This is a genomic window from Leptolyngbya sp. FACHB-261, assembly GCF_014696065.1.
Lineage (GTDB): Bacteria > Cyanobacteriota > Cyanobacteriia > FACHB-261 > FACHB-261 > FACHB-261.
Map to the genome: position 1 here is coordinate 1 of NZ_JACJPL010000024.1, position 230686 is coordinate 230686.

The window sequence follows — 230686 nt, forward strand, 5'->3', positions numbered from 1 at the left end:
GTGGTTTGTGCTGAAGAATTGGATGCGACAGCGATTGGATGAGTTTGAGAACTTTCGAGATTGTGTGGATGCTGCGTTCAAGCAATGTCCTAACGTATGCGCGTAGAGCTATAAGACAAAGATTGAAGCGGCGAGTCTTTGAACTTATCCAGATAGAGCCACCCCATAGTTTTCTAGGCCAGGTCTTTGATTACTTTATGATTGGCTTAATCATTTTGAATATCCTGGCCTTCACTTTTGAGACAGTAGACAGCGTTGCTCTAAACAATAGAACTTACTTTAACGACTTTGAATCGTTCTCAGCCATTATTTTCACGATTGAATACGGCCTGCGGCTTTGGACCTGTGATCTGATTCAGCCCAAGTTTAGAGCACCAGTTTTAGGTAGACTCAAGTTTGCGATGACGCCAATGGCAATTGTAGACTTCATTTCCATTTTGCCTTACTGGCTATTTTTCTTCTTTCACGACCTGGTTTTCATCAAATGGATTCACTTTTTACGGCTCGCTCGTTTACTTAAAATTGGGCGATATTCCGAGTCAATGCGAACCCTGGGTCACGTTCTGCAAGCCAAGGGTGGTGATCTATTAACGGCATTGTTTATGGTCTTCTTGCTACTGGTTATCTCCTCTAGCGCAATTTATTACACAGAGCGTGTGGCACAGCCTGACATCTTCTCCAGTATTCCAGCTTCCATGTGGTGGTCAGTGATTACCCTAACCAGTGTCGGCTACGGCGATGCTTACCCCGTCACACCTTTAGGCAGATTAATTGGAGGAATGATCGCCGTTTTAGGACTCGGGCTTGTAGCCTTACCCACTGGCATCTTGGCCTCTGGCTACACTGACGAGATTCGCAAAAAACGGATGCAACAACGAAGCAATTGTCCCCACTGCGGGGCTGACCTCAATTCAAAACCAGCCAGCCATTCTGTTTCCCTGCCGGAACATCACGAAGCCAGCAACGGTCGTTCTTAATTTAAATATGCTAGTCTAATGGGCTACAGAAAATAAATGACCATCAGTTCAGAGAACTGAATTTTTGAGCATTGTTGCTGATTGCATTGGCTGCTAGGGAATGAATCGGGGGAATCAGTCGCTTGGGTTTCTATCCTTAAAGGATGCCTTAAAGGCGCTCCATTTCAGGGTTAAGACCATTACCATCGCTGGATTCGTCGCCCGTTCACCCTGGCTGGTTGGCGGTAGTCTTGCACTCACTACGCTGCTACTTTGGTGGGCCTTGAGCAGCCGCGAGCAAGCTCAAATTCAGCAGATGGTGGCAATACGAACGAACGATGTCAAAAACGACATTAGCACCCAAACCGAGACCCGGATTCTAGCGCTGGGTCGCATGGCGAGCCGTTGGTCTCTGCGAGCAGAGCCGTCCAGAACCGAGTGGGAATCGGATGCCACTTTTTATCTTCAAGACTACGCTAGCTTTCGCACGATTGCCTGGGTTGATCCCTCAGCTCATATCCGTTGGATCGTGCCTTCAAATACCAATCATGTCGCCCTAGATTCAAATCTGAGCCAGGGCACTCAACCCTGGTTAAGGCCAGAGGTGGCAAGGGATCGCTTCCATGTCACAATTTTGCCCACCACTGAGATACAAGCTACTGCCAGCAAAGGTGACAAGGTATTTTTTGTTTATATTCCAATTTTGAAGGATCAAGAAATTGGCGGTTTTATCCGCAGCGAATTTCAGGTCCAGAAATTCTTTGACGCCATTCTGGCTAAAGATATTGAACCTGGTTATGGAATTGCCATTTTTGAGAATCAAACTAAAATTTACAGTTCGATTCAATCGGACCCATCATTAGAACAACAATGGGCGCAAACGGCAACCATCAAGCTTTATGGCACTTCCTGGCAAGTACGCGTTTGGCCAACTCCAAAATTACTTGCTAGGGCACAGTCACCCTTACCAGACGTAATCCTAGTGAGTGGCCTACTGATGGCTATCCTTTCTACGGCAATGGTTTACTTGGCTCAAGCTGCTCATCTACGGTTTAGGGAGGCTGAAGTTGCCAATCAAGAACTGGCACTCGAAATCGTGGGACGCCGACAGGCAGAAGCTCAGCTCAAAACCTCGCTAGGCGAAAAAGAGCTGTTACTGAAGGAAATTCACCATCGAGTTAAGAATAATTTGCAGGTGATTTACAGTCTCTTGCGAATGCAATCTCGTTTAGTTAAAGACCGGTCGATTCTAGAGATGCTTAAGGAGAGCCAAAACCGCGTTAAATCAATGGCTTTGATTCACGAGAAATTATATAAGTCGCAAGATTTAGCCAAAATCGACTTCGCAGAATATACCCGCAGTCTTGCCGCCAATTTGCTGAGTTCTTACGGCACCTCAGCCGATAAGATTAGCCTAGAAGTCAAAATTGAGGACGTCATTCTCGATATCAATACTGCAATTCCCTGCGGCCTAATCATCAACGAACTGATTTCCAACAGCCTCAAACATGCCTTTCCTAATAACAGACAGGGCCAGATTCAGATCCAGCTCTATGCCACCCACTCCGGCCAGTACGTTCTAATTGCACGCGACAATGGGATTGGTTTGCCGGAAAATTTCGATCTGGCCCAGACCAAAACTCTAGGCTTAAAACTCGTAAAAACTTTGGTCAGTCAGTTAGAAGGTACATTAGCAATCAGCAGTGACACTACAGAGTTCAAGATCACCTTTGGGGAGGCCCGCTCAGATGCAACAGCCTGAGGCAATCACCAAGATTCCAATCCTAGTCGTTGAAGACCAAAGCATTATTGCTGCTGACTTAACCGATTGCCTGGAGAATTTGGGCTATGAGCCTGCAGGCGTCGCCGTGTCGGGAGAGGAGGCAATTCAAAAAGTTGCTGAAACCCACCCAGCATTGGTTCTGATGGATATCCGGCTCAAAGGAGCGATGGATGGCGTTGAGGCTGCTGCTCAAATCTGGACCCAATTCCAGATCCCAGTCGTTTACACCACCGGTTACTCAGATCCGAACACGTTGGCCCGGGCTAAAGTCACTGGTTCCTTTGGCTATATTCTCAAACCCTTTGAGGAACGAGAGTTACATATTGCCATCGAAACTGCCCTACAAAGACATCAGTTAGAACGCAATCTGCGAGCTAGCCAAGAGTGGTTCGCCACCACTTTAGGCAGCATCGGCGATGCCGTTATCGCCACAGACACCCAGGGGTTGGTCCGTTTTCTCAATCCAATGGCTGAGGCGATGACCGGTTGGAGCCAAGCCGAAGCCCTAGGGACAGACTTATCCAAAGTTTTTCAAATTACAGACGAAACAACGGGAGCTTTCCTGCAAAATCCGGCCCTTGCGGTGTTGCACAAAGGAATTGCTACTTCCCTAGCTCAAGAACAGGTTGTGCTGATCTCTAGAGACAGTTTAAAGTTTTTGGTCAGTGCGAATGTTGCTCCCATCCGCAATCCTCAGGGCAGTATTACGGGTGTCGTTTTGGTATTTCAGGACGTCACCGACCGCCAGTCGGGGAGCAACCGTCTGGCCTTAGTGCGAACCAAATGGTTAGAAGCACAAATGGCCGAATTGCAACGATTGAATCAGCTCAAAGAGGATTTTCTCAACGCAGTTTCTAGTGAGCTGCGTGCTCCTTTAACTAATATCCGGGTCGCAACTCAGCTCTTAGAGCTAACCCTCGATCGCGCTGGCTTTTGGCATTCGCAGACCCCAGAAGCCAAGCTGGAATTCGAGCGAGTTAGACAGTACTTGCAGATTTTAAACAGCGAATGCAAACGGGAAATCGGTTTCGTCAATGATTTACTAGAAGTAACCCAGCTTGACCTAGAAGAAGATATTCTTCAACTCGATGTCATCTCTCTAGGGACCTGGCTACCAGAAATTGTGCGCAGCTTTCAAGCCCAAGCCCGGACTGGACGACAACACCTTAGACTTCACCTACCAGCTCAACCACCGTCACTAGTTTGCGATCTGATTAGTCTACGGCGAATTGTCACTGAGTTGCTCAATAACGCCTGTCGTTATACACCACCAGGAGAAACGATTACAGTCACAGCTCAAGTTCTTAATGGCCAGCTTGAATTGCAAGTCAGCAACTCTGGCGTAGAAATTGCCACTCAAGAACTGCCCCACCTTTTTGAAAAGTTCTACCGCAGTCCTAATACCACCGCTTATAAACCAGGAGGAACTGGCCTTGGCCTCGCCCTAATCCAAAAGCTAATAGCTCGTCTTGGTGGTTCTATTCAAGTTGAGAGCGCAGACAGGCAAACCCGCTTTATAGTTACCTTACCGCTACGGAACTCCATTTCTAACTGAGTCTCCATAGTTGACCCCCATAGTTCGTATAGGCATTTTCATAGGCAGATAGACATTTAACAATTGGAACTGCTTTATATCTGCGCCCTCCCCTCTAGTCATCGAGCCTCGTATGATCAGACAGTATGTACCGCGTTCCCTCCCCTGCCCCAACCCAACGCCTTAGCCTCCGCTTTGATGGGGGACGGCTGCTGCTGAGTTTGCCGCCTGGGGAAGCTCTACCGCCCGAGTTCGAGTCCCACTTTGTACCCGACCACCGCCTGCCGGGTTGCTGGAGTACCGAAGCCTTTCAGTACCGCACGGTTCGTGAGCAGTTGGGTGAAGCTCTCCTGGATGATGCAGCGCCTCTAGAAATTGCTCCTTTCAGCGTCGACCTCAGTGTTCTGCTGCCGACCGGGGCAACGCTGCACGCTTATCAAGAACGGGCCATTGATGCCTGGTGGCAAATGGGCGGTTGCGGTCTGGTGGTTGCGCCGACAGCAGCAGGAAAAACAGCGATTTTGGCAGCAGCGATTGATAAATGCCAGCAACAAACCCTGGTCATCGCTCCCACCATTCCCTTAGCGCAACAGCTCTATAGCCAGTTGCGGCAGGCTGCCGACGTGCCAGTCGGTCTATTTCTCACTCATACGAAGGACATCCAACCGATCACGGTTACGACCTACCACTCTGCCCCCTTCCTGCACCGTGAGCAAGGACGGCGCTGGGGGCTGATCGTGTTTGATGAAGTTCACCACTTGCCCGGTCCTAGCTTCCAGCTCGGTGCCCGCATGGCGGTTGCCCCTTACCGGCTAGGCGTCACGGCAACCCCTGAACGCGATCCTGAGCGTGCGGCGATTCTGCGAGAGTGCGTGGGGCCTGTCGCCTATAGCGTCACCCTGGCAGAGCTACAGGAAGTCGAAGCGATTGCCCCCTATTTGGTCTCACAAATCGAGGTAGACCTCACACCCGATGAGCGCCAGACCTACGACCAGTCCCAGCAACAGGTGAACCGCTTCATCGAGCACCACAACATTTCCCCCGATCGCAGCTTAGGCTACTTCGAACCGCTACGGCGTCTGTCTTGGAAATCCCAAGAAGGCAAAGGAGCTTTTCGGGCTTATCAAGAAATGCGGCGGGTGGCCGAGCGCTGCGAGCAGAAATGGGAGGTGTTGCGGCAACTTCTGCTCAAGCACGCCGACGAGAAGGTGATTATTTTCTGTCCCGGCAAAGCTGAGGCCTATCGCCTCAGTCAGGAATATCTGATTCCTGCGATTACGTCTGATTTTGCCACGCCAGCCAAGCGAGAGGAACTGCTAGACCTGTTTCGATATGGTGAAGTCAAAGCCCTAGCAGCTGTGGAGACCCTAGATGAAGGCGTCTCAATTCCTCAAGCTTCGGTGGCAATCTACTTGGCAGGCAGCGGGCAAAATCGACAAATGGTCCAGCGCTTGGGACGAGTGTTGCGCAAGGCTGAAGGTAAGGAAATGGCAATGTTCTACGAAATCATTGCCGCCGATACAGTAGAGGTCAAGAAGTCAGCTCGTCGCCGCCAGGGTTTAGGCGAAGACCAGCCCTTCCAGCCCAATCTGTTTTAGGCTTGATGGTTTTAGTCTTTACGGTTGCGGAAGGCTTGCCAGCCAGTGGTCAATCCTGCACCCATGCCTGCCATCAGTCCCATGCTCAAACCGCCAGCAACCCGATCAGAGCTAGGCGTCGTTAAGCAGGCAGTTGTGGCCCCTTGGTTGCAGAGAACAGTTTCGGCCATAACAGAGGTGGCACCAAGCCCCAGACCCGCACAGCTACAAACGAGGACCAGGATGAAGTAGCGATCGGTTTTCCAATTCATAAAAGTCTCCGGTGAGCATCTATCTAGAGAATGGACCTTTCCTTTAAGTACCCATTTCTAAGCTGATACTTTCACCACGTCAAGCCCGTTCCCGAAGCATTTGCTCCTTCATCCTCAGATCTCACCCGAGATTCTGAGGCTAAGCCTTAGACAATGGCAGTCTTAAGGTACACAGAACGGTAAAATGGGGTGCTGTTGACTCGCGCTCTGCGTGCAGTGCAGGAATCCGGCGAGCGCTCTCACACACGACCTTCAGAAGGCAAGACATGATCTCCAGCAACGATTTTCGACCTGGTGTCGCCATCGAACTCGACGGCAGCGTGTGGCGCGTCGTTGAGTTTTTGCACGTCAAGCCCGGTAAAGGGTCAGCTTTTGTGCGCACGAAACTCAAAAATGCTGAATCTGGAAGCACGATGGAGCGGACTTTCCGCGCAGGGGAAACAGTTCCTCAGGCCAACCTGGATAAGCGTTCGATGCAGCACACCTACAAGCAGGGCGAAGATTACATCTTCATGGACATGGAGACCTACGAAGAGGCGACCCTCACTGCTGCCCAGATTGGGGACCGGGTGAAGTATCTCAAGGAAGGCATGGAAGTCAACGTCTTGCGTTGGACCCAGAACAATAAAGTGCTGGATGTGGAATTACCCAACTCAGTCACGCTAGAAGTCACGCAAGCTGACCCAGGTGTTAAGGGCGATACTGCAACGGGTGGTACCAAACCTGCCATTGTGGAAACAGGGGCTCAGGTGATGGTTCCTTTATTTATTAGTGTGGGCGAGCGGATTCGCGTCGACACACGCACTGATGCTTACCTCGGTCGCGAGTAGGCAACGGTTAGCAAATCTGGGACATCTGAGGCTGCGAATGTTGGGGTGTGAGTGAGGAGAGCAGGCACGTCTCGTGGAGCTATCGTTAGAAGAACTTTGCCAGTTGATCACAGTCCTCAATCAGACAGACATTACTGAGCTGACCCTGGAGTCTGAGGATCTACGGCTCTCAATTCACAAGGGAACAGGTCAAACCCTTGCAGCGGTTGCTGCGGCTCCCACGGGTAGCGCGGCTAGCCCACCGCCTCAACCTATGGTGGCTCCAACGGCTGCAACAGAGCCACCGTTGCCCCCTCGCAATCTTGTCGACATTACCTCTCCTATGGTGGGGACGTTTTATCGAGCACCGGGGCCTGATGATCCAGCTTTTGTGGGGCCAGGAGACACCATTCGGCGAGGCCAAACAGTTTGTATCATCGAGGCCATGAAGCTGATGAACGAGCTAGAGGCCGAAGTTGCTGGGCAAGTCGTCGAAATCCTAGTTGAAAACGCTCAGCCAGTCGAATACGGTCAGGTCCTGATGCGTGTCGATCCAAGCTAATCGTCCTGCAAGACACAGGGGATTAGTAGGAAACAATTGTCTTAGTCCTATGAACAATCTCCTAGGGGTAATGGGATGTCGGTGGGTGAATACAAACCTGGGCTAGAGGGGGTTCCTGCAACCCGTTCCAACATCAGCTATGTAGATGGCCAAGTTGGCCTGCTGGAATACCGGGGCATGCAGATCGAGGACCTGGCCCAGCAGAGCAGTTTTTTGGAGACGGCTTACTTACTGATCTTTGGTCGGCTGCCCCCCGCAGGTGAGTTGAAGGACTTTGAGCAAAAAATTCAGATCCACCGACGCCTCAAGTACCGCATCCGGGACATGATCAAGTGTTTCCCAGAGAGCGGTCACCCGATGGATGCCCTGCAAGCCTGTGTAGCTGCGTTGGGGCTGTTCTATCCACTCAACTCCAATCTGCAAGACCCCGAATATATTTGGGGGGCGGCAGTGCGCTTGCTGGCGAAGGTGCCAACTATGGTGGCGGCCTTTCAGCTCATGCGTCAGGGGAACGACCCAGTTCAGCCCCGCGATGATCTAGGTTATTCCGCCAATTTTCTGTACATGCTCAATGAGAGAGAGCCGGACCCCTTAGCGGCGCACGTCTTTGATGTCTGTCTCATCCTCCACGCCGAACACACGGTTAATGCCTCTACTTTTTCAGCCTTGGTGACGGCCTCTACCCTGACCGACCCCTATACGGTCATTGCCTCGGCCATCGGCACGCTAGGGGGACCACTGCATGGTGGCGCCAACGAGCGGGTCATGCAAATGCTGGCAGAGATTGGATCCGTTGAGAATGTGCGTCCCTGGCTGGACCGTCAGCTAGAACGCAAAGGGCGGATTATGGGCTTTGGTCACCGTGTCTACAAAGTCAAAGACCCACGGGCAACCATCCTGCAAGGATTGGCAGAGCAGCTATTTGAGCGCTTTGGCCACAACCAGGCTTACGATATTGCGCTGGCCCTAGAACAAGCAGTGGAAGAGCGCTTAAGCGAGAAGGGCATTTATCCTAATGTGGATTTCTATTCAGGTCTGGTCTACGACAAGTTAGGCATTCCAACTGATTTGTTCACTCCCATTTTTGCGATTGCTCGAGTTGCTGGTTGGCTGGCCCATTGGCGCGAACAGCTCTCTGACAATCGGCTATTTCGACCCACTCAGGTTTACACTGGGGAGCACAAAATTCCCTATGTTCCCATCGAAGCTCGCAGTTAAGTTGGGACTTGCAGCTAGCTCACCTAGGCTGCTTGGTTCTGCATAAACCTGTCGGTTCTTACGCAATAGAAGTATGTTTTTGGAGGCTTCGGCAGTATTGCTTGAGTTGCCTAAAGGTCCTCATTTCAGCTTTTGAGCCATCGAGCTAGGAGCTAAGAGTGCCTCTAGGCCAAGCGGCTCACTTCCTTCATCTGAGGGATTGCTTGAGTAGTGCTTGTTTCTATATTGATTTGAGCTAATGAGCAGGTTGAGGTTTGGCAATGGCAAAGTATGATGCGGCAACGAGAGAGATCCTAATGTGGGGCATTGGGGGGCTAGTGGCGGCTAGTCTAGTGGGTTGGGCTTGGAGTTCTGAGCAGCAAGATCCGATTCAGCGGGCTAAACCGACTAGCCTTGAACAGGTCAAGTAGCAGAGCTTGTGCAACTTGCCTGTAGAGCTTTGGGCGGTTCTCTAAGCACTCAGCTATGGCTCTAGCACGATGGTTGATCGGGCAACTCCCAGTTGTCCGACCGAAACTACCGGCAGGAGTATTTCGATTCTGCGACCTATCACGGTAGCGTGGTAGGAGTTGCTTAAACTGAGTATCTTTGACTGCTTCTCTTAACCAGCGCATCCGCAACTTTTATGACGCCTCCTCGGGCCTCTGGGAGCAGGTCTGGGGCGAACATATGCACCACGGCTACTATGCTCCTGGTGAGGACTCTGCGCGCAAGAACCGCGTCACAGCTCAGATTGATTTAGTTGAAGAGCTACTGCGTTGGGCGCAGCTTGAGCAGGCTAATCAAGCTCTGGACGTGGGCTGTGGTATTGGTGGCAGTTCTCGTTTGCTGGCGCAGCGCTATGGTGCTCAAGTGGTAGGGATTACCTTGAGCCCTGTTCAGGCACAACGAGCCACTGAGCGTTCAGACTCTATCGGCTTAACGGCTCAAACTCAGTTCCAGGTAGCAGATGCCCTAGCCATGCCGTTTGCTGATGGGCAGTTTGACTTGGTCTGGTCTTTAGAGAGCGGTGAGCATATGCCGGACAAAAAGACCTTTTTACAGGAGTGCTACCGCGTGCTCAAGCCAGGGGGCAAGCTCATGCTAGCGACTTGGTGCCATCGCCAATTAGGACCAGGCTTTGCCCCCCTCAGCGCAGACGAGCAGCAACATCTAGCAGATATCTATCGGGTGTATTGTCTGCCCTACATGATCTCGTTAGCTGAGTATGAGCAAATCGCTCAAGGACTTGGCTTTACTGCAATTCGCACCGACGATTGGTCTGAACGAGTGGCACCGTTTTGGGATTTGGTGATTGACTCCGCACTAGATCCCCGCAATCTACTGAGACTGCTAACTTCCGGCTGGAACACAGTAGAAGCAGCCTTGGCCTTGCCGTTAATGTCTCGGGGCTACCGACGGGGCTTAGTAAAGTTTGGCGTCCTTTGCGCATCTCGATAAGCGGTTGGAGAGTTCCTTCCTGCGCAACTAGCTATGTTAGATAAATTCAACACGCTTTGGAAATTTGCCCGTCCCCATACAGTAATTGGCACCAGCATCAGCCTACTGGGGCTGTACTTGTTGGCGCTAGGCGCAATCTGGCGCACTCAAGTCTTCTGGCTTACGGTGCCTACATTGCTCTGGGCTTTAGCAGCCTGTTTGGCAGCCAATGTCTACATTGTCGGTCTCAATCAGTTAGAAGATGTTGCGATTGACCAGGTCAACAAACCTCATCTGCCCCTAGCCTCTGGCGAACTCTCACGAACTGAAGGGCGCGTGATTGTGTTTTTGACCGGGGTGACAGCGGTGGCAATAGCAACCGCTTATTGGCCGGAGAGCCCTTTTTTGTTGGTCACAGTTGTGCTTAGCTTGCTCATTGGTACAGCCTATTCGCTGCCACCAATCCGGCTCAAGCGCTTTCCACTCCCAGCATCATTGTGCATTTTCACCGTCAGGGGCTTGGTGGTAAATATAGGGCTGTTTGCTCACTTCGATCAGGTAATTAACGGGGTCCCCTCACGCATACAACTCAACCTGTCGCCGGAGTTATGGGCTCTCTCCTTGTTTGTGTTAGTGATGACACTGGTAGTCGCCATTTTTAAAGACATCCCAGACATAGAAGGCGACCGCAAATACAACATTTCCACCTTTACATTGCGCTTGGGAGCGAAGACTATTTTCAATTTATCGCGCTGGTTGCTGGTTGCTTGCTATGGCTTAATGGCGCTTTTTGGCTGGCTGCTACCTAACGCGAATCCACAGGTGCTGATCACTTCCCACCTGCTCGCGTTAGGGTTCATGCTATTCGAGAGCCTACGCGTTAATCTAGCTGACCCCAAAACCATCGCTGATTTTTATCAATTTATCTGGCGCCTGTTCTATATTGAGTATTTGATTTTTCCTCTAGCTTGCTTGCTTAGATGATGTCTAAAGACTGCTGTTAGATTCTGAACAATTTAGAGCAAAAATTTTTTGCTAAAAACTGGGGAGGCTAACCGGTTCAATCTGCCCTCCCCACTGATTCGATGGCTCCAAATCGCTAGCAAAGCTAACGAGATCAAAATTCCTCAATCAGCTCACGCAGCCCTGCCAAAATGGGATTAGGCTGGATGCTCTCGTGTTCATTCTCAAGTTTTTGAGCTGCAGGGGCCTCTGGAGCCACTTGCGTTTGTTGGTCTAAACGCTCAACTAAGACTTGCAACTGGACCAGCCGTTGCTCAACGGTGCTGAAGTGCTCAGTGAGGAAAGGTAGAGTGGATTCCTCTCCCTCATTTGCCTCTTCGGCTGTAGCTGACTGCTGCTCTAGCCGCTCAACAAGAGATTGCACCTGCGATAGCTTTTGCTCCAAACTGCCAAAGTGCTGGCTCAAGCTCTCTTGCAAAGGCGACAAGTCGAGGGCTAGAGCTGCCCCAGCCGTCACTGGAACAGGCATCTCTAGCGCTGGCACCTCTGTAGCTTCTGGTGCCGGCGGGGCTAGAAAATCTTCTAAGGCTTGTTTGCACAGAGCCCCAAAGCTGGGATACTTGCCAATTCGCACCAGACGCTCAGCTTTAGTCAGCAGGGCTTGATCGGCTGTGGCCTCGGTAAAGACAACCGTCTTAGTTTTTTCTCTAGGAGCAGGCATAGGGCTTCAGGAAACAGAAGTGCTTAAGGGTTGGATCTGGGCCGCGCCATAAAGCCATTGGCCCAACGCATTAGCTAGGCGTGAGGGTTGAGCCAGATGGGTAGTCAGTCCCGCTTCCGAGAGCAAAGGTTTGAGGCTCTCGGCAAAAAACTCACCACCGCCGCCGCTCAAGATGACATCAGTGGCCCGCTCGGGTAGCCAATCCAGCAATCGATTGGACAAAGTGCGAGCAAAACTCTTTTGCAACGCAGGCAAAATTTCATTCAGGTCGGTCCGTTGACGCGCCCCCCGAGGCCGATAGAAACGTTCACCAGTAGGAGCACAGACCGCTTGAATCAGCGAGAGCGATTGACTATCAGCGCCCTCAATTTGGCTTGCAACCTGCTCGTAAAACTGGCTCATTGCCACTTGCAAGCTTTGAGAAGCGCCTCGGGCGAATCGGAAGCGATCCACCATCAAAAAATCAGTCGTTTGATGGCCAATATCAACAATCGCCACTGCTAAGCGCGCAAAGCTAGGGCTACCGTTTTTATGCGTCATCGACTGCGATTGGCACCAGAGCAAACTGCCGTAGCCTTCCGGTACAACCCAGACATTCTTGACGCTTACACTGAGTGGCTCGCCCCGGAACCTTAAGCTGTGGGAGCTACGCAGTAGCGCCATGAGTTGAAATTTCTCGCGCTCGAATTGCTCTTGAGTGTGATAGGGAATGCCAATCACAATATTGCAATCTGAGTTCAAGCCAAAATAACCGATACAAGCCAGAACTTTGACTAGGGCGTCGTCAACTTTGGACTGGCCAACTCCGAGATTCGCTCCTAAATCAGCTGCTAGTTGACCAATCGCATAACCCTGGCCCTGGTACTCCAACCACAGATCAACCAATCGGTCAGTCAGACCGCTTAAGCCGCTGCCTCGACGAACTTGGTCGACATCTAGATGGGCAACATTAGCCGGAATTAAAATGACCTGGTCAGGATCGGAGCTAGTACAGGCTTTAGTAGAGGTACGTCCGAGGTCAATACTCAAGACAGTTTCAGGCTGTTGCACACTCATCGGGGAACACTCGCCGCGACACCCTCATGATGCACTATTCGGGTCCCTAGACAAAGCACTAATAACGAGGAGTTGAAGACATTTACTAACCAGCCAGTTAAGCCTCTGATTAAGACAGATGTGACTTCAGGCGTGTCACCAGATAATTAATTAATTGTTGATTGCCAAGCGGGCTCAAATGGATATGATCCCGGTACAAACGGTTTGGCTCTGGCTCTGAGTTAAAAATAGGTAGAAAATCGAGAAAACTGATCCCCAACATGTCTACAAGCTCAGCTAAGCGCTCCCGTGCCTTTAACTCATAATCGCGTGGGCCGGGTTGACCTAATTCCCGTAACAAGGGAGTCATCACCAACAAGAAGTTAGCGGGTGCTTGCTGCACAATTGCCTCAATTGCACTCAAGTTGAAACCCACCCGATCACCTGGTTCTTTATAAAGCAGGCTCAGATCTACCTTAGCCTTAGGTTTAAGCAAGTACCGGCTCCATAGCTCAGCTACAGCCGCAGGCGGACGGCGAGCTGGATAGTTACGGTCGTTACCAACGATTAGTGGGGAGGGCTGAATACCGAACAGGTCATCGGTGTTAATGACCAAAATCAGCATATCTGCCTCAAAGGTTCCGAAGCGCTGTAGATAAGCCAGTTCGTTGCGCGGTCCCCAGGAGTTAGCGGAGGCATTGAGAACCTCAACGGGCTGAGCGGTAAGCGGCTGAAGTTGTGTCCGCAACAGCTCCGAGAGAATGTTGGGTTGGTCAGTCCACCAGTTACCGTTAATGATTGAGTCACCCAACATCAGGAGGCGCAGAGTCCCGGCTGGTTTAGAGGGGCTGATGGGACCACCTCGCATCGAGTACTGATTGATCTCAATCCGTGCCCCTGAGCGCTTTACCTTCTGGTTGGGAGCCAGCAAATAACCAATCTTCTCATCGGCTAGATAAATCAGGGGATTACCCAAACCCAGTTGACGCAGACCGGCTTCTAGCAAGCCAAGCAGAACTAGAGGGCTTAGGGCCAGTAGCAGTTGAAGGGACAGCATGAATAGGGGGGCAAGGACAACAGATAACCTCTGTGTAGTCCTAACCTATACACAGGGCGATAGGCCACTGGTCGCCAAACTGGTCGTCAAAACGGCTAAGACTCACTCAACCATGCGCAATGACTGTTCGACAGGGTCAGCCGCAACCAGAACTGAGCTGGCTTCTGCGTAAAGTTGCTGCATTCGGCATTGAAGTTCTTGGGTCAACTGGAGCGCTTTGGCCTTCGGTGAACCGTTCAAATAGTCCTTCACGGGTAAAGCTGAGCCAATCGTGACTGACACTTGGGTTCCCCAATGGGGCACCGGATCGCTGTAGTGGATTGCTAGGGGTACGACTTGTACTTCTGCCCCAGCTTGAAGGGCCAAACGAGCCAGCCCAGGTTTGAGAGGGTTAATTTGACGATCACGAAAGATATTACCTTCGGGAAAAATTACCAGTATCTCCCCTTGCTGAAGTAGCTCAACCCCGTGACGCAGACTGGTAATTCCGGGTTTGGCAGTGTCGATGGCAAAGCCGCCCATACGACGCATAAACCAACCCTGCACCCCGGTGATTTCATCCATTGACACCATGAAACGTAGGTGCCGCCCCGTTATATCCCAACCCGCCACGTATGGCACGATCAGTGCATCCCAGCGGGAAGAATGGTTGGGAGCCAAAATCACCGGTCCTGTGCGCGGTAAATTCTCTTGCCCCCGAACCGCAATCTGCCGGAAGTGATTGGGCAGCAGCAGATGTCGACCTAGCGGATACAGGACGCGGGATAACCAGGGCGACGGCGGCGAAGACTGCAACACAGAAGCAGAATGGGAAGTCAGCACAGACATGGGCACGAGAAGCTCTTCGAGTCCAGCCTAGTGAGCAGTCTTCATCAGTCCATCGGCCAACAGGACACTCCCTAAAGTGTCCTGAGTAACAAAGCTTAGAACCGAGACTACCCGAGCTCAGGACCTAGGCGGCGCAGCCACTTGTCTCAGCCCACCCCTTCGGGCAATTGCACAGTTGTCACATCAAGGGTTTGCCGGCGATTGTCCCGCTCGATCTCAAAGCGCACCCGTTCTCCAACCTTGTGACGCCCCACTAATGCCTGGACAGCTGAGCCGTCGCGGACTTCTTTGCCATCCACTTTGAGGATTACATCGCCAACGGTTACGCCAGCTTTCTGAGCCGGAGAACCAGGCTCTACCCGCACAACCAAAACACCTTGGTCACGGGTGACCTTACCAATTTCAGGCTGGGGATTGGCTTTGAGCTCCTCAACTAGATCGGGAGAGAGGGTCTGCATGGCAATCCCAACGAAGGGACGAACGACCTTGCCCGAGCTCAGCAGTTGGTCGGTGATCACTCTGGCCTCGCTAATGGGAATGGCAAAGCCAATGCCTTCAGCGCCTTGAATGATCGCTGTGTTGATGCCCACCACTTCACCATTCACGTTGAGCAAAGGCCCCCCTGAGTTACCAGGGTTGATCGCAGCATCGGTTTGGATAAAGTCAACGCGCTTGTCCATGACGCGTACCTCGCTGCTGGTACGCCCTAGGGCACTGATAATCCCCACTGTCACCGAGTTGTTGAGCCCTAGCGGATTGCCCAGCGCAATCACCCATTCTCCAGGACGCAACTTTTCTGAGTTGCCCAGTTGAACGGTAGGCAGCTCAGCCTTAGCATCCACTTTGACCACAGCTAGGTCTGTCAGTTCATCGCGTCCCCTAATGGTCCCCACTAACCTACGTCCGTCCGAAAGCGTTACTCCTACCTGCTCAGCACCTTCGACCACATGAGCATTGGTGATGATCAACCCACTTTTGTCGATTACAAAGCCGGACCCAGAGCCGCGCTGCAGTCGATCCTGTGGGGTATCACCAAAAAAGCGTTTGAAGAAGGGGTCGTTTTCGATGCCCGGCGGCAGGTTGCGTCGGCTGCTGACACGTGCTTCAGTGTCGATTCGGACTACGGCAGGTGCTGCTTTCTCAGCAGCATCGGCGATGAAATTTAGCACAAAGCTTTTCACCGAGCTGGGTGCAGCCGTGACGGTATCTTGGGTAGAAGCTTCAGGTCGTTCTGGCGGGGCTGTTGGTGCTGAAGCCTGCTTAGCAGTACATCCCAAACTGAAGATCGCAACGAGCAGCGCCACTAGCAGACGTCGGCACAGGGTTGGGAGAAAGTTCATACCGGGTACGCCAGAACTAAGGATGTGCAGTTTTACCCATTATGAAGCGAACGCAATTGGGCAAACCAGTCTTTGAGCATCTGACGGCACTCAGGTTCGCGTACCCCCGCGATTACTTTGAGTCTGTGAAAGGAGCAGGGACTATCGGGCAAATTCAGTACTGAGCGGATTGCGCCCGTTTTAGGATCACTAGCTCCGTAAACGAGCAGCCCTAGCCGAGCCTGAATGATCGCCCCAGCGCACATGGGACAGGGCTCCAAGGTCACGTAGAGGCGACATTGGTTGAGATGCCAGTCTCCCAAATACCGCACAGCCGCCCGGATCGCCAGCATTTCGGCGTGGGCAGTGGGGTCCTGGTCGCGTTCTTTACGGTTATGGCCTGAGCCAACAACCTGCCCCTGAGGAGCAACAACAATGGCACCGACCGGAATTTCACCCACAGCCCCTGCTTCTAGGGCCAATAACCTAGCTTGGTCCATCCAGTATTCGTGCTCGGCTGCCTGCTCAGAAGTTAGCTGAGTGCCTTGGGCCTCTCGCTCAATCACAGCTCAACCTGCAGCCTGAGCCAGCAGCGGATCCAGACCTCCCTGAAGGTCTAGAGCATACAAATCGTCACAGCCGCCAAGATGCTGCTTGTTAACAAAAACCTGCGGAACAGAGCGACGGCCTCCAGCCCGTTCGGCCATGCCAGCGCGAGCAGTCTCATTGCCGTCGATTTTGTACTCGGTGTAGTCCACCCCCTTCCACCAAAGCAACAACTTAGCTCGGATGCAGTAGGGACAAGTCTGCCAGGTGTAAATCTCAACGCGAGCTTTGACCTTACTAGGGTCGCGGCCCAAGAGTGGATTGAGAAAGTCCAACATAGAGGCTAACGAGGAAAAGGGAACGCAGCAAATGCACTTAATCCCGTCAGCAACAGGGCAAGCGCAACCGCTAACAGCTTCAGCATATCGGACGAAGGCTCGGACGAAGATTTGGTTAGCCGGTCTAGCAGTAACACTAGACTACCCAGCAGCATCAAGCCCCCCAAAATTGCCATAGCTCCTGCCCCCCAGGCCAACAACAGCCAGCTCAATTCCTGCATAACCAAAACGCTGCTAAGCTCAGAGACTGGTCATTAAACGCAAACAAACGTACAGATTTGCTGAAATCACCTCAACAAACCCTAGATAAACAGGGTTGAACAGCAGCGGGAAGATAGCTTCCAGTCGTTCAATCCGCTATCGTATTGCGTTTGTATTGCAGATGTACGGCGAATGCATTGCAAATGTTATTTTCAACAGATTTCGTGATTCAAATCTTAACGAACAGACGAGTAGCACAGTCAGCATGGGGCGTCCGTATCGTCTGGTAGACTGAGGAACTGAAAATAGCCTTATGTTAAGCGGTTTGTAGAAGGAGGACGCGTCGCCTGTGGATAGCTCACTCGGCCTGGAGATCATAGAGGTAGTTGAGCAGGCAGCCATCGCTTCCGCTCGTTGGATGGGAAAAGGCGAAAAGAATACCGCCGATGAAGTCGCGGTTGAGGCCATGCGGGAACGCATGAACAAAATACACATGCGGGGCCGAATTGTAATCGGTGAAGGCGAACGTGACGAAGCCCCCATGCTCTACATCGGCGAAGAAGTGGGCATCTGCACTCGTGAAGATGCCTCCCAATTTTGTAACCCCGATGAACTCGTTGAAATTGATATCGCCGTAGACCCTTGCGAAGGCACCAACCTGGTGGCTTACGGTCAGAACGGCTCAATGGCGGTGCTGGCTATCTCTGAAAAAGGCGGTCTGTTCGCAGCCCCCGACTTCTATATGAAGAAGCTAGCAGCTCCAGCGGTTGCCCAAGGCCATGTCGATATCAACAAATCTGCAACTGAGAACCTCAAAATCATCTCAGAATGCATGAACCGTTCCATTGAGGAACTAGTGGTGGTCGTCATGGACCGCCCACGCCACAAAGAGCTGATCAATGAGATCCGTGCCGCTGGGGCCCGGGTTCGTCTCATCAGCGACGGTGACGTGTCAGCCGCGATCTCTTGCGCCTTCTCCGGCACTAACATCCATGCGCTCATGGGTATCGGTGCCGCACCTGAGGGGGTGATCTCAGCAGCAGCCATGCGTTGCCTGGGTGGTCACTTCCAAGGTCAGCTGATCTATGACCCCGAGGTCGTTAAGACTGGCTTAATTGGAGAAAGTCGCGAAGGCAACCTTGCTCGCCTCAAGGAAATGGGCATTGATGACCCAGATCGGGTTTATAACGCTGATGAACTTGCCTCGGGCAAAGATGTTTTGTTTGCCGCCTGCGGCATTACGCCAGGTACACTAATGGAGGGAGTTCGCTTCTTTGCGGGGGGTTCACGAACCCAATCACTGATTATCTCTAGTCAGTCTAAAACAGCACGTTTTGTGGATACCATCCACATGTTCGCAGAACCCAAGGCCTTGCAACTGCGCTAGGTTTTTGTCAGACGTGGGGAGAACCTAAGTTCTCCCCAACGATTCAAGGCTCATCCTCAAAATATCTTTTTTGAATTGCAACCCATCGAGTCTTAATCTGAGTTTCAGCACTGTGTTTGGGTACTTTGTAACCAACACCATCAAGAAGCTCGGTGGGGCTGATAAAAGTTAGGGAGTCAGCATGAATATTGCGGTGGTGGGGCTTAGCCACAAGACAGCCCCTGTGGAAATCCGTGAGAAGCTCAGCATTCCCTCCGCCCAAGTCGGAGAGGCGACCGCTCAGCTACGCAGCTACCCACACGTTGATGAAGTAGCGATTCTGAGTACCTGTAACCGGATGGAGCTTTACCTCGTCGTCAATGAGACCGAGGGAGGCATTCGGGAAGTTACGCAATTTCTATCTGAATCCAGCCGTATCCCGCTGCACCTACTCCGCCACCACCTGTTTATCCTGCTGCACCAGGACGCTGTTATGCACCTGATGCGGGTGGCGGCAGGGCTAGATTCGCTGGTTTTGGGGGAAGGTCAAATCCTCTCTCAGGTCAAACACACGCACAAGTTAGGCCAGCAGCATAGCGGTACGGGTCCAATTCTCAACCGACTGCTCAAGCAGTCTATCTCGGCGGGCAAGCGAGTGCGCACAGAGACCAGCATCGGCACGGGGGCGGTTTCAATTAGCTCTGCTGCAGTTGAGCTGGCTCAAATCAAGGCGCAAACCTTGGGCGACAAGCGCATCACTATTGTGGGCGCAGGCAAGATGTCGCGCCTTCTGGTACAGCACTTGTTGGCCAAGGGTGCCGAGCGAATTTGCATTTTGAACCGCTCGCTAGAGCGAGCCCGAGAGCTGGTATCTCAGTTTGGCGATGCAGACCTTCAGATCGAACCTCTAGACAGTTTGTCTAAGGTTTTGGTCCAGTCTGATCTAGTCTTTACCAGTACTGCCGCCAACGAGCCCCTGCTCTACCGCGACAACCTAGAACCGATTGTGAGTGAGCGCTCTGACTCCTGCGGTGGCTTGCCCCTGCTCGTGTTCGATATCTCGGTGCCCCGCAACGTTCACGCCAATGTGAACGAGCTGGCCCCCGTTCAGGCCTTCGATGTCGATGACCTAGAAGCGGTAGTTGCCCAGAACCAAGAGAGCCGTCGGGCGATGGCCTTCGAAGCCGAGAATTTACTCGAAGAAGAAGTGCTGGGCTTTGACGAGTGGTGGCGCTCGCTGGAAACAGTTCCTACGATCAGCTGCCTGCGCGCCAAGATCGAGGGCATTCGGGAGCAGGAACTCGAAAAGGCACTTTCCCGTCTGGGCACCGAGTTTGCTGAGAAGCATCAGGAAGTGATCGAAGCCCTAACCCGTGGCATCGTCAACAAGATCCTGCATGACCCAATGGTGCAATTGCGCGCTCAGCAGGATATTGAGGCACGCCGTCGTGCTATGCAAACTCTGCATCTCCTGTTCAATCTGGAGACGCTGGGAAGTATGGTGAAGCACAACACCTAACGGGTTGGTTTGGAGGGGTAAAGCCTTGGTCCGCTTCGCAGTTCTCGCCCGCCTTGGTTTAAGCTCGCCAGTCAACACGTGTAGGTCTATGGCCAGTCGGCAATGGTACGTAGCAGCGCTGATCTCAGTGCTGCTTGGCCTTAGTTCTAGCCAGCCTGCACGGGCTCAGAACACCCCTGCCTATCCTCGGGAGCTAGCCACAGCCAGCGCACGGCAGCAGCAACGGCAGCAGCAAGAGCGCCAGATTCGCCCTGAAAGTTACGATCTCCGATCTAATCCCGTTACGGATGCCAACGAGGGGTATTGGCGGAACCTGCTGTGGACAACGGCAGTAGTTGAACCTCAGGAGCCTTACGTTGCTGAAGCTCTAAGTGGCATTCTCAGCTTGGCGTTGCGCCCTGTCTCCGCTGGGCAAGCGCGAACTGTAACGGCGGCGTTGCGAGTCGCGAATCAGCTTTACCAGAAGGATCCACAGACCTACGCTCCGGTAGGAGCGCAACTCCGTCAGATCATTAATTGGAGCCCCAAATCAGATTGGGTAGCACTGGCTCTGTCAGCGCTAGCCGATGCTCCTTGTCAAGACGCATTCTGTAATCCGGCGGCTTTAGCTGCAACTGCCCGACAGCGCTTCCCGAATTGGGCCAATGACCTGGCCTTGCAGACCACGCTCAGAGACTTGGATCAGCAGATCCGTCCTCAGCCTCTGCCACCGCTAGCCGACTTGCTGGCTTACCAAATTGCGCCTGGCGAATTGCAACTTTATGTTCTTTGTCGGCCCAATCGAGCGGTGGCCTGCACTACGCTCCTTAAAGATCGCACTGGGCAATTCGTACGCGATAACAATAATCAGCTTTGGAGTGTGCCGCTTCTCACTCGTTCACTGCACGACCTGCGCTGGAATTTTACGCGGGGTAATACTCCTCTCGGCATCCACCGCATCGAGAGCACAGTGGAGCGAACTGACCCCAAGTTTTTCAGAGCTTTTGGTCAATTTCCTTTGGTCCAATTGTTCGTTCCCTTTGAGAATGGGGTTAAAGCTTTTCTGCCCGGTCAACCCGGAGCCTTTACTGGTTCGCTACAAGCTTATACTGCTCTTTTACCGCCTTCCTGGCGGAATTATTCACCAATTCAGCAGAGCTATTGGGCAGGCCGTTTAGGTCGCAGTCTGTTCCGCATTCACGGCACTGGTGATGCACCTAGCTTTTTCAGTGGCTCCCAACGCAATCTAGATACTCGTGATTGGAGCTTAGCTATTGGTTGCCTGTCAGTCCGGGAACTCTATGACGAGACAGGAGCCCTCCAGCAAGCGGATATGCCCCGAATTCTCAATGCCCTTGCCCAAGCTGGGGGTACGAATTTCACGGGCTATTTGATTGCAGTTGAGTTACCCGATGCTGGATCCAGCAATCAGCCCGTTTCTTTAAACGACCTAGCTACTGTGGTGGCTCATGTTGAGAACCAGCGCAATCCAGTGAGCTTCGTAAAGTGAGCGTTGCAGAGGGCAGCAAAATCTAGGGCGATAAGCGAGCTTTTTTGAGGCGGGTTGCTTCGTACCAGGCCGCGATATCCGGCACCCAAGCTTGAAAGTGAGGCCACATGAGTTCGCACAGTTTCTGCGCTTCTAGTTGAGCATCAGCTTTCCAACGCAGATCGAGCAGGTGCATAAATGAGCGCACATTGGCAGATAAAACCCAATGCTGGCGCACATCGAAAGGAATCAAACCTCGTGCATGTTCTTCTGAAAACCCTAACTCGATTTTTCCTTGATAGCGTTTGCAGGCTTCCCAGCACCATTGCAAATCTCTAGCGCGTTCTTCAGCATCATAGAAATACTTTTTGCCTTGGCGGTCGGCGTAAGCTCCGACGGGACGCAGGTAAAACACTTCCTCGATCTCACGATTACCTGTCACTACGTCTAAAATACGTTGCCCCGTGTAGCGTCCAGATTGAACATCGAAACTCACGCCCACCCGATGAGTTCGAATTTGTTGCATTGTGCTGTGAGGAAACCAACCGCAATTCAGCACAATTTGTGGATGTTCGAGTGGTCCAAAATGGCCTCGATTTGCAGACAAAAGACGTTTGATAACGACCTCACCACACTTCTGTTCATCCGGCCATTGCTGCCGCTCAGACCAGACAAATTCCTCAGAGTAATCTTGGTGCATTGCTGCATAAATCACCTGCTGGGGATTGGGAGTTTGGGCAATGACCTCAACAGTAAACCGATCCATAAGAAGTGTGATGGGAATGCTAGGCTTTCGAGCCAGGGTGGCAGCTGAGTTTTTGATTTTAAGCGTTACTGTTACAAAGCGAAAGTAGCGAATCAAATCTTAAGCTTCAGCTCAGAGTCTGCTCGTGACGAGTCTAAGTGCCTGTGGCACTCTTGAGACGTACACCTCTTCAAATTAGGCATTGCATTTAGATGGGCAACGCGTCCTATGCAGAGTTCGTTGCTGACCTTGTTCAGAGCACCCGTCGTCGGGAAGACGCATTACCCCTGGTAGATGAGACCTGCCGCTCTCGATTGCGGCTACACCCCACCAAACCCGCCAGAGTTATCGTGTTCTTCCACGGCTTCACAGCAGCTCCCGATCAGTTCGATCCAATGGGCGAAATACTGTATCGCCTAGGCTATAACGTCGTCTCGCCTCTGATGCCAGGGCACGGACAAGCAGGCAACTGGAGCGCCGACCAACCGCCGCCTTTGCCAGAAAGCCCGATGCTCTACAAAAAATTTGCCCTCGACTGGCTAGATCGGTCGCAAGTTTTGGGCGATCAGATGATCGTGTGTGGATTATCCGGTGGCGGCACTCTGGCTGGCTGGCTGGCCTATGCGCGGGCTAACCAACTTGACCGCGCCATGCTGTATGCACCGTATCTGGGAGCCAGCATGAAGGTGATCGATCTGATCATGGGCGTTTCTAAACGGGCCAATCCCTTCTATGTTTCTTGGCCCAAAGTCGAGAACCAAGCCCCAGCCAATAATACGGCTCGCTACAGCTATCCTGGCTTTCGTTTAGGCGCGCTCCAAGCATTCTTAGACCTGGGCCGCGAAGTGCTCGAATTGGCGCAGAGACAAGCAGGTGCGCCCCTGTTTATTGTCTCTAGTGAGAGCGACAAAGCCGTGAGTAACACCGACCACAAGATTCTGTTTGAGCGAGCCGTAAAACGTAATCCCCGCAGTTGGTATATACGCTTTGACCGCGTATTAGACATTCCCCATGCCATGATGCGGCAGGTGGACGGCAACCAATGGGAGAATCTCTTGATTGGCCTGACCCGCGCCTATCTTGAAAGCGATTTTACCTGGAAAGAGCTGGGGGATCTAGCCGTGGCTATGACCAAAGGCAAAACAGTAAATCAGGCCCTAACTCAGTTTGGGTGGACCCAGCGCGCTACGCCCAATCTGCCGATTATGCTGACCATGATGGACAAGCGCAGCCTGGTCGAAGAGCGCAACGCCAGCCGTCCGCAGCAGTTTAATCGCGGGCGCTAGTCGTGCTCGTTAACGCCGATTAAACTCAATTCAGCTTGAGTTCACCCCGGTGTAAAACGAGTCCCATAAGTTGCGGAGAAGCTACCTCGACAAAGGGGAAAGGGGGTAGTTAAATATGGAGTCATTGCGCGGATTGCTGGGCAGTGCAATGTAAGGTGTGAGGACGCGAGGCTTGAGGTGTGAACTGAGTTTATGACCAGCGTGTCTTTGTTTGAAGCTGGGGCGCCTCGCACGCACGAGGTCTTGGGCCTACCCGTCCACATCCTGCCAGATTATCCAGCTTGGCTAGCTGAGCAGGTAGCACGGGGCCAAGGCACCCAAGTAGTGACTCTGAACGCAGAAATGGCAATCCAGGGCGAGCGTAACGCTCCCTTAGCTGACATCATTCATCAGGCCGAGCTGGTGGTTCCTGATGGATCGGGTGTCGTTCTCTACTTGCGTAGCCGAGGGTTGAAAGTTCAGCGTTGCCCTGGAATTGAATTAGCCGAGGCTCTAATTCAGCAGGCTCATCTACGTGGCTGGCGTGTGCTGCTGTACGGCGGCGGCCCCGGCGTCACTACCTCTGTGGCAGAGCGCTGGCAATCGCAATACCCAGGTGTGAATATTGTGGGGGCTTGGCACGGTTATCTTGCGGCAGAGGAAATCGCCGCCCTCAGCGAGACAATCCAGCGTCAGTCTCCCCAGTTGGTTCTGGTGGGTCTAGGCGTTCCCCGCCAGGAATTCTGGATTGCGGAGCACCGCCATTTGTGCCCTAGTGCAACCTGGATCGGTGTGGGGGGAAGCTTTGATATCTGGGCCGGAACCAAGACAAGGGCACCCCGTTGGTTGAGAGAAAACCACCTTGAATGGGTCTATCGACTTTACAAAGAACCCTGGCGCTGGCGACGGATGCTGGCATTGCCACTGTTTGCTTGGCGGGCAATTTGCACGCTAGCCAGCAATCAGAGATAAGGCAACCAGAGCCAATTTTGGGCGGTGCATCGGTGATTTTCTTGAAGCGTCTATCAAGTTTGGTATTTAGGTAGTGAGGCTTTCATGACTCAGGCCCCGTCCCGTCCTCCTTTGCATCTAGACTCACCCCGTCGGGTTCCTATTCCGCCTCCGCTCCCTGTGCGACCGGGCCTGCGCACAACAGGCATTGAGATCCCAACGGCACCTGTAATTCAGGTCAACCCCACCCCGGCACCCCTCGGCCCGCTCCGCCCAACCTTGATCCGGTTAGCTTCCGTTGTCAAGACCTACCAAAATGGCAGCCCTAGCCTGAAAGGGGTGGACCTAGAGGTTCGGCAGGGCGATTTTCTATTTGTGACGGGTCCCTCCGGTTCTGGTAAGTCAACCCTTCTGAAGTTGCTCTACGGCGAAGAACGGGTCTGTCAGGGTGAAATTACTGTGGATGGCTTTGACCTCAGCCGGGTTCGTGGTCGTCAGCTTGCAATGTTGCGCCGTCGCATCGGCATCGTGTTTCAGGATTACAAGCTCATTCCCCGCCGTACAGTTTCGGAGAATGTAGCCTTTGTCCTGCGCGCTCAGGGCTTCGACCGCAAAGAAATTCGTCGGCGTTTAGCACCGGCCCTGCGGATGGTGGGTCTATGCGACAAAGCAGATCGTTTCCCTGAAGAACTCTCTGGCGGAGAGCAGCAGCGGGTCAGTATTGCGCGAGCAATTGTAGGCACGCCACCATTGCTATTGGCAGATGAACCCACTGGTAATTTGGACGCCGCCAATGCTTGGCAGGTGATCAAGATTCTCAAAAAGCTTAACTCGTTTGGGGTAACGGTTATTGTCACCACCCACGATGAGAATTTAGTGCGCATCTCCAACCATCCGGTCGTGCAGTTGCGTGCTGGTCAGTTGCACCCTGTCCGCGATTTATAAGCGATTTATTAAGCTCTACCATGCGCCGTTTCCTCACCAAGCTGGATTATCTGTTGCGGGAAACCCTCTTGGGGCTGCGGCGGGGCGGTTGGATGAACTGGGCTGCGATCAGCACAGTGACTGTGTTGTTGTTTCTGTTTGGCATCAGCTTGCAGACCTCCTGGCAGCTCAATGGCCTACTAGAGCAATTGGGCAATCAGTTAGAAGTTTCGGTCTACTTGCAACCGGAAGTGCGGGCTCAAACCATTCAAGTCCAGATTTCTGGTTTGGATGGCGTTGCGGATGTTCAGACAGTCACCAAAGAAGCAGCTTGGCAGGGTTTGCTCAAGGAGTTGGGCAACACCGATATTCAGGGTGCAACAGCCCAGCTAGAGGGCAACCCCCTAGTTGATTCTTTAAAGGTCAAAGCCCGAAACCCGGAGCAAGTCTCAGCGCTCGCCTCTCAAATCGAACAAATCCAGGGAATTGATGAGGTGCAATATGCCAATGAGGCTGTCCAAAGTCTGGCACACCTCAATCAAGGGTTGGGTTGGCTTAGTCTAGGCGTCATCACCGTTCTGACCCTGACAGCGATCGCTGTGATCACTACGACAATTCGCCTAATCGTCATGGCTCGTCGCCGTGAAATCGAGGTGATGCAGCTGGTTGGTGCAACGGTAGTTTGGATTTATTTCCCGTTTATTTTGCAGGGAATTACCTTTGGTCTAACGGGGTCTGCTGTCGCCTGGGGTTTGATTGTTGGTGTGCAGCAATTTCTGGTCGATATTCTGCAACAGCAGCCAGATCTGGTGCAATTTTTTGCCGAGAGCCTAGCCCTCAAACCGTTGCAAGTGTTGTTGCTACCATTGATTTTGATTGGTTTTGGCACAACCGTGGGAATCGTTGGCAGTTTGTTCGCAGTGCGGCGCTTTGCCCTGCGCTAGATTTGCCTTGCCCCAGAACTAATGGTCAGATACTAAGGGCCAGATAATTTAGAGACTCGAATCTAAATCCGAGTCTCTCGCTAATTACCGTGATCGCTCGCAGCAATTGAAGGAACTGAAGCCCTTGAGGGCATGTCACCCAACCAACGCTCTGCTTTCCCTGTCAGGCTCTCTGTCAGTTGCTGAATTAAATCTGGTAATTGCTCCCGGCTGTAGCCTAGCAAGTCAACCAAACCTAGAGGTTCAGGAGTTTCTGGCCCAAACACATAACGCCACAGATTTGCATCAGGCGCTAACTGAATCGAGCCATGCTGTAGAACAGCACCATGACGCCAAACTTGGGCGCTGCCGATCAGTTTGCGGCCATCGTTAAGAACCAGGTCAGCGTCTGTGGCAGTGCCAAAGCAACTGGGGTTGTGGATATAACCACGGCCAGTACAGCCAAAAGACAATTCAACGCCAAACTCTCGCAACCCCTCGATCAAGAAGGTGCAGAGTTGGCGGTAGATTTGGCAACGGCGTCCTGACAGCCAGGCAGCAGGCAGCACCAGGGCATAGGTTAGATCTGCTTGATGCAGTACCGCTCGTCCACCGGTCGGACGACGTACTACATCAAGCCCCAATGAACTTAGGCTCGACCAGTGTGGCAGCACCCGCTGGTTGCGGCCTAAGGATAAAGCAGGAGGATTCCAAGTATAGAAGCGCAGAGCTGGTGCCTGAGTCAGCATGGACTCATCCAGGGCCATCTGCGCTGCACCAGGAGCGCTCAGAAAAGGCAGTAGACGCGCCGAGCTAGGCACTAAACTCCGCCTGTAATACCTCATCATGATCGTCCGCGATCGTTGCTACTACAGTGATCGCTCGCGAAATTTCGCCAGGGGATAGATCAGCCACAGTGCGAGTCGCCAGGACGACAACCTCATCATTAAAGATGCCAAAGCGCGCTTCGTAGGTGTCCACCCAGTTCATCTCCAGCAGCTTGCGAGTCAGACGGGACTCATCCTTGGCGGGTAATTTCAAAATCGAAGACCAGACTGTTAGCGTGTCGTCGTCAGTTTCACCAGTGAGCTGAACGAATACTTCAACGCTGCCATATTTAAACTTCCAAATATCACCTGCGTCACTGTGATTGACCAAGGCGGTCTGGTCCTGGTCCATGCTGCCAATCACCGTTTGGATGACTTCGCGGTGGCTGGCAACGCTTGTTTCATCGTCAAGATCAGCGCTGATCGTGGTCTGCTCGACCAGGCTTGTGTTTTGGTCCATCGTTAACCTCCAGAATGTACAGGCGTGGGGCAGCCTCTCCAACTGTACTGAAATGTGCTGAGGGGATGCACTCCAGTGCCACAATCGGACCAGTCCGCATCGCCTGGCGTCTCTGGTATGACTGAGCCCGCTTCCATTAGTCTTCACTATCACGAACGCACCAAGTATTCACCCGAGAGCATTGCGGCCAATGCCCGCAGCTTGGATTGGAACACCCAGCCCGCCCCCTTCAAGGATTACCCAATAGGTAAAATCCTGGATCTGAAACCGTATCTTCGAGCAGAAGTTGCCTCAGCCAATCGGCCAACCTCCCACTTCCAATGGTGGCAACGCTTATCGCAATTGCTCTATCTAAGCTACGGCGCTACAGCAGTCTTGCGCTACGCAGGCGGCGGCGTAATGTATTTGCGCGCTTCCCCTTCAGCCGGTGGCCTGTACCCAGCAGAGGTTTACCTGCTCTCGCGGGGCCTATGGCTGGACGGACAGGAGGTTCTTGGCCCAGGGCTTTACAACTACCAAGTGCCCACTCACTCCTTAGTTCACTTCTGGGAAGACTCGATTTGGCCGCAGCTTCAAGCGGGATGCTGCTTTCATCCTGCGCTCGAAACGACCCAGCTTGCCCTGGCGACTACAGCAGTGTTCCACCGTTCTGCTTGGCGCTATGAAGACCGTGCCTATCGTCGGGTCTTTTTAGATACAGGTCACTTGCTAGGCAGCATCGAACTAGCCTGTGCGATCAATGGTTTTCGTCCGCATTTATTGGGTGGCTTTATCGATGCCGCCCTGAACCAATTGCTCTATTTGGATGCTGATCAGGAGAGCACAATTACGGTTATTCCACTCGCTGACCTCAGCGATTCTCAGCAGTATCTCAGCTCTGGTCCAACAGCACTGGCATCCGAAGTACAGGTGGATTATCCCGTGATCCCCGACGGACAACTGCTGAGTTATCTTCATCGTCAAACTGAGATTCGAGCCTGTCCTATCCCTGCGGCGACAGCAGTAGCGTCGGCAGAATTAGAGCAACCTGATAAGTACAACTTCCCCTTTTGTCTTAAGGTGCCAACTCAATCTGCCGCGATTGATTGGGGCAGTGGGCTTGGGGCTTTGGCAACAACCGTTGCTAACCGCCGCTCAGTGCGCGGCGCAGGCTATACAGGCCAACCCCTGACGCTAGAAGAGCTGCGGGCAATTCTAGATTTTGCCTATCAACCTCAGAATTATCAGCCCCAGGGACTCGACCCGGCACCAGACTATTTCGAATTGAGTTTGATCGAGACATTTGTAGCAGTAAACAACGTTGAGGGTTTGGAGGAAGGCTGTTATTACTACGCACCCCAAGCACAAGAACTGAGGCAAATTCGCTTCAAGAATTTCCGCTCAGAAATCCACTACCTTTGCCTGCAACAGGAGTTGGGCCGTGAAGCAGGGGCTGTAATTTTTCAAACCGCTGATCTCCGTCAAGCGGTTAGCCGCTACGGGGAGCGCGCCTACCGCTACTTACACATGGATGCAGGCCACCTCGGCCAGCGCTTGAATCTAGCAGCAGTGCGGCTGAGCTTGGGAGCCTGTGGCGTGGGCGGCTTCTTTGACGATCAGGTCAATGCAGTGTTGGGCATTCCAGAAGACGAAGCAGTCCTCTACATCACAACCTTGGGCCGTCTTGCGCAACAGAGCTAGCTCCAATCACAGAGCTTCAGTCAATTGTTTTTGGAGGTTCGGTTGCGATCCCAGCAGTCTCGCTACAAACACTTCAGCTGAAGTGAATTTTTAGGAGGGAAAAATCGTCGTCAAAAGTGTTTTTGCCATTGACAGTTTGGATAGCTTGTAGCAACTGATCCCAACTGAATGGGCTAGCGGGTGCGTGAGTCATCAGTAAGTCTACAAACGCATCCAAACCCCAAGCTTGCTCTTGATCAGGTTCAATCTCATAAACACCATCACTGAAAACATACAGCGTGCTAGCGGGTTCAATCTCGCAGGAAGCACTCGCATATTGCAGGTCTGTAAACATGCCAATTGGAACGGCAGGGGTTCTCAAACGCTCCGTTTTCAGCTTAGCGCCTGATCCTGAGAGCAGAATTGCGGGCGGATGACCGGCACTGGCGTAGGTTAAACGGCGCTCGGACTGGTGATAAACCCCGTACCAAATCGTGAAGTAAGTATCGTCCTGATGACTAATTTGAACAGTTTCGTTTAAGGCCTTCAACACTTCATGGGGCTGGCGAAAATCAACACCGGGTAAAGATTGGGAGCGCAGCAAGTTGAGAATTGAAATAGAGGGTAACGCTGCCCTCAAGCCGTGGCCAGAGACATCCAGTAAATAAATGAGCAGATGTTCTGAATCCAGCCAATAGTAATCAAAACAATCTCCTCCCAATTGTCTTGAGGGAATAAAGCGAGCAGCGGTAGTGACTGTACCCGTGAGTTGCGGCGGTAACAGAGAGCTAACATACTCGGCAGCTTCCGCTAACTCCAATTCCAGTGCTTGCTTTTGAGCTTGTAAATCTTGGGTTAGCTGGCGCAAGCGCAATCCTGCCCGCACCCGCGCCTTCAGTTCGTTTGGCTCGATCGGTTTGGAGAGAAACTCATCAGCCCCAGCATCTAGACCACGAATCCGATCCGTGATCGCATCGCGGGCCGTCAGCAAAATAAAAAAGGTAGTGGCTAGGTCTGGATCAGCCTTCAGTTGACGGCACATCTCCAGGCCATCCATCACTGGCATCATCCAATCACAAACGATCAGGTCAGGCTGGGTCTGCTTGGCTTGCAATAAGCCCTCTGCCCCATCCTTGGCAACTGTCACTTGATGCCCTTCATCCTGAAGTAACCGCCGCACAATCAGCCAGTTTGTGGGTTGATCATCGACTACTAAAATTTTTGACATCGTCAGCGGAGGGAGATTCTCAGAGGGGAGTCGGAGCGGATAGAGCTTTACTCAAAGTGCCCTAAACCTAGGTGCGGTCATCAATTCCAATGGGTAAGAGCTGGTTCTATCAGCCTTGCGTGGACTCCTGGGGGTATCCAGGGGGTACTACACTCTTGGATGGACCATCTCGCGGCTAGTCCAGATAGGGCGCAAAGGAGTCGATCGATTGTGACTGCGAGAGTACTCGACGGCAAAGCGTTAGCGGGAACGATCCAAGCAGAGCTAGCCCAAGCTGTTGCTAACTTGAGCGAGCGGGTGGGGCGTCCGCCAGGTCTTGCTGTTTTGATGGTGGGGGACAATCCAGCGAGCGCTGCCTATGTTCGCAACAAAGAACGGGCCTGTACTCGTCTGGGTATCGCCTCGTTTGGCAAACATTTTGCAACTGATATTAGTCAGGCTGAGCTCAGCCAGGTAATCCAAGATCTCAATACTGACGAGCGTGTGGATGGCATTTTGATTCAGCTGCCATTACCGGAGCACCTCGATGCTGTGGCTCTGCTCAATCAGCTCGACCCAGATAAAGATGCCGACGGGTTGCATCCGCTTAACTTAGGACGCTTAGTCCGAGGTGAGCCAGGACTGCGCAGTTGCACCCCGGCTGGAGTGATGCGTCTGCTTAGCGAAACTGGCACTTCTCTTAAAGGGAAGCAAGCAGTTGTGGTTGGCCGCAGCATTCTGGTCGGCAAGCCTATTGCCCTAATGCTGCTGGAAGCGGATGCCACCGTCAGCATTGCTCACTCGCGCACGCCCCATCTAGGCGAAATGACCCGTATGGCTGAGGTGTTGGTGGTGGCAATGGGGCGTCCGGAGGCGATTTCTGAAGAGATGGTCCGTCCGGGCGCTATTGTGATTGATGTTGGAATTAATCGCGTGATCGACTACGAGGGCAATTCACGACTAGTCGGGGATGTTGCCTACGAGCCAGTCCGAGAGGTTGCCAGCGTGATTACCCCTGTACCTGGCGGGGTTGGTCCCATGACGGTGACGATGCTGATGCACAATACAGTCTGGAGCTATTGCCAGCGTAATCACCAACCCTGGCCCTTGAGTAAGTCTCCCTGTTTCTAGTACGTCTCCTTAGGTAGTACGTCCTCTGAGTCTGTCGCCCCACAACGAAAGTAATGACCAAGGCGAGCATCCAGCTTAAACATCCCTTCGACCTGACCGAGTATCTATCTCGGCGGCAACTCCTGGTCGAGCAAGCCCTAGAGGAATCGATCTCGACTGCGTATCCCGAGAAGCTCTACGAGGCCATGCGCTACTCTTTGCTGGCGGGGGGCAAGCGACTGCGGCCAATTCTCTGTCTGGCAACCTGCGAGTTGCTGGGTGGCACAGTTGACATGGCTATGCCCACGGCCTGCGCCCTAGAGATGATCCACACGATGTCGCTAATCCACGACGATCTGCCGGCGATGGATAACGACGACTATCGACGCGGCAAGCCCACCAACCATAAGGTCTACGGCGAGGCTGTGGCGATTTTAGCGGGAGACGCACTGCTGGCCTACGCCTTTGAGTATGTTGCGGAACACACGCGCGGCGTAGCAGCTGAGCGGTTGTTGCAGGTGGTGGCTCGGCTCGGCAAAGCCGTTGCAGCAGAGGGCTTAGTGGGGGGTCAGGTGGTGGACCTTGACTGCGAAGGCCGCACAGACGTCACCCTGGAAACTCTAAACTTTATTCACACGCACAAGACGGGAGCCCTCTTAGAGATTGCTGTGGTTTCAGGAGGTATCCTGGCCGGGGCCGGACCTGCCGAAGTTGAGCACCTGACTCGCTATGCTCAAAACATCGGCCTCGCTTTCCAAATCGTGGACGATATTTTGGACGTTACGGCAACCGCTGAAGAATTGGGGAAAACTGCGGGCAAAGACCTCACAGCTCATAAGGCAACTTACCCTAGCCTGTGGGGACTAGAGGAATCTCGCAGTCAGGCCAAACGTTTGATTCAATCGGCCAAAGCAGAACTGGAGCCGCTCGGTCCCGGCGCAACGCCTTTACTGGCTCTAGCCGATTACATCGTCAGTCGCACCCACTAATTCCTGAACGCACTCATACGCTCCATGCAGGACATTGGCAACGTCATCAATAATCGGGTGCTTCTGGCTGCGCTTGTAGCCTGCTTGATCGCGCAGGTGCTGAAACTGATCATTGGCTACATTTCAAGTGGCAAACTCAACCTGCGGGTCCTAACTGAGACGGGGGGGATGCCCAGTTCTCACTCGGCCCTAGTCACAGCGTTAGCAGCTGGGGTTGGTTTGACCGAGGGTTGGGAGAGTATTGACTTTGCTATGTCCTCCGTGTTCGCCTTTATTGTGATGTACGACGCGGCGGGCGTGCGACAGGCTGCAGGCAAACAGGCTCGGATTCTGAACCAGATTATTGACGAGTTTTTCCAAGAAGATCACCACTTCAATGAGGATCGCCTCAAGGAACTTCTGGGACACACCCCTATTCAGGTCTTTGCTGGGTCTGCCTTGGGTGTGGCTGTAGCCTGGCTAGCGGGACCCGCCTAAGGCTAGGCATCGACGCGGAGAATTGATGACACTACACCATAGTTCAGGTCGCTGGCGTCTTGGGCTAGCGCTGTCCCTATTGACGGTGGTTTTGTGGGGAATTCTGCCCATCACGCTGAAGGTGACGCTGCAAGCACTGGACGTCTACACCGTCACCTGGTTTCGGTTTCTAGTTTCCTTCGCCTTGCTAGCGCTCTATCTAGGGCTGCGACAGCAATTGCCTAAGTTAGCGACGCTGCGAGCTACACCCTTGAACCTGTTGGTTATCGCCACGGTCAGTCTGGCTCTGAACTACCTGCTGTATCTAGAAGGGCTGAACCAGACCACAGCTGCCAACGCTCAGGTGTTGATTCAACTAGCCCCAGTACTGCTGGGCTTGGGCGCTTTAACTATTTTCAAAGAGCGCTACACCCAGTGGCAATGGCTGGGTTTGGGAACACTCGCTGCCGGTTTGGTGCTTTTTTTTGATGAGCAGCTACGCACCCTGGTGACTGCGCCGCAACAATACTTGTGGGGCAGTGGTCTGATTCTCTTAGCGGCGGCAATTTGGACGGTCTATGCCCTGGCCCAGAAGCAACTGCTGCAAAAGCTGCCCTCAGCAGTGATTATGTTAGCTATCTATGGGGGATCAGCCTTGCTGTTCAGTCCCGTGGCCTCCCCCCTGCAAATCGGCAGTCTGAGCCCTCTACATCTGAGCATGCTGCTGTTATGTGCCCTAAATACCTTGATGGCTTACGGGGCCTTTGCTGAAGCCCTGGAACATTGGGAAGCTTCTCGGGTTAGCGCTGTGTTATCTCTCACGCCCTTGGTCACGCTGGGAGCCGTGTTCACCGTCGATCTGATTTGGCCAACCTTGATGCCGCCCGAGCCGCTTACAGTGCTTGGCTTAACTGGCGCAGTTCTGGTAGTGGTAGGGTCGCTGGGGATCGCTTTAGGTCGAAGCAGCAAAGCAGTGAAAGGTTGAGCTGACGGGTTAAGTTGCGTTGATTTGGATTGCCTTGCATTACTTTGAGTTGCTCGGCACTCAACTATGACAAACTTACTTGAATTTTTTGTCTAATTTAGAATAAATAAGAAAAGCACCATTCAGTGTCCACGACGACTAATTTTCGGTGCGTAGTTCCAAATCAATGCTTTTGGCTGAGATTACTGAAAATCTCTTGAGTCTTTCGGCCGATTAGTGGCTCAGCTGCTTGCAAAGTCAGCTATTCTAGCGAATGTAGAGTATTCCTACATCTCGCAGATCCCCTCGGTTGGAATCTAGGACTCAATCCTAGGAGCCCAAGCCATTTATCGGATGCAAATCAACCCATCCGGACAGGCTTGGTTCTATGCGGTCACTGAGCGAGTTGCAGTTAGCTAATGGAGATTTATGCAGTCCCAAACTCTAGAAACGCACAACAGTGACAACCCATCCTTTGAAGTCACAGTCTTCAAAGGGCATCGTCATACACCCAGCCACATTGTGTCGTGTCTGAGTCAGAACGTTCCCAATATGAGCACGGCTGAGATCAACGAGGTCATTGATCAGATCAACCGCACGGGCAAAGTCACAATTCGGTTGGGCAGCGACTGTCAGGTTGTGAGAACTTGCATTCGTGGGCTCTCCGCAGGGGGGTTCAAAGTCGTGTCGACACGCTCGGCCTAAGACTTCACCACAGGAATGGGATCAGCCGGGTGCTAGCTTTTTGGTAATCGCTGTAGTCAGCATACTTCTCGCTCATTGCTTGCTCCTTCTCAGCGATTCGTTTTAGATAGAGCAGCGCAATTGAGCCCGGCACCAAATAAGCCCAGATGGATCCTGCCAGGACCGCAAAACTGAAATAGCGAAGCAGATCGCCAAAGTAGTTCACGTTGCGGCAAAAGCGCCAGATTCCATCGCGCACCAGCCCTAAACTGAACTGCTTGGCGGTCATTTTTTGTACGTCGGCACTGGTATTGATCAAACTGCCAAAAATGTACAGGACTAAGGCAATCGCTGCTGTCAAAAAGGAGAGTGGTTCTGGATTGGTAAATGCTAGATAACCAGGCAAAGCATAGAAAATACCAACAATTAGCAAGGCAGAAATCAGCCCGAGAGGACCAACGGGATCACTGAATAATTGCCGTCTTTGCGGATAAAGCCACTGCTCGAATAGCCACCAGCAGCAATAGCTCAAGTGCAAACACATGTACAACAGCTGACGTAGATCGGGCAAGCCAAAGACTAAGGCACAGGCTATCAAACAGACAATGGTCAGCACTTTTGCCAAGTTGATTGCCGTGAGTTGAGTGACACCCCAGGCTTGAAAGCGAGTCAGGTTTTGCATATCTCCGTTAAAAAGAGCACAGCCTTACCGAACGATAGGTTAAGGCGGCCCACTATCATGGGGTAACGATTTGACCTAATTGTAAACTTCGGTAAAGCAATTGCCCATGCTCTCTCGCATCCAGGACCTGACCGACCGTCTGATCCCTCGGTTGATCGAGATCCGACGTCACTTACATAGTCATCCTGAACTGAGTGGCCAAGAATACCAGACAGCAGCCTATGTAGCAGGAGTCTTATCCTCAGCCGGACTACGGCTAAGTGAAGGGATAGGCCGTACTGGTGTTTTAGCGCATTTAGAAGGCGGCGAACTGAACGGGGATCAGCGCCTACTGGCCATTCGTACTGACATGGATGCTTTACCCATTCAGGAGCGTACCGGCCTAGAGTTTAGTTCGCGCACAGCAGGAGTCATGCATGCTTGCGGCCACGATATCCACACGACTGTGGGCTTGGGCGTAGCGATGGTTCTGGCTCAACTGCGAGAGGAATTCCCTGGGCAAGTACGCTTTCTGTTTCAGCCGGCTGAGGAGATTGCTCAGGGCGCAGCTTGGATGATCGCGGATGGGGCTATGCAGGGAGTAAGCGCCATTCTGGGAGTTCATGTCTTTCCCTCGATCCCAGCTGGAGTGGTAGGCATACGCTACGGGGCGTTAACTTCAGCTGCCGATGATTTAGAGATCACGATCCTGGGCGAGTCGGGGCATGGCGCCCGTCCGCATGAAGCCATCGATGCCATCTGGATTGCAGCTCAGGTCGTGACGACGCTGCAACAGGCGATCAGTCGGACACAGAACCCCCTGCGACCTGTTGTGCTCAGTTTTGGCAAAATCCAGGGGGGACGGGTGGCCAATGTCATTGCCGACCAAGTCACGCTCACCGGAACTGTGCGTTCGTTGCATCCTGAAACGCGATCCAAGCTGCCCGCTTGGATCGAACAGATTGTCGAAAGTGTTTGTCGTCCCTATGGTGCTCGTTACCAGGTGGACTATCGACGCGGCGTCCCTGGCGTGCTGAATGCTCCAGTTCTCAACCAGCTGATCGAGTCTGCGGCGCAAGAAGCCCTAGGCCCTAGCCGAGTGCAGGTCCTACCAGAGCCTTCACTGGGAGCTGAGGACTTCGCGATGTATCTCCAACATGCTCCCGGTGCAATGTTTCGTTTGGGTGTAGGCCGTCCCGATGTGCAAAATCCACCCCTACACCACCCTCAATTTGATGCCGATGAGTCGGCAATTGCGGTTGGGGTAAAGACGCTCGCCTACAGCGCCTGGAAATACTGGCGGACCGAAGATTAGACCAAAAGATTAAACCAAAAGATTAAGCCAAAGATTAGACCGAGGCTTGAACCGATTTACCAGCCAGCGGGGATGCCTTGGTTCGAGCTAGCCTGAGCCGGAGCAGTTTGCGCAGAGTTGGCAACCTGGACCTGAACCTCTACATTTTGGACGCCCTGAACTTGCTGAGTCAGGGTAGCAATGTTGTCGCGTTGGGTCTGATTCGCTACCGTCCCTGATACTGTGACGGAACCATTCAGCGATTGAATTCTGAACTGGCCGTCGGGAATGTTCGTTTCCAAGGTGTTTAGTACCTGACGCGCAATATCAACGTCCGATGCCTGGGCTTGCTGGTTCGGGGTTTGGGCTGTGTTATTGGGTTGAGCTTGAACTGGTGTTTGAGTTTGGGGTTGTTGGACCGGAGTTTGTACTTGCGGCTGGGTTTGCGGTTGAGTTTGCGGTTGAGTTTGGGGCTGTTGAACCGGAGCTTGCCCTTGTGGTTGAGTTTGAGGAAGCTGAGCTTGGGGCTGAGTACGGGGAAGGGAGCCGGGCGGCTGAGCTGTTGGATTGTTAGGATTCGTCTGGTTGGGCTGTGCCGTACCAGGTGGAACATCCCGAGATTGAGCGGTCGGAGCTTGGGCACGTGATTCAGGACCATTACAGGCAGCCGTTGCCAAGACTAAGAAGCCGCCGAGCAGGACGAGCGTTAGCTTTGCCATTTTTTGAGTTCCTTATAAGGTTCCAGACATTAGCCGAGAGCCGACAAAACCGTTAGCGATAACGTAGCTTACCGACCCTGTTGAAGGCACGGAGCTAGCAGCTTTTAAGGCTAAGCCTGACATAGGCCAGCCCTTCGCGAATCACTCTGAGGAAGTGATATCCATTTGGGTTGCACCACTCCTCTCCCTAGCCTACAACTCGACGCGACCAACCCAATAAGCCCAAGGCAACGCTGCTCTTTACTCAAGTTTCAAGAACGAACTTTTAGGATGCAATCAAGCTAGGTTAGAACTATTAGTTTAGAATCTCAACTTTAAAATCAGGCTAAAACGCTTAGAGAAAATTTGAACTTGTTGTGGATGGACATGCAGAATTGATTGGAATTTGAAGTAGTTAGAAAGAAAGCCTCTGCGCACAGCACAGAGGCAGTAGGTCATACAGATTTACGGCATTAAAATAACGCCTGATATTTTTGTAACCTTATCTAGTCAGAAAGAACTGCCAAGCTGGCAGAAAGAGCACGAGGCTTGCAGATAGCAATTAAAAGTCACACGGACCTTATGACTATTTCCACACAGTTTCACTGAATATTTTCTTTGCTTAACTCACCCAAGCTCCCTCAGCGAAGCGCACCGCGAAATCAGCCAGGATCAGAGCAGCGTAGCTGAGCAGGGCATAGCCCCAAACCCGATAGCGAACCCCCCAGAGGCCAAAGGCAACCGCCAGTGAAACAATGCCATAAGCATAGCGTTCCAGTGAATCGATGCTGCCAGAAACAAGGATTAATCCTAAAGAACAAAAGCCATACAGCATCGCTACGGAACTTAAGGCTGCTTGTTGATGCCAAAGTAGATAACCACCTCCCCAAATTAAAACTAGCTTCCAGAAAACACCGGGACTCAGCAACCAAGTGTGCTGAACCAATCCTAAAAGACAAAAAATCAGCACAAATAAGAACGGCTTGAACTTTTGGCGCCAGAACCAAAGTCCATAAACACCCATTAGCAGGAGCACGACCCACAGCAGATGAAGCAGATATTGAGCCAAGCCCTTCTCTGGCACCACCGGCCCAATTAACACCGCTGCCAATACTCTTAACCAACCTTGCCAATCAAAACCTAAGCCCGCGCGCCAGCCACGCTGAGCGTGGATAAACGCCAGGGGATCCCCGAATTGTATTGCACAGTAAAGGCTGTAGAGTAACAAGCCAGTGCCAACAACCAGCCCTGCAAGATAAGCACCGAGCCCCCGACGTTCCCGTAACGCTGCCAGCCAAAAAGCGGGAATCAGCGTGATGCCAGTAAACCGAGTTGCAGTCGCCAGTGCCCCCCAAATTGCTGCCCAAGCATGGCGGTGCTGGTCAAAGGCGCGGAGTGAGGCTGTAGTGAATAGCAGAAACAGGCCTTCCGAATAAACGACAGTCCCAAACAGCGATAGAGGGCACCAGGCCAGAACTGCCGTTGCCCAACGCGCCACCTGAGGACTATGGCAAGTCCTGACCCAGCCATATAGAACTTGCAATGCGCCTAGAAACGCCAAGTTGTTGATCACCAGTCCCGCTAGCTCACCGGGCAGTCCTAAGCTCGTACCGCCCCGGATCAACAGTGGCAACAATGGAAAGAAGGCGGTGGAATTGTAGAGCTGGCCTTCGACATGGCTATAACCCGACCTGGCAATGCGCAGATACCAATCGCTGTCCCAATGCGAGAAAGTATTCCAGCTCAAGCCGGGCGCATCAGGGTTGAGCAGTGAATTGATGCCGATGGCAGCAACAATCATGCCTCTGCTGCCAAGCCACAGTGCAAGTACATAGGAGAAGGGATAAGCCCACCAAGAATTCTGTTTATCCCAAGGCTGGCCGAAACGATAGCTCAGTGGCATTTAGAGCTGGCCCTCAAACTGATACCTGCAAACTAGTAGCAACCAGGAGCTACTGCCAGTTCCAGCTGGTTACTAAAACTGACACTGGTTCGCTCGCTCAATCAGGCAGCTAGCGCTCTGCTCGGCAGACAAACCAGAAACATCAACGGACTGAATCGGCACGGAGCGCCGCTGTAGATCGTAGCGATAGGCCTTGTCGTAATAATCCAGCACCAAGTGAATGGCATCAGGGTTACCTTGTCGGATTAGCTCGACTGCCTGCTGAGCGCGCAAGCCACCCAGATGCTTCTTGATTCGCTGCGTGGCTGCGATCAGAGCCTCTGTCCCGGCACTTCCATACTCCGCTAGCAAAATTTCAACTCGTTCTGTGCGCGAACGATTGACCTCTAGAATGGGTGACTGCTCCATCTGAGCGAACAGTTCTTCGGGCAGGCGACAGATACCAACGCGGCGGCTCTCAGCCTCAATCCACACTCGCCTTTGCGGATCGAACTTTGCCCACTGCGTAGCCAGACAGTTTTCGAAGTGCTCGGTACTGGGCTGAGGGCCCAGGCCCAACGCTCCGTAGCTGCTACCCCGGTGGTTGGCGAGGTGCTCTAGATCCAGCACTTGCTCACCCTGCTGCGCTAGTGCGGTCAGAATCATCGTTTTGCCAGTGCCGGTCATGCCACCTAGAACTACTAGAGGCTTGGGCACCTGCAAACAGGTCCGTACCCAGCCGCGAAAGGCTTTGTAACCTCCCGTGAGTACTGAGACATTGAGACCCGCTGTTTCCAGCAGGATTGCCATGCTGCCACTGCGCATACCGCCCCGCCAGCAATGTAGCCGCACCTGACGCTCCGGGGCCAGTGCCTTGGCCTTAGAGACAAAATCCGCCAGCTTAGGACCAACCAGTGCTAAGCCCAACTCCACTGCCTGCTCCCGCCCCTGCTGCTTATAGCAGGTGCCAACCTGGGCACGCTCCTCGTTGTTAAACAGCGGAAAGGCCTTGGCTCCCAGGATGTGACCTTGCGCGTACTCAGCCGGACTGCGCACGTCGAGGATTACCCCTGGCGCCTTGAGGAATTCAGTAGCACTCAGCGTTTGTGGCATGATCGCAAACTAATAGGTAGGCTTGTCCCCTGTTGGGGCTGCACCCAACCGATAATTTCGCTGTGGGCATAACCTAATTCTCGCAAGCGAGCGACACAGGCAGTGGCTTGGGATGCAGGCACTGCGGCCAGCAGGCCACCTGAGGTTTGAGGGTCGAACAGCAAGGGGTAATGGGAATGTTGCAGCCACTCAGCAGCATTCTGATTTTGAATCTGGTGACTGGCTTGCAGATTCTGTGGCTGGAGCGAGCTGACAATGCCCAATCGTAGGGTCTCGCAAGCTCCAGGTAGAGCGGGGATTGCTTCCAGATCCAAGTCCACGGCAACCTGATCAGAGGCACGGACCATTTCCAGCAGATGACCCAGGAAGCCAAAGCCAGTGACATCCGTACAAGCAGTGGCCTGGTGCTGTCGCAGAGCAGAAACTGCGCTCTGGTTAGATTGCAACATCGACTGAACCGCAGCATCGATCCAGGCACCTTTGGCCTGCAAGCGCATCTGAGCTGCGAACAGCGTGCCGGTACCCAAAGGCTTGGTCAGAATTAACGCCTGACCTGGTTGCAAGCCACCCTTGCGCAGTAAGTGTTGAGGCTCGGCCAAGCCATTACAGCTCAGCCCTAGTGACAGTTCAGCCCCTTCGCTGGTATGTCCACCGACTAGAGGTGTTTGCGCCTGGGCTAGCACCTTCAACACACCAGACAATAACTGGTAGAGAGTTTCTTCAACTTTGGCTTCCTCTGCGTAGGGAATGGTCACCATCGCTAGCGCTGACTGAGGCGTTGCGCCCATGGCGAAGAGGTCACTCAGGCAGTGATTAGCGGTGATTTGGCCAAAGACGAACGGGTCATTAATCAGGCTGCGAAAGTGGTCGAGCGTATGCAGCATGACCTGACCCGCAGGCACCTGTACCACAGCCGCGTCGTCCGGAGCCTCTAGACCAATCAGAATGTCATCGCGTTCGCTCCAGCCCAACTGCTGTGACTGAATCCGCCGCAGAACTCGCGCCAAGACCGAGCTGCTCACTTTAGATCCGCAACCTGCACAGCGCATTGAAGATTGGGCAGGCTCGGCCTGTGAGGCCTCCGCTATTGCGCTGGGCTCTAGCCGTTGCGTCATCACCGGTAGGTTGCTGAAGCGCTGCATAAACTGGCGATCGATATGGTCTTTCCAACGCCAGAGCAAGCGAGATTCGGCTCCCCAGGCACCCCGGAGCGCTACTGCTGAGCGGTCCCCAGTGCCAATCAGGGCCAGAGAGCGAGCTTGGGGATAGTAGGGCTTGAGCGGTTGACCCAGCAGAGTGCGGCGCAAGTTCTCATACAGTGGCTTCCCCTGACGCACGGCAAACACGCCGGCCTTGGGTCGAGCTTGGACCAGGGCTGCAACATCACCGGCGGCAAACACTTGAGGATGGGACGATTGCAGATAAGAGTTGACCTGAACAAACCCCTCAGCATCGGTCACTAGCCCGGACTCTCGCAACCAGGCTGGAGCGCTGGCCCGAGTCACCCAGAACAGATGGTCAAACTTCACCATCAGGCCCGACTCGCAGATCACCTGCTGCGGTTGCACCTCGCACACCGTTTCTTGCAAATGCACCTGAACACCGCGCTGCTGGAGAATTTGGTGGAAGCGACGGCTGACCCAGGGCGCGTAGGTTGGCAATAGGTCAGCACTGCGCTGAAACAAGTGGATTTGGAGGTTAGTGGAAGGCTGGCCCGCCGCCTGCAACAGCTGCTGCAAGTGAGCCTGAACCGCCAGGGTCAGCTCCACGCCACCGGCACCACCGCCGACCACGGCCAGAGAGCGAGGAATCTCGGGTGCCTCAGCCACTGCTGCCACCAATTGCTGCCAAGCTGCGAGAAAGCGAGGCACCGGCTTGATGGGCAGGCTGTAGTCCAGTGCACCGGGCACTGCCAGCGCTTTAGGCGTGCTGCCCGTGTTGATCGAGAGCAGATCGAATTGCACATCGGGCCGGTTGGCACAGATCAGGCGGCGGTTCTCTAGATCCAGCCCAATCACCCGGTCAACGTAGAACTGGGCCTGCGCGAACTGAGCCAAGGCTCGCAGGTCGATGTGGCACTCATCATGGCTGTAGAAACCAGCGACATGACCCGGTAGCATCCCCGAGTAGGGCGTGTCCGAGGTTTCGCTAATCAGGGTGATGCGTAAGCCGGGCAGGGGCTTCATGCCAAATTGCTTGAGGGCAATCGCGTGACTGTGACCGCCCCCAACCAGCACTAAGTCTTTGACAATTGGCTGTGCAGCTTGCATGACGAGAGACGATGCCCTGACTGAACTAGTTCACTTCTAGGGCGCATTCCTAGGGTGTATTTCTAGGACCTACTCTAGGTTTACGACCCAGCTTGAACGCCACCATCGGGCCTCAGACGCAGAATCAAGGCACCTTGAGCGCCAGGACTGACGAACTGCTCCCCGATCAACGGCATGCCAGTGCGGTCAAGATAGGTACCGGCTGTGCGGCTCAACGGCGTGATGCGTTGCAGCGAGCCATCCGGCCCCAGAACCAAACGGTACTCCAGGTTTTGCTTGAGCGACTCCGGAGGTGACCAACGGCCCTGAAAATAAGCGGCCACTTCTCGGCTGCGACCCGCATCGCTGAGCGCAACTACAGGGGGAGCGCTGGGGGCTGGACTGTTTGCCGTTGGGTCTACGGGGGAGGGTTGATCTCGCTCCAGGGCACGGGCCGCTGCCTGCGTCTCTGCCGGTTCTGGCGCTTCAGCAGGAGCTTGTGGCACCCGTTCGCGTCTCGCTCTAGGCGCCGTGGCAATTCTGGGTAGCGGCGCACCCACAAAACCACCGGGGGGTGGGGGCGGTGGGGGCGGTGGCAAGTTACCCAAGGGTGGGTTGGCAGGCACAACGACAAGGGGCCGTCGAGCGGCGGTTCGCGGTCCTGGCGGCGAGGGGAGTGGCTGCGATTGGCCAGGTGTAGGCGCTGCGGTGGAACCTGCCGTAGGAGCACCACTGGGAGCACCGCTGGGAACCTCACCGGGAACAGGAGCAACGGCGACCGGCGGCAGGGCAGGAAGGGGAGTTCCCCCGCTGAGCGGTTCGGTCTGCGGCTGAGGCCCAGAGGCTGTGATCAAATCGGGACTGCTGCGCAACGCCAGAGTCGTTAGCCCAGCCGTGAGCAACACCAGAGCAGCCGCTTTCGACCAAGTCGGTGTGCGCCGCCAGAGGTGGGCTAAGCCTGGGCGCCGAGGCTTAGCCTTGGCCAAGGCACGATCTGTGTAATACAGGTCTAAGGTGGCTGAGAGATCGGCCAGTTGCAGGCAGCTGAGTTCTAGGGGGGGCAGTTTGCCACCGGGTTCAACTGTGGAGCGTAGGGGCAGGACATCATCTTGAGCCAACTGCTGACGCACCCGCTCATCCACAGCTGAGTGCAAAGCGTCCAGGTCCTCGTGGTTGCCCACGAGAGTTAAGCCTGAGTCCAACAGAAATAACTGAAACTGTAGGTCTTGCTGGGGAGCTTCAGATCCAGCTTGAGTTGAGGGGGTCAACTCTAAGGTGCAAGAAGGCTGCGTGTAGCGTAGAGGGAGCATCAGCCACCCGTTATCAAACGCCAGAACAGGCTCAGTAGGAACAGCGTGCCGCTGACTAGAACTACTGCAACCAATCCCAGGATAACCAGCAACGCGACTAGAAAACCGCGATCAGCAGCCTTTGCTCTTCGAGGTTGAGCCAAGTGCTCTTCGAGCAAATCTAGATTGCGCAGGTTGGCCTTCCAGGTGAAGTCGAAGAGATCACCCACCACGGGTACTGAACCGAATACCGTCTCCAGAGCCACGTTGGAAACCATGCGCGTCAGAGTCGAACGGGGCAGACCTGTCTGAGCCGCGACCCAGATAATGTAGGCCGAGAGCCCAGTAGATACCAGGTCGCCAGCTCCTGGCACCAGACCCAGCAGTGGGTCGAGGCCTACTCGGTAGCCGCCCGGCAGTGGAATTGCATTGTCTAAGAGATGGGTCAGCGTCTGGATGCGGCGTAGGCTTTGATGGTGGCGCCCCAGGTTAGGGTGTCGCTGGGATAAACGCGCAACTGAACGATCGCGATCTCGCATGGCAATGCTGCGTGGGTTAGCAGCAGTGTACGGGTCAGGACTGACAGAACAACCTACTACAAGGACGATCTTTGGCCAACATTTGGCCAAATAACTGGGAAGTCTCAGTCTGCTGTTGGGCTTATAGAGCCTAATCTTGGAGTTTCGCGACTACAGGAAGTTCTATTGAGGCACTGGGCAAGTTTTGTACTGGGGCGAAGTGGGATCAAAGTTGCACTGGTAAACAGCAGGGCTCTGCCAGGCCAGGGGTTTTTCAACTAGGATGCGGGCTCCTGTCACTACCTGGAAGGCAAAGAGAAGCACAGCAATGGTGTTTAGGATCCAATGCGCTCGGCGCCACCGCTGGTCCCGATAAACTTCTGGGGCCATGACCAGCGAGCAAATCATTAAGATGCTAACGGTCATTCCCGCGTATAAGTGACCTTCAACCCATAGGTCGGGTTGCAGACCCAAAACCACAATGCCTGCTGAGGCGAGGCTAGCAAAGACAATTCTCCAGAGCGCTGTTTGGGCGCGGTAGAGCAAGATGAACACCGCAATCGTGCCTACGATTAGGGCACTAACAATGCCTCGATAGGACAAGTTCTCTTGAAAGGTCTTACCCTCAACCAGACTATAAATTACGGCTAGCAGATAAGCCGCAATCACAGAGGCCGCTAGTAGTTTGCCGCTCTCTACGTGAGTTGCCCCAACAATCGGTGGAATTTTTGTTTTCTCTTTAGCTTGGGTTGCCAAACGGCGCTGGCGAACCTGAAGTGACATGCTGACGACCAAGCCCAACATTGGCAAGACCGTCAGCATGACAAAGAGGGGATGGATGAGTGCAAAAACGTCCTCAGGGTTGAGGAGCTGAAAATTGAAAACCTTCTCGACCAGCCATTGCCAAATAACCATAGGCTTTAGGGCTAACCACGTTGCTATAAAAGCACTGTACGTCGTCTGCCTTAGGTTTAGTTTTAGCGAAGCTTGGAATTTCCTGAGAATTCGCCGTTATTAATCAAAGCCTTAATTCTTCTTAATGGAATATTGCCCTTTTTGAGCGTTGGGGTCAGAGTAAAGAACAAAAGTTGCTACTTTCCTCTGACTGGAGGCAGCAGGTCCTTGGACGTTAATCAAGAGCGAAAAGACCGCCTCGCCATTGCTCAGGAGTGGAATCTCAATGCCTACCAGGCACTTGTGCTAGAAGGCGAGACCCTCCGTGACCGTGTCCGGCACTGGGGCATTGCCTGGAATATTCCGTTTCCGGAGCTATTGGTGCCCTGGGAGCTAATCCAGAAGCGGAACCTCTAAGTAGAAGGGATAAGCTCTCTTTCTCAGAATTGAAGCAGCGCTCACCAGTATTGAAGACTGAAGTGTGAGTGTTTAATGCTGGCTCACAAGGATTAGAAACTCGGGCGTAAGGATTGAAGGCTCGCTCACGAGTAGTAAAGACTCATCAACGAGAATCAAACACTCGTTGATGAGAATCAAACACTCGCCGATGAGCAGTAGAGACTCGTTGATGAGGATCGAACACTCAAACGAAAGGATCAAACGCTCGTTAAGGAGGATCAAAGGATCGCTCACGAGTAGTAAAGACTCACGCACGAGGATCAAAGGCTCATGCGCGAGTCTAGGCAAGTGGGGCGCAAGGGCTGAGGTGCACGAACGCGCCGGAGACTCCCAACCCTCCAAGCTGGAGGTGATTAGGCGCGCTCGGCTGAACTAGTGCCAGCATCTTGCTGGCTTCTGGTCAGCAGCAGACTTCTCCAGACCAGTAAGCCAAGTTCGTTCAGTTCTAGCGACCAGCACCAGAGTGGTACTATCCGGGCAAACCCCTCAAAGACTCACAGCAGTTCTTAGGAGGACTCGTGACCCACTTTCTCCTGACCTGGTTAGCTACGGCAGTTGCGCTCTTGATTACTGCCAATTTGGTTCCAGGCTTTAACGTCGAGAATCTAACTGCAGCCGCCATCGCAGCCGTTATTCTGGGCCTCGTCAACGCGATCGTTCGACCGATTCTGTTCTTGCTGACTTTGCCCCTCACTGTTGTGACCCTGGGCTTATTTCTGTTTATCATTAACGCGATTACGATCTGGTTCGCAGCAGACTTATCGCCTGGCTTCAGCATCGATGGCTTTCTGCCAGCCCTGCTCGGCTCGATTGTTTTAACGCTCGTCTCTAGCGTGTTGAACCTGTTAGTTGGAGCCGTTGACTAAGCCCGTAACTAAGATTAAGGGCGGGGAGACCCCGCCCCTACAATTGATTGGGTTAGCTAGCTTGGCCAGCTCAGGTTAAGCAGCTTCGGCTCTGCCGCCCAAGTGTTTTGCCAAAAATTCTTCGGTTGCCGCGAAAAACTTCAGGCGATTCTCAGGCTTAGCAAAGCCGTGACCTTCATCGGGGAATAGCAGGTATTCCACTGGCAAGTTAGCCTTGCGCATCGCGTCCACAATCTGCTCACTCTCCGCCTGTTTCACGCGGGGATCATTCGCCCCTTGACCGATCAAGAGCGGCTTTTTGATCTCCTGGGCCTTAAACAGCGGCGAGCGAGACTTAAGAAATTCCGCATTCTCAGTCGCACTGCCACCAATGCGCAACTCCATTTGCTTACGCACCGGCTCCCAGTAGGGTGGAATCGACTCCATCAGCGTGATCAGGTTGCTGGGACCCACAATATCGACGCCCGCAGCAAACAGATCCGGTGTGTAGGTCAAGCCCACTAGCGTGGCATAGCCACCATAGGAGCCGCCCATAATCGCCACTCGCGCTGGGTCAGCATAGCCCTGGTCGACTGACCACTGCACAGCATCGACCAGATCATCGTGCATCTTGGCAGCCCATTCGCCATTGGCCGCGTTGGTAAAGTCTTTGCCAAAGCCAGTGGAGCCTCGGAAGTTCACCTGCAACACTGCATAGCCACGGTTAGCCAACCACTGAGCCGCCGCGCTGTAGCCCCAACTGTCGCGAGCCCAGGGTCCACCGTGGACATACAGCACCATCGGCAAGCCCTTGGCTTCCACACCTACTGGTAGCGTCAGATAGCTCACCAGGGTTAGACCATCGCGGGACTTGATCTCTACTGGCTGCATGGGTGCCAGAGTATAAGGCTCCAGCCTGGTGTTGTTCACAAACAGGAAGCTGGCGGTGCGGCTGGTACGGTCGTAGTGGTAGTAGCGGACCGGGCCATTATCCACGCTGTAAGCCACAATCCACTGCTGATCGCTGTGGTCGCGGCTGGTAATTGAAAACTCACCGGGGCTAACCCTAGCTAGCGCATCAAAGTCAGCCTGAACTTCCGGATCTAACACCTGCCAGTGCTGCCGGTCATAGTCCACAGCTACCGCTTGGATCTCGTGAGTATCAGGGTGAATCAGCACTCCATCGATATCAGCCCGCTCGTCGTGCGCCAGAGTCGTGGTTTCGCCACTGCTCAGATCTAAGCGTTGCAGGCGGGCAGTATTAGCGCCCTGGCTGCTCAAGATGTGCATGGCCTTGCCATCGCCGGTAAAGCTCACCGGGTTGCTGTTGGCGGAGTCATCCAGGCTCCAGCGCAGCACTTCGCGCCACTCACTCTCAACGCTGTCCCGGACTTTGAGGGCTTGTCCAGCATCCGGCGTATTGGTAAGCGCGCCGCGAATGGTGAATTCAGTGTCCGCCATAAAACCCAGCACATCGCCAGGATTTTCTGCCACTAGTGTAGATTCGCCAGTCCGCGTGTTCACGCGAAAGACATCATGCAGTTGCGGGTTACGCCCGTTATGAGATAGCAGGATCTCGTCAGGATAATCCCGATGCGTATCAACAATACGGGCCTGGACGTTTTCGAGCGGCGTGAGATCTCTGGTTTCTTGGCTAGCGAGATCGGTGGCGTAGACATGCCAGTTTTCATCGCCGCCCTTGTCTTGGATATATAGCACCTGGTCGCTGTTTTGAGTCCAGCCAAAGAAGCGAATGCCCCGGTCACGGTCGCGGGTAATGGGGCGGTCATCGTTCTGACCCAAGGTGCGAACCCATACATTCAATACCCCTTCATCGGGTGCAATGTAGCCCAGCAGCTTGCCGTCTGGGGATAGTCGAGGGCTGACTCGATCTGGGTTGCCGAACAGGACCTCACGGGGAATTAGTGGAGGCAAAGATTGAGCGGGCGAAGATTGAGACATAGAGCAAAGCTGACACCAGACTACCTGTCTCAACCGTAACAGGACTCACTCAGAGCGAGCTGTCTGCTCACAGCTCTCTGGGATTCTTGATCCCCGCAGTTTGGTAAGGCAAAGCTGCTCTGAACCCCCTAGGGCAGCAGAGGCTCCTGGGCTGGTGTGGGCTGAGACATGGGACTCATAGCTGCTCCAGTCTCAACAGATGTAGTCGGTGTTTCCAGACCCGAAAGACCAGCCGGTTCGGCAGAACGGGGCTCAACATCCAACCGGGGTTGGGCTGAGAATGAGGGCGCTGGGCTGGGCTGGCTGGAGCTTTGCACTGCGACAGGTTCCGGGCTAGCCGTCATGCTGGGACTAGGACTAGGCGTGGGACTGGGGCGCTCCGGGGCACTAATCGCTTCAGGCGCTGCAATTGAAGTTGGCACGGCGCTAGGAGCCAGGGTGGTAGGCATTGAGCCCAGAGGTGGCAATCTCAAATTGCCGGTGGGATTGGCAGCAGTGGGGGGTTGAGGAACAGGGAGTAGGTTAGTGGGTCGTGCTGTGGACAGTGGCGGCAGCGCGGCGGCGGGCTGGGACTGTAATACAGTTTTCAGACGCGACAGGGCGCTGGACAAGTCTCCGGTCTGAGCTGCGGCTGCGAGATTCGGAGCACCAGCCGCCGCACCCACCGCAGGCTGAATCGGAGGTGGCAGTGGGCTATCACTGGCGAAACTGGTCTCAGGGGGCAAACTTTCAGGAGCGCTGGGTTGAGCGGTAGCTTCACTATCAGCAAAGGCAGCTTTGCTGGCATCGGGGTTAACAGCTGCCGCAGGCCTAGTTGGCGCCTGAGCCTCTGGTTGCTGACCGGAAAAGAGCATCCAGCTTCCTACACCAACCCCCGCCAGCAGAACAGAAACTGCTCCCACTGTTTTGAACAGGTCACCAGAGCGACCGGAACCAGCCTCGCTGGCGGCAGCGTAATTGAACTCAGACCTACCAGTTGCCAGCGAGTTGCCTAGGATGTCAATTTCCAGAGAGTGCAGGCGAATGGGACCAGACAAACTCGCCTCAGCGCCCGACCGGCCTGAAGCAGACAGTTCAGCAGCAGCAGTGCGCAAAGATAGTGGGCGATTGGTTGCAGTTTCAGGCTCAATAACCTCACCCGCAGCTGGCCTGAGATCGTCTAGCCGCAAGCTGTAAATGTAGGCGTTGCTGCCTGACTGCCGATTCTGAGGAGGAGCTGGAGGAGCCGGTTGGGTACGTTCCCGGGGAGGGGCAGCCGGGGGAGTAGCGACGGCGGTGGCGGAACGCAGGGGTTGAGGCATCGAAGGTGCCGGCCTACTAGGGCCAGAGCGAGAGGTAGCTGAGTCCAGACCAGGCGCGTTTGGGGTCAAGACAGAATAGGTGGCGGCTCTGCCAGACGTAGCCGTGTGATGGTTCTTCTCAAAAATATTCATGCGATCCAGAAATACAGATAGGACATGAGGTGATCCAGATGCAAATAAGGCTCTGCCAGGGGCAAACTGGAGCGGCGGTCTCAAGTCAGGGGCTAACTTCTGTGGGTCGGGATCTCAAGCAGCTCTGAGTTATTACCGAGGGAACTAGGGCGTCCGTAATTTGGACGAGGGATTCATCGAATCATACTCAGTAGAATCTTGGTGAGGTGTGATCTCGTCCCTTGCCAATTCTGAATAAAACTCCATAGCAGAGCGTTTATCGTGAATTCTTAATCGGTATTCGTCTATACCAGAATGCCTCTAACTCCTTCCCGCTGATTGAAGGAGCTAGAGGCATTCTGGTAATGGTATATTTTGATACTGTGCTAGCCCTATTTGCAGTAGCTCTAGTTAGCTGAGGCTGTGAGCCTTTTACTTCCCTGATTTGTCTGTAGACTCCATTACTGGTTTTTTAGTTGCATTAGCGTTCAGATTCGGATTGACATTCTTGGGGTCAGGAGCGTTAGAGGTTGGAATATCAGTCGCCTCCGGGTCTGAAATGCTGTGAATATGCTCTTCAACTGTGGTGTCGCTGGTATCACCAGAGTTAGTGGGGCCTTCTCCAGCTCTAGCGTTGCGGGACTTTTCAGCCATTTCTTGGGCACTGCCCGTCATGACTTCGTCTGTATCTTCTGGCATTTCTAAAACCCCTTTTGTTAATTGCTGGCTTTATTGAGTAGCCACTTACGATGCAATCTACAAAAAACAAAGGGCTTAGCTATCATGCGCAAGGCAGACCTCCAGTCCGGACAAAATGGTTTTGCCTTGCGCCAACTCGATGAGCCATTTGGCTTCTAAAGTCGGCCCCCGAGCTGGTCAGAAGGCCCCATCGGCTCCCCAAACTGCGGCTAAACTGAAGAGGGTCCGGTGCAACGTTCGAACTGACCCTCGACAATGTGCGTGAGAATTTTTAGCTCTAGGGAGCCTGCTGGCCTATGGCGCTGATCGAAACCAAAGCTGACCGCATGGTCATCAATCTAGGGCCACACCACCCTTCGACCCACGGCGTCCTGAGGCTGATGGTCGTTTTGGACGGTGAAAACGTGGTCGACTGTGAACCAGTGCTGGGATACCTGCACCGGGGCATGGAGAAGATTGCCGAAAACCGCACGATGATCCAGTACCTTCCCATGGTTACCCGTTGGGACTACGGGTCAGCAATGTGGAATGAAGCAATCACAGTCAATGCGCCTGAGCAATTGGCAAATATTCCCGTACCGCGACGGGCCAGCTACATCCGGGTAATCATGCTGGAGCTGAGCCGGATCGTCAATCACCTACTCTGGCTTGGCCCTTTCCTGGCTGACATGGGTGCCCAAACGCCATTCTTCTACACGATGCGCGAGCGGGAAGCCGTCATGGACTTGTTCGAAGCGGCCACCGGTTACCGGATGGTCAACCAGAACTATTTCCGGCTTGGCGGTGTTGCTGCTGACCTGCCCTACGGCTGGGTAGAGAAGGCCAAGGATTTTTGCACCTACTTTCTGCCTAAGGTCGATGAGTACGAGCGTCTGATTACTGACAACCCGATCTTCCGTCGTCGGATTGAAGGTATAGGCGTCATCTCCCGCGAGGATGCAATTAGCTGGGGTCTCTCTGGACCGATGCTGCGTGGGAGCGGTGTGAACTGGGATCTGCGCAAAGTCGACCACTACGAGTGCTACGACGACTTTGATTGGGAAGTGGCTTGGGAGACAGGCGGCGACTGCCTAGCTCGTTACCTCATCCGCATCAAGGAAATGCGCGAGGCAACCAAGATTACTATGCAAGCCCTAGAGGGATTGCCCGGTGGCCCTTACGAGAACCTGGAAGCTAAGCGCATTGCAGCTGGTCCCAAATCGGAGTGGAACAGCTTCGATTATCAATTCATCAGTAAGAAGCCCGCACCGACCTTCAAGGTGCCTAAAGGCGAACACTATGTGCGTTTAGAAAGCCCTAAAGGTGAGTTGGGAATTTATCTGGTGGGTGAAGACCATGTCTTCCCCTGGCGCTGGAAAATTCGTCCACCCGGATTTGTGAATTTGCAAGTGTTGCCTGAATTGGTACGCGGCATGAAAGTGGCCGACATTATGGTGATTCTCGGCAGCATCGACATCATCATGGGTGAAGTTGACCGTTAGATTTCGGCCCGAATTTTGACATTGCACTGCTGTTTGTACAAACCTCAAAATTATGCCTCCCGAGCCCTCGGTTCCGAGTACCCTAACAAACCTGCAAAATCAGGACTTGCTGCAATATCCAATCGAGGATCCCTCGCAAAAACTGCTTTTTCCCAGTGAGAGACCTGAAGTCACGCAGGAATTGTCAAACAACGTCATTCTGACGACTGTTAACGACCTCTACAACTGGGCACGGCTGTCGAGCATCTACCCGCTGCTGTTCGGTACTGCCTGTTGCTTTATCGAGTTCGCGGCGCTGATCGGCTCGCGTTTCGATATCGAGCGCTTCGCGATGATCCCCCGAGCTACGCCCCGTCAGGCTGACTTGATCATCACAGCGGGGACGATCACCATGAAAATGGCTCCAGCTCTGGTGCGTCTCTACGAGCAAATGCCTGAGCCTAAGTATGTACTGGCAATGGGCGCTTGCACGATCACAGCTGGTATGTTCAGCGTTGATTCCTACGCAGCAGTGCGCGGTGTAGACAAACTGATGCCGGTCGATGCCTATATCCCCGGCTGCCCCCCCCGTCCGGAAGCGATTATCGACGCAATTATCAAGCTGCGCAAAAAGATCGCGACTGAAGACATTCGGGAGCGCGGTCGGCAGGGACAAACTCACCGCTACTACAGCACGACCCACCAGATGAAGCCAGTCCCTGACATCATTACTGGTACCTATTTGGAAGCAGCGACACGCATCAATCCGCCTAAGGAATTGGTTGAGTCGGGCATTCCTCTACCGGTGTTGCAAGCGGCAGAACGTGAGAAAGAAGCTCTGCGACGTAACGGCCAAACTTCATAGAGGCACACTGAGTCCTCTCAAGGAGCGCCCGTTTTCTGCGGCTGTGAGTCCTTTGCTCTGTACCAAGACACCAAAGTTACCCAGGCCATTGGGATTAACCAAGAGTTGTAGGGACTGCCGACGTTGCAGTTGCTCCTGCAACTCTTGATTAGTTTTGGGAGACAAATTATGCAAAGCATTGAGTCGGTCACATAGCCCTAGCGCTGTGAGAAAAAAGCCCTGCTGCGTCAAGCCAACCAGCTCTAAATCACAGCGTTCACCGTAGCGTTCTAAGGCGGTGAAATTGGCATGAGCGGTTAAATCCTGACACCCGACATGCTGGTAGGGATTGTCGTTGGCAGTGTGACGGTAGTAGCACAGCAAAGTGCCGGTTGAGCGTCTGGGACTGTAATAGTGTCGGGCGTCATAACCGTAGTCAATGGTGACTAGGTAGCCGCGCTGTAGACGCTCAGCAACCGCACTCAACCAATCAAGGGCAGCAAGATTAACCTCAGTGCGATAGCCATCAATGTATTGCTCTGAATTTAAATCAATGCCAATCATTCCAAAATATTGGCCCAGGCGGGAAGTCGAGGGTTCGCCTAGAACTTCTTGAAACCCTTTTCCCTCGGCGGCAAGGGTGACGTAGACTTCTTGAAGTTGCCCTTGGTTCAGCACGACTTGGTGTACCGGCAGAGCATCAACCAGCTCGTTAGAGAAAAAGCAGCCGGTGATCGAAGCTGGAGCCAAATCTTCTAAATTGCACCAGCGTAAACGCCCCCATTGTTGCACAAAGGCGTTTAAACGCTGCTGTTGTTCTGCAATCAGACCAGCCGCTTTTTCAATGATGATGTAATTTAGACTGGCAAAAAAATCGGGATGATTGCGGTTGGCATAGCGCAGCAAATCGCCGGTCAGAATTCCTTGTCCTGCCCCCATTTCCACCAAAGTGAAAGGCTGCGGCTTGCCCAGGTTTTGCCAGATATCTACAAATTGTTCGGCCAGTAATTCACCAAAATCAGCGCTGAGATGGGGAGAGGTTAGAAAATCACCCGTGACACCAATATCAGCTCTGTTGACAGCGTAATAACCATGCTGAGGCTCGTACAAAGCCAGCTCCATATATTCAGCAAAGGTAAGGCGCTGCTGAGGGCTGTTGGCAATGCGTTGAGCAATTAACTCACACAGAGCTACATCGCTATCATCAAGAGCATCTAGGAACGGCTTAGACATGTATATCTATATCGAGCTGTTTTTGGTTTTAGCTTAGAGTGCTTAAGAGTTCTAGCGAGATTCTCAGAGTTCTTATCAAGACTAGCGCCTGGTTATCGTAACGAAAAGAGTAGAAGTCTGTATACAGGTAGAGGTTGTCTCTCCCTTAATACTCTAGCGGAATTAGCCAGTCACTTCTTGGGGGCGCTCATAAGGTACTTTCCTCTCGGCTTAGAACCTCAGAACAGAGTCTAGAGAATAGAGCCCAACGAAAGACGCTAAGAAGAACACAAGTGTACATCTACCGACCGGGTGAAGTAATTGAATTTCAGGCAGTTTATCAGTAGTAAAAATACGGCTTGATCTCTCCGAGCACTGACAAGCGTCAATAGGAATTTCTATGTCAGTTACTTTAAATTCAACTCACAAGCCACGAGTTGCGATCTTAATTGAAGAAAAAGTAGAGGATGCCGAGTTTCGGGTTCCCCACACAGCGCTCACCAAAGCAGGCGCAGAAGTAGTGGTTTTAGGCCCTCGCATGAACGAGGAATATCAGGGCAAGCAGGGCAAAGTCTCCGTCAAAGCTGACGGCACTACCACTGAGGCTCGGGCCAAGGATTTCGATGCAGTGATCATCCCCGGTGGCATGGCTCCGGACCGCATGCGCACCAACTTAAAAACGGTGCGATTTGTCCAAGACGCCGTTGCCCAGAACAAGCTGGTTGCTGCCATTTGTCATGGCCCCCAAGTCTTAATCGAAGGCGATCTATTGCAGGGCAGACGCATCACTGGCTTCTATTCGATTCGCAAAGATATTCAGAACGCAGGCGCGGAGTTTATCGACGAATCCTTAGTCATTGACGGTAACTTACTCACCTCGCGTCGTCCTGGCGATTTACCTGTCTTTACCACTGCTATTCTCAACCGCCTCGGTCTAACTGTGCCTGATACCACCCTGCCTGAAGAAAACGACCGCGACGCTGGTTGGTGGAAACTGGGCGAAGAATGGGGTGGCTCCACAAAGAGCGAAATCGTCAGTGCCATCAATACCGGTCTAGCTGGTGAGCGTTATGGCCTGGAAGCCTTTGAGCACTACGAACAACGGGCTACCGATTCAGAACTGCGAGCAGCCTGCCGCGAGATTTGTGCTCAGAAACAGCAGCACATCCGACGGCTTGAAGCTCGTCTGGGTGTCCTGGGCGAATCGATATCTCTGCAAGCCGCCGCTAGCGGTGCCTACGCCACACTCAAGAACTGGGTGCAATCCTCAGGCGATGACATAAGCCTCCTGCGGCGAGCCCTAGGGGATTTGCAGACTGGCGTAGTTGATACCTACAACCTGCGCAACCAGCTTACAGATCCGGCTACCACCGAGATTTTTGCTGACATGGAGGTCGATATCGCCCGTAGCGAGCAGCGAATTGCCGATATCTACCATGCCCTCGTCGGTTCGGGTGGCACGGCCAAACCACCACAGCCCACGACTGGTGCGGCTGTTAATGCCTAAGACCTTTTAAGAAGCTTGGAGACAAGGCAATGGAATCCGTCACTAAAAAAGAAAGCATTCAACAGAATGACGCTGAGCGCTGGGCCTCGATCATCGGCGGCGGTGCTATGGTCCTCTCGGGTCTGCGTCAAGGTTCCCTACGGGGCGCTTTGATGGCGTTGGCTGGGGGTACCGCTATCTATCACGGCGTGGCTCAACAGAATAGTATTCAGGACGCCCTTAATCAGACGCTCAAGGTCGAGAAAACAGTCACGATTAACCGTCCAGTTGAAGAGCTTTATCGCTTCTGGCACAACTTTGAGAACCTACCCACCTTCATGAAGCATCTGCAATCGGTGAAGGTCATAGATGCCAAGCGTTCTCACTGGGTTGCTAAAGCACCTTTGGATAACCAGGTGGAGTGGGATGCCGACATTATTAAGGAAGAAGAAAATCACCTAATTGCCTGGGCTTCAGTTGAAGGCGCAGACATCGATAATTCTGGCTTTGTGCGTTTCCAACCTGCCCCTGCTGGACGCGGCACCGAAGTCAAGGTGGTGATCGAATATAACATGCCCGGCGGCACAGTTGGCGCAGCAATTGCCAAGCTATTCGGTGAAGAGCCCGAACAGCAAGTCGGAGACGATTTACGCCGCTTCAAGCAACTAATGGAAGCAGGGGAAATTGCAACTACAGAAGGCCAACCATCCGGCCGGGAATAAGGGCGAGGAAAATTAGTAATGAAAGCAGTTTGCTGGCATGGCGCCACCGATGTGCGGGTCGAGACAGTCCCCGATCCCACAATTTTGAACCCACGCGACGCCATTCTCAAAGTCACCCTTACAACCATCTGTGGCTCTGACTTACATATCTACGATGGTTATATTCCCAGCATGCTGCCCGGTGACATCATCGGCCATGAATTTATGGGGGAAGTGGTTGAGGTCGGCAGCGAAGTTAAAAAGCTGAAAAAAGGCGACCGGGTTGTCGTTTCCTCAGTGATTGGCTGTGGTCAATGCGCCTATTGCAGCCGACAAAAATGGTCGATGTGCGACAACTCCAATCCTAAAGCTGGGTTGCAAGAAAAGGTCTTCGGCTTTGGGTCTGCGGCTATCTTTGGCTACTCCCATTTATTCGGCGGCTACGCGGGCTCTTTTGCAGAATATATTCGCATTCCGTTTGCCGATCACGGAGCGATTAAAGTGCCAGATGGCATTCCAGATGAAAAGATTCTGCCCCTATCAGATGCTTTTCCCACCGGCTATATGGGTGCAGAGTTTTGCAACATCCAGCCTGGCGATACGGTTGCCGTTTGGGGCTGTGGCCCAGTAGGTCTGTTTGCCATGCGCAGCGCCTACATGCTAGGGGCCGAACGGGTAATTGCTATTGATCGCTTCCCCGAACGTCTGCGTCTGGCCCAAGAATTTGGCAGAGCCGAGGTTATTAACTACGAAGAAGTTGATGCAGGTGAAGCGCTCAAAGAAATGACCGGTGGACGCGGCCCAGATTCCTGCCTGGACGCAGTCGGTTTAGAAGCACACGGCATGGGTCTAGAGGGCTTCTACGACAAGGCCAAGCAAGCTGTGCGCCTGGAAACTGATCGTCCCCCTGTGCTGCGACAAATGATGGTGGCCTGCCGTAAAGGCGGCACGCTCTCGATCATGGGGGTTTATGGTGGCTTCGTCGACAAAATGCCGATGGGTGCAGCCTTCAATAAAGGCTTGACTTTCAGAATGGGGCAGATGTTTGGCCAGAAGTACATTCCCCAGCTGATCGAGCGAGTCGCCAACGGCGAAATCGACCCGTCCCTTGTGTTCAGCCACCACCTACCTTTGGACGAAACCAAACGTGGCTTTGAGCTGTTTAAGCACAAGAAAGAGAACTGTACTAAGGTTGCGCTCAAACCTTAAGTATCAGCCCAAAGATCATCCCTGAAAACATACTGAGGCTGTCTATGAAACGCTCCATGAAACAACTGATTTCTTTGCTACCAGCGATCCGAGTTCGTGCAATTCTCACAGCTTTTTTAGTGGGTGTTGTATTGCTAGCTGATCTGGTATTTGGCTACGGTCAACCCTTGCCAGCCCACGCAGCAAAGGCTTTAACCCCAGAGGTGAAATCCTATCAAAGCGGCCAAGTGAAGTCCGATCGAGACGAGAGTGCAACGCGCAGCTCGAACTCTCAAGCAGACTCACAACGCGATTTATACAATCAAGACAGCCTACAGGAAAACTCTAAGAACAAGTTACAAGAGGCTGCTGACAACGTCCGTGAAAAGCTGAATCTTGATGAGCCATTACCGCCCAGCACCAAGAAATTTATCAATCAGCTTCAAGACGACAATCCAACCAACGCGCTGACGGGAAGAGACTAAATGAAAGCGCTTTGTTGGCACGGTGCTAACGATGTGCGGGTGGAAACGGTACCCGATCCTAAGCTCGCCAATCCACGGGATGCCATTGTTAAAATCACCTCTACTGCCATTTGTGGGTCTGACTTACACATTTACGACGGCTATATTCCCTCAATGCAATCTGGGGATATTCTCGGCCATGAATTCATGGGCGAAATCGTCGAGCTGGGCAGTGAAGTTAAGAACCTGAAGATTGGCGACCGCGTCGTCGTTCCCTTCACTATTTCTTGCGGCAATTGCTTCTTCTGCCAGCGCGATTTGTCGTCGCTATGCGATAACTCCAACCCCAATGCCTGGATGGCGGAAAAGCTCTACGGCCATTCTCCTGCTGGGCTGTTTGGCTACTCTCATATGTTTGGTGGCTATGCAGGTGGACAGGCAGAATATGCCCGGGTTCCCTTTGCTGATGTTGGCCTGTTCAAGGTTCCTGACAATTTAACTGATAACCAGGTCTTGTTCCTGACCGACATTTTTCCAACCGGCTATATGGCCGCCGAAAATTGCAACATCCAACCCGGCGATATAATTGCCGTTTGGGGCTGTGGTCCTGTGGGCCAGTTTGCCATCAAGAGCGCTTATCTATTGGGTGCCGAGCGGGTAATCGCCATTGACCGCGTTCCAGAGCGCTTGCAGATGGCAGAGCAGATCGGTGCTACTGTCATCAACTACGAAGAAGTCGATGCGGGCGAAGTGCTCAAGGAATTAACCGGCGGCCGGGGTCCGGATGCCTGCATTGACGCGGTGGGGATGGAAGCTCATGGCACGGATGCAATGGCCTTGTATGACCAGGTGAAGCAGGCCGTACGGCTGGAAACCGACCGTCCTACCGCTTTGCGGCAGGTGATGGTGGCTTGCGGCAAAGGTGGCACCGTGTCTCTGGCTGGAGTATATGGTGGTTTACTCGACAAGCTTCCCTTTGGTGCGGCCTTTAACAAAGGTCTGACCTTTAAGATGGGCCAGACTCACGTTCACCGCTACCTAAATCCCCTGCTCGACCTCATTCAGCAGGGCAAGATCGACCCATCGTTTGTGATTACCCACCGCATGAAACTCGAAGATGCTCCCAAGGGCTACGAGATTTTCAAGCACAAGAAAGACAACTGCATCAAGGTGGTATTGACTCCCTAATTAGGTGCTTGTCAACACTCTGTCCACAAAGAGCAAAGAAGGAGCTAGATTATCTAGCTCCTTCTTTGCTCTTTGTGATCTCTTATCCGGTTATGCGAGTCCAACTAACTTGGCGCTCAGGTCCCACATGCGCTCTGCTTTCTCGTCATCCCGGGCTTGAGGGGAAACTTTTTGAACGAACGACTTGCCGTCTTTCTTCTGACGATTGCCCCAGCTCCAGTAGGCACCCGACTGCTTGTACTCAGGGTCCGCCACTACGACTGCGACTCGCTCACCTGCTAGCTCCTGCGACACATAGCCGCCCGTGACATTTTTTTGGAACCACGGGAAGATCTTTTGGAACAGAGGATAGTGGTTACGGAATAGCGGGGTATCTGCCACACAGCCTGGGTAGAGGGAACTGAAAGTAATCCCGGTTGACTCGTGATAGCGTCGATGCAGCTCCCGCATGGTCAGCACGTTGCAGACTTTGCTGTCCTTGTAAGCCTTGACTGGTTCAAACTTCTTGCCATCGATCATCGAGATCGGCTCTTTGAATCCTTCGGCAAAGCCCCTCAAATCCCCCAGATCTGGACGTGGTGGAATCTTGCCACCCAATTCATCTGGGTTGTGGGTCACGGTTCCCAGAATGACCAGCCGTGGCTCTACAGCTGTTGATTTCTTCAAGTCCTCAAGCATGAGGTTGCACAGGAGAAAATGGCCGAGGTGATTGGTGGCAACGCTCAGCTCAAATCCTTCTGGGGAGCGCAAGGGCTCTTTGAGCAAAGGCATATAAATTGCAGCATTGCAGACCAAAGCATCCAGGGACTTGCCACTCGCCCTAAAGTCCTGCACAAACTGTCGAACGCTCTCTAAAGAAGCTAAGTCGATATGCAGAATGCTGTAGCTGTCCTGCGGCATGCCTACTGTCTGGGCAACTTTTTCTGTCTTCGCTAAATCCCGGCAGGCCATCACCACGTGCCATCCCCTCTGGGCTAGGGCTTTGGCGGCATACAAACCAACCCCTGAGGACGCGCCCGTGATCACGACTGTTGACTTCTGATCTGGTTCCATTTTGCTCAGATTCTGTTCAGACTTCGTTGACCGTCGTTCACTGTCTCTAGGTTCTCACACCACTGAACCCGGAGGCTAAGTCCAGATTAAGAATTGAGACCCAACCAAGAGCTATGCTTCGTGAGGCAAGTAACTTTTGGGCTGAAACTTTAGCACTGAAACTTTAGAGCTGAGACGGAAACCATTGCTGGCAATTGCTGACAGTCACGTTTCTATTACTCTTGCACGTACTCTTTCAATGAAGAGGATCTAGAACCAGTTCAAGGCCAATGGGTTTAGCCAATGTGCTGAATCCCAATGCTGGGAGCACGCAGCTCTGTCTAGCTAACCCGACCCAATTAGCACAACTTAATTAGCAGCTCGCGGAGCAAGCCTCTCTATCAAATTGATCAAGGCTCTATTAGAGCCTTATTGTGCTCTTTCAGTCTGGGAACTAATCTAGCGAAGTTTAAGACGGCGGTAGCTCTATTTTCGATTTCGTAGGATGCTCGCGATAGAGCACAAGCGTCCGACCGATCACCTGGACCAACTGTACGCCCTTCAGTTGTTCTGCCAGGACTTCCCCAATCTCCCGAGCACCCTCGGGGGCCGATTCTTGCACCTTGAGCTTGAGCAGCTCACGCGTATTGAAGGCATCTTCAATGGCCTGCACTGAAGCCTCGGTCACGCCATCCTTACCAACGTGCAGAATTGGTTTCAGAGGCTGAGCGAGTGATTTCAGGTAGGCCCGTTGCTTGGAGTTAAGAGTAGTCATACCTGTACATTTTAAGCTTATTCCAGCATTCAGCGAGGTACTGACACGGTACTAGCGCGGTACTGGCGTGGTATTGACACAGGCAGAACAAGCTAACGCAGGTGAACAGTAGACACCGTTCAGTAGCTTGGCTTAGCCCTGGGACCAAGAGCAATCTAGACCCGTTGAGTCGGCTGGAGCCAGCGTTCTAGGTGAGCATTCAGATCCTTCATCTTGATCGGTTTGCTGAGGTAATCATCCATGCCTGCGGCTAAGCACTTCTCTTGGTCGCCTACCATTGCGTAGGCAGTCACGCCAATCACGATGGTTCGGTGTTCTTGGCTCTGTCGTTGCCGGAGTTGCCGAGTGGCTTCGTAACCATCTAAAACAGGCATCTGACAATCCATCAAGATGATGTCGTATGACTGCTCAGCTAAGCGTTCCAGAGCCTTTTGCCCATCGCTGACGGCATCAGCTTGGTAACCCAAAGTCTGCAGCATTTTCATAGTTAGCATCTGGTTGAGCGGCGTGTCCTCTACCACCAAAATTCGGGCGGATGGCACCGCTGCATGACTCACTGACGCAGCCTGAGCAGCTGGTTCTTTTGCTTGGGCCTCAGCTCTTTCCAACAAAGCGGTGAACCAGAAGGTAGAGCCTTGGCCTAGGTCGCTCTTAACGCCAATTTTTCCGCCCATCAGATTCACAATTTTGCGGCAAATGGTGAGCCCTAAGCCGGTTCCTTCATACTGCCGAGTCGCTGAGGCTTCAACTTGAGTGAAAGGTTCAAAGACTCTGGTTTGATCCTCCGGTGCCAAACCGATGCCTGTATCTTGAACACTGAAGTGCAGCACAGCACCTTCTTCAGACTCGTCCAATTTCTCAATTCTGAGCACCACTTTGCCAACAGCCGTAAACTTGATGGCATTGCGGATGAGATTGGTCAGGACTTGTTGTAAGCGGTCAACAGGACCAATCAACCATTGAGGAATCTCGGGCGCAATAACGGTAGTCAGGAGTAATCCTTTTGCTTCTGCTTGCGGTTGAAACAGGTTGATTAGATTTTTGATTACCGAGCGGGGAGCAAACTTAACTGAGTTCAGTTTGAGTTCACCAGCCTCCAGTTTGGATAGATCCAGAATGTCGTTGATAATTGCCAGTAGACTTTCACCACCGTGACTGATGGAGTGAATATATCCTTGCTGTTCAGGGTCAAGAGCGGTGGTTTCTAGTAACTGCGTGAAGCCTAGAATGGCGTTCATCGGTGTGCGAATTTCATGGCTCATATTGGCTAGAAAATCGCTCTTAGCCTGGTTGGCTTTTTCGGCCTGGATTGCTGCTTCGCGTAGGGCCGTCTGCGAAGATTCCAAAGCAGCCAGTAATAAACTATGCCGTAATTCCTGTGCCGCTTCGATTTCTAGAGATTCCCAGGGCAGAGAGTGGTCTCGAACCAGTTCTCTCCAGACCTCAAATGAGCCTCTAGGCGAGAGCCGCACAGTCCCTTCTGGCGTGACGGATACAGCCTCGCTGGGATTGCCAGCCCAGCTGACTGTGTAGCTTTGCTCAGGTCGGAACCAAATGATGTGATAGGAGGTTTGCCTAACGACGATCGAGATGGCTAAAATCCCACTGGCTTCGATTTTGAGGTGCTCTGCTTTTGGATATTGCTCAACCAGGCTATCGGTATAAAAGATCTCCTGTTTTTGGGCTAGTAACCAAGTGAGGAGGTCTTGGATTTGTTCTTTGTCAGGGGTTTGCCCGACTAGGATGAGTTGGCTGCCTAAGGCAATTGCTACGCCTTGGGCTCGCACTAGATTTAGGAGAGCATCTTTATTGCGTTTGAGGACGGTTTCGACTCGGTCTGGATACTTCAACAGATCTTGCCTGAACCCTTCTCCAATTTGCCTAATTTGTTCGCGGTAGCCTTGTAATTCTCGCTCTTGCTGCAAGACAAATTCTACAGAGATTAATTGGCCCAGGAGTTCGCATACTCTTCGGGTTTCATAGCCAATCAGCCTGGGCGTGTAGTGATGGCAAGCGATTAAGCCCCACAGCTGATTTTGATCGATTAAGGGAATGGATAGGGAGGCGGAGACGCCCATGTTGCGCAAGTATTCGAGATGGCAGGGTGAGACACCTCGCAATCCGGATTGGCTTAGATCAAGGGGGAAGTTAGCCTCTTCAGTTGAGAGTAGATTGACAGGCTGATGATTCACATCAGGAATCATGCGCAGCCATTTTCGGGTGAATAAGCTTCTGGCTACAGGAGGGATATCAGCGGCAGGATAGCGCAGTCCCATATAACTCTCTAGCCCAGAGCTGAGTTCTTCTGCTACCACAGTGCCGCTATGGTCAGCATCAAAGCGGTAGATCATAACCCGATCAAATTCAATTATTTTACGAACTTCTCTTGCTGCATTTTGAAATAGTTGTGCGAGTGTAGAGGCTTGTTTAATGTTAATAATAGCGGGTCTTAAGCGGTCATAAAATTTGTTTAATTGAGAGCATTGTAGCGATGGTAGGGGTTCCAATTCAAGGATCAGGGCTTCAGCAGACTGATGCACACAGGCTAAGAAGGTTTCAGCTTGAGTGCGCGGCTGATCAAAGTGCTGTTGGGGCTTTAGGGTGACTGGGAAGGGATTGGAGGTCTCAGACTCTTCTGCTAGTGCTGCGGTGATGTCTTGAACGGTTGTTTCAGCAAAAACCTGCGTTAGCCTCTGACCCAGTAAAGATTCTGGTGCAAGCCCCAAATATTCCTGAGTGTTCTGGCTGAGCTGCACAATTCTAAGATCTGGTTGTTGCAGCGCTAGGAGCACACCGTGAGGCTGGATCTGGCCAATGATATGGAGCGGCTCGCGGTCGTCCATTGCTAGACCAATCAGCTCAGAGGTAACTTGCTTCAGAGGCTTCATAACGAGGGTTGGAGTGATGTCCCGTTTAATATGCCCTTCCAGGGCTGCCAACGCACGGTTCTGACAGCAAATTTGACTGTTCCTACAGCAAGGTCAGTGGCATAGCAGCTAAAGCTTAGTAGCGATCAATACCTTTAGGGTGCTGATGCCTAAGTTAGACGCTTGGCATAGAGGCTGTTAGCGAAATGAGAAACCCGACGATGAAGCGCGATACTTGTTTGGGATCAAGAAGAAGGCTCTGCTTGGTAGCTCAGTTGACAATTAGAGGTGATGCTCTCTATTAGCTTCTTATATTAAGACATGCCTTGTGCTTAGTAGCAGATTCATTCCATGTACTCATCAAAATCTTCTAAAGGCCTGTCAAAATAGAAGCTATTTAAATTAAGCCTTTAGCACTACCACTTTGACGACGCTTGCCGGATAGAATAAAGCATACTAGTTTTAGAATCGTTGATTGTTCTGCGTGCTCATAACGTCATCGCCGCTCAGTGCAGCTTGGAACAATCTTTGCCATTGATTTTTTGCTCGGTCAATCTCGACTTGGTGCATTGCCACTCAGTTAGAGGATTACATGGTGAATCTAGTCTATTGCAGCAAGGAATAGCCGTCTGGGATCTTGAGGCTACCCTGTAGCGCATCCTCAATTGCCAATTTAGCGCCCGATATTGGGATTGGCCTTTTTTGGGTGAGGGCTCTCATGAAGTGTATTGAGCCATTTGCCATAGCTCGTCAATGAGCATGCTTTACAATTGAGACAATGTACAGCTTTGCGATAGCTATGGACAGAATTGCAGTTGACTCTCAAATTCATTTCGGCAAGCCCTGCATTGCAGGTACACGTATTACTGTGCATAGCGTTCTCCAATTACTAACGGAAGGACTTTCGTTTGAAGAAATCATTCGGGACTATTATCCAGACATTCAAGTTGAGGACATTCGAGCCTGTCTGCGGTACGCAATGGCGTTGGTGACGGCTGAAGACATTCACCTTGCATCGGCTTAATGATGAAACTTCTCCTTGACCAGGATGTTTATGCCCTGACAGCGAGATTTTTAGTTGATGCTGGATATGATGTACTCCTGGCTGCTCAACTTGGTCTTTCACGAGCAACTGATGAGGAGATATTGAAAACAGCCCAGGATCAGAACCGGCTTCTTATCACTCGTGACCGAGATTATGGCAACCTCGTTTTCGTTAAGGCAATGGGTACTGGTGTTATTTACCTTAGGGTGCTGCCCGATAACATTGATAGAGTTCATCATGAACTAATACGGGTTTTGAAAACCTACACTGCGGAGGAATTATCAAGAGCATTTGTGGTTGTAGAGTCAGATGGATACAGATTTAGAAAGCTGGTCTCATAGGTTCTATAGTTTTAGCCGCAGTAGCCAATAAGGGCCTTAGGGTATTAGAACTTAGAAGTTGATTCAGAGTTGGGTCGCGGTCCTTACAACATCTTGTTTAGGGCAACAGAGTCTTGAGTGACAAACAATTTTTCGGCTACCCGCTTGACTCCAGCGTCCAGTGCCTGGTATGTTCCGTCACAGGTCACTGGACCCCTAGCGTCCCCCAAAGTCTTGTACGAACTTTGGGGAACTAACCGCCGGGTTGTGAATTTGACAACCTGGCGGCTAGGGGGCAGTTTAGCACCTGCCTTTATTGGCCCTGCATAAGGGTCAAAGGCTTCTATTGCCCTCAAGAATTGGAGTTTTTGCTATGCACCTGACTCGGGTGTTGCAGCCGCAGCTTTGCATTTCCTTAGCTCAAGTCGCGCAGTTTCTAGGCATCTCTCCGGCCCTGATCTGCCGCATCGAACACTGGGCACAAATCCTCTTCGTGCATCGCGCCGACCGAGGCGGCCTGTTCCTCAGCTATCGCAAATTTGCCGCTTGGGTCGAAGCCTGCGCCCAAACCATTCGCGTCTGCACCGATCTGCACCTACTCGAATGGCTAGGCGAAGTGATCAAAGCCGAACTTCAGCGCTTTCAATACCCCGAAACTACGCTCAACTACTGGCGACAACTCTGGAGCCAGCAACACTACAAGCTGCGGCTGCAAACCGCCTGACCTGCTCCCTGACCGGCATTCCAGTCCCCAACTTTTTGCCCATCCCCCATGACTTCCCAGCTCCGTCTGCGTCTAGCCGACCACATCGTCCGCCGACTGCAACTGCCCGCCCTGCTCAAGCTGATGCTGCTGGTGATTGCCAACTACATCGAGCCTAACGGCAGCCAGTCCCGCGTCACGCTCGACCTGCTCAGCTGCAACAGCAACCTCGACGCCGACCAACTGAAACTGCTCCTGGTCAGCCTCGAAGCCCGCGACTTGGTTCGCAAAGTCACCGTCCATCCCGAAGGTGGTGGCCCAAGCGTATCGCTCTACAGCCTGTCGCCTAGCTTGCTCCGCGTCGTGCAGAACAGCGACGGCGCTTGAACTCATTTGAACGCCGCCGACATCACCAACGTCACCCGGTACATTGACACCTTGCGCTACTCGCAATAGACATGCAACCACTCACCAGTGCAATGTCGCTCAGTGCATTAGCAATGTCACTGCCTACATTGGCAATGTCAGCGCTTGCAGAAACTATGGGCGCTCCTCACATTCGTCTTGTCACTGCTCCGATCTCGAATGCAGGCCGATGCATTCGTATTGCAGCCCATTGCAGCCGCTGGACCCAAAGAAAAGAGGCTGGTTCGCCAGCCTCTTTATCATCCCCCCTTAACCACGTGCTTTTTACAACAGACCGCGTGAGCGCTGGTAATCTCGAATCAGAATGGCGTTGCGTAACTCGGTTGACGACAGCACCGACATGGGGAACTCCCCAGGTGAGTAGCGAGGCTGATACCAGCTCTGGCGCTTGAAGTAGCTCTGCAACTGCGGGTCGGTAAACTGACGACCGTGACGAGCGTAGATCTCATTGCGCATCAGGCTCAGTTGCCAAGCACTCCGCCCCGACAAATCACTAAGCGTGAGCGGACGCGTCAAGCTACCGCTCGGCACAGGCTGCGCTGCTGCGGACGTGCCACCTGAATTGTTAGGCGGCAAGTTGCCACCGGAGCCATTAGCACTGGCCATACTAGGCCGTGGTGTTGAATCCAACTGCGGCGTGGTGCGAACCGGTCTAGGTGCCGTTGCTGTTGCCGAGTTTGAGGCGGGAGCTTGAGGCGCTCCTGCCTGTGAGCCTGCCTGAGTTCCACCTAGAGCAGCAGCACCGTTGGTGGCACCATTGGAGGCCGTGCCAGGGGAATTAGAGCTGGGAGCATTACCCAAACCGCTATCCGAGCCAGAGCTGCCACTATTGTCAGGCGCGGCATTAGCACCATCCTCAGAGCCAAGGTCTGGTTGTCCACCTTCCAAATCACCGGAGTCAGGCAACTGGTTGTTAGGAGTCACAGGCGCAGTAGGCGCAGGTGCAGATGGCGCTGCGGGCGTCACTGGTGAAGCTGGATTCACTGGCAACGGACGCGAAGCCGAAGGCACAGTAGGCGAGGGCAGGCGCAGATTGGGCTCCGCCACAAAGGGATTGGGCGATATCGGTGGCGGCGGCATCGGTGCCGCTGCCATCGAACTTGGAGGCTCGGGCAGTGGCGGTGCAGACTGCGTTTTCAAGACATCCTTCAGCCGAGCCATCGAGTCGGTCAGGCCACCGGTTGCTGACATCTGTGTGCCTGCACCTATTGGCGGCACCGGCCCAGGTGCGACGGCACTGGTTTCTGGCGGGCTGCCCTCAGGCGCAGTGGCGATCTCCGGTTCCCCGTTTGCAGGCGCAGTCGTCTGGTCGGGATTTACAGCGGTTGCTTGTCCCTCACCGCCCAGATTGGGTGCAGGCTGCTGGTCAGACATCAACATCCACGACCAAACCCCCGCTCCCGCGAACAGCAGCGAAGCCGCCCCCACACTGGTCACCAAATCGCCAGCAAAGCGCCGCCGCGAAGGACTCGGTTCGGCATACAGTTCGTCTTGCAGATGAGGTTGGACTTCTGGGCTGTAGAAATCCGGCACCTGCTCCGCATCCACTTCCACCGAGTGCAGGCGAATGGCGTTGAAGAAATCCTGCTCTTCTGGCGTTGGCTTGCGGTAGGGTGGCTGAGCCTGAGCGCCCACACTGCTGGGCGGCGTAAACCCTGGGTTGAAGCCAACTGCCGGTGCATCTGATTGCAAGTTGGACTGAGAATTGGACAGCGTCAGTGGCGCTGGGTCCAAGTGGTCCAGTCTGAGACTGAAGATCGGATCCGAGGCCGAGCTGCGCTCCATAGACGCAGTGTCGTCTAGCCTTGGCCCTTTGCCTAAGCCGTTACTTGAGCCATTGCGGGAGGCAAAACCGTTAGCTCGTTGAGCCTTAGACTGACGCGCTGCCGCTTGATCCAGTTGTTGCAGCAGCGCATCCACCACGGCATCCGGCGGCTGGTCTTCGTCCTGAAAGAAGTTAGGTGGCAGCGGCGGCACCGGGGGAGCCGGTTTGGCGGGAGTCGTTTGGTTGACCTGATTAAGCCAGGCTTCGACCACATCCTCTAGAGGTTCTGGCGGTTCCCCATTGGTCTGAGCCGCTGAGCTGGCAGTCGGCGGTTGCAGATAAACAGTCGCCTCATCATCCGGTGTCAGCTTAAAAGTTGCCTCTGCACTGGGCTGATGCAGAGGCGTAGACAGATTGTTAGCTGGGAAGCCCACTTCTGTGTCTACGTCTGCATGGGATGAGAGGTCAAACGCTGACTCCGCCCGTGGACTGGCGGCAACCGGCACCGAGCTAGACTCAGGCAAATCGTAGGGTGCAAAGCCAGCTTCTGTATCTACATCAGCTTCTTCATCGGCTTCATCGGCACCGGCCTGCTTAGGCATCGAGCCGTTCACTGACCCATTGGCATGCACAGGCACTTGAGCCGCGAAATCAGGCGCTGCCTCTGCGGCCACATCGTAAGTGACAGCTGAGGCCGCGCTGACTTGAGGCGTGGTCCATTCAGCAGGGTCGAGCTGGTCGAGTGCTTCTAAAACGCTTTGGACAGTGGGAAAGCGATCGCCAGGTTGGGGAGCCAACAGCTGCTCTAGCAGCCGCAGCAGACCAGCGCTAATCGGTTCGCGGTTGCTGCTGAGGTCCAGACTTTGCTGCCAGGTCATGTTCAGCGTGGTTGGCAGCGGCGTCAGCAGGGGCGCTTGATAAAACAGTTCCTCGGGCGGTTGGCCGGTCAGCAGTTGCAGGGCAATCACCCCCACTGCATAGAGGTCACTGTGGCAAAAGGCACGACCCGTTTGCATCTGATCCAGCGGCGCGTAGCTGGGGATGAGGGCATGACCACCGGGTTCATCTAACACCGAAGATTGCAGGCGGCGCAACGCCTCTGCAAACACGCCGAAGTCGCTAAGCAACGGCTGGTGGGAGCTGCTGTGCAGCAAAATGCTGTTGGGTGTCAGGTTGCGGTGGATGATGCCTGACTGATGCAACGGCAGCAGCACCGCCAGAATGTCCCGCATCAGCCCGACCACCTCTGGCTCGGCTAAGTGAGGCAAGCGATGGGGCTGAGTCTGCTCAAACTGGTTGGCTATACGGTCGCGCCAGTGGCCCCGTTCTTGCTGGCTGAGCAGGTTTAGGAGAGGCTCAGCATCGGGGTGTGCCTGCACCAGAAACAGTCGGTCCTGCTCTGTAAAAGCCGCAACTGGCTTCAGAATCTGAGGATGATCGAGCCCTCGCAAGTCAGCAATGGCATCTTCAAAGGCTTCCAGGCAGTGCTCCAGCACATACACCCCCGGATTGCGGGGCGTGAACTCCTGGAGTTCAACCAACTGCTCGCCATCTTCGAGGTCCACCGCCAGATACAGACGACTATTGGTCGCTTGACGGAGGAGGCTCTGAATGCGAAAGCGCTTATGCAGCAGGGTGTCGACAGCCAGATCGGCAGTGAGCAGGCAGGGGGACGTCATAGACTGTTCCTCAGTCTCCAAAAGCGCAACGGGTAGAAGTTGGCACTGCTTATCCCTACAGCAAAGTTCGGTTGCGACCGGAAAATACTCAGCTCGGCTTTAGCGAACTCAGCCTTAAGTCAGTTGATCTGTGCCTGCACCCAGACCAGAAAAACCCGTCCAGTCCCAGAACTCTGGGCAAGACGGGTCAGAAGTTATCCACTCAGGAGCTAACGAATTCGTCAGCGAGCACTGACATCCAACGAGAAGTCACCAGCTCCTGCACCCACAACGTCAATCGAGTAAGTGCCGCCCGTTGGCACCTGCGCTTGCCACTGCGACAAGCCCTCAGCATCTTCAACGACACGACCATCAGGATAGCGAATAGTGAACTGGGCATTGCCGCTGACCCTCGTTACAGTCAGCGTTTGGTTCTCTTGCACGGTGATCGGGTAGCGCAGCACCGTGCCCGCCGGAGCCTGATCGGAAACCGTCGTGCTGGTCTCGCCATTGCCGAACTGAATCGGAGCGCGCTCCTGGACCTGGGGTTCAGCTTGCGTAGGGCTAGGCGATGGCGCCGTGGTCGGGGCAGCGGTGGGGGCTGGCTGCAAGTCAACGGTCAGGTTATAACTGCCTCGGTCAATACCCTCTGCCGTTTTTAGCTCAATCGAATAGTCATCTTTGTAGGGCACTTCGCCATCCCAGGCCGAGACACCCGTAGCGTTCTGATCCAGCGGATTGCCGTTGGAATCCAGCACGCTCATGACAATGCCCCGACTGCCTTGGAGCCGAACACTGAGACGCTCACCCTGTCCAGCTGAGAGCACGTAGGCCAGAGTCTGATTGCCAGCGAGGTTACCCGACTGCTGAACTGTAGTCCCCGGATTGATACCCAGGCGCACTTCTTCGCGGGTGGGTTCGGGGTTGGTCGTGGGGGCGTCAGCGGTTGCCAAGGGAGTCGGTGCTGGGGTTGAGGCCAGCGGCGTGGGAGTGCTGGTAAAGACCGGCGTGGGGCTCACTGTGGTCTGCGGCTGATCGGAGTCTCCCCGCAGCAACAAGCTGACCACGGCCCAGGAGCCAAAGCCAGTCACCAACATCAAGCCCACAATTACCAGAGCTGGAAACCAGGGCTTGTCCCAAATTGATTCGGGAGGCGCGGCGTTGACCGCTGGAATCGCCATTGTGGGTCGGGGACGGGCGGCGGGTCCAACGGGCGGCGCCACATTAGTATCAGGTGGACGTCCTACTGCCATGGTTGCCACCCGCGACAGATTAGGGTCAGGTTGGCTGGACTGCAAACTCATCAGCGCTTGCGAGGCTTCATCGGCAGTCTGATAGCGGTCACCTGGTTTGTAGGCCAGCATGCGGTTGAGCACCTGCGCCAGACCAGGACTCACCGGCTGGGACAAGTAGCGTTGCCACTGCCAGGTGAGGCTTTCATCATCAAATAAATCTTGAGGTTCGTGTCCGCTCAGCAATACGACTGCTGTCGCCGCCAGCGAGTAAAGGTCACTGCTGGGGTAGGCTCGACCGGTTTGCAACTGCTCACTGGGCGCGTAACCCAACTTACCTACCATCGTGGCTTGATGACCCTGATCGCCCTGAAAGCGAGTGGCAGCTTCTTTGACCACGCCGAAGTCGATTAGGACAGGCTTGCTGTCGCTGCTGCGCAGAATCAGGTTATCGGGAGCAATGTCGCGGTGAATAATGTTTTTGCCGTGGATGTAGCTTAGTACCGGCATCACTTGGGCCAGCAGCCGAATAATTTCCTCTTCGCTGAAGGTTTGCCCCTGGAGCTTGCGCTCGTTGAGCAAAGCACGATAGGTTTTGCCGTCGATGTAATCCTGCACTAGGAAAAAGCGTCCGCCTTCTTCGAAGGTGGCGCGGAACTGAGGCACCTGGGGATGCTGAAGCTGGTAGAGGGTGCTAGCTTCACGGCCAAACAGCTCGCGTGCCTTGTCCATCACAGTCTCACCCCGCTGGATCGGGATGAATTCTTTCAAAGCACAAGCTTCGTTAAAGCGTCCTTGATCCTCCGTCAGGTAGGTCCGCCCAAAGCCTCCCTGCCCTAGAACACGGGTAATACGGTAACGATTGGATAGGACGGTGCCAGGGGGAAGAGGAGGCTGCATAGGGAAACTCGTACAGCGAAGGGCTGAATCGGTAGACGGGTTAGGAACACTACAGACAGATCTAAACAGCCAACCGCGAGACTAATCGGGATAAAACTGGATAGAACTAACATATTGCTTAACCTAGCCGGTTTGCCTCCCTGTTTGAGTGGAGAGCTTTGCTAGGTCTGCTCTACAATTTTGCGATATTGTCCAGCCCATCTTCTGAACTTTGACTTCAGTTCGCTCATCTGATGCTGCCTTTGAGGCCAAACTGCTCAAGCTTAACCAACGGCTAAAAGCGGCCCGTCTGGGTTTCGTGGTTGAACAGCGGGGCAACAGTCTAGTACTGCGCGGCACGCTGCCGCCCCGTCCGGGTACCGGTCGCCTGCGCCCCTACCAACAACGCCTGAGCCTGAGTCTAGCCGCCAATGCTGATGGCTTGAAACAGGCTGAGCAAGCCGCCAAAGTGATCGCAGCACAGCTGATTCAGAAGACCTTTGACTGGCAGGATTATCTGAAGTGGGGTAGCGCCCGCAACTTGGCGTTTAGCGAGCTGACTGTGCCGCAGCAGGTTGAGGCATTCGAGCGCTGGTTTTTCAACCAGCGAGGCGAGCAAGCGGCCAGCCGCAGCACTTGGGCAACGGCTTACGCGCCGTACTTGCGTCAAGTGCTCGAAGTGGCTCAAGCTCATGCGGACTTCAGTATCAGCGAGGTCATCTACAGCGCTCTGCTCAAAACGCCACCGGACAGCCGCAGCCGTCAGGTTTGCAGTACAGCACTACGCAGCTTTTGCCAATTTCTCAAGCTAGAGGTGCCCTTTGAAGTGGGCGAATCTGGTTTGGGCTATCAGCATCCCAGCCCACGCAACTTGCCGGATGACCAACTGATTATTGAGTGGTTTGAGCGCATTCCCAACCCTCAGTGGCGGTTCGTTTACGGCTTAATGGCCGCTTACGGGCTACGCAATCACGAGGTTTTCTTCTGCGACTTTGCTGAACTGCGTAATGCAGCTGTCGCCAATCCCACGGTGCAGGTTCTAACCACCACCAAGACTGGCGAACATGAAGTCTGGCCCTTCTATCCGGAATGGGTGGAGCAGTTTCAGTTGCGTTCTGGCTGCTTGCCGCCAGTCAAAACTGATCTCACCCGAACAACTCTCCAGCAAGTCGGGGCCACAGTAACCCGGCAGTTCAGGCGCTACGACCTGCCCTTCTCTCCCTATGACTTGCGCCATGCTTGGGCAGTGCGCACGATCCACTTTGGGCTTTCTGATACGGTTGCGGCTCGAATGATGGGCCACTCGGTTGCCATTCACACCCGCACCTACCACCGTTGGTTGGCCCGCCGCGACCAGCAGCAAGCGGTTGAAACAGCACTAGCACGTTCAGGACTGAAGCCCCCAGTCAAGCCCCCAATTCCGGCCGCATCAGCTGCGGTGGCTGCACCTGAAGTAGCCACCTCTGAAGTCTGAAGGCGAGGCTTCAGCACCTGGTCCAAGGGCCTTGCTTGACCCTCCTGGACTCTGAACTTTTGGGCAAACGCCCCCATCCCTTACTTCCACCCCCCTATGAGTGAAGCCACGACCGATCAGCCCGAATTTGAGTCCGACATCCCTGACGACTGGGTTGAACGGGGAACCGTGCTAGCTGGTGTTGGTTGCTACACAGAAGCCATGGCCTGCTTCGACCGGGCTCTGGAGCTACAACCCGACCACGCAGATGCTTGGAACAACCGGGGCCACAGTCTGGCTGCCTTAGGCCGGATCGATGAGGCCTTTGCTTGTTTCGACCAAACTATCCGCTTTAACCCCGACCACTATTGGGCCTGGAACAATCGAGGGCTAGCGCTGGCCCGTCTGGGGCGATACCAAGAAGCGCTAACCAGCTTCGAGCGCGCCATTGAGTTCAATCCCAACGATGCGAATGCCTGGAATAACCGGGGCTTGGTCCTGTCCAACCTGGGTCGTCATGACAAAGCGCTACTCAGCCTAGAGCGGGCAGTCGAGTTGCAACCAGACTACTACCAGGCCTGGCTCAATCGAGGCGGTGCCCTGCTTGCCCTGAGCCGTCCTGCTGAAGCTCTCCGTTGTCTCGATCAGGCTTTGGCAATTCGGCCCGACTATGGCAAAGTCTGGTTTCATCGTGGCAATGCCCTAGTTGGTTTGGGCTGCGTGGCAGAGGCGATTGCCGACTACGAGAAGGCGCTAGCCCATGACCCCAACGACCGCCGCATTCGTTATGTGCGCGACCTGCTGTTGGCTAGCACCGGCCAACCACCAGAAGCCAACTCTAGTTTCTGCCGAGTTTTGGAGCCTGATCGTTCAGCCGCTGAGGCCAATGATGTTAATGCACAGGCTCAAGAGGCCAATAGTCAGGGGGATCAGGGCGATAGCTTAGACACACTCCTGGCAGAGTTTGACCGGGTTCTTGCGAGCAACCCCGATGACGCTGCGACCTGGGTAATGCGAGCAATGTTGTTGGGTAGCTCTAGACAACACGAGGCGGCAATCGCTAGTTACGATCAGGCACTGACCTTAGAGCCGCAAGAATATCGCTCCTGGTCCAATTGAGGCACTGAGTTGGCTAGTTTGGGGGGTCACGAGGAGGCAATCGCTAGCTACGAGCGGGCGCTAGGCCTCGAAGCTGGAGACATTGCAGTTTGGAGTAACCGTGGTGCTTCCTTGGAGCGCTTGGGCGATTATGCAGAAGCGATTGCCAGCTACGACCAGATTCTGGGACTGCAACCTAAAGATGCCAGCACTTGGTATAGACGCGGCTGTGCTCTGATGCAGTTGCAGCGAGGTCAGGAAGCACTCGCTAGCTTTGACCAGGCACTAGCACTGGATCCCCATCGCGTAAACACCTGGTATCGGCGTGGTCACGTCCTGGCGCACCTCAACCAACACAGCGCAGCAATTGACAGCTACGACCAAGCGCTCCAGCTCCAACCTGCCTTGGCAGGAGCCTGGTACAACAGGGCCTGTTGCTATGCGCTCCAGGGTAATGCGGAGCAGGCCATTATTGACCTCCAGGAAGCGCTGAATCTAGACGCACAACAATATTGTCCCCTGGCGCAGGCAGACAGTGACTTTGGCCGGCTCCGGAACGACCCACGCTTTCAGGCAATTCTTCAAGCAAAAGACAGTGCTAGCTAAGGGTCTTAGCTAGCAATACGAGAGCTGAGATTTCGGCTCTATCTACTCTGCCGACTCACCGAGCACCTGATTCTTAAAGCTACGGATGTTGCTGTTGAGTTCCTGGCGGTTGGAGGCAAACAGCAGGTAGCGATAAACAAACCAAACCGTGTAGCTTGCACCAACGAGTTCAAAGGTCGGCGCTAGCAGAGGGGTTGAGTTGATGACACCCAGGATAGCCGAGAGGATCGACAGCACGGGGGTGAGAACTAGAACCAGCGCAAAAACAGTTAGAGGCGTTTTGTACTGGTTTACAACGTGGGACAGGCCCTCAGGGATATAGGCAAAGGGGGCTAGTAGTTCTCTGATTAGACGGCGCTCGGTCGTCGCTTCAGCAGCAGGAACCGTGGCCAACGGGGCAGCAGTCGGCGGTTGTACATTAACCGCTTCAGGCTGTTGAGCATCGGCGACTGCGTAAGTGGATTTTGCTTCGGTGTTCATCGTGTTCTCCAAAACAGGTTGCTCGCTTTGCCGGACTTCCTGGGCAGGGTGATCAACGAGATCAACGAGATCATCTTTGATACTAGACGCCCCTCCGGAGATTGCATCAGTTACGTCAGAAATGATGCCCTGCTCCGCTGGCTCGGCTTTAACTGGCTCAGCTTTAAATTGATGCTCAGGCTCAGTGTAGCTACCCGCTTGGGTATCAGCTACGCCTTCAGGCGACTCAAAGCCAGAGCTTTTGTGGTGGGTGGGTCGAGGAGTCCTGCTATTAGCGCCTGAATAAACTCTGGCTGCTTCTAGCGGCTCCAGCTCCGAGTCTTCCACCGCTTGCACAGCGGTTAGTACGGTATCCAGCTTAGACTCAGGTATCTTACCGGCCTTGGCCATTGCTTCGTCTAATTCAGATTCTGGCGTCTCGGGAACTAAGGTTGTTACCTCGCTCAGCTCAGCTTCGGTTAACTCCTGCGTTGCCAGTGCCGCCTCTAACTCAGATTCCGGTACAGCGTGAACTGCTTCAATCACTGTTTCCACAGCAGATAGCTGGTCCAATGAAATTACCTCGGCAGCTTGCTGCGGTTCATCTGAGTGGGTCACGTTGGGTTCCGGAGTTGGTTCAGGCATGGAGGGCTCCTAATTGTTAATTGCAGCCATTGTGTTCTTCCCTCTATAAATCGACGTTAGCGAAGCAGGGACACGGCTTCGCGCTCCCTAGGGTAGAGATACCCAGCCGGGGAAACAGTTTACCGTGTATTAACTCTTTAGGAATAGTGCTGTTGTACGTTCGCAAACGGTTGTGAACCAAAATAGTTAGTACTAAGGCGTCGCAAGCCTTCCTTCGCTATGGTGCTGGCAGCACCTACTGGATCTGCTTTGGAGTAGTGCAACGTCACAGCATAACTAATCCACCAGTTTTGAGTTTCAATTGTGCTGCCTTCGGTGCGTGAGGATGTGGAGCGGTTCAAGCCTAACCGCGCTTCGTTTCCACGCTGAAAAGCTGGATACTCGGTCACATGCCGGAAGCGCTTGACCAACGCTTTCAGCATGTGACAGATCAGAACACTTGGGAAGAAGTCGCAGCGGGTCTACTCCAATACCCGGTCATGACCTAACTCTCATGACCTAGACAAGTCGAGAAACTGCCGAACACTTCAGCAGCTAACTTTTACAACAAACTATGAGCGAATACATGACCACCCTAAACTGACCTGCGATAGCGATGCACAACTTCAAACACTTACAAATCTGGCTAAAGCTAGAAAAGTTTGAGTAGGACAGCACTAACGAGGATAGCAACGTCACCTATCGTCACACTGTTCACAAAAAGGGTCTGCCAATACGCTTCTCCGTGGCGCATAACTTTTATGATTTATCGATCGTCATCGCAGTAAACGAAAAACAGGTAGGGGAGCGCGTTGCGTACGACCTCGGCAAGATAGATAGTTTCAAACAACTGTTATCGGCTTTCGGAAGTAGAACTTTGAAGAACTTAAATACCTGGAAACCCTTTAATGAGTCGATGCACGACCATCAGAGCAATCCGTTGACGTCGCAAGCCGCGCGCACCTCTGATGTGTGCCATAACTGAAGACGACCTTTACGGTGCATGTCAATATGAGCAGTCTCGAAATGAACGCAACTCTAACAAGAAACGTTGAGAACTTGTACAGGTGGTTTGCTGCTGAAGGCTTCGAGTACAACGGCACAGACGAAGACGGACGGATGCGTTATTTGAAGCGCATTGATGCAGTTCCACCCACTCACTTCTTTTTCGTTCTGCACAGCTTTGATGAGATGAAGACAGCCGTGGAGACGGGGGACACCTACGAGATGAGAAAAAGCTACAGCTTGAAAAACATGACCGGGCTGACAGAGATGATGGGCGAATACGGAGCGTGGCGTAACGCACTCTACCAGTAGACGGAAAGCGGAGTAAAACCGAGGCGTTTTGGCTAAAGTCAAGGCGCTTCTAGCATAACCCCTTAAGGCTACGCAAACAGGAGGAACAGTACAGGAAAATACTATGCGACTATAGGGAGTGAGATGACAACACCAGACCAACAACACATAACTGAAAAGGACAAATATATGCCTAAGGACAATACAACCCACGACGCAGAAGCGGCTAGTGTTCTACGTGCCAACCTTGAAAACTTGAACGCATGGCTCAAGCTTGAGCACTTTGAATACAAAGGGACAAACAAGCATGGCCACCTCTGCTTCAACAAGGACTTCCTCGACTATCGCGATAGGGGCTACACCTATACCGTACGTCACAACTTCGCCAGCGCTGCTGCGATGGATATCCCTACGAAGGGCGATGAGACACTACCTTATGACCTTCTTCAGCCGGATAGTGTAACACGCCTTGTGGCCGCGTTTGGGGAATGGCATGAGAGCGTATTCCCAGATAACCCACTAGACAGAAGCCCGCTGTGAGAAGCCTCACCATAGCCTGAGTACACCCAGTAGAACGGAGTCGCTTTGGCTGAGGCTGAAGCGCTTCTAATTTGTAAACCTACCACGAGTGGAAACAAAGACTCAGTAAAGTGTTTTGATCTAAAGTTTATTGACAACACAAAGTTGAACATTTGTGTTGTCATAGTGAAGTATCTAGTTGTTAAAATCAGCCCCAAGCAGTTTTCCATCTCTCGTTTCAACAGCTATCCAAGAACCTGAACCAGGGTTTCGAATAGAAGAGTCGACAAGTCTTGAAATACTGCTTCTGAAAACTCAGATATCTGATCTGACATCACACAAGGAGACGGCTACCACTGAGTAGTAAAAATGCATCATTCTTCCTAAAAGAGCAACAGAGAACGCGACGTACAATTTGCAAAGGTACTCTTTACAAGAGACGATTGTTCCGCTAAGCGCGGCTTTTTCCGTACCCTCCCTTGCTTACTGCAACTGTAGAGGAGGAAATAGCAAGAGCTAGTGATTCCCGCTCACATCACTCTTCACCAGCTTTCCAGGCAATCGCTTGAACCGGTTTGGGGTCAGGCAAGCGAAAGGAAATCAGGGCTGCCACCAGCACAAAGAATGTAGAGATCCAGAGACAACCAACCAGGCCAAAGAGCTGATAGATCAGTCCCGAGAGTACGGTGCCAGCCAGCCGTCCGCCTGAGTTTGCCATGTAGTAGAAGCCTACGTTCAGCGCTACCTTGTCATCCTCGGTAAAGGCCAGCACCAGGTAGGAATGGACTGCTGAATTAAAGGCAAAGACCACACCGAACAGAGCCAAACCGCCCACAATGGTTAGCGTCGGCGAGACGCCTAATTGCAGCGCTAGAGCAATAGCTGCGGGCACTGCTGTCAGGAATGAGGTCCAGAACTGGATCGTCCGAGCTTGAGGAGGTTGACCTGAGCCTAACAGCCGCAACAGGTTGGGAGCTAAAAACTGAATCGTACCGTAGCCAATCACCCAACAGGCCAGAAAACCCCCAACCTGCATAAACGACCAACCCAGAGAACTGCGCAGGAAAACGGGTAAGCCAACTACAAACCAGACATCCCGCGAACCGAACAGGAAAAAGCGAGCGGCGGAGAGAATATTGATTTCCTCACTCTTCGAAAAGAGCTGCTTGAACTTGACCTTAGCCTTGATTTTGCCCATGCCCTTAGGTAGCAATACCCCAGTTAGCAGAAGCAGAAACAGCCCTCCAGCCATAAGCAGCAGAGCTTTCACAAAACCGAGAGATGCTAGCAGAGCTGCACCGACAAAAAAGCCCACTCCTTTGAGCGCATTCTTAGAACCCGTGAGAATGGCTACCCATTTGAACAGAGAGGATTGAGCGTCCTGAGGCACTACCAGCCGAATCGCACTCTTGGAACTCATCTTGGTGAGGTCTTTCGCAATGCCCGATAACGCTTGCGCTGCCATGACATACACAACACCAAAACCTACTGGCCAACTAGGATTCAGTAAGGCAGTCATCACCAAAGCGAACACTTGAAGCCCGATACCGCCGTAAAGGGTGACTTTCAAACCAAACTGAGAACCAATCCACCCACCTAGAAAATTAGTAATAACGCCAAAGATTTCATAGAACAAAAATAGAGAGGCAATTTGTAAAGGGGTGTAGCCCAGCTGGTTGAAATGAAGCAGCACCAGCATGCGTAGAGCACCATCAGTGACAGTGAACCCCCAGTAGGCAGCGGTGACCAGCAGGTAATTTCGCAGGTTTGCGCGCTCAGCAGTCGTGGCAGTCATAGCTTTTCAGGAATGAAATTGCAGCAAAGCATCAATGACCGGGCAAAGAAAGGGCAACCTTGCGGGCTAGTTCCACCATGCGATTGGCATAACCCCACTCGTTGTCGTACCAGGCCAGAATCTTGACCTGAGTTTCATCGACCACCATCGTGGATAGGGCATCGATGATCGAGGAGCGGGGGTCATCTTTGTAGTCAACAGAAACCAGGGGACGCTCTTCGTACCCCAGAATTCCTTGAAGGGGACCTTCCGCAGCGGCTCTGAGCAGACTATTGACTTCCGCCACAGTTGTAGGCCGTGCCACCTCAAAAACACAATCGGTTAGAGAGGCGTTCAACAACGGCACACGCACAGCCAAACCATTGAGTTTGCCATCCAGCTCTGGGTAAATCAGACCAATAGCCGTGGCTGAGCCTGTGGTGGTTGGAATTAGGGAAAGGTTACTAGCCCTTGCCCGTCGCAGATCCTTATGGGGAGCGTCTACGAGGGTTTGAGTATTGGTCTGGTCATGGATGGTTGTGATCACGCCGTGCTTAATTCCTAAGCCTTCATGGATTACCTTGACCACTGGCGCCAAGCAGTTGGTGGTGCAGGAAGCGGCGGTGAGCAGATGATGTTGGTCAGGTTCGTATAGATGCTCATTAACCCCCATCACAAGGTTCAACGCTCCCCCTTTTACCGGGGCAGCCACGATGACCTTATGCACACGGTGATCAAAGTAGGGGGCCAGTAGCTCAGGGCTGCGGAACTTACCGGAGCACTCCAAAACCAGGTCAACGCCAAACTCCTCCCAGGGCACTTCCCCAGGGCTCGCCGACTCACTGAAGCTGAGGTACTTACCGTCAATGCAAACTTGGTCCCCCTCAGCTTCCACCTCCGGGGCCCAGCGTCCGTGAACTGAATCAAACTTGAGCAGATGGGCTGCCGTCTTTGGCCCACCTTTTAGCTCGTTGATATGAACAAACTCCAGTTCAGGCCAGCCCCAGCCTGCTCGCAGTGCCAACCGACCGATCCTGCCGAAGCCATTAATCCCTACCCGAGCTCTCATAATTTCCTCTCAACCTAGCGTCAGGTTTACTCATCTTGTCTAGAAGGAGACTTTATGGATAGCATCTCCGCCATTTCAAGAAAAATTGATTTCTCAAGAACGATAGCAGAGTTTTTTAGACAAGAACTAAAACCTCGGCTTTTTCGTCAGAAGCGTATGAATGATCAAGCTAAGCTCAGGTTGGCCTTGAAAACTGTGCCAGTCTTACCTGCATAGTCGCAGTCGGCCCCAACACGAGTGACCGCTTGGGGTAATGGAATGTAGCCTATAGAACTGATTAATCAAGCCTTGTTTTGGACACAAAGGCACTGCAATAAATAAGACCCAGAAGGATCTGGCTTTTACTCACATGGGCGAGTCGGGACCATCGGGCTAAAGCGGCGATATTCAGCCAGGTACTGCTCTAGGGCAGCGAACTGCGGTAGGTTGAGGCTGTAATAGATCCAGCGACCTTCCTGTCGAGAACGAACCAAGTCCGCTTCTTTAAGAGTCTTGAGGTGGAAAGACAGCTTGGACTGAGCCACTCCCAAATGCTCACAAAGATCGCAGACACACAGTTCCTGGTCCCGCAAAAGTTCTATTGTCTTGACTCGCAACGGTTCGGCTAGAGCATGAAACCCAGCAACCACTAAATCTGATGCTGTTTTTGGGGTGGTTTTCATCAATTTTTATTGAAACATAACCTAATTTTAACTAGAAGAGCCGACTGTCGTATCGAGAAAGCGCTAAACAGGGAGAAATCTGCGGGGCTATTGAGTGTGAAGATGAGATCCAGAACAGCACGAATCAGTAGCCTCCGTTAATCCCTACTGATCCGAATCTTTAGGATATAAAGTCAAGAACCAATCTCTGAATAGTCAGGAACTTTGACCCGAGTCAAGTCCAAGGGCACGATTGGTGATTTCAAGGGTCTGCTTTGTTGTTGCCTCTTTGCGCTCACTGTAGCGGTCAGTTAGATAGTCAACCTTATCCCGCAGTAAGAGTGTGAATTTGTAAAGCTCTTCCATAACATCAACAACGCGATCTCGATAGAGCGAATCTTTCATTGTCCCGTCTTCATTAAATTCCTGGTAAGCCTTGGGAACTGAAGACTGATTAGGGATCGTGAACATCCGCATCCAACGCCCCAAAATTCGCAGTGTGTTCACGGCATTGTAGGACTGGGAACCGCCACAAACCTGCATCACAGCCAGGGTTCTGCCTTGAGTGGGTCGCACTGCCCCCATGCTCAGCGGAATCCAGTCAATCTGGAGCTTCAACAAACCGCTAACTTGACCATGCATTTCTGGGCTAGACCAAACTTGACCTTCCGACCACTGGCTCAGTTCCCGCAGTTCTTGAACCTTTGGATGGGTATCAGGTACGCTGCCGTGCAACGGCAAATCATGTGGATGAAAGAACCGAACTTCTGCCCCAAACCCTTCGATGATTCGAGCGGCTTCCTCAGCCAATAAACGGCTGTAGGAACGCTCTCGTAGAGAGCCATATAGAAATAGAATTCTAGGTTTGTGATCAAAGTTCATTGCACGATAGACACTAAATGTTCGCCAGACATGAGCAGTGATGGATACTTGAGCTGATTACAAGCCTTCAGTAACGCCAAGATAGGGGCGAAGGACACTTCAAGGGGAGAGTGATTTTTCAAGCCTTTGAAGACTTTAGTAGAGCCATTTCACCATTGAGAAAAGCGACATATAGAATGTACAACTGTTTCACTAGCCTCCAAGCTCCAGTCAGCAACAGGCAGAACTATACTCAGCAGTAGAAACACTGGGTCACCTTGGAACCTGCCATGCGCCCCTTTTGGCCTTCGCTGCTCGCTAGCCTGATGGTATTGCCTGCTCTCGGCCCCACTCCATTCTCCGTTCAGGCAGCCACACCCAACCCACGAGTTGAGCCACCCCAATCGCTGCCCCGTGAACCGGCCCGTGAGCCAGCTAACGAACCAGCTAATCAGCCGGTACCCACGCCAAGCCCTGCGGCTCAAGAGCCAGCCTCAGCACCCCAACCCGCATCTGAGGTCGATGCTGACGCTGCTCAGCGCCAACGCCAGCTGGCTCAAGCGGATGAACTCTATCAGCAGGGCCAAATTGCAGCAGCTCAGTCGCTCTACCGCAAAGCAAAAGATCCTTTTCGCGAGCAGCTTGAAACCAATCGCCCCATCCCTATCTCTGATCCCGAACAGCTTTCGCCGGCGGGACGAGTGTACTGGCGCGAGTATGAGGCTGGCGTAGCCCAAAAGCTGCAAACCCGGATTTTAGTCCCCCTGCGGTTGCTGGTTGAGCAGTATCCGCAGTTCATTCCGGGTCAGGTACGATTGGCCGAAGTCCTGCGGCAGCAAGGGCAGACGGCGGAGGCGGTTCAGGTGTTGGAGCGGGCTACCAGCCTCTATCCCAGCCAGCCAGACCTGATCCGGGCTCAAGTTGCTGCCCAGGCTGCGGCTGAACAATGGCTGGAAGCGTCAATTGCCGCTCGCCAGTTCGCCCTGCTCAATCCAGAGGACCCAGCAGCACCTGAGTTTCGCCAACTTGCCGACGAGCATTTCAAACAGTTTCAGTCCAAGTTGCGCAGCCGCTTGACCGGACAGGCAATCGCCAGTGTCCTCACTGGCGCTTTAAGCTACGGTCTGACGGGCAGTTTGTTTGGGCCGATTTCCTCGCTGCAAGTCACCGTGCTGATGCTTCAAGGCGAGTCTACGGTCGGTAACCATGTGGCGGAGCGCGCAAAACGGCAGCTCAAGGCAATTGATGATCCAGAAATTGTGGCTTATATAACGGAGTTAGGCCAGAAGCTAGCCCGGGCCGCAGGCCGGGACGATTTTAAGTACGAGTTTTATGTGGTGCCTGAGGAAGATCTCAATGCCTTTGCTTTACCGGGCGGTAAGGTTTTTGTCAATGCAGGAGCAATTTTGGAGACGCGTTCTGAAGCAGAACTAGCAGGATTGCTCTCGCACGAGCTTGCTCATGCGGTGCTCTCGCATGGTTTTTTGTTGATGACTCAAAGCAGCTTCATTGAAAATATAACCGGGGGTAATTTGCTGGGCAGCCTGGTAGTGATGAGTTACAGCCGTGATATGGAGCGCCAAGCTGATATTCTGGGCACTCGCATTCTGGCGTCTTCTGGCTATGCAGCCGATGGGATGCGCAATTTGATGGTGACGCTTAAAAAGCAAGTAGAACAAGCTGAACCACCCACGTTTTTGTCTTCGCACCCTACAACAGATGAGCGCATTGGCAACTTAGAAAGCTTGATTGAGCGCAATGGCTACAACCGTTATGCCTTTGAAGGCGTGACTCGCCATGAGCAAATCCAAGCACGTGTCAATCAAGTTTTAGCTGAGCAAAAACCTTCTGAATCACGCAGGAGGCGAGAGCGACGGTAAGGACTGCGCTAATAACGTCCATATTCAATCTAAATTGATGGAAAAGCCAGAGATTTTTGTGTATCTCCAAACGCATAAAGATCTAAGAACGAGCAGAACTGAGTTGTTTGCCTAGAGAGTGAGTTTCTAGATTCCCATCAAGCCAAAGCCTTTTGTTAGACTCTGGCTTGTTTATAGACCTCGAACTTCTATAATTTTGATTCGGGTGCTAGACCCTGGACCAGTTTCAACCACAAACGGAGTCAGTTATGAAATTACCCAGCTTCACGACTATCCTTGTGCCAGTTATTGTTTTAGTCTCCCTGGTGATCGGGTTTATCGTGACCTCAGTTTCACCACCATTAGCAGCAGACTTACAAGCTAAAGCTCAAATTACAGGCCCAGGCATTACAGGTAATCTAGCCCTTCTACAAGGTACTGATGGTTTAGTCCGAGTCCGAGTTGAGTTGCAAGGGAATCCTCAAACTCTGACCCCCGGTCTGCATGGCTTGCATTTACATGAAACTGGCTCCTGCCAAGCTGCTGGTCAAACCGCTTTTGGTGCTGCGAAAGGCCACTTTGATCCAGGCCCATTTGGTTCCTCAACCCCAGTTGAGGCAAACCATCCCTATCACATGGGCGACCTGCCAAATATCCTAATCGACCAACGAGGCAGAGGCCGCTTGCAGACTTCGACTAACCGAATTGCGCTCACTAACGGTCCTCTAAGCCTATTTGATGCCGATGGCAGTGCGGTGATCGTGCATAAGCTCAATGACCAATTTAAAGCAGGTGGCAGCGCAGCCGAAGCAGGTGGAGCACGTTTGGCCTGTGGTGTGATCGAAAAGACCTAACATAAGGCAGTTTCTGGGCAATTGGACCCAATCGCAAAATCCCCGATTGGCAAAAGATATAGCTTAAGCCCTTAAGCCCATTTGCACCTGCCAGAGGCCAGCATAGATACCCCGGTGCTGAATGAGTTCCTCGTGGCGGCCCTGTTCCACTAAACGGCCTCGTTCCATCACATAAATGCGGTCGGCATTGCGTACCGTAGACAAACGATGGGCAATTGCAATCGTGGTTCGGCTTCGGGTGATGTGCTCTAAAGAACGCTGAATCGCCGCCTCAGTTTCGTTATCCACCGCTGAAGTTGCCTCGTCCAAAATTAGAATTGGCGGATTTTTGAGAATGGCACGGGCAATGGCTAAACGCTGCCGTTGACCACCTGATAACTTTTGTCCTCGCTCACCCACAATTGTGTCGTAGCCCTGAGGCAATTGCAGAATAAACTCGTGAGCCTCAGCAACTTTAGCAGCAGCAATTACTTCTGATTCTGAGGCGTCAAAACTACCGTAGGCAACATTCTCCCGCACGGTGCCGTGAAATAAGAATACATCCTGGCTGACTAGACCAATACAGGCACGCAGATCTCGAAGATTCAGCTCCCGCAATTCAACACCATCGAGGGTAATGCTGCCTTCCTGGATCTCGTAGAGACGCAGCAAGAGCTTGACTAGAGTGCTTTTACCAGAGCCGGTCGAGCCGACAATTGCTATCGTTTTACCAGCAGGAATATACAGTGATAAATCTTTAAGAATAGGGCGACGATCGCGGTAAGCAAAAGTCACTTGGTTCAGCCTTAACTCACCTCTCACGGCATTCAGTGGCAGGTTTCTGTTACCAGGATGAATAGCGACCGGTGTACCCAATAAGCGCATGACTCGATTAGTAGAAGCCATGGCCCGTTGATACTGATCCAAAGTTTCGCCCAAGCGAGTCAGGGGCCAGAGCAGCCGTTGCGTCAGAAACACCAAAACACTATAGGTACCGACCGAAAGATTGCCATTAGCCGCCTCGAGACCACCGTAAAACAGCGTGGCAACAAAGCCTAGCAAAATAACGATTCGAATCAGCGGCACAAAGGCTGAACTTAGGCTGATCGCCCGCGCATTGCTCTGACGATAAGCTTCACTGTCAATGCGAATGCGCTCGCGCTCGTAGTCTTCTGCGGTGAAGCTTTTGATCGTGGTCATACCACCCAAATTGTTGGCCAGGCGGCTGTTAATCAGGCTGGCTTTCTCACGCACCTCAGCATAACGAGGCGCAAGATACTTTTGAAACGCGATTGAGCCCCACAAAATAAACGGCATCGGCAGCATCGCCATCCAGGCCACGCTAGGAGCCAGAATAAAGAACGCACCACCAATGACTATTACTGTTGTGGAGACTTGCAAAATTTCATTAGCACCGACATCCAAAAAGCGTTCCAACTGGTTGATATCGTCGTTCAGAACTGACATCAAACCGCCTGTGCTCCGCTCCTCGAAATAAGCCATTTCCAATTCCTGCAAATGGCCATAAGCATCCAAGCGCAACTCATGCTGAATAGTTTGGGCTAAGTTACGCCAGAGGCGGTTGTAAGCGTACTCAAAGACCGATTCAAGTACCCAGATAACTAAGCTCAGAAATGACAGCAATAGCAACTGCGTGAAGACATCAGCTACGCCAAACTTTGCCAGAACCGAGTCCTGCTTCTGCACCACCACATCTACGGCGGTCCCAATCAGAGCTGGTGGTGCTAGATCAAAAATTTTGTTCAAGACGGAGCAGATGGTTGCCAACCAGACCTGCTTGCGGTGTGGACGGCTATAACGCAGCAGTCGCTGAAGGGGATGTTGCAACTGCTCGTCGCTAGTCGCTGTGGTTTGTTTGTCTCGGTAGACCCCGGCCAAAGCCCGACGCAGTTGAACCAAAATCAAAGCTGACACCCTAGCGAATTGCCTTTCCATCCTATAGGGGTATAGGGACTGAGAGGTTCTCCGACTTCAAAGCCCTTCTTCACAGCCCTTGTTGATAGTCCTTGATTGAGCTTTGCTTCGGCCCGGACTTCATGCAGTTGCACGGATACGCAACCTTCGCTAGCGTAACTCTGTCTAACTCCTGTGCAGAACTACGTTTGTTCCCTCTTTATGAAGCGTCTGCGTTTACTGTCTGTGTTGCTGGTGTGCTTTACTACCTCGGCTCTGATCATGAAGGGCCACTCAGAGCCCACTGAGCAACCACAGGCGATTCTGGTGTTAGGGGGAGACCGAGAACGGGAAGATTTTGCTGCCGATTTTGCTCAGCAGCACCCTGACCTACCCATCTGGGTTTCTTCAGGCACCAACCTTGAGTATTCTGAATGGACTTTTGACCAGGCAGGCGTCGCTCCAAGCCGTGTGCAGCGTGACTACCGAGCTGTCGATACCGTCACGAACTTCACAACTCTAGTAGACGACCTCGAAGCTCAAGGCATCCACAGCCTGTACCTGATCACTTCCGACTATCACATGCGCAGAGCGCGGGTAATTGGTGAGATTGTCCTGGGTAGTCAGGGAATTAGCCTGTGGCCAATTGCCGTTCCTAGCCACCGCTCACCTGAGCCGCTCAGCAAGGTAGCGCGAGATGGGGCAAGGGCATTGCTGTGGCTAGTAACAGGTCAAACGGGTTCGACTCTACATCAACGCTCGGGCAGTATGAACGCTAGTCCACCCGTTAGTCCTGCATCTAGCAGAGAGCCTTTACTCTGGCTGGCAGTGCTAGCTGACTGAGACATCGGCCTAATTGCGCAAACGACTGGGCTCATCCGAGCGGGAGCGGAGATTAGGATCCTCTCTCGGCCTCGAATCGCGGTCTAGCATCACCGTAGACCGGGCCATTGACATCGCCTGTTCCGCTGTCCAGCAAGGCACCACCGGTAGATTCGGTACCGTACGGAAATTAGCGAACAACTGCTTGTCCCCAGTCACGCTGGCAATGGTATGAGCTAGAGTCTTGGCACAACTGCGAGGGTGATTGAGCGCCTGCTCTTGGGTAAAGCGCAAGACGACCCAGTTCTGATCAAGCAGGATATGCTCGCCATTGCGGGTGCCGCCAATAAAGTTACGAGGTTCGCAAGCCCCAGTCATAGGGTCAAAGTCGAAGGCCCGATCGATTTCAACAGCAATATGTAGCTTCAGCTGTGGGTCAATGTAGGCGATTTTGGGCAGGCACTCCACCGCGAGCCCTTCAATCATCAAGTTAATGCCTCGGTGAATGCGATCAGGAAACTCTTGCTGTAGCTGGGCAAGCAGTTCTGATTCCGCCGCATCATTTGGTCGGGTTTGAGCTAATCTTGCAGCCCGCAGGCATTGGATCTCAGCGAATAGAGGCTGAAGCCGCCCCACTCGAAAGGCGAGTAAACGGCGTGGATCGCTGAGGAGAGCCTCACGGTCCTGCGTCTGCTCTCGGTGTTCCGCTCGGGCTTGATCCTCCTGCTGCAAGTAGTCAGCCAATTGCCACTCATACTGCCGTTGCAGTGCTACCACGCGCCGGTTGTAGCGAAATTGCTGGATCAATCGCGTTCCTGACACACCTAGGGCCAGAGCCACACCGAGTAGCGCAATGCTGTCCCCCAAAAACTGCAACAGTACGGCGTAGAGCAGAAGGGCGACCACTAAGCCAGCCCCCGCAGAGATTGCCAACTGAGCTTTGGGAACCGGTTGTAGTTTTGTTTTTTCCGGAGCAGGACTAGAGCGATAGGTAGGTACTGGCGGTGGCACACTTTGCAATGCCTCTGCCACAGCTGTAGACAACAGCAGGAGTGGATAGCTGTGTTGCTGCTGAGATAGCTTAGAAAGACTTGATTCGGCCATTTTGGCAATCCCCCCTATCCTGATAAAGGCACCATAACCTTGCTCTACAGGCGATTCGCACCGTAGATTCACTTTAGGGCCTTGTAGCTTTAAATACTTTCACCAGGATTGCTGGAGGATTCGGGCAGCCTAGTCTGCCAAACCTCTCAAGCTTAGTAAGCGTCCGGACAGTTCAGATTGATTTTTGCAACAAAGATTACCAAAAACTGCATAGCTTTGTGATCTGAGCAACCCCCTAAAGCGCTAAAGGGCTTTTTTTCTTCTTCTTACTCGTCTTTTTACCTGCGGCGCTCGGTTTCAGACTGGCTACAGCGTCTTGAAAAAGCTGACCGAGATGAGCTGGGGCACTCGCCGTCTCTGGCAACTCTGGTTCGGCTGGCTTACCAAACTCTTGCAATAGCGCCCCAAGCTGGGCTAGCTCAAACTCAGGCCGTTGCAAAGCCGTTCGTAATAGCGATTCCAGGGGCTGGGGATGCTGCTGAGCCGCCCGTAGCCACACTAGCGTTGGGAAGTTGGGATCCTTAAGCAAGGCCTGAACCGTACGCTCGTAGCCTTCAATCTCTCGAACATCTGGAGCTGTCAGCAGTCGCACCAGCCGCTCGTAGTTAGGCACAAATGCTTGGCCCCATTGCGGGTCGGAAAACACTGTGACTTGTTCGGCCTGCGTAATCGCAGTCGGTACTTCCAGCTTAGGCGTGGACTGTACCTGGTCGCGAGCATCAGCCGCAATTTCAGATAAAGACTTGCTTGTATCTAAGCCACTCTCAGCGGCCATTTGCTCTAGCTCTTCTTCATCTACGCCAGCGGCAGCAGCCACTGAAGCTAGAGATTGGTTAGCATCCACTCCGGCTGTTTCTGCTTGCCGTTGCACTATCCAATCGTGGTACTCAGCCAGTTTTTTATTGAGCTTATAGCCGGGAATAGCCAGTTGGTCGCTGCCAAAAAATTCTACAAAATCCTCATGCTGTTTAGTGACTGAAGTCCAAGCTTCTGCTAGCAACTCAGGTGCATCTGCATAGAGGGAAGACTTGTAGTGGCGCCGAAAATTATCAACGGCAACGGCTAACTTGGGCTTTGACAAATTACCCAATAAGATAGAAGGCCCCGAGAAAATCCGCCGTTCTGAATCAAGAGGAGCCAAACGAGTGAGGATAATGTCTCCTGCTTTTAATCGCTCCAGTGAGGACTGAAGGGTTGCAGTGGTTGCATAAGCCGCGTAGACCCTAGCCGAGAGCCAGTTCATCAACTGCCAACCGCCTGCTAAAGGCTCTTGCAATTCGAACAGGCCCAGAAACGTTTGCTGCCAACTCTCTAACAGTTTTTGTTCCTCAGGCTGCCAGTTTGAGCGACTACTTAGGAATAAGTCCAACAGAGTCTGCCCATTTTTCACAGGCACGTCGGTTAGAAACAAGTCGATTAATAAGTTGTCTTGGGCAATGTCTCGTCTGCGGTTGCTGGGATGGTTTAGAACGAAGGCATCCATTCGGCCTCTAAACTCACTGTTGAGCCCAAACTCGACGAGTTCCTGCTTCAATCGTCCGGCACGTTCTAAGGAGGCGTCCACAGCAGATCTCTAAATTTTGGCAAACGGCGCATCCATTATGCCGAGCTGGCTTAGACGAGCGGAACTGACTCTGGGAAGAGATCTGACCACAAGCTCCCATACAAGCCCTGCTGTTGTACCCATTTTTTACTAAACAGTTCACGATACATTTCACACCCTAGTTCATACCAGTTCATAACAGTGGGCTCGCGGCAATCAGCCAAGCTTTATTCTCAGCGAACGCTAACAATCGCCTCAACTGAGCATGAGTGATTTTTTTGCAGATTCGATTCCCTTGAAGGTTTAGCGGCGGATGCAGAGGTCTAGAGCTGACCTAGGAGGATTAGTGACTCGACACCCTAGCGGTCTAGGCGCAGAAGTCTGGGTGTAGCTTGCTAAGATTAGAGAGGGCCGAATAATTGTCGGTTCAGAGCTTTCCGTGCGACGATAAAGAGCTGGCAAATTCGCCAATTGTATGTTTGACGCCCTCGCTGAACGACTAGAAGGTGCCTGGAAGAAGCTGCGAGGTCAGGATCGCATCACCCAGGACAATATTCAGGACGCCCTGCGGGAAGTTCGCCGTGCTCTTCTAGAAGCCGACGTCAACCTCCAGGTCGTCAAAGAGTTTGTGGCTCAGGTTTCTGAACGGGCTCAAGGTTCAGAAGTCGTCTCTGGCGTTCGTCCCGACCAACAGTTCATCAAAATCGTCTATGACGAACTAGTGAAGGTCATGGGCGATACCAATGTGCCGCTGGCCCAAGCTACCACTGCCCCCACCGTCATCTTGATGGCAGGTCTCCAGGGCACAGGTAAAACCACAGCGGCGGCCAAGCTCGCTCTGCATCTGCGCAAGCAAGAGCGCTCGGCCATGCTGGTTGCCACGGATGTGTACCGGCCTGCGGCAATTGACCAGTTGGTCACGCTGGGTAAACAGGTAGAGGTGCCCGTGTTCGAGTTGGGCCGCGACGCCAATCCCGTAGACATTGCCCGTCAGGGTGTGGAGCGAGCTCGTGCAGAGGGCATCGACACCGTGATCGTGGATACGGCCGGTCGTCTGCAAATTGACCCGGCAATGATGGAGGAATTGGCCCAGATCAAGAAGGCCGTGCAGCCACACGACACCCTGCTGGTTGTAGACGCAATGACCGGCCAAGAGGCTGCCAACCTCACCCGCGCCTTTCACGACCAGATTGGCATCACTGGCGCAATTCTCACCAAACTCGATGGCGATACCCGAGGCGGTGCCGCGCTCTCAGTCCGCCAGATTTCTGGTGCCCCAATTAAGTTTGTCGGGGTGGGTGAAAAAGTTGAAGCGCTCCAGCCCTTCTATCCTGAGCGCATGGCTTCGCGCATTCTGGGTATGGGCGATGTGCTCACCCTAGTGGAAAAGGCCCAGGAAGAAATCGACCTGGCCGATGCGGAGAAGATGCAGGAGAAGATCCTGGCCGCTCAGTTTGATTTCACCGACTTCTTAAAGCAGACTCGTCTACTCAAAAACATGGGTTCGCTGGGAGGCATTCTCAAGATGATTCCCGGTATGAACAAGATCTCAGACGAGCAACTGGCGCAAGGTGAAACGCAGCTCAAGCGCTGCGAGGCCATGATTAATTCCATGACCTCCGAAGAGCGCCGTAATCCTGACCTATTAGCCAAGAGCCCCGCCCGTCGCAATCGCATCGCTCGTGGCTCTGGCTATGATGCTCAGGATGTCAACAAGCTGGTCAGCGACTTTCAGCGTATGCGCAACATGATGCAGCAGATGGGCCAAGGTCGCTTCCCAGGCATGCCCGGTATGGGCGGCGTCCCCGGCATGGGCCAAATGGGTCCCGGTGCTGGCGGCAAGAAAAAGAGCGGCAAGGGTAAGAAAAAAGGTAAAAAGGGATTCGGTGAATTACTATAATCCGCAATCCGCCGTTTCGAACCCCCAGCTGTCACCTCTCTAAAACTAATCCCTCAGGAGATACTCCCTCAACTACCATGATCAAACTGCGACTCAAACGCTACGGCAAAAAGTTCGAAGCCAGCTACCGCATCGTAGCCATCAACAGCCGCTCCCGCCGCGATGGGCGTCCCCTGGAAGAGCTAGGCTTCTACAATCCCCGCACCAACGAGACCCAACTCCAAGTCCCCAATATCATCAAGCGGCTTAAGGAAGGGGCACAGCCTACGGAGACAGTCCGGCGTATTCTGGAAAAAGCCAAAGTCTACGACCAAATTAACGTTTGAGTGCTACCAGAGTGGCTGCTGTTCCTGACTACACGCAACTGGCCCGTTTCTTAATCGCGCCCTTGCTCGACGATCCCAACTCCCTCAAGCTAGATTGCGAGATCAACTCTGCCCGGCAGCGAGCCTGGCTGCGAGTTGCTTTTGAGGGCTCAGACAAGGGACGCGTGTTTGGGAGAGGTGGTCGAACGATTCAAGCAATTCGTACCGTGCTTGAGGCAGCAGCTCAGCTCGTGGGCTACACCATTTACTTAGACATCTATGGAGACCGCTAGCTGCTCGCTTGCGCCCAGACTTTGTAGTCTCCCCTTCGCTAGCGCGGATGGTTCACGTTTTCAGACCTCAAAACCCCCACCAGGGACCTTTTGAGGTCGTTGACGTTTGCTGTTTCTGTACTTGGCCTGGGAGGTGAGAAAGTAACAATGTCCGAAATCCGGCTTGGTGAAAATGAGTCCATTGAATCAGCCCTACGACGCTTTAAGAAGAAGATTCAGAAGGCTGGAATCTTGTCTGAGATTAGGCGTCGTGAGCGCTACGAGAAGCCCAGTTTGCAACGCAAGCGTAAAGCTGAAGCGGCCCGTAAGCGGCGGAACTGAGTTGGAGTCCCCTAAGGACTGCCCTATTTGTTAGATTCAAGGCAACCATTCTTTAAGCCTCATCAGACGCTCGGGCTCGACCGGGCGTCTTTGTCCTTCAATGTCCTTTCAAAGCATTCCCTGTTCACCTGCTATGGGAGAGCCTCTCACCATTCATCTACCTGACCCTGAGAGCGCCATTCACTTGGCTGGACCTGGCGAAGAAAATCTCAAGCTGCTCAGCAAACAGACAGGAGCAAGCCTAGTCCTGCGTGGTCAGGATCTATTGGTAAGTGGGCCTGAAGGTGCAGTCAACCTCTGCCGCCGCTTGATTGAGGCACTGGCGTACCTCTGGGGTCAGGGACGTTCAGTCACCTCAGTGGATATTCTCACCGCTCGCCATGCCCTGGATACTAACCGCACTGAAGAGTTTCAAGCCCTTCAACAGGATGTTCTGGCCCGGACCCGCAAAGGCGAGGTGATTCGGGCTAAAACCTTCCGTCAGCGCCAGTATGTCCAGGCAGTGCGCAATCATGACTTGACTTTCTGCATTGGACCAGCAGGCACCGGTAAAACCTTTCTAGCCGCCGTGCTAGCGGTGCAAGCGCTTCAGGCAAACCAGTACGAACGCCTGATTCTCACCCGTCCCGCGGTGGAGGCAGGCGAACGCCTAGGCTTTCTACCCGGTGATTTGCAGCAAAAGGTGGATCCTTATCTGCGTCCGCTCTACGACGCGCTTCACGAACTGATGGATCCAGAAAAGATTCCGGCCCTGATGGAGCGTGGTGTGATTGAGGTTGCTCCCCTAGCCTACATGCGTGGGCGTACTCTCAGTAACGCCTTTATCATCTTGGACGAAGCGCAAAACACCACACCGCCTCAAATGAAGATGGTGCTCACACGTCTGGGCTTCAAATCGCGCATGGTAGTCACAGGTGACGTGACTCAAACCGATCTACCAGAGCACCAGGCCTCTGGTTTGTCAGTTGCTCAGAAGATTCTCCACGGGGTTGAAGGAATTGCCTTTTGCCAGTTGGGTCGCGCTGATGTTGTCCGTCACCCGCTAGTGCAACGCATCGTTACTGCTTATGAAGGGCACGAATAGACCTTCACCAAAGCTTCAATCTGAGCCCGACCAGTGAAGCCACTATTTGCTCCTGAAACCTGTACGGTTAAAGCCCCGCAGGCATTGCCCCAGTTCATGGCTTGCTCCAAGTCTAATCCGAAGGAGCGGGCGGCAATGAAGCCAGCACAGAAAGCATCCCCAGCACCAGTGGTATCTACCACTGCGGTCACCGGATAAGCCGGGATTTTGAGGCGCTGGTTACCTGTGCCAAGCATTGAGCCAGCTTCCCCCAGCTTGAGTATTACTGTTTTGGCACCTCGCTCAAGCAAAAACGCCAGGATCGTCTCCGGGTCTTCTGCGCCAGAGATTTGCTGAGCCTCAGCCAAGCTGGGCATCACATAATTTAGATGAGGCAGCAAAGGCAGCAGAGCTTGCCAGTTGTTGTCGTGCGTCCAGACTGTATCAAGGCTGGTTATCACACCAGCATCTTGGGCTTGCACCAATAGACTTGCCAGTTCAGCCCCAAGCAGGCGGCGTAGCGAGTAAAGGCCCCCAATGTGCAACCAGCCCAAACCTTGGAGATTTAAGTTAGCCAAATCTAAGGGCGAGAGGGCATTACTGAGTCCAGGCCCCCGCAGTAGTCGTCGGTCTCCGTCAGGACCAACGAGCAGGGCAACAGCCTTAGTTGCCAGAGTTGGATCTTGAATGAAGAGATCTGCTGTGACACCCGCGCTGAGCAACTGCTGCTTGAGCAGATCTCCCAGAGCATCCTGACCCACTCGTGCCCAAATCCCAACCGGCAAGTCAAGCTGAGCTAACGCTATTGCAGTGTTTGCCGCACAACCACCTACTACCAAGCTAATTGTTTCGACCGCAGTCGAAGATCCTGGCAGAGGCAATTGCGGCAGGGGGCGAATCAGGATGTCCATCACCACGCCGCCAAGACAAATGATTGGCAGGGGAGTTGGGCGGTTATCCTGAATCATGAGGTTTCCTTCACTGCTCAGCCACTAAGTCTTGTCATTATCGACTGCAACCGTTGCCCACAACTAACTGTCCGTCCGGCTCGAGCTCGTGATCTGCCGGAGTTGGCGGATTTGCTTACTGAAAGCTTTCATCCCCCCGATGGGTGGATGATGAAGCTGGCCTACCCTTTATTACGCTTGGGTATCTATGAGGACCTGCGCAGCCGACTACGCCGTAACCAACGGGACCATGTTTGCCTAGTAGCAACCTGTCCTCAAGAAAGCAATCGGGAGGAGATCCTCCTAGGCACCGTTGAGCTGGCCTTGGGAACCCAGTCTCGAGAGGAACGTTCCCATCCTTACCCCTACCTGTCCAACCTAGCGGTTCGCCCACAGTGGCGACGTCAGGGCGTGGCCCAGCAGCTGCTAGTCGCCTGCGAACAGATTGCTCAATCGGCAGGCCAGCACAGTCTCTATCTTCATGTGCTGGAGAACAACTACTCAGCTCGGAAACTATACAGTCGAATCGGCTACCGATTACAAACCCTCGACCAGCACTGGAGCTTTTGGGTGTTAGGCCGTCCTCGGCGAATGCTTCTATGTAGAACTTTCGACCTCACCACTGCCCAAAGTTAGTAATTCAAGTCATGGGTAAGACAGAGGAAATTTTTTGATATTTAATCTATATTCCTAAGTAGCTCATAAAATCCTTCAGATTCATTTAAGCTTCACTGCTTCTTCAAGCAGTCTGCAACTTAGCTTCATACAACCTTTAAAGTAAAACTTCTATGGCATTAGCAAAGAGCACAAAGATTCGGATTTAGCAATTAGGATTCAGAAACCTCCAACGTCTGAAGTCCTTGACCCACAGTGCTTTCAGAGAGGTGCTGTGTCATTTAGCGCCTAAAAATAAAGTTAAAAAGCAAAGTCCTGAGTTTTTACGGTTGCCTAAAATTCTATTGGTCTGGCAACCTCAAGAGAGCAGGGAGCAGTGTATGGTAGTAGCAGTAGTAAAAACAGAGCAGCAATTTAAAAAGTGCAGTTGTCTGCACAATTGCTAAACTGGACTACCTTGCTCTACCCCGGTTCCAGTTTTGTCCCCGAATGAAAGTGGATGCGGCATGGATAGCAGCAACCATTCTGGTCAGATTGTTCGCCTTACCAGCCACGAGGTACTCAGAACCCTCAGCAGTGGCAAGTTCCTGTCGGTGGATAGCCGCCGCAAGAATGGTCTGATCATTTGTAAGCAGTACCACGCCGAATTCGCGGGACCTGGAGCTGCTGTTGGTGGCTTCTTCGACGCGGACTGTCATGAGGTTATTCCAGTCGGGGACCTGAACTTGGTCGCGCCCGAAACCTATGAGGAGCGTCAGAAGGCATACAAAATCCGTATTCAATGGATGCGTCTGACTCACCAGGCCACCACAAATGATCTGCCCCTCCAACGCGCCCGTACCATCCTGTCTCAGTTTGAGGCTTATTTTGACGCAATTACAGTGGCGCAGCTGCCCGATGATATTTTGGCTCGACTAGTCGGTGTGTTGCCGCAAACCATTCGTCAAGCCCGCCCTAGGCAGAGTGAAAACTACGTTAGCTTGATAAGCACAACCACTGCGCCTAGTCAGCAGCAGACACAAGTGGCTGCCTCAGCCTAAAGGACCTGTCGTAGACGAGCAAGGGTGCGTTGGTTCTCCTCGGCTGTGCCAACGGTAATTCGCAAACCACCACAAGTCTGACGAACTAGGGTGCCCTGTTGCTGCAAGCCTTGGTGCAATTCAGCGGCTGAACGGCTGCCAAGAGTTTTTATAAATAGGAAATTGGCAGCACTGGGCCAGACTCTCAGGTCTGAATGGGTGAGTAGGACCTGATAGAGCTGCTCCCGTTCTTGTCGCAGTGACTTAACTTCCGCTAAGAGTTCCTTGCGGTGGGTTAGAGCAAGACATGCTGCAGCCTGAGAGACACTGGGCAAGTTGTAAGGCAGACGAATTTTTTCTAAAGCCAATGCAAGTTCAGGCTGGGCAATGGCATAACCCAAGCGGTGTGCTGCCAGTCGGAATGCTTTGGAGAAGGTGCGCAGAATCATCCAATTGGAACGGCTCAGCTCAGCCACTGTTGTCTGACCACTGAACTCGTAATAGGCTTCATCCACGACCACTAGAATTTCTGGCGGCAAAGCCTTGGCCCAAGTCAGTTCAGCCTCGGTCAGTGCGTTCCCGGTAGGCGAGTTGGGGTGAACCAGAAACACCACGCGAATTTCTGGGTGTTGGGCCAGTGCTGACTGAGCGGCAGCGATATCAATTTCAAAGTTTTCATGCCGCGGCACACTGACGACTGGAATGCCCAGGCTGCGAGCCAAGATTGCGTACATCGAGAAGGTCGGCTCGGCAACCAGAATACTGCCTGCGTGATTGAGGCAAGTGGCAATGAGGATAGAGCGGATTAGCTCGTCGGAGCCGTTGCCGACGGAAATCTGCTCTGGTGTAACTACTGCGTCGGCAGACTCACTGACGTAGCGAGCAATTTCCTGACGTAGCCCGACATAACTAGCATCGGGGTAGCGATTGGACTGGATCTGCTGCGCTGAAAGGAACGCCAGTTTTTCCTTCAGCGCCTCCGGTAAGTCCAAGGGAAATTCGTTGGTATCGAGCTTGTCGAACTCCGCCGCGTGGCTCTCGTGCCCTTCCGAGGAATAGGCAACCAGCTCAGACAGATCGCTCCGCAGGAAAGGCAACATGACAAGTCTAGAAGAGTTCAGACTGCAATCCTACAACACCAAGGGATAAAGACTAAAGCTTGCGAACTGGCTCTGAGCCACGGGCTTAGTTCAGTTTCTCATCAGGTCAGCAAGTTGAACTTAGTCCTTCAAATTCTGTGATGGCTTCTCGCCAGACTTGATAGCACTTAATCACTGTTCTGACAGCTCATCGTACAGTTCAGAAGATTGTCACAATTCCTGTGCAATGCCCACTAACGGGTTTGAGGCTAGGCACACTAACGCTAACACCTTGTTGCCTTGGTCACGTTGCTATCTAATGTGTATGGTGTTGTTTTAGTGCTTACTGCGACTTTGCAAATTCCTCATTCCTTTTTGAACCTCTACCGCAATCTGCACTGTCTCATTGAGTAGCCGAGCATACTCACTAGCCTGTTCACTAATTTGCAAGGCTCTCAAAGCTACTATATCAACAGAAAATGAGCCAGGATTGAAGTCCTGATTGTTTCTTAAAATTCTTTCTGTCTTTAAGGCTCGAGTCAAATCTTTTTTTGTAATTCTAAGAGCCTCAATAACCTTCTGTCTGTCATCGAGTCTTACATGGTTTCCAGCCTCTTCTAACTGATCAATAACATCTATGTCAGCAATGATCTTGTTATACCTACCGACTTCGTCGAGAAGAATTTTGAAAGATTTTGAGGTCTTTTTCCACTGCGCTTTCATTCTATTGTAGCTCTTGCTCGATTGATTACGCTCCTCCCAATACCGCACAGTATCACCCGAAAAACTTTGAAGGTCCATCCAGTAATTCTTCCAAGGATCGCTTGTTTGAAAGCTCCTCCAAGCAAAACAAGCAAATACACTACTTATGGGAGGGAGAACGAATGCAAGGCCTAAGTAAAAAGCAAATGTAACTAACCCGAGAATAACGCCAATAAATACACCGAGTAAAACGACAAAAACATTAATAATGGAAATAAAAACAGCAAGACAATATGGCTCTCGAGACAGACTGGAGTATGCCAGTATTTCTAAGCCAGTTAGATCTACCACCTCAGTCCTGCTAACAACTAAACTCTGTAAGTCGTAGCGCAATGTTTTATCTCCTTGTAATCATCCAACGTATTGACTGTCTGGATTGCCAGGGCGCCAAGCCTTGATATCTAGCATCTAGCACCACAATTTCTAAGGCAGAGACGTTCTTAAGTATTCCGCAGATGCAAGCAAATCTAACTTCACAGTCTATGCTTGCGTTACAGGGGCCATCCTAGGGAAACCGTTGAGACGAAATTCAGGGGAAGAGGATTCTAGAATGCGAAAACTGAGATAGTGTGAGCCTCAGAAAAGTGGATACTACTATTCGTAGTTCAAAAAGAGGTGTTAAGAATGCATCAACCTCCTAAACTTGACGCGTGATTATAACTTTAGACACGCCTATCAATTAGTCAACTGAATTGTTTCATCAGATTACAGGGGCAGTCTTCTAAGCTCAAACAACTCGCACCATTGCCAAAGTCAGTTCTATAATTTTGTTTTCTAGTTTGATACTACTTTGCCTGACTATTTCTCGTTTTCACGCCAGCAATGTCCTCAGCTTTGCCAGCACCTCTTCAAAAAATTCAGGAGAATTTACTTTATGAAATCTGGGATTCCGAGAAACTTATTTAGGTTTCTCACCGAGCCTAAAAGCCTTACACCGAACATGAGAGGCAGAACTACCAGACCTTACCACCAACTGTATACAAGTTATCAGGTGGTACTCCAGCCAACCATTCTTTCAAACTCTAAGTCTGGCACTAGAGCGCCAGACTTGCCCAAGCACTGTACCTACGGGATATAAACAAGCTCAAGCTTTAACTAATTCGCGTAACACTTCATCAACGCTGCGCGGTTGCCAGCCCAATTCTTGACGAGCTTTGTCCGCTTTAACGCGCACAAGGCGGTCGTAGAGATAGTGGACTCGTTCCCGGCTGGCGGGAGGCTGCCAGTTAAAGGCTCGGCCTATAGGGTCTAGTAAGTACCCCAAGCTACGAACCAGAAATTCCGGCAACTCATAAGCAGGCGCGGGTACGCCGGAGTATCGAGCTAGACCCTGAAACATTTCGCGGGTGGTTAGCTCACCGGCTGAGAGGATATACCAGGCACCGGGTTGTCCACGTTCGGCAGCTAGAATCATGCCCTGCGCCAGGTCATCTACGTGGACGATGCCTGTGAGGCGGTCTCCACCCGCCAGAACCTTGAGTTGTCCTTTAAGAAATCGCTGTAGCACTGGACCAAAGTGAGGGTCGCCAGGACCGAAGATGCCTGAGGGCATGACGCTCACAGTCCAAAAACCTTGAGATGCAAATTGATCAACAAGTTGTTGGGCTTCGAGTTTAGTTCGGTCATAAACCGAGGAAAAACCAACTTGGGTGCGCTGGTAGGTCTCATCCACTGCTTCGCCCCTAGTATCGCCAAACACACCAATCGTGCTGCAATAGACCAGCTTGGTAACACTGGCTGTCTTGGCAACTTCGAGCACAGCACGAGTGCCCTCAAGGTTAACGCGCTCCATCTCAGCTGCGTTAACAACCCCAATTTCTACATAAGCAGCTGTGTGAAAAACGATCTCTACACCAGTCATCGCTTCACGTAAAGCCTCATGGTTGGTGAGGTCACCTTTAACCAGTTTGAGCTTTAAATCGGCCAAAGATTGAAGGTTACTGGTCGGACGGACGAAGCCAATAACTTCATGCCCTTGAGCCAACAGTAGACGCACTAAATGAGAGCCAGTAAAGCCATTAGCGCCCGTCACTAGTGCTTTCATAGGGCTTTTTCGTAGATGCGATAAGTTTTGTGGACCTGGCCGCCCGAGGCTTCAATCAGCTTACGCGAAGGCCAGTTATCTTCCCAGACCCAAGAGAGTTCGGCCCGCTGGTACTTCTTACCGCCTTGGCCACCCTGGGTCAGAATCAGGTAAACCAGCGCCAGAGGGACCATCTTGCGACGGTATTCTGGCAAAGCTGTCACGATCATCACCCGGCCTTGGTTGATCGTGCGACGGTACCAGAGAAATTTGAGCGTTCCCCACCAGCCGAGACGACCGTTGAGGTGGCGCAGAACCAAGTTGTAGTCAGGGACCCCTAGGATCAGACCAATCATCTCGTTATTGCGGGCCGGGTCTTCAGCAATCCAGACACCATTGGGATCGATCAGGGCGCGCAGTTGTCGAGCTTCGCGCAGAAACTCAGCTTCTGTACGAGGACTGTAGCTCCAGTTATCAGCAAAGTTGGCGGTGAACAACTGGTAAATGCGGCGGCATTCGGCCTCAAACTGCTCCTGAGCGGTATCAATGCGCCGGAAGTTCAGGCCCGACTTGCGACCAACCTCGTAACCCCGCTTCAGAACCTCTGTAGGCGCAATATCCAGTGGCAAGATGTATGCAACTGCGTCTTTGGCCTTTTGCCAGCCCAGCCGTTCTAGAAACTGAGGGTAGTAAGGCGGGTTGTAGGGCATCATGAACATCGGCGGCGAGTCAAAGCCCTCTACCAAGAACAGGCAATTGTTGTGAGTAGATAGATCAATGGGCCCACGGACTCGCTCCATGCCCCGCTTGCGCAACCAATCCTGAGCTGCGTTCAAGAGAGTTTGGGCAACATCAAAATCTTCAACGCATTCAAAAAAGCCAAACAGACCGATATTGCAACCCTCTTTTTCGATCAGCCGCCGATTGATTGCAGGGACAATCCGTCCTAGCACCTGCCCATCCCGGACGGCCAGTAATCGCTCCAATTCGCCGTATTCGAAGAAGGGATTATCAGCTGCAAAGTTCTCGGCCACACCGCTGCGTAAGGGCGGTACCCAGTTGGCATCCCCTTGATAGATTCGGGCTGGCAAATCCAAAAAGGCCTGCTCATCCTGGGAAGTACTCACATAGCGGACCTCGATCGGCGTGCCAATCGTTTGCATAAAGAGGTCAAGATAGCTGTGGCAATGATTGTACCGTTCTCAGGCTAAGCGATAAATTTCCCAGTCATTGATTAGGATCAGACGAACAAACCGTTACAGTGCTGAAGAGCCGTTTTATATGGCTTACCTGCCCCTAGTCTTGGAGCTTTGAATGCGTGTATTGCTGCTCTATCCGCAATTTCCCCAATCATTTTGGTCGTTTGACAAAGCACTAGAGCTGATTGGGCGCAAGGTTTCGCTGCCCCCATTGGGGCTGATTACAGTCGCCGCGATTCTGCCTCAAACTTGGGAATTTCGCCTGGTAGACCGCAATGTTCGGGCTGAAACAGAAGCAGATTGGGCCTGGGCGGACTTGGTGATCCTCTCCGGCATGATCGTGCAGAAGCCAGACCTGTTGCATCTAATTCGTGAAGCTAAGCGGCGAGGTAAGCCGGTTGCAGTAGGTGGTCCCTACGCAACGTCGGTGCCAGGACCAATCGAGGAGGCAGGTGCCGATTTTTTGGTTTTGGATGAGGGTGAGATTACCCTGCCCCTGTTCGTTGAAGCGCTGGCGCAAGGTGCAACCTCAGGCGTGTTTCGGGCAGATGGCGAAAAGCCGGATGTGACAGGGACGCCCGTTCCTCGCTTTGATTTGCTAGACCTGAATGCCTACACGGAAATGTCCGTCCAGTTCTCGCGCGGCTGTCCATTTCAGTGTGAATTCTGCGACATCATCGTGCTCTACGGGCGTAAGCCTCGAACTAAAGCGCCAAAACAACTGATCGCAGAATTGCAAGCGCTCTATGACCTAGGCTGGCGACGCTCGGTGTTTTTAGTGGATGACAACTTCATTGGCAACAAGCGTAATGTCAAATTGCTGCTGCGAGAGTTAGGTCCCTGGATGGCAGAGCGTCAATATCCATTCCGTCTTGCAACCGAAGCGTCAGTTGACTTAGCTCAAGATGAAGAGTTGTTAGACCTGATGGTACATGCCAACTTCAGTGCTGTATTTTTGGGCATTGAAACACCAGATACTGACAGCTTGTCAGTTACACAAAAGTTTCAAAATACACGCAATTCCTTAGTGGAATCGGTACAAACCATCAACCGAGCTGGATTGAGTGTGATGGCCGGTTTTATTTTGGGTTTTGACGGTGAGAAAGCAGGCGCAGGCCAGCGAATCATCGATTTTGTTGAAGCCACGGCAATTCCCAAAGCCATGTTTGGCATGTTACAAGCATTGCCCAATACCGCCCTGTGGCAGCGCTTGCAGCGAGAGGGACGTTTATTGGAAGAGAAGCAGGAAACCCAGGGCCACCAGATGACCCTGATGAACTTTATTCCCACCCGCTCGCCTGAGGAGTTAGCTCGCGAGTATGCCAATTGCTTCTGGGAACTCTACGAACCCAAACGTTATTTGGCTCGTGTTTACCGCCACTTTATCAACATGCGGCCCGCACCTCACAAGATACCCTTACGCATGCTAGAACCCATTGAGGTTCGAGCTGTCTTGACTATCTTTTGGCGGCAGGGAATTTGGCGCAGTACTCGCTATCAATTCTGGCAACAATTATTCTCGATTCTGAAACACAATTCAGCTTTGTTTGTGCCTTACTTGAGCAACTGCGCCTTACTCGAACACTTCATTCAGTATCGCGAGATTGTGCGTGATGAAATCGAAGTCCAATTAGCCCAACACTTAACCGAACAGTCGGAACTACCTCAACCGACCGCCTTGGCCAGATAAGACTGAAAGGGCACAGGAGAAAAATCTCCTGTGCCCCAGCTCATTTGACTGAAACGTTTCAGCAATATTTCAGCATTAGTTCAGCACTGATTTTTAGGCACTACTTCTAAGCCTCTAAGCACTGACCGTTTCCCGATAGAACAGTGCCCGAGTAGAAACCAGACCATCCACGAGCTGGTCTATTTCTTCGCGGGTATGCAGGGCATTGACCGTGATCCGGATACGAGGCTTGGCGATAAACCAAATCGCGGAAGCCCAGATTCCCTTGTCTTCGAGCAAACGCCGGGCAAATTCCTTCGGGTTAATGCCCTCAGGTAACAGGACCGGCACAACATTGGTTTCGCCCAGGGCGATGAAATCAGACGTCGCTAGACACTGGCGTAGATAGCGCGTATTCTCTTGCAACCGCTGGACCAGCTGCGGCGAGCGGCGCAGTTTGCGAACGCTCTCAAGCGCCGCAGCCGTTAGCGGTGGCGCTAGCGAGATCGTGCCAATCGAGGTTGGAGACACATTCAGCAGCGGCACCAGTTCTTTGACGTGGGTACTGATGGCGGCACCAGCTGAGGCGGCGAACTTGGAGAAGGTGGTCATGATCAATGGGTTAATGCCCATCTCAACCGCTTTATAGGGATCCAAGTCAAAGTGATCGTAGATGCCACCACCATAGGAGCCGAGCGACCCAGAAGCGTGAGCTTCATCCATGAGTAGGGTGCTGCCTTCATAGTGGCTCAAGACTTGCAGCATGTCGGGCAGAGGTGCGACATCGCCGTCCATCGAGAACACGGCATCGGTCACGACTAGAATGCGGTCGTCAGGACGGGCGTAGCGCTTGAGCTTACGGGCCAGGTCGTCCACGTCACAGTGACGATAGGGTTTCACCCGCACTCGCGGACTATTGCCGAATACCTTACCTGAGCGTGTATTGGCATTGACAACTGCCGAAATGATGCAACCGTGGTTGAGCACATCTGACAGAATCAGCGTTTCGCGCTCGTTGTGGAAACCGGGCACCGGAATTGCTAGATGGCAGAAGGCATCCATCACCGCCTGCATCGCCATCCAGGCATTGATGAACAGTTGCGTGTAGGGCAGGCGCTTGAAGCTTGAAATCTCTTGTTCGAGTTGACGGTGTAGATCGATGCGCCCACTGAGCACCGAGCAGGAGCTATTGGAGGGACCGTAGTGAGTGGTTGCGTCGATTGCCGCTTGCTTAACATCCTCATCGACTGCAAATCCCAAGATGTCGTTGGTGCAGAAGGTTAGGACCGTACGCCGAAAGCCGGTTGCAGCGTCTTCAACCTCGACCTGGTTGCCCTGCCTACCGTGGCAAATGTATTCATCAGGAGCTAGCCCACTCTGTAGCCAGGCTTGGACGTAATCCTTAACAACTTGCACAGAACTCTCCTCACTTACGGATGCTACAAGCCGGACGTGGAGGCGGACTGACAACCAGGTGCCCGACCCGCCTTTTTGATATTAAGTACTGTAATGGAAACAGCGGTGGTTGTAATCGCACTCTCCTGCCACCCCCTTTGCTTGTCCTCACAGTGATGATTACGACACTTTAGCGTCTCAAGAGTTTACTTGTTATGCCATCCACCAATCTGTTCGTCCAGATGGGGGTAGGCTGTACGCAAATCTTGTGAATCATTTAGATGTGAACTGCCAGATGTGAACTGCTAGAACAGGAGCATTGTCAGTCCCGTCCCTCAGCAAACCGACTGGTGACGTTAGTACATGGTTTCTATTGCCCGCAAAAATCTGCTCGAAGATTTGCCTCGGTTACTGGTTGCTCAGGCTGGCATCACCTTTGCGGTTAGCTTGATCGGCGTCCAGACTGGCATTCTCAACGGTTTTACCAATTCGGTCACCTTAGTGATCGACAACTCCCAAGCTGACATCTGGGTGACCTCCAAGGACTTTCTACACTTAAGTCTGACGCTACCACTGCCAGCTGAACGGGTAAACCAGGCACGAGCAGTGCCCGGCGTCGCCAAAGCTGAACCCCTGCTCATCAACAACACGCTCTGGCGAGACCCACAGGGCAAGATCGAGGCGGTGCAGATGATTGGCTACGAGCCAGATGCTGAGCTGTTTAAGCCCTGGGATCTGATCGGCGGCGCCCAACCCTCAATCGTTGAGCAGGAGCACGCGATCATTATCGATGACACTAACACCAAGTTATTAGGAGTTAACAACATTGGCGACGTCGTGCAGGTCGGTGGGGTCACGGCCAAGGTTAAAGCCTTCACCCACGGTGTGTACTCTTTTGTTGCTAGCCCCTTCGTGTTTACGTCTCTTGAGAGTGGCCGGGATTTTCTAAGTTCTCGAACCATTCCAGCCTCGTCGACCCAGAGTACCTCATTGCTAGAGGCATCCCGGCTGGCTACCGAAGCCCAAAAGGCTTCTTCTGGCCCAATCCCGATCCCCTACATCCTGATCCGAGCCCAACCAGGGCAAGACCTACAGCAGCTCAAGCAAGCACTCGAACAGGCCCTACCCGATACCCAGGCTCACACCCGTGCCGAGTTGTCTGAGCTGACCCAACGCTACTGGCGAGACGAAACCGGCATCGGCTTCGTGTTGAGCTTGGGAGCAGGTCTGGGTTTGGTGGTGGGTACGGTCATTGTCGGCCAGGTGCTTTACGCCTCGGCGGTCGACCACATCCGGGAATTTGGCACGCTCAAGGCCATGGGAGCTTCCAACTGGTACATCTACCGGGTGATCGGGGAGCAAGCGCTGTGGATGGCAGTTTTGGGGTTTGCCTCCGGCATGGGCGTCTGCTATGGCATTGGTACTTGGGCACAGGCGACCCAGGGCATTGCCATTCTGATCAGTCCTGCCACAGCGGCAGGAGTGTTTGGGGTCACCGTGCTGATGTGTGTGGGTTCAGCCGTGTTCGCCATTCAGAAAGTTACCCAGGTCGATCCAGTGATTGTGTTCAAAGCCTGATGCAGTGAGTTGCCACTGAATCCGGTAAAGTCATCCCCAGTGGGTGTGTGGGAGCTTAGAGTCATGTCGGTCAACCGAGTTGGTCGTAAGCCTTGGGCCTTGCAGGATGGTCTTGGGAGCACTCAGCGACCGGTGCCTGAGCATCTGCTGGCATTCACTTCTCTGTTGGGGCTACTGCTACTTTGCTGGGTCGCCTTTGGCTGGCAGCTGGGTGATATTGGCCTGATTGACGAGACTGAACCCCTGTTTGCAGAGGCCGCTCGTCAGATGCTGCGCACAGGCGATTTCATCACCCCCTATTTCAATGGTGTTACGCGCTTCGACAAGCCGCCCTTGATTTACTGGGGTATGGCTTTGGCCTATCAGTTGGTGGGCGTGAATGAGTGGGGCGTACGCTTACCGTCGGCGCTAGCAGGTACCGGGCTAACCCTTGGCGTGTTCTGGACGCTGCGCACCTTCACAGGCTCCTGGCGCGCAGCCTGGGTTGGGGCTGTAGTAACGGCACTATCGCCAATGGCCTTGGCCTGGGGACGCATTGGCGTTTCCGATATGCTTCTATGCGCCTGCATCGGCGCGACCATGCTCTCGTTTTTTGTGGGCTATGTGCGTCAATCCCGACTGGCTTACCTGAGCCTCTACGCCTGGATGAGCTTGGGCATTTTAACCAAAGGGCCGGTTGCGATCGTGTTGCCAGCCTTGGCCATTGCCCTCTTCCTAGCCTTAGTGGGGCAATGGCGGCAAGTTCGCTCAGAGTTGCACCTGCTTCAGGGCAGCCTGATTGTGCTGCTGCTGGCCCTGCCCTGGTACCTGGCAGTTACTGCGATCAATGGTGAGGCGTTCATTGACAAATTTTTTGGCTACCACAATATCGACCGCTTCGTCTCAGTGGTGAACCGCCACCAGGCACCCCTGTATTTCTATATCCCAGTGATCCTGATTGGCTTTCTGCCTTGGTCTCCCTTTTTGCCTCTGGCTATTGCCCGCTTGCGCTTCTGGCGGTTAGGCGAATGGCGGACTCAACCGCGCTCGGAACACCTGGGCCTGTATGCGCTCTGCTGGTTTGGCGTGGTGCTGGTTTTCTTTACGGTGTCAGTCACCAAACTGCCCAGCTACATGTTGCCGCTCATTCCCGCCATTGCCTTGCTGCTGGGGTTGCTTTGGCGAGACGAAACGAGTCTCAAAAGTCGAGGCTTCCAAATTTCAGCCTTTGCAGCAGTGGGGGTCTACGCACTTTTGGCGGTTCTGAGTTGGCACAGTCTGAACTGGCTGCCTCCTGATCCCTGGATGCCCAATCTACAAAAGGAGCTAGCTCAGCAAAACTTAAATTTGACGGCAGCCTTAATCTGGGCTGGCATCGCGGTCCTTGGAGTATTAGCCGTGCTCTGGCGACAAGGCCGTTTTTGGTTCCCAATGGGCTGCAGTTTAGGATTTGCCGCTTTAATTGCCTTGGTGATTCTACCGACGCTTACAACTCTAGATTTGCAGCGTCAACTGCCTCTACGTCAACTGGCAGTTGTGATTGAAGACTATCAACAAATGCACCCTGAACAAGCTTCGGACCTAATCGTTTTGGGGCCAGTGGTTAAGCCCAGCGTGGTGTTTTACGCAAAGCGTAATGCTCGGTTTCTGCAGATATCGAAGCAACTCCGTGCCCGATACTTAAACCGTCCACATCCAGACCTACTGGTTCTGGGATCAGAAAAAGACCTACGGCTGTCCCGCTTGCGTCCAGACGAGTATGAACCTCTGGCAACTGCGGGCTACTATCGCCTAGTTCGGGTCTATGCACCTCAAGCCAAGGAGAGGTAGCGAGGCGTTTCCAACTCAATTTCGCCGGTTAATACAGCTTCAAGCAATATATCGAGAGTTTCCATTTCTGCAGGGCTGTGACTAGGCTTGCACAGAGATTGTTCAACGCACTGCTGCGCCGTCAGCGAAAGACGACCGGTTCTGAAGGCTTCGAGAATGGCCAGGGAAAGAGTCATCAGTGGGCTCCTGGAAAAGTGTTGACCGAAGTGTCACTCCTTCCAATGTCCCAGGAATGCGCTAATTGGCTGATGCGCTAGATCACACACCCTAGGGGATTGCGATCACGAGCATCATTAACGTCGGCTAAACCAACCAAACAAATTAATGTCCCCACGTAGCTTTAGCAGCTCTTCGCGGTTGCGCTCGGCAACCTCGCTGTACCACTGACAGTAGCGCTCATGCTCCTGACGCCAACTCACTTCCTGCTGGAATTCGGCAACTAACTGATACTCCGCCAGGGTGGGCGAGGCATCAGGCGGCAGAACTCGGCGCAATTCTTCACGAAAGCTCATAACCCTATCTTAAGAAGGTTCGCCAAAGTTGATCTGAGCAAGTCTAAACCGGCGATGTTGTGGTGATAAGGGTGATGACGGCCATGACGCGCCTGCTCTGCTAAAGAGTACGTAGAGTCAAGACTTGATGGGGCGTGGCGTCGGGCGGATAAAAATAATCCACCTGAACCAGTCGTTCTGAGCCTGGGGGCAATTGCAGGGTCACTAGCGGCTCGCCCTGCTGGCCTTGGCGCTGGACAAGATGCACAAAGCGATTTACGGGCAAACCCTGGTCATCTCGGTAGCGCAAGCGGATGGTGCCGCGAAACATCACCTGGCGTCCTGGTGGCTCTAGAAAACTTAGGCTGCCTTGAGCCTGGTCGTTAGGCAGTTTCAGCGGCGTTTGGATGGCGAGCGTTACCGTTTGTGGCTGAGCGGTAGGGTTGCGCAGGGGCAGAGTCAAGTCGTAGTGAATGCTGTAGTTGCCATGGGCTTGGTAGGCCGTATCCTCGTAGCGTCGCAGCAGCGGCGCGCTTTGGACTTGCCCTGTGCCAAAGGTATTGCGATAAACCGTGTTGAGTACGTAGGAGAGGGCCTGCCCCGCCGCTGGAATCGTCAGGCTCCTCTGGGTGTCTGAGTCAGTGATGTAGGCCTGCCAGCGGACCCCTCGAGCAACGCCTGCTACCCGGCTGTAGATGACAGGTCCAGTTGGCTTCTCCACGATTGGAGTGGGTGGCCGATCACGGGGTCCAGCAATATCGCCCTCGCGCAGCAGAGTTTCCCATTCCTGGAGCGTTGGTGCTTGCTCACTGCCATCAGCATCCTGGCGCGCATACAAACCCAAGCTGGCAGCGTAAACCGGGCCATTGCTGCGAACTCGAATCAGAGTAGAACGCCCATTGAGGGGCGGTGTTAGCTCCCGGATCGGAATGGGCAGGTTCATCAGCATTTGGCTCTCCCCAGGCGCTAGAACCAAACGGGTAGGCCAAATCTGAGCATCACGCTGCTGCGGAAACTGACGGCGGACAAAATCACTCGTGACCCGGGAGCCCGGACCCGCATACACACTGCCCGTTGGATCCTCAACTAGCGCAGGCAGGTCGACAAACGGCGCATCAGGCTGGCTGAGATAGCTGGCGGCGTTGAGCACATCAACCGTAACCGGCTGACGACCTGGGTTGTGGAGCAGAATGCCAATGTACAAGCTGGTGAGGTCACCTGGCGTCCGCTCCCGAGCAATGTGGTGAGCAAATAGCTCGAACTCGCCCGACAGCAGTTGGTCTAGATGGGCTCTGGCAACCCGGCCATAGCTGGGCGGAAACGTGGAGAGCAGGATCCCCTCCGTGACCACCACCTCCGGGCTGTTGCTGTTGAACATCAGATCTCGGTCCAACCCACCGGGCAGGGCTCGCACCTGCTGGGGTTGAACGACCGTGACTGGCTGCGGGGGGCTGCTGTTGGGTGGGGGAGCCACTTGGGCGTGGGCAGATCCAGCCCAAAGTAGGACTAGTAGTCCCCAGGCGGCTCTGGCTTTTAGCCCTTGCACCTTAGAGGGAAATGCTTGCTTACTCCGAGGCTGAGCGCCCTCGCTCCCTACTTGCCGCTGTCCAGTCGCCGTCTGCACTTTAGCTTCAGTCCCATTTATCTCATCGCTACAATCCTAAGCAGCAACGGGCACGCTGAGGGCTTGCAGCAACTGGGCCTGCATTGGGTCACGAGTCAGTGCAGTCACCTTTAGAGGGACGTTTAGGAGGTTGGCAGTTCCCCAACTACCCCCTTGACCAGGAAATCCATCGTTTCCACCTGCTCACGGGTCAGGTTCTGCCCACCAGAAACCTTTTGCTCACCCTTCTGGCTAATCACAGGTCCTTTAAATAACGCCAAACTGTTGCTATTTAAGGTTTTTTGACTGCTGAGGATTTGGTCTTGAGTTGCTTTATCGACCCCAGAGCCAAAGGGAGCCAGCTTCACGTAACCGTCCTTGACCTCGTAGCGCTCAATGCTGGGCTTGAAGGTTTTAGCGCGGATAGCCTCAACCTGCCTGACATATAGCGGTCCCCAGTTCCAGGCACCGCCCGTCAGCCAGCCCTCAGGATTGAACTGCTCAAGCTCAGCCGTGTGGTAGCCCACCGTTTTCAAGCCACGGCTCGCAGCGGTTTTGACGACCGTAACAGGCGAGTCCACGTGCATAGAGATGACATCGGCTTTGAGGTCAGCCATAGCGTTGACAGCCTCAGCTTCTTTCGCCGGGTCAGCCCAGCTCAAGTTAAAGACGACTCGCGTTTGAATTGAGGGGTCTACCGATTGAGCACCAAGCGTGAAGGCATTGACGTTAGCTAGCAGCTGAGGAATGGGGAAGGCTCCGACAAAGCCCAGCACCTTGCTCTTGGTCGCCTTGCCAGCAGCAATTCCGCCCAAGTACATCAACTCAAAAATGTTGGAGAAATAGGTGCTTACGTTAGGAGCGGTCTTCGAGCCGCCGCAGTGTAGGAACGTGATGTCCGGATAGCGTTGAGCCACGTTCAGGGCTGAGTCTAGATAGCCAAAGCTAGTGGCATAGATAACTTTGGCACCGCCACGGATCATGCGCTCCATGACCCGCTCTACGTCGGCAGTCTCTGGTACGTTCTCCGCAAATTCAGTTGTGATGCCGGGTAGATTAGACTCTAGGTATTTACGCCCGAGTTCGTGAGCCTGGTTGTAGCCAAAGTCTGTCGTTGGACCGACATAGATAAAGCCCACCTTAAATGGCTCTGCGCCGCTCGCAGCGGGACTGGCAGCAGGCTCTCCAGAAGTCGAAGCTGAGGACGTATTCCCGCCCTGACAGGCAGGTAAAATCAGCGTGGAACCGACTCCAGCTGCCATCCACTGCATGAATTGACGACGCTGAAACTTGGGCATCCGTTGTATTCCTCACTACTGCGAGGCGTACCATAGCACAGCCAGCTTGGGCCGAATTGCATCATTGAAAACGTGTCATTGACAAAAAGTCTGGTATTCATGAGGGGACTAGTCTGTGCGGCAAAGGATGAGAGCTTGGCTATTTGGCAAATTGCTGCCGATGCTCACGGTTCTGGCAGTAGCACTGCTCCTCTGGTTTCCACTCTCGGTCCTCGCCAATCTAGGGCGCGCTCAAGAATTGCTGAAGACAGGGGCACAGTTGCCCTGCGGACAGGATTTATTTCGGTGTAGTCAAGCCCTCACAACGCCAGCCATTCCTTCGCCCTTGCAATTCTTGACTGGGGTTCTTGCCATGAGTTGGCCGCTCAGCAAAGATACGATTCCGCTGAACTGGTTAGCCACTGCAGGGGCGACGCTAGTCGGTCTGGCCCTAGCACTAGTCGTGGGTGCGGTGATCGCGGTGCTGTTGGTGCAATTTGTGGGCTTTGAGCGAGCTGTGCTGCCTTGGGTGGTAGCTTCTCAGGTTATTCCGATTATTGCGCTTGCTCCCATGCTGGCAGTGCTACTGGGCCGTTACGGTGTAGAAGGGCTACTGCCCAAAGCTCTGATCGCCGCATACATTGCTTTTTTTCCAATCACCATTGGTCTTGCTAAAGGCTTGCGCAGCGTCAGTCCTCTAAGCGCTGACTTAATGCGCACCTACAACGCCGATACATTCCAGGTTTATCGTCTGCTCCGCCTGCCCACGGCCCTGCCCTTTCTATTTACTGGCCTGAAGGTTGGAGCTGCCGCCGCCTTGGTAGGCACAATGATCGCAGAAATCGCGACTGTGAATTTTCGGGGCTTGGGCACGATGATTTTAGGACGGGCCTACTTCGCTGATACTGTGGGCTTGTGGGTGCTGATGTTTGCCTCAGCTCTTCTAGGAATTGCGCTAGTTGGCATGGTCAACTTTATCGAGAGGTGGGTAACGCCGTGGCAGATGCCCAGCTAAGCACCTCTCACTCTCCTACTCAAAACCAACCTTGGGACTGGCTCGCCCTAGGCAGCAGTGCCTTTGTGCTGCTGAGCTTCCTCGTCTGGCCCTGGATCTACACGCCTGCCGGACAGGCAAACTCGGCTTTTCAGGTGTTGCCGCTGGCCCCCTGGCTGGGCTTGCTGCCGCTGCTAGCTGTTGGTATCGCCCTAGGCTGGTTCGCTAGATTTTGGAGCATCAGCTATTTGCTAGTTGGCTTCGCAGGTCTAAGCGTCAACTTAAGCGCTCAGATCCACCTGGTCGATCAAGGCTTTAAGCTGGCAGGCGATTTAGGTTTGGGTGGTTATTGGGGGCTGACTTGGGCATTTACCCTGCTCACAGCCTCTGGTCTTGGTGCTGTTGGCGCTGCCTTGCCTAAGCGTCTAGGGTTTTTGGCCGCCGCTCTAGCGATGGCTCTGGCACTGCTGCTGGCTGAGAGCTTAATTCGCGGCTACCAGATTCCGGTCGGGTTGATCCCAACCCCCAGCCGGGTTGCCCAAACTTTGACAGAAACTTGGCAAGCGCTGCTCCAAGATGCCCGACAGACTTTTTTGAATGAAGTTCTGCTGGGCTTTGTCGGGGGTGTACTAGCAGGGCTGCTAGTGGCGCTACTGCTGGTCCGCTTTAAGTTTCTGGCACAAGGCTTACTGCCCTATCTCACTGCTGCCAGTTCAATCCCGATCGTGGGTATTGCACCAGTTCTGGTGGCTAGCTTAGGCTCAGATTGGCCGTCTAAGGCGGCAATTGCGGCGATTGTCTGTTTCTTCCCGATTGCGATCAATACGTTTCGAGGTCTGACCGCTGTTGACCGCCAACAGTTAGACCTCATGCACAGCTATGGCGCTTCTATGTCACAAACCTTTACCTACCTACGTCTGCCAGGGGCTCAGCCCTACCTATTCACTGGTCTCAAAGTTGCTGCCCCTCTGGCACTTATCAGCGCTATTGTTGGTGAGTTTTTCGGGTCGCCAGCGCGAGGGCTAGGGTTTCGGATCAAGTTGGAAGCAGGGCGCTTTGGCTTTGATGTTGTTTGGGCTGCGATTGTCTACGCTAGCGTTCTGGGTCTGCTATTTTACGGGTTCATTGCTCTGCTTGAACGTCTAATTACTCACTGGCATTCTTCTATTCGGGAAGCCTGAATCCTGAAAATTGCCTGGGGATCTGCTAAGCTCCTTCCAAGGATTTTGCAGACCCTGATCGCAGACTCGATCAATGTTGTGTAAGCCTACGAAGGTCAGAGCTTAGTAAGCTGAACAATATTGTCAATAAACTCTTTAGCGCTACCTGAGAAGTGCTCATTCAGCACTCTTAAGTCACAGTATCTAGGCCAAAATTTAGATAGTAAAACTCTGAGGTGCGATCCCCACCTGAAGAACTTCTAAAGCCGAATTTTTTCTAGGCAAAAGCGCTAAAATTTTTGATGAATCTTAAGCAATACTGTGCACTCTATTAGTAGAGATAAAAGCTGAAGAGTAGCTTTTATCTGATCATCTAGCTGGTCGAAGTTTGGCTGTGGTCTCGCTCGATATCCTGACGTTCTCTACACTCTCCCATGACATTACTCGATAGGATCAAAGAGATTTTTCTAGGGCCTGGCTCTGAGGCTCCTGGAACTGCCTGGTGGGCAGAAGTAACTACCAGTCAACCGCCTTGCACTTACTACTTTGGGCCTTTCGACAGCTCTGACGAAGCTAGGGATGCTTGCCCTGGCTATGTTGAAGACTTGCGGGACGAAGGGGCTCAGGGTATTGAGGTGACCGTTAAGCGTTGTAATCCAGAAGCACTAACGGTTGCTGAGAGTGAGGCTGACTAAAGCCTAAGCGGATTGATTAAACAAGACTTTGGGGCTATAGCCGTTGGTAGCGCAGGCCAGCTATCTGGGTCACTAGTCCCATCAGTTCTAGTTGCAAAAGAGTGCCAGAAACCAAACCGGTTTCCAGACCGCTCATTTGCACAACTTTGTCTAATGGTGTGGGATCAGAGCCAATAGCATTAAACACTTGCTGAAGCGGCTCTTCGAGTTTGGGTAGAGGCTTTTCAGCTTGAGATACAGATGGGGACAACGCGCTAGATTTTGGGGTTGTTCCTGCAATTGCTCGGCTTTTAGCTAGACCTTGATGCGCCACCTGACGGTCTAGACGATCTAATTGAGGCAAGGAGCCAAGCGCCGACAGCAGTTGTTCTGGCCCCAAAACCATCTGGGCTCCCTTTTCCAGCAACTTCAGGCAACCCAGAGCTTTGGGGTTATCTAAAGAACCCGGCAGTGCATAAACTTCGCGACCGTACTCATTGGCCTGATAGGCGGTAATCAGCGCACCGGAACGGTCTGGGGCCTCAATCACCAGCGTGGCACAGCAGAGCCCAGCGACGATGCGGTTGCGTCGGGGAAAGTGAGCTCGATCAGGGGGCGTGCCCAGAGGGTACTCGCTCAGGACTAAACCCTGCTGCAACACCTGCTGGTAGAGACTTCTGTGGTGGGGGGGATAGATGCGGTCGACCCCAGTTCCCAAGACTGCCAGGGTCAGTCCACCGGCTTCCAGGCAACCTTTATGTGCCTCACCGTCTACTCCTTCCGCCAAGCCTGACACGACTAGGTAACCGGCTTCGCCTAAAACCTGCCCCAGTTTCCGAGCCCAGCGATTGCCATAGGCGCTGGGATTACGTGTGCCAACAATCGCCACAGCGGCAGGCCATTGCTCCGGTAGCCCGACTTGACTGACTTCGCCTCGATAATAAAGCACAGGAGGCGGATCAGGGATCTCCCACAACAAACGGGGATAGTCAGCATCAGCGGGCGTCCAAAAGTCAGGCGTTTTGGCCTCGGCCTGCGCCAGTAGACGCATTGGGTCAAGGCTGCGGCGCTGCATCTGGATTGACTGAAGAGTTTGCGGGCCAATCCCTTCTACTTGGGTCAGTTGGTCGCCTTCGGCTTGCCAGGCAGTTGCCAGAGAGCCAAATTGCAGGTGTAATCGCTTCTGAAGCACGGGTCCAACACCCGCGACTTGGGACCAAGCTAGCCAGAAGGCTCGCTCTGTGGGCGCTGGAGTTGAGTCAAGTTGAGTAGACAGCACAAATGGATGACTGATTAGGCACTGCCTCTAGTCATCCCTAGCAGACGAAGTCACTTACAGAACCCGCTGAAATCTAACGCTGAACTTTCAAGCGAGAGCAACCTACTATGAACCTGCTATGACTAATGGTGATCAAAGCGGCGCATTAGATAAGCCACCGCAAAATCGCCATGAGGATGGACTTCCAGTACCCGGGCTAAGTCAAATACCTGACTCGCTAAGTCTTCGCCCAACCGCTCAATCATCAAGCGGCGCTCACGTTGGGCCTGCTCGTTCTCACGCACCCGCATCTGCCACTCCGCCGAAAACATCTGGGCGATAGTGGTTTGCAGCCCTAGCTTTTCGAGCACTTCCCACTCCCCGTAGTCGCACCAAATGCCGCCACAGTCGAGACAGCGCTCAACGTAGAAAGGCGTGCCAAAGCCAACGCGAGCCCGCGAAAGATAGCGTCCACAATCTGGGCATAGAGCCGCTTTGGTATCTAAGGGAGACTGGACAAAATCCACCATCAGAGCCGGAATTGGGAAATCGTTTGGCGATTTGGCCACAGGCTCGGGTTGGGTCGCCAACCACTCTCGATACTCAAAGGCTGGAATCCAGGTTCCCTTGCAGTCTGGACAACACTTAACCGGCAAGTTGCCAGACAAGACGCCATCAAGCAAGCTGATTTTCTTATCTTTCGGGCACTGAATGGCTCTGTCCTCCCACGATCGAATCACGATCCTATCGCACTACCTGCACCCTACAATTCGGTATGATCAAACCATGAATATGCCAGCCAAAATTCAAACTGTGCTTCGGGATCAGCTTGGTGCTCTGGTAGTTGAAGTGGAGGATGAGAGCCATCGCCACGCCGGTCATCGGGGTAACAATGGGGGTGGTCACTACAATGTTGTCGTTGTCTCTCCTGAGTTCTCAGGAAAGACATTGATGGAGCGGCACCGGATGGTTCATGATGCCCTGGCCGATGAGATGAAGGTAGCGATCCACGCTTTGTCTTTGAAGACCTATACACCTGAGCAGTGGCAAGCCTGAGGTTAAGCTTTGGGTATCTGATGAGCGTCTGAATTCAAGGTTGCAGTTGACCACAACTTGATCGCAGATAAGATCACAGATAAATAGTGATTTCGGCTCCAAGTGCGGCTTCAAAATTGCCTCAGTTCTTCAGTCATTTCTCTTAGCCAGATTAATCCTCATGAATCCAAGTGCGATCCAAGCTCTAATTGCTGAAGGTCTTCCCGGAGCTTCAGTTGAAGTCATTGATCTCGATGGGGGCGGACAACATTTCCAAGCCCTAGTTGTTTCAGAACAGTTTGTCGGTCTGAATAAGCTGAAACAACATCGGTTGGTGAATGAAACAGTGCAGGCCCACATTAATAGCGGTCAACTACATGCACTCACGCTTAAAACCTACACACCTGAACAGTGGCAAGCAGCTTCGGTCCAGGTCAATCTAGGCTAGAAAATCACGCGTTTAAGGAATGTGCTAGGGGGTGTGGATCACAGGACACTGCACCTCTTGTACCCAGAAGCCACGCCGAACTTCACAACGGGCATTGACTTCAACCCGCTTCACTTCAGTGACTTGGACAGGTGGTGCTGGCTTAGAGACCCACACGGCTAGCAGTGCCAATCCGCCCAAGATGCCAATGGGCAAGGAGAAAGCCACGCTCAGCTTCAGCAACTCACTCGCTTCTGAGGGACGGCTGAGGTGGGACTCCTGTAGCAGTCCTTCAGGGCTGTAAAGCTTAGATTCATGGCAAGTTCCAGGCGGGTAATTGCGTCGTAGGGCTTCGATGTCAACTTGATAACCCATACGCCCGTTGCGGTGAATCTCGTGCTCATTCATGACCAAATTCCTGTAATGGGATGACTCGCTCAAGATCTCTGAAGTTACTCAGAAGCACTTATGGTCTCAATGGGACCTCAACGGGATCTCAATGCATTACTGGGAGATTGTCAGTAGATTTTTCGGGTACCAGGATAGCTATCAGCAATCCTCCAATGAACCATCTTCCGATGAAATGGCAAAGCTGAACCGGGGTCAATCGAAACAACCCACGAAACACCCCAGAAAAAGAGCAGAGCTTTACATTTCTAAAACATTTAGCCAATCTTGTTCGTGAGCGTTTTCCTGGTACGGATCTACAGCAGACGGATCGTCCAGCCGCCCTTCAGAATCTAATCTTTTCAAATCCTATTTTGTTTGCACTTTAGAAAAAGACTAAAGTAACGCCAAGCAATTTAAGAATCCATCGTTACTCAAAAGAATTACTCAAAGCAATACTTAAAACCTTTTGCTCTAAATAATTTCAAATAATAAATAATAGGGAGGTCGCATTCGCAACCTCCACTGATTAATGGGGTTAATGCAATTACTGGCTCAGCTAGTCTAGTGATTGGCCAGTAATTGAGTGATGGCTTAAACTTCTGTCAGGGCAGTCAGGCCAGGCAGCTCTTTGCCTTCCAGCAACTCTAGGCTGGCACCACCACCCGTGGAGATGTGGCTCATACGCTCAGCCACTCCTACTTTTTCAACCGCAGCAACCGAGTCACCGCCGCCGATAATTGTGGTCGCGCCCTCACCCGTTAGATCCGCGAGAGTGCGAGCAATCGCTTCAGTACCCACTGCGAACTTGTCAAATTCAAACACTCCCATTGGGCCATTCCACAGCACGGTTTTAGCCCCAGCAAGAGCATCCTGAAATACCTTGACAGCGTCAGGGCCAATATCTAAACCCATCCAGCCATCGGGAATGCTCTCGATGCTCACAGTTTGAGCATTAGCATCTGGCGCAAAGGCATCAGCAATTACCACATCGGTTGGCAACAGTAGCTCAACGCCGCGTTCTTTGGCTTTGGCCTCTAGGGTCTTAGCCAGTTCCAGCTTGTCTTCTTCTACCAGTGATTTGCCAGTTGCTAAGCCGCGAGCCTTGTAGAAGGTGAAAATCATGCCGCCACCAAGTAGCAGCTTGTCCACCTTATCTAGCAGGGTTTCAATCACGCCGATTTTGCTTGAAACTTTCGAGCCACCAATGATTGCCACTAACGGGCGCTGTGGGTCTTCGATCGCACTGCTGAGATACTGAATCTCTTTTTCTAGGAGATAGCCCGCCACCGAGGGCTGCAAATAGTGAGTTACCCCTTCAGTGGAGGCATGAGCACGGTGAGCTGTCCCGAAAGCATCGTTCACGTAGAGATCAGCGACGGAGGCGAGCTTTTTGGCGAATTCGGGATCGTTCTTTTCTTCTTCGGCGTAGAAGCGCACGTTCTCTAAGAGCGCAACCTGGCCGTTCTGCAGCGCACCAACTTTAGCGGCCACTTCATCCCCAATCGAGTCATCGCACTTGACGACGGCTTGCCCCAACAGCTCCGACAAGCGCGCAGCAACTGGGTTCAGGCGCAACTTCTCGGTCACACCTTTGGGACGTCCCAGATGGCTCACGAGGATCGTGCGGGCACCACTCTCACTCAATTTGCGGATCGTGGGCAGCGCAGCCCGAATGCGGGTGTCATCAGTAATCTGGAGGTTGTCATCGAGGGGCACGTTGAAATCAACTCGCACCAGCACCTTCTTACCCGTCAGGTCCGCAGGCGCTAAATTTGCTAGAGTTTGCTTGGACACCGAGAACCTCCTGTTGCGTTGAGCCGCAAACATTTTACTGGAGTGAGTGTCCACCGAGGAGTTTGCTGCCATGTTCAAAACAGTTCTGTTCCCCGTTGACGAGAGCCGCGAATCCCGTGACTGCGTGGAAGTCGTGGTCAACGTGGTCCAAAAATACGGCAGTCGTTTACTCCTGCTGTCAGTCGTTGAGACTACCGAAGGCCAAGAGGCCAGCACCGAGCTACTACACAAGGTGAATGCCTTTCTCAATAAGGCCAAAGCCACATTAGCTGAGCACGACATCGCAGCTGAGACGCTCCTGCGCGAGGGCAAGCCAGCCTTTGTGATTTGCGATGTTGCCGATGAATTGAACGTAGACCTGATCATCATGGGCAGTCGGGGCCTTGGCCTGACCGACGAAGCTGAGGACAGCGTCAGCACTCGCGTGATTAATCTTTCCCCCTGCCCGGTTCTGGTAGTGCCCTAGCGACCATGACCACCCCACCCATTCAGTGGTATCCCGGCCATATTGCCAAGGCCGAAAAAGCTCTCATTGAGCAGCTCAAACTGGTCGATGTGGTGCTGGAGGTGCGGGATGCCCGCATTCCCATTTCTAGTCGCCACCCCCAAATTGAGAGCTGGATTGGTTCTAAAGCCCGTCTGCTAGTCCTCAACCGCACAGACATGATTCCTGACCGCGACCGGCAGCGTTGGGAGCGCTGGTTTGCCGCGCGAGGGGAAACTCTCCACTACACCGATGCTCAGCATGGCAAAGGGATTGCGGAATTGCTCAAAGCGGCTCAAGCGGCAGGGGCTCAGGTCAATCAAAGACGTAAGGGCCGTGGCATGTTACCCCGCCCGGTTCGCTCAGCGGTGATCGGTTTTCCCAACGTGGGTAAGTCTGCCCTGATCAACCGGTTGGTCAAGCGCCGTGCTGCTGAAAGTGCTCGACGCGCGGGGGTTACACGGCAGGTTCGTTGGATTCGCGTCTCCGATGAGATCGAATTGCTTGATGCGCCCGGCATCCTACCGGTCAAGCTTAGAGACCAAGAGGCTGCGCTGAAGCTCGCAATCTGTGATGACATCGGCGAAGCAGCTTACGACAACATCGGCGTAGCGGGTGCCGCCATCGAACTGCTCAGCCAATTAATTCCCGACCGTCTGATTGAACGATACGGGCTCGACCCGATCCATTGTCCTGGTGGGGTTTATCTAGAGCAAGTCGCCGAGGCACGCTTCAAAGGCGATACTGAGCGCGTTGCCCGCCAAGTTCTTAATGACTTTCGCAAGGGTTTATTGGGAGCAGTTGCCCTAGAACTGCCAGATCCCCAAGAGATCGCCTGAATTTGCCGAATTCGCTTTGCCTTTAGGCTGAATCAAGCCCAAGATCAATCAGGCTAGATTTAGCAAAGCGGGATGCTTCCTGAGATAATCTTCCCCACGGGTCGGGCAGTCTGAGAGCGAGGAGAGAACCAACTGTATCTGCGCAGTCTTCCGCAATACTTCGTAACAAGCCGTTACTGTGGCAAAATCCTAAGTAATCTAGCCGTTTCCGAAACGGATCGGGGTTGCGCTCATCAGTTCTTGCCTGTCCCTCATCAGATCGCCTCAACATATGCCGGAGAGGAGAGTGGACCAATCCCTATTGCAGCGTTTTAAGCAGGGTCTCAAGAACGACTTGATTGCAGGTCTACTGGTGGTCATTCCGCTAGCGACCACTATCTGGTTGACCTTTAGCATCTCGGCTTGGGTCATTGAGCTGCTGACGCGCATTCCCAAGCAACTCAGTCCCTTCGATAATCTCAATCCCTTCCTGGCGGATCTGATTAACGTTGGCGTTGGTCTGTCGGTTCCCTTAGTGGGGATTCTGCTCATTGGCCTAATGGCGCGAAATATTCTGGGCCAATGGTTATTGCACATGAGCGAGCGCTTGCTGCAAGGCATTCCGTTAGCGGGGGCCGTTTACAAAACGCTCAAGCAGCTCTTAGAAACCCTGTTACGGGACTCTGAGAATCGGTTTCGTCGCGTCGTTCTCGTGGAATATCCACGTGCCGGTGTCTGGTCGATTGGCTTCGTGACAGGGGTCGTGAGCGAGGAGATGCAGGCACATCTGGCCCGCCCAATGCTCAGTCTGTTTATACCAACCACCCCCAATCCCACGACTGGCTGGTATGCGGCAGTACCTGCTGATGAGGTGATTAACCTCTCAATGTCTGTGGAGGATGCCTTCAAAATCGTGGTCTCCGGTGGCATTGTGACTCCTACGCGCGTGACCAACACCCTGCCGCCTCCCACAGCTAAAAAGATTTACTCGTTAGTCAATCTCAGCCGTAAGCCGGTATCTGAAGAGTTGTCGAGCTAGCCAGACGGTGGGCGTGATTTAGCGCCTGATTTCTTAGCTTCTAGCGTTGCTTCTAGCGTTTAACTTCTAAATTCCAAGATTCAAGGGGTGCAAAGAGGGGGTGACATCCCTCAGGCCACCCCTGTTTTTAGGTGTTAAGTTGTGCCTGCTGTCCCTTAACGTGAACGCCGCGTTCGATAAGCCTTTGTTGCGGGCTTACAGGTTCCAGCCCTGCATAGTGACTGCAACCGGGGCGTAGATTAGGCAAACGATTCAGCAGTGGTCCCAACGCCCGTGCTATCCCACTTCCAGGAACCTGCTGCTCAGCCACCCAAAGGGCTTACCATGTTGCCGGACTCTGCTCTATCGAGTTCTAGTATCTGCTCGTCGGATCCAATTCCTCTGCCGATCACCGCAGCTCATTCTCAAGCCCAAAGGTCCGATTCTGATTGGACAGATTGGAAGGCAAAAGCGTCCTGGAGTGCTGATCCCCACAGCAGTCACAGCAACTCCACAGCACCCTCCATTTCAGGGCACACTGGAGCAGTCTCTGCTGCACAGACCCGACGAGGACGGATGGCTGAAACCCTAGAAGGACTTCTACACCAAGTGAGCGCCCTACTGGGCCAGGCCCGTGAGCAACATCGGGCGGGTGGGGAGACCTCAGGTCAGACAACCCAAGCACAGCTCGCTCGCCTGCTGCGATCACTCTTAGCTCAGCAGGGCGATTACCTAGATAAGCTCATGCAGGCTTACACGCTGCTATTTCCAGACTGCCTAGTTGAACTGGATCTTGAGCGGCAAATTCAAGTCACGGTACAACATCTGGTTTTGATGTCTGAAACGGTGCTGAATCAGGAATACACTCGCCTCAATCGCAGTAATAATCAGCGACTGCGCCAGATGATCCTAGGGTTCACGCGACCGGTGCTGGGCTCGACGGCAGTAGGAGTGATAGTTCCTCAACTGGCAGAAGGGGAATGCATTCTAGCGGTGTTTTTGCAGCGTCTCCGCCAAAACTTAGGCGCGCAGGTACTCAAGAGCCCTAGCTTCCGAGCTAGCTACCGTGAGGTTTTGCTTAGCTCTCTGCGTAACCGCCACAGCGAGGATGCGGAGAGCCGCTGGGACACAGTCCGGGCTTGGTTAGGCGAGGCTATGCGCTCGTTCGATCCCCTACAGGCCTACGGCCACAGTGGTCACGATCGCTCAACCTTCATTGCCTGGGCACGCGAGGTCATCCAGAACCGCCAGAACGATGAGGCTCGGCGCTATCTACGGCGCGAGACCGATCAGTTCTTGGTTCTAGGAGCCGAGGCGATCCGCCTGTTCAACAGTCGTTGGCAAGCCCTACCCGCTGAAGTGCGGGACGGCTTTGACCGTAACCGTTGCCTCCAATTTATTGAAACGGTACAGCAACGGGTGCCGTCAACCCATTGGCGGCCCACGCTGCGCTTAAGGCGGCGTGTGGCAGAGCTAACAGGCTGGAGCTTAGAGCAAACAGTTCAGGTTCACGAGCAGGTGCGCCGGGTACTGGAGCAATATATCCAAGCCACGTTACCGCTCAATGATCAACTGCCTTACCTAGCTGCTCATGGCAGCGCCTCTGACGAACCCCTGTCGTTCATCACGCAGTTTCTAGAAGATACGGGCACACCCTCTTGGGTCCGGGATTGGTGCAATCAGCAGCGCACTCAAGCAGAAATTGCGCGGTTGCTCTGTGTTAGCCAACCCACCGTGTCCCGCTGCTTGCGTCGGGAGTATCGGGAGTGGCTCTACCGCAGCTTTCTGCGCGACCCACACACGCCCTCTTGGATGCAGCGATGGTATGACACCCGCAATCTTCCAGATGCTAATCGTCGTCAGGAGCGTCGCTCCATTCATTCTGACTATGCCAACGGTCAGCGCTCGGTTCAAGTCATTGATCAGAGCATCGAAGCAGCCCTGCGTGACTGGTGCGAGCTGAATGACATTCGTTATCTCACCCCCTAATTTGTCGTTCTAATATCTGCAGTTCAAAACCCCTGGAATTGACCCCTAGTAAGTACTTCTAGAGAAGTCTTTTTGCGATGTCTCTTTCTCTTCTCGGCCTGACTCTTCCGCTGCGCCCCCTCCACTGGCACCGCGCGAACCAACTCCTGAGGCAGTGTAGTCAACGTCGCCGAGCCGAGCTTCTGCCCTATCTGTTGGCCCGTTGCGCGGTGCTTGACTGGTGGGAAGATCAGCAAGGCGGCTGGGATGAAGCTGAAAACAGCGATTGGCTACCTGTATTTAACGATTCGTTAGCAACTGAGCTGTCCTGGTCAGAGCGACCAGAAATTCTCGAATTGGTCTCGCTCGCAGACTTGAACTTGGCAAACAGTCGCGTGCTTCTTTGCTTAGCGAAGGCACAGACTCTGTCGGTTGAGATCCCCTTACTCCGTGATCTGTTGGGTGCTAGCTTCTGCCTGGGTGTAGCGGTAGACGAGTCCAAGCAGCAAGTACAGTTGCTGGGCTTTTTGAGCGCCGCTGCGGTGCTGCGGCGTGCTGGTGAACAACTCACTTACAGCTTTGATGTATCAGACCTGGAGCCAATGCTCTATTTTGCTGACCGGCTAGGTGAACCAGCGCCAGCTGCGGCTGTGCTGCCTGCTCTCAGTCCGGAGCAACAGCAAGAGGCTGTCCAGAGCTTGAGCCAGCGTTATGCTTCGCCCTTTGAGATGTTTGAGCCTGGTCTGGCGATTCAGGTTCTACAGGATGCGACAGTTTGCCGTCAGGTTCTGGCCGTGCGCTGTCTATCTGAGCAACTGGCTCAGCCCTTGGCTCGAGCTCACGAGGCAGTCCAGCAACGCCCAGCTATCAATTTGAGTCATTGGATCCAGAACCAACTGGACGAAGCCGCGCAGGCTCTGCACTGGCTGCTGTTACCGCCCTTGGCGAGTGGTGTGCGTTCCCGCTCTACGCTGGTTCGCCCGGATGCCTCTGATACCCTGACCAGCTTGTTTGCCGATTTGCGCCGCCAGGGTATTCGGGTCCCACAAAGCTCTGGGGGAGCCAGCCACGACTTCAGCCTTGGCTCTTTGCGCTTGCGACTCTACATCTTGACCTGGATGGTTTCGGACCAGGAGTGGTCCATGGTAGCAGTGCTGGGTCCTCAACAACCTGGACAACTGCTGCCTGCCGAGTTGCTACTGCGGGTCGAGGACCAACAGGGGCTAGTGGATGAACACTTCCCACGACAGCCTTCTCAGGAACCACTGTGGCTTCAGGTGATCCCCGAAGTCGGTGAAACCATCTTGCTCAAGGTTGCCCTAGGCGGCATTCAGGTTAGCCCGAGTGGTCGCTTGCGGTCCCTAGTCCAAGAGTTTCCTCTGACCTTCAGTTGAAGTTTCGCTAGTTCGTTCGTGCGCTAGCCTACCCGAAGAGCTATCGAGTCCCCCTCAAGCGCTTGGCCTTCCTACGCCTGGTTCTTAAATTCCTGACTCTATTCCTGACTTCCAAGTTCAGGAGCGTAGCCTATTTGCGGTCTTGCTCTTGGCGGCGTCGGTCCCGCCATTCAGCATAGGTCAAATAGGCTATGCCACCTGTTACAGTCAGCAGCAGCACCAAGGCCAGCAGGACAAGGACTGTAGTCAGTGTGTTGGTGGTCAGTTCCCCCATGGCTGGCCTTTAGATAAGCTCTGCAATCAATTCTTAACTGTCTGTAAATTCGAGTGAGTTAGAAGCCATTGCGGCCCCAGACTACCATGGCAATGGAGAAGGTGAAGATGGTGAGTACCGCAACCCAACCCAGCGTCAGAATGTCCATAATTAGCGTCCTGCAAGCCTTTTAGATCATTACACTGGACTCATCATAGGGCAAACTGCTCCCGCTAAGCTGCTCTTAGCATCACCTGGCTTTAACTGGGGTTCCAATTGCATCTGCGCGGGGAACCTGTACGGGCTACGGTTTCCAGTTTTTGTAGAAGTCTGCTTAGATTGCAGGCAGCCCCTATTGCCTCCCTTCGTCGTATCTCGCTCAGTCGTATGTCCCTCGCTCGGAAGTTTCGCCACCGCTACGAGGTTCGCCGCAGCGATCGCCTGACCTTCTTTCTAGCGATGTCAGCGCTCCTGCATGCCACCTTGCTGATGGCGGCTGTGGCCTCAATGCGTTGGTTGGGTGACCTGTTTCCCAAGCAAGCTGAAGCACCGATTCCGCTGGAATTTATTGACGTCCCGCCTACTATTGAGGCTAAGACTCCCCCAGACAATGCGGTGAAGATTGCTGCGGCCAACTCAGTTGCTGGTGGTCAGTTTCGTCCAGAGCGGTCTGCGGCGATTGGAGAAACGGCGGCGGCTCAATCGATAACCAACGCTCCGGCTGCTCCGAGCCAGCCCAGCCAACCGAGCCAGCCCAGCCAATCTAGCCAGTCCGACCAATCCAGCAGTCAAGAAACTGCTGAGCCTCAACTGGAACCGCCACAACCACCCACTCGAGTGCAACCGAGAACCCGAGTTGCCACTCAAGCTGCCGATTCCCCTGCTCAAGTGGCAACAGTGCCGGCACCCCGACGGGTTGCTCCTAGTGCTAGCAATTCGACCAGCAGCTCCAGTTCTCTAGGCGCGCCGATGAGTCAGAGTGCCAATGGGGGTGGTTCCAGTAGCCAGGGCAATAATGTGCTCGCCAATTCCAACCGCGAAGCTCCTAGTCCTCAGGGCGTTGATGCTCGGCGGGAGGTGTCTTGGGGGCCGTACATGGATGCACTGAAACAACAGGTTCGGCAGCAGTGGATTCCAGGCCAGACCCAAAATTCTAAGCGCACCGTTCTCAGATTTACGGTCAGCCGCAATGGTCAGATTTCTGGTTTAAGCATTGCGCGGTCTTCAGGTTCAGACGTCGCAGATGAAGCCGCTCGGAGTGCGGTGGCACGAGCAGCCCCGTTTGCGTCGCTGCCCAGCGAGTATCAGGGAGACTCGGTTGAGATCAACTTCACGTTCGATATCAACGTCTTTGGCAATGTTACTGAGCCTTAAACTTGAGCCTTAACCCAGGGTCAAATAAACTGTCATGCCATCAGTAAGGTGCCATAAGTAAGTAGTGTCGAACAGGGCCCTAAATCAATAGATCAATCATCTGGTGTGTCCATGTCCTCTGCTCCTTTCGCGTCAGTTTCCCAGGTTTACCCTGTCGTTTGGGTGCAAGACCGGGTTGTACTCATTGACCAGACTCGTCTGCCGCAGGAATACACACTGGTTGAGATTAGCCGGTCTGAGGACATGGCCCATGCTATCCGCACGATGATTGTGCGGGGGGCACCAGCAATTGGTGTGGCTGCTGCCTACGGCATGGCTTTGGGAGCCCGCGAGATTGAGACACAAGACCGGGGCAAGTTCTTGAGCCATCTCGAACAGGTGGCGCAGCAGTTACGACAGACCCGCCCAACTGCGGTGAATCTGTTTTGGGCGATTGAACGGATGTTGCGTGTGGCTCGCCAAACGGTAGCCCCGGTGACACACCTTCAGCAATTGCTGCTGGAGGAAGCGCAGCGGTTGGGTGAGGAAGATGTGCGCACCTGCGAAGCGATTGGTGAGCAAGGACTGCGGGTTCTGCCGCAATCACCTGGCGAGTTGCGCCTACTGACTCACTGCAATGCTGGTGCGTTGGCAACAGCGGGCTATGGCACGGCTCTGGGGGTGGTACGTTCGGCTTGGCGGTCGGGTCGTCTGGAGCGGTTGTACGCGGATGAGACTCGACCCCGCTTGCAGGGTGCAAAGCTGACGACTTGGGAATGTGTGCAGGAAGGGATTCCAGTCACGCTGATCACTGATGGCATGGCGGCTCACTGTATGCAGCGCGGTCTGGTTGATGCGGTGGTGGTGGGAGCTGATCGTATCGCGGCGAATGGCGATACGGCTAACAAAATTGGTACCTACAGCTTGGCACTGGTCGCTCAGGCTCATGGTGTGCCCTTCTATGTGGCTGCGCCTCTGTCCACGATTGACTTTAGCCTGACGACGGGCACTCAAATTCCCATTGAGGAGCGCGATCCGGCAGAGGTGTATCAGGTGGGCGAGACGGTTATTTGCCCAGATGGCGTGAGTTTTTATAATCCGGCCTTCGATGTGACACCCGCCTGGTTGATTGCAGGCATCATCACCGAGTTTGGCGTGTTCAAACCGGCCAGCTTGACTCAGCTTCAGGAGCGAGTGGCACAGTAAGTCTCGCTGGTTCTAGTTACTCTTGCTGCAAAAGCACTGGATCCAGCAACCAAAGGATTGGATCCAGTGACATCACTGATTAATCTCATTAACAGAAGCATTGCATCGAGTGACAGAAGCATTGCATCGAGCAGCAAAAGAGTTGCTTCCAGTGACATTACTGATGGATCCCAATGACAGAAGAGTTGGAGCCAGCAACAGAAGAATTGGACCCGATGACATAGCTTTTGGATCTAGCTTCTCAAGATCGCAGTTTGGCTCCTAGTCTTAGCCACTAACAACACAACGCGCCAAATCCGATGTGTTGCGTAAAAGCGACCCTTCTGATAGCGTGTTTTCAATCGTCAGAAGTGGAGCTTTTGCCTAACGAAAAATCACTCAAGCAACATAAAAACTTAGCGCTACCTAGAAGCTCATAACCAACTTCTAGATAGCTAACCCCCCAACTGGTACTAGGCCAGTCAGGCGGCTAACGGGTGATTTTAACACCCCACTAGCCACCCCGACTTGCTACGGCAACTTACCGGGGTGGTTAACACTTTGGGCGGTCTTTGCGTAGGGATGAAATTTCAATTCGTCCCTACCCGCAGCCGCATGCTTATCCAACTCCTACCCAGCAATCGAGAGAGAACTAACCATGAACTTTGACCATTTATCGCCTTCGCAAATTCGGTTGATGCTCTGGGACTACATCAGCCGTCAACTGCATCTGCCTGCCTCGACCAAAAGCATTCTGCTAGTGATCGCCAACCTCACTGACCCGCGTAGTCTACGCGCCCGCATCCCTATCTCGCTGATCGTCGTTCATGGTGGACTGAGCCAATCCGACACCAATCGGCTGCTAGTCAACCTGGAAGCAAACCAGTGGGTCAGCAAAATGTTGGTGCCTGACGAAGCGATCGGTCGCCCACCTATCACCCTCTACAACCTCTCCGAGCAACTGGTTCGAGCAGCGTTACAAGCCAGCAAGAGATCTAGCGATTGAAATCAAAGCTGATCTGGATCCACACCCAGCGCCCTCAATCGCTCTGCCAACTGCTGCGCTCGCTGTTGCTCATGGGCTAACTGTGCCTCAGCCTGTTCTGCTCTTTGCTGTTGCTGTTCCGCTCTGTGCTGCTCTAAAGACGCCCGTTCATCACCCGTAGGCAAAACCTCGCCCTGTCGGTCACACCAGCGCAACCACACCGCCTGCTTGCCTTCAAACTCGCCTTCCCACAACGTCAGCCCCAAACCGACTTTCTCCAACCAGGTTTGAGACATTGCCTCATAACTATTGCCCTGCAATTCGTAAATGTGCAGCAGCGTCTCACTCAGTTGTTGCAGCGGATCAAACACCACATAGTAGGCCACACCAATACGGGCATAGTCTCTCAACTTGCTTCCCAATTCGTTGCCTTCCCGATTGGAAACAATCTCAATCACGACATCCGGTGGTTTGCCAAACTCCCAGACAAAATAAGCTCGGTTCTGCTTGTCTCGCCAGTCTTGAGGAGCCTGCACACCCAAGCTGAGGAAGACATCTGGCACCAGAGGCGGCTGACGCACCGCATAGAACACGCCCACATTAGCAGCCGTTAGAAACGAGCGATCATTCAGGCCCAACCAAGAACTGTAGAGGCAAACCGTCAACAGGCGTTGCAGAGTTTCAGAGAAGAGGTTATCCACAGGCGCATCATCTTCGGTAACCAGATGACTGACATCTGGCTCAACTGCCGATTCATCCAGGCTGATTGCAGACTGAGACATACTCAAACTCTCGCCTGACTGGTCACTTCACCTGCCGTTATCGTAGCCGTTATCGCAACTGCATCCAGAGAAGATCAAGCCGACTCATTTCGGTGGAACCATTTCGAGTGGAACTTAGTTTCCATTACCGGGTAGAAAGGCATGAAATCGCCATTGGCCCCGTGAGCGCACAAAAATAGCGCGATAATCAGTTGGCTCGTGAAAGGCATAACGGTTCTGCACAAAGCCACGCTGACCGTTGGGCAAAATTATGGGCGACCAGGCATTGAGCTTAAACGCTTCTGCCTGAAAGTTGCCCTTCTGATAGGTTTGCCAGTCCCGTTGCAAAGCCTCATTTGAAGCCGTTGCGATCACTGGGTAGTCCATACCAGGGCCAGAGCGAATGTTCACACTGTCCCCCCGAATTCGAATCGCAGATTCCCCATAGGTTGAGGGCTGCATAGGTCTCAAATCTGGACAGTTCCACAGATTGGAGCCCGGCTCTTGGTTGGGGATGCGAAACTGAGTCTCCGCTGCACAGCCTGCCACCACTGCTTTCTCTAAATGCTGCCAGAAAGGAGCATTGGCATCACTAATCTTGTACGTATCCAAACTGATCGTGCCGCCCCAACTCCACTGCGTCTGTAGCGTGACCAGCGAGCGCACAAAGGCAGCGTCTCGCCGCTGGACTGCGTCCAACAAACGCAGCCGAAATTGCAAAAAGCTGCTGGCGGATTCAGAAGGTTTGGCCGATGGTTTAGCTGACTGTTTAGCCGATGCCGATGGCCCTGTTGAACTTGAGGCCGGACGAGGCGACACGGGTGGCACTGTAGGTGCTGTAACAGAGGGTGGAGTTGGCGTGGATTGAGCTGTTGGTTGAGCCTCAGGTGATTGGGCCTGAGTTAGCTGAGCCTGAGTTAATTGGCCCTGAGTTGATTGGCTCTGAGTTAATTGACCCTGAGTTGCTTGATCTTGGCTTGGTTGCGGAGATGTGACGGGTGCGCTGGCTGTCGCCACTGTAGGTTCAGGATTGCTCCGAGCCGTCAAATAGGCAACTGTTGCGATGGTGGAGCCCAAAATACTTCCTACAACCACCAGCGCAGCCAGAAGGAGCTGTTGTTGCTTCATACCAATTGAATTGACATTAATTCGTGATCGGTGAATTCAGATCTGGCAAAGCAGATAAATTTCCACTTTACGTAAAGGAAGTGGTACTGCACTTCATGCCGCCGATTCACCTGATCGGGGGATAGGAAATCAAGTTGAAATCAGGGCGATAGCTCACGTAGGTATTACTTCTAAAAGACTTATCTGAAGTTGCTGAAGTTCCTCTCTCCACTTGGGCTACCTATGAGATGCTCAACGGATGGCTCGGCAGAAAGTCAAAACTATGACCTAACCGAGAACTCAAGAAATGATCACACCATTACATACAGCTCATAGCTAGGTAAGATTACGCTCCTCTGCTCACTCCCTCACAAGGATTAAATCTAAGCAAAGCCAGCCCCAGTCTGAGAAACCTGCGCTAGAGTGTCAGAAAGCTTAGTCTCCCTAAGACTTGTACACAGACCGAGGATGGGCTCCCATGTGTATTTGCATTAATTGCCATTACGTCGACCAGTGCATTACTTATCATGCTGTCGAAGGCCAGCACCAGCAGCCCCATCTCACCGAAGAGCCAAGTTTTGAACCGGTTGGTCCAACGATTAACGTCAATATCCGTAACCACGGCACAGAGATGGAATGGGATGTCGTTGGCTGCTTAAGCTTTAAGCAGGAGACAGGTAAGTGGGCTCGTTTGCGTCCTGGCGAACTGGTTCCCACTTGAAATTCTCAACGAAAATCTCAGCTAAGAAGTAAGACTAGTCTGAAGCTCTTTCCCATAAACTTAGTCAGCGTTAATACACTCGGCTTCAGCTCCTAATTCATCCCTTAGACAGACACGCTTGGGGAGACCAGAGGTAATTAGTGCTTGTTGCAAAGCAAGCACTATATTTTTTAGGGCTCTCTCAGAGTTCTCTAAGCAGGCGCTTCCTGAAAGCTGCCTCTTGGTCCTCAAACCCTTGCAGAGCCTCACAAGCTCATGATTAGTTTGTCGAAATTATTAAGAATATTACTGCAATAACTCAAGAATTATTGAGAAACTTTTGGCTCTTGGACTAGGTAATGATACTCTCTGAGAGCCTTCCACTTATAAAGCTCTTTAAACCAATGCATAACGGCTCTTCCAAAGATCCTTTAACCGCTATTGTCACTGCTGGCATGGGTGCAGGGATTGTTACCAGTTTCGCAGTGAGTCAGGGACAAAACATCTTGACAGCTCTTGGCATCACTGCGTTTTCAATTGTGGTTGCGCTGATTGTAGACGCAGCTGATTTCTCCTAACAGTTCTCTCTTAAGGGTTAGTTAGGGGTAGTTGCTAACCCGTTATTACTGCCCAAGCTAGCACTCCATCCACACAGTGTGACTCTGGCCCTTGAGCAATGAAACCTGAGCAATTTCTTGCTAAATCTCGTCTCTCACTGTATAAGGTGTAACGGGTGTATCACGTCCAGGCTCAGGCGCTAGGCTTAGCGGTTCAGGCATAGTCGGGGAGTGGTGATCATGCAGCGTTCGCCTCAGCACTGTGCTGGGTATGGCACAATTCGCGGTTCAGTGGCTTGGCTGGGGCTCAGCCTAGGTTGTTGGCTATGGCTGGCTCCAGGTGAGCCTGTTCTGGCCCAGGAGTCTCCTGATCTTGCCTCTGGAGCAACTGAAGTCCGTCAGCCAGAGGTTACCGGCGTCATTATTGATGCCCAGGGATTAGGGTTTCAGCCCAGTATGGGGATGCGTCTGTTTGACGCTCAGGGTAGGCAAATTTATCTCACCACTGCTGCCAGGCGCCGCTTGGATGTCGATGCAATCTCTACCCAAGGCACTGCCAGCTACGCCTACAGTCTGGATCAGGCTCGTAACTTAAATCGGGCTGGCTCTCGACCTCTGATTGTCAAGGCTTTGGGTACGCAAGGCGAGGACCTGGTGATTTCGCAGGAGGACGCCGAGATCCTTCAAGCCAAGAACCAGCAAGACCGCTTTTTAGACAGAATGGCGGTAGTTGTGGTGTGGAGCGCCCCGCAACTCAGCCCACCGTTGTCGCCTGAGTTGATGCGACAGGCCCGACGCGACCGGGAGCTGATCATGCAAACGACCGGCAACCAAGCGCCTAGCCCTCAGATTTCCCGGTCTCAGAATACTGCAACTCAAGCCACTACCAATCAAGCCACTACCAATCAGGCCGCTACCAATCAAGCCGCCACGCAAACCACTCAGCCTGCCAGAAACTTGGGACCTGCCCCAGTTCAGGCTGTTCAAGCGGCTGCGCCAGTTCCGCCCGTGCCTGTGACCATTCAGCCAGCCGACGCTACACCCTGGCCATCGGGTCCCGTTGCACCTAGTACTTTTGTGCGCGAACAGCCTATTCAACGGCCAACGCAAGCAGCAACCCAAACCATTGTTCGCGGTTCCAGACCACCCGGTCCGTTGCCCCCACCAGCAACCAATTTTCCAATCACTCCCTTACCGCCTGCGCCTCAATCTCCAGTGCCTCAGGCACCTCAAACACCCACTGAATTTGAATGGGTCCGCCCCTCTAACTGATGCGTAAATTGACAAACAGCGTCAGTAGAAAGGTGAGTTGCCCAGCCAGCAGAAACAGGTAGAGCACAACCCGCTTTTTAAAGACCGTCAGCAGTAGAGCGACGGTCTTGAGGTCGATCATCGGCCCAAATACCAGAAATGCCAGTAATGAGCCACTGGTGAAGGTCGAAGCGAAAGATAGAGCGAAAAACGAGTCTACCGTTGAGCAAATCGACACAATCGTTGCCAACAGCATCATGGCAGCAATCGAACTGATCGGTCCTTGACCCAAGCTCAGCACGACTTCACGGGGCACTAAGACCTGAACCGCCGTGGCAATTGCCGCTCCCAGCAACAGCACTGCTCCCAATTCACGGAACTCCTGCACTGTGTTGGCTGCTAACAATTGCAAGCGTTGGCCTAGGGGTTTGGTCGCCACCGCTACCGTCTCTCCCTGCACAAAGAAAGTGCCACCCTGCAACAAATCGACGCTGCTGGCACTGGGCACGGAACGCACGCTCAGTGAGCGGGCCATCTGCGGCTGTAAAAGGGGCGTCAGATCTGCCTGAGCGCTGAACACCCAACCCACCAGGGTGGCAATCAGCAGTGAGAAGCTAATCCGAAGCAGCGCAATCTCAGGCTGGTCCCGGAAAGCGGTCCAGGTGGCCCAGAAGACCACTGGGTTCACGACTGGAGCAGCTAGCAAAAAGCCAATCGCTACGGAGCTGGGAGCACCCAGCATCAGCAAACGTCGCGCCACTGGCACATTGCCGCACTCACACACGGGCAACAAGAAACCCATTACCCCACCGGCCAAAGCCCCTAGCAGGGGATGGCGCGGCAGATTTGCCACTAACTTGCGCTCGTCTATGAATAACAGCAGCACACCTGACAGAATCACCCCTAACAGCAAAAAGGGCATCGCTTCGACGATCAGGCTCAAGAACAGGGTCAGGGTACTACTGAAGTTGTTCATTAGGAGGTTAGTTAGAGCAGGGTCAAGCGATCAGATCGCGGCCTAAATAGGGCTGTAGCACGTCAGGCACGCGTATGCTGCCATCAGGCTGCTGATAGTTTTCGAGGACTGCTGCCATCGTGCGCCCAACCGCTAGACCGGAGCCATTGAGGGTATGTACAAACTGAGTGCCCTTCTTACCCGGCTCTTTGAAGCGAATATTGGCTCGTCGCGACTGAAAGTCCAGGAAGTTAGAGCAACTAGAAATTTCTCGGTACTTGCCCGAAGACGGCAACCAGACTTCTAGGTCATAGGTCTTGGCGGACGAGAAACCCAGATCCCCAGTACACAACGCCAGCACGCGGTAGGGCAGTTTGAGCGCTTGCAGAATCGCCTCAGCATTGTTAGTGAGGGTTTCTAGCTCCTGCATGGAGGTATCGGGGTGACAGAACTTGACCAGTTCGACTTTGTTGAACTGGTGCAGGCGGATTAAACCCCGCATATCTCGCCCATAACTGCCTGCCTCGCGACGGAAACAGGGCGTATAGGCACAGTGATAAATCGGGAGGTCTTCACTGCTGAGAATTTCGTCGCGGTAAAGGTTGGTGACGGGCACTTCAGCTGTGGGGATTAGCCAGAGGTCATCCTCGGCACAGCGGAAGCTTTCCTCAGCGAATTTGGGCAACTGTCCCGTTGCAGTCAGGGATGCAGTATTGACCAGCACGGGCGGTATCACTTCTAGATAACCGGCGCGGGTTTGCATATCAAGCATGAAGCTGATCAGGGCGCGCTCTAGTGCCGCCCCTAAGCCCTGCAAGACCACAAAGCGACTCTGGGCAATCTTGACTGCTCGCTCGGTGTTGAGGATGCCTAGTTTCTCACCAATCTCCCAGTGGGGCAAAATCCCGTTGCTATCAGGAATATAACCGTCGCCCCAACGGCGAATCTCAACGTTTTCGTCTTCGTTCTTGCCCTCTGGAGTGGAAGGGTGAGGCAAATTGGGCAGGGCCAGCAGTTGCGCATCCAGAGAGACACGAATTTCTTTTTCTTGCTTCTCTAGTTCGGCGATCTCGGTTTTGATCGCGGTGCCCCGGTCCCGTAGTTGCTGGATCTCGGCGCTGTTGGGGTCTTTGCGCATCTGTTCGCCGACCTGTCTGCCGATGCTGTTGCCGTCGGCTTGCAGAGCAGAGCGCTTTTGCTCAAGTTCGCGCACTTGCCGGTCAAGGTCGAGTATGCCGGTCAGATCATAGGAACCGCGCATCGCTAAGCGGGCCTGGGCCTCCTCGGGCTTATCTCGCAGTAGCTTCAGGTCTAGCAAGGGAAACGCTCTCCAATGGCTGGAAGGGGTTTGCTTCACTATTTAACCCTGAAGCTGGACGGTTCTGGCTGAAGCTGGCTGCCTTGCGCCCTCTACTGTGCGGAAATCCAGACGTTTGCTCACCCTAATATCTATGACATCCAAAACATTCGGGCGGCAATTGGGAGCACTAGTCAGGAGGGCAGTGGTAGTAATGACAACAAGGACGATGATTTTCTAAGATTTTCTAAACGGTAATAAGCTATTGAGCGCTCAGGATGTAACTCCTGCATCTAGAGAGAGCTACCTGACATTAGAAAGAGGCGAAATACAATGAAAATTTTCGCAAAAAGCTCGACTCACTTAAATACGCTTGTCAAAGCTGTGCTCCTTTGATAACGTACTCTCCATCCTGCGTAAAGGAGCAACCTGCTTAGCGACAAAATCCCTCAAAAATTTAGCGCTACCCAAAAGCTTTAGCCAACTTTTGGATAGCTAACCCCCTAACTGCACAGAACGCAGTCCGGCGGCTGACAGGTGATTTTAACACCGACTAGCCACCCCGACTTGCTATTGGCAAATCACCGGGGTGGCTAACACTTTGGCGGCATTCCGGTAAGGGCAGGATGGCCCTGCCCTTACCCACAACCGCGTTCAATTTTTCGCGTTCAACTTTTGTGGAGTGGGCATGTTGATGCGCCAACTTTTGCATGTGATTAATCCGCGTCAATTCGAGATTTCGCTCAGCTATCTCGCCACCTATTTAGGCATTCCAGCCAACTGTATTTTGCGTTTTGAACAGTGGGCCAATGTCCTCTTCGTCCATCGCAAAGATCGGGGCGGGCAATTCGTGAGTTATCGCAACTTAATCCACTGGATCGAAGCCTGTGTTCGTGCCATTCAAACCTGTCCTAACCCCCAGGCCCTACAAGAACTCGGCCAATTTCTCAAAACCGAAATCGAGCGTTTCACCTACGCCGATGACGTTATTAGGTACCTGCGGCGACTCTGGCTACAACGCAAAGCCCAACTCAATCTCACCCCTAATCTCTACTCCTAACCCCTAATTCCCGCCTGACTCCCTCTCAACTTCGCCTCAATGGGGCTACATCACCCACGAACTGCCCCTGACGCCACCGCTCAAGCTCATCCTGCTCGTGGTCGCCAATTTCTACTGCTCCTCGGAGCCGCACTGCCAAACTGCCTGTCTCCCTGATCGTTTACGGCTCCGGTTGTGCCACCAAGAACTCCAGTGTCTGCTCGTCAGCTTGAAATCTGCTCAGTGGCTCCACTCGATCTGGAGCACCGACCAAGTTGGGCAACGACCGATCTTGCTCCACAACCTGTCACCCCGCCTGATCTAACTGCCTCTGAGCGAGAACTCCTGAAACTCTGGCTTAATTCCCTTATCTCAGTGGCTGGAGTTGCCTGGTCTTCAGGTGGAAGCCTGAAAAGAAATAATTGAAGGCTTTACTCCTTAGTCAGGTTTACTGGCCTCAGCTGCCAGCCTGACCGCCCAGATCGGTGCGACCCGCCAGGAGAATCAGGTGCTTGAGACTTTATCGGAATTTCTGCTGCAAGATGCCCAAGCCATCGAGGATGACTTTGGTCGTGCGATGGCGCTCACCGAAATCGTCGACCGCCTGGTCTCAGCAGGGCACTACGACCGGGCTTTGCAAATCGCCCGCACCATCGAAGATGCCTTTATCAAAACCTGTACCCTGGCGGATCTAGCAGGTCGCTACGCCGAAGCAGGTCAGTACGACCAAGCGCTGCAAGTTGCCCAAAGCGTTGAAGATGCCGCAGTCCAGAACAACACCCTGAGCGAGGTGGCCGCTAAATACGCCCTTGCTGAGCACTGCGAGCAAAACCAGGCGCTGACAGCCATGGCGCTGAAATACGCCAGCAGCGAGCAGTACGACCAGGCCTTACAGGTCAGCAGTCTGATCGATACTCCCCTGGATCAAGGGCAGACCTTGTGGCAAATTGCCCTGCAAGCCCTAAGCACTAAAGATTACCAAACAGCTCTGCGCATCAGTCGCACTATTGAAGAGCCGCTCATCCAAGCTCAAGCACTCGCCGAAATCGCCTGCCGAGCGGGTGCTGCCGAGCAGTATGACTGGGCGATGCAGATTGCTCAGTCGATTAACGAGGCAGAAATTCAGCCCCAAACCCTGAGTAAGCTCAGCAGTCAAAGCGCTGTCGCTGGACAGTTTAGTCAAGCACTAGTTTTTGCCCAGGCGATTCAAGATGTCATTCAGCTGGACATCACTTTGCAGCAGCTCGTGGCCAGAGCCCTAAGCATCGAACATTATGACCAGGCTCTACAAGCGGCACGTTTATTACAGGAACTCGATCAAAAAGACGCAGCATTTCAGGATATTACTCTCAACGTTTTAGCCTCCGGCCATTGGGAAAATGCGCTGCAAGTGGCTCAGCTGATCGAAGCGATTGAACGTAAAGACGAGGTCTTAAAAAAAATTGCAGAGCATGCCTTAAATGAGGGCTACTGGAGCCAAACCCTCGATATTGCCCAAACCATCCAGGCCAAAAGCCAACGCGATGGGATCCTGCAAAAAATTGTGTTGCGAGCCTTAGAAGCCTGTAGCTGGGACCGCGCTCTTCAGGTCACACAACTGATTCAAGATCACTCATTACAGGTGTGGTCATTAACTGAGATCGCCTTTAAAGCCTCCGAAGCTGGGCACTGCAATCAGGCACTGCAAATCGCTCAAATCATTGAGCAAAATCTGTCTAAAGCCCGTGCCTCAGCTGAATCAGTTGTCAAACTGGCAATGACTGGACATTATGACCGAGCCTTTGAACTTGCCCAGAGCATCGAAGATAGCTCCAGCAAAGCCCATGCCTTAGGTGAATTGTCAGTCAAACTAGCAACAGCTGGACATTACGCCCAAGCATTGCGAGTTGCTCAAGCAATCGAGGATGCCTCCAGCAAGGCACGCATGTTAGCCGAAGTCGGTCGGCGCTTGGCCTGGTTAGGCGCTTTGTCGAAGTAGCTGGTATTTGATGAATCAGGGCAGAGGCACAAAGTCGTAGCCCGTCTTAGACCGATTGCCAGGCTCTATTCTCACCAGCACTGCGCCACCATTGCGGTCCCCAGAAGGCAAGAAGTTGATCGGCCCGGTGGCTCCGCTAGCAGTGAAGCCAGGGGCAGCCAGAACTTGCTCCACCTCAGCGCGGCTGCGGGCTTTAGCAAGAGCCACCCGTAGGGCTTGCACCGCGTCGTAGCTTAGGGCAGTACGCCAGTTGATATCTCCACCCCACAAGCGGTTTGCGGCTTGGGTGAAGTTAGAATCAGCAGTTTTTAAGGGATGCCAAGGCACTGGCAGCACCATGCCATTGAGGGCAGCCCCACCCTGCCGCAGGCTATCAACCGTGTAGAGGGCATCATCGCCCAAGAGCGGCAGCCGATTCTGATTGGCCTGAGCCACCTGGATCGCCTGCGGCAGGGTCGCAGCATCAGGAAGCAGCACCAGCACCTCAGCCGCCGTGCCGCCTAGTTGCTCGCTAGGATTACCCTGCGAGAGATCGACCTGCTGCACCACCTGCCCCCCTTCCAAGCCCAAAGTGGTGGTGAAGGCTGTATTTAACGATTGGCTGTAGGAACTGCCAGCATTGAAGAAAATCATCGCCTTGCTTTTGCCCAATCCTTTGAGCAAGTAGCGGGCTAGAGCCGTGCCAGTAAATTGATCGCTCGGAACCGTTCGGAAAATGTAATTGCTACTGCCCTTTTGCACTTGGGCGAGTTCGGTGCTGGTGCTAGTAGGAGCAATCATTACCAGCTTATTTTCCTCATAGATCGGAGCTGCCGCTAGAGAAGTGGTACTGGTGCCATGACCCACTACCGCCAGAATGTTGCTGTCCTGCACCAGCGTATTCGCAAGCTCTTTGGCCTGGTTTGGGTCGTTGTTGTCATTGCCGATTACCACTTTGAAGGGCTGCCCTGTCCGCACAGCCTCATCCTGCGCCTGCGCCACGCCTCGCAGCAACTCACGGGCTGAGTTTGGGCTGCTGCTTACGGGTACCACCGTCGCGATCGTGGGCGCTGCGGCATTACCGATCCGGGCGTTGTTTAGGTAGATCAGCGCCTCAGGGTCATTGCGGTCGGCTTTCAGCGCAGCTTCTAGTTGAGTAGTTGCTGTTTGAAAGTCACCAGCAGCCAGGGCAGCCACCCCCGCTTGCTTATCTGGATTGGGGTTGTCGGTAAATAACAGCCGCTCACCTTGACTGAGTCGTTCGCCACTACCACTGGGTAGCGAAAGACCTCCTGTACCAGGACTACCTTGAGAGTTGAGCAATGCGCCTGGATTTAAGCCCGAACGGCTGAGAAAGAACCAACCTAAACCCAGCAGCGCTGCCGTAATTAGAAACGACAGCAGTAGTAGAGGTCCTTCCTTACGGTTTCCGGCCATAGCAACTCAGGTGGTAATTCTGTGTGATTGTTCTTTGATTTTGAGGGTAGGTGACTTGAAGGCAGGCGACTGCAATGAGGTCACTTAATCAGGTTGGAGAGGAGCGTGTAAACCAAGCGGAACAGGGTCGCTAAAGCCACCGCTGCCAAACTGGCGAAAACTGCCAAAGCCAGAGTGGGCACAGCAACGGCTCTCGCCAAAACTAGGGCAGCCGCCACTGTGATGCTCAGTAGGACCAGTCGCTCTGTTTTTTCAATCCAGCGCAGGGTTTGACCAATGATCAAAAGCGCAACGACTAAGCCCCAGGCCACTAGGCCACCCGAAAGCCCACCCAAAACACCACTGCCCAGCCCCACAATCAGTCGCCAGAGCAAACCGGCTTCAAAACCAGTAAAGGCCGCCGAAACTAGCAACCGTGTTAGCGAGAAACCAGCCGATGTGGCTGGGGATTGAGCTGGGGGTGCGGGGACCGGGGGCGGAGGAGCTGGGGTTGGAGCCGGTTTTTGCAGGTTAGTCGAGCGACGCTTGGAGAGCCGCTTGGAAGCCGGGGGCTGGGGGGTTAGAGGTTGAGAGGCTGGAGGCTGGGGACTAGGGATCGGGGTTTGCAGGGCAGCTAGAGCTTCACCGGCAGTTTGAAAGCGTCGGGTCGGTGCCGACTCCAGCATCCGATCTAGAACACTGCCGAGATGGTCACTCACCTGGGTATGCGGTCGCCAAGCCCAGCAGTTGTTGTGGGGGTCAAACAGTTCCTCTGGTGGCTTACCCGTGAGCAAGCAGATGCAGGTCACGGCCAGGGAATAGAGATCGGTCGAAGGAAACACAGCGTTGCCGTGAGTCTGTTCGGTGGGCGCAAAAAAGGGAGTGTAGATGCCAGTGAGCCCTCGTGCTGGGTTGGCAGCAGCTCGGGTTACCTGCTTCACCGCACCAAAATCTAGCAAATACAACCGTCCATCTTTGCGCCGCATAATGTTGGCGGGCTTAATGTCGCGATGGATCGAGCCAGCCTCATGGACGAATTCCAGCACCGGCAGCATGGAGGTCAGCACTTCCCGCCCCTTGGCTTCGCTGAAGGGTCCCTGGTCGTGCAGTTCCTCTTCTAGCGTTTGGCCATCGACAAACTCTTGAACCAGGAAAAAGAACTCCTGGGCTGCTTGAGAACCAAAGCCTTTAACGGGCAACTCAAAAAAGGCCAGAAGATCAGGGATCTGCGGGTGTCGTCCCAGGTCTTCGAGCACTTCGCCTTCGCGAATAAACAATTGCTTGGCTGTCTCTAGCTGATTGGCATCTAGACCCAGCGAGGGCTGCAACTGCTTCACTACACAGCGACGTAAACCAGGTGTATAACGATCCTGGGCAATGAAAGTGGCACCAAAGCCACCCCGAGCTAACGGTTTTATAATCAGGTAGCGGCCCACCAGAATCAGGGGCATACCGCAGGTGGTGCAGAACTTTTGCTGCACCGTTTTGAGGGTCGCTAGACTGTCAAGATCGCTATAGCTATTGAGTGGGCGAGGACAGCCAGGACGGGTGCAGAAGAGGTCCATGGGCGTTTATCCGTCTCGCTGGCAGCGTTCCCAGAAACTGAGCCATCTCCAGAGTATCGTCTCCAGTTTGCTTCTTTGGTGGTTCCTTGGATAGTCCCAGAGATTTTGGCGACGATTCTGGCTTGCTGCGATTGAAGTCTGAGCCTGTGATGCAGAATTTTGGCCCTATTTTGGCCCTCAGGTTGCAGGCGCTTTCCGATTAGACCTGGATTAGCCTGTATAGGGTAGCAGGTGCCAGTAGCCCGGATGGGGCCTTGAAGCCATGATTGCTACGATCGACAGCCTAATCAGTGCGGATGGTGCCTCCGAAGAGCAACCGAATCCGGTGCAGTTCATGAACGATGAAACCTACCAGCGACTCAAGGCTGTCTTGCAACTCAGGTTGCGTCGCCAAGTGCTGATCGCAGTTTGCGACAACTTGCAGCTCCGGTCTCAGCTGCTGCAAGCTTGTCACCAAGATTTATCCACGAGTGCTAAACTGGTGGATCTGCAACTGGAAATGACAGATCCAGATCCCTTGGCGCAGGTGAGCGAGTGGCTGCGCAATAACCCAGGCTATCCTCAACCAGTATTCCAGGTGCTGGGCATTGAGCGTCTGACTCTGGCTCCCGCTCTGGCGCAAAAGCTGTTTCTCAGCAATTTGGAGCGCATTGAGTCTGCGTTGCGGCACCTAGACTCAACCCTGGTGTTCTGGTTCACCCAGCCCTGGGCCAGTGCAGCTTGTCAGTCTGCGCCTCTGTTCTGGAGTTGGCGCAGTGGGGTTTTCGAATTTGAAGGCGATCCCACCCCAATTGCAAACCAGGGCAGTGTAGCTGTGCCCGATATCCGGTTGCCAGAAAACGCGCCGAGTCTGGCGGAGCGCGAGACGGTCACAACCGAGCTGCTTACCACCGTGTTTGGGATGGCCAACGGCTCAGCCGAGTCACCACCTCCTGACTTAACCCCTGCTACGCGCCCACTTTCCCCTAGACCCCTTGAGGCTGCAAGTGCCGCTCCGGCTGAGGCCCCAGAGGATCTAGCTGAAGCAATGGCCAACGAAGCTATTGCCGAAGCGACTCTTGAACCTGCTAATGATCTAGACAATCAGCGGGCCAATGAGGTCATTAGCGAATCTGTCGGTGAACTTACCAGTGGACCAGTTGGTGAATTTGAGACAGTCAGCAGCCTAGAGGAACCAGACTCGCTCCAAGTGCAGAGCGAGGAAGTCGATTACCTCAGCCCCGAGGACTTGCAGGAATATGAGTCGATCCAGGCTGAGATGGTGTCTGCGGCTTTAGAACAGGTCGCTCTTGGTTTGGAAGCGCCGAGTCTGGCCGAGTTAGAAGCGGCGATTAATCAGAGTCTGGCTGCATACCAGGAGCCCACCGAGGTTAATCTGACCGATGCGGATTTGCCGGAGGATCTGGATGGCTTAGGGTCCCTGTTTGATGCCGTGCTGGTCGAGCCAACGCTGCCGCCTGTTGAAGCCCCTGCAGCCGGCCCACCAGCTCAGACCCAATCGCCAACCCAATCTCAACCTCAATCTCTAGCTGCTCAAGCCGAGCCTGAGCAGGAAACCCCTCAAGATCTGGGTCTAGGTTCACTGTTTAGTGATGCCCTCATCGATCAGGGTCAGGGTGAGGACACGGGGTCGCTCTTCAGTGAGGCACTGATTAATGAGCTGATTGCTGCTGAAGCGCTGCCTGAGACACCCGTTGAGCTGCCTATAGACCTACCTATAGAGTTGCCCGTTGAGACACCCCCTGAGATACCCAGGGAGATACCCACTGAGACGCCAGCAGCACCAGTTGATCTGCTAGATGAGACTGAAACAACGCAACTGATAGAACCCACTGAGGTTCAAGAACAGCGCGGCGAGATTGCTGAACTAGAGGAGACACAAGCCAGTCCTGCGCTGCTGGCGCTGGAGTACCGTAGGCTGGGTGACTCGTTCCGAGAATTATCGGAGCAGCAGGGTGGACTCAATCCTTCCCATCTGCTCCAAGCTGCCCAAGCTTATCAGCAAGCCTTAGATCACCTGGATCGGACCCAAACCCCAGCCGAGTATGCCGAAATCCAGAACGACTTGGGCAATGTCTTCTGGCTAATTGCGCAGCACAGCACCGACCCAGCGGCCTGCCTACATTCCAGCATCGCGGCCTATGAAGCGGCGCTGCAAGTAGCCGACTCAGCTCGCTACCCACAGGCTTACGCGATGGTCCAGAACAACCTGGGCACCGCCTACTCTGATTTAGCGCGTTACAAGGAACCAGCCGCTAACCTGCAACGGGCAGTTCTGGCTTATCAGGCCGCTTTGCTCTATCGCACACCAGATAGCGAACCACTCAAATACGCCGCCACCCAAAACAACTTGGGCACTGCCTATTGGAACCTAGCTCAATACGTAGAGCCCACCAAACATTTACAACGGGCAATCCAGGCCTATCTCAGCGCCTTGGAATACTACACACCTGAAACTGATGCTCTCTCCTACGCCATGATCCAGAACAACCTGGGTACGGCCTACTGGCAGATTTCTCAGCAAAAGGGGATTGAAGCAGCTGATGCACCAGCCAGCCTGCTGCAAGCGATTGGCGCTTATGAAGCAGCCTTGGTCTATCGCACATCAGAACGCCATCCGAGCGGTTACGCAGCGACGCAAAACAACCTGGGCACAGCCTACTGGCATCTCTCTAAACACCTGGATCCGGAGCAAAATCTGCAACGTGCGATCATGGCCTATGAAGCGGCTTTGCACTACACCGAGGTGCGCCAGCCGCCAGTTTCAGCCAGCTTTGATCTCGGGGCCACTCACAACAACTTGGGTTTGGCCTATCGGCATTTGCCCACTGGCAATCGCCGCCGCAATTTAGACCGTGCTTTACGTCACCACGGCCACGCTGCCCAAGGCTGGAAGAGCCAACCTCAGGCGTACCAGAGTGCCGTTGGCAACTTGGTTCAAGATATTCGTACAGCGTTTACTGAATTTGGCATTGAGGGCCAGGCCAAAGCTCTGTCTAGCGTTCCAGCGGAACTGCTCAGTGATGTCATGAAGCGGCTCTAAGCGAAGTAGCCAGGCCAGAGATTTAGGCTAGAGATAGAGGAGTAAAGATTTTCTGGACTCTTCGCAAGGTTGCCTGAGCACAGGTCTATGATCCATTGGTTAATCCATCTGTTTGATGGACTAACCAATGGATTGTTTGATGGCCGTTCGTGCTCGCTTCCTTTGTAAGTTTTAGGGATGGAAAACCATGTCAGCCGTGACCGTTCAAGGCATCGATGAAAGTAAATTATCGGCTCCAGCACGCAGTGCACTCGCAATTCTAAAAAGCTTGCCAGCTGAGCAAGTCAACGAGTTCAAACAAACTGTCGGTCTGAGTCAACCTGGGGTTATTGGCCCTACCTCTCCACAAGCGTTTGTGCAGTTCTGTGAGCGGGAAGGGGTTGACCTATCGCCTGCGGGCATCAGTGCTTTTAAGGCATCACAAAATCTAGAGAAGAGCTCAGAGATTGGCCCGACAACGGCTGCTAAGTACTACGCTGCCTACAAAAATCGCAAGACCAATCCTGAGAAAGAACTGGTCGCTGTTGCTACTTCCTACGTCGGCGTTGAGGAGCGCGGACCTAATCGCGGCAAAGAAGTTGAGATGTTCCAGAAGGCCGTAGATGGCAAGGCTCAGGGTGAGCCTTGGTGTATGGGCTTTGTGCAGTTCTGCATCAAAACCGTTGAAGCTTCCACACGGTCTCAGTCCAAAATTTTTCGCTCTGAGCACTGCTTAACCGTTTGGGAGAAATCGCCTAAAGATCTACGCTTGGCACGACCGGAACCAGGTTGCTTGATCATCTGGCGCCACGGTAACAGCTCAAAAGGGCACGTCGGCTTTGTAGAGAAAGTTAAGGCCGATGGCAAGAATTTCACAACGGTGGAAGGCAACACAGGTGGCGGCAGTGGCGTCGAGCGCGAAGGTGATGGGGTCTACCGCAAGTCACGGGACATTGACGGAGCGGGTTCGATGAAAGTCGCAGGCTTCCTGCGCGTTTTCTAGCGCGGTTCAGCTTAAGGTTTACTGGCTTTGTTGAGCACAAAATGCCAGCGCAACCGCTAGGCAGTCAGTCTGTTGAGGATAAGTTACTGCTGGCCGTTCAACTAGGCACCAATCAATGCCTAGCTCAGCCACTAGTGCTGCCTTGACATCTTCGCCGCCAGCTGAACCTGAAGCCTTGCTGACCAGTAGGTCAATCCGCCAGTGCTGCCAAAGTGCCCGTTCCAGGGCGAGCGGGACAGGTGGGCGCAGTGCGATCAGACGGTCTGAGCTGAAGCCAGCCTCAAGTGCCGCTTGCAGAGCAGTCACCGAAGGTAGAAGCCGGGCAAATAGGCTGGCTTTGTTCTGCCAAGAGGCGAACAGCGCTAAAGGGCGATAGCCCACCACTAGCAACACCCGCTTGCCCAGCAATACCTGACTGCTCAACAGTGCTTGGAAATCGGCAAAGTACTTCACCCCAGACGATTCTAGGCAGCTCAAGTCAGCTCCTAGCACAGGTCGTTCGAAGCGCAGGTAGGGCAAGTGGGTTGTCAGCGCCAGCCGCGAGATCTCAGTAGCAAAGGGATGGGAGGCATCCAAAATTGCCGTTATTCGATGGGCTTCTAGAAAACTCGGTAGCGTCTCAGCCTCTAATCGCCCTACCCAAACAGTTGCGCCTGGATAGAGTTCGCGAGCCGCTTGGGTCGTGACGCTCACAACAAAGGCTAGCCCTGCCTGGATGAGTTGCTGCGCTAGTTCGGCGCTCTCTTGCGTGCCTCCAATTAACCAGATCACGATACAGACTTTAAAAGGCAAAAAGGCGGTCTAGTGGGAACCGGCGCGGGGTCGGAACAGGTGGCTGTGGTCTGGACTATAGAGGCGAGAGCGGGCAGCAGAGTGACCAGGCTCTAGCTTCAGAGCTGGGCTGATCAGGTAGAGGGTCGTGCGAATCAGCTCTTGTTGCTGGGTTGTGCTCGCCATCTCAGAGAGGGGCACTGTCCAGATCTGCTCATCTGGCCAGCCCAGCCGGAAACAGATGGCTACAGGCGTGTCCGGTTCATAGGCCGTAAGCAGCTTCGCCTGAGCATCTTCCACGTGGCGAGCGCTCAAATATAGGCAGAGCGAGGCTCGATGCGCTGCCAACGCCGCGAGTTCTTCACCCTCTGGCACCTGGGTGCGGCCACTGATGCGCGTCAGAATAATCGTCTGCACCAGCCCTGGCACCGTCAATTCCACCTTCAAGCTGGCGGCTGCGGCCTGAAAGGCACTAATGCCTGGAATCACTTCAAAGGGAATCTGCGCTTGCGCTAACGCCTGCATTTGCTCATGAACGGCTCCGTACAAGCTGGGGTCCCCTGAATGTAGTCGCACTACAGATTTGCCAGCCTGCACTCGCGCGACCATCAGCGGCAAAATTTCCTCGAGTGTCTTGTTAGCGGTTTGGATAATCTCAGCGTCAGCACGGGCAACGCTGAGCATTTGCCGAGGCACGAGCGAGTCGGCATACAGAATTACTTCGGCTTCAGCTAGCAACCGTTGGCCGCGCACCGTGATCAGCTCAGGGTCACCCGGACCGGCGCCCACGATATAGACCATGCCTGATGTGCTCATTTGGGGCTCCCCTACGGACTTCGGGTAATGGTAACGCGTGCGTGCTCAAGTTCAGCGCTAAACAGCTGTAGTCTTCTGTGTCTCAGCACTATGCAAGGATCCCTGCCAGCACATAAGATTTCGAGATTGTAAATATTGTGAATTATTAATTGGAATGTTAAGTTTATTAAATAAGATTATTAGAATTTCCAGAGGATCGCACCAATGACCACCGCTCAGCGTCCAACGCTCGTCTTTACAGGGCTACTCCAGTCTGATGTCGCCGCTAGCACTGTCGGTCAATTGGCTTGGGCTGTTTTGCGTGTCATTGCTGGAACGGTGATGATTCAGCACGGGCTGGAGAAGATAGGTGACATTCAAGGCTTTGCAGATGCCTACGTTTCTGCAATTGGCTTGCCCTTCCCAATTTTCTTTAGTTACTGCGCAGCCTTCGCGGAGCTGATCGGCGCACCGCTAGTTATCCTGGGTCTCTTTACCCGCTTGGGTTCTCTAGCACTGCTAGGGACAATGTCTGTAGCAATTTATCACCACCTTTTGGTTGCCGGTCTGAACCTGTCCTACCTGGAACTCTCCCTGCTCTACACAGGCTGTTTTGCCTTCTTCTTGGTCAATGGTGGTGGACGTTTCTCATTGGACGCGCTGATTGATGCCTGGCTAGTTCGGGGCTCTCAGGCACGCCGCTTGGAAACCCTGGAAGCCTCCTACACCGCCTCTGAGCAAATTCTGCAATCTACCGAGGTTGCTCCTGAGATTTCAGTCGAGCAGAAGTGATTGGTGCGCAATTCAATCACCCTTCATTCGTCCTTCATTGGTCATTTCTGATTAGCTACTTCTCAAGCCACCGCTGATCAAAAGTAGGCATCACTAAAAGAGGGCAGGGTTGTAACCTTGCCCTCTTTTAGTCTTTGAGGAATCAGTGCGGCATCAGTCTTTGCTAACCGCTTTATTGAGAATGAGTTGTTGAAAACGAGCTAGTCGTTAATCAACCGAGATGGCAAACATCAAGAAGCGCGTTGCTGAGTTGGGAAGACCCCAGGCTGAACATTGAGGCTGCGTTGCTGGCCATTACGGTTGATCTGAAGCTGGAGATTACCCCCTACCTTGCTGGCTTCTACTCTCTGCTGAAGCTGGTTAGAGTTGGTGACTGCTTGACCATCGGCCTGAGTAATCACATCACCACTACGCAAACCGGCTCGCGCCGCAGGCGAATTTGGCTCTACGCCTGCCACCAGCACACCCTGATCCACTTCGACCCGCATCGGGCTATTGGGGTTGTCGTTGATCTGCTTACGAATGTCGGCGCTGAGCGTCACCATCCGAATGCCCAAATAGGGGTGATCCACCCGACCAGTAGCGACCAGTTGGTCAGCAATGCGCCGGGCTGTATCAATGGGAATCGCAAAACCCAAGCCCTGAGCCCCTTGAATGATTGCCGTATTGACGCCCACTACTTGACCATCCTGGTTGAGCAAGGGACCGCCCGAGTTGCCGGGGTTGATCGCAGCGTCTGTCTGGATGAAGTCAACCCGTTGGTCGTTCACCCCCACTTGGCCGCTAGAACGCCCCAGCGCACTGATAATACCGGCGGTGACTGTGTTGTTGAAGCCCAAAGGATTACCAATGGCGATGGCCCACTGGCCCGGCTGCAGGTTACTAGAAGCCCCCAGAGGCGCCACTGGTAACTCTGTGGCATTGATTTTGATCACCGCAATGTCAGTCAGCGGGTCCGTTCCCAGCACCCGGCCTTGGAAATTACGCCCATCTTTGAGAGTGACGGTCACAGTATCGGCACCAGACACTACATGCGCATTAGTGATAATGCGACCGTCAGCACTAACAATAAAGCCAGAGCCCAACCCACGCTCCGTTCGCTCTCGCGGAATCTGGCGCGGATCGATACCAAAGAAGGACCGGAAGAACGGGTCATTAAAGACGGGTGGCACTCTCATCGTCACCGTTCTTGAGGAATCAATCCGGACCACTGCTGGTCCAACTCGCTCCACTGCTGAGGCAATAAAGTTTGAACCAAAGGCGGCAGCGCGATTACCTGGAATCGTGCCAGGAGCTGCTTGGGCCACCAATGTACGACCTACTGCCACGGCCTCGGTACCTGCATCGGCAGGGGACCAGCGGGAGCTAATCAACATCCCCCCTGCGCCCAACAGCAGCAGAGATACACAGGCTGCCGACTGCTTGAGGATTCTGTTCATCGAGAGATCACCTTGTTCTGTGAGATCGCGTTGAGATCTAGACCTAAGCCCATCCAAGGACAATTGTAAAAACTGAGTGCGACGTCCGTATGACCTCAGTTTGACAGCCCAGCTGCCTATCACTGCCCTATCTAATCTGTAGCTGAAGGCTCCCGTATGCTGAAGAAGTCAGCCCGACTCCAAAAAAATAAAAAAAACCTCTGCCATGACTCTTGCCGACAGCACCCAATCCCAACTCAGTCAACGACTTTCCAGTCCTGGCTCAAGTTCCCAGATTCGGCCTGAAGTTGCAGCGTTGCAAGGCGATTTAGTCAATTGGCGGCGTCACCTACATCAGCATCCCGAACTGGGCTTCCGTGAGGAATTGACCTCAGCCTTTGTAGCCCGCAAGCTCACCGAGTGGGGACTAGAGGTGCAAACGGGAGTTGCCAAGACAGGCGTGGTCGCCTTAGTGCGGGGTGAGCGACCTGGACGCACCTTAGCGATTCGGGCTGACATGGACGCGCTGCCCATCCAGGAAGAGAATGAGGTACCTTATCGCTCTCAGCACGATGGGGTCATGCATGCCTGCGGCCACGATGGGCATACGGCAATTGCCTTAGGAACAGCCTACTATCTCAGCCAGAACCGCCATCTATTCAACGGTCAGGTCAAGTTTCTGTTTCAACCTGCTGAAGAAGGGCCGGGGGGGGCACAGCCGATGATTGAGGCAGGTGTCCTGCGCAATCCTGAGGTTGATGCCATTATTGGCCTACATCTGTGGAATAATTTGCCGCTCGGTACTGTAGGCGTTCGCACCGGCCCATTCATGGCAGCGGTTGAAGTCTTTGAGTGCACGCTCTCAGGCAAAGGCGGTCACGGAGCCATGCCGCATCAGACTATCGATTCGATTGTGCTAGGCGCTCAGATCGTCAACGCCTTGCAAACCATTGTGGCTCGCAATGTCGATCCGCTGGAAGCTGCCGTGGTCACGGTCGGTGAGTTCCATGCAGGCACCGCCCATAACGTCATTGCTGGCAGTGCTTACTTATCAGGCACCGTGCGCTACTTCAAGCCCGAGCTGGCCGAACTGATTTCGCATCGCTTCCGCGAAGTTGTCGAAGGCGTTTGCGCCAGCCAGGGAGCTAGGGCCAAGCTTGACTACCGGCGCATCTATCCACCTGTGGTCAACCATCCTGAGATTGCAGACCTGATTCGTCGTAATGCAACAGCCGTGGTAGATACCCCCGCCGGAATTGTGCCGGAGTGTCAAACCATGGGCGGGGAAGACATGGCGTTTTTCCTGCAAGAGGTTCCCGGCTGCTATTTCTTTCTGGGCTCTGCCAATGAGGCTCGTCAGCTCAGTTATCCACACCATCACCCGCGCTTTGACTTTGACGAAACTGCCTTAGCAATGGGCGTCGAGATCTTCACGCGTTGCGTCAGCGATTTTCTGAGCTGAGTCCCTTAGCTGCTAACCCCCGCAAATTGCAGTAGCCGCTCTGATGCCTCGGTTAAGGTACTGTCCTGTTTGGCAAAGCAGAAGCGCAAACCATTTACAGTTGAACGTTGCGGTCGCACAAAACAATAGCCAGGCACCGCAGCCACTCGCGCTTCTTGAGCCAGACGATAGGCAGCAGTGTTAGCCTCAGCGGCCAGAGGCGAGCTATCGGTCCAAATGTAATAAGCGCCTGCAGGCAGTACAGGGTTGAGGCCAATCTTTTGCAGAACAGGGAATAGAAGGTCACGCTTGCGGCGGTAGTCTGCTGCCAATTGCTGATAGTAATCCGTCCCTAATGCTAAGGCGGCTAAAGCTGCATGTTGTAGCGGCGCAGGAGCACAGATAGTAAGGAAGTCATGAATACGGCGCATCGCTGCCGTTAGTTTCGGCGAGGCAACCGTGTAGCCCAATCGCCAGCCAGTAACACAGAAGGTTTTGGAGAAACCATTCACTAACACAGTACGGTCTTGCATGCCCGGCAAACCCAATAAGCTAATGTGCTCGCCTTCATAAACGATGGACTCGTAAATCTCGTCGGTCACAACGTAGACGTTGTATTTCTGGCAATACTGCGCCAGCAACTCCAACTCGGCACGATTCCATACCTTCCCCGTGGGGTTAGCAGGCGTATTTAAAATCACGACCTTGAGCTGATCACTAAAGACCTGGTCCAGCATCTCAGAGGTCACCGCCCACTCGGGAGGCGACAGCTCTAGAAAGCGAGGAACGGCTCCCACTGTGGCCAGGTTGGGCAAATAGTTTTCGTAGAAAGGCTCAAAGATCAAGACTTCGTCGCCTGGATTAAGCAGGGCCATCAGTGCCAGGTTGAGCCCTTCAGTCGCCCCACAGCTCACCGTGATCTGAGTTTCCGGGTCGACCGTCAGACCATTGTCTCGCTGAAGTTTCTCCGCCAAGGCCACCCGCAGGGCCTCCAAACCCCAGGGGTCACAGTACTGGTTGTGGTCTTCACGGATAGCAGCACAGGCTGCTGCCTTGAGCGCTTCTGGAGCGGCAAAGTCCGGCAGCCCTTGAGCTAAGTTAAGAGCACCAAATTTTTGGCAATACCGTGAGGCTTCCCGGATTTGCGACTCCTGAATTGCCTGGGAGCGCAGCGACAGCAAAGGCAAGGCAGCCTCAAGGGACACAGCCGAATCTGAAGAGAGCGCCATAAACATGCAGGCTTAAAAGCCCGCTCATTTTACTTCATCAAATCTCAACGCTGGCGGCTGGACTTACTCTGCTGCGCTGGGTATACTCATTGACTATCAGGACAATTTGATGGAGACATGCGCCTATAGGTGCAGGCTCGGGCAGATTCGAACTAAAGTCGAGATTAGCAGCCCTAAACGTTAACCCTGATTACTCTTGTGAGGAGTGTACAAAAAGTGAAAAAGATCTACTTGCACCTAGCCGGTGGGATGAGCGTTCTGGGTTTGGTAGCCCAAGCTGCTCCCGCGATGGCAGCTGAGGTCGCTCAGTCTACGAGCCCCGAGCCAGTTGTCGCTGTTGAAGCATTGCCCGCGGCTTCCGTTGACCAAACCAGTGCTATTGCTGCACCGGAAATGACCCCGGTTGCACCGATAGTGGTTGCTCAAGCAGCCCCTGAAGCAGCTCCCGCCCCTGCCGCAACCCGAGAGCAGATCAACTCGGTAAGCCAGCTCGCAGGCACCACCAACTCGATGTCTCAGGTGACCTCGGTTTCTCAGCTTTCTGACGTCAGGCCAACGGACTGGGCTTTCCAAGCCCTGCAATCTCTGGTTGAGCGCTACGGTGTGATCGCCGGTTATCCCGATGGCACCTACCGCGGCAACCGGGCTATGACCCGTTATGAGTTTGCTGCTGGTTTGAATGCCGCTCTGGACCGGGTAAACGAACTGATCGCGGCTGGTCTGGCTGACAAGGTTTCTCGTGAAGACCTAGCCACCTTACAGCGCCTGCAAGAAGAGTTCGCAGCTGAACTGGCTACCCTCCGCGGTCGGGTCGACAGCCTAGAAGCTCGCACAGCTGAGCTGGAAGCAAATCAGTTCTCCACCACCACCAAGCTGAGCGGTCAGGTGATCCTGTCCTTCAACGGTGGTTCTATCGATAACAGCCCGGATCCGAACACCACGTTCATCAGCCGTGCTCGTCTGAACTTGAACACCAGCTTCACTGGCGACGACTTGCTGTTAACCCAGTTGCAAGCGGGTACCGGCAGCGATGTTGACAACGCTGGTCAATTCTCTGGTGGTATCTTCAGCGGGTTGGACTACGCCAACCAGAGCAGTGAGTTCAGGCTCAACCGCTTGAACTACACCTTCCCGCTCTTTACGCCAGACCTGACGGCTTCGATCTACGCCACCGGCTTCATCTCTGACTACGTTGACTTCGGTAGCTACAACAACAACAGCGCCACTGACTTCACCTCCTCGTGGGCAGTCAACAACTACCTAGTGCTGGCGGGTGACCGCAGAGGTGCTGGTGCAGCTCTGACCTTCAACCCTGGTAAGGGCCCTCTGACAGTTACCGCTGCGTATCGTGCTTCTGGCGCGACCATCGCTGACCCAGATGATGACATCACGGGTGACAACCGTAACGGTCTATTCGGCGACCCCAACCTGGGTGCAGTCGAAGTGACCTTCGCACCTTTCCAAGCTCTAACCCTGCGGGCTCTGTACACCGGTGGTGCGGATGGCGGTGACAAGTGGAGCGCACTAGGTGGTAGCTTCGAGCTGAACCTGGGTCGCAGCATTGCCCTCTTTGGTCGCTATGGCTATGTGTTCGATTACGCGAACTCTGCCATCGCCAATGGCTTCGCTGACCCTGGCGCGACAGCTGGTGATATCGTCGGCGCTGGCGCTAATCCTCAGTACTGGTCTGCTGGGATTGCCTTCCCTGACCTGTTCGTTCCCGGTGGTCTAGCTGGTATCGCTGTGGGTCAACCCTTCATCGAAGAGTCGGTAGGTGACGTAACTCAGTCCAACCTGGAAGCCTTCTATCGCTTCCCGTTGAGCAGCAACATCACCGTCACGCCCTCGGTACAGGTGATCAACAATGCTGGCAACGACAGCAGCAATGGTACGTCCTACGTTGGCACCCTGCGTACGGTGTTCTCCTTCTAAGTGAAGGCAACTTAGCTTGATCTAAAGGCGCTCCCCTAGGGGAGCGCCTTTTGTTGTGGCTTTAGTCTTGAGTATTATCGTAGAGAGTCTTAAAAGTTGGCCTAGTAGCACCTTCGGGCAACACTTCCTCTTACAAAGCATTGCAAAGGTTTGAGAAAGATCTGAGCCAGGATTGGGCACAGGTCGCTCGTGTATGATCAAACGTAAACTAGCCGATAGGCTATAGCGACTCTCTATGAATCTTGCTAGTAAACAAACTACTTTTGCCCTAACCACCCCCCTCTACTATGTAAACGATCTCCCTCACGTTGGCAGTGCCTATACCACCATGGCAGCAGATGCTCTGGCCCGCTTTCAAAGGCTGAGAGGCCAGGAGGTTCTGCTAATTACGGGAACTGATGAACATGGACAGAAGATTCAACGTACAGCAGAAAAATTAGGTCGTTCGCCTCAGGCTCACTGTGATGAGATTGCTGCCGGTTTTCAGCAGCTGTGGCAACTGCTTGATATTCAGGTGGACCGATTCAGTCGTACGACTGCCGCTCCTCACAAAGCAATCGTCGCAGAATTTTTTCAGCGCGTCTGGCAAGCGGGTGACATTTATGAGGGCCGCCAGCAGGGTTGGTACTGTGTTTCTTGTGAAGAGTACAAAGAAGAGCGCGAGTTGCTAAGCAACAAACACTGCCCAATTCACGTCAATACTGCTGCCGAATGGCGAGATGAACCAAACTACTTTTTTCGCCTCTCTAACTATCAGCAAAAGCTAGAAGCGTTTTATCAGGCTAATCCTGATTTTATTCAACCAGAAACCCGGCGTAATGAAGTCCTGAATTTTGTAGCTCAGGGCTTACAAGATTTTTCGATTTCACGGGCCCAGGTGAGTTGGGGATTGCCGCTGCCAGTCAATCCTGAACAGACTATTTACGTCTGGTTTGATGCCCTCTTGGGTTATATAACTGCCCTACTCGAACCTGGGGATAAACCCACTTTAGACAATGCCTTGCGCAAGTGGTGGCCGATTAACCTACATCTGATCGGTAAAGACATCCTGCGTTTTCATGCTATCTACTGGCCCGCAATGCTACTGTCAGCTGGATTGCCTTTGCCTGGCCGAGTGTTTGGTCACGGTTTTTTAACCAAAGACGGGCAGAAAATGGGCAAGAGTTTAGGCAACATTATCAACCCATTCGAGCTGGTGGAGCGCTATAAACCTGATGCCATTCGTTACTATTTTCTAAAAGAAATCGAGTTTGGGCGAGATGGCGATTTCAACGAGGAGCGCTTTGTGCAGATCCTCAACGCTAACTTGGCCAATGACTTAGGCAACCTGCTACAGCGCACTCTCAAAATCGCACAGAAGTCCTGCGGGGGCAAAGTGCCGGCGGTTGATCTAGCCTCTCTGGAAGTGGACTCCCTAAAAGTGTCAGGGGTAACGCTGGGAGAGCAGGTAGCGACAGCCTATGAACATTTGGCCTTCGACAAAGCCTGTGAGCTAGCTCTGAATTTAGTCCGTCAAGGCAATAAGTTCGTAGACGAACATAAGCCTTGGGCCCTCTACAAGGAGGGAAAGACTGACCTAGCCAATCAGGTTCTCTATTCAGTGCTCGAATCTGCTCGTCTGGCTGCCTTTTTGCTCTCCCCGATCATTCCTAACATCAGCCAAGAAATCTACAGGCAGCTGGGTTACTCGGGTACTATCCCCAACAATTGGGAGCACGCTAGTTGGGGAATTTTACAAGCTGGTCAAAGTTTGCCAGAGCCAAGCCCTGTCTTTGCACGTTTAGAAGTGCAAGCGACTGGCTGAATCGCCTACTCTAGAGAGAGGGCTGCTTATTACCGTCAATAGCTAAACTCTCTAGCTTTTTAGTGATTGCTACTTAATATATCGAGGTATAACAGTGTTGAACCTAGAAAACGACTCCGTATTTACGCCGGAGCAAGTGCTTGAAAACCGAGGCCGCGTCGCCATCTTCATTGATGGCTCCAATCTGTTCTACGCTGCTTTACAGCTTGGCATCGAGATTGATTACACCAAGCTCTTGGTGCGGCTGACCGCCGGCTCACGCCTGCTACGCTCCTTTTTCTACACAGGCGTTGACCGCAGCAACGAGAAACAACAGGGCTTCTTGCTGTGGATGCGTCGTAACGGCTATCGAGTGATCTCTAAAGACTTGGTGCAACTGCCAGATGGCTCCAAAAAGGCCAACTTGGATGTCGAGATCGCAGTGGACATGATGTCCCTAGTGGGGGCCTACGATACAGCAATTCTGGTCAGTGGCGATGGGGATCTAGCTTATGCTGTTGACGCAGTCAGCTATCGAGGCGTACGTGTGGAAGTGGTTAGTCTGCGCTCGATGACCAGCGATAACCTGATCAACGTTGCCGATCGCTACATTGATCTAGAAATGATCAAAGAAGAAATCCAGAAGGCACCGCGCCAAAATTACACCTACCGTCCGCTTTCGGGTGTTGTGAGCCCAACAGAGCATGCGGGTGCGGGCGAGGTTTGATCCTGGAGCCGAGACGCTCACAAGAGCAAGCCGATAAGCACCCAGACAACCTTCGCGTAACTGCCGCAACATGGCAGGCTAGGATGTCTTCCATGATGCTTTTTGCTTTTCGAAGCTTGCGCCTGCTGAGCGTCCTGCTGCTCCTGCTTGGGATCCTTAGTTGTGGTCGACAGCCCAACAAAAATCTGGCCGAGGAAATCGACCAGTCCCAAGAGGGACAAATGAATTTCGACAAGATTGTGCTCTCAGAGGCTGACGAGCAGGGCAAGCGCCTTTGGGAGATGAAGGCAAACGAAGCGGTTTACAGCCGGGACAAACGGACGGCTCAAATTCAAGGAGTCGCGGGGAGTTTCTTCAAAGACGGTAAGGTGCTGCTGACTACCACAGCAACTCGGGGTGAGGTACGCCAGCAAACCCAGCAAATTAGGCTTGAGGGCTCAGTCAAGGCTTATTCTCTGCCTGACAAAATTACGCTCCAGGCCGACAAGCTGGAGTGGCAACCGAAACAGGATCGACTGATTGCAACAGGCAATGTGATTTTGATCAAGGCTGACCAGAAGATTCAGGTGGCGGCCTCACGCCTGACAGCGTCTCCCAATGCCCGTCGCTATGTTCTAGAGGGCAACGTCTTGGCAACTGTCCAGGAGCCTCAGATGCAATTGAAGACCGAACGCCTGAACTGGGAAGCAGCCACTGGAACTATCAGCAGCAATGGACCTTTGACCGTTGTCCAAGGGCAGAACGGTCGAGATGGCAATTTACGCGCAGATAGTGGCCAGTTCAATCTTAAGACGCAGCTGATTGCTTTACAGAACAACATCCAGATCAACGTGGTAAACCCACCTCTGCAAATTGCTGGCAACAACCTGACCTGGCAGATGCGAGATAAGCTTGCCGTCAGCAAAGCACCGATTACAATCTATCGGTCTGATCAGAACCTGAGAGCCAGCGCCAACAGTGGCCAAGCCGACCTCAAGGCTCAGCGCATCGTCCTGACAGGAGCAGCCCAGGTTCAAGCTCGCAATGGCTCCCAGCTGAGCGCGACGCAGTTGGTATGGCAGATGCAGGCTCAGGAGGCGACGGCCAGTGGCAATGTTGTCTACCGGCAACCTCAGAACTCAGCCCTAGTCACTGGCGATCAAGCAGTTGCCAAGTTAAAGGAACAGACAATTCAAGTGACTGGCGGCAACGTCACGACACAGCTGGTGCCCTAATTTATCCCCTAATTTACCCCTAGTTCATCCCTTAGCTGCCAGCGCTGCGCCTACGCCTGAGAAGTCACCAACCAAAAGACTTCCAATGCTGGTAGCGCTCGGCCAGCTTGAGGTCGTAATGATTTTGGGCATAGCCTTCGCCATTGTAAGCACGGGCGAACTCCGCCCAATCTTGAACATTCAGCAGGTGATCTAAGCCTCGATTGCGGAGCCAGCGGGCAAGAGAAATCAGCTGTTCACGCACGCTTCGCGCATAGGCACCGACCATCGCCTCAACACTGCTAAAGCCTGCCCCTGCATGGTTAAAGCCCATAATCTGAAACATGCCCCAGGAGGCCGCGTTTAAAGCAGCTGTGGGATGGATTTGCATCGCCAGTTCCAGACGGCTGTACTCCAACACGCCTCCTAGATAGTGTTCGGGGGTCCAGGTTTTGTAGACAATGCTGGGGTAGCGGAGTGCCAGAGGCTGCGGATCCAGCCCCCGATCCTGAAGTTCTTGCCAGAATACCTGTCCCTCAAACAAAATTTTCAACCGACCGTCGCTGAGGTAACCGGTGCCGTTCGATTCCACATCAGCAACGGTTCTCAGAGCAGCCGGTTCTACATTGATCAGAGCTGCCGCCTCAATACAGTCGGCTTGGGTGAGTGCAAGCAACGGTTGCTGATTGGGATTCAAGAAGGCTAGCGGATCCGGTACGCCCAGGGCTCGCTGCGTCTGAAGTGTTAACTGCCCGTTGCCTTCCAGCCCAGTCCAGATTTGAAAATAATGGACTAGAGCAGCGAACTGAGTAGGGTCACCGTCATAGAGCTGCGTAGTCGCCCGTAGAAAGTCGAGCCGTGCAGCTTCGGCACTGTCTCGACCAGGGCTAGAAGGTTTGGGTATCTCATCCGGAATCGCAAGTGGAGGGTAAGCGAGTGGGTCTACACCGGGTAAGCCTTTGTCCTCACTTAGCCAGTGCCGCCCGTAGGTGACCAGCGCTTGACGCTGGTTGGAAGTGCTGCGATAGGCAACCAGACTCCGGATCAGAAAAACCAGTAGCGCCCGCTCAGTGGCATCTCGGGGTACATAACGAGCCAGGAGGCTGGCAATCCCCTCCGTTTCAGGACCCAACTCACCATCGGGTGTCAGCCCTGCCCAGGTCTGAAAGTACAGAGTTAGCGCCTGACGTTGGCTGGTTTCGCCTGTGTAGGTGTTGAGCACATCCTGCAGAAAGCTGAGCAAATCAGCGTCAGCAGGCGCAGGGTCGACCAGAGGTTGACCAGATACAGCGGGTTCGGTCTCCTGTTTCTGCCAGGCTTGCCAGAAACGCCAAAGCGCCCGTCGTTGAAGGTCTTGCCCTTGATAATGTTGACTAGTGCGCGCCAGGAAGATCAGCAGGTTACGCTCGGTCTGAGTGCTTGGAATATAGCGATTGGCCAAAGCCAACAACTTGACGGTAACCGGATCAGACTGGCCAGTTGCAGGCAGCCCCATCCAGACCTGAAAGCTGGTGATCAATGCCTGCCTCTGTTTGGGCGTGCTTTGATAACTCTGGGCGCTGCGGCTTAGGAAGACAATGAGCGCCCGGTCGAGGTCAGTGCGCAGGATGGGTTGAGTGTCGCTGACAGTCATAGGATCAGGGGTGCACAGAGGGGTATCAGATCCTGGTCGAAAAGCAAGTGGGATAGCAAACGGGCGGGTTTGAACAGGCGGTCTTTACTTCCTCACAGTTTAGGGTTTTAAGGTTAGGAAACCCCGACCCAAGCCTGCTGGTTCTCTAATAAATAGGCCACAATCGGCTCAGCCGTGAGCAACTCAGGCCAATGGCTTAAGGCCAACGTTAGTCCGAAACGAATGAGATCTCGGTTAGGCAGGCGCAGCAGATAGGCTGATACGGCTTGCTCATAGCCCCATCCCCCTGCAACCAGGCTGATGATCACGGCATAGCCCAGTTCAGGCCGCTCTGGGAGGGGCGCTTGGGTTGGCTCATGCAGAATGGCATCCAGACTCGGCAAACTCCGGCTAGCCGCTAGATAGTGGCTGAACTCTATGGCAGCAGCCTGACCAATTGCCCCAACCAAGTTTTCTGAGCGAGCTAACCCAGCCTGAAGCAGGGTGTTGACGAAGGCCCAGGAGCGGGGAGTGGGAAACCCCGGCTCGCCTAGCCCTCTATTCAAGACGGGAGGCACAAACAGTAACGCTGGCTTGAAGTAGAGGAAGCCAATAATGCGGGGATCAATCTTTGCTCCCATTGCCCAGCGCGTCCATTGCTCCAAGTCTGGCTCAAGCTTGCGATGAACAAAGCGGTTCAGCAGGGAGGCCGTCGTCTCGGCAAGCGGCTGGTCCTCGGGCCAATACCCAGCCATGCAGATCCACCAACCCGTCGGTAGGCTGTAGTCGCCTAATCGACGCTCTAGGGCGAGTTGGTAGGCTGCACTCTGCACTTGGATACTGGCACTGGTGATGTCATCGAGCAACAGAATGCCTTCTGGGCTAGCCTCAGCAGTGGGCAATAGTGTGGGTGGATACCAGCGGGTCTGTCCAGCCTCAATGCGCGGTAGTCCTCGCAGATCCACCAAGCTGAGCTGCGCCAGACGCAGTTCAACGAGGGGCAGCTTCAGCTTTTGCGCGAGTTGCTGGACGCGAGAGGACTTGCCCACACCAGGAGGCCCCCATAACATGAGGGGTAGGCGGCCTTTGAAATAATCTTCCAGCTCTTCCAATTGCATCGCCTTCTAGCGGCACATGGCATCAGATGTAACACAAGCTTAGGGCCCGCCGCCCTTGAGCACGACTGCTTATGCCCCTGCTTGCCTCTACAAAAGGGAAGATTATCCCTGCCAGTTAGCTGTGATACACAGGGAACACCCTATGAGGAAGTCAGTCAGAATGACCGTTCGGCTTCATGATCTTCTTCCAGCGCCATCTGTATCAGAACCGAGCCTATCTTATCGGTTTAACTGGTTTGATCGGTTTTGCCTTTGGTATCCGCCAGGCTGGTTAATTTTATTCAACCGCCATTGGCAACATTACCGCCCAGATCCAGATGGCTGGCGACCCTTAGAGTACGTTTTATTTCTCATTCCAGGAGGCTTTTACTTAGCGTTGCTCATCCGTTGGTTGCGTCTAGGATGTCGTGCACCCCGTTCTCTATCCGGAGAACTCGACCCAGTTTATCAACAGGCTTTCCGGGATGAAATTCTCACACCAATCGTGAAAGGCTATTTTCAAGCTGAGCTGAATCAACTGGAGAATTTGCCCCAGAAAGGACCTTTGTTGGTGGTGATGAATCATGCGGGGATGTGTTTTCCCTGGGACTTTTTAGGCTTGGGGGTATTACTTGGACAAGCCCAGGACTGGATTGTACAACCGCTGGCTCATACTGCTCTTTTCGAGCATGCCTGGATAAAGTGGTGGTTGCCATCCGGTTGGTCTCAAAGCTTGGGGGGAGTTAGAGCCCAGCCTGAATGTTTCGAAGCAGCTCTGGCTCAGAAGACAATTTTGCTCTACGCACCAGAAGGTCTGCGGGGTCCTGCCAAAGGCTGGCGGGAACGTTATAAATTGGCAACTTTTGACCCGAGTTTTGTACGTTTGAGTGCTCGCTACCAAATTCCAATTTTGCCAGTCATCTGTTTGGGCAGTGAGCAGTTACATCCCTGGACCTTAAATCTCAACAAACTGGCCGGTTGGTTGCGCATGCCTTTTTTGCCAGTATCCCCATTGATGTTCGTATTTTTGTTGTTTCCTTCTATGGGCGTATGGGCAATGCGTAGCCAGCTAAGCTACATAATCCGGCCACTGATTCGTTGGGAACAACAGGCGTTAGACTCCCTGCAAAAACGCGCCGTTGCCTATCAACAAGCCGAAGCTTTGCGCCAACAATTACAGGGCGAAATTAACCAGTTACTACAGCAAGGGACACCTGAATTTCACTCAGCCCATTAAACTAAGCTCAAACGACTGAAGTGTTGAGCAACAGGCTAAGTGAAACCAGAACCCTAAATCCCGTGACTCTTGCCAATCACCCAATGGCGCTTAAAAAACCGGGCTAAGTCGGTTTCTTCTAATGCCATATAGATTGGTCGTCCGTGGGGACAGGTATGGGGATTGCGCGTGCGTTGCCACTGCTCTAACAAAGCCTGTTGCTGACTCGACTCCAGAGGTGTACCGTTGCGGATCGCGCTGCGACAGGCAGTTGCAACTCGAGCCGTTTGCAGATCACTGCACAAACTTAGTTCCAGCAATGCAGCCTTGCAATCCTCACGCTGGCTTAGCGGTTCAGGTGCAGAGCGCACTGCCCAAAGGTCCTCGCCAAAAGGCTCTACATCGAGTTCCAAATTCTGCAACTGCTCCACCTGCTGCGGCTTGAGGGAGCCTAAAACCACTGGTCCCGGCAGTTCTACCAGCACCCAACGATCTTCCAGGGCTTCAAATAACACTCGTTCATGGGCAATGTGCTGCTCCACTAGCCACAGGCCTGCTGGATGCTCTGCCAGGATATAGGTCTTGTGGACCTGAGCCAGAGCTCGCAGTTGGCCCAGACCACGGCCAGGGGATTGCGGGGTTGAGGCTTCAGAGAGCGATGAGTCTGGAGCAGGCCCAATCGTGCGATAACTGCCCCGCTCCTCAGCAGCTTTGATCACGGCAATTGACCGGCGCGAGCGCTCAGGCTCAACGGTTTGTAGCGCTTGTTTAATCAGCGCTGCAACTTGCTCCTGCCAGTGGCTGAGCTGATGTAGATAAACCTCTAGCTTGGCAGGATGGCGGTTCCAGTCGATCTGCTCAGGAGGCACGTACAGATGCACTAAACAGACTGGATAGCGGTCGCGGCGCAAGGTGCGGCTGAACGCACTAAAAATGGTATGTTCCAGCTCTGGTAAGCGCACGAAACGCCCATTAACCGCCACTTTCACCCAATCCGGGCGATGGCGATGACAGCGATCCGGCAAACCTAGAGTGACGCTGAGCTGAGTTGTGCTGAGGTGGCGTAGGTCAGTTGCAGCCAGAGTGGGCACAATTTGAGGCAGCAGGGCGAGTGGAGCCTCGCCGGGCCACAAAGAAAACCAGGGCTTGCCTCTCAGCTCACACCGCCAAGTCACCCCGGGATGAGTGAGGGCGCAGCCATAGATAATCTGCTGCACCGAGCGCACCTGCTGCGGCAGACTGGGCAGGCCAGCGCGACGGGTCGCCCAACGCTCAAACAAGTTCGCGACTGTAACTACCGTGCCAGGGGCAAGCCCTGATACCTCCCAACCCTGGGGCTGGCCTTGAGCATCGTAGACCATCTGCCAGCCGTGCACCGCTTCGCGAGAACGGCTACAAATTTCGAGGTCGCCCAGTTGGGCCAGACTGTGTAAGGCTTCGCCTCGGAAACCCAGGCTACTAATTTGCCAGAGGTCTTGGGCAGCTCGAATTTTGCTTGTGGCATGGGCCGTAGCTGCGACTTTGAGGTCAGTCAAATCCATGCCGCAGCCATTGTCCGACACCTGCATGCGCCACTCATCTGGCCACAGAGCAAGGCCAATGCGGGTTGCGCCAGCATCCAGTGCGTTTTCTATAAGCTCACGCACCGCTGCAGCCAGAGAGTCGATCACCTCTCCCGCTGCAATTAAATCAACAACACTGCCAGGTAAAGCCGAGATCGCACCCATATTCTCAGGGTAACGTTCGTCCCCCAGACCCTGCTGCCGGAATATTCTGCCTCGACCGAACGCTCAGCCAACGTTCGGTTTTTCCTGAACTTAATGCACGAGATTAATGCAGGGGATTAGCCTTGGGCTGGCTCGGTCGCAGTCTCTTGCGGACCTAATTTTTGGCTAATCCAGGCAGTCACGATGTGGGACAGTAAGCCTAGCGGACCGGCGAATAGGCACAGTACCAAGGAGTGCAGGGTCCAAACACCAGTGCGCTGGCCCTCTAAATAGATGTGGCGCCCCACAAACAGGTCTAGTACCAGAAAATGCACCCAGCCTGCCGCGACGACAAGCTCACTGCTAAAGAACTGCGTAATTGTTGACAGGGTCGGGTTAGCAAGCTCTTGGGCTGTGTTGGGGTCAAAGGCCAGAACAAACAAGTAGAGATAAGCCAGTGCTAGTGCTGCGAAGGGTAGGTAGGACGACATCACCCGATGGGTAACACCCCAACCTGGCAGCAAAATCATCAGCGCCCAGAAGGGCAACACAAATAGGTTAGCGAAATCAAAAATCTGAGCGAGGTTGAGGGAGGACATAGGGGTTTGGGGCGACGAGTAGGGTGGGGGTTGAGGCGCAGGCTAAAAACTATTTATTACACGCGTTCCAGCAAGCCGGGGGCACGCAGGGCGCTCAGATTGGCGCTGCCCGTGCAGAAGGCAACGGTCAGTAACTCGTCCCGCAGCAATTCCACTAACTCAAATACGCTTTCTTCAGAGAGACTGGCCGCTTGCAAAAACGGCCAAGCTAAGCCTACTAAATCAGCGCCAAGGGCCAATGCCTTAGCGACCTCTAAGCCATCGCGCAAGCCACCAGAAGCAATCAAGGGCACCTGGGGGGCAGAGCGCCGTACTGATACTAAACATTCCGCAGTCGGCAGCCCCCAGTCGGCAAAAGTTTGCCCCAAGCGGCGCTGCCGCAAATCTGTGGCACGAGCCCCTTCCACTTTGGCCCAGGAGGTCCCACCTGCACCAGCAACATCAATTGCAGCCACTCCAGCAGACAGCAGCCTGCGAGCCATTGGGGCCGAAATACCATTGCCGACTTCTTTAGCGATTACGGGAACCGGCAGCTGACGGCACACTTCCTCAATGCGTTTCAGCAACCCACTGAAATTGCGGTCACCCCGAGTCTGAACACATTCCTGTAGAGGATTGAGATGCAGAATTAGGGCATCCGCTTCTAATAGGTCCACCGCTTTTTGAGCCTGGGCAAGACCGTAGCCATAGTTGAGTTGAACCGCCCCTAAATTTGCAAACAAGAGAATGTCAGGAGCATACTTGCGTACGGCGAAGGTGTGCTCCACTTGAGGCGATTCCACCGCTACTCGCTGTGAACCTACGCCCATGGCTAAACCGAAGGCTTGAGCTGCCACTGCTAGTCGAGTATTCAGTATTCGGGCTTGCTCTGTGCCTCCCGTCATTGAAGAAATCAACAGGGGCAGCTTCAAATCCTTCCCCAAAAATCGAGTACTGAAATCGATCTCAGCTAGGTCCAGTTCAGGCAGACAACAATGGTTAAAACGATAATGCTCTAAGCCATTGGTGATGTTTTGGCACTGAACATCATCATCAAGACAAACACGGAGATGGTCGGCCTTACGGTTCTGGGTTTCGGTTGACATCACACCACGGGACACAGGGAAGCGCCTGAGACACTACGAGAGCCAGTGTGCCACGATCCCGCCTTGTAGGACAGTGGCGGTCGAGTCAATCGCAACTGTATTGATTATTTTGGGAGTGATTTTGGAACTCATCTAAATTGTTGTTTTAAGAGTTCCGAACATCTTCTCTAACTAAACTCAGGTCAGAGAGGAGTAGCGTTAGCCTAATGATTGCAATTTTCCTGCAATTGACTTTTACTTATATTTACTCAAAGGTTTTCAGTTCTATTTGTTTTGGCAAATCAACACAAAGCACCGCTGAATTCTGATCAAGATCAAAATTACATCAACCTAACCAGGCCCGAGTGAGTAGGTAAATGAAAGCGTTCGTAGCTCAGAAACCCAATACTGTGCTCAAGGCACGATTCTCTGGCTGCTCTATCCAAAGGAGTAGCACGGGGAGATGAAGAGATGTTAACTTTTACACTACTGAGTCTCGATCAAGTCAGGCCATCTACCTAGAGCGGGCTAAAGCAGGGACTAAGCTCCAGCTGAGAGGTTGTCGCTATCAGCAGTCCTACAGTTAGTTGTTGCAGGCAGCAAAGAGTCTCAAGGGCTGAGACCGGCTCCCTCTTCTAGTCAGAGGTGTTCCCCTGGGCACCAGCGTTGGTTTTGTGAGGTAACCAGAACCTAGTTCGGTAGTCTTCTCTGACTGCACCCAGATCTGAGCCAAATCTGAGCTAAATCTGAGCCAGCATCTGTCTCTGACCGGTTTGGTTGCTTCACCTGCGAAGGCCGCTATGAGCCCGCATGATCGCCAATATCACTCATTTAGTCAGACTGCCCAACTTGGAACTTGAAGCCATGAGCCTGCCCGATGGGGTGCTGAGCAGCTCCTACAACCTTCGCCTAGCGGTTCTGTCGATTGTCATTGCGGTTCTCGCCTCTTACACAGCTCTGGATTTAACTGGGCGAGTCACCACAGCTCAAGGACGAACTCGTCGTGCCTGGTGGCTCAGCGGTGCAGTTGCGATGGGCATTGGCGTCTGGTCTATGCATTTCATCGCCATGCTGGCGTTCTGCCTGCCTCTGCCCATTGCCTATGATGTGCCGACCATGTTGGTGTCGCTGCTGGTAGCCATACTGGCTTCTAGCGTCGCTTTACATTGGGCTAGCTCGCCAGTGCTAAATGGCTTGCAGTTGCTCGGGGGCGGCACGGTTATGGGCCTCGCCATTGCGGCTATGCATTACCTCGGGATGGCTGCGATGCGAGTTCAGGCGCAGATTCAATACGACATAGCCTGGCTGTGGTTATCGGTGGCAATTGCGATCGGCGGCTCTCTCGTAGCTCTGGGGTTGGCCTTTCACTTACGAGCTGAAGCGACCAATTGTCATTGGCAGCGCTTGGTCAGTGCCTTAGTGATGGGTGTGGCGATCAGTGGCATGCACTATACCGGTATGGCCGCAGCTAGCTTCGTACCTGAGGTGCAGGCTGAGGGAGTCCTTCCCCAAACACTGAATCCAACCTTGCTAGGCAACATCGTCGGCATCGGTACCCTGTTGATTTTGGGGCTGACCCTGTTGACCTCTCTCTTTAATCGACAGGTAAGCATGCAGCGGTTGAGAGCTGAGGCTCTACGGGAAAGTGAAGAGCGCTTCCGTACCTTGGTTGAAAATATCCAGGTCGGTGTGTTGGTCCTGGGGCCTCAGCAAGAGGTGCTGATTCATAATCAAGCTGCTCTCAAACTTTTAGGCTTGGACGAGGCACAAATCCAGAATAAAACCGCTTTCGAAACCGACTGGGACTTGATGGATGAGAACGGCATCAGGTTTCCACCAGGAACTTCGCTAGTCGCAGAGGCCATCAACGGTGGGCAACCTATTCGTAATGTTGTGGTTGGGCTCAATCACGCTACTACGAAGGAGCGAATTTGGCTGCTGACTAACATCGAACCTCAACTCGCGCCTGACGGCATGGTAGAGCAGGTAGTTTGTAGCTTTATCGATCTCAGCGAGCGTAAACAGGCAGAGGAACGTGAGGCGCTGTTGAGGCTGGTAACAGAGCAAATTCGCAGTAGCCTCGATCTACCTACAGTTCTGCAAACAGTTGTGCGTGAGGTTCAGCAACTGCTCACCACAGATCGAGTTCTGATCTACCAGTTCAGCCACGACTGGCAGGGAGAAGTCGTAGTCGAGCAGGTATCTGGCAACTGGCGTTCAACCCTAGGGTTGATTGGTCAAGACGATTGCTTTTCCAAAGAGTATGTCCAGCTTTACCAAGGGGGCAGAGTCCGAGCGGTTAGCGACATTCTTGAGGCGGGACTGGAGAGCTGTCACGTTGAGTTTCTGCAAAACTTACAGGTCCGAGCCAATCTAATTGTGCCGATCTTGATCGGTTCGAAGTTGTGGGGGTTGTTAATCGCTCACGAATGCAAAGCGCCACGAAACTGGCAGGTTCCTGAAATGAGGCTGCTTCAACAAATTGCTAACCAGCTAGCGATCGCGATTAAGCAGGCAGAGCTGTATGACCAGACTCGCCAAGCTGCTGCTACCGCCGTGGCCCAAGCTCAACAATTGAGCCGAGTGCTATCCGACTTACAGCAAACACAAGCACAACTGATCCAGACCGAAAAACTTTCCAGTTTGGGACAAATGGTTGCTGGCATTGCTCACGAAATCAACAACCCCGTGAGCTTCGTTTACGGCAATCTTTCCTATCTGAATAATTATGCTCACAACCTACTCGAATTGTTGCATCTTTATCAAGAGCACTATCCGCGGCCAGGGCTAGCAATTCAAGCAAAAACCGCAGCGATCGATCTAGATTTTATTGTAGAAGACCTCCCCAAAATTCTATCTTCGATGAAGGTAGGAGCGGAACGGATTCAGCAGATTGTTCTGTCGTTGCGCAATTTTTCTCGCTTGGATCAGGCCGAGATGAAATCGGTAGATATTCATGAAGGACTCGACAGCACCATCTTGATTTTGCAACACCGTTTGCGAGCTTGCGCTGGCCACAGCAACATCGAGATTCGTAAGCAGTACAGCAATTTGCCGCTAGTTGAGTGCTATGCAGGACAATTGAATCAGGTGTTCATGAATATTTTGAGCAACGCAATTGATGCTCTGGAAAAACACAACAGTCAATCCTTAGGAGAAGGGCTCAAATCTGAGCCTGGTCTGATCACCATTCAAACTCAGGCAATAAACACGAACTTGGTAACAGTGCGCATTGCTGACAATGGCCCTGGCATGAGCGAGGCGGTGAGGGCACGGATCTTCGACCCCTTTTTCACTACAAAACCGGTGGGCCAAGGTACAGGACTGGGTCTGTCAATTAGCTATCAGATTATTGTCAAGAAGCTCGGTGGACAGCTCAGGTGTAGCTCTCAGCCGGGTCAGGGTACAGAGTTCTATCTAGAGTTGCCTGTTCGGCAAGAACTTAGCCCATTGCCGCTGCCTTTACTCAGTTCAAAACCTTGGCCCACTCATCCTACGGCTTTGGACTATGCTTCTTTAACGGACGGGCAATAAAAAACAGCCCAATACAGTATAGAACTGCGGGCCTTCGGATGACTCCCAAGGCCCACAATACTCATTAACATTCACTAATTGTACTTACGTCTGTAGTGCTTCCTGATTTAAGGACTGCTATAGAGGCTGGAACTCAAACACATCACAGTCACTGCCACGTAGCACTGATTCTACATGCTTCCCTCGGTAGCGCTGTCCTAAGGCAGCTTCCAATGCCCCCCAAACTGCACCTAAGGTGAAGGTGCATTGGCGGTCAGAGCCCTGAGGTTCACCAGCAGAGCATACAGTTTCAGCAGCGTAGACCCGCAACACATCGCCTACTGCTTCGATCTTACGAATGATGCAGAGGCGGGTGCCTTGTTTGCCCACAGCCTGATTCAAGGCCTGAGCCAGGGTCGATAAATCTGCATTCTTCCCTGCAAGATTCAGCTCTTCAACTATTGTTTTGCCCCGTTGGCGACCGGCAGCAATTAAACCAACCGCAGCCGCTTTTTTGCCTAGGGTGTCCTCAATACCGACGACTAGAGCTTTGAAGCAAACAATACTGTTGAAGTCGCCCAATTCTTGGCGAACAGAAGTCGTAGTCATCATAATCTTTTCCTCAAGAACTATGGGCTTATCAGAGATACACCATTCACTGATCAACTCTCAGGCTAATTCAGACGAGTCGGCCCAATTTTTTATCTAAATTTCACCTAGAACGTGAAGGTAGTTCGCACAACCCCCACCACTGTAGTTTCATTGTCACGGTTCCCCTCTGGATTGAACAGGGTGAAAACACCAGGTGTGATGCTGATGTTGTCATTGACTTTCAGTTTGTAATAGGCCTCTAAATGGTAAGGAACAGCCCCATCCACAACACTGCCATCCGGATTGCGCGCATTGCGACGGGCCGCACCATCAGCATCAGCACGGTAGAGTTGCTGCCCGAACAAAATGCCAGCCGTATTACCCTCTTTGAAGAGGTCGCTGAAGTGAATCCCAGCCATCCAGCTGGTGAGCGTGGTCGAGGCTTCTGGACCACTAGCAGCATCGACCAAGAAAACTGAACCGGAGCCGGTCAGAGTAATCCTCGGCAACGCGCGCCAGGCAAAGGTTGCACCGAACGAATTGATGTTGACCGGAGTTTTGGCACCTAACCCAGCGAGCACACCTATATCGGCACTGGCTAAACCGGTGGCGAGAATATTGATCTCATGGTAGCTGTGGGCGTAGTTAAGCCCAATATCCAGCGCTTTCAAGGGTTTCCAGGTGAGTTGTGCAGCGGCGACCGTGCTACCGCCGAAGAACCCTGCCCCTAAGGGGGTAGTTGGCCTGCCGTCTAGATTGAGATCGAGATTATCGGCAATCGATGCATTCACACTGGCATAGAGCGCTCTGAAGTCTAGACTGTCTGAAATTCCCCAAATGAAGCCAACTGCCGAAGCCAAGCCGGTTCCAGATGTTCCTCCGGAGACGCGCAATACCGGATTGAGCCCTCCAAAGCGCGAGACTGCCTCCTGCCCTTCACCAGCAAAAGGCGTAATCGCGGGAAAGGCATCTGAGGTTTCGGCAGCAGTGCCTGCAAACAGGGTGAGATTGCGTAATCCCGGAGCCGGGAAAATATAGAGCAACTTGTAGAGCTGCACCGAATTAGCGCCAACTGCTGAAAGCGTCTGTGGGTTCACGCCCGGAAACTGGAGTTCAAAACCCAAACGAGCATTACTGGCACTCAAGCCCAAACCATCCGCCAAGCCAAGAGCACCGCCTAGGCTGTTAGCACCGCCCCCTATGTTGTAAGCTTGCAAACCGGTAATTAACGTATCCTTGCCCGTAAAACTGGTGGTGAGGTTGAGGCGGACCCGATTGGTCAGGACCAGATTGGGATCGCCTCGGTCAGGTGCGCCACCTGTAGCTCCTGCCACAGCAATGATTGCCTCGCCGCTCAACTTAGTGGTAGTTGAGAACTGATTGGCTTCCAGTTCGGCGGTGCGGGCCTCTAGGCTATCTACCCGACCTCGCAGGGTTGCTAGCTCAGCCGAAAACTCGGTCTGTAACCTCTGTAGCGTTGTTAAATCTTCCCGAGATACCCGATCGGCCAGCCCTGCGGCAATCAACTCATTGACCCGGTCAAGGGCAGCATTGAGACCCGCCGCAAATTCATAACGGGTCAGGGCACGGTTGCCCCGGAAGGTGCCATCGGGATAACCGGCGATCACGCCATAGCGCTCAACCAAAGACTGCAAAGCCTGAAATGCCCAATCGGTCGGCCTGACGTCTGAGAGCTGTGACACCGAGGTCACCTGATCCATTGAGCTTGGCGCTGAGAACAGGCCACTGCCGCTTTCTGGCTGAGCCAGCCGTTCAGGAGCGGCGGGGCTAGCGCTAAAAGCCGGTTCCACTGCAAAGTCGGGGACCTGCGGTGCAGGAGTCGCTGTGCCCGAGTTGGCTAGGTCAGGGGGAGCGGCGGGAGGAGGTGTGGCACCCAGAGGTGGCGTGGCAAGAAGGCACAACAAACCTGTCCCCCCAGCAGAAGCCAGTTGCGATCCGTTCACAATGAGGACTCACACAAGAAATGGGCTGAGAAGCATGATCAGAACTTGAGACTTCAAGCAGAACGAGTGAATCCTCGCCAGCAGATGCCCCAGCAGACGTCGTGGTCAGTAGCGCTGTCGCTACGCCAGTGCAAAATCTACTGCTTGAATACGGCAGGCTCAGCCTGTCTCCGGACGCTCTAGAGGAATTGTTGGGGTTTAACCTGGATAGGAACTGCGTTGCATACTGGGAAAGAATTTTGCCAACCAATCAGAGCGACATGGGACGAGGGAAAGAGCGAAAAGGCTTGAGCCTGGGCACCTACCTCTTCTGGAGCGCCATAGGTATGGGGGTTTGGGTTTATTTCAATACCAATGTCTTTCCCTGGAGCTTTCTGCTGCCTGCTCGGGTTCCCCCCGAGGTCCAAAGCAAACTCAATCAAGTCGCGGCCAACGTTGGTACAGACCCCAACAATCTGGCCGCTGTGATCCATTTCGAGACAGGCGGCACCTGGGACCCTTCTATTCGCAATGCAGCTGGCTCAGGGGCCACAGGCTTGATTCAGTTCATGCCTCAAACCGCAGCCGAGTTGGGCACCTCAGTCGATGACCTAGCCGCGATGAGTGCCGTTGAGCAACTGGATTATGTCGAAGCTTACCTGCGGCCCTATCGCGGCAATCTGAACAGCCTAGAAGACACCTACATGGCAGTGCTTTACCCAGCAGCAATTGGCAAAAGTAACAGCACCTGGCTGTTCTGGTGGGGCACTACAGCTTACGAGCAGAATCAGGGCCTCGACCGCAACCAAGATGGCGTGATCACTAAAGGCGAAGCCGTCCAGCGCCTGCGGGACACAGTGCAGTGATTGCCCAAGCCCATTTGCTCAGGCCCATTGGTGGAGACCCATTTGAAGACTCAGCTAAAGACCAAACAATTGCTCCAGTACAACGGCTTGAGCTATAGAGTGTTGGTCATAGACGAATAGCATCGGTACCTCGGCTGGCAAGTCAGCGTCAAGTAAGGATTGAATGTATGGGCTGCCATAGAGAACGACTGCCCGCAATCGGCCTGAACTGAGTACACTGCGCAGCAGCGTTTGGGCCCCTTGAGCCAGCGCAGCACTGCCCCGAAACGGATTGCCCCGGATAAACAACTGCACTAGCACCGGCTCACTGCCTGTAGGCAACTGCAACAACGGCAGGTTGCGCTCATCCAACAGCACCGTCCGCCAACCTCTCGCTTCAGGCAACTGAACAGCGGGAGCCAGGGGTGACAGTCGGTCTCCGGCCTGCGAGATGTCGTCTACGAGCACTAAATTCCAACCGGGCGCGGGGGTTGGCTCAGCCAGGGGTAGAGCCTCTGCATGCGTCAGGCGTAAGGACTGCTGGGTAATCGTTCGGTTGAGTTCCTGAGCGGCTAGCGACTTGATGCAGTCAGAGAAGACCGACCAGCGCAGGTCAGAGCCGACTGATGCACTAGCAACCTTGGCCTTAGCCCGCCAGATCCGCTCAACTGAGGCCTGGATCCGCTCAGGTGAGAGTAGCCCCGTTTCCACTGCCTGTACAACAGCCTGAATCGCAAGCAGTGGGTCGGGGGGCATCAGCAGAATATCGGCCCCAGCTCGCACCGCTTTGACCGCTGCCTCACCGGGGTCAAAATGACGTGTGATCGCCCCCATCATCAGTGCATCGGTCACGATCAGACCCTCAAAGCCTAACTCCTGCCGCAAGAGCCCATCCAAAATTGAGGGAGCTAGGGTCGCAGGCAAACTGGGATCCAACGCTGGGATATTGAGATGGGCGCTCATCACTGCATCAACCCCCGCAGCAATCGCTGCGGCGAAGGGTGGCAGTTCTACCTGAGCCAAGCGCTCTCGGCTATGAGCCAGCACTGGCAGGTCCAAATGGGAATCAGTCGCAGTATCGCCATGTCCTGGAAAATGCTTGGCTGTGGTGAGCATTGGTGTCTCAGTCGCACTTTGGACGCCTTCAATGAAGGCAGTGCTCAAGCGGCTCACCTGGTCTGGGGCTTCGCCAAAAGCCCGCACATTGATCACTGGATTGGTTGGGTTACTATTCACATCTACAACAGGTGCCAGCAACCAGTTCAAGCCCAGCCCATAGGCTTCTTGAGCAGTGATTCGCCCCATAGCCCGTGCGTAATCTTCGCCCTGAGCCAAGTCGGCAAGTGCCAGAGGGGGCGGTAGGGTTGTGGCTCCAGCAAAGCGCTGTCCCACGCCCTCTTCAACATCAGCGCAGAGCAGCAGAGGCAGCCGCGCCCAAGTTTGAAGCTGTTGGCAGCGCAGACTGAGCTCAGCAGCACTACCGCCCACAAAAATCACACCCCCTACCGCCCAGCGGCCCAACCAGTCCTGCAACTCGGCTGCTGTGGCCTCCCATTGCGGATACTCCCGTTGGTGATCGAGCAGGTGACCCGAAGCACGGACCACGACCATTTGCGCCACCTGTTCGGCCAGGGAGAGCGACTTAAGCGTGGGCAAAAGTGTGGGCAGAACAGACACAGACAGCGCCAGAACAACAATGTGCCTGTTTTACTGCAAAAACGACGCATCCACTACTGCCAACAGCCATAGGGGATGTCATGGCCGAGCCGCTTTAAAACCTTAAGGGTCTAAACTCTAGCTGCTTTTAGCTAACTACCTGGGTTCCTGGACAGCGGGTGGAGTAGACGTGCGGCTAAGCCTAAATAGAAGGCCGAGCGTTGTATGTATGGTCTTTCCTATTAGCTTGGGGCTTGTTTTTTCTTAACCTGGAGCTTGTCTCTTAGCCTCAGTTTAGGCACAGAGTTTTTCTATTGCTCAACAATAATCAGAGCAGCAAGCTATGCTAAAAAAGCAGGTTTTTTTACCTAACTTGCTGATTGAAATTCAGAAAAACGCAGGGTTTAAACGACACAGAACTATTACTCAAACCGCTTTAACTTCAACTGTTCTAAGTCAGCCTAGACGGTGAAAAATCATTAAGATTTAATGAATTTAGTTTATGTGTCTTTTGATACACAAGGACATTAAAAGACTGCATACTCTGTCTAGCGACAGCATGATAGGCTCTGGATCAGAAGGAAAACACTATGAGAAAAACTGGCAATTTCCTACACGGTCGAATTTAAAGGTAAACGATCATGGTGAGTTGGATACGTAAGGATAGTTCATCAATGCGAGCAAAAACGCGAGCAAAAACAACAAGGCAAAGCCACTGGACCGCAGTGCTTTTAGGTGGGCTCTTGGCGTTGATTGCAATCTGCATCCCTATTCAGGGAGTGCAAGCCAAAGACTGCACCCTAACTGCAATTGTTTGGGAAGGATATACTGATTCGTCTTTTGAGAAACCATTTGAGCAGGAAACGGGTTGTGCGGTCAAAGCGACCTATGCCGGGTCTAGTGATGAAATGTTCGCCAAAGTCCGAGCTGGGGGTGGCAGAACTTACGATCTAGTTTCTGCATCGGGAGACATCACCGAGCGCCTCTATCGGGCAGGACTGGTCATGCCCCTAGACACGAGCAAACTCAAGAATTACAGCTCTGTTTTTGCGCCCTTTCAGAATGCTAAATGGAACACTTTTGACGGCAAACCTTACGGCGTGAGCTTTGCCTGGGGTCCCAACGTTCTTGTTTACAATACGAAAGAAGTCGCTGAGGCACCGACCTCCTGGAACGTTCTATTTGACCCCAAATATGCGGGTAAAATTACGATTCCTGATAATCCCATGACCATCGCTGATGTTGCGCTCTGGTTGGGAATGTCAGATCCTTATGATCTCAGTGACGAAGACCTAGCCAAAGTCAAAGACAAGTTACTAGAATTGCGTCCCAGTATTCGCAAATTTTGGTCAACAGCGGGTGAGTTGGCCAATTTGTTTGAATCAGGCGAAGTCGTAATGGCCCACGCTTGGCCCCTGACCTATACTCAGCTCAGTGAGGCTGGTTTCCCCATTGGTTCTGCTAGTCCAAAAGGTAAGCTAACAGGCTGGACAGATTCCTGGATGGTCTCAAAAAATTCCCGCAACGCAGATGCAGCCTATCAATGGATTGACTACATCTTGAGCGGTCCAGGGCAGAAGGGGATTATGGATGTCACTGGTTATTCCGGCGCTACCGATCTGGGTGTTGAGGCGGTTGGTCTAGAACGAGCCAAAAAACTGTTCATGGATGACCTCTCGCTGCACAAAGAAATCAAGATGTGGCAGAGCGTCAAAAACTATGACAAATGGGTTCAACTCTGGAACGAGATTCGGAGCTAGGTTGGTCTGAATTGCCAAACTCTGAACTGCCAATTTGGTGTAGTAGGCATCTCTGTCTCAGGCTTCTGCTGGGTTCTAACTTTGGCTTTGGCTGATTCTGGCTCTGGGCTGAAACAGGGATGCTTAGAAAGCAACTTGCTATTGTCACTTAAAGCTTAAGATTTTGGAGGCGATTCTGGCTCGCTCTGTGACAACCGCTTCTCAACGTGAGCAGGGCCGCAATCTTGGTCTTTACGCCACCTTGCTTCCCCCTCTAATTTGGATGTCTCTGCTCTATTTCGTGCCGCTGCTCATTCTGATTTCTTACAGCTTTTGGCGGCTCGAAAGCTATGACATTATTCGTGAATTCAGTTTAATCAATTTTCAAACGATCTTTGGCAACGCCGCTTATCGAGCTGTCCTCCTGAGAACCATTGGCACAGCTCTAATAGTCACGCTTATTGATATTGTGATTGCTTTGCCCGTAGGCTTCTTCATCGCTCGCTACGGCGGACGTTATCGCACGCTGCTAACAGTTTTGGTGATCCTGCCTTTGTGGTCGAGCTATTTGGTGCGAGTTTTTGCTTGGAAAGTCATTCTGGGCTACAACGGCGTGCTCAACAACGCCTTGCTCTCATTAGGACTGCTTCAACAACCCAGTTCACTCTTTCTCTATAACCAGTTCTCAACCCTCTTGACTTTCGTACATATCTGGTTGCCCTTCATGATTCTGCCGGTGATTACTGCTTTCGAGCGTTTGCCGGTCTCCCTGCTCGAAGCCTCTGCTGATTTGAATGCGGGTCCTTGGACTACCTTTCGCCGCATTAGCTTTCCCCTAGCATTACCAGGAGTTCTGGCTGGTTCGATCAGCGTTTTTGCGTTGACCATGGGCGACTTCATCACACCCAGCTTAGTGGGCAGCACCAATGGCATTCTGCTAGGCAATGTCGTATCTTCGCAGTTTGGCGTAGCTTACAACTGGCCACTAGGGGCTGCTTTCACACTGGTGGTGGTAGTCATAGTTTTTGTGGCGCTGACGTTAGTATCGCGCTGGGGCGCCCTGGAGAGTCTCTAATGACTAACATGGTGATTCCCTCAGTTACGCCCACGCAGCTGGCAGATCGACCTCCAGACACGCCTAAAAACCCTGGCCAGCCCCAGCCCTGGGCGCTTGGGGCTTGGACACTGTTGACCTATGCCTTTCTGTATCTGCCGATCAGCGTGCTGATCGTGCTCAGCTTCAATCACTCCAAAATTTTGTCGTTGCCACTGAAAGGCTGGACACTCGACTGGTATCAAACAGCTCTTAATGACCAAGCTCTTCGCTCTGCTTTTGCTAATTCCTTGAAAGTCGCGGCGGTAGCAACAGTTCTAGCGACTCTCTTCGGTTTGCTGGCTGCTTTTGCGATTTATCGATATCAATTCTTTGGTAAAAAAGGATTTCGTATCGCCCTCACACTGCCGATTTTATTGCCCGGTGTGGTGACAGGGGTTGCCATGTTGGCTTACTTTTCCAACTTGGGTCTACAACTGTCTTTATGGACTGTGATTCTCGGTCACGCTGTGTTCGGTTTACCCGTTGCCCTAGGTCCTATTTTGGCAAGGCTTGGACAGTTTCCCCGTTCGTTGGAAGAGGCAGCCTACGATCTGGGCGCTCGTCCTCAACAGGTTTTTCGAGATGTCATTTTTCCCTACATTCGCAGTGCGGTTATCTCTGGGGCATTACTGGCGTTTACCTTGTCGTTTGACGAAGTCGTCGTCACGATTTTTCTAACAGGGCGGGACAATACCTTACCAATGGAAATCTGGGCGCGGCTCCGCACCGACATTACGCCTGAGATCGCTGCTGCTGCAACTCTGGTATTGCTAGTGAGTACAGTGGTGATATTGCTCAATGAGTGGATCAGTTCCTCTGAGTAAACATGAGTGAAGAGCAAGCCCGCGAGAGCCTGGTTTATTTAGAAGGCGTGAGTAAGATTTACCCCTCTGCCCAGGGTGAAGTCTATGCCGCTCGTAATGTCACTTTAGAGGTGCGAAGCGGCGAGTTTTTTTCTTTGTTAGGTTCTAGCGGCTCTGGCAAAACCACCACATTGCGTTTGATTGGGGGCTTTGAGATTCCAGATTATGGTCGTGTCTTTATTGGTGGCGAAGAAGTTACCTATCAGCCTCCCTATCGGCGGAACGTGCATACGGTTTTTCAGAACTATGCCTTGTTTCCACACCTGAGTGTGGCGCAGAATATTGCCTATCCCCTGACCCTTGCCCGCACGTCTCGTGCAGATATTGATCGCCGCATCACGGAATCTCTAGCCCTGTTTCGCTTGCAAGGATTGGGAGACCGTAAACCAGCTCAATTATCTGGTGGACAGCAACAACGAGTTGCTCTAGCGCGCGCCCTGATTAATCGGCCTAAAGTATTGCTGTTAGATGAACCTCTCTCCGCCCTTGATGCCAAGGTCCGGGAAGAAGTGCGCCAAGAATTGCGAGAGCTACAACGACAGACCAACCTGACATTTATCTATGTCACCCATGATCAGGAGGAAGCTCTGGCCCTCTCAGATCGGATTGCTGTCATGCATCAGGGCCAGGTCGAGCAAATCGGCACCTCCCAAGAAATTTACGATTGTCCTGCCTCCCTGTTTGTTGCGCAATTTATCGGCAAAGCTAATCTTCTAAGTGGAACGGTACTGGAGGCCAATCATGAGTTTACGAAGGTTGAAGCCAACGGATTGTGCCTGTTAGCTGCCCCTTGTGGTCATGCTCTAAATCCGGGTCAGAATATTACCCTAATGGTGCGGCCTGAACGTTTGCAGATCAACTCAGCCGTCGAAACCGAAAATCAAATTTCTGGCGTACTAGAGAACATCACCTACGTGGGTCAACTGGTTGAATATCAGGTTAAAACTCAGGTAGGACCCCTTAAAATTACTCAACTAAGTCAACGAGAAACCTACCCCCAAGGCGAGTCACTCGACCTACGCTGGAATGCCAGCGATTGCATCATTATCCCTCCTGAAAGTTAAACGTTAAAGCGTTGAATGCGTGAGCCCTTATGTTGACAAAAGAGGTTGATATGCTGAAACAGACTCACTACCCAATGGTGATTGGCGACGAACTGATCGAAACCGGCAGCCAAGACGTACTCGATCCCGCTAAGGGCGAGGTGTTTGCCACAGTGGCAATGTCCACAGTGGAAGACGTCAATCGGGCGGTTGCTGCTGCCAAAAAAGCACAAGTAGATTGGGCAAATCTTTCTTACGGCGAACGCAGTGTTGCCCTGCTGAAATTTGCTGATGCAGTTGAACAGCAGGCTGACCAACTAGCGAAATTGGAAAGCCTACAGACCGGCAAACCGATGAAGCTAGCTAGCAATAGCGATATTCCCTTTGCTGTTGATAACCTGCGCTATTTCGCCTCCGCCCTGCGACGTCAGGAAGGGGCAGCAGCAGGCAGCTACGTGGGCGGCTATACCAGCATGCTGCGCCGCGAACCCTTAGGTGTGGTTGCAGGCATTTGTCCCTGGAATTACCCCTTAATGATGGCCGTGTGGAAGCTAGGCCCTGCGCTGGCAGCAGGCAATGCCATCGTGATCAAGCCAGCTCCTAACACACCGATTACCACCATCGAATTAGCCAAAATTGCCTTGGACTCTGGGCTGCCTTCAGGTCTAATTAATGTAGTTACGGGGGGTGCCGCTGTAGGCGAAGCTTTGTGCTCCCATCCCGACGTACGAATGGTTAGCTTCACCGGCAGCACTGCCACCGGCAAGCGCATTATGGATTTAGCCAGCCAGACCGTGAAGCGGGTAACGCTGGAGTTGGGTGGCAAAGCACCCTTTGTTGTCTTTGCTGATGCCGACATTGAAGCAGCCGCGCAGGGCGCGGTTGTCGCTGGCTACATGAACACCGGGCAAGACTGTACGGCAGCGACGCGCATTTACGTGCAGAGCCCCGTGTATGATGCCTTTCTGAGCCGTTTCAAGGAACTGAGCCAGCAGATCCGGGTTGGCGATCCATCTGACCTCAGCACCGATGTAGGACCCTTGGTCAGCGAAGCTCAACGCTTCAAGGTTCACGGCTACGTCGAAGAAGCTCGTCAGCAGGGCATTGAAGTTGTCCTAGGCGGTGAGATGCCTAGCGGTCCAGGCTTCTTCTACCCGCCCACTATCCTGGCCAATGCTCCCCAAGAGTCAAACTGCGTGCAGGAAGAGATCTTTGGCCCTGTCTTAGTGGTTAACCGCTTTGAGACTGAAGATGAAGCAATTGCACTGGCCAATGGTGTGAGCTATGGCTTAGCAGGGAGCGTCTGGACTAGCAATGTCCAGCGAGCCATGCGCCTGTCAGCAGATCTGCAATGTGGCACAGTCTGGGTTAACGATCACCTGCCGATTGCTAGTGAGATGCCTCATGGCGGCTTTAAGCAGAGCGGTATCGGCAAAGATATGTCTCACTACGCGATTGAGGAGTACACCGTTGTCAAGCACGTCATGCTTGAGATGACAGGAGCCCAGCGCAAACCCTGGCACTTTACGGTCTTTGGTGACGCTGATTAATTTCTCAGCAAAGCTTAGGCTCCCTGAGAGCTGCCTTGAGAAGACAGGCCCTTTCAGGGAGCTTAGCTACGCTTAGATAATGCGAAGAGCCCTACGAAGACAAGCGGACCTCAATATTCCAGTTAGCTCAAACCTAATCGGAACTGTTAGTTCTCTACACATTTAGAACTGTATTAAAGTCCTGTGAACATGTTCGTGTTTGATATAAAGATTTCGGTTACAGTGTTCTGGTTGGGTGAGGAACAGCCCATCTAAAGTGTTACTAGTGAAGTCGGCTGCTCAATAGCTTGCAGATTTACTCCTCTCCCCTTCTTTCCCTTTCCTGTAATGTATAGTCTTCAAGAGCCACCCCTACACCTTGCACTGATTCAGTCAACCGTGTCAGGCTTTCTTCCATCCGTCTAACCAACAGCGTCAGATTTTGCAATTCCTCCAAACTATTAGAAACGTTCGCTCTACCCTGCTGTTCAAACTCTTGAAATTCCATCTCACGCTTGCTCATCAATCTATACTAGTATTTTAAGACGCTCGGTATCCTCTAACGTCAGCACTTCTTCGATATAAAGCTCAGCCATTTGGCCCGACTGAAGCATCTCTTAAAAGAGATAGAATTATGAATACTGGTACAGAGCAGACTGGCGAAACGATGGGTCGAGTTGTCCTATTTGAGAACAATAAGCTATCGGCTGAGCTAGCCTGCGACTATCTTGAGAACGAAGGCTGGACAGTAAGAATAACCAACCTTCGAGAGGATTTGATTCGGGTTATCAGTAGTTTCGAGCCGAAACTTTTAATCTTCGCCTTGTATATTGCACCTCACGAATCGCTCCTACAACTACGGGGGCTGAGATTTGTATTTCCCAACCTTGCCATCCTGGCATTGAGCACGTTTATGGGGGAAGTTTGGGAAGCACAGGTGAGGCAAGCCGGAGCTGATGAATATCTCAACAAACCCTTTGACCTAGAGGAGTTGCAAGTAGCTATGCGCCAAGCTTTGTCTGTACGGTGCTGAACCAGCAGCCCCCCTTACCAAAACCGGCCTTAATAAGGCTGCTCATACTAAAGCTTAGAGATTTAAGTTCTAACCCCAAAGCCTATCTGCGCTTTATTCGTAATATACTGAATATATTATTGACAAATTGATAAACATATTCGTTAATCAAAAGCGAAAACTAGAGCAAAACAGGAAGTTCTACTCAGTTACTCCTCTTCAATGCCTCTAGTTTTTCTTAGTTTTCTTATTTATTGGCAGTGCAAAAATTTGTCTTAAAGTAGACGCTGACACGCAGATACTACTGCAAACACGTAACTACTGAGAATGACCACTAGCCAACGGCTTGCGGTCTCTTTGTTTTGCGAATCTGAGCTTGCGCTACAGAGTCGAGGACAGCGTTTGTATAGCCTGCCTGGTACAGCGGGTCCAATTGATTTGCTGAAGCCCCTGCCTTACCATCTGCAAAGCCTGCAAGATAGAGGCGCAGCTCAGCTTCTGTTTGATCTTGGCCTTGGTACATGCGGTACATGTTTTTCGCCCACCTAGTCCACTTTAGAGTCACATTATTCGTTGTAGAAGTCGTCAGCTATTCGGCTGAATGCCTAAAGCTAAATGACCAAAGCCCTTGGCTAGCATTAGTTTTTAGCAGAAGCAAGGGTTTTAATTCGGTTTTTAAGGTCTTCAGCCTCAGCTTCTAAGGAACGGATCAGACCGTAGAACCTCGGAGACGTTGGTTCTACGCCGCTCAGCTCGTCCAGCTTATTTTTAACTTTGTTGAACATCGCTTGCGCTTCGTCCAGATTCATCAACTCGATATCATTACCGGTTAGTTCATCATAAACTTCTCGAACCTCGGCATCGCTTAGCATCACCTATCTCCCGTTTGTAACTTAGCTTACCCTTTGCTCAGATTTTAGAACTGGAAAGCAGCCGGTGCTTCCTCCAGGAGGAGGGTAGCCGCTTTTGCTTTTGTGCACTTTTGCTTTTGTGCAACTACAAGTTTAGGGAGCATTACAAGCAACAATGCAGCCTTCTGAGGACCTTTGTATGGCAGTTGCTAGACGCTCTCTAATTGGAACATCCCCGGAGAGTCACAGTCGCCGAGCCTGGCGTACTACACTCGTAATCAGAGATGTTCAGAAAACCAGGAGACTCCAGCTATGCATACGATTAGCCGCACCACGGATATGGAAGTCACCAGCATTCGCCTTGAGCGGGAGCTGAAGGACAAACTCAAGGAGCTTTCTGGCAATCAGGGCTACCAGGCCCTGATTCGTGACGTGCTCTGGAATTATGTCCAACGCAAGTTAGGAGATTGCACACCTCGCCTTGATAGAGCTGAGATTCGCGCTAGTGTGCCCGCTGTCGCTCAGCAAGAAGAGCATTGCGCCCTTACTGGCAAGCTCATCCATCCAAACGAGTCTATGTTGTTGGGACTCACAACAACCGGTGAGATGGTTCCCCTGAGTACTGAGAGTTTAGCTTGACTATCAGCCGACACCCGCTACAGGTTAGCTGATGATGGGCTCGCAGCGGTGGAGACCCTTGCCGAATCGTTGCGAGCTTATAGACCTAAACGCCTGCACAATTTTTTGTTATCCATGAGTTCAACCTCAGTGATTTACCCGGACCCAGGCCAGTGCTCAGGGGAAATTGCAAGCGTGTGTGAGCAATTCTCATACACAAGCTCGATGCAGTACAATCGCCGTCCCCCTGTTAATGAATAGGGGGATTTTTATTGAAGCTTTTAGGTAAGTCTCAGTCTCAAATTCAGTTCGATGATTGCCCAGCGGGGCAGAGTTTTAGATGAGCAATCGCATGAGTAATCTTGTGATTATTGGGGCGGGAGCCGCCGGTCTGGCCGCGGGCCATGCACTTCAAGCAGCAGGGCAAACGGTCACGATTCTGGAAGCTCGTAATCGCATCGGTGGTCGGGTGTGGACAGACCGCAGCTTCGTCGATTTTCCGATTGAAAACGGCGCTGAATTCATTCATGGCGATCAAGCGATCACTTGGCAATGGGTGCGCGCAATTCAAGCACAAACCATTCCTATTGGTAAATATTCCAGCTACGCCTATGAATACGAAGGTAGGCTTTATTCCTATGAAGAAATGCTGCGCTGGCCCGATTTTGCTCGCGTTTTTGGTTTAGAAGAGCAAGAAATCGGTCAGCTAGATCTCACGAAGCCGGATCAATCAGTGCAGCATTGGTTAGCGCGGCTGGGGATCACGCCGCAAGCGCAGCAGACCGCAGCCCAATTTCTAGCGCATCCTTACTTGGCTGAGCCGGAAGATATTGGCGTCGCCGATTTGGCTCATGAAGTGCAAGTGCACCACTCTGGCTACGGCAACTTTCGCCTGCGGGATGGCTATGACCAGATTATGACTGCGCTAGCTCAGGGCCTCGATCTGCAACTCAATACTGCTGTTCAGACGGTCCGCTGGGACACCAACCCACTTCGAATTGGAGCAGAGGTAGCAGGCCAACCAGTTCAGTTCAGCGCTGACCGAGTAGTCATCACAGTCCCTCTGGCGCTGCTGCAACAGCAGGCGATTCGCTTCGAGCCAGCGCTACCTGCCACCAAGGTTCAGGCTATTCAAGCCCTGCGCATGGGACCGGTCGTGAAACTGCAGCTAGAGTTTAGTGAAAGCTTTTGGCCCAGTGATGTGAGTTTGTTCTCGGGGCTAGGACCGGTGCCTGTTTGGTGGTCGCCGGGCTACTGCCGCGGCTCTGTTCGAGCGGTGCTGACTGCCTTCGTTGGTGGCAAGCGAGCCTTGGCCCTTAACAGGCAAGCCGAGACTGAGGCGGTAGCCTGTGCCGTCACTGACCTGTGCCGTCTGTTCAGCAGCGATGCGCCACGCCGTCTCTTGCTGCGGGGCCGCCGCATTTCTTGGATTGATGATCCCTGGAGCCGGGGCGGCTATAGCTACGTGCCGACCGGTGCTTATGGAGCACGGCAAATCCTGGCTCAACCAGTGCAGGACGTCTTATTCTTTGCAGGCGAAGCAACCGTCACTGATAGCAACCCAGCTACAGTGCATGGGGCAATTGAAACTGGCATTAGAGCTGCGCAGCAGATTCTCAAGCTCAATCACGGCTCCGAGCCAGCCCTGCCATAAAGCTCATGTGCTGGCGGTGCCTACTAGCGGGGCACAACAGCAACGCTGGTTTGCTCGCCCTGCCAAGATAAGGTCAGCTCAAAGGGCTCAGGCCTTTCGGCAAACCGCACGGCCACCTGCCCAGCCGCAGGCATTTTCTCCCAACCATAAAAGTTGGCAATTACCTGACCTTCGCACTCTAAATCCGGTTCAATGTCTTCAGTCTCGTAAATGCGTTTGATGCCATCGCCTACCCCAACAATGCTGGCAGGTCCACGCACTGTTACTAAACCGTTATTGCCGACCGTCAGGGCTGAGCGGTCGAGTTCCTGAAAGATCTGGTCCGGAGCACTGAGCACACTTTGGGCCGTAGAGAAATCAACAATATCGAACGGCAATTCCAGGTTGTCATCCAAGTTTTCTAAGGAACGGCGGCTGTCTGGACTTAGGCCCAAGCCTGTGATGTGAATATGGTACTGACGCGACTGGGCTAGACGGGTTCTGCCCACTTGGAGTGGCAAGCCTAGACTAGGTTGAGCAGTTCGATTTTGGGCAACCAATTGCTGCACAGCGCGCCCGATTAGTTCCACAGTCGCTTCCCGGTCTTCAAAGGCGCCGTCGGTGAGAATTTCTACCAAGACTGAACCGTTCGGCTTCTTCAAGCTCAAAGCGGTTTCTAAGGCAGGAGCCACGTAGGTCGCTTTGACCATTTTTTGCAACGCCACCTGCATAATGGCTGGGATTTGCCGCAGATTGCGGACAGGCTCGGGCCAAATGTAGTGTGCGTCTTGACCTGCAAACAAAATGACTGTGATGCCATCAGCATCGAAGGGCAGCAGATAGCGTAGCACTGCCTCAAACAAAGCCTGCATTTCGCCTTGCTGGTACTGTTCGCGCATTGAGGCCGAAACATCCAGCAGAATTACCACATCGAGATTAGGCATAGCTACCCGACCGACATGATCAGCAAACCGGAAGTTCACCGTGACCGTGTTGGCATCTTTGTTATGCCTGCCCACTCGAAAGTTAGTGAACTCACAAATAGTGGCTGGATTAGAAGGTTGAGGCGCGGCGAATTCTGGCGAGGCCAGGCTGCCAGTGAACGCGCGGCTCAGGCTCTCAAAAAAACGACTGACCATCACAGCTACTGCCACACCTACTGAGAATGTTTGAGGATTTTGAGGACTGAGAGTTTTGAGGGCGGGTAGATTTCTCCAATCTTATGGGGATGGACTTTTGCTAATTGCTAATTTGGCTGCTTTTTGGTCAGGACAGACAAAATTTGTGCAAACACTGATTCCGGAGGCTCAGCCCCTGGAATCACTTGAAGGCGTTGACGGTAACGATAGTAATCCAGCAGGGGTAGGGTGCGCTCCTCAAACAGCTGAATGCGACGTTGCACTACCTCGGGCTGGTCATCTGGCAGTGCCCGTTGAAGCGAACGCTCAACTAGGACCGATTCCGGTACGTCGAGCAGGATCGCTTGGTCTAAGGGCTGGGCCAGGGCTTCCAGTAGAAAGTCCAACTCTTCAGCTTGAAAGGCAGTTCGGGGGTAGCCATCCAAAATCCAGCCGTTGCTAGCATCCGGCAACTGCAAGCGGGATTGAATGAACTGAATCATCAGCTCATCGGGCACCAGTTCCCCCTGCTCGACGTACGCCTGGGCCTGTTGACCCAGTTCGGAATTCTCCTGGATGGCAGCTCGCAGTAGATCGCCAGTGCCGATCCAGGGAATTTGAAAGTGGGCGGACAGCCGTTGGGCTTGAGTTCCCTTGCCCGCCCCAGAAGCTCCCAACAAAATTAGACGCACGATACACCCTACCTTAATGGCACCGGAATGGCTTGCAGGACTGCCTTGAGAACGGATACTAGCTGGCTGGCTTGACTGGCTTGGCTAGCTGCCTTAGCTTAAATTCCCTGTAGACGCCGGAAAGCTTCCTGAACCAGGGGGGGCAGGGAGCGCATAATCTTACCTTTTTGACGATCCACAGTAACCAGAGTGACCCGAGCGCTGGCTAGGAGTGCAGAATCTGAACTGGCATCCAGCCCTAACTTAGTTGAGGTAGCGGCTGAGGCTGCACAGATTTGATAATCCCAGTCCATGCGTAGGCTATTCAATTCTGCCAAACGCGCACGCACGAGAACCTCCATACCCAAGCGAGCAGGGCGGTGATAGCGGATCGACATTTCAACCACGGGCAGGTCACAACCCGCTGCGACCAGTTCCTCAAAGCCGATCCCCACCGATCGCAGACATTCCACACGAGCGGCTTCCATCCAAGCGACGTAGGTGCCGTGCCAAGCAGAACCTGAGTAGTCGGTGTCTTGAGGCTGAACTCGTACTGGGTACTCAAACCAGCTTGATTGAACGGTGAGTTCATTTTGGGGCAGTGCTTTAGGGTTGGGTTCAGGGGTTAGAGACTTCATCGTTACAGCCATGCTTAGGGCGATCGTCACATCACCTTCAATTTTGGCCTCTAGCTCAATGGCTTCTAGCACCCAGATTCAAGCCCAGCACGCCCAGGATGATCAACCCCACAGAGGCAACTTTCAGAGAGGTCAACGGTTCCCTGAACCACAAAACCCCGATCGCTGCAATTAAAGCAGTTCCCAAACCAGACCAGACAGCATAAGCAACACTGACATCAATGCGCTTCAGCGCCAGAGTGAGACAGCTAAAACACAACCCGTAAAAAACAAAAATCAACACTGAGGGCCAAAAGCGGGTGAACCCTTGTGACAGTTTCATACAGGTTGTGCCCGACACCTCTAAAACGATTGCCAGAACTAAATATAACCAGCTCATAATCTCAGATTCCTAGGTAAAGTGTGGCGCAGTTTTTGTATCAATTGCTGTTGCAGCTTCTCTGTTCTTACCACGTTAATTTCTAAGAAAGTAACAAACCCAGAAAATAATAAACCCAGTTTTTTGGAGACAGCAACAAAAAACTGGTATATGTTTAGCTCGGATAGCAGGTGCAAAATCATACTAAAATTGAACCTTTAAAACAAGCTTTAAAGCTGAGTTTGCTGGAGATCAGCCGCAGGAGGCACGTTGCCGTTTCTCCAGGATTTCTATAATTGAGGACTTGAATTTGTTCCTCTCACATGAGAGCAGGTAATGGGTAGCTCGCCGCACCGCCAAACTCCTAGGGGTCAGGAAAGAGATGTTGCCTTGCAGAAGCACGATCAAGAGCTTGAGCAGGGACTTCAGCCATCTGTAGCAATCAAACAGTGCCTGCAAACAGATTTATACAAGGCCCTTCTACAAGCGCAGAGCGACCTGGGCGAAGGCTCCTTGATTACTGATGGCTCACAGATCTTATGCGTTAATGAAGCGTTTCGTAAGATTAGCGGCTACAACGAGACTGAGCTACTAGCCTTATCCTCTCTAAATGACTTAGTCATTGCAGGATACCATCCACTTCAGAATGGCTTTCGGCCCCCTGAGGGATTTCAAGTTTCCTCAGAGCTTCTGCCACAGAATGGTCAAAAGGACGTCACGCAAAATCATCTCCGAAACTGTTTTAAAACTGCCATCCGACACAAGAACGGACAGTTTGTAGAGCTAGAAGTTGCAGTCAAAGCTTTCGCTGTAGAAGAAAGCTCTCATCTATTAATAATTGCCCGTAAACTTAGTCGGTACGAGCAAATTGAGGCACTTCAAATTAGTGACCAACGCTTTCGGGCAACCTTCGAGCAGGCTGCTGTTGGCATGGCGCATGTCGGACTTGAAGGACAATGGCTACTGGTGAATCAGAAGCTCTGCGACATTCTAGGCTATAGCCGTGAAGAATTGCTACTGCGAACATTCCAAGACATTACTTACCCTGACGACCTGGATACCGATCTGGGCTACGTTCGTCAAATGTTAGCGAATAATATTCAGACTTACTCGATTGAAAAGCGTTATCTTCACAAAAGTGGTTCAGTAGTCTGGGCAAACCTAACAGTGTCACTGGTTCGCAAGCCCTCAGGCGAGCCGGATTACTTCATTGCAGCGATTGAGAATATTGATGAGCGTAAGCAAGCCGAAGCTGAGTTGAACCAATCGCTCAAAGAGCTTGCAGATCTGACTTCAGCCCTGGATGAATCTTCCATTGTGGATGTATCAGATCAGCATGGGATCATTCAGTATGTCAATGATAAGTTCTGCGAGATTTCCCAATATTCTCGGGAAGAGCTAATTGGCCAAGACCACCAGTTGCTCAATTCTAGCTATCACTCCAAACAGTTTATTCAAAGTCTTTGGGCCACGATTGGTCAGGGTAAAGTTTGGCAGGGCGAGATTAGAAACCGAGCCAAAGATGGTAGCTTCTATTGGGTTGATACGACAATTGTGCCGTTCCTGGAGCCGAATAAAACTCCTTATCAATATGTCGCGATCCGCACAGATGTCACCAGTCGTAAAGAGGCCGAGGCGAAGCTTGCAGAGCTCAATGCTGACCTGGAACATCAAGTGCGGGAGCGAACAGCTCAATTAGAAAGGCAAATGGAGGAGCTAAAGCAGCTTAATGCACTGAAGGATGATTTTTTAAGTACTGTCTCCCATGAGCTACGCACGCCCATGGCAAATATTAAAATGGCTTTGCGAATGCTACAGGTCGCTAGCACGCCCCAACAGCAAAGCCGCTATCTACAGATTTTGCACAATGAATGCGCTCGGGAAATTAACCTAATCAACGACCTGCTAGATCTGCAACGGTTGGAGACTGGGCCTCAGCCATTGCTGCTGTCAGCACTACGGTTGCAAAGCTGGCTGCCTGAACTAATCGCGCCTTTTGAAGAGCGGGCAAAAGACCGGCAGCAAGTTCTCCAGCTTCAGATCTCAGCCGATTTGCCCCCCTTGCTATCCGACCCAGCAAGCTTGGAACGAACTCTGGCAGAACTGATCAACAATGCTTGTAAATACTCGCCTCCCGGTGCTGAGATTAAAGTAGTTGCTCGCCGTTCCGAACACACCCCTGGAGCCGCTCTGATCCAAGTGTGCAATTCTGGCGTTGTGATCCCAGCTCGAGAACAGAACCGGATCTTTGAAAAGTTCTATCGAATTCCGAGTGCAGACCCTTGGAAGCAGGGGGGTACTGGCTTGGGCTTAGCCTTAGTCCAAAAGTTAGTGCAGAGGTTAGGGGGCACTATTCAGGTTGAGAGTACTTCAGAGCTGACGACGTTTAGCATTGAACTGCCGAAACCCAACTCGCTGACAGGTTCGTCTTCCAATCACAATTGAGAGCAATCCTACCGCTACTCCAGAGCTGAAATCTAGAGCTGAACCTTAGGGTTCTTCAGCTGAGGTCATTGGGTTGGAGTTGCCATCAGCGATATTTGGAAGTGCAGCCGCATAATACTTTTGCAGGAAGCTTCTTCTGCAACCCATCCGGCGCAAAACCTCAGGCAGGTCTCTACGTCTCACATCTTTTAAAACGGTAGCAATGATCATTTTGACTTGTTCCGTTCTAGAAGAGATATTATCAATCATATCTAGTTGCTGCTGATAGCTTTCTTTGCGTTCCCGGGTGAGAGAAACATCACTGATCACAAAGTAGTTTTCTAGAAAATCTAAGCCATCATTGAGGTCAGAGCTAGCGTTAAGCTCATCCTCGACATCGGTCCAAAATTCCGCTGCTTTCCGAGTTTGGCTGGCGGCAATTAAATCGTACGCAATATTGACAATATAATCGTAAAAGGGTTTAATATCAGTTCTAAGAGAACCGACTTTAGTGCGCGAGTTCAGCAACGCCACAAAACCAAAGCCAAAGAGAACCGCTTCAATAATCAAATAAATGTCAATGGTCGGTTTGGACGAAAGCGAAAACGCAAACCAAAAAGGAAGGCAAGGCATCAGCAATTCAGCTACTAGCCAAAGCCAAAAGCCAAAACTCTTCTGAGGCTCAAAAAAAGCGAGTATTTTGCATTTTTCACTGAGTTCTCGATAGGCAACCAGAGTATTAAAAACCCCAGGCAGCAGCGCAACCCCAATCCAGGGCAACCAACTCAGCAAGTCATTCACGGAGCAGTACCCTTTCGGCCAAACATGACGACAGGATGCAGGCGAAAATGCCCCTTTGCGGTAAGAGTGAAGTAAGTGTCTTGGTCTGAAAATCTTGGTTCGGTTTGAGTACGCCCAATAATGGGTAGTACTTTGTGCCAAAGGCTACTGGTTGTGGAGTCAACATAGCCCTTACACCAGAGCTGCTTGACAACCCCACGTACCGCCTCTAACGGTTGATTTAGAATGTATGACAAATTCTCAACAGTCAATGGTCTTCGTTCTAAGGCTTGCAGTACATCCCACTCATGGGTTGTTCCTAAAAGCTCTGCTGGCACCGTCAGCAAATACTCTAAAAAGTTTTTGATCTCTCTTGAAATTGGACTGAATTGCTCCCGAGCTTTGGCTTTTCTAATCTGATGTCTGGCCTCAGCTCTAGGATTCACTGCCGTTAAAATCTCAATAACAGCTTTGCCTAGGTTTTTGTCTAGCTCGTTTTCACTAGATTCTAGTTTGCGAGCACTCAGCAGAGGCAAAGCTTTAGCCCGCGACTGAATCGTATACTGCTTTTCCAAGCTGGTATGGGCAGCTTGATAGAGTTGATCGAAACCTTCATGCCTCTCTATCAATTGCTTCAGTCTTGTGAGCCCAGCTTCCCAATCGTGATCTAAGGTTAAGCCTGCTCGATGAATCTCCTGATGTAAGTCTTCTGGCAGCTCTGAGTTGATCTGAACCAGCGCGGTCAGGAAGGCTTGAAGCGTGATTGCGTCTTCGACTTTCATGACTGCAACTGCTGAGAATAGTGGATGCGACCCATCAGGCAACTGGTTCTTGCGCCTTAAGGATTTGCTTCAAGGACTTCCTCACAAGAGCTTCCTTGCAAGAACTAGAGTGAACTCATTCTATTGACCACCAGTACTGCTGCAAATCTAACCCAGACCAGAGATTCCACAAGGCAAGTGCAAACCGACCGTTAGCCACGCTTGCAAAGCCACGGGTAGCCTGTAGATAGAAGTCCAACCACGATAAAAGGCTAAAAGCCACTGAGGGCGACTGGGGCTCACAGCAAATCCCTTAAACCCACTCAGAGCTGCTGTTTAGTCTACTTTTGTTAACAGCTCTACTAAACCCTGCTCTCGCCTAATCCAAGACACAGGCCAAGACTTGCTTAGCCCCCGTAGCGGATCCTTTAAGATCGCTAGAGTGCCCCTTGCCCTCTGGTGTTCCGCCTTCTATGCCCGACCACACCCATATTCGTGTCCAGGGTGCCCGCCAGCATAACCTCAAAGATCTTGATCTGGAAGTCCCACGCGACCAGCTCATCGTGTTTACGGGTGTGTCAGGCTCCGGTAAGTCTTCGCTAGCCTTCGATACGATTTTCGCAGAGGGACAGCGACGCTATGTTGAGTCGCTGAGCGCCTACGCCCGTCAGTTTTTGGGCCAGCTCGACAAACCCGAGGTTGACTACATCGAGGGGCTATCGCCCGCTATTTCCATTGACCAAAAATCTACCTCCCACAACCCCCGCTCCACAGTCGGCACGGTCACTGAGATCTATGACTATCTACGCCTGCTGTTTGGACGGGCAGGAGAACCGCATTGTCCGCATTGTGACCGCTCGATTGCGCCGCAAACCATTGACCAGATGGTAGATCGGGTTATGGAGTTGCCAGATCGCAGCCGATTCCAGATTCTGGCTCCCGTGGTGCGAGGCAAAAAAGGTACTCACAAGAAGTTGCTCTCAGGCTTAGGGGCAGAAGGGTTTGTGCGCGTGCGCGTCGATGGTGAAGTCCGCGAACTGAGCGACAACATCGAGCTTGACAAAAACAAAGCCCACAATATCGAGATCGTCATTGACCGTCTGATTCGTCGGGATGGTCTCGAAGAGCGCTTGACCGACTCACTCACCACTTGCCTGCGCCGCAGCGAGGGCATTGCCATTATCGACCTACTGAACCGCGAGGACAATCAGCCAGCAACAGCCCAACCCATGGCAGCTGAGGCTGGCGGGGGTTATGGCAAAGGCGAGCTGAGTTTGGTAGCGGATCCAGACACTACTCAAGAACTGGTTTTCTCTGAAAACTTTGCCTGTCCAGTCCACGGCGCTGTGATGGAAGAACTGTCGCCGCGCCTGTTCTCCTTTAATTCACCCTACGGCGCCTGTCCTGCTTGTCATGGGCTCGGTTTTCTGCGCACCTTTTCAGCAGAGCTGGTCATTCCTGACCCTAGTTTGCCGGTGTATGCGGCCATCGCGCCTTGGTCCGACAAAGACAACACCTACTATTTCTCACTGCTTTACAGCCTCGGTCAGACGCTTCACTTCGATCTCCAGACACCCTGGGAAAAATTAAGTGCGGAGCAACGGCATACGATTCTGCACGGCAGCGAAGAGAAGATCTTTGTGGATGTCGATTCGCGCTTCCGCGAAGGCAAGGGCTATTACAAGCGCTACGAGGGCGTTCTGCCCATGCTACAGCGCCAGTATGACGACACCAGCTCCGAACTGCACAAAGCCAAACTAGAGCAGTACCTGGTTAATCAGGCTTGTGAGAGCTGCCAGGGTGCTCGCCTCAAGCCCGAGTCACTCTCGGTACGCGTGGGCCAGCACCGCATCACAGAGCTGACTGCGGTTAGCGTCGACGAATGCTTGCACCGACTCAATCATCTGGAGCTAGCGCCCCGAGCCCGGCAAATTGCCGACCAGGTGCTACGCGAAATCCGTGCCCGTCTGCAATTCTTGCTGGATGTGGGCCTGGACTATCTGACACTTGAGCGCTCGGCAATGAGCCTCTCAGGCGGAGAAGCCCAACGCATTCGCCTGGCGACCCAAATTGGCTCGGGACTGACGGGCGTGCTCTATGTCCTAGATGAACCCAGCATCGGTCTGCACCAACGGGACAACGCTCGGTTGCTGGCAACTTTATTCAAGCTCAAGTCGTTGGGCAATACCCTGATCGTGGTGGAGCACGATGAGGATACAATCCGCGCTGCCGATTATCTAGTTGATATCGGACCGGGAGCGGGGGTTCATGGGGGACGCATTGTTGCCCAGGGCAATGTCGACGCGATAGAGAACTGCCTGGAGTCGCTGACCGGTGCCTATCTTTCTGGCCGCTCCCGCATTGAAACTCCAGCAGAGCGACGACCTGGCAATGGGCGTTCGCTAGAAATCGTTGATGCTCACCGCAATAATCTCAAAAACATCACAGTTGAGATCCCGCTAGGCAAGCTGGTCTCGATCACGGGCGTCTCAGGCTCCGGTAAATCAACCCTGGTCAATGAGATTTTGCTGCCCTACCTAGACCATCATCTGGGGCGCAAGATTCCTAAACCGACCGAGGTCAAACAGATCAATGGCCTCAAGGCGCTGGACAAGGTGATCGTGATTGACCAGTCACCGATTGGCCGCACACCCCGCTCCAATGCCGCCACCTACACTGGCGCTTTCGACGCCATCCGCGACACGCTCACCCTGACAACAGAGGCTAAGGCGCGCGGTTACAAGCCCGGCCAGTTCTCCTTCAACGTCAAAGGCGGACGCTGTGAGGCTTGTGGCGGACAGGGCGTAAACGTGATCGAGATGAATTTCCTGCCCGATGTCTATGTGCAGTGCGAAGTCTGCAAAGGCAGCCGTTACAACCGCGAAACGCTCCAGGTTAAATACAAAGGCAAAAATATTGCTGACATCCTGGACATGACCATCGAAGAAGCCTGTGACTTCTTCCAGAACATCCCCAAAGCCGCTAGCAAACTGGAAACCCTGGTCGATGTCGGCTTAGGCTACATCCGGCTAGGACAATCAGCACCAACCCTCTCCGGAGGTGAGGCTCAACGGGTGAAATTGGCAACAGAGCTGTCACGCCGCGCCACCGGCAAGACCCTCTACCTGATCGACGAACCGACAACGGGCTTGAGCTTCTATGACGTCCACAAGCTCCTAGACGTCCTGCAACGGCTGGTGGACCGGGGCAATACCGTGCTGGTGATTGAGCACAACCTGGACGTGATTCGCTGCTGTGACTGGCTGATTGACCTGGGGCCAGAGGGCGGCAACCGGGGCGGCGAAGTCATTGCCGTCGGGACACCTGAGCAGGTGGCCGAAGTTCCCCAGTCCTATACGGGGCAGTATCTCAAGCAAGTTTTGAAGCGTTACCCACCGACTCAGTCGCCTCAGTAAATTGAGCTTGCTCCAGGTTTTGGGCTGCTGTCCAGTTGATCTCGGCTAAGGTTGCCTGCCTGAAATCAGTGTTGGGCAGGCAAGCAGCACTGAAATCAACCCCGGTTAAGTCAGCTCCTTGAAAACTGGTGCCTTTAGCCATCGCAACCATCAAAGCCCATCGCCGTAGCCAGCCCAGCTCAGCCTGTCCCGCCAGAGCTTGGCGGCTCAGCTCCACGCCAGCCAGCAAGACTAACCAACCGACCGTTGCCCAACCACCCGCTCTAGACCAGGCTTCAGAACCGATGCCAGCATTGCGGGCTAGGGCTCTGAGGCGGGCGGCAGCAGCCACACCGGCGACCGCTCCAGCCCCTGCCCCAGACAGAGTGAATACCTCAGCCCGGCTCACTACGCTGCCCAACGCAAACGCGCCTAGAGTCAGCAGAAGGGCCAGTGGACCGATGGTGCCCCCCGCTCCCAGACTGGCTTGGGCCACGGCTCCCACCCAAGCCCCTGCCCAAGCCCAAGCCACTACTTCTCCGGCACTGCCTGACACTGCGACAGCTGCGGCTACTAGCATTGCCAGCACCACTGTGCCAATTGCTGCGACAATGCCACCAACAGCACCAGCCCAGGCACCGGCTAAGGCCCAGTCCAGAGCGCCTGCCCCAGAAAGCACCGCCTTGCCTGCGAACATCCAGCTCCGCAGCGCTCCCATACCTAAAGCCAGTGGCAGCATCAGCGCTAAGGCCCAGCCTAGCTTTCGTCCCGGCTTGCCCAGTCTTAACCTAGCTACAGTCACCGCCAAAACAGCCAGTCCCGCCCAAGTTGCTGACCCCAGCGTGGCTTCCTTTAGAGCCCAGGCACCGGTGCCAGCGCCTAGCCAGACAGCTGCCAATTCCCAGCTTCGTCCGGCAGCCAAGAGCCCAGCACCGATTGCCGCCCCCACTAGGGCATTGATGCCGAGCCCGGCCAAAGCGCCAGCCCCAGCCCCAGCACTACCACCTGCTAAACCAGCAGCCAGTAGCCAGCCCAAGCCAGAGCGCAGAGGCGGACGAAGCAGGCAGGCTAGGCCGTAAACCAGCAGCAACCCGACGATGACAGCACTTGCCGCCTGGACTGCGGCTTCGCTGCGTTGGGTGAGCAAAAACAGCTCGGCCCAGCCATATCCCCCTAGCGTACAGAGCCCTAACAAAACTCCCACCAGGCCAACTCGCCAGGAGTTAGGGAGACCAGCCTTGGCTTGCCTAAAATTGGCCTCCGCTAGGATTGCCCCGCTGAAATCTGTGCCTCGGAGATCAGCTCTCTCAAAGTTTGCACCGGTCAAATCCTGGCCTTTAAAGCAGCGACCCTGGAGATTCTGTCCCGAGAAATCTTGGGGCATGACAACCAAAAATGATCAAACAAGCGCGCCGCAACGGTAGCACACTTGTTTTTCCTGCTCTGGTCGCTTGAGTTCCGTACACTGATTCGTACACCTAAGCAACCAGCTCACGAATTTGCTCAGCGACCAGAGCAGTTTGCTCCACCATAACTAAGTGACCACAGTCAGGAATCTCGATCACATTGTCACCGCTGTCATTAAAGCTGGCATGGAAGCTGGCCAGGTGGCGGACATACTGGGGGTCCATGATCGGGTCATTTTGACCAGCCAGGAAGTAGACCGGTTGCTTCAGCCGCGCCACAATTTGAGGCAGCAAATGCACTTCGGTTTCAGTGGTGGAATCGAGCAGCGTACCCAGGGCCGCAGCTGGGTGAGCCACAACAAAATCAGTCACTCGACAACGACCCCACGAGCGCTCCAGGGGCCGCGCCACGCTATCGCGAGCGAATTGCCGGTCGATAAATGGCACCCAGGGCAACCAGCGCGGACGGAAGCGCAACAGCATTTGCCCTACAAAACGAAAGCGGTCGAATTCCTCTTTGAGGTAAATGCCGCCGCCGGAGTTCATGCAAATGACGCCTGCGACCCGTTCACTAGCCAACTCAGCCGCCCACAGGGCAATACTGCCGCCCAAAGAATGCCCAATCAACCAGGCGTTGTGTAGATTTAACTGAGTCAGCAGTTCTACTAAGTCTTCAGCGTAGCTGGCAGGTCCATAGGCTTCGCAGTCGCCCACATCAGACTCGCCGAAACCCCGCAAGTCGTAGGTCAGGCAACGATAGTAGGGAGACAGACACTCCACGAGCGGCTGCCAGTACCGTCGGCTCAGGAGCCAACCGTGGATGAAGACCAAGACTGGCCGGTCAGATGAGGTTGAGGTGAGCGCGACATCACCCCAAGCAGGCTGACTCTCAGGTGGGGGCGTGAGTTCATAAGCGTGCTCTGCCCCCCGAATGGTAATGGTTGCCATACTCTCATCTTACTGGCGGGAGCCCTCTCCCTGATTTGGGTCACGCTCTATCTAGCGTCGCCATTGCTGCTTCATCAGGCGATGCTTGAGGCCATCTGCAATTTTGTGACCCAAATATTCGGGGATCAGGCTCTCGTTTGGCCCCAGCAGGTAGAGGATCAGGCGCGTGCGGCCCCGCCAGACCAGGAGATTAGCGTTCACGACCAGCAGATCTTCCTGCCAGATGGCATACATCACCTTGTAGAACAGACCAGGTTGGTTGTCGGCCTCGATCAGCAGTGCTGGCAGATGAAAGACCGGATCAACATAGAAATCTGTTGCCACTTGTTCCAAGCCAGCATCCAAGTTGAACTCTACCGAGAGCATTTCTTCAACTTCGAAGCGACCCGCAAGGGCTTCTTGAACCGCTCGGCAGACGTTCTCCGCTGTTTTGGGAGCTAACGCCTTACCCCCCCTCGACACTACTAGCTTGATGAACACCAGCATGGGCGAGTGCACCTGGCCGTAAAGGCTGAGGCTGTGAATAGTCAGCCCATAGGCGGCCAGCACACCAAAGATGTCACTGAGCAGAAAGGATTGGTTGCGGTAGGCAAAATGCAGGGCGCTCTTAGATCCCTCAGGCCGAACTTCAATCACAGCTTGCTGCGTCTGATAGAGGCGGTAAGCCAGACGCAGGTTCTGAAGCTGAATTTCGCTGCTGACGAATTGCTCGTAGAACTGAGGAAATGCTCGGTTAAATCGCTTGAGCAAATCCAGAGTCGCAGTTCTGGAGACCTGAGCCATGTATCCCAGCTCTCTTTCAAGCCTGGCTTGCTCTTGGGCGGACCCGATTAGGTGGCGTAAAGGTCTCTCCGGAACCAATTCCGGCTCATGACCTCCCGCAGGTTCCCCCATGATGACACTATGACTGTCGGAGTCGGGGGATATACTATCTACTACCGCCATTTAACTTCTACCTCAACCACGGCTGCATGGGTTTCTGGAAAAGCTTGTTCAGCGGCTCTGACCCTTTGGTCAACCCAGCTTCCGCCGCGGACTACAGTGAGGGTCTACAGGCTTCTGGCAGGGCTGGGTCTGAGCAGAGCAACATCTTCTTCAGCACCGAGCGAGATATCGATCTCTACGAGCTAGAGGAGTTGTGTGATGCAGTCGGCTGGTCCCGTCGTCCGATTCGCAAAGTCCGTAAGGCCATCCAGCATAGCTTCCTCGTGGTGTCTATGTGGGAACGACGGGGCAACTACAAGCGTCTGATCGGCTTTTCGCGCGCTACTTCTGATCATGCCTTCAACGCCACAATCTGGGATGTGGTCGTCCATCCCGATTTTCAGGGGCGTGGCCTGGGTAAAGCGCTAATGCAGCAGGTTATCAGACACTTGCGCAATGAGGATATCAGCAACATCACGCTGTTCGCTGATCCGCACGTCGTCGATTTCTACAACCAACTGGGCTTTGTGGCAGACCCAGAGGGCATCAAGGGTATGTTCTGGTACCCGAGCTAGCCATTGGCCTAGCTCAGTTTCAGCGCAGCCACTATTTCCTTAGACCCTCAACTATCTCTCTCGGCATCAACGATGGGACGGGAGAGGGTCTCTGGTTGCCAAAAGCTAACCACCAAACCAATGACTAACCACCAGAGCATTTGCACCTGAGGGCGGTACCAGACGGTATCAACCAGGCCGTGTCCCATTAAGCCAACGATGGCAGCCAGAGCCCCAATCAGCCAGAAGGCTTCTCGGTCGCGCTGTCGACTCAGCCGCTTAAGACTGCGGAAGGCCCCAAGCAGTACAGTGCTGACTAGCCAGGCATAGACGCCTAGCCCCACAACGCCTGTTTCTACTGCAATTTCCAGAGGCACACAGTAGGTGCCCAGAGCGGTATAACCGGGCTGCTGGTAAAGAGGATAAACCTGGTTGAAGGCTTCGTTGCCCGGTCCAATCCCAATGACTAGGTGGTCTCGGACGATATTCAGCGAAGACTGCCAAACATTCATGCGGAAGTTGTTGCTGCTGTCCCCTCGACCAACGAAGATGCTCAAGAAGCGGGAGCGCACCGTGGGAACCCCTAAAATCGCACCAGCGACAGTGACGCCCAGCGCTCCTAATAGCCCCGGCAGGGCTAGCTTCCGCCAAACGCCTGGAAACAAAGGGCTCCACCACTGCACCAGCAGAACGGCTAGCATGGTTCCCGACATTAGCAAGCCGATCCAGCCGCCCCGGCTAAAGGTAAGAACGACACAGGCCGCGCTCATACCTGCAATCATGAGGGCCAAGGCTCTGGCTGGCCAGCGCTGCCAGTTGAGGGCTGCCACCAGCCCCAAAGGCACAGCGGGAAGCAGGTAGCTAGCCAACAGATTAGGGTTTCTGAGATAGCTATAGACCCGGGTGGTATTGGCCAGATCAGAATTGGCATCGGTCCAGGTGGCGAGGGGCTCAGCGCCAAAGAACCACTGCCGCAACCCATAGATCGACACAATCAAGGCCGTGAGCAGGTACACCGCTACCAACCAGGAGCGATAGCGGGGCTGACGCAATAGCCGCGCCAGCAGCACAAATAGCAGCAGGTAAAGCGTCAGCTTCGACCAGCCTGAAAAAGCCGCTGCTTTGACTGGCGAGAGGACTGTCGCCGCAGTGGCAACAAACCAGTAAGCCGACACGGCTCGGTGCGTCGGCGTCCACAACCCCGACTCTGGGCTATCACTAAGCACCAGCAGAGCCCAGAAGCCAGCAACTCCAAATAGCAACAGTCCAATCAGCGTGGTTGAACTGTAGGGCGCGATGCCAAATGACAGGCTTAGCAGAGCCACGGCGAGTGGCTCCCCCCACTGCAACAGCGCACTGCCTCTTCGCCAAGCTGCTAGCGACCCCGCTAGATGGCTGAAGAGATTTGTCAGCTTGCCCATCCAGCTGCCTGACCACAGTTGGTTCAGGGATACCCCGAAAAGGGTTAGCCGATCCAAGGGTTTTTTTTGCCAGTTGAGGGCCATGAGAAAACCAACTTAAAAGAGCCGCGTCCCATAGCCTACCGCTTTGTCTAGACCTCTGCCTCCCAAAGTCTCGGAGGAGGTTTTGGTTGTGACTTGCCTAGTCAGCAGGCCAATGCCCCCGCAAATTCCAGCTTCCTCAAAAAACGCCTACGAGTATCCAGATCTCCAGATCTTAAGAATCCAGATTATTAAGAGATCAATAGGTGAATGGACTTAAGCGAGCAGCCATCAAACTTAAAGTGTTCAACCAGTCATAAAGCACTTTTGAGCTGTTTTTCAGCTAAAAAATCCTCATATACTGATCTTCAACATTTTCAGGGTCGCCTGTGACTGGAGTTGGTGCTTGTGCTGAGCAAGGCATTAGGACGTTCCCTTCATTCAGGAGGCAAGGCTGTGACCAATCAGAAAGTCAAGCACAAGAGTTTGTTTCAGGGCCAGTGGCTCACCTTAGCAGGGTCAATCGTTCTAGCAGGACTGACTGCAGCAGTTGGCGCTAATGCCCAAGCGCAGGTTGAGTCTGATAACACTTTGGGTACTTCTGTCTCTGCTAGTGGCCGCAACTTCCAGATCACAGGCGGCACCAGAGTTGGCAACAGGAATTTATTTCACAGTTTTCAGCGGTTTGATGTTCCAGCGCGGGGAACCGCTACATTTCTAAACGATGCGTCGGTTACTAATATCTTCTCGCGGGTTACAGGTGGCACTCGCTCCGATATTCAAGGCATTATTCGGGCTCAGGGAACGGCCAATCTGTTTCTAATCAACCCTAGCGGTATTCTGTTTGGCCCCAATGCACAGCTTGATATTGGCGGTTCATTTATTGGCACAACAGCTAATGAGATTCAGTTTCCGAGTGGAGGTAGCTTCTCATTAACCTCACCGGTTAACCCGACCGATACTTTGCTCACAGTTAATCCTTCGGCATTTCTCTTTGCTCCAGGGACTAGTCAGCCGAATAGCATTCAAGCTTCTAGAAATAGCCGGTTAGAAGTGGATCCTGGCCGCAGCATTGTTTTACTGGGTGGTGATGTGGAAGTAACGGGTGGGAGGTTACTAGCGCGAGGCGGGCGCATTGAATTAGGCGGATTAGCCAATCAGGGCACTGTGGGCCTAGCTGTTGAAGGTCCAGTAGGGAATGAATTGCGCTTGCAGTTCCCACAAGGGACAGCCCGAGCCAATGTTTCCTTAGCAAACAGTGCCAGCGCTGATGTCACTGCCGGGAGCGGCGGTAGTATTGCAGTCAATGCAGCTAACATTACCCTTTCACGTAGCAATCTCTTTGCTGGTATCCAGTCAGGCCAAGGCTCAGCAGCAGCTCAGGCAGGAGACATTACCCTCAATGCCACTGGCGCAACCCTTATTGAGCAAGGGAGTAGAGTCGAGAACAACATCAATGGCACTGGTCGGGGTAATGGCGGGGACATCACCGTTCAAAGCAGTTCCCTAGACATTACCAATGGCGCAAAGTTAAGTGCCGACGTTATAGGACAAGGCAATGCAGGCGATATCCGCCTCACTATCGCTGGTCCCGTTCGAATAACGACCAGCTCCAACAATACTGAAATTTCTAGCCAAGTCGCTGGTAATGCTGTAGGCAGCGGCGGTGACATTACAATTAATGCCGAGTCGCTTTCGATTGTTAGTACTAGCAGCCGGGCAGGCGCGCGCATTAATATCGCCACCGGCGGAATTGGTAATGCGGGAACCATCAAGATTGAGGTTGATGGTGCAGTCCTGCTACAAACAGTGCCAGGGCAGACAGGCGATCAAACTGGCATCCGCAGTCAGGCCAGAGCGGGAGCCGTAGGCGGTGGCGGTGATGTCACGATTAATGCAGCCTCCCTCTCGATTCTCAACAGTGCTGAGATTACGGCTAACACTTCTAGTGAGCCTGGGACTGGCGATAGCAGTCAGAGAGACGCGGGAGATATTACAGTTCGCGTTAGTGGTCCAGTCACAATCACCAATAGCGGCAGGATACGTAGCAATGTGGGCCGGGAGGGCAAAGAGGGCAACGGTGGCGATATCGTCATTGAAGCAAGCTCCTTCTCAGCTACAGGGGGTGGCTATGTTGAAGCATCCACTAGTGGCGTGGGCAATGCGGGCAGCATTCGTATTACCGCACCCACAGGTCTAGTTGAGCTATCTGGGCGGGATGATGAACGGCGCATTACCAGCCGCCTCTCCACCGGTACACAAGAAGGGGCCGGAGGGCAAGGTGGCGATATCACGGTCATTGCTAGAGAGTTGCGCCTGTCTGACGGAGCCGTGCTCAATGCCAGGAGCCAGAGTGCTCAACAGGGCGGTGACATTACGGTCGAGGCCCAAACGGTTAATCTCAGCGGCGGGGGACAGCTCGTTTCTACAGCCTTTAGCCAGGGAGCAGCAGGCAACATCAACATCCGCAACACTGAGCAGCTTCGGCTTTCCGGGAACGACCCCAAATACCAAGACCGCAGGGCTGATGCCCAAACCCGAGTAGGGATACCCAACGGTGTCACCTCGATCAACGAGATCATTTTTAGCGATGGCGCAGACAGTGGCCTGCTGGCCCGGTCAGAGGGGCAAGGTGCTGGCGGCGAAATCACAATCAATGCGGGCCAAGTGCTTATCGAGGATGGCGCTGTGATCTCGACTGATACTGCTGGAGCTGGGAAGGGAGGTCCTATTCAGGTAAACGCCAATGCACTCACCCTTAATCGTCGGGCTGAAATTACCAGTCTTAGCCGAGGCACTGGCGATGCAGGCAACATTGACCTTGATGTACGCAACCAGGTTTTGCCTCAAGCTTTAGAGGCTAACGCCGCTTCTTCTACCAGTAGTCGTTCAAATCTGCAACCTGGGCAATTGTTGATTCAAAACGGAGCCTCGATTTCTGCGGATACTGAGGCTAGAGGCAGGGGTGGCAGTGTTCGGATCAATACTGAATCTCTCAGGCTCAATAGCAATGCTCGGCTGTCCGCTGAGGCTGCCGGTGAAGGCAACGCAGGCAGTATTAATGCAAATGCCCAGGCGATTACCTTAAGCAGAAATAGCTCAATCTCGACAGCAGTTAGCAACCCTAATGCGGCTGGACAGGGAGGCAGTATTAATCTGCGAACTCGCTCGCTCTTGCTCAATACTGGCTCTCAGTTGTCAGCAGAAACTTCAGGCCGAGGCCGCGCCGGTAATGTTTCTGTGCGCAACGCCAACTTAGTCAACCTCAACAACAGCAGAATTTCTACAGCTGTAAACCTGGGGGCAAATGTGACAGTCTCAGGCCCTAATCAAGGCGGTAGCATTGATCTGCAAACCCGAAACCTTTCGTTGACTAGCAATGCTCGCTTGTCTGCTGAAACTGCAGGAAGAGGCGACGCGGGCAGTATAAATGTGCGTAATGCCCAAGCGATTACCTTAAGCAGAAATAGCTCAATCTCGACAGCAGTTAGTGGCACTAATGCCGTTGGACAGGGAGGAGATATTAGGCTCCAGACTGGCTCCATGACCCTGAATAGCGGCGCGGAAATCTCTGCTCGGAGTCAGGGCAATGGGAACGCCGGTCGGATTACGATCAACGCTAGTGGTCCCCTACAAGCTACTAATAGCAATATCAGCACAGCTGCGGATCAGGCCACTGGAGGGAGCATTACCATTCAGGCCCGCAACATTCGCTTACAAGGTAATAGTGACATCACCACTGATGTGACCAGTGGCAGTGGTAGTGGCGGCAATATCTTCTTGCAAGCCGATACAATTCTTGCCTTTGCTGACAGCGACATCATTGCTTCAGCAGCTGAAGGGGCAGGTGGCAATATCACCCTGGCAACGCCCATCTTTTTTGGCTTCCGCTATCAACCCAATGACCCAAATTCGGCAATTAACTCAAACACCAAGTTAGATGGCAATGGCCGAGTTGATATTAATGCCAGCGGCACCTTAGCCTCTGGAACGATCAGCCTGCCCGACATCAGCTTTCTGCAAAATGGCCTGACGCAATTGCCTGCCAACCTGATTGATACCAGCACCCTAATTGCCAATAGCTGCATCGCTCGCAGCCAGCAACAGGCAGGTAACTTTTTGATCACAGGGGCAGGCAGCCTGCCGTTGCGTCCAGGGGATACCCTATCTCCCTATCCAACCGGTGGCGTGCGGTCTATCCCCGCACGCCACAACGCTGCCCGTTCCTGGCAACCTGGCGATCCGATTGTGGAGCCAGCAGGAGCCTACCGTTTGGCAAATGGACAGGTGATGCTGAGCCGGGAATGTACTCCCTAAGCCACACCTCCAAAGAGTCCGCCAAGCTACTGAATCGGCCCTCCATTGTCGTAACCATAGCGCCAGGGCACCGGATCGACAGCTACACCATTCACATAGAGTCCCCAATGCAAATGGGGGCCAGTGGAAGCGCCGGTGCTTCCCACAGCTCCAATGGTTTGCCCAGGCTGTACCATCTGACCTTCCTGCACATTCACGCGGCTGAGGTGCATGAAGATGCTGAGGACGCCTTGCCCATGGTCGAGACCAACACAGTTGCCGTGGATCCGGAAGCCCTGGCTTTCTCGCCCCACTAGGACTACTCGCCCTGCGGCTGGCGCCACTACGGGAGTGCCGGTTGCCGCTGCGTAATCTACGCCTCGATGGTAGTAATCCTGCGCAAATTGGCCGTTGTAGTAGCGCTGCACGCCATAGACGGTCGAAATCTCACCCTGACTGGGACGTTGAAATAAACCGCTCCAGAAACGCTCTGGGGAAACGGTCGCCTTAAACTGGGCCACACGGTCGCGCTCTATTTGACTCAGACCGGGACCATCGCTACTGCTACTAAGCCAGATGCGTTGGGTGGGGAACTGCCGAGCCCGCAGATTAACCACCGTCTGCTGAGTTTCGCTGCCGTTACTGGCCTGTATTCGCAAAGCCCCTGGGCGGTCCAGCGGAGACGTTGGCAGCAAGGCCCGCCAGCGATTAGGGCCAATCACAAACGCCGGGTAATTCCGCCCGTTGAGGCTCACGGTTGGAGCCGTGGAATCGGTCACCTCAACCTGGACTGTATCCCCCAGCGCCGGAGATTGAGGTAGAACCTTGATCTGCAAGGCTTGAACCGGTAGTGTCACCAACAGCGCCGCTAGAGCACCCCCAAAACCGCCAATTTGCCCGAGTTTTGTCATACCTGGTCGCACAATGAAATAGTCAGTCGTCCTGTCATCCAGGCTTCGGGTCAGAATACCCAGATTCCGGTAAAAATCGGTATTCTGAGTTCAGGACAATAAAACTTAACCATCAGCCTCCAACCTACTGTGCAGGAAGATTTCAGACTGATTGTGGACCTGGTGACTGTGCTGGCTGCCGCCTCAGTGGGAGGCGTCATGGCTTCACTCCTGCGGTTGCCCGTGTTGCTGGGCTATCTCCTTGGCGGTATCGTCGTTGGCCCAGCCGGACTGGCTTTGGTCAAAGAGCTAGTTCAGGTAGAAACGCTGGCTCAGTTAGGAGCGGCCTTCCTGCTATTCGCTCTAGGCGTCGAGTTCTCATTAGGAGAGCTGAAAAAAGTCCGGGTAATTGCCCTGGGCGGCGGTAGCTTGCAAATCTTGCTGACGATCAGCCTGACAGCCCTGCTCTCAGTCACGGTTGGTTGGGTCACCACCCCACCTCAAGGGGTATTCTTAGGCGCGATCCTATCGCTGTCTTCGACAGCCGTGGTGCTCAAGAGCTTGATGGAGCGGAACGAGACCGAAACTCCCCACGGTCAGGTGATGCTGGGGATTTTGATCGTGCAGGATCTAGCCCTTGGTTTGATGCTGGCCGTTTTGCCCGCCTTGGATAAGCCTGCCGAGCAAATTGGCATGGCCATAGGGCAGGCGTTGCTGTTGACGGTAATGTTTGCAGCTGGGGCCCTGGCAATGGGCATCTGGGTTGTGCCCTCTCTACTCAAGCTCTTGGCCCGCACAGAGAGTAAAGAGCTGTTTCTCCTCGGGGTGATTGCCCTGTGTTTGGGCATTGCACTGCTCACTGAGCACCTGGGTCTCTCGATCGAGATGGGGGCGTTCGTAGCGGGCCTCATGATCTCCGAGGTGGAATACGCTGACCAGACTCTCTCGGTCGTTGAGCCGCTGCGCGATGTCTTTGCCACACTGTTCTTCGCCGCAATCGGCATGCTGATCGATCCGGTGTTCCTGTGGAACAACCTGGAGCTGATCCTGGGACTGGTGGCGCTGACCTTTGTGGGCAAGTTTGCCCTGATCACGCCGCTGGTGATGACCTTCCGCTACCCTCTGCGCACCGCGCTGATCGCCGGTTTGGGGCTGGCTCAGATTGGGGAATTCTCCTTTGTGCTGGCTAGCGAAGGCCAACGACTAGGGCTGGTTTCGCGGCGGGTGTATCTGCTGATTCTGGGCACCACAGCGGTGACGCTGATGGTGACACCCTTTGTACTGCGCCTGACACCTCAACTGTTCCGGCTACTAGAAAAAGTGCCGCCGTTTAAAGGCTGGCTAGAGGGGGAGGAAGAGCCGCGCGAGGTCTGCGAAACCACGGGAACTTGTCAAGGTCATGCTGTCGTCTGTGGATATGGGCACAAGGGCCGCAATGTTGTGCGCCTGCTCAAAAGCCGGGGCTATGCCGTGTTAGTCATCGACCAGTCAGAAAGCGCCATTCAGCAACTGCGGGAGGATGGGATTCCCTACGTCTATGGCAATGCTGCCAGCCCACTCGTATTAGCTAAGGCTCATGTGGACCGCGCGCGCACCATGGCGATTGCCCTCTCTGATTCGATGAGCACTCGCCTGTGTCTGAAGCGATCCCTTGAAGTAGCACCAGAGCTGAACATTGTTGTCTGTGCCAACCACGACAAGGATATCGAGCTGCTGTATCAGTTGGGTGCCAAAGAAGTTGTGCAGCCCGATTTTGAAGCCAGCCTGGAACTGTGCTCCCGACTATTGCTGGATCTGGGAGAGCCAATCCCATCAGTGCTGCGAGAAGTTGGCCTGATCCGCGACAGCCATTATCTAGATTTGCGCCCAACCCGTGCAGCCGCCGAGCTGGCCCGAGATGTACGTTCTGCCTCTAGGGATCTCAACGGCAAATGGTTTGACCTACCCGAGGGGTCACCGTTAATCGGTATGAACCTGGCTGAGACCGATTTACGGCGTCTGACGGGCGTTACGTTGATGGCTATTCAGCGCGACGAGGGTGAGGAGTTGGACTATCCCGACGCTCAAACTCTGCTCATGGCTGGCGACCGCCTGTTGCTGGTGGGGGAAGACGACGAATTAGCAGCGTTTAAGGCACTGGCAGAAGGCGAGGCCGCTTTACCCGATGGCTATTTGTTTAGTCAGTGGGTACAGATTAACCCCGACAGCAACTTGGCCGGCCATACTCTGTCGCACTTGGATCTGCGCCGTCGCTACGGTGTCCAAGTACAACTGATCCGTCGCGAAGGTCAACTGATCCGCTTGCCCGATGGCGCAACTGGTCTTGAGTCTGGAGATTGGGTGCTGATTGTAGGCGAAGCCCCTCAAGTGAATCAGGTGCGCTACCTGACAGCGCCACCGGTTCTGCTGCCTCTGGTTAAGCCAGCAGCAGCCGCTATTGCGCACGAGGAGGAAAGTGAGGGAATACCAACCCCCGTGGCCGTTGCCCTAGATCACCTGGAATAGAGCTGCCCTCTTCGTCTAGGCGGCTCGCCTAAGCAACAGGCGTTGGTTCTCCATCTGGCACACGACTCCCTGATCTTTAAGTTCGCCTAGCATGCGGGTAATCGTGACCCGCGTGGAGCCAATCAGCGTTGCTAGTTGCTGGTGGGTTAGGCGCACGTCGATCAACACACCCTGCGGCGTAGTCCGGCCCAAGTGATTGCCCAAGACCTCTAGCAAGCTGCAAAAGCGTCGCATGACTGGGCGCTGATTAGCAACTTCTAGCAGAGTGTGGGTATGCCGCAGGCGAGCGATCAGAGCGTCATTGAGCAAGTTCAAGTCAGCAATGGTTTGAGTGCTGGCTAAAGCTCTCAGCTGAGTTGTGACCAATGCCACAGCCTGGCAGCCTTCATCGGCGATTGTTCGACCAAATACCATACCGGGTCCCAAGATACCCACGCTGTAATCCCCCTCCTCTGGGGTGTTGGCGCAGAGCATCACCAAGCCAGAGTCGATGTAGAAGATTACGGGTTCAACCAAGTCGATGGAGCTTCCTTCACTGTAGGTGTAATAGTGAAGCGCGTCGCTAACTGAAACGGGTCCGGTACTAGTCATCATCACGGTTTGCCAACTAACGCCTACTCGTTTGCCACAAGCTACAGAGGCCACTGCGTTGAAAAACGGCTTGCCACGAAGCGATTCCGATAAGAAGCGCTTCATTGCACCCCGGTTGTGCCACTTAGGGAACTGTTTACCGCGCTGGACAGTAGCAGATCCGGATCAAAATCACAGATCTGGTTGCTCACCATCACCCGTTCTGTTTCTGAAGATCACAAAAGACAGGGAGACCCGCTCTGTGAAGGCCTTCTAGAGCGGGCAAAAATCGTTGCTTGTCTGATGTTAAGTTTCACCGCTAGTCCACTAGCGGCAGCCTATTACAGGCAACCCACTATAGACAGCCCACAGATCCTGTCCGACGCGGGTCAGCTACTGCCTGAACTGTACCAGCCCGATTTAAGAGCGCCACCTGTGCCGAGCCGAAGTACATATCCAGCGTTTCGAAAGGACGTAGGCGAAATTCTGCGGCCAGAGTTTGTGCCGCAACGCCGGGTTCGTACAGAAAGGTCCAACCTTCAGGACGCGCCTCCACATGCCAGCGAGGCGAAGCTACGGCCTGAATCAAGTCAGCCTCAGATTCGGCACCACTGCTTAGGTTCAACCAGGTTAGCCAGATTGCTGTAGGAATGCGCTCTGCCCCTGGTGAGCCCAAAGCAATCACTCGTCCATCAGCATGAACGGCAATCGTGGGGCTCATATTACTCTCCAATCGCTCTCCAGGTGGGTAGTGCAGGCCCTCGGGGTGCAACTCCAGCTCACCCAAACTGTTGTTGAGGGCAATGCCAGTTCCAGGCACGACAACGCCTGAGCCGTAACCGTTGCTCATCGTGAGCGAGGCAGCGTAGCCTTGTTGGTCGACTGCTGAGGTGTGGGTTGTGCCAGATTGAAATAGCCCTCGCCCCTGCTCAATAGCACGGCGCAGCAGTTTGGCCTGCTCCGGTAAACCCAATCCCTGGCTGTTGGCTAACAGAAAGGCAAGCCGTTCGCCGCCCCGAGAAGGCGCAGGGTTGGTAAAGATCTGCCAATCTCCCCAGCTAATTTGCAGGGGTTGCCGCACAACAGCCTGGTAAGCCCTCAAATCCTCAGCCGTGATTACACCCTCATGGGCGGCCATGTCTGAGACCAGCTTTGTGCTTAAACTGCCGGTGTAAAGCGCTTCTGCCCCCTCAGTAGCAACGACCTGTAAGCTCTGAGCTAGGTCAGCCTGGACAAATAGCTCACCCGCCGCACGAGGCGTAATGCCATCGTCTTGGAAAAATACTTGGCGCGAGGCGGGACTAAAACCTTGAATGCTGGCCGCAGAGAGGGCCAGGAAGTAAGCAACGTTACGGTGTAGCCGATGCCCGACACTAGCGTGGTGGATTGCAGGTTGCAGCAGCTCGGCCCAAGGCAAACAGCCCCCTAGATCCCAGGCTTTAGCCAGTGCTCGCAGCACCCCCGGTACAGCACAGGCAGCATGGCCAATCCCAGTCTTGATACCGTCCCCATAGGGTAGGGGAACCGCCAAGCCTCCGGCTCGGGGAGGCGGTTGCTGGCTCGGTAAACCGGGCATGGCCCCATAGCCGTCAATCGCCTCAACCTTGCCATCAGGAGAGCGCAGCAAGATAAAGCCGCCGCCGCCCAAGCCGCAGAAGAGCGGCTCTGTAACCAAGAGCGTAAAGGCAGCAGCAACTAAACCGTCAATGGCTGTGCCACCCCGCTCCACAATTGCCACAGCAGCTTCAGCAGCTTCGGGGGTACCGGTAGCAATTGCAAAGCGGGTCATGAATTTAGCTGCCTACTCTTTGCTGCCCTGAAGTTTCAGAAGCGCAAATCCCAATCCCATGCCGACTAGAATCAGCGTGAAAGACAGGACTGCAGCCGTTAGCATTTCACCCATAGCCTTAGAGTCTCCCTTACAACAACAGCAATCGCCTTCCCAGCATACGATCAGACCGGACTGGGTTCGTTTAGTCGGGCCATTGACAAGCTAGATTGACAGGCCAAATGACTGTCACAACTATTCAAACTCACGCTTCCAGCGTTGATAATCGTTGCGTGCGTGGCGCTGCCAAACTGTTGTGTTGTTAGGAATGAGCCGCAGGATATCCACAGCCTTACGGCGATTGCCTGCCCGATACTCTTGGTGGGCGAGGCGCCACATATTAAGCGACCACTGAGAAATCAAGGCCTGTGCTTCTCGACGGTAGGGCCCGTTACTGACTTTGCTCGCTTTCTCTACAGCAGCGCGCAGGGCATAGGGGTCATCCTGTTTAGCCAGTGAGCGGGCTTGGTTCATGGAGACTTGGTCCTCGTTCAGGTTGGGTAGCAGGGCCAAAACTGGATCTTGGTTCTGGTCAAGCGGCAACGGCTGAGGGGGACGGGATGGAGTCTGATTGGGCTGAGCCTTAGAGCGGGCTAGACGACGTTCCGGGCTGCGCTCAGGCTGAGGGGGTGGGCTGAATGAGGGAGTGGCAGCAGTCAACAGCTGCTGCCATTGAATCTGTGTATTCTGAGCAACGGTACGGGCAGCAGTATCCAGGGGAATTTGCTTCGCTAAACGAATCGCATCAGCAACCTTGCCTTGGTCTTGCAAACCTTGGGATATGAACCAGAGTTGCTGCGCGATGCGCTCAATCAATTGACGAGCAACAGGGTAGTGAGGACGGCCCTCAGGCACAGTTCGATTCAGGTAGGCTGCCACTGCGAGTAGCGTGTTTGGGTCGCTGGGGTTTGCAGCCAGACGAGCTTGAGCGGTTTGGATGTGTCGGTAATCGATCTGGCGTTGCTGAAGCGCAGAACGCCAAGTCCGCAGCAACGTCTGAGCCTCTACATAGCGAGGCGAGTTGGGCGGCAACTGTTGCAGGGTAGTGATGGCCTTGCCGAGGTCATCCCGTTTCACACTGGTATCCGCCCGCTGCCAGAGCCGATTTGACCACTCAGCCGTCAGTTTTTCGGCGTCGCGATACAACCCATCCCGGTCTGGCACCTGTTGAACACAGCTAGCCTTCTCAATGGCTTGTTTTAATGCGGTGGGAGTGTCCACCGCAGCTAGCCTTTGGGCCTGCTCGAGAATCGCTCGACGCTCTTGGCTAACTTCTGGCCGCAGCGAGGACAGGTCCAACTCTCCAACAGTGCAACCTTGGTTAGCAACCGCTAATGAGACTAAGGGTGGACTGGGCTGAGCACTGGAGCCAGGGGGCGTGGCTGAGGGAGCTGGGACTGATGGCTTTCGGGTTAATAGCAGCAGACTAGCACCGACCAGCACCGATACACCCGCTAAGGCCAAGCCGATATAACGTGGCGGCAGGCGCAATCGTTCTTCACGCAAGCCAGGCTCTAGGAGCGGACGGATTGGGCTAACCTCAGGCCTGAGTAATGTTTCAGAGGGAGACCGTTGAGATACCTTGTCTGAACCTGGCTCGTCTGAGTCCGGTTCTACGAGGTCTTTCGCTACTGCCCCTTCTGCTCGCTGATTCCTATCTGAAGGGGCTTCTAGCTTTTCTTGAGCCTGTTGCAGCACCCTTAACACTTCAGGTTGGCCAGGAAAGAGGGCCAGGAGCGCATTGGCTTCGATAATCGCCGCCTTCCACTGTCCCCGCGCGGCTAGGGTCCTGAGACGGGGGAGTAAAGCCAGTGCTTGCTCATCTTGCTGTTGCTGAGTGGTAGCTTTGTCCAACAGAGCCCGAGCGCGGGCCTGCCAACTGACCTCATGTAACAGCAGCAAAACCCGTTCGCGCACCTTGTCAAAGGCACGCTGTTCGAAAGCCTCACAGGCTAGACCGTATTCTCGTTTTAGAACCTGAGCTTGCTCAATTGCTGTTTGTAGCGCGATGGCTCGTGCGGAGCATTCCAACCCTTCAGGCACTTTCTGGACCTGGGCAAGAGCACCTTCTAGATCCTCGTTGCCAAATAGCCGCTCAGCCTCCTGTAGAGCTTGCTGGGCTTGCTCTTTTTGCAGCTGAGCCGCCAAGGACTTCTGAGCCCGTTGCCTGAGGACTTCAGCCTTGCTGGACCAGGGCTCCAAATGAGGAACTGTATCGGCTACTTGTAACGCTGCCTGCCACTGTCCCCGAATCAGCAAGGTTTGAACCTGGTCAAGAGCCTGCTGAGCTTGCTGCTGAGCTTGACGCTCACCCTGCTGAACTTGCTGCTCGTACTGGCATCTCCTCACTTGCTGGAGTAGAGCTAGCGCCTCCGAATGGTCAGCACGTTCATTAAGAATCGCTTGGCCAGCGGCAATGGCGCGGTCGTACTCCTGCTGCTGTAGAGCCATCTTGACTTGGTCCAACAACCTTTGGATCCGGTCCTCGTTTTCATTAAGGTCCATGCTCGTTCAGTTGTGATCTCCAGCCAGCAATACTGTGCCATCTCCCTAAACATATCCAACCTGCACACCGGTTGTCCGGATCAGCAAGTTCAGACGATTAGAGACTTGGCACCAGGTACGATCACCCAAGCCCTGTTGATAACTTGAATGGCACTACAACGACTAGTAGAAATCCTGACACAGTCAGCCTTAGCAAGCAAGGCTACCTCAGCAAAACCAGCAATTTTGCTGAGGTGGTCGAGCAAATGGACTGGTTATAGACCGGCAGTAGGACGTGAAGCCCCAGCCGTCCGACTCAGGTGGGCAATTGCCTGCTTGTACTGAGGATCGATGTTAGTGCCGATGGTGTCAGGATGGGAGGCTAACTCTTGGCGCTGCTCATCAGTCAGACTGATCGCAACATCGGGGGTGATGCCCCGCTGGCTAATATCAGTGCCAGCAGGCGTGTAGTAGTGGGCAATGGTAACGGCCAGCCCTGAACCATCCGACAACGAGTGCACGGACTGGACTAGAGCCTTACCAAAGGTTGGGGTACCAACTACAACAGCGCGGTTGTTGTCTTTGAGAGCACCGGTGACAATTTCGCTGGCACTGGCAGAACCAGCATCGACGAGAACCGCCAAAGGCAGATTGGTCAGGGCAGTGCCATTGGCCCGTGCTTGGTCTGCCTTGCCATTGCGGTCTACGGTGCGCACAATGCCGCCATCATCAATCCACATGCGAGCAACTTCAATGCCACTGCTCAAGAGCCCCCCTGGGTTACCCCGTAGGTCTAGAACAAAGGCATCCACCTTCTGTGCATTCAGGCTTTGAATCGCGGCGCGCATCTGCTCAGCAGCGTGGGCGCTGAACTCATTGAGGCGGATATAACCAACTTTGCGGTCTCCCTCAGTACGCACAGCAGAGCGTACGGCTGGTAAATCGATGCGAGCCCGGGCCAGAGTCAGCTCAAAGGAGGGGCGACCCTGACGCTCTAGCATCAGACGCACCTGAGTATTGGCGCGACCTCGGATTAAGTTAGAGGCGGCCTCTAGAGACATGCCCTCAGTCGTGCGCCCGTCGATTTTGAGAATGCGGTCACCGGCCTGCACCCCTGCACGCAGGGCGGGTGAATTCTCAATCGGCTCCACTACGGTTAGCGCCTTTGTCTTCTCGTTCAGCTCCAAGCGAATTCCAACACCCGTTAGCTCTCCGGAAGTCTGGGTTGTCAGGGCCTGGAACTGCTGAGGATCTAGAAAACGGGTGTAGGGGTCGTCCAGGCGCTTCAGCGCATCCCGCAGGGCCGTATAAGCGTCTGCCCGACTGCTGTAGCGACGTGAGATCAGATCGCGCCGCACCTGCTGCCAGTCCACCCGATTGAACTGGGGATCGACATACTCGCGGTTGACAATCTGCCAGGCTTCATCAACGACGGTTTTAGGGCTATCTTGCAGAGCAGCCTCAACTGTACCGGTCAGGGTCGGACTTACCACCAAGGCAACAGCCGTGGTAAGCGCCAGCGCGCCCCCAGACAAGGCAGCAGACAGTAGACCAAGATGCAGGGAGCGGCGGCAATTCGGTTGTGTCATGGAGCTCAGGAGAAAGTTACGAGGAGAACTAGAAACGCAACGATGTGAAAGCGAATTTTGCTAAGAACCCATCTCTTCGCATTGACAGAGTGCTGCTCAGGATCCTGCCTCAAGCAGGCGGCCAGCAGGAGAACCCTTCACGCAATTTTTACAATCATAATGAGTCTGCTGGGCGGTGCTGTGATTTCCTTGTGCCAGCTCTATGGAGAAGTGGTGACTTTCACAACTCCAGGAGGGTAGGGCTTGCGCACATTATCGGCAGAGGCCGCCGTATCTTTGCTGACCCTCTACGGCCAACTCATCGGTTGGACCTTATTGGGCGTGGTCTTAGGCAAGCGGGTTCCTAAGTGGTTGCCGCTCAACATGGGGCGTTTTTTGTATTGGGTCGGTGTGCCATTTGGGGTATTTGGCTGGCTGCGGCAGGCCGACTTGAGCGGTCCCGTCTGGCTTGCCGCCCTGATGGCCTGGGGTGGCGTCGGCATCGGCGCAGCTCTAGCCAAGCTTTGGCTAAATCGTAGTCAGGACCAGCCGCACCAGCAGTTGCAGCAGCCTGCAGCTCAGGGCAGTTTTTTCCTGGCGTCAATGTTTGGCAACACAGGCTACATTGGCTTCCCCGTAGTCTTAGCCCTCTGTGGCCTTGATGCATTTGGCTGGGCAGTGTTCTACGACCTGCTTGGGACAACAGTGGGAGCCTATGGTCTGGGGGTCGGGTTAGCGGCCCATTTTCGGAGGGCTCACCAACAGCAAATGAGCGAGAAGCAGACTATCGCTCTACAAACCCTACTAGAACCTATCCTTTACAACCCTACGCCTTGGTGTTTCACGCTGGCTCTGGTCTCACGCCCCTTGGCACTGCCCAGTTGGTTGGAGACGGGATTGCAACAGTTTGCCTGGGGCATGATTCCACTGTCTCTGATTCTGCTAGGAATGCGGTTGGTCCAGGTTTCCTCCTGGCACAGTCTAGACTCGGCTCTGCCTGCCATTGGCATCAAGCTGCTGCTGGTACCCCTGCTGGTAGGAGCGGTGAGTACGCTCGTGGGACTGACTGGTCTCCCTAGGCTGACTGTAGTGCTACAGGCTGCCATGCCCCCTGCCTTCGCCACCCTGGTCCTCGCTGAGACCTATGATCTTGATCGGACTCTAACGGTCACAGCTCTATCTGTAGGCTCGATGGGAGTGCTTTTGACGCTGCCCTTGTGGCTGATGCTGTTTGGTTAGAGGATCAGCATGGCATCGCCAAAGGAATAGAAGCGATAGCGCTGCTGAATGGCTTCGGTGTAGAGCTGTAGTAGGCGCTCCCTGCTAATGAGGGCACTGACCAGCATTAGCAGGCTAGAGCGGGGCAAATGGAAGTTGGTGATTAAGCCGTCGAGAACTTGCCAGCGATAGCCGGGGTAGATAAACAGGTTGGTCTTGCCCTGGTAAGGCTGTAGGGAACCCGCTTGCGCAGCACTTTCCAAGGCACGGGCAACAGTGGTGCCTACGGCGATGACCCGGCCCCCGGCCCGACGAGTTTGCGCAATCAGATCGACAGTGGGTTGCCCGACTTCGATCCACTCGCTGTGCATCTTGTGACTGCGCACATCATCCACTTCTACAGGTCGAAAGGTACCGACCCCAACATGTAGCGTTATGAAGCCGTGCTGAATGCCCTTCAAACGCAAGCTCTCCAGCAGCTCGGGCGTGAAGTGGAGCCCTGCAGTTGGTGCGGCCACTGCACCCAGGCGTTCTGCATAGACCGTCTGATACTGCTCGGGAGTGGCCTGAGACTGGGTTACGTAGGGGGGTAATGGCACTTGCCCCAGTTGATCCAAGCGTGACCAGAGGGATTCACCGGGGGGCAGGTCAAACTCGATCAGCCGTCCTCCAATTTCTGGTAGCGTGGCCAGCACTTTAGCCCCAACTACCGGGCCAGGAGCGCTGCCACAAACCAACCGGCTTCCCACGCCCAGTCGTCGCCCTGGCTTCACCAGAGCATGCCACTGGTTGGCTGCCACTTCTTCTAGGAGTAGTAGCTCCACAGGCGCTCCCGGCTGACCGCTGACCGGATGGCACTTGTGTCCATAGAGGCGAGCTGGAATGACCCGCGTGTTGTTCAGAACTAGACAATCCCCGGGACGCAGCAGCCCTGGTAAATCTCTGAAGCTGCGGTGCTCATGACAGTCTGGATGAACCACCAACAGCCGCGAGCTATCGCGAGGCACCACTGGATTTTGGGCAATAAGTTCCTCAGGCAGTAAGTAGTCATAGCTACTCAGATGCTGATCACAGGCTGACTCAGATTGCAGGGGCAGCGCACTCTCATTTTGAAGATCAGACATGGGCGGTCAGAGAGCTGAACATCAGAAATTCAGAGCTATTTGGGCTCAATACTAAAGAGAATCTATAAAGATGGGGAGATATCCCCAGCAACTGTCGTGCTTCTCCCCTACTAGTGCACAGCGAACTCCGTGAAAATAACGATACAGAGCGAACCAGCTCGGGGGAATAGCAGAGATGAGTTACCTGTATCACCTAGCCAACGCAAGCCTTGTGCTTCGCTTAGTTGAGTATCTGCACCAGAACGCCCGTTTGAGTGTCCGCTTCATGAGCGTGATTCATCAGGTTGATGGCTGGGTCGTCCACATCCGCTTCAATCAAGATCTCACAGTGCAGAGGGACGGAGACTTCCGGGCCCTACTTAACGAACTAGGAATTCCCTGTCAACCCAGCCCCCGGCTGCAAATGGCTCTCTGGGCTCTGGAAGTTGGGCAGTCCCCGGTGAATGTGATGCGCCAGTACCAGATCGCTGTAGTTTCCCACGGTCAGGTAGACCGGCAGGAAATCGAAGAGTTCCGCAAGCAGTTTGTTCAGGGCTTAGGCTACTGTCCCGAGACGTTAGCCTAGCATCCGCGAGAGCGGTCAAGAATCGACGCAGCATTAAAGATAGTTATAGGATGTGGGGTGTGTCCCGCATCCTTTGTCACGATAGGCCATGCCTCTGACCATCCTTGTCGTCGATGATGAGCCAGGAATTCGTCTCTCCATCAGCGACTATTTAGAGCTGTGCGGCTACAGCACACTCACCGCCACCAACGGTGAGGAGGGGTTGGCAATGGCAGAAAAGGCTAGCCCGAATTTGATTGTGACCGACATTGTGATGCCTCGGCTAGATGGCTACGAATTCGTTCGACGGGTTCGCCGACTGCCAGCGTTTCGTTTAATTCCGGTGGTCTTTCTGACCGCTAAAACCCAAACTCACGAGCGGATTAAAGGCTATCAACTAGGTTGTGATGCCTATTTGCCTAAACCGTTCGAGTTGGAAGAGGTTGCTGCCGTTGTGCGTAACCTACTAGACCGGACGCAGTTGTTCCAGACAGAATTGCTCACCCGCACTACTACGCCGGGCACCAATCACTCCGGTTCAACGGATGTTAAAACCGAGGAGAATGCCGACCGTAAACCCGTGTCGGTCCTGAGTTTTACCTTGACTAACCGTGAGCAGGAAGTCCTGCGGCTGCTGGCGGAAGGGCAATCTAACGCTCAAATTGGGGAGCGCTTGCACCTCAGCCCCCGCACCATTGAGAAATATGTCAGCAGCCTGCTGAGTAAAAGCAACACCAGCAATCGAGCCGAACTGGTACGCTTTGCGCTGGAGCATCATCTGGCGAGTTAGCAGCCCCTTAGGTTTACCCGTTAATGCTAGCTGATCGGATCCCGCCAGCCAGCGCTTGTCAGTGAGCCTACCAACTGGCCTTTACCAATCAGCCTTTGCCAATCAGCCTTTGAAATAGATTCCAAGCCCTGAATATGACTCGTGTAATTGATGGCCCAACGGCTATCCTTTTGATTTCTTGCCCTGATCAACGCGGCTTAGTCGCTAAGATTGCTGACTTTATCTATTCGCACAGCGGCAATGTCGTCCATGCCGACCAGCACACAGATTTCTCTGCCGGTTTGTTCCTCATGCGGATTGAGTGGCAACTCACCGGCTTTGAATTGGCCCGAGAGGAAATCGCCGCTGCTTTTGCGCCATTGGCTGAAGCAATTCAAGCGACTTGGCAACTGCATTTTTCGGATACGGTTCGCCGCATTGCTATCTGGGTAACCAAGCAGGACCACTGTCTTTACGACTTGATTTTGCGCCAACGCTCTGGGGAGTTTCAAGCTGAGATTCCAGTGATTCTCAGTAACCATCCTCACCTATCAACCGTTGCCCACAATTTTGGCATTAATTACCATCACATTCCGATTAACCCCGAGAACAAAGAAGCTCAAGAACAAGCTCAATTGGCACTCCTAAAGCAGTACCAGATTGACCTGGTGGTGTTGGCAAAGTACATGCAAGTACTCAGCTCTGAGTTCATCGGACAATTTTCCAATATCATCAACATTCATCACTCATTTTTGCCTGCTTTTGCTGGCGCAAACCCCTATCAGCGAGCCTATGATCGCGGCGTGAAGATCATTGGTGCTACAGGTCATTACGTCACAGCTGAACTCGACGCTGGCCCCATTATCGAACAAGATGTCGTCCGAGTTAGTCACCGCGATTCGGTGCAAGATCTGATCCGTAAGGGCAAGGATCTAGAACGCGTTGTGCTGGCCCGTGCTGTGCGCTTGCATCTACAAAATCGGGTGCTGGTATATGGCAACCGCACGGTGGTTTTTGACTAAATCACTTGAATGATCGCTTGAATTAATATCTAAGTTCCAAAATCGAATGAAGCTATTCCTGATCGGGCTCGATTGGAACGAACTAGGTTAATGGTAGGGGCATCAGGGCAAGAAGTTTGCGCAAAGACGCATTCGGCCCAGGCTTCGCTCTCGCTACAATGCTGGCAACTAGTTTGACTTTTAACCAACCAGCCATGAGTGCCTCTTCAGAACCCCCCAAAGGCTTTAAGATCACCATCGTGCAAGGCATCATTGGTGCCTGCTCTTTGGCTGGTACAACCGCAATCCCTTTATTGGTTCAGCGCTACCTGCCACCGGCCCCGGCTCCAGTCGTGAGCCCTGCCCAGATGGCTCCCACTCAGGCCCAACCACCAGCACCAACCCAAGCGCAATCGACAGTTGCCCCCACCCAAGACCAACCAGCTCTAGGTCAAGTCGCAACGCCTCAACTTGACCCTAACAATTCGGGCATGATTCAAGGCCAAGTCGAGATGACAACAACTCAGCTTGACCCCAATAGCCCTAATATGCCTAGTAATCCAAATGTGCAAGGCCAGATCGAGGTTATTCAACTCGACCCTAGCAGCCAGGAGGCTCTGAGGCTGGAGGGTGAGGCGGAAGAAAACCGTCAGGGCAAGAAAGGCAGGAAGAGAGACCGCAGAGAAGATGACAACGATGACTAAGCGTAGCGCCAGCCTAAAATAACCTCTGTCTCAGAACCATTGGCTTCAAGGTGGGATCAAGACGGACTAATTTCAGCCAACGCAGCTCTCAGGTTTTGCTCCAACACCGCTGTTAGTTTTGAACCGGTCGATTTCTCGTCTCCAGCTGAGTAGTCGCTGCTGTAGAGCGGTGGGCAGATTCTCATGCGAACTTTTGCCCTGAAGACCGAATTGGGCTCATAGCTCAAGGCGATAGGCACAATGGGGATGCTCAAATCAGGTTTATCTGCTTCCACTTGCAGCACCAGCCTTGCCAGACCTGTCTTAAGAGGGCGTAGCAGCTGATCACGGACGACGCCCCCTTCTGGAAAAATCACTAGCTTCTGACCCTCGCGTAACAGTTCCACAGCATATTTGAGGCTGGAAACCTGAGGGCGGTTAACGTTAACAGGAAATGCCCCCACCCGACTAATTACCCAACCCTGTACGCCTTTAAACTGCGAGAGCATGGTCATATAGTGCAGGGGCTCTCGGTATAAAGTGCTAACCAAAAGCGGATCCCAGCGACTGAAATGTTTAGGAGCTAGCACCACCGCACCCTTCTGCGGCAAATACTCCTGCCCAGTGACTTTGATCTCACTAAAGTACAGAGGCATCCCTACCCGGAGACTCGAAGCCAACGGCCAGTACAACCAGGGCACGATTTCAGAATGAACAGGCTGGGACTTCGCTAAGGCAGACATGAATTGACGGTGCAAGCACGCAAGTATCCACGTATTATGGCTAACTTGCGTGCTCAGAACCTCTGCTAGTGGATAGCGTAAGCTTCCATGGGTGGGCAGGTACAGACCAAGTTACGGTCGCCGTAGGCATTGTCAATTCGGCTCACCGTAGGCCAGAACTTGTGCTCCCGCGTCCAGGGGGCTGGATAGGCAGCTTGCTCACGACTGTATGAGTGATTCCAGGTATCAGACAGTAGAGTCTCGGCCGTATGGGGCGCGTTTTTGAGCGGATTGTCCTGACGGTCGGCTTGCCCCAACTCAATGGCTTCGATCTCGCGGCGGATTGCAATCATGGCGTCGCAGAAGCGGTCTAGTTCGGCTTTGGATTCGCTCTCCGTCGGCTCGACCATGATTGTGCCAGCCACGGGCCAGGAAACCGTGGGCGCGTGGAAGCCGTAATCTATCAAGCGTTTAGCGATATCGTCTACCTCAATCCCAGCCGTGGTTTTAAAGCGGCGCAGATCTAGAATGCACTCGTGGGCAACCCACCCGTTCTTACCCTTGTAGAGCACAGGGTAGTAAGGCTCTAGGCGACGGGCGATGTAGTTGGCATTGAGGATTGCCATTTGGCTGGCCTGCGTCAGACCCTGGGCTCCCATTAACACAATGTAAACCCAAGAAATCGGCAGGATGCTGGCGCTACCCCAGGGTGCAGCAGCAATGGCACCAATGCCTTGTTCGCCCCCTGTATGCACCAGAGGATGACGGGGCAAGAAGGGCACCAGATGGGAAGCCACGCCAATTGGTCCCATACCGGGACCGCCACCGCCGTGGGGAATGCAGAAGGTCTTGTGCAGGTTTAAGTGGCAGACATCAGCCCCGAAATCACCAGGCCGGCAGAGACCCACTTGCGCATTGAGATTGGCTCCATCCATGTAGACCTGGCCACCGGCAGCATGGACGATCTCACAGATTTCAGTGATGCCCTCTTCAAACACGCCGTGGGTAGAGGGGTAGGTGACCATCAAGGCGGCCAGTTCGTTACGATGAGCATCGGCCTTGGCCTTGAGGTCAGCAATGTCAACGTTGCCATTAGCGTCACAGGCAACCGGCACAACTTTCATGCCTGCCATCACCGCACTGGCAGGATTAGTGCCATGCGCAGACTGGGGAATCAGGCAGACTTGGCGATGAGCCTCACCCCGGCTCTGGTGATATTGGCGAATCACGAGCAGACCGGAATACTCACCCTGAGAACCTGCGTTCGGTTGGAGCGAAATCGCCGCAAAGCCAGTAATTTCTGCCAGCATCGCCTGGAGTTCGCGGAACAGAGTTTGATAGCCCTGAGTTTGCGCTAGCGGCACAAAGGGATGGATTTGCCCGAACTCTGGCCAGGTCACCGGCAGCATCTCAGCCGTGGCGTTGAGCTTCATCGTGCAGGAGCCAAGCGGAATCATCGACGTGGTCAGCGAGAGATCCTGGGCTTGCAGGCGATTGATGTAGCGCAGCAGCTCGGTTTCTGAGTGGTAGAGATTGAAGACTGGGTGGGTGAGGTAGGGGCTGGTCCGTTGGCTAGGGAGGCTGGAGGCTAGGAATTGGGGGTCAGCGAGTAGCGATTCGAGGCTGAAGGGGAGGGGCTGATCGCCTGCAAAGATCTCAAACAGGTCGATCAAATCTTGACGGGAGGTCGTTTCATCCAGGGCGATGCCAAGAGTGCCTGGATCGAGCAAACGTAGATTGATCTTGCGAGCTGCTGCCCGGTTCAGGATCTCAGCTGCCTGGTCTGCCCCCACCTCAATGCGGAGCGTGTCAAAAAAAGGCTCTGAACCCAAGCTGTAATTCAGCTGGCGTAATCCTATGGCTAAGAGTGTAGTCAGGCGATGCACGCGCTCAGCGATCCGCCGAATGCCTTGAGGGCCGTGGTAAACGGCGTACATACTTGCCATGACTGCTAGCAAAACCTGGGCTGTGCAGATGTTGCTGGTGGCTTTGTCGCGGCGGATATGCTGTTCGCGAGTTTGCAGCGCCAAACGCAAGGCCGGTTTGCCCTGAGCGTCATTAGAGAGACCAACAATGCGCCCAGGAATCTGCCGTTTATAAGCTTCACGAGTGGCGAAGTAGGCAGCATGAGGACCACCGTAGCCCAGGGGCACACCAAAGCGTTGGGTATTGCCGACGGCAATATCAGCGTCCCATTCACCAGGGGGTTGGAGTAGGGCCAGACTCAGCAAGTCAGCCGCTACAGTAACCAGAGCATCTGCCTGGTGGGCCGCCTGCACAAATTCGCGGTAGTCGTAAATGGCGCCATCGCTGGCAGGATATTGAAGCAGCACACCAAATACGGGTTGGGCAGCAAAATCAAAGCGGCGATGGTCACCGACAATCACCTCAAGACCCAGGGGCAACGCTCGGGTTTGCACAATCTCAATCGTTTGTGGATGGCAGGCCGCGGAGACGAAAAAGGCTTTGCTGCCTGACTTGGCCTTGATGCCGTAGCTCATGCTCATGGCTTCAGCTGCGGCAGTGCCCTCATCGAGCAGTGAGGCATTGGCAATTTCTAGCCCGGTCAGGTCGGTAATCAGGGTCTGGAAGTTGAGCAGAGCTTCCAGGCGACCTTGGGCAATTTCGGCTTGGTAGGGCGTGTACTGGGTGTACCAGCCAGGATTTTCCAGAATGTTGCGCTGGATAACCGCAGGGGTGATGCAGTTGGCGTAGCCCAAACCAATAAACGAGCGAAATACCTGGTTGTGCGAGGCAATGCCTTTTAGCTTGGCCAGGGCTTCAGGTTCACTCAAGCCCTCAGGCAACTCCAATGAGCGTGCCATGCGAATATGGGCAGGAACGACCTGATCGATCAAGGCGTTCAGGCTTGGCAGGCCCAACACCTCCAACATCGGTTGAATCTCCTCAGAGCTGGGACCAATGTGACGCTGCACAAAGGCATCGGTGTAAGCCAGTGGGTCAGTCGAAGGTTCAGTCAAGCCACTAGCGCTGAGGTCAACCGCACCGACTGCGGCTGGGGCTTCAGACTGATTCAACTTCAAGACATTATCGAGGGCAGGCTGAGTCATGGGCGAGGCGGCGAGGGGTGGAAAGCAGTTGGGAGGCCCTTCTCATATTGTTACATTGGCTTTCGGGTAGCGTGTGTAGTGACGTGAGCAGTGTAAATTGACAATCGTTTGGAGGTAGATTGTGGCGAACAAAGTGATTCATCTGGCTGAAGTTGCGCCAGTGCCGGTGACCCACGACCCCCAGTTATTGAAGCGGGTCTTGCTTAAGGACAGCGACACACAGTCCAATCTCAAGATGTTGAATCACACTGCTATGGCAGTAGGGGAATCGTTTCGTTCTCACAGTCACCCAACGATGGAGGAAGTGTTTTACTTCCTAGAAGGTCAAGGCCACTTCAGTCTTGCCGATCAAACACTTAAGGTGGGGCCGGGAGACTGTGTCTATGTTCCCTGCGCAACTAGCCATGCCTGCATTAACGTTGGTGATCAGCCGTTGGTGTTTCTGTCTTTTGGCGTTGCCTTGTAGAGATTGGCCGGATATTAGCTAGATATTAGCTAACATCGGACACAAAACGTAAGCGCCATGAGTATAAGCACTAACAAACAGTGAAGTAGCAGCAACAAATTGGCAATAAATGACCTGGGCGACTTATAACCAAGAGTTGCTCAGATTTCGTGCATTTCCAGACTCTTCTAAAGCATCAGGATAGAAGTAAACAAAGTTTAAAAATCTTCCTGCTCTGGCAGGCTACTTTCCAGATCTGGAAACTTCTAATCAAGCAATCTTTTGGTCTTACGGTTCATGCAACTGGATCAATCTGTCGGGTGAAGTGACTTGCTAAGTCGCGGCATAAAACTAGAAACACAACACTATATTTTGAATTACAAGTGAGCCCTTCGAGCGCTCAAAGGCTCAATCTTCTAACCGCTGTAAGCATAGCAACGAGAACAAACTTATGATTCATCACCTTTCTATTTCTGCTGGCAATCCCCTTCAAGTCGCTCAAGTTCTAGCTGAAATTCTGCAGGGCCAAGTTGCTCCGTTTCCTCCACATCCAGGCAGCTATCTTGTTGCAGCTTGCGATGAATACGGCACCATGATTGAGATTTATCCTATGGGGACTGAGATGAAGCCAGGCCAGGTTGAGGATGAGCAAGCCACATTCACCCAAAATCTTCTTCCCTCATCGTTTACAGCAACTCATGTCGCCTTGTCTGTGCCCGCTAGCCGAGAACAAATCGAGCAGATTGCTGAGCGTGAAGGCTGGCGCGCCCTATATTGCAGCCGCGAGGGCTTCTTTGAGGTTGTTGAACTTTGGATTGAGAACCGGCTGTTGATCGAACTGCTGCCGCCCAGTATTGCACCCTTGTATCTCTCGTTTATGCAACCGCAAAATTTGCAGAAGTTTTTTGCGGCAGACTCGCCGTGGCAGTCTAACTTGCCCAGTAACTCTTACACGGCTAACTCTTGCTTAGTTAACTTTTAAAACTAAGTAGACAATTGAGTAGAGCAGAGTAATAGTTATCCTGCTCTACTCTTGCAAAAACTTCTTGTGAACCCCTGTAGGGGTGCAATGTTTTGTGCCCCTACAGAAAGTCGTCAGATTATCGAGGTGAACTGATCTTAGAAATTGTCATTCAACCTCAACTGTAGAAGATTAGTTATTCAACCTTAGCCTTCCGGAATTAAGACCGCATCAATGATATGAATAACGCCATTTTCTGCCTCGACATCTGGAGTCACAACTTTAGCATCGTTGACCTTGACTCCATCCGAAGCATCAATTTTGAGTGGAATTCCGGCGGCTGTATCCGCTGAGGTGAGTTTGACGACATCAGCAGATGTCACTTTGCCGGAAACAACATGGTACTCCAAAACTTTTCTGAGTTTGGGGATATCTTCTAGCAGTGCTTCTACTGCACCTGACGGTAATTTGGAGAACGCTTCATCGGTTGGGGCGAAAACGGTAAATGGGCCTGGGCCTTTCAGCGCAGTATCAAGCCCTGCGGCTGTGATAGCTGTGACTAAGGTTGCAAAGGAGCCAGCATTGATAGCGGTATCGACGATATCAGGCATTGAAATAATATCTATCCAAAGGTTTGCCTAAAAATATTAAGACGGCTTTGTATTTTTCGATGTCGTCATGCATACAAATAGCGCCACAGCAATAGTCATCAAGCTGGAAAGTCACTACTTTTGGGGGAAGAAAGGCGCTGAAAGACTAGTCAAACATTCGACTCACTTTAGCAGTCCTATTTGGCCTTGCATTGGCTGCCTCCTAATAGCCAAAGAAAACAGCCAAAAAGAGAAGCCTAACCTCTACACATAATTGACTTGAGGCTTATCTAGCATCAAGCAAGTTGACTGCAAGCATTCGATTAGTGACAGAGAGTAGTGCCAAAGAGTTCACAGCGGCCTGAAGTACGGGGGTTGACCCGGCAATTCACTCCTGAAAAATTAGCCTGCAATGAGGGGAGGGAGAGCTCGCCTTGCAGAGTAAGATGACCTCGTGGTAACCCCTCGCTTAGTGGCACTCGCACTAAATCTTGACGCAGATGACCACCCTTGACAGGTCTTTTAGCAACCGGGCAGCGGCAACAGGCGACCAGGCTGTCTTATTGCGCAACCTCTGGTACTATGCCCTCCCCGCTCACCAGCTCAAACCTGGGACGATGCTGGCAAAATCTTTGCTAGGGGAACCAGTGCTCCTAGCTCGTAGCCGGACGGGGAAAGTGTTTGCCTTGCGCGACATCTGCCCTCATCGCGCGGTACCACTCAGTTGCGGCAGGTTCGACGGGCAAGAAGTTGAGTGCTGCTATCACGGCTGGCGTTTCGATTCGACTGGTCGCTGTACGGCCATTCCGTCTCTGACCGACGATCAAGACCTGGATCTAAGCCGCTTTCGGGTCCAGCAATATCCTCTGCGCGAAGTCCAAGGCAACCTTTGGATCTACATGGGAGACGGGACCAAAGACCAGTCACCCGATGAGGCTGAGATTCCTGTCGTTCCCAGCTTCGGCAACCAGCCTCACCAATTGGTTATAACTGCCCACTTCCCCTGCTCTATTGACCATGCGGTAGTGGGGTTGATGGACCCTGCTCACTCACCATTTGTGCATCGGGCTTGGTGGTGGCGCTCAGGCAAAACTCAGGAAGAAGTCAAAACCTTCGATCCCTCGCCCTATGGGTTTACGATGCGGCGGCACAAGATCGAGAACATGGGGCATGGTTATCGGCTGCTGGGTGGTATCCCCGAAACCGAGATTGCCTTTCGTCTACCGGGGGTTCGCATCGAACATATCAGCACAGGCCAGCATACGGTCTGCAACTTGACGACGGTAACGCCGCTTTCAGAAACAGAAACGGAAGTCACCACTAGCTTTTATTGGACGACTCCCTGGTTAACAGCGCTGAAGCCAGTATTGAAGCCTTTAGTGCAGGCATTTCTCAACCAAGATCGAGATGTCGTGGCTAAGCAGCAGGTGGGCTTGAAACACAATCCCGGCTTAATGCTGATCCGCGATGCTGATACGCAGGCGCGTTGGTATTACCAATTGAAGGCAGAGTTTCTCCGAGCAACGGCTGAGGGACGCCCCTTTGTTAACCCAGTCAAGGAACAAGTGCTGCGTTGGCGCGGTTGAACCTTAGAGAAGCTAGAGCCTGGGCTTGCACTGCAAAAACTTTCTCACCTGTCATTCCAGCTCTGTATACCAGTTCTCAGACGAGTAACTGCTATCGTTGCTCTCTAAAAATTGCTTTCTAAAAATTCTCGACCCAGGGTCGCAGTTCGATTTCCCAAGTCCAGGCACTTCGGGGCTGGCGCAGAATATTGAGATAAGTCTGAGCGATTGCATCAGGATCGAGCATGCTGTCGGGTCGGTTGGTTGGCTCTTGGCGTTCTGAGGAGCGAATTGTGCCATCAATGATGAAATGAGCAACATGAATATTCTTGGGGGCTAGTTCGCGAGCAATACTTTGAGCCAGCCCACGCAGCGCAAATTTTCCCATTGCAAAGGGAGCAGACTTGGCATACCCCTTGACGCTGGCTGAAGCACCCGTAAAGAAAATAGCGCCACCTCCGTGATTCAACATTCGTTTTGCCGCTGCTTGTGCAACCAGAAAGCCACCATAGGCGGTGACGTTTAGAGCTTTTTCAACATCAGATGGATCCAGCTCAATGAGGGGAGCGCTGACCCGAAAGCTTGGGTTATAAACGACAACTGTCGGCAGTCCCAAACGGCTTTCGACATCGGTAAATAACTGCTCTACTTGCGTTGGAACAGAGGCATCACAAGCGAAACTGACCGCTCCAATCTCCTGGCAAAGGGTGCTGAGTTTCTCAATTTGACGAGCAGCCAAAGCAACAGTCATGCCCTCAGCCTTAAACAGACGGGCTAAAGAGGCACTCAGTCCACTCCCGGCTCCGACAATCAACGCTGTTGTTGGCATTTTCAATTCCTTGTTATCTCAGGATTACTTCAAGCTAGAAGGTTGCCGACCCCCAAGCCGTTGGCCCTGAGCTGCGGGCAGTTGGTTCACCGAAATTGTGGCGTAGGGTCCTAGCTTCATCCCGCCCATCATGAAGCGGATAAAGTCGGCTAACCCTTCAATCAAGCGCGCAGTTTGTAAGGGTCCACAGTCAACTGGCGTCAAGCCAATATCCTCAGCGAGTGCCATTACAGTTTGCCTAGCTTGCTCATCGTCACCACAGATAAAACAAGAGACTTGATGATCCTTGAGGGGTGTAGGCGAGAGTTCGTAGAGTTCTTGGGCTTGAGTATTAAAAGCTTTGATCACATGAACGTTGGGGACATCTGCTGCAACCTTTTCAGCCAAAGATTCCACAATCGGCTCGTAGGCGTAACCCTCTGGGATGTCCCAATTATTGCAATCTATCAAGATCTTTCCTGCTAAAACCTGGGTTGAAGCAAGCACAGCGGAGGGCAGAATTCCACGCACGGTGTATAGGATGACATCGCCAAAAGCGGCGGCTTGATCGTTAGTACCCCCTTGAATACTGTGTCCTGCTGACTCAGCAATCGCTTTCCCTTTTTGCTCATCGCGGGAACCGAAAAATACTTCATGTCCTTGCTCAGCCCAGACAATGCCCAGCGAGCGACCCATATTCCCGGTTCCGATAATGCCAATTTTCATTGTGGTTACACTTTGCTGTTTACTAATAGATTCTTGACTTTGATCTGGCTCAGAGAAGCTAAGGACACGTTTGCAAGGTTCTCTTCAGTTGTGGATCAGTGTGGGTCAGCGCAAATCAGCCGTGGCTCACTCGTGACTCAGTTGTGAGATCAGTTTTGAATCGGTGAGTAGCGATAACGAACTCCAAGCTATTAAATTCAAACCATTAACTTCAAACCATTAACTAGGTGCTACCAATCAATAGGACGGCGGTCGCGGAAAAAGCCGCCACTGGGTGAACCATCTGGTAGGGTTGCTAGCCAGACGATTGTGTCCGCGCCTTGCTCAGGGGTTCGAGGCGCACCCGCACCACCCATGTCCGTTTGCACCCAACCTGGACAGACGGAATTGACCAAAATATTGGTGCCCTTCAGCTCAGCTGCCAAGATGCGAGTCAAAGCGTTCAAGGCTGTTTTAGAAAGGCGATAGGCTAGGGAACCACCGCCCATATCGGTCAGTTGCCCCATACCTGATGAAACATTGACGATACGGCCATAGTTCTGCGCCTGCATCAGGGGAACCAAAGCCTGAGCCAGTTGTAAAGGCCCATAGACATTGGTTTCCATCGTCTGCCGCAGAGTATCAATTGGGGCATTAAACACGCTGGCATCACCAGCATCGAGGAACACGCCTGCATTGTTCACGAGAATGTCCAGATTCCCAAACTGCTGTTTGAGCCATTGCCCCAGCTCCTGAACGCTGTCTGAACGGGTGACCTCTAAAGCGTAGGGGGTAACGTCTAAACCTTCAGCCTTTAACTGCTCGGCGATTTTCTGGCCTTTTGCAGCATCACGGCTAGCTAGAACTACGTGAATCCCTTGTTTAGCTAGTTGTCGGCTGGTTTCCAAACCGAGGCCTCGGTTTGCCCCGGTCACCACTGCCACTTTTGTAGAATTGCTCATTGAGTCGCTGCCCCTCGGGTCTTTTTAACAGGCAAAAGATCGCTTGTTGCTTAACTTCTTTTGGCCTTTTGACCAGCCCTTGAAATTGGTATTTGACTAAACATTAAGCAATGATTTATTCGTTGAACTCTTGCAGAATTTCAATCTGGAAAGCAGGTTAGCAAGAGTCCCCAAAAGCCGTAATACCAGCTCACCCCTCCCAACCTCTTCTTGGCAAGGGGAGGTGCTGTAGGCAGTGGGGTTTTGATTGCTAACCTCATTTAGAGAATTGGTATAACAGCTTGTGTCCTGGATCAAGATAGCGCCTCACGCCAAGTTTTGGCGTTGATTGCTGACAAGTGGACGGCAATGGAGATTTAACAGTAATCTAAGTGCGCTTAGGCAAAACCAAGCACGATGGGGGTTAGAAACTAGCAGTAGGATGCTTAGCCAGCAGGCAGTAAAGTCTCCAGTGGCAATTGCGCTAGGACAACTCGGTCCCGTCCTGCGGCTTTTGCCTGATAAAGAGCTTTGTCCGCATCAGTAATTAGGCCTGCCACTGTCAAATCATAGTGGGGAATGATACTGGCAACCCCTAGGCTGAGGGTGACGAACTGATTATGGTCAGCGCTGGTATGGGGAATCGCCAACGCTTTGACACAGGCTCGTAGGGTCTCGGCCACTTGCACTGCTCCCTCAGCTATTGTGTTGGGTAAGATGATCGCAAACTCTTCGCCGCCATAGCGAGCTGCCAAGTCGCTGGATCGCTTTGCACAACGGCTGATGGCGCCAGCAACCTGCTGCAAGCAAGTATCTCCAGCGGGATGGCCGTAGGTGTCGTTGTAGCGTTTGAAGAAGTCAACATCACCCAGAATTAGAGACAGGGGCGTAGACTCGCGGGCCATCCGCCGCCACTCTTGGTCCAGGTATTCATCAAAGCGACGGCGATTGGCGAGCCCCGTCAAGCTATCTGAACTGGCCAAACACTGCAACTGTTGGTTGAGTGCCGCTAATTGTTGGTTCGATTGCTTTAACTGTCGTTGGAGCTGGGCTTGATGAATCAGACGGCGCACTCGCTGACGCAGCACTGGCCAGTGGATCGGTTTGGTTACGAAATCAGCAGCACCGGCAGCAAAGGCTAAGTCCACCGATTCTGAATCCTCCAAGCCTGTAATCATCAACACAGGAGTTTGCTGGCCCTGAGCTAGGCTTTGGAGTTGGTGGCAACAGGCAAAGCCATCCACGACGGGCATCATGGCATCGAGCAGCACAATATCGGGATGCAGGTTGGCGTAAACCGCTAGACACTGCTTACCGTCATCGGCCTCTACAACCCGGTACCCTTCTTGCTCCATCACCTGGCATAACTGCAGGCGCATGAAGCGGTCGTCATCCACGATCAGGATGAGTGGGGAATAGGGCTTAGGGGAATAGGGATCAACGGTGGCGATGCTCATACCTGAATCTCACTGGCCTCGGTAACACTCTTATTGCACTTATTGCAAGGCGGTTTTGACTCGCTCGTACTCAGCTTGCAACTGCGCGACGTAGGCCAGTGCCTTGGCCATGCTGCCTGCTTGTCCCATGTCTTCCAGCTCTTTGCACAGACGGGCAAGCTCGGTTGCGCCCAGCGTGGCACTGCTGGACTTCAGCATGTGGGCCTGCCGTCTAAGAGCGGCAGCATCTTCTTGAGCAACGGCATCTTGCAGTGCTTGTAACTGCTTGGGTGACTCTTCCAAGTAGCACTCCAGGATGACCGCAAATTTGTCGCCTACCATGTCTCGAAAGTTTTGCAGGACTCTAGCATCCAGGCTGGTGCTGGCATTAAGGCTAGCGCTTGGCGCAGGACTCACACTCGAGGTTGGCGATGGGGGACTCGGGAATGGGGAAGTTGGCGATGGGGCTGCTGCGTTAACCCCCTGTGTCTTCTGAAGCGCTCGGACCAGATCTTCAACCTGGATCGGCTTGCTGACATAGTCGTCCATGCCTGCTTCGAAGCAGGCCTCCCGGTCTTCACGCATGGCGTTGGCAGTCATGGCAATGATTCGGGGACGCGAACCGGATGGCCAGCCTTTGGCAATGGTGCGGGTAGTCTCTAAGCCATCCATTTGAGGCATTTGCACGTCCATCAGCACCACGTCATACGGTTGCCGT

At 53.3% G+C, this 230686-nt stretch carries 207 protein-coding genes and 1 pseudogene (1 of these 208 cut by a window edge); 106 read left to right on the forward strand and 102 right to left on the reverse strand.

Annotation, left to right across the window (positions count from 1 at the left end; translation table 11 throughout):
• From H6F94_RS14510 to H6F94_RS14530, 5 genes and pseudogenes are all read left to right on the forward strand, one after another.
• Window positions 1–106: pseudogene (locus H6F94_RS14510) on the forward strand (IS630 family transposase); the annotation flags it as partial.
• Window positions 69–977: an ion transporter gene (locus H6F94_RS14515; protein WP_277878088.1), complete on the forward strand. Its 909-nt coding sequence runs from the start codon at window positions 69–71 to the stop codon at window positions 975–977. The pseudogene H6F94_RS14510 and the gene H6F94_RS14515, both read left to right, overlap by 38 nt.
• A 100-nt stretch (window positions 978–1077) precedes the next feature.
• Window positions 1078–2718 (forward strand): histidine kinase dimerization/phosphoacceptor domain -containing protein, encoded by a 1641-nt coding sequence (locus H6F94_RS14520; RefSeq protein ID WP_190802963.1) that lies wholly within the window; start codon window positions 1078–1080, stop codon window positions 2716–2718.
• Complete coding sequence (locus H6F94_RS14525) at window positions 2705–4294, forward strand: hybrid sensor histidine kinase/response regulator (RefSeq protein WP_190802964.1); 1590 nt, start codon at window positions 2705–2707, stop codon at window positions 4292–4294. Before H6F94_RS14520 ends, H6F94_RS14525 begins: the two co-directional genes overlap by 14 nt.
• Window positions 4295–4419: 125 nt before the next feature.
• A complete protein-coding gene (locus tag H6F94_RS14530) occupies window positions 4420–5871 on the forward strand; it encodes a DEAD/DEAH box helicase (RefSeq protein ID WP_190802965.1) in 1452 nt (483 codons plus the stop codon).
• An 11-nt stretch (window positions 5872–5882) separates the two neighbouring features.
• Here the strand turns inward: H6F94_RS14530 and H6F94_RS14535 are convergent, their stop codons facing one another.
• Window positions 5883–6122, reverse strand: a complete 240-nt coding sequence (locus H6F94_RS14535; protein ID WP_190802966.1) for a hypothetical protein — start codon at window positions 6120–6122, stop codon at window positions 5883–5885.
• Between the two features lie 266 nt (window positions 6123–6388).
• On the opposite strand from H6F94_RS14535, the gene efp reads away from it, so the two are divergent.
• From efp to H6F94_RS14565, 6 genes are all read left to right on the forward strand, one after another.
• Window positions 6389–6952 carry an elongation factor P gene (gene efp / locus H6F94_RS14540; protein ID WP_190802967.1) on the forward strand — a complete coding sequence of 188 codons (564 nt, stop codon included), beginning with the start codon at window positions 6389–6391 and terminating at the stop codon, window positions 6950–6952.
• 73 nt (window positions 6953–7025) lie between these two features.
• On the forward strand, window positions 7026–7493 hold the full coding sequence (gene accB / locus H6F94_RS14545) for an acetyl-CoA carboxylase biotin carboxyl carrier protein (RefSeq protein WP_190802968.1): 468 nt from the start codon (window positions 7026–7028) through the stop codon (window positions 7491–7493).
• A gap of 75 nt (window positions 7494–7568) precedes the next feature.
• Window positions 7569–8711, forward strand: coding sequence for a citrate synthase (locus H6F94_RS14550; RefSeq protein WP_190802969.1), 1143 nt, complete (start codon window positions 7569–7571; stop codon window positions 8709–8711).
• A gap of 260 nt (window positions 8712–8971) precedes the next feature.
• Window positions 8972–9121: a hypothetical protein gene (locus tag H6F94_RS14555; RefSeq protein WP_190802970.1), complete on the forward strand. Its 150-nt coding sequence runs from the start codon at window positions 8972–8974 to the stop codon at window positions 9119–9121.
• A 178-nt stretch (window positions 9122–9299) separates the two neighbouring features.
• The gene (locus H6F94_RS14560) at window positions 9300–10151 is read left to right on the forward strand and encodes a methyltransferase domain-containing protein (protein WP_190802971.1); all 852 of its coding nucleotides are present in this window, start codon (window positions 9300–9302) and stop codon (window positions 10149–10151) included.
• A gap of 33 nt (window positions 10152–10184) precedes the next feature.
• A complete protein-coding gene (locus H6F94_RS14565; RefSeq protein ID WP_190802972.1) occupies window positions 10185–11114 on the forward strand; it encodes a homogentisate phytyltransferase in 930 nt (309 codons plus the stop codon).
• 133 nt (window positions 11115–11247) lie between these two features.
• Here H6F94_RS14565 and H6F94_RS14570 read toward each other — a convergent pair whose 3' ends face one another.
• From H6F94_RS14570 to H6F94_RS14605, 8 genes are all read right to left on the reverse strand, one after another.
• On the reverse strand, window positions 11248–11814 hold the full coding sequence (locus tag H6F94_RS14570; protein ID WP_190802973.1) for a hypothetical protein: 567 nt from the start codon (window positions 11812–11814) through the stop codon (window positions 11248–11250).
• A gap of 6 nt (window positions 11815–11820) precedes the next feature.
• Window positions 11821–12870: a filament morphology actin-like protein FcmB gene (fcmB, locus tag H6F94_RS14575; RefSeq protein ID WP_190802974.1), complete on the reverse strand. Its 1050-nt coding sequence runs from the start codon at window positions 12868–12870 to the stop codon at window positions 11821–11823.
• A gap of 109 nt (window positions 12871–12979) precedes the next feature.
• Complete coding sequence (locus H6F94_RS14580) at window positions 12980–13906, reverse strand: SGNH/GDSL hydrolase family protein (RefSeq protein WP_190802975.1); 927 nt, start codon at window positions 13904–13906, stop codon at window positions 12980–12982.
• 102 nt (window positions 13907–14008) lie between these two features.
• Window positions 14009–14734, reverse strand: a complete 726-nt coding sequence (locus H6F94_RS14585) for a lysophospholipid acyltransferase family protein (RefSeq protein ID WP_190802976.1) — start codon at window positions 14732–14734, stop codon at window positions 14009–14011.
• A gap of 146 nt (window positions 14735–14880) precedes the next feature.
• Window positions 14881–16074 carry an HhoA/HhoB/HtrA family serine endopeptidase gene (locus tag H6F94_RS14590; RefSeq protein ID WP_190802977.1) on the reverse strand — a complete coding sequence of 398 codons (1194 nt, stop codon included), beginning with the start codon at window positions 16072–16074 and terminating at the stop codon, window positions 14881–14883.
• A gap of 32 nt (window positions 16075–16106) precedes the next feature.
• Window positions 16107–16619, reverse strand: coding sequence for a tRNA adenosine(34) deaminase TadA (tadA, locus tag H6F94_RS14595; protein ID WP_396426434.1), 513 nt, complete (start codon window positions 16617–16619; stop codon window positions 16107–16109).
• A gap of 3 nt (window positions 16620–16622) precedes the next feature.
• Window positions 16623–16937 carry a glutaredoxin 3 gene (grxC, locus tag H6F94_RS14600; protein ID WP_190802978.1) on the reverse strand — a complete coding sequence of 105 codons (315 nt, stop codon included), beginning with the start codon at window positions 16935–16937 and terminating at the stop codon, window positions 16623–16625.
• Between the two features lie 5 nt (window positions 16938–16942).
• Window positions 16943–17158 carry a hypothetical protein gene (locus H6F94_RS14605; RefSeq protein ID WP_190802979.1) on the reverse strand — a complete coding sequence of 72 codons (216 nt, stop codon included), beginning with the start codon at window positions 17156–17158 and terminating at the stop codon, window positions 16943–16945.
• 329 nt (window positions 17159–17487) lie between these two features.
• Between H6F94_RS14605 and glpX the strand changes: the two genes are divergently transcribed.
• The 3 genes from glpX (at window position 17488) to H6F94_RS14620 (ending at window position 21512) form a co-directional block, all read left to right on the forward strand.
• A complete protein-coding gene (glpX, locus tag H6F94_RS14610) occupies window positions 17488–18525 on the forward strand; it encodes a class II fructose-bisphosphatase (protein WP_190802980.1) in 1038 nt (345 codons plus the stop codon).
• Between the two features lie 181 nt (window positions 18526–18706).
• On the forward strand, window positions 18707–20023 hold the full coding sequence (locus tag H6F94_RS14615; RefSeq protein WP_190802981.1) for a glutamyl-tRNA reductase: 1317 nt from the start codon (window positions 18707–18709) through the stop codon (window positions 20021–20023).
• Window positions 20024–20111: 88 nt separating this feature from the next.
• Window positions 20112–21512, forward strand: coding sequence for a hypothetical protein (locus H6F94_RS14620; RefSeq protein ID WP_190802982.1), 1401 nt, complete (start codon window positions 20112–20114; stop codon window positions 21510–21512).
• 22 nt (window positions 21513–21534) lie between these two features.
• Here the strand turns inward: H6F94_RS14620 and thyX are convergent, their stop codons facing one another.
• Window positions 21535–22257: an FAD-dependent thymidylate synthase gene (gene thyX / locus H6F94_RS14625; RefSeq protein WP_190802983.1), complete on the reverse strand. Its 723-nt coding sequence runs from the start codon at window positions 22255–22257 to the stop codon at window positions 21535–21537.
• Window positions 22258–22448: 191 nt separating this feature from the next.
• Between thyX and H6F94_RS14630 the strand changes: the two genes are divergently transcribed.
• The 4 genes from H6F94_RS14630 to H6F94_RS14645 all read left to right on the forward strand — a co-directional run bounded on the left by H6F94_RS14630 (window position 22449) and on the right by H6F94_RS14645 (window position 26320).
• On the forward strand, window positions 22449–23522 hold the full coding sequence (locus tag H6F94_RS14630; RefSeq protein ID WP_190802984.1) for an alpha/beta hydrolase: 1074 nt from the start codon (window positions 22449–22451) through the stop codon (window positions 23520–23522).
• 192 nt (window positions 23523–23714) lie between these two features.
• Window positions 23715–24473 carry a WecB/TagA/CpsF family glycosyltransferase gene (locus tag H6F94_RS14635; RefSeq protein ID WP_190802985.1) on the forward strand — a complete coding sequence of 253 codons (759 nt, stop codon included), beginning with the start codon at window positions 23715–23717 and terminating at the stop codon, window positions 24471–24473.
• A gap of 84 nt (window positions 24474–24557) precedes the next feature.
• Complete coding sequence (gene ftsE, locus H6F94_RS14640; RefSeq protein WP_190802986.1) at window positions 24558–25397, forward strand: cell division ATP-binding protein FtsE; 840 nt, start codon at window positions 24558–24560, stop codon at window positions 25395–25397.
• 20 nt (window positions 25398–25417) lie between these two features.
• On the forward strand, window positions 25418–26320 hold the full coding sequence (locus H6F94_RS14645) for a cell division protein FtsX (RefSeq protein ID WP_190802987.1): 903 nt from the start codon (window positions 25418–25420) through the stop codon (window positions 26318–26320).
• 80 nt (window positions 26321–26400) lie between these two features.
• On the opposite strand, the gene H6F94_RS14650 is transcribed toward H6F94_RS14645, so the two are convergent.
• Both H6F94_RS14650 and H6F94_RS14655 read right to left on the reverse strand, forming a co-directional pair.
• Window positions 26401–27120 carry a lipoate--protein ligase family protein gene (locus H6F94_RS14650; protein ID WP_199320441.1) on the reverse strand — a complete coding sequence of 240 codons (720 nt, stop codon included), beginning with the start codon at window positions 27118–27120 and terminating at the stop codon, window positions 26401–26403.
• Window positions 27113–27586 carry a YbjN domain-containing protein gene (locus H6F94_RS14655; protein WP_190802988.1) on the reverse strand — a complete coding sequence of 158 codons (474 nt, stop codon included), beginning with the start codon at window positions 27584–27586 and terminating at the stop codon, window positions 27113–27115. Before H6F94_RS14655 ends, H6F94_RS14650 begins: the two co-directional genes overlap by 8 nt.
• 75 nt (window positions 27587–27661) lie before the next feature.
• Between H6F94_RS14655 and H6F94_RS14660 the strand changes: the two genes are divergently transcribed.
• Complete coding sequence (locus tag H6F94_RS14660) at window positions 27662–29266, forward strand: SagB/ThcOx family dehydrogenase (protein ID WP_313949297.1); 1605 nt, start codon at window positions 27662–27664, stop codon at window positions 29264–29266.
• A 73-nt stretch (window positions 29267–29339) separates the two neighbouring features.
• Here H6F94_RS14660 and H6F94_RS14665 read toward each other — a convergent pair whose 3' ends face one another.
• Window positions 29340–30473, reverse strand: a complete 1134-nt coding sequence (locus H6F94_RS14665) for a PP2C family protein-serine/threonine phosphatase (protein WP_190802989.1) — start codon at window positions 30471–30473, stop codon at window positions 29340–29342.
• 210 nt (window positions 30474–30683) lie between these two features.
• On the opposite strand from H6F94_RS14665, the gene folD reads away from it, so the two are divergent.
• The 5 genes from folD to H6F94_RS14690 all read left to right on the forward strand — a co-directional run bounded on the left by folD (window position 30684) and on the right by H6F94_RS14690 (window position 34676).
• A complete protein-coding gene (folD, locus tag H6F94_RS14670; RefSeq protein ID WP_396426436.1) occupies window positions 30684–31583 on the forward strand; it encodes a bifunctional methylenetetrahydrofolate dehydrogenase/methenyltetrahydrofolate cyclohydrolase FolD in 900 nt (299 codons plus the stop codon).
• Between the two features lie 53 nt (window positions 31584–31636).
• Window positions 31637–32551 carry a geranylgeranyl diphosphate synthase CrtE gene (crtE, locus tag H6F94_RS14675; protein ID WP_190802991.1) on the forward strand — a complete coding sequence of 305 codons (915 nt, stop codon included), beginning with the start codon at window positions 31637–31639 and terminating at the stop codon, window positions 32549–32551.
• A 24-nt stretch (window positions 32552–32575) separates the two neighbouring features.
• Complete coding sequence (locus H6F94_RS14680; protein ID WP_190802992.1) at window positions 32576–33028, forward strand: divergent PAP2 family protein; 453 nt, start codon at window positions 32576–32578, stop codon at window positions 33026–33028.
• 25 nt (window positions 33029–33053) lie between these two features.
• Window positions 33054–33992: a DMT family transporter gene (locus H6F94_RS14685; protein ID WP_190802993.1), complete on the forward strand. Its 939-nt coding sequence runs from the start codon at window positions 33054–33056 to the stop codon at window positions 33990–33992.
• A gap of 408 nt (window positions 33993–34400) precedes the next feature.
• On the forward strand, window positions 34401–34676 hold the full coding sequence (locus tag H6F94_RS14690) for a hypothetical protein (protein ID WP_190802994.1): 276 nt from the start codon (window positions 34401–34403) through the stop codon (window positions 34674–34676).
• Window positions 34677–34680: 4 nt separating this feature from the next.
• Here H6F94_RS14690 and H6F94_RS14695 read toward each other — a convergent pair whose 3' ends face one another.
• Window positions 34681–35337: a DUF1295 domain-containing protein gene (locus H6F94_RS14695; RefSeq protein WP_190802995.1), complete on the reverse strand. Its 657-nt coding sequence runs from the start codon at window positions 35335–35337 to the stop codon at window positions 34681–34683.
• Window positions 35338–35443: 106 nt separating this feature from the next.
• On the opposite strand from H6F94_RS14695, the gene H6F94_RS14700 reads away from it, so the two are divergent.
• Window positions 35444–36631 carry a M20 family metallopeptidase gene (locus tag H6F94_RS14700; RefSeq protein WP_190802996.1) on the forward strand — a complete coding sequence of 396 codons (1188 nt, stop codon included), beginning with the start codon at window positions 35444–35446 and terminating at the stop codon, window positions 36629–36631.
• A gap of 56 nt (window positions 36632–36687) precedes the next feature.
• On the opposite strand, the gene H6F94_RS14705 is transcribed toward H6F94_RS14700, so the two are convergent.
• The 7 genes from H6F94_RS14705 to H6F94_RS14735 all read right to left on the reverse strand — a co-directional run bounded on the left by H6F94_RS14705 (window position 36688) and on the right by H6F94_RS14735 (window position 45274).
• Window positions 36688–37329, reverse strand: coding sequence for a BON domain-containing protein (locus H6F94_RS14705; RefSeq protein WP_190802997.1), 642 nt, complete (start codon window positions 37327–37329; stop codon window positions 36688–36690).
• Between the two features lie 601 nt (window positions 37330–37930).
• Window positions 37931–39211, reverse strand: a complete 1281-nt coding sequence (locus H6F94_RS14710; protein ID WP_190802998.1) for a mannosyltransferase family protein — start codon at window positions 39209–39211, stop codon at window positions 37931–37933.
• A 72-nt stretch (window positions 39212–39283) separates the two neighbouring features.
• Window positions 39284–40303, reverse strand: a complete 1020-nt coding sequence (gene mnmH / locus H6F94_RS14715) for a tRNA 2-selenouridine(34) synthase MnmH (protein ID WP_190802999.1) — start codon at window positions 40301–40303, stop codon at window positions 39284–39286.
• Window positions 40288–42573, reverse strand: a complete 2286-nt coding sequence (locus H6F94_RS14720; RefSeq protein WP_190803000.1) for a slr1591 family oxidoreductase — start codon at window positions 42571–42573, stop codon at window positions 40288–40290. Before H6F94_RS14720 ends, mnmH begins: the two co-directional genes overlap by 16 nt.
• Window positions 42574–42653: 80 nt before the next feature.
• The gene (locus tag H6F94_RS14725; RefSeq protein ID WP_190803001.1) at window positions 42654–43862 is read right to left on the reverse strand and encodes a hypothetical protein; all 1209 of its coding nucleotides are present in this window, start codon (window positions 43860–43862) and stop codon (window positions 42654–42656) included.
• On the reverse strand, window positions 43862–44380 hold the full coding sequence (locus H6F94_RS14730) for a DUF4112 domain-containing protein (protein ID WP_190803002.1): 519 nt from the start codon (window positions 44378–44380) through the stop codon (window positions 43862–43864). Before H6F94_RS14730 ends, H6F94_RS14725 begins: the two co-directional genes overlap by 1 nt.
• Before the next feature lie 162 nt (window positions 44381–44542).
• Window positions 44543–45274: a DUF4079 domain-containing protein gene (locus H6F94_RS14735; protein ID WP_190803003.1), complete on the reverse strand. Its 732-nt coding sequence runs from the start codon at window positions 45272–45274 to the stop codon at window positions 44543–44545.
• A 207-nt stretch (window positions 45275–45481) separates the two neighbouring features.
• Here H6F94_RS14735 and H6F94_RS14740 point away from each other — a divergent pair, with 207 nt between their 5' ends.
• Together H6F94_RS14740 and H6F94_RS14745 are read left to right on the forward strand one after the other, a co-directional pair.
• Complete coding sequence (locus H6F94_RS14740) at window positions 45482–45670, forward strand: hypothetical protein (RefSeq protein ID WP_190803004.1); 189 nt, start codon at window positions 45482–45484, stop codon at window positions 45668–45670.
• A gap of 560 nt (window positions 45671–46230) precedes the next feature.
• On the forward strand, window positions 46231–46578 hold the full coding sequence (locus tag H6F94_RS14745) for a phage holin family protein (protein ID WP_190803005.1): 348 nt from the start codon (window positions 46231–46233) through the stop codon (window positions 46576–46578).
• A gap of 75 nt (window positions 46579–46653) precedes the next feature.
• On the opposite strand, the gene H6F94_RS14750 is transcribed toward H6F94_RS14745, so the two are convergent.
• The 3 genes from H6F94_RS14750 to H6F94_RS14760 all read right to left on the reverse strand — a co-directional run bounded on the left by H6F94_RS14750 (window position 46654) and on the right by H6F94_RS14760 (window position 50630).
• On the reverse strand, window positions 46654–48519 hold the full coding sequence (locus H6F94_RS14750; protein ID WP_190803006.1) for a S9 family peptidase: 1866 nt from the start codon (window positions 48517–48519) through the stop codon (window positions 46654–46656).
• A 128-nt stretch (window positions 48520–48647) separates the two neighbouring features.
• Window positions 48648–49820: a hypothetical protein gene (locus H6F94_RS14755; protein ID WP_190803007.1), complete on the reverse strand. Its 1173-nt coding sequence runs from the start codon at window positions 49818–49820 to the stop codon at window positions 48648–48650.
• A gap of 543 nt (window positions 49821–50363) precedes the next feature.
• Window positions 50364–50630 carry a hypothetical protein gene (locus H6F94_RS14760; protein ID WP_190803008.1) on the reverse strand — a complete coding sequence of 89 codons (267 nt, stop codon included), beginning with the start codon at window positions 50628–50630 and terminating at the stop codon, window positions 50364–50366.
• Between the two features lie 296 nt (window positions 50631–50926).
• On the opposite strand from H6F94_RS14760, the gene H6F94_RS14765 reads away from it, so the two are divergent.
• Both H6F94_RS14765 and nuoB read left to right on the forward strand, forming a co-directional pair.
• Window positions 50927–52111, forward strand: coding sequence for an NAD(P)H-quinone oxidoreductase subunit H (locus H6F94_RS14765; RefSeq protein WP_190803009.1), 1185 nt, complete (start codon window positions 50927–50929; stop codon window positions 52109–52111).
• A gap of 52 nt (window positions 52112–52163) precedes the next feature.
• Window positions 52164–52955, forward strand: a complete 792-nt coding sequence (nuoB, locus tag H6F94_RS14770) for an NADH-quinone oxidoreductase subunit NuoB (protein WP_190803010.1) — start codon at window positions 52164–52166, stop codon at window positions 52953–52955.
• On the opposite strand, the gene H6F94_RS14775 is transcribed toward nuoB, so the two are convergent.
• Complete coding sequence (locus tag H6F94_RS14775; protein WP_190803011.1) at window positions 52950–54167, reverse strand: class I SAM-dependent methyltransferase; 1218 nt, start codon at window positions 54165–54167, stop codon at window positions 52950–52952. The genes nuoB and H6F94_RS14775 overlap by 6 nt on opposite strands.
• Window positions 54168–54546: 379 nt before the next feature.
• On the opposite strand from H6F94_RS14775, the gene H6F94_RS14780 reads away from it, so the two are divergent.
• The 5 genes from H6F94_RS14780 to H6F94_RS14800 are packed head-to-tail and all read left to right on the forward strand — an operon-like array spanning window position 54547 to window position 59173.
• Window positions 54547–55653: a DJ-1/PfpI/YhbO family deglycase/protease gene (locus H6F94_RS14780; RefSeq protein ID WP_190803012.1), complete on the forward strand. Its 1107-nt coding sequence runs from the start codon at window positions 54547–54549 to the stop codon at window positions 55651–55653.
• A 29-nt stretch (window positions 55654–55682) separates the two neighbouring features.
• Window positions 55683–56354, forward strand: a complete 672-nt coding sequence (locus H6F94_RS14785; RefSeq protein WP_190803013.1) for an SRPBCC family protein — start codon at window positions 55683–55685, stop codon at window positions 56352–56354.
• A gap of 18 nt (window positions 56355–56372) precedes the next feature.
• Window positions 56373–57542, forward strand: a complete 1170-nt coding sequence (locus H6F94_RS14790) for a zinc-dependent alcohol dehydrogenase (protein ID WP_190803014.1) — start codon at window positions 56373–56375, stop codon at window positions 57540–57542.
• Between the two features lie 44 nt (window positions 57543–57586).
• A complete protein-coding gene (locus H6F94_RS14795; RefSeq protein ID WP_190803015.1) occupies window positions 57587–58006 on the forward strand; it encodes a hypothetical protein in 420 nt (139 codons plus the stop codon).
• Window positions 58007–59173, forward strand: coding sequence for a zinc-dependent alcohol dehydrogenase (locus H6F94_RS14800; RefSeq protein ID WP_190803016.1), 1167 nt, complete (start codon window positions 58007–58009; stop codon window positions 59171–59173). It begins immediately after the preceding gene.
• 90 nt (window positions 59174–59263) lie between these two features.
• Here the strand turns inward: H6F94_RS14800 and H6F94_RS14805 are convergent, their stop codons facing one another.
• The 3 genes from H6F94_RS14805 to H6F94_RS14815 all read right to left on the reverse strand — a co-directional run bounded on the left by H6F94_RS14805 (window position 59264) and on the right by H6F94_RS14815 (window position 63868).
• A complete protein-coding gene (locus H6F94_RS14805; RefSeq protein WP_190803017.1) occupies window positions 59264–60226 on the reverse strand; it encodes a protochlorophyllide reductase in 963 nt (320 codons plus the stop codon).
• Window positions 60227–60674: 448 nt separating this feature from the next.
• Window positions 60675–60980, reverse strand: a complete 306-nt coding sequence (gene yhbY / locus H6F94_RS14810) for a ribosome assembly RNA-binding protein YhbY (protein WP_190803018.1) — start codon at window positions 60978–60980, stop codon at window positions 60675–60677.
• A 155-nt stretch (window positions 60981–61135) separates the two neighbouring features.
• Window positions 61136–63868 (reverse strand): ATP-binding protein, encoded by a 2733-nt coding sequence (locus H6F94_RS14815; RefSeq protein ID WP_190803019.1) that lies wholly within the window; start codon window positions 63866–63868, stop codon window positions 61136–61138.
• 778 nt (window positions 63869–64646) lie between these two features.
• Between H6F94_RS14815 and H6F94_RS14820 the strand changes: the two genes are divergently transcribed.
• The 4 genes from H6F94_RS14820 to H6F94_RS14835 all read left to right on the forward strand — a co-directional run bounded on the left by H6F94_RS14820 (window position 64647) and on the right by H6F94_RS14835 (window position 65936).
• A complete protein-coding gene (locus H6F94_RS14820) occupies window positions 64647–64871 on the forward strand; it encodes a DUF433 domain-containing protein (protein WP_190803020.1) in 225 nt (74 codons plus the stop codon).
• Window positions 64871–65233 (forward strand): DUF5615 family PIN-like protein, encoded by a 363-nt coding sequence (locus H6F94_RS14825; protein ID WP_242041205.1) that lies wholly within the window; start codon window positions 64871–64873, stop codon window positions 65231–65233. Before H6F94_RS14820 ends, H6F94_RS14825 begins: the two co-directional genes overlap by 1 nt.
• Before the next feature lie 117 nt (window positions 65234–65350).
• On the forward strand, window positions 65351–65542 hold the full coding sequence (locus H6F94_RS14830; protein ID WP_190803021.1) for a hypothetical protein: 192 nt from the start codon (window positions 65351–65353) through the stop codon (window positions 65540–65542).
• A gap of 43 nt (window positions 65543–65585) precedes the next feature.
• Window positions 65586–65936: a hypothetical protein gene (locus tag H6F94_RS14835; RefSeq protein WP_190803022.1), complete on the forward strand. Its 351-nt coding sequence runs from the start codon at window positions 65586–65588 to the stop codon at window positions 65934–65936.
• A 72-nt stretch (window positions 65937–66008) separates the two neighbouring features.
• On the opposite strand, the gene H6F94_RS14840 is transcribed toward H6F94_RS14835, so the two are convergent.
• The 3 genes from H6F94_RS14840 to H6F94_RS14850 all read right to left on the reverse strand — a co-directional run bounded on the left by H6F94_RS14840 (window position 66009) and on the right by H6F94_RS14850 (window position 71896).
• Entirely contained in the window at window positions 66009–66368 is a 360-nt protein-coding gene (locus tag H6F94_RS14840) for a hypothetical protein (RefSeq protein ID WP_190803023.1), read from the reverse strand.
• Window positions 66369–66605: 237 nt separating this feature from the next.
• Entirely contained in the window at window positions 66606–69785 is a 3180-nt protein-coding gene (locus H6F94_RS14845; protein WP_190803024.1) for a YARHG domain-containing protein, read from the reverse strand.
• Between the two features lie 221 nt (window positions 69786–70006).
• Window positions 70007–71896: a serine/threonine-protein kinase gene (locus tag H6F94_RS14850; RefSeq protein ID WP_190803025.1), complete on the reverse strand. Its 1890-nt coding sequence runs from the start codon at window positions 71894–71896 to the stop codon at window positions 70007–70009.
• Between the two features lie 211 nt (window positions 71897–72107).
• On the opposite strand from H6F94_RS14850, the gene H6F94_RS14855 reads away from it, so the two are divergent.
• The 3 genes from H6F94_RS14855 (at window position 72108) to H6F94_RS14865 (ending at window position 75032) form a co-directional block, all read left to right on the forward strand.
• Window positions 72108–73349, forward strand: coding sequence for a site-specific integrase (locus tag H6F94_RS14855; protein WP_242041206.1), 1242 nt, complete (start codon window positions 72108–72110; stop codon window positions 73347–73349).
• A 96-nt stretch (window positions 73350–73445) separates the two neighbouring features.
• Window positions 73446–74447, forward strand: coding sequence for a tetratricopeptide repeat protein (locus H6F94_RS14860; protein WP_190803247.1), 1002 nt, complete (start codon window positions 73446–73448; stop codon window positions 74445–74447).
• 9 nt (window positions 74448–74456) lie between these two features.
• A complete protein-coding gene (locus H6F94_RS14865) occupies window positions 74457–75032 on the forward strand; it encodes a tetratricopeptide repeat protein (RefSeq protein ID WP_190803026.1) in 576 nt (191 codons plus the stop codon).
• Window positions 75033–75074: 42 nt separating this feature from the next.
• Here the strand turns inward: H6F94_RS14865 and H6F94_RS32380 are convergent, their stop codons facing one another.
• Window positions 75075–76136, reverse strand: a complete 1062-nt coding sequence (locus tag H6F94_RS32380; RefSeq protein WP_190803027.1) for a CAAD domain-containing protein — start codon at window positions 76134–76136, stop codon at window positions 75075–75077.
• Between the two features lie 137 nt (window positions 76137–76273).
• Window positions 76274–76558 carry a hypothetical protein gene (locus H6F94_RS14875; RefSeq protein ID WP_190803028.1) on the reverse strand — a complete coding sequence of 95 codons (285 nt, stop codon included), beginning with the start codon at window positions 76556–76558 and terminating at the stop codon, window positions 76274–76276.
• A gap of 616 nt (window positions 76559–77174) precedes the next feature.
• Between H6F94_RS14875 and H6F94_RS14880 the strand changes: the two genes are divergently transcribed.
• Window positions 77175–77432, forward strand: a complete 258-nt coding sequence (locus H6F94_RS14880; protein ID WP_190803029.1) for a hypothetical protein — start codon at window positions 77175–77177, stop codon at window positions 77430–77432.
• 123 nt (window positions 77433–77555) lie between these two features.
• Window positions 77556–77951 carry a hypothetical protein gene (locus H6F94_RS14885; protein WP_190803030.1) on the forward strand — a complete coding sequence of 132 codons (396 nt, stop codon included), beginning with the start codon at window positions 77556–77558 and terminating at the stop codon, window positions 77949–77951.
• A 514-nt stretch (window positions 77952–78465) separates the two neighbouring features.
• On the opposite strand, the gene arsJ is transcribed toward H6F94_RS14885, so the two are convergent.
• The 4 genes from arsJ to arsH all read right to left on the reverse strand — a co-directional run bounded on the left by arsJ (window position 78466) and on the right by arsH (window position 82296).
• Window positions 78466–79725, reverse strand: coding sequence for an organoarsenical effux MFS transporter ArsJ (gene arsJ / locus H6F94_RS14890; protein ID WP_190803031.1), 1260 nt, complete (start codon window positions 79723–79725; stop codon window positions 78466–78468).
• Between the two features lie 31 nt (window positions 79726–79756).
• Window positions 79757–80773, reverse strand: a complete 1017-nt coding sequence (locus tag H6F94_RS14895) for an ArsJ-associated glyceraldehyde-3-phosphate dehydrogenase (protein WP_190803032.1) — start codon at window positions 80771–80773, stop codon at window positions 79757–79759.
• Between the two features lie 341 nt (window positions 80774–81114).
• The gene (locus H6F94_RS14900) at window positions 81115–81435 is read right to left on the reverse strand and encodes an ArsR/SmtB family transcription factor (protein WP_190803033.1); all 321 of its coding nucleotides are present in this window, start codon (window positions 81433–81435) and stop codon (window positions 81115–81117) included.
• A gap of 195 nt (window positions 81436–81630) precedes the next feature.
• Window positions 81631–82296: an arsenical resistance protein ArsH gene (gene arsH / locus H6F94_RS14905; protein ID WP_190803034.1), complete on the reverse strand. Its 666-nt coding sequence runs from the start codon at window positions 82294–82296 to the stop codon at window positions 81631–81633.
• Between the two features lie 269 nt (window positions 82297–82565).
• Here arsH and H6F94_RS14910 point away from each other — a divergent pair, with 269 nt between their 5' ends.
• Window positions 82566–84155, forward strand: a complete 1590-nt coding sequence (locus H6F94_RS14910) for a M48 family metallopeptidase (protein ID WP_190803035.1) — start codon at window positions 82566–82568, stop codon at window positions 84153–84155.
• A 248-nt stretch (window positions 84156–84403) separates the two neighbouring features.
• Entirely contained in the window at window positions 84404–84988 is a 585-nt protein-coding gene (locus H6F94_RS14915; RefSeq protein ID WP_190803036.1) for a superoxide dismutase family protein, read from the forward strand.
• Window positions 84989–85051: 63 nt separating this feature from the next.
• On the opposite strand, the gene H6F94_RS14920 is transcribed toward H6F94_RS14915, so the two are convergent.
• Window positions 85052–86893 carry an ABC transporter ATP-binding protein gene (locus tag H6F94_RS14920; RefSeq protein WP_396426437.1) on the reverse strand — a complete coding sequence of 614 codons (1842 nt, stop codon included), beginning with the start codon at window positions 86891–86893 and terminating at the stop codon, window positions 85052–85054.
• 210 nt (window positions 86894–87103) lie between these two features.
• On the opposite strand from H6F94_RS14920, the gene H6F94_RS14925 reads away from it, so the two are divergent.
• Window positions 87104–87724 (forward strand): YdcF family protein, encoded by a 621-nt coding sequence (locus H6F94_RS14925; protein WP_190803038.1) that lies wholly within the window; start codon window positions 87104–87106, stop codon window positions 87722–87724.
• Between the two features lie 9 nt (window positions 87725–87733).
• On the opposite strand, the gene H6F94_RS14930 is transcribed toward H6F94_RS14925, so the two are convergent.
• Together H6F94_RS14930 and H6F94_RS14935 are read right to left on the reverse strand one after the other, a co-directional pair.
• Window positions 87734–88879: a hypothetical protein gene (locus H6F94_RS14930; RefSeq protein ID WP_190803039.1), complete on the reverse strand. Its 1146-nt coding sequence runs from the start codon at window positions 88877–88879 to the stop codon at window positions 87734–87736.
• 163 nt (window positions 88880–89042) lie between these two features.
• Window positions 89043–90371 (reverse strand): hypothetical protein, encoded by a 1329-nt coding sequence (locus tag H6F94_RS14935; RefSeq protein WP_190803040.1) that lies wholly within the window; start codon window positions 90369–90371, stop codon window positions 89043–89045.
• Between the two features lie 454 nt (window positions 90372–90825).
• Between H6F94_RS14935 and ffh the strand changes: the two genes are divergently transcribed.
• The 5 genes from ffh to H6F94_RS14960 all read left to right on the forward strand — a co-directional run bounded on the left by ffh (window position 90826) and on the right by H6F94_RS14960 (window position 94253).
• A complete protein-coding gene (gene ffh, locus H6F94_RS14940; RefSeq protein WP_190803041.1) occupies window positions 90826–92250 on the forward strand; it encodes a signal recognition particle protein in 1425 nt (474 codons plus the stop codon).
• Between the two features lie 77 nt (window positions 92251–92327).
• Window positions 92328–92576, forward strand: a complete 249-nt coding sequence (rpsP, locus tag H6F94_RS14945; RefSeq protein WP_190803042.1) for a 30S ribosomal protein S16 — start codon at window positions 92328–92330, stop codon at window positions 92574–92576.
• A gap of 11 nt (window positions 92577–92587) precedes the next feature.
• Entirely contained in the window at window positions 92588–92848 is a 261-nt protein-coding gene (locus tag H6F94_RS14950) for a KH domain-containing protein (RefSeq protein ID WP_313949298.1), read from the forward strand.
• A 147-nt stretch (window positions 92849–92995) separates the two neighbouring features.
• Window positions 92996–93169, forward strand: coding sequence for a 30S ribosomal protein S21 (rpsU, locus tag H6F94_RS14955; RefSeq protein WP_190803044.1), 174 nt, complete (start codon window positions 92996–92998; stop codon window positions 93167–93169).
• Between the two features lie 133 nt (window positions 93170–93302).
• On the forward strand, window positions 93303–94253 hold the full coding sequence (locus H6F94_RS14960) for a PhoH family protein (RefSeq protein ID WP_190803045.1): 951 nt from the start codon (window positions 93303–93305) through the stop codon (window positions 94251–94253).
• On the opposite strand, the gene H6F94_RS14965 is transcribed toward H6F94_RS14960, so the two are convergent.
• Window positions 94235–95200, reverse strand: coding sequence for a carbohydrate kinase family protein (locus H6F94_RS14965; protein WP_242041207.1), 966 nt, complete (start codon window positions 95198–95200; stop codon window positions 94235–94237). The two genes, H6F94_RS14960 and H6F94_RS14965, sit on opposite strands and share 19 nt — an antisense overlap.
• A 111-nt stretch (window positions 95201–95311) precedes the next feature.
• Here H6F94_RS14965 and H6F94_RS14970 point away from each other — a divergent pair, with 111 nt between their 5' ends.
• On the forward strand, window positions 95312–95815 hold the full coding sequence (locus H6F94_RS14970; RefSeq protein ID WP_242041208.1) for a GNAT family N-acetyltransferase: 504 nt from the start codon (window positions 95312–95314) through the stop codon (window positions 95813–95815).
• A gap of 485 nt (window positions 95816–96300) precedes the next feature.
• Window positions 96301–96834 (forward strand): hypothetical protein, encoded by a 534-nt coding sequence (locus tag H6F94_RS14975; RefSeq protein ID WP_199320442.1) that lies wholly within the window; start codon window positions 96301–96303, stop codon window positions 96832–96834.
• Here the strand turns inward: H6F94_RS14975 and H6F94_RS14980 are convergent.
• The 4 genes from H6F94_RS14980 to H6F94_RS14995 form a co-directional block, all read right to left on the reverse strand.
• Entirely contained in the window at window positions 96831–97913 is a 1083-nt protein-coding gene (locus tag H6F94_RS14980) for a histidinol-phosphate transaminase (RefSeq protein WP_190803047.1), read from the reverse strand. The two genes, H6F94_RS14975 and H6F94_RS14980, sit on opposite strands and share 4 nt — an antisense overlap.
• 315 nt (window positions 97914–98228) lie before the next feature.
• Window positions 98229–98987: a hypothetical protein gene (locus H6F94_RS14985; protein WP_190803048.1), complete on the reverse strand. Its 759-nt coding sequence runs from the start codon at window positions 98985–98987 to the stop codon at window positions 98229–98231.
• Window positions 98988–99738: 751 nt separating this feature from the next.
• Window positions 99739–100698 carry an NAD-dependent epimerase/dehydratase family protein gene (locus H6F94_RS14990; RefSeq protein WP_190803049.1) on the reverse strand — a complete coding sequence of 320 codons (960 nt, stop codon included), beginning with the start codon at window positions 100696–100698 and terminating at the stop codon, window positions 99739–99741.
• Window positions 100695–101840, reverse strand: a complete 1146-nt coding sequence (locus H6F94_RS14995; RefSeq protein WP_190803050.1) for a hypothetical protein — start codon at window positions 101838–101840, stop codon at window positions 100695–100697. The genes H6F94_RS14990 and H6F94_RS14995 overlap by 4 nt, the downstream gene beginning before the upstream one ends.
• 151 nt (window positions 101841–101991) lie before the next feature.
• On the opposite strand from H6F94_RS14995, the gene H6F94_RS15000 reads away from it, so the two are divergent.
• Window positions 101992–103566 carry a B12-binding domain-containing radical SAM protein gene (locus tag H6F94_RS15000; RefSeq protein WP_190803051.1) on the forward strand — a complete coding sequence of 525 codons (1575 nt, stop codon included), beginning with the start codon at window positions 101992–101994 and terminating at the stop codon, window positions 103564–103566.
• A 114-nt stretch (window positions 103567–103680) separates the two neighbouring features.
• On the opposite strand, the gene H6F94_RS15005 is transcribed toward H6F94_RS15000, so the two are convergent.
• Complete coding sequence (locus H6F94_RS15005) at window positions 103681–104961, reverse strand: aminotransferase class I/II-fold pyridoxal phosphate-dependent enzyme (RefSeq protein WP_190803052.1); 1281 nt, start codon at window positions 104959–104961, stop codon at window positions 103681–103683.
• A 342-nt stretch (window positions 104962–105303) separates the two neighbouring features.
• Between H6F94_RS15005 and H6F94_RS15010 the strand changes: the two genes are divergently transcribed.
• Together H6F94_RS15010 and H6F94_RS15015 are read left to right on the forward strand one after the other, a co-directional pair.
• Window positions 105304–106518 (forward strand): FtsX-like permease family protein, encoded by a 1215-nt coding sequence (locus H6F94_RS15010; protein WP_190803053.1) that lies wholly within the window; start codon window positions 105304–105306, stop codon window positions 106516–106518.
• A 63-nt stretch (window positions 106519–106581) separates the two neighbouring features.
• Entirely contained in the window at window positions 106582–108327 is a 1746-nt protein-coding gene (locus H6F94_RS15015) for an ArnT family glycosyltransferase (RefSeq protein ID WP_190803054.1), read from the forward strand.
• Here H6F94_RS15015 and H6F94_RS15020 read toward each other — a convergent pair.
• The 4 genes from H6F94_RS15020 to H6F94_RS15035 all read right to left on the reverse strand — a co-directional run bounded on the left by H6F94_RS15020 (window position 108309) and on the right by H6F94_RS15035 (window position 111719).
• On the reverse strand, window positions 108309–108503 hold the full coding sequence (locus H6F94_RS15020) for a hypothetical protein (RefSeq protein ID WP_190803055.1): 195 nt from the start codon (window positions 108501–108503) through the stop codon (window positions 108309–108311). The two genes, H6F94_RS15015 and H6F94_RS15020, sit on opposite strands and share 19 nt — an antisense overlap.
• A 117-nt stretch (window positions 108504–108620) precedes the next feature.
• Window positions 108621–108839 (reverse strand): hypothetical protein, encoded by a 219-nt coding sequence (locus tag H6F94_RS15025; RefSeq protein WP_190803056.1) that lies wholly within the window; start codon window positions 108837–108839, stop codon window positions 108621–108623.
• Window positions 108840–108939: 100 nt separating this feature from the next.
• Complete coding sequence (locus H6F94_RS15030) at window positions 108940–110442, reverse strand: DUF3370 domain-containing protein (protein WP_313949299.1); 1503 nt, start codon at window positions 110440–110442, stop codon at window positions 108940–108942.
• A 122-nt stretch (window positions 110443–110564) separates the two neighbouring features.
• Window positions 110565–111719, reverse strand: coding sequence for a BMP family ABC transporter substrate-binding protein (locus H6F94_RS15035; RefSeq protein ID WP_190803057.1), 1155 nt, complete (start codon window positions 111717–111719; stop codon window positions 110565–110567).
• A 115-nt stretch (window positions 111720–111834) separates the two neighbouring features.
• Between H6F94_RS15035 and H6F94_RS15040 the strand changes: the two genes are divergently transcribed.
• The 3 genes from H6F94_RS15040 to H6F94_RS15050 all read left to right on the forward strand — a co-directional run bounded on the left by H6F94_RS15040 (window position 111835) and on the right by H6F94_RS15050 (window position 114547).
• On the forward strand, window positions 111835–112713 hold the full coding sequence (locus H6F94_RS15040; RefSeq protein ID WP_199320444.1) for an ABC transporter permease: 879 nt from the start codon (window positions 111835–111837) through the stop codon (window positions 112711–112713).
• Window positions 112695–113873, forward strand: coding sequence for an ABC transporter permease (locus H6F94_RS33260; RefSeq protein ID WP_199320445.1), 1179 nt, complete (start codon window positions 112695–112697; stop codon window positions 113871–113873). The genes H6F94_RS15040 and H6F94_RS33260 overlap by 19 nt, the downstream gene beginning before the upstream one ends.
• A 413-nt stretch (window positions 113874–114286) precedes the next feature.
• On the forward strand, window positions 114287–114547 hold the full coding sequence (locus H6F94_RS15050) for a DUF1816 domain-containing protein (protein ID WP_190803058.1): 261 nt from the start codon (window positions 114287–114289) through the stop codon (window positions 114545–114547).
• Window positions 114548–114581: 34 nt separating this feature from the next.
• On the opposite strand, the gene dprA is transcribed toward H6F94_RS15050, so the two are convergent.
• The gene (gene dprA / locus H6F94_RS15055; protein ID WP_313949300.1) at window positions 114582–115805 is read right to left on the reverse strand and encodes a DNA-processing protein DprA; all 1224 of its coding nucleotides are present in this window, start codon (window positions 115803–115805) and stop codon (window positions 114582–114584) included.
• A 122-nt stretch (window positions 115806–115927) separates the two neighbouring features.
• Window positions 115928–116524, reverse strand: a complete 597-nt coding sequence (locus H6F94_RS15060) for a TFIIB-type zinc ribbon-containing protein (RefSeq protein WP_313949301.1) — start codon at window positions 116522–116524, stop codon at window positions 115928–115930.
• Between the two features lie 46 nt (window positions 116525–116570).
• Between H6F94_RS15060 and H6F94_RS15065 the strand changes: the two genes are divergently transcribed.
• Both H6F94_RS15065 and H6F94_RS15070 read left to right on the forward strand, forming a co-directional pair.
• Entirely contained in the window at window positions 116571–116840 is a 270-nt protein-coding gene (locus tag H6F94_RS15065; RefSeq protein WP_190803059.1) for a BolA family protein, read from the forward strand.
• A gap of 160 nt (window positions 116841–117000) precedes the next feature.
• Entirely contained in the window at window positions 117001–117267 is a 267-nt protein-coding gene (locus H6F94_RS15070; RefSeq protein WP_190803060.1) for a BolA family protein, read from the forward strand.
• Window positions 117268–117291: 24 nt separating this feature from the next.
• Here the strand turns inward: H6F94_RS15070 and H6F94_RS15075 are convergent, their stop codons facing one another.
• Window positions 117292–117654 carry a hypothetical protein gene (locus H6F94_RS15075; RefSeq protein ID WP_190803061.1) on the reverse strand — a complete coding sequence of 121 codons (363 nt, stop codon included), beginning with the start codon at window positions 117652–117654 and terminating at the stop codon, window positions 117292–117294.
• A gap of 573 nt (window positions 117655–118227) precedes the next feature.
• The gene (locus H6F94_RS15080; protein WP_190803062.1) at window positions 118228–119430 is read right to left on the reverse strand and encodes a phosphoglycerate kinase; all 1203 of its coding nucleotides are present in this window, start codon (window positions 119428–119430) and stop codon (window positions 118228–118230) included.
• A 70-nt stretch (window positions 119431–119500) separates the two neighbouring features.
• Between H6F94_RS15080 and H6F94_RS15085 the strand changes: the two genes are divergently transcribed.
• The 5 genes from H6F94_RS15085 to H6F94_RS15105 all read left to right on the forward strand — a co-directional run bounded on the left by H6F94_RS15085 (window position 119501) and on the right by H6F94_RS15105 (window position 125112).
• On the forward strand, window positions 119501–119896 hold the full coding sequence (locus tag H6F94_RS15085) for a universal stress protein (RefSeq protein WP_190803063.1): 396 nt from the start codon (window positions 119501–119503) through the stop codon (window positions 119894–119896).
• 5 nt (window positions 119897–119901) lie between these two features.
• A complete protein-coding gene (gene ylqF, locus H6F94_RS15090) occupies window positions 119902–120753 on the forward strand; it encodes a ribosome biogenesis GTPase YlqF (RefSeq protein ID WP_190803064.1) in 852 nt (283 codons plus the stop codon).
• A 286-nt stretch (window positions 120754–121039) separates the two neighbouring features.
• Window positions 121040–121771 (forward strand): DUF502 domain-containing protein, encoded by a 732-nt coding sequence (locus H6F94_RS15095; protein ID WP_396426438.1) that lies wholly within the window; start codon window positions 121040–121042, stop codon window positions 121769–121771.
• A gap of 273 nt (window positions 121772–122044) precedes the next feature.
• Window positions 122045–123739: a hypothetical protein gene (locus H6F94_RS15100; protein ID WP_190803066.1), complete on the forward strand. Its 1695-nt coding sequence runs from the start codon at window positions 122045–122047 to the stop codon at window positions 123737–123739.
• 77 nt (window positions 123740–123816) lie between these two features.
• Window positions 123817–125112, forward strand: a complete 1296-nt coding sequence (locus H6F94_RS15105) for a DUF1822 family protein (protein ID WP_190803067.1) — start codon at window positions 123817–123819, stop codon at window positions 125110–125112.
• 130 nt (window positions 125113–125242) lie between these two features.
• Here H6F94_RS15105 and H6F94_RS15110 read toward each other — a convergent pair whose 3' ends face one another.
• Window positions 125243–125386, reverse strand: a complete 144-nt coding sequence (locus H6F94_RS15110) for a hypothetical protein (RefSeq protein WP_190803068.1) — start codon at window positions 125384–125386, stop codon at window positions 125243–125245.
• A gap of 58 nt (window positions 125387–125444) precedes the next feature.
• A complete protein-coding gene (petN, locus tag H6F94_RS15115) occupies window positions 125445–125534 on the reverse strand; it encodes a cytochrome b6-f complex subunit PetN (RefSeq protein WP_190803069.1) in 90 nt (29 codons plus the stop codon).
• A gap of 218 nt (window positions 125535–125752) precedes the next feature.
• Between petN and tolA the strand changes: the two genes are divergently transcribed.
• The 3 genes from tolA (at window position 125753) to H6F94_RS15130 (ending at window position 128909) form a co-directional block, all read left to right on the forward strand.
• Window positions 125753–126739 (forward strand): cell envelope integrity protein TolA, encoded by a 987-nt coding sequence (gene tolA, locus H6F94_RS15120; protein WP_190803070.1) that lies wholly within the window; start codon window positions 125753–125755, stop codon window positions 126737–126739.
• A gap of 111 nt (window positions 126740–126850) precedes the next feature.
• Complete coding sequence (gene mtnA / locus H6F94_RS15125; protein ID WP_190803071.1) at window positions 126851–127924, forward strand: S-methyl-5-thioribose-1-phosphate isomerase; 1074 nt, start codon at window positions 126851–126853, stop codon at window positions 127922–127924.
• Between the two features lie 637 nt (window positions 127925–128561).
• Entirely contained in the window at window positions 128562–128909 is a 348-nt protein-coding gene (locus H6F94_RS15130; protein ID WP_190803072.1) for a hypothetical protein, read from the forward strand.
• A gap of 2 nt (window positions 128910–128911) precedes the next feature.
• Here the strand turns inward: H6F94_RS15130 and H6F94_RS15135 are convergent, their stop codons facing one another.
• Both H6F94_RS15135 and H6F94_RS15140 read right to left on the reverse strand, forming a co-directional pair.
• Complete coding sequence (locus H6F94_RS15135) at window positions 128912–129670, reverse strand: Uma2 family endonuclease (RefSeq protein WP_190803073.1); 759 nt, start codon at window positions 129668–129670, stop codon at window positions 128912–128914.
• A 114-nt stretch (window positions 129671–129784) separates the two neighbouring features.
• A complete protein-coding gene (locus H6F94_RS15140) occupies window positions 129785–130777 on the reverse strand; it encodes an SH3 domain-containing protein (protein ID WP_190803074.1) in 993 nt (330 codons plus the stop codon).
• Between the two features lie 457 nt (window positions 130778–131234).
• On the opposite strand from H6F94_RS15140, the gene H6F94_RS15145 reads away from it, so the two are divergent.
• The 3 genes from H6F94_RS15145 to H6F94_RS15155 all read left to right on the forward strand — a co-directional run bounded on the left by H6F94_RS15145 (window position 131235) and on the right by H6F94_RS15155 (window position 133285).
• Window positions 131235–131477: a Ycf34 family protein gene (locus tag H6F94_RS15145; protein ID WP_190803075.1), complete on the forward strand. Its 243-nt coding sequence runs from the start codon at window positions 131235–131237 to the stop codon at window positions 131475–131477.
• Between the two features lie 383 nt (window positions 131478–131860).
• Window positions 131861–132034 carry a hypothetical protein gene (locus H6F94_RS15150; RefSeq protein ID WP_190803076.1) on the forward strand — a complete coding sequence of 58 codons (174 nt, stop codon included), beginning with the start codon at window positions 131861–131863 and terminating at the stop codon, window positions 132032–132034.
• Between the two features lie 219 nt (window positions 132035–132253).
• Window positions 132254–133285, forward strand: a complete 1032-nt coding sequence (locus H6F94_RS15155; RefSeq protein ID WP_190803077.1) for a TP0624 family protein — start codon at window positions 132254–132256, stop codon at window positions 133283–133285.
• On the opposite strand, the gene H6F94_RS15160 is transcribed toward H6F94_RS15155, so the two are convergent.
• Both H6F94_RS15160 and serS read right to left on the reverse strand, forming a co-directional pair.
• Window positions 133278–134240: a permease gene (locus H6F94_RS15160; protein WP_190803078.1), complete on the reverse strand. Its 963-nt coding sequence runs from the start codon at window positions 134238–134240 to the stop codon at window positions 133278–133280. The genes H6F94_RS15155 and H6F94_RS15160 overlap by 8 nt on opposite strands.
• Before the next feature lie 22 nt (window positions 134241–134262).
• Complete coding sequence (serS, locus tag H6F94_RS15165) at window positions 134263–135537, reverse strand: serine--tRNA ligase (protein WP_190803079.1); 1275 nt, start codon at window positions 135535–135537, stop codon at window positions 134263–134265.
• A 673-nt stretch (window positions 135538–136210) separates the two neighbouring features.
• Between serS and H6F94_RS15170 the strand changes: the two genes are divergently transcribed.
• Together H6F94_RS15170 and H6F94_RS15175 are read left to right on the forward strand one after the other, a co-directional pair.
• A complete protein-coding gene (locus H6F94_RS15170) occupies window positions 136211–136576 on the forward strand; it encodes a hypothetical protein (protein ID WP_190803080.1) in 366 nt (121 codons plus the stop codon).
• Window positions 136577–137063: 487 nt separating this feature from the next.
• Window positions 137064–138533 carry a hypothetical protein gene (locus tag H6F94_RS15175; protein WP_190803081.1) on the forward strand — a complete coding sequence of 490 codons (1470 nt, stop codon included), beginning with the start codon at window positions 137064–137066 and terminating at the stop codon, window positions 138531–138533.
• A 15-nt stretch (window positions 138534–138548) separates the two neighbouring features.
• On the opposite strand, the gene H6F94_RS15180 is transcribed toward H6F94_RS15175, so the two are convergent.
• Both H6F94_RS15180 and H6F94_RS15185 read right to left on the reverse strand, forming a co-directional pair.
• The gene (locus H6F94_RS15180) at window positions 138549–139949 is read right to left on the reverse strand and encodes an ABC transporter substrate-binding protein (protein ID WP_190803082.1); all 1401 of its coding nucleotides are present in this window, start codon (window positions 139947–139949) and stop codon (window positions 138549–138551) included.
• Between the two features lie 80 nt (window positions 139950–140029).
• Window positions 140030–141493 carry a serine/threonine-protein kinase gene (locus tag H6F94_RS15185; protein ID WP_190803083.1) on the reverse strand — a complete coding sequence of 488 codons (1464 nt, stop codon included), beginning with the start codon at window positions 141491–141493 and terminating at the stop codon, window positions 140030–140032.
• Window positions 141494–141755: 262 nt separating this feature from the next.
• Between H6F94_RS15185 and H6F94_RS15190 the strand changes: the two genes are divergently transcribed.
• Window positions 141756–144536: a tetratricopeptide repeat protein gene (locus tag H6F94_RS15190; RefSeq protein ID WP_190803084.1), complete on the forward strand. Its 2781-nt coding sequence runs from the start codon at window positions 141756–141758 to the stop codon at window positions 144534–144536.
• Between the two features lie 187 nt (window positions 144537–144723).
• Window positions 144724–145518 carry a CHAP domain-containing protein gene (locus H6F94_RS15195; protein ID WP_190803085.1) on the forward strand — a complete coding sequence of 265 codons (795 nt, stop codon included), beginning with the start codon at window positions 144724–144726 and terminating at the stop codon, window positions 145516–145518.
• An 18-nt stretch (window positions 145519–145536) separates the two neighbouring features.
• Here H6F94_RS15195 and H6F94_RS15200 read toward each other — a convergent pair whose 3' ends face one another.
• Window positions 145537–146289 (reverse strand): cobalt-precorrin-6A reductase, encoded by a 753-nt coding sequence (locus tag H6F94_RS15200; RefSeq protein ID WP_313949302.1) that lies wholly within the window; start codon window positions 146287–146289, stop codon window positions 145537–145539.
• Window positions 146290–146319: 30 nt separating this feature from the next.
• Entirely contained in the window at window positions 146320–147105 is a 786-nt protein-coding gene (cobM, locus tag H6F94_RS15205) for a precorrin-4 C(11)-methyltransferase (protein WP_190803086.1), read from the reverse strand.
• A 204-nt stretch (window positions 147106–147309) separates the two neighbouring features.
• Between cobM and H6F94_RS15210 the strand changes: the two genes are divergently transcribed.
• Window positions 147310–147876: a DoxX family protein gene (locus H6F94_RS15210; RefSeq protein ID WP_190803087.1), complete on the forward strand. Its 567-nt coding sequence runs from the start codon at window positions 147310–147312 to the stop codon at window positions 147874–147876.
• Between the two features lie 230 nt (window positions 147877–148106).
• Here H6F94_RS15210 and H6F94_RS15215 read toward each other — a convergent pair whose 3' ends face one another.
• Entirely contained in the window at window positions 148107–149315 is a 1209-nt protein-coding gene (locus tag H6F94_RS15215; RefSeq protein WP_190803088.1) for an HhoA/HhoB/HtrA family serine endopeptidase, read from the reverse strand.
• A gap of 205 nt (window positions 149316–149520) precedes the next feature.
• Between H6F94_RS15215 and H6F94_RS15220 the strand changes: the two genes are divergently transcribed.
• Complete coding sequence (locus H6F94_RS15220; RefSeq protein ID WP_190803089.1) at window positions 149521–150756, forward strand: M20 metallopeptidase family protein; 1236 nt, start codon at window positions 149521–149523, stop codon at window positions 150754–150756.
• A 5-nt stretch (window positions 150757–150761) separates the two neighbouring features.
• Here the strand turns inward: H6F94_RS15220 and H6F94_RS15225 are convergent, their stop codons facing one another.
• Window positions 150762–151964 carry a pyridoxal phosphate-dependent aminotransferase gene (locus H6F94_RS15225; RefSeq protein ID WP_190803090.1) on the reverse strand — a complete coding sequence of 401 codons (1203 nt, stop codon included), beginning with the start codon at window positions 151962–151964 and terminating at the stop codon, window positions 150762–150764.
• Window positions 151965–152357: 393 nt separating this feature from the next.
• Here H6F94_RS15225 and H6F94_RS15230 point away from each other — a divergent pair, with 393 nt between their 5' ends.
• The 4 genes from H6F94_RS15230 (at window position 152358) to lptC (ending at window position 157620) form a co-directional block, all read left to right on the forward strand.
• Window positions 152358–153896 carry an iron uptake porin gene (locus H6F94_RS15230; protein WP_199320459.1) on the forward strand — a complete coding sequence of 513 codons (1539 nt, stop codon included), beginning with the start codon at window positions 152358–152360 and terminating at the stop codon, window positions 153894–153896.
• A 235-nt stretch (window positions 153897–154131) separates the two neighbouring features.
• Entirely contained in the window at window positions 154132–155700 is a 1569-nt protein-coding gene (gene metG / locus H6F94_RS15235) for a methionine--tRNA ligase (protein WP_190803091.1), read from the forward strand.
• 94 nt (window positions 155701–155794) lie between these two features.
• Window positions 155795–156406: a LabA-like NYN domain-containing protein gene (locus H6F94_RS15240; protein WP_190803092.1), complete on the forward strand. Its 612-nt coding sequence runs from the start codon at window positions 155795–155797 to the stop codon at window positions 156404–156406.
• A gap of 92 nt (window positions 156407–156498) precedes the next feature.
• A complete protein-coding gene (lptC, locus tag H6F94_RS15245) occupies window positions 156499–157620 on the forward strand; it encodes an LPS export ABC transporter periplasmic protein LptC (RefSeq protein WP_190803093.1) in 1122 nt (373 codons plus the stop codon).
• Window positions 157621–157684: 64 nt separating this feature from the next.
• Here lptC and H6F94_RS15250 read toward each other — a convergent pair whose 3' ends face one another.
• Both H6F94_RS15250 and H6F94_RS15255 read right to left on the reverse strand, forming a co-directional pair.
• Window positions 157685–159232: an N-acetylmuramidase family protein gene (locus H6F94_RS15250; RefSeq protein ID WP_190803094.1), complete on the reverse strand. Its 1548-nt coding sequence runs from the start codon at window positions 159230–159232 to the stop codon at window positions 157685–157687.
• A gap of 113 nt (window positions 159233–159345) precedes the next feature.
• A complete protein-coding gene (locus H6F94_RS15255; RefSeq protein ID WP_190803095.1) occupies window positions 159346–160329 on the reverse strand; it encodes an AAA family ATPase in 984 nt (327 codons plus the stop codon).
• Window positions 160330–160489: 160 nt separating this feature from the next.
• On the opposite strand from H6F94_RS15255, the gene H6F94_RS15260 reads away from it, so the two are divergent.
• Entirely contained in the window at window positions 160490–161545 is a 1056-nt protein-coding gene (locus tag H6F94_RS15260; RefSeq protein WP_190803096.1) for a 1-acyl-sn-glycerol-3-phosphate acyltransferase, read from the forward strand.
• Between the two features lie 53 nt (window positions 161546–161598).
• Here the strand turns inward: H6F94_RS15260 and mutL are convergent, their stop codons facing one another.
• The 3 genes from mutL to fni form a co-directional block, all read right to left on the reverse strand.
• Complete coding sequence (mutL, locus tag H6F94_RS15265) at window positions 161599–163251, reverse strand: DNA mismatch repair endonuclease MutL (protein ID WP_190803097.1); 1653 nt, start codon at window positions 163249–163251, stop codon at window positions 161599–161601.
• Window positions 163252–163367: 116 nt separating this feature from the next.
• Window positions 163368–163829 (reverse strand): ABA4-like family protein, encoded by a 462-nt coding sequence (locus H6F94_RS15270; protein ID WP_190803098.1) that lies wholly within the window; start codon window positions 163827–163829, stop codon window positions 163368–163370.
• Between the two features lie 56 nt (window positions 163830–163885).
• On the reverse strand, window positions 163886–164914 hold the full coding sequence (fni, locus tag H6F94_RS15275; protein WP_190803099.1) for a type 2 isopentenyl-diphosphate Delta-isomerase: 1029 nt from the start codon (window positions 164912–164914) through the stop codon (window positions 163886–163888).
• Between the two features lie 789 nt (window positions 164915–165703).
• Here fni and H6F94_RS15280 point away from each other — a divergent pair.
• Window positions 165704–168427, forward strand: coding sequence for an MHYT domain-containing protein (locus tag H6F94_RS15280; RefSeq protein ID WP_190803100.1), 2724 nt, complete (start codon window positions 165704–165706; stop codon window positions 168425–168427).
• A gap of 117 nt (window positions 168428–168544) precedes the next feature.
• On the opposite strand, the gene H6F94_RS15285 is transcribed toward H6F94_RS15280, so the two are convergent.
• Window positions 168545–169018: a hydrocarbon-binding protein gene (locus H6F94_RS15285; protein WP_190803101.1), complete on the reverse strand. Its 474-nt coding sequence runs from the start codon at window positions 169016–169018 to the stop codon at window positions 168545–168547.
• A 104-nt stretch (window positions 169019–169122) separates the two neighbouring features.
• On the reverse strand, window positions 169123–170766 hold the full coding sequence (locus H6F94_RS15290) for an iron uptake porin (protein ID WP_524537853.1): 1644 nt from the start codon (window positions 170764–170766) through the stop codon (window positions 169123–169125).
• A 296-nt stretch (window positions 170767–171062) separates the two neighbouring features.
• On the opposite strand from H6F94_RS15290, the gene H6F94_RS15295 reads away from it, so the two are divergent.
• Window positions 171063–171806 (forward strand): transglycosylase SLT domain-containing protein, encoded by a 744-nt coding sequence (locus H6F94_RS15295; RefSeq protein WP_190803102.1) that lies wholly within the window; start codon window positions 171063–171065, stop codon window positions 171804–171806.
• 54 nt (window positions 171807–171860) lie between these two features.
• On the opposite strand, the gene H6F94_RS15300 is transcribed toward H6F94_RS15295, so the two are convergent.
• On the reverse strand, window positions 171861–173462 hold the full coding sequence (locus tag H6F94_RS15300) for a glycoside hydrolase family 3 protein (RefSeq protein WP_313949305.1): 1602 nt from the start codon (window positions 173460–173462) through the stop codon (window positions 171861–171863).
• A gap of 620 nt (window positions 173463–174082) precedes the next feature.
• Here H6F94_RS15300 and H6F94_RS15305 point away from each other — a divergent pair.
• The 5 genes from H6F94_RS15305 to H6F94_RS15325 all read left to right on the forward strand — a co-directional run bounded on the left by H6F94_RS15305 (window position 174083) and on the right by H6F94_RS15325 (window position 179732).
• Window positions 174083–175201, forward strand: a complete 1119-nt coding sequence (locus H6F94_RS15305; RefSeq protein WP_190803103.1) for an ABC transporter substrate-binding protein — start codon at window positions 174083–174085, stop codon at window positions 175199–175201.
• Between the two features lie 187 nt (window positions 175202–175388).
• Entirely contained in the window at window positions 175389–176255 is an 867-nt protein-coding gene (locus tag H6F94_RS15310) for an ABC transporter permease (RefSeq protein ID WP_190803104.1), read from the forward strand.
• Window positions 176255–177100, forward strand: coding sequence for an ABC transporter permease (locus H6F94_RS15315; protein ID WP_199320447.1), 846 nt, complete (start codon window positions 176255–176257; stop codon window positions 177098–177100). The genes H6F94_RS15310 and H6F94_RS15315 overlap by 1 nt, the downstream gene beginning before the upstream one ends.
• A gap of 2 nt (window positions 177101–177102) precedes the next feature.
• Window positions 177103–178203 carry an ABC transporter ATP-binding protein gene (locus H6F94_RS15320; protein WP_190803105.1) on the forward strand — a complete coding sequence of 367 codons (1101 nt, stop codon included), beginning with the start codon at window positions 177103–177105 and terminating at the stop codon, window positions 178201–178203.
• A 50-nt stretch (window positions 178204–178253) separates the two neighbouring features.
• Window positions 178254–179732 (forward strand): aminobutyraldehyde dehydrogenase, encoded by a 1479-nt coding sequence (locus tag H6F94_RS15325; RefSeq protein ID WP_190803106.1) that lies wholly within the window; start codon window positions 178254–178256, stop codon window positions 179730–179732.
• Window positions 179733–180027: 295 nt separating this feature from the next.
• Here the strand turns inward: H6F94_RS15325 and H6F94_RS15330 are convergent, their stop codons facing one another.
• Window positions 180028–180234 carry a hypothetical protein gene (locus H6F94_RS15330; RefSeq protein WP_190803107.1) on the reverse strand — a complete coding sequence of 69 codons (207 nt, stop codon included), beginning with the start codon at window positions 180232–180234 and terminating at the stop codon, window positions 180028–180030.
• Window positions 180235–180345: 111 nt separating this feature from the next.
• On the opposite strand from H6F94_RS15330, the gene H6F94_RS15335 reads away from it, so the two are divergent.
• Window positions 180346–180744 carry a response regulator gene (locus H6F94_RS15335; protein ID WP_190803108.1) on the forward strand — a complete coding sequence of 133 codons (399 nt, stop codon included), beginning with the start codon at window positions 180346–180348 and terminating at the stop codon, window positions 180742–180744.
• Window positions 180745–181057: 313 nt separating this feature from the next.
• Here H6F94_RS15335 and H6F94_RS15340 read toward each other — a convergent pair whose 3' ends face one another.
• Window positions 181058–181255 carry a hypothetical protein gene (locus tag H6F94_RS15340; protein ID WP_190803109.1) on the reverse strand — a complete coding sequence of 66 codons (198 nt, stop codon included), beginning with the start codon at window positions 181253–181255 and terminating at the stop codon, window positions 181058–181060.
• 106 nt (window positions 181256–181361) lie between these two features.
• Window positions 181362–181595 carry a hypothetical protein gene (locus H6F94_RS15345; protein ID WP_190803110.1) on the reverse strand — a complete coding sequence of 78 codons (234 nt, stop codon included), beginning with the start codon at window positions 181593–181595 and terminating at the stop codon, window positions 181362–181364.
• A gap of 291 nt (window positions 181596–181886) precedes the next feature.
• On the opposite strand from H6F94_RS15345, the gene H6F94_RS15350 reads away from it, so the two are divergent.
• A complete protein-coding gene (locus H6F94_RS15350; RefSeq protein WP_190803111.1) occupies window positions 181887–182213 on the forward strand; it encodes a ribbon-helix-helix domain-containing protein in 327 nt (108 codons plus the stop codon).
• A gap of 331 nt (window positions 182214–182544) precedes the next feature.
• Window positions 182545–183846: a flavin monoamine oxidase family protein gene (locus tag H6F94_RS15355; RefSeq protein WP_190803112.1), complete on the forward strand. Its 1302-nt coding sequence runs from the start codon at window positions 182545–182547 to the stop codon at window positions 183844–183846.
• A gap of 23 nt (window positions 183847–183869) precedes the next feature.
• Here H6F94_RS15355 and H6F94_RS15360 read toward each other — a convergent pair whose 3' ends face one another.
• The 4 genes from H6F94_RS15360 to H6F94_RS15375 form a co-directional block, all read right to left on the reverse strand.
• A complete protein-coding gene (locus tag H6F94_RS15360; protein ID WP_190803113.1) occupies window positions 183870–184964 on the reverse strand; it encodes a VWA domain-containing protein in 1095 nt (364 codons plus the stop codon).
• 107 nt (window positions 184965–185071) lie between these two features.
• On the reverse strand, window positions 185072–185635 hold the full coding sequence (locus H6F94_RS15365) for an adenylate kinase (protein ID WP_190803114.1): 564 nt from the start codon (window positions 185633–185635) through the stop codon (window positions 185072–185074).
• Window positions 185636–185733: 98 nt separating this feature from the next.
• Window positions 185734–186324, reverse strand: coding sequence for an acyl-CoA thioesterase (locus H6F94_RS15370; protein ID WP_313949306.1), 591 nt, complete (start codon window positions 186322–186324; stop codon window positions 185734–185736).
• Complete coding sequence (locus H6F94_RS15375; protein ID WP_190803115.1) at window positions 186308–186631, reverse strand: DMT family transporter; 324 nt, start codon at window positions 186629–186631, stop codon at window positions 186308–186310. Before H6F94_RS15375 ends, H6F94_RS15370 begins: the two co-directional genes overlap by 17 nt.
• A 315-nt stretch (window positions 186632–186946) precedes the next feature.
• Here H6F94_RS15375 and H6F94_RS15380 point away from each other — a divergent pair, with 315 nt between their 5' ends.
• Window positions 186947–189055 (forward strand): PAS domain-containing sensor histidine kinase, encoded by a 2109-nt coding sequence (locus H6F94_RS15380; RefSeq protein ID WP_190803116.1) that lies wholly within the window; start codon window positions 186947–186949, stop codon window positions 189053–189055.
• A gap of 45 nt (window positions 189056–189100) precedes the next feature.
• On the opposite strand, the gene H6F94_RS15385 is transcribed toward H6F94_RS15380, so the two are convergent.
• Window positions 189101–189835, reverse strand: a complete 735-nt coding sequence (locus tag H6F94_RS15385; RefSeq protein ID WP_190803117.1) for a hypothetical protein — start codon at window positions 189833–189835, stop codon at window positions 189101–189103.
• Entirely contained in the window at window positions 189832–190596 is a 765-nt protein-coding gene (locus tag H6F94_RS15390) for a hypothetical protein (RefSeq protein WP_190803118.1), read from the reverse strand. The genes H6F94_RS15385 and H6F94_RS15390 overlap by 4 nt, the downstream gene beginning before the upstream one ends.
• A 452-nt stretch (window positions 190597–191048) precedes the next feature.
• On the opposite strand from H6F94_RS15390, the gene uvrA reads away from it, so the two are divergent.
• Complete coding sequence (gene uvrA / locus H6F94_RS15395) at window positions 191049–193991, forward strand: excinuclease ABC subunit UvrA (RefSeq protein ID WP_190803119.1); 2943 nt, start codon at window positions 191049–191051, stop codon at window positions 193989–193991.
• Here uvrA and H6F94_RS15400 read toward each other — a convergent pair.
• The 3 genes from H6F94_RS15400 to H6F94_RS15410 all read right to left on the reverse strand — a co-directional run bounded on the left by H6F94_RS15400 (window position 193945) and on the right by H6F94_RS15410 (window position 197107).
• On the reverse strand, window positions 193945–195354 hold the full coding sequence (locus H6F94_RS15400) for a pentapeptide repeat-containing protein (protein ID WP_190803120.1): 1410 nt from the start codon (window positions 195352–195354) through the stop codon (window positions 193945–193947). The genes uvrA and H6F94_RS15400 overlap by 47 nt on opposite strands.
• Window positions 195355–195448: 94 nt before the next feature.
• Window positions 195449–196324, reverse strand: coding sequence for an alpha/beta fold hydrolase (locus H6F94_RS15405; protein WP_190803121.1), 876 nt, complete (start codon window positions 196322–196324; stop codon window positions 195449–195451).
• 51 nt (window positions 196325–196375) lie between these two features.
• The gene (locus tag H6F94_RS15410; RefSeq protein ID WP_190803122.1) at window positions 196376–197107 is read right to left on the reverse strand and encodes an ACT domain-containing protein; all 732 of its coding nucleotides are present in this window, start codon (window positions 197105–197107) and stop codon (window positions 196376–196378) included.
• Window positions 197108–197295: 188 nt separating this feature from the next.
• Here H6F94_RS15410 and H6F94_RS15415 point away from each other — a divergent pair, with 188 nt between their 5' ends.
• Entirely contained in the window at window positions 197296–197823 is a 528-nt protein-coding gene (locus tag H6F94_RS15415) for a GNAT family N-acetyltransferase (RefSeq protein ID WP_190803123.1), read from the forward strand.
• 47 nt (window positions 197824–197870) lie between these two features.
• Here H6F94_RS15415 and H6F94_RS15420 read toward each other — a convergent pair whose 3' ends face one another.
• Window positions 197871–199307 (reverse strand): IctB family putative bicarbonate transporter, encoded by a 1437-nt coding sequence (locus H6F94_RS15420; protein WP_190803124.1) that lies wholly within the window; start codon window positions 199305–199307, stop codon window positions 197871–197873.
• A 393-nt stretch (window positions 199308–199700) separates the two neighbouring features.
• Here H6F94_RS15420 and H6F94_RS15425 point away from each other — a divergent pair, with 393 nt between their 5' ends.
• Window positions 199701–203561 carry a two-partner secretion domain-containing protein gene (locus H6F94_RS15425; RefSeq protein ID WP_190803125.1) on the forward strand — a complete coding sequence of 1287 codons (3861 nt, stop codon included), beginning with the start codon at window positions 199701–199703 and terminating at the stop codon, window positions 203559–203561.
• Between the two features lie 26 nt (window positions 203562–203587).
• On the opposite strand, the gene H6F94_RS15430 is transcribed toward H6F94_RS15425, so the two are convergent.
• Window positions 203588–204451, reverse strand: coding sequence for a M23 family metallopeptidase (locus H6F94_RS15430; RefSeq protein WP_190803126.1), 864 nt, complete (start codon window positions 204449–204451; stop codon window positions 203588–203590).
• Window positions 204452–204580: 129 nt separating this feature from the next.
• Here H6F94_RS15430 and H6F94_RS15435 point away from each other — a divergent pair, with 129 nt between their 5' ends.
• On the forward strand, window positions 204581–206935 hold the full coding sequence (locus tag H6F94_RS15435; RefSeq protein ID WP_190803127.1) for a monovalent cation:proton antiporter family protein: 2355 nt from the start codon (window positions 204581–204583) through the stop codon (window positions 206933–206935).
• 15 nt (window positions 206936–206950) lie between these two features.
• Here H6F94_RS15435 and H6F94_RS15440 read toward each other — a convergent pair whose 3' ends face one another.
• From H6F94_RS15440 to ctpB, 5 genes are all read right to left on the reverse strand, one after another.
• Complete coding sequence (locus tag H6F94_RS15440; protein ID WP_190803128.1) at window positions 206951–207631, reverse strand: Crp/Fnr family transcriptional regulator; 681 nt, start codon at window positions 207629–207631, stop codon at window positions 206951–206953.
• Between the two features lie 229 nt (window positions 207632–207860).
• Window positions 207861–209294 carry a gamma-glutamyltransferase gene (locus H6F94_RS15445; RefSeq protein WP_190803129.1) on the reverse strand — a complete coding sequence of 478 codons (1434 nt, stop codon included), beginning with the start codon at window positions 209292–209294 and terminating at the stop codon, window positions 207861–207863.
• A gap of 12 nt (window positions 209295–209306) precedes the next feature.
• Entirely contained in the window at window positions 209307–209408 is a 102-nt protein-coding gene (gene petM, locus H6F94_RS15450) for a cytochrome b6-f complex subunit PetM (RefSeq protein WP_190803130.1), read from the reverse strand.
• Window positions 209409–209528: 120 nt separating this feature from the next.
• On the reverse strand, window positions 209529–211838 hold the full coding sequence (locus tag H6F94_RS15455; protein ID WP_190803131.1) for a tetratricopeptide repeat protein: 2310 nt from the start codon (window positions 211836–211838) through the stop codon (window positions 209529–209531).
• A 254-nt stretch (window positions 211839–212092) separates the two neighbouring features.
• The gene (gene ctpB, locus H6F94_RS15460; RefSeq protein ID WP_190803132.1) at window positions 212093–213406 is read right to left on the reverse strand and encodes a carboxyl-terminal processing protease CtpB; all 1314 of its coding nucleotides are present in this window, start codon (window positions 213404–213406) and stop codon (window positions 212093–212095) included.
• A gap of 243 nt (window positions 213407–213649) precedes the next feature.
• Here ctpB and H6F94_RS15465 point away from each other — a divergent pair, with 243 nt between their 5' ends.
• Window positions 213650–214624, forward strand: a complete 975-nt coding sequence (locus H6F94_RS15465) for an AEC family transporter (protein WP_242041209.1) — start codon at window positions 213650–213652, stop codon at window positions 214622–214624.
• Here H6F94_RS15465 and queA read toward each other — a convergent pair.
• Window positions 214621–215727, reverse strand: a complete 1107-nt coding sequence (gene queA, locus H6F94_RS15470) for a tRNA preQ1(34) S-adenosylmethionine ribosyltransferase-isomerase QueA (RefSeq protein WP_190803133.1) — start codon at window positions 215725–215727, stop codon at window positions 214621–214623. The two genes, H6F94_RS15465 and queA, sit on opposite strands and share 4 nt — an antisense overlap.
• Before the next feature lie 175 nt (window positions 215728–215902).
• Between queA and H6F94_RS15475 the strand changes: the two genes are divergently transcribed.
• The 4 genes from H6F94_RS15475 to H6F94_RS15490 all read left to right on the forward strand — a co-directional run bounded on the left by H6F94_RS15475 (window position 215903) and on the right by H6F94_RS15490 (window position 218745).
• On the forward strand, window positions 215903–216292 hold the full coding sequence (locus H6F94_RS15475; RefSeq protein WP_190803134.1) for a hypothetical protein: 390 nt from the start codon (window positions 215903–215905) through the stop codon (window positions 216290–216292).
• A gap of 88 nt (window positions 216293–216380) precedes the next feature.
• Window positions 216381–217061 carry a response regulator transcription factor gene (locus H6F94_RS15480; RefSeq protein ID WP_190803135.1) on the forward strand — a complete coding sequence of 227 codons (681 nt, stop codon included), beginning with the start codon at window positions 216381–216383 and terminating at the stop codon, window positions 217059–217061.
• Window positions 217062–217195: 134 nt separating this feature from the next.
• Window positions 217196–218062 carry a formyltetrahydrofolate deformylase gene (gene purU, locus H6F94_RS15485; protein WP_199320448.1) on the forward strand — a complete coding sequence of 289 codons (867 nt, stop codon included), beginning with the start codon at window positions 217196–217198 and terminating at the stop codon, window positions 218060–218062.
• 194 nt (window positions 218063–218256) lie between these two features.
• Window positions 218257–218745, forward strand: a complete 489-nt coding sequence (locus tag H6F94_RS15490) for a hypothetical protein (RefSeq protein ID WP_190803136.1) — start codon at window positions 218257–218259, stop codon at window positions 218743–218745.
• 56 nt (window positions 218746–218801) lie between these two features.
• Here the strand turns inward: H6F94_RS15490 and H6F94_RS15495 are convergent, their stop codons facing one another.
• The gene (locus H6F94_RS15495) at window positions 218802–219467 is read right to left on the reverse strand and encodes a lysophospholipid acyltransferase family protein (RefSeq protein ID WP_190803137.1); all 666 of its coding nucleotides are present in this window, start codon (window positions 219465–219467) and stop codon (window positions 218802–218804) included.
• Window positions 219468–219532: 65 nt separating this feature from the next.
• Window positions 219533–222517, reverse strand: coding sequence for an aminomethyl-transferring glycine dehydrogenase (gene gcvP / locus H6F94_RS15500; RefSeq protein WP_190803138.1), 2985 nt, complete (start codon window positions 222515–222517; stop codon window positions 219533–219535).
• Between the two features lie 121 nt (window positions 222518–222638).
• Between gcvP and H6F94_RS33265 the strand changes: the two genes are divergently transcribed.
• Both H6F94_RS33265 and H6F94_RS15510 read left to right on the forward strand, forming a co-directional pair.
• Window positions 222639–222983 (forward strand): cupin domain-containing protein, encoded by a 345-nt coding sequence (locus H6F94_RS33265; protein ID WP_190803139.1) that lies wholly within the window; start codon window positions 222639–222641, stop codon window positions 222981–222983.
• 430 nt (window positions 222984–223413) lie between these two features.
• Window positions 223414–223944, forward strand: a complete 531-nt coding sequence (locus tag H6F94_RS15510; RefSeq protein WP_190803140.1) for a hypothetical protein — start codon at window positions 223414–223416, stop codon at window positions 223942–223944.
• Between the two features lie 185 nt (window positions 223945–224129).
• On the opposite strand, the gene H6F94_RS15515 is transcribed toward H6F94_RS15510, so the two are convergent.
• Complete coding sequence (locus H6F94_RS15515) at window positions 224130–224534, reverse strand: fasciclin domain-containing protein (protein WP_190803141.1); 405 nt, start codon at window positions 224532–224534, stop codon at window positions 224130–224132.
• A 479-nt stretch (window positions 224535–225013) separates the two neighbouring features.
• On the opposite strand from H6F94_RS15515, the gene H6F94_RS15520 reads away from it, so the two are divergent.
• Window positions 225014–226099, forward strand: a complete 1086-nt coding sequence (locus H6F94_RS15520) for a Rieske 2Fe-2S domain-containing protein (RefSeq protein WP_190803142.1) — start codon at window positions 225014–225016, stop codon at window positions 226097–226099.
• Window positions 226100–226217: 118 nt separating this feature from the next.
• Here the strand turns inward: H6F94_RS15520 and H6F94_RS15525 are convergent, their stop codons facing one another.
• The 5 genes from H6F94_RS15525 to H6F94_RS15545 all read right to left on the reverse strand — a co-directional run.
• A complete protein-coding gene (locus H6F94_RS15525) occupies window positions 226218–226907 on the reverse strand; it encodes an SDR family NAD(P)-dependent oxidoreductase (RefSeq protein WP_190803143.1) in 690 nt (229 codons plus the stop codon).
• A gap of 24 nt (window positions 226908–226931) precedes the next feature.
• Entirely contained in the window at window positions 226932–227612 is a 681-nt protein-coding gene (locus tag H6F94_RS15530; protein ID WP_190803144.1) for an NADPH-dependent F420 reductase, read from the reverse strand.
• A gap of 230 nt (window positions 227613–227842) precedes the next feature.
• On the reverse strand, window positions 227843–228553 hold the full coding sequence (locus tag H6F94_RS15535; protein WP_190803145.1) for an SDR family oxidoreductase: 711 nt from the start codon (window positions 228551–228553) through the stop codon (window positions 227843–227845).
• 425 nt (window positions 228554–228978) lie between these two features.
• Complete coding sequence (locus tag H6F94_RS15540) at window positions 228979–229989, reverse strand: response regulator (RefSeq protein ID WP_190803146.1); 1011 nt, start codon at window positions 229987–229989, stop codon at window positions 228979–228981.
• 39 nt (window positions 229990–230028) lie between these two features.
• Window positions 230029–230686: the 3' portion of a response regulator gene (locus H6F94_RS15545; protein WP_190803147.1), read on the reverse strand. It continues 3806 nt past the right edge of the window; only the last 658 of its 4464 coding nucleotides appear in the window; the start codon falls outside the window, past its right edge — the gene reads right to left on this strand; it ends in the stop codon at window positions 230029–230031.

What these genes read in the sequence shown, in the direction of transcription:
- H6F94_RS14515 (WP_277878088.1), top strand. Translation starts at nt 69, where the DNA reads ATGCTGCGTTCAAGCAATGTCCTAACGTATGCGCGTAGAGCTATAAGA.
- H6F94_RS14520 (WP_190802963.1), top strand. Translation starts at nt 1,078, where the DNA reads ATGAATCGGGGGAATCAGTCGCTTGGGTTTCTATCCTTAAAGGATGCC.
- H6F94_RS14525 (WP_190802964.1), top strand. Translation starts at nt 2,705, where the DNA reads ATGCAACAGCCTGAGGCAATCACCAAGATTCCAATCCTAGTCGTTGAA.
- H6F94_RS14530 (WP_190802965.1), top strand. Translation starts at nt 4,420, where the DNA reads ATGTACCGCGTTCCCTCCCCTGCCCCAACCCAACGCCTTAGCCTCCGC.
- H6F94_RS14535 (WP_190802966.1), bottom strand. Translation starts at nt 6,122, where the DNA reads ATGAATTGGAAAACCGATCGCTACTTCATCCTGGTCCTCGTTTGTAGC.
- efp (WP_190802967.1), top strand. Translation starts at nt 6,389, where the DNA reads ATGATCTCCAGCAACGATTTTCGACCTGGTGTCGCCATCGAACTCGAC.
- H6F94_RS14550 (WP_190802969.1), top strand. Translation starts at nt 7,569, where the DNA reads ATGTCGGTGGGTGAATACAAACCTGGGCTAGAGGGGGTTCCTGCAACC.
- H6F94_RS14555 (WP_190802970.1), top strand. Translation starts at nt 8,972, where the DNA reads ATGGCAAAGTATGATGCGGCAACGAGAGAGATCCTAATGTGGGGCATT.
- H6F94_RS14565 (WP_190802972.1), top strand. Translation starts at nt 10,185, where the DNA reads ATGTTAGATAAATTCAACACGCTTTGGAAATTTGCCCGTCCCCATACA.
- H6F94_RS14570 (WP_190802973.1), bottom strand. Translation starts at nt 11,814, where the DNA reads ATGCCTGCTCCTAGAGAAAAAACTAAGACGGTTGTCTTTACCGAGGCC.
- fcmB (WP_190802974.1), bottom strand. Translation starts at nt 12,870, where the DNA reads ATGAGTGTGCAACAGCCTGAAACTGTCTTGAGTATTGACCTCGGACGT.
- H6F94_RS14580 (WP_190802975.1), bottom strand. Translation starts at nt 13,906, where the DNA reads ATGCTGTCCCTTCAACTGCTACTGGCCCTAAGCCCTCTAGTTCTGCTT.
- H6F94_RS14585 (WP_190802976.1), bottom strand. Translation starts at nt 14,734, where the DNA reads ATGTCTGTGCTGACTTCCCATTCTGCTTCTGTGTTGCAGTCTTCGCCG.
- H6F94_RS14590 (WP_190802977.1), bottom strand. Translation starts at nt 16,074, where the DNA reads ATGAACTTTCTCCCAACCCTGTGCCGACGTCTGCTAGTGGCGCTGCTC.
- grxC (WP_190802978.1), bottom strand. Translation starts at nt 16,937, where the DNA reads ATGTTGGACTTTCTCAATCCACTCTTGGGCCGCGACCCTAGTAAGGTC.
- H6F94_RS14605 (WP_190802979.1), bottom strand. Translation starts at nt 17,158, where the DNA reads ATGCAGGAATTGAGCTGGCTGTTGTTGGCCTGGGGGGCAGGAGCTATG.
- H6F94_RS14615 (WP_190802981.1), top strand. Translation starts at nt 18,707, where the DNA reads ATGAATATTGCGGTGGTGGGGCTTAGCCACAAGACAGCCCCTGTGGAA.
- H6F94_RS14620 (WP_190802982.1), top strand. Translation starts at nt 20,112, where the DNA reads ATGGCCAGTCGGCAATGGTACGTAGCAGCGCTGATCTCAGTGCTGCTT.
- thyX (WP_190802983.1), bottom strand. Translation starts at nt 22,257, where the DNA reads ATGGATCGGTTTACTGTTGAGGTCATTGCCCAAACTCCCAATCCCCAG.
- H6F94_RS14630 (WP_190802984.1), top strand. Translation starts at nt 22,449, where the DNA reads ATGGGCAACGCGTCCTATGCAGAGTTCGTTGCTGACCTTGTTCAGAGC.
- H6F94_RS14635 (WP_190802985.1), top strand. Translation starts at nt 23,715, where the DNA reads ATGACCAGCGTGTCTTTGTTTGAAGCTGGGGCGCCTCGCACGCACGAG.
- ftsE (WP_190802986.1), top strand. Translation starts at nt 24,558, where the DNA reads ATGACTCAGGCCCCGTCCCGTCCTCCTTTGCATCTAGACTCACCCCGT.
- H6F94_RS14645 (WP_190802987.1), top strand. Translation starts at nt 25,418, where the DNA reads ATGCGCCGTTTCCTCACCAAGCTGGATTATCTGTTGCGGGAAACCCTC.
- H6F94_RS14655 (WP_190802988.1), bottom strand. Translation starts at nt 27,586, where the DNA reads ATGGACCAAAACACAAGCCTGGTCGAGCAGACCACGATCAGCGCTGAT.
- H6F94_RS14665 (WP_190802989.1), bottom strand. Translation starts at nt 30,473, where the DNA reads ATGTCAAAAATTTTAGTAGTCGATGATCAACCCACAAACTGGCTGATT.
- crtE (WP_190802991.1), top strand. Translation starts at nt 31,637, where the DNA reads ATGACCAAGGCGAGCATCCAGCTTAAACATCCCTTCGACCTGACCGAG.
- H6F94_RS14680 (WP_190802992.1), top strand. Translation starts at nt 32,576, where the DNA reads ATGCAGGACATTGGCAACGTCATCAATAATCGGGTGCTTCTGGCTGCG.
- H6F94_RS14685 (WP_190802993.1), top strand. Translation starts at nt 33,054, where the DNA reads ATGACACTACACCATAGTTCAGGTCGCTGGCGTCTTGGGCTAGCGCTG.
- H6F94_RS14690 (WP_190802994.1), top strand. Translation starts at nt 34,401, where the DNA reads ATGCAGTCCCAAACTCTAGAAACGCACAACAGTGACAACCCATCCTTT.
- H6F94_RS14695 (WP_190802995.1), bottom strand. Translation starts at nt 35,337, where the DNA reads ATGCAAAACCTGACTCGCTTTCAAGCCTGGGGTGTCACTCAACTCACG.
- H6F94_RS14700 (WP_190802996.1), top strand. Translation starts at nt 35,444, where the DNA reads ATGCTCTCTCGCATCCAGGACCTGACCGACCGTCTGATCCCTCGGTTG.
- H6F94_RS14705 (WP_190802997.1), bottom strand. Translation starts at nt 37,329, where the DNA reads ATGGCAAAGCTAACGCTCGTCCTGCTCGGCGGCTTCTTAGTCTTGGCA.
- H6F94_RS14710 (WP_190802998.1), bottom strand. Translation starts at nt 39,211, where the DNA reads ATGCCACTGAGCTATCGTTTCGGCCAGCCTTGGGATAAACAGAATTCT.
- mnmH (WP_190802999.1), bottom strand. Translation starts at nt 40,303, where the DNA reads ATGCCACAAACGCTGAGTGCTACTGAATTCCTCAAGGCGCCAGGGGTA.
- H6F94_RS14720 (WP_190803000.1), bottom strand. Translation starts at nt 42,573, where the DNA reads ATGCAAGCTGCACAGCCAATTGTCAAAGACTTAGTGCTGGTTGGGGGC.
- H6F94_RS14725 (WP_190803001.1), bottom strand. Translation starts at nt 43,862, where the DNA reads ATGCTCCCTCTACGCTACACGCAGCCTTCTTGCACCTTAGAGTTGACC.
- H6F94_RS14730 (WP_190803002.1), bottom strand. Translation starts at nt 44,380, where the DNA reads ATGCGAGATCGCGATCGTTCAGTTGCGCGTTTATCCCAGCGACACCCT.
- H6F94_RS14735 (WP_190803003.1), bottom strand. Translation starts at nt 45,274, where the DNA reads ATGGTTATTTGGCAATGGCTGGTCGAGAAGGTTTTCAATTTTCAGCTC.
- H6F94_RS14750 (WP_190803006.1), bottom strand. Translation starts at nt 48,519, where the DNA reads ATGTCTCAATCTTCGCCCGCTCAATCTTTGCCTCCACTAATTCCCCGT.
- H6F94_RS14755 (WP_190803007.1), bottom strand. Translation starts at nt 49,820, where the DNA reads ATGCCTCAACCCCTGCGTTCCGCCACCGCCGTCGCTACTCCCCCGGCT.
- H6F94_RS14760 (WP_190803008.1), bottom strand. Translation starts at nt 50,630, where the DNA reads ATGCCAGAAGATACAGACGAAGTCATGACGGGCAGTGCCCAAGAAATG.
- H6F94_RS14765 (WP_190803009.1), top strand. Translation starts at nt 50,927, where the DNA reads ATGGCGCTGATCGAAACCAAAGCTGACCGCATGGTCATCAATCTAGGG.
- nuoB (WP_190803010.1), top strand. Translation starts at nt 52,164, where the DNA reads ATGCCTCCCGAGCCCTCGGTTCCGAGTACCCTAACAAACCTGCAAAAT.
- H6F94_RS14775 (WP_190803011.1), bottom strand. Translation starts at nt 54,167, where the DNA reads ATGTCTAAGCCGTTCCTAGATGCTCTTGATGATAGCGATGTAGCTCTG.
- H6F94_RS14780 (WP_190803012.1), top strand. Translation starts at nt 54,547, where the DNA reads ATGTCAGTTACTTTAAATTCAACTCACAAGCCACGAGTTGCGATCTTA.
- H6F94_RS14785 (WP_190803013.1), top strand. Translation starts at nt 55,683, where the DNA reads ATGGAATCCGTCACTAAAAAAGAAAGCATTCAACAGAATGACGCTGAG.
- H6F94_RS14790 (WP_190803014.1), top strand. Translation starts at nt 56,373, where the DNA reads ATGAAAGCAGTTTGCTGGCATGGCGCCACCGATGTGCGGGTCGAGACA.
- H6F94_RS14795 (WP_190803015.1), top strand. Translation starts at nt 57,587, where the DNA reads ATGAAACGCTCCATGAAACAACTGATTTCTTTGCTACCAGCGATCCGA.
- H6F94_RS14800 (WP_190803016.1), top strand. Translation starts at nt 58,007, where the DNA reads ATGAAAGCGCTTTGTTGGCACGGTGCTAACGATGTGCGGGTGGAAACG.
- H6F94_RS14805 (WP_190803017.1), bottom strand. Translation starts at nt 60,226, where the DNA reads ATGGAACCAGATCAGAAGTCAACAGTCGTGATCACGGGCGCGTCCTCA.
- yhbY (WP_190803018.1), bottom strand. Translation starts at nt 60,980, where the DNA reads ATGACTACTCTTAACTCCAAGCAACGGGCCTACCTGAAATCACTCGCT.
- H6F94_RS14815 (WP_190803019.1), bottom strand. Translation starts at nt 63,868, where the DNA reads ATGAAGCCTCTGAAGCAAGTTACCTCTGAGCTGATTGGTCTAGCAATG.
- H6F94_RS14820 (WP_190803020.1), top strand. Translation starts at nt 64,647, where the DNA reads ATGGACAGAATTGCAGTTGACTCTCAAATTCATTTCGGCAAGCCCTGC.
- H6F94_RS14825 (WP_242041205.1), top strand. Translation starts at nt 64,871, where the DNA reads ATGATGAAACTTCTCCTTGACCAGGATGTTTATGCCCTGACAGCGAGA.
- H6F94_RS14835 (WP_190803022.1), top strand. Translation starts at nt 65,586, where the DNA reads ATGCACCTGACTCGGGTGTTGCAGCCGCAGCTTTGCATTTCCTTAGCT.
- H6F94_RS14845 (WP_190803024.1), bottom strand. Translation starts at nt 69,785, where the DNA reads ATGACGTCCCCCTGCCTGCTCACTGCCGATCTGGCTGTCGACACCCTG.
- H6F94_RS14850 (WP_190803025.1), bottom strand. Translation starts at nt 71,896, where the DNA reads ATGCAGCCTCCTCTTCCCCCTGGCACCGTCCTATCCAATCGTTACCGT.
- H6F94_RS14860 (WP_190803247.1), top strand. Translation starts at nt 73,446, where the DNA reads ATGAGTGAAGCCACGACCGATCAGCCCGAATTTGAGTCCGACATCCCT.
- H6F94_RS32380 (WP_190803027.1), bottom strand. Translation starts at nt 76,136, where the DNA reads ATGCCTGAACCAACTCCGGAACCCAACGTGACCCACTCAGATGAACCG.
- H6F94_RS14875 (WP_190803028.1), bottom strand. Translation starts at nt 76,558, where the DNA reads ATGCTGAAAGCGTTGGTCAAGCGCTTCCGGCATGTGACCGAGTATCCA.
- H6F94_RS14885 (WP_190803030.1), top strand. Translation starts at nt 77,556, where the DNA reads ATGACAACACCAGACCAACAACACATAACTGAAAAGGACAAATATATG.
- arsJ (WP_190803031.1), bottom strand. Translation starts at nt 79,725, where the DNA reads ATGACTGCCACGACTGCTGAGCGCGCAAACCTGCGAAATTACCTGCTG.
- H6F94_RS14895 (WP_190803032.1), bottom strand. Translation starts at nt 80,773, where the DNA reads ATGAGAGCTCGGGTAGGGATTAATGGCTTCGGCAGGATCGGTCGGTTG.
- H6F94_RS14900 (WP_190803033.1), bottom strand. Translation starts at nt 81,435, where the DNA reads ATGAAAACCACCCCAAAAACAGCATCAGATTTAGTGGTTGCTGGGTTT.
- arsH (WP_190803034.1), bottom strand. Translation starts at nt 82,296, where the DNA reads ATGAACTTTGATCACAAACCTAGAATTCTATTTCTATATGGCTCTCTA.
- H6F94_RS14910 (WP_190803035.1), top strand. Translation starts at nt 82,566, where the DNA reads ATGCGCCCCTTTTGGCCTTCGCTGCTCGCTAGCCTGATGGTATTGCCT.
- H6F94_RS14915 (WP_190803036.1), top strand. Translation starts at nt 84,404, where the DNA reads ATGAAATTACCCAGCTTCACGACTATCCTTGTGCCAGTTATTGTTTTA.
- H6F94_RS14925 (WP_190803038.1), top strand. Translation starts at nt 87,104, where the DNA reads ATGAAGCGTCTGCGTTTACTGTCTGTGTTGCTGGTGTGCTTTACTACC.
- ffh (WP_190803041.1), top strand. Translation starts at nt 90,826, where the DNA reads ATGTTTGACGCCCTCGCTGAACGACTAGAAGGTGCCTGGAAGAAGCTG.
- rpsP (WP_190803042.1), top strand. Translation starts at nt 92,328, where the DNA reads ATGATCAAACTGCGACTCAAACGCTACGGCAAAAAGTTCGAAGCCAGC.
- rpsU (WP_190803044.1), top strand. Translation starts at nt 92,996, where the DNA reads ATGTCCGAAATCCGGCTTGGTGAAAATGAGTCCATTGAATCAGCCCTA.
- H6F94_RS14960 (WP_190803045.1), top strand. Translation starts at nt 93,303, where the DNA reads ATGGGAGAGCCTCTCACCATTCATCTACCTGACCCTGAGAGCGCCATT.
- H6F94_RS14965 (WP_242041207.1), bottom strand. Translation starts at nt 95,200, where the DNA reads ATGATTCAGGATAACCGCCCAACTCCCCTGCCAATCATTTGTCTTGGC.
- H6F94_RS14975 (WP_199320442.1), top strand. Translation starts at nt 96,301, where the DNA reads ATGGATAGCAGCAACCATTCTGGTCAGATTGTTCGCCTTACCAGCCAC.
- H6F94_RS14980 (WP_190803047.1), bottom strand. Translation starts at nt 97,913, where the DNA reads ATGTTGCCTTTCCTGCGGAGCGATCTGTCTGAGCTGGTTGCCTATTCC.
- H6F94_RS14990 (WP_190803049.1), bottom strand. Translation starts at nt 100,698, where the DNA reads ATGAAAGCACTAGTGACGGGCGCTAATGGCTTTACTGGCTCTCATTTA.
- H6F94_RS14995 (WP_190803050.1), bottom strand. Translation starts at nt 101,840, where the DNA reads ATGCAAACGATTGGCACGCCGATCGAGGTCCGCTATGTGAGTACTTCC.
- H6F94_RS15000 (WP_190803051.1), top strand. Translation starts at nt 101,992, where the DNA reads ATGCGTGTATTGCTGCTCTATCCGCAATTTCCCCAATCATTTTGGTCG.
- H6F94_RS15010 (WP_190803053.1), top strand. Translation starts at nt 105,304, where the DNA reads ATGGTTTCTATTGCCCGCAAAAATCTGCTCGAAGATTTGCCTCGGTTA.
- H6F94_RS15015 (WP_190803054.1), top strand. Translation starts at nt 106,582, where the DNA reads ATGTCGGTCAACCGAGTTGGTCGTAAGCCTTGGGCCTTGCAGGATGGT.
- H6F94_RS15020 (WP_190803055.1), bottom strand. Translation starts at nt 108,503, where the DNA reads ATGACTCTTTCCCTGGCCATTCTCGAAGCCTTCAGAACCGGTCGTCTT.
- H6F94_RS15025 (WP_190803056.1), bottom strand. Translation starts at nt 108,839, where the DNA reads ATGAGCTTTCGTGAAGAATTGCGCCGAGTTCTGCCGCCTGATGCCTCG.
- H6F94_RS15035 (WP_190803057.1), bottom strand. Translation starts at nt 111,719, where the DNA reads ATGCCCAAGTTTCAGCGTCGTCAATTCATGCAGTGGATGGCAGCTGGA.
- H6F94_RS15050 (WP_190803058.1), top strand. Translation starts at nt 114,287, where the DNA reads ATGACATTACTCGATAGGATCAAAGAGATTTTTCTAGGGCCTGGCTCT.
- H6F94_RS15065 (WP_190803059.1), top strand. Translation starts at nt 116,571, where the DNA reads ATGAATATGCCAGCCAAAATTCAAACTGTGCTTCGGGATCAGCTTGGT.
- H6F94_RS15070 (WP_190803060.1), top strand. Translation starts at nt 117,001, where the DNA reads ATGAATCCAAGTGCGATCCAAGCTCTAATTGCTGAAGGTCTTCCCGGA.
- H6F94_RS15075 (WP_190803061.1), bottom strand. Translation starts at nt 117,654, where the DNA reads ATGAATGAGCACGAGATTCACCGCAACGGGCGTATGGGTTATCAAGTT.
- H6F94_RS15085 (WP_190803063.1), top strand. Translation starts at nt 119,501, where the DNA reads ATGTTCAAAACAGTTCTGTTCCCCGTTGACGAGAGCCGCGAATCCCGT.
- ylqF (WP_190803064.1), top strand. Translation starts at nt 119,902, where the DNA reads ATGACCACCCCACCCATTCAGTGGTATCCCGGCCATATTGCCAAGGCC.
- H6F94_RS15105 (WP_190803067.1), top strand. Translation starts at nt 123,817, where the DNA reads ATGTCTCTTTCTCTTCTCGGCCTGACTCTTCCGCTGCGCCCCCTCCAC.
- H6F94_RS15110 (WP_190803068.1), bottom strand. Translation starts at nt 125,386, where the DNA reads ATGGGGGAACTGACCACCAACACACTGACTACAGTCCTTGTCCTGCTG.
- petN (WP_190803069.1), bottom strand. Translation starts at nt 125,534, where the DNA reads ATGGACATTCTGACGCTGGGTTGGGTTGCGGTACTCACCATCTTCACC.
- tolA (WP_190803070.1), top strand. Translation starts at nt 125,753, where the DNA reads ATGTCCCTCGCTCGGAAGTTTCGCCACCGCTACGAGGTTCGCCGCAGC.
- mtnA (WP_190803071.1), top strand. Translation starts at nt 126,851, where the DNA reads ATGTCCTCTGCTCCTTTCGCGTCAGTTTCCCAGGTTTACCCTGTCGTT.
- H6F94_RS15130 (WP_190803072.1), top strand. Translation starts at nt 128,562, where the DNA reads ATGAACTTTGACCATTTATCGCCTTCGCAAATTCGGTTGATGCTCTGG.
- H6F94_RS15135 (WP_190803073.1), bottom strand. Translation starts at nt 129,670, where the DNA reads ATGTCTCAGTCTGCAATCAGCCTGGATGAATCGGCAGTTGAGCCAGAT.
- H6F94_RS15140 (WP_190803074.1), bottom strand. Translation starts at nt 130,777, where the DNA reads ATGAAGCAACAACAGCTCCTTCTGGCTGCGCTGGTGGTTGTAGGAAGT.
- H6F94_RS15145 (WP_190803075.1), top strand. Translation starts at nt 131,235, where the DNA reads ATGTGTATTTGCATTAATTGCCATTACGTCGACCAGTGCATTACTTAT.
- H6F94_RS15150 (WP_190803076.1), top strand. Translation starts at nt 131,861, where the DNA reads ATGCATAACGGCTCTTCCAAAGATCCTTTAACCGCTATTGTCACTGCT.
- H6F94_RS15155 (WP_190803077.1), top strand. Translation starts at nt 132,254, where the DNA reads ATGCAGCGTTCGCCTCAGCACTGTGCTGGGTATGGCACAATTCGCGGT.
- H6F94_RS15160 (WP_190803078.1), bottom strand. Translation starts at nt 134,240, where the DNA reads ATGAACAACTTCAGTAGTACCCTGACCCTGTTCTTGAGCCTGATCGTC.
- H6F94_RS15170 (WP_190803080.1), top strand. Translation starts at nt 136,211, where the DNA reads ATGCGCCAACTTTTGCATGTGATTAATCCGCGTCAATTCGAGATTTCG.
- H6F94_RS15180 (WP_190803082.1), bottom strand. Translation starts at nt 139,949, where the DNA reads ATGGCCGGAAACCGTAAGGAAGGACCTCTACTACTGCTGTCGTTTCTA.
- H6F94_RS15185 (WP_190803083.1), bottom strand. Translation starts at nt 141,493, where the DNA reads ATGGACCTCTTCTGCACCCGTCCTGGCTGTCCTCGCCCACTCAATAGC.
- H6F94_RS15190 (WP_190803084.1), top strand. Translation starts at nt 141,756, where the DNA reads ATGATTGCTACGATCGACAGCCTAATCAGTGCGGATGGTGCCTCCGAA.
- H6F94_RS15195 (WP_190803085.1), top strand. Translation starts at nt 144,724, where the DNA reads ATGTCAGCCGTGACCGTTCAAGGCATCGATGAAAGTAAATTATCGGCT.
- cobM (WP_190803086.1), bottom strand. Translation starts at nt 147,105, where the DNA reads ATGAGCACATCAGGCATGGTCTATATCGTGGGCGCCGGTCCGGGTGAC.
- H6F94_RS15210 (WP_190803087.1), top strand. Translation starts at nt 147,310, where the DNA reads ATGACCACCGCTCAGCGTCCAACGCTCGTCTTTACAGGGCTACTCCAG.
- H6F94_RS15215 (WP_190803088.1), bottom strand. Translation starts at nt 149,315, where the DNA reads ATGAACAGAATCCTCAAGCAGTCGGCAGCCTGTGTATCTCTGCTGCTG.
- H6F94_RS15220 (WP_190803089.1), top strand. Translation starts at nt 149,521, where the DNA reads ATGACTCTTGCCGACAGCACCCAATCCCAACTCAGTCAACGACTTTCC.
- H6F94_RS15225 (WP_190803090.1), bottom strand. Translation starts at nt 151,964, where the DNA reads ATGGCGCTCTCTTCAGATTCGGCTGTGTCCCTTGAGGCTGCCTTGCCT.
- H6F94_RS15230 (WP_199320459.1), top strand. Translation starts at nt 152,358, where the DNA reads ATGACCCCGGTTGCACCGATAGTGGTTGCTCAAGCAGCCCCTGAAGCA.
- metG (WP_190803091.1), top strand. Translation starts at nt 154,132, where the DNA reads ATGAATCTTGCTAGTAAACAAACTACTTTTGCCCTAACCACCCCCCTC.
- lptC (WP_190803093.1), top strand. Translation starts at nt 156,499, where the DNA reads ATGATGCTTTTTGCTTTTCGAAGCTTGCGCCTGCTGAGCGTCCTGCTG.
- H6F94_RS15250 (WP_190803094.1), bottom strand. Translation starts at nt 159,232, where the DNA reads ATGACTGTCAGCGACACTCAACCCATCCTGCGCACTGACCTCGACCGG.
- H6F94_RS15255 (WP_190803095.1), bottom strand. Translation starts at nt 160,329, where the DNA reads ATGCAATTGGAAGAGCTGGAAGATTATTTCAAAGGCCGCCTACCCCTC.
- H6F94_RS15260 (WP_190803096.1), top strand. Translation starts at nt 160,490, where the DNA reads ATGACCGTTCGGCTTCATGATCTTCTTCCAGCGCCATCTGTATCAGAA.
- mutL (WP_190803097.1), bottom strand. Translation starts at nt 163,251, where the DNA reads ATGGGTGCGATCTCGGCTTTACCTGGCAGTGTTGTTGATTTAATTGCA.
- H6F94_RS15270 (WP_190803098.1), bottom strand. Translation starts at nt 163,829, where the DNA reads ATGTCCTCCCTCAACCTCGCTCAGATTTTTGATTTCGCTAACCTATTT.
- fni (WP_190803099.1), bottom strand. Translation starts at nt 164,914, where the DNA reads ATGTCAACCGAAACCCAGAACCGTAAGGCCGACCATCTCCGTGTTTGT.
- H6F94_RS15280 (WP_190803100.1), top strand. Translation starts at nt 165,704, where the DNA reads ATGATCGCCAATATCACTCATTTAGTCAGACTGCCCAACTTGGAACTT.
- H6F94_RS15285 (WP_190803101.1), bottom strand. Translation starts at nt 169,018, where the DNA reads ATGATGACTACGACTTCTGTTCGCCAAGAATTGGGCGACTTCAACAGT.
- H6F94_RS15305 (WP_190803103.1), top strand. Translation starts at nt 174,083, where the DNA reads ATGGTGAGTTGGATACGTAAGGATAGTTCATCAATGCGAGCAAAAACG.
- H6F94_RS15315 (WP_199320447.1), top strand. Translation starts at nt 176,255, where the DNA reads ATGACTAACATGGTGATTCCCTCAGTTACGCCCACGCAGCTGGCAGAT.
- H6F94_RS15320 (WP_190803105.1), top strand. Translation starts at nt 177,103, where the DNA reads ATGAGTGAAGAGCAAGCCCGCGAGAGCCTGGTTTATTTAGAAGGCGTG.
- H6F94_RS15325 (WP_190803106.1), top strand. Translation starts at nt 178,254, where the DNA reads ATGCTGAAACAGACTCACTACCCAATGGTGATTGGCGACGAACTGATC.
- H6F94_RS15330 (WP_190803107.1), bottom strand. Translation starts at nt 180,234, where the DNA reads ATGAGCAAGCGTGAGATGGAATTTCAAGAGTTTGAACAGCAGGGTAGA.
- H6F94_RS15335 (WP_190803108.1), top strand. Translation starts at nt 180,346, where the DNA reads ATGAATACTGGTACAGAGCAGACTGGCGAAACGATGGGTCGAGTTGTC.
- H6F94_RS15340 (WP_190803109.1), bottom strand. Translation starts at nt 181,255, where the DNA reads ATGTACCGCATGTACCAAGGCCAAGATCAAACAGAAGCTGAGCTGCGC.
- H6F94_RS15345 (WP_190803110.1), bottom strand. Translation starts at nt 181,595, where the DNA reads ATGCTAAGCGATGCCGAGGTTCGAGAAGTTTATGATGAACTAACCGGT.
- H6F94_RS15350 (WP_190803111.1), top strand. Translation starts at nt 181,887, where the DNA reads ATGCATACGATTAGCCGCACCACGGATATGGAAGTCACCAGCATTCGC.
- H6F94_RS15355 (WP_190803112.1), top strand. Translation starts at nt 182,545, where the DNA reads ATGAGTAATCTTGTGATTATTGGGGCGGGAGCCGCCGGTCTGGCCGCG.
- H6F94_RS15360 (WP_190803113.1), bottom strand. Translation starts at nt 184,964, where the DNA reads ATGGTCAGTCGTTTTTTTGAGAGCCTGAGCCGCGCGTTCACTGGCAGC.
- H6F94_RS15375 (WP_190803115.1), bottom strand. Translation starts at nt 186,631, where the DNA reads ATGAGCTGGTTATATTTAGTTCTGGCAATCGTTTTAGAGGTGTCGGGC.
- H6F94_RS15380 (WP_190803116.1), top strand. Translation starts at nt 186,947, where the DNA reads ATGGGTAGCTCGCCGCACCGCCAAACTCCTAGGGGTCAGGAAAGAGAT.
- H6F94_RS15390 (WP_190803118.1), bottom strand. Translation starts at nt 190,596, where the DNA reads ATGAAAGTCGAAGACGCAATCACGCTTCAAGCCTTCCTGACCGCGCTG.
- uvrA (WP_190803119.1), top strand. Translation starts at nt 191,049, where the DNA reads ATGCCCGACCACACCCATATTCGTGTCCAGGGTGCCCGCCAGCATAAC.
- H6F94_RS15400 (WP_190803120.1), bottom strand. Translation starts at nt 195,354, where the DNA reads ATGCCCCAAGATTTCTCGGGACAGAATCTCCAGGGTCGCTGCTTTAAA.
- H6F94_RS15405 (WP_190803121.1), bottom strand. Translation starts at nt 196,324, where the DNA reads ATGGCAACCATTACCATTCGGGGGGCAGAGCACGCTTATGAACTCACG.
- H6F94_RS15410 (WP_190803122.1), bottom strand. Translation starts at nt 197,107, where the DNA reads ATGGCTCAGGTCTCCAGAACTGCGACTCTGGATTTGCTCAAGCGATTT.
- H6F94_RS15415 (WP_190803123.1), top strand. Translation starts at nt 197,296, where the DNA reads ATGGGTTTCTGGAAAAGCTTGTTCAGCGGCTCTGACCCTTTGGTCAAC.
- H6F94_RS15420 (WP_190803124.1), bottom strand. Translation starts at nt 199,307, where the DNA reads ATGGCCCTCAACTGGCAAAAAAAACCCTTGGATCGGCTAACCCTTTTC.
- H6F94_RS15430 (WP_190803126.1), bottom strand. Translation starts at nt 204,451, where the DNA reads ATGACAAAACTCGGGCAAATTGGCGGTTTTGGGGGTGCTCTAGCGGCG.
- H6F94_RS15440 (WP_190803128.1), bottom strand. Translation starts at nt 207,631, where the DNA reads ATGAAGCGCTTCTTATCGGAATCGCTTCGTGGCAAGCCGTTTTTCAAC.
- H6F94_RS15445 (WP_190803129.1), bottom strand. Translation starts at nt 209,294, where the DNA reads ATGACCCGCTTTGCAATTGCTACCGGTACCCCCGAAGCTGCTGAAGCT.
- petM (WP_190803130.1), bottom strand. Translation starts at nt 209,408, where the DNA reads ATGGGTGAAATGCTAACGGCTGCAGTCCTGTCTTTCACGCTGATTCTA.
- H6F94_RS15455 (WP_190803131.1), bottom strand. Translation starts at nt 211,838, where the DNA reads ATGGACCTTAATGAAAACGAGGACCGGATCCAAAGGTTGTTGGACCAA.
- ctpB (WP_190803132.1), bottom strand. Translation starts at nt 213,406, where the DNA reads ATGACACAACCGAATTGCCGCCGCTCCCTGCATCTTGGTCTACTGTCT.
- queA (WP_190803133.1), bottom strand. Translation starts at nt 215,727, where the DNA reads ATGTCTGATCTTCAAAATGAGAGTGCGCTGCCCCTGCAATCTGAGTCA.
- H6F94_RS15475 (WP_190803134.1), top strand. Translation starts at nt 215,903, where the DNA reads ATGAGTTACCTGTATCACCTAGCCAACGCAAGCCTTGTGCTTCGCTTA.
- H6F94_RS15480 (WP_190803135.1), top strand. Translation starts at nt 216,381, where the DNA reads ATGCCTCTGACCATCCTTGTCGTCGATGATGAGCCAGGAATTCGTCTC.
- purU (WP_199320448.1), top strand. Translation starts at nt 217,196, where the DNA reads ATGACTCGTGTAATTGATGGCCCAACGGCTATCCTTTTGATTTCTTGC.
- H6F94_RS15490 (WP_190803136.1), top strand. Translation starts at nt 218,257, where the DNA reads ATGAGTGCCTCTTCAGAACCCCCCAAAGGCTTTAAGATCACCATCGTG.
- H6F94_RS15495 (WP_190803137.1), bottom strand. Translation starts at nt 219,467, where the DNA reads ATGTCTGCCTTAGCGAAGTCCCAGCCTGTTCATTCTGAAATCGTGCCC.
- gcvP (WP_190803138.1), bottom strand. Translation starts at nt 222,517, where the DNA reads ATGACTCAGCCTGCCCTCGATAATGTCTTGAAGTTGAATCAGTCTGAA.
- H6F94_RS15510 (WP_190803140.1), top strand. Translation starts at nt 223,414, where the DNA reads ATGATTCATCACCTTTCTATTTCTGCTGGCAATCCCCTTCAAGTCGCT.
- H6F94_RS15515 (WP_190803141.1), bottom strand. Translation starts at nt 224,534, where the DNA reads ATGCCTGATATCGTCGATACCGCTATCAATGCTGGCTCCTTTGCAACC.
- H6F94_RS15520 (WP_190803142.1), top strand. Translation starts at nt 225,014, where the DNA reads ATGACCACCCTTGACAGGTCTTTTAGCAACCGGGCAGCGGCAACAGGC.
- H6F94_RS15525 (WP_190803143.1), bottom strand. Translation starts at nt 226,907, where the DNA reads ATGCCAACAACAGCGTTGATTGTCGGAGCCGGGAGTGGACTGAGTGCC.
- H6F94_RS15530 (WP_190803144.1), bottom strand. Translation starts at nt 227,612, where the DNA reads ATGAAAATTGGCATTATCGGAACCGGGAATATGGGTCGCTCGCTGGGC.
- H6F94_RS15535 (WP_190803145.1), bottom strand. Translation starts at nt 228,553, where the DNA reads ATGAGCAATTCTACAAAAGTGGCAGTGGTGACCGGGGCAAACCGAGGC.
- H6F94_RS15540 (WP_190803146.1), bottom strand. Translation starts at nt 229,989, where the DNA reads ATGAGCATCGCCACCGTTGATCCCTATTCCCCTAAGCCCTATTCCCCA.